At 72.8% G+C, this 230,686-nt stretch carries 189 protein-coding genes and 2 pseudogenes (1 of these 191 running past the window's edge); 95 read left to right on the top strand and 96 right to left on the bottom strand.

What is annotated here, in order from left to right:
• Positions 1 to 1,102 carry the beginning of a catalase/peroxidase HPI gene (katG, locus tag OG245_RS03980; protein ID WP_371622160.1) on the bottom strand. 1,154 nt of this gene lie to the left of the window's left edge, so only the first 1,102 of its 2,256 coding nucleotides appear in the window; its start codon is at positions 1,100 to 1,102; its stop codon lies off the left edge, out of view.
• A gap of 372 nt (positions 1,103 to 1,474) precedes the next feature.
• Here katG and OG245_RS03975 point away from each other — a divergent pair, with 372 nt between their 5' ends.
• Positions 1,475 to 1,885: a Fur family transcriptional regulator gene (locus tag OG245_RS03975; RefSeq protein ID WP_371622159.1), complete on the top strand. Its 411-nt coding sequence runs from the start codon at positions 1,475 to 1,477 to the stop codon at positions 1,883 to 1,885.
• A gap of 13 nt (positions 1,886 to 1,898) precedes the next feature.
• Here OG245_RS03975 and OG245_RS03970 read toward each other — a convergent pair whose 3' ends face one another.
• Positions 1,899 to 3,113 (bottom strand): metallophosphoesterase, encoded by a 1,215-nt coding sequence (locus tag OG245_RS03970; RefSeq protein ID WP_371622158.1) that lies wholly within the window; start codon positions 3,111 to 3,113, stop codon positions 1,899 to 1,901.
• A 530-nt stretch (positions 3,114 to 3,643) separates the two neighbouring features.
• Here OG245_RS03970 and OG245_RS03965 point away from each other — a divergent pair.
• The gene (locus OG245_RS03965; protein WP_371622157.1) at positions 3,644 to 4,477 is read left to right on the top strand and encodes a PIG-L family deacetylase; all 834 of its coding nucleotides are present in this window, start codon (positions 3,644 to 3,646) and stop codon (positions 4,475 to 4,477) included.
• Positions 4,478 to 4,561: 84 nt separating this feature from the next.
• Here OG245_RS03965 and OG245_RS03960 read toward each other — a convergent pair whose 3' ends face one another.
• Together OG245_RS03960 and OG245_RS03955 are read right to left on the bottom strand one after the other, a co-directional pair.
• Positions 4,562 to 5,593: an MBL fold metallo-hydrolase gene (locus OG245_RS03960; RefSeq protein WP_371622156.1), complete on the bottom strand. Its 1,032-nt coding sequence runs from the start codon at positions 5,591 to 5,593 to the stop codon at positions 4,562 to 4,564.
• A gap of 83 nt (positions 5,594 to 5,676) precedes the next feature.
• A complete protein-coding gene (locus tag OG245_RS03955; RefSeq protein ID WP_371622155.1) occupies positions 5,677 to 6,570 on the bottom strand; it encodes a serine hydrolase in 894 nt (297 codons plus the stop codon).
• 39 nt (positions 6,571 to 6,609) lie between these two features.
• Between OG245_RS03955 and OG245_RS03950 the strand changes: the two genes are divergently transcribed.
• The gene (locus OG245_RS03950) at positions 6,610 to 7,602 is read left to right on the top strand and encodes a LysR family transcriptional regulator (RefSeq protein WP_371627802.1); all 993 of its coding nucleotides are present in this window, start codon (positions 6,610 to 6,612) and stop codon (positions 7,600 to 7,602) included.
• A gap of 101 nt (positions 7,603 to 7,703) precedes the next feature.
• Here the strand turns inward: OG245_RS03950 and OG245_RS03945 are convergent, their stop codons facing one another.
• From OG245_RS03945 to OG245_RS03930, 4 genes are all read right to left on the bottom strand, one after another.
• Positions 7,704 to 8,612, bottom strand: a complete 909-nt coding sequence (locus tag OG245_RS03945) for a class I SAM-dependent methyltransferase (protein ID WP_371622154.1) — start codon at positions 8,610 to 8,612, stop codon at positions 7,704 to 7,706.
• A gap of 112 nt (positions 8,613 to 8,724) precedes the next feature.
• Positions 8,725 to 9,813: an NAD(P)-dependent alcohol dehydrogenase gene (locus OG245_RS03940; protein WP_371622153.1), complete on the bottom strand. Its 1,089-nt coding sequence runs from the start codon at positions 9,811 to 9,813 to the stop codon at positions 8,725 to 8,727.
• Complete coding sequence (locus OG245_RS03935; RefSeq protein ID WP_371627801.1) at positions 9,810 to 11,219, bottom strand: aldehyde dehydrogenase family protein; 1,410 nt, start codon at positions 11,217 to 11,219, stop codon at positions 9,810 to 9,812. Before OG245_RS03935 ends, OG245_RS03940 begins: the two co-directional genes overlap by 4 nt.
• Positions 11,220 to 11,227: 8 nt before the next feature.
• The gene (locus OG245_RS03930; protein WP_371622152.1) at positions 11,228 to 11,980 is read right to left on the bottom strand and encodes a (5-formylfuran-3-yl)methyl phosphate synthase; all 753 of its coding nucleotides are present in this window, start codon (positions 11,978 to 11,980) and stop codon (positions 11,228 to 11,230) included.
• Positions 11,981 to 12,289: 309 nt separating this feature from the next.
• Here OG245_RS03930 and OG245_RS03925 point away from each other — a divergent pair, with 309 nt between their 5' ends.
• Positions 12,290 to 14,260, top strand: coding sequence for an acyl-CoA dehydrogenase (locus tag OG245_RS03925; protein ID WP_371622151.1), 1,971 nt, complete (start codon positions 12,290 to 12,292; stop codon positions 14,258 to 14,260).
• Between the two features lie 136 nt (positions 14,261 to 14,396).
• On the opposite strand, the gene OG245_RS03920 is transcribed toward OG245_RS03925, so the two are convergent.
• Together OG245_RS03920 and OG245_RS03915 are read right to left on the bottom strand one after the other, a co-directional pair.
• Positions 14,397 to 15,752 carry an OFA family MFS transporter gene (locus tag OG245_RS03920; protein ID WP_371622150.1) on the bottom strand — a complete coding sequence of 452 codons (1,356 nt, stop codon included), beginning with the start codon at positions 15,750 to 15,752 and terminating at the stop codon, positions 14,397 to 14,399.
• A gap of 113 nt (positions 15,753 to 15,865) precedes the next feature.
• The gene (locus OG245_RS03915; protein WP_371622149.1) at positions 15,866 to 16,465 is read right to left on the bottom strand and encodes a TetR/AcrR family transcriptional regulator; all 600 of its coding nucleotides are present in this window, start codon (positions 16,463 to 16,465) and stop codon (positions 15,866 to 15,868) included.
• A 263-nt stretch (positions 16,466 to 16,728) separates the two neighbouring features.
• Between OG245_RS03915 and OG245_RS03910 the strand changes: the two genes are divergently transcribed.
• Positions 16,729 to 17,718: an oxygenase MpaB family protein gene (locus tag OG245_RS03910; RefSeq protein ID WP_371622148.1), complete on the top strand. Its 990-nt coding sequence runs from the start codon at positions 16,729 to 16,731 to the stop codon at positions 17,716 to 17,718.
• A 53-nt stretch (positions 17,719 to 17,771) separates the two neighbouring features.
• Here OG245_RS03910 and OG245_RS03905 read toward each other — a convergent pair whose 3' ends face one another.
• Entirely contained in the window at positions 17,772 to 19,343 is a 1,572-nt protein-coding gene (locus OG245_RS03905) for an ABC transporter substrate-binding protein (protein ID WP_371627800.1), read from the bottom strand.
• A 581-nt stretch (positions 19,344 to 19,924) separates the two neighbouring features.
• Between OG245_RS03905 and OG245_RS03900 the strand changes: the two genes are divergently transcribed.
• Together OG245_RS03900 and OG245_RS03895 are read left to right on the top strand one after the other, a co-directional pair.
• Positions 19,925 to 20,866 (top strand): adenosine kinase, encoded by a 942-nt coding sequence (locus tag OG245_RS03900; protein ID WP_371627799.1) that lies wholly within the window; start codon positions 19,925 to 19,927, stop codon positions 20,864 to 20,866.
• 160 nt (positions 20,867 to 21,026) lie between these two features.
• Positions 21,027 to 23,297, top strand: a complete 2,271-nt coding sequence (locus OG245_RS03895; protein WP_371622147.1) for a PQQ-binding-like beta-propeller repeat protein — start codon at positions 21,027 to 21,029, stop codon at positions 23,295 to 23,297.
• 43 nt (positions 23,298 to 23,340) lie between these two features.
• Here OG245_RS03895 and OG245_RS03890 read toward each other — a convergent pair whose 3' ends face one another.
• Both OG245_RS03890 and OG245_RS03885 read right to left on the bottom strand, forming a co-directional pair.
• A complete protein-coding gene (locus tag OG245_RS03890; RefSeq protein ID WP_371622146.1) occupies positions 23,341 to 25,110 on the bottom strand; it encodes an SIP domain-containing protein in 1,770 nt (589 codons plus the stop codon).
• Entirely contained in the window at positions 25,110 to 26,096 is a 987-nt protein-coding gene (locus OG245_RS03885) for an ABC transporter substrate-binding protein (RefSeq protein ID WP_371622145.1), read from the bottom strand. The genes OG245_RS03890 and OG245_RS03885 overlap by 1 nt, the downstream gene beginning before the upstream one ends.
• A 137-nt stretch (positions 26,097 to 26,233) precedes the next feature.
• Between OG245_RS03885 and OG245_RS03880 the strand changes: the two genes are divergently transcribed.
• The 3 genes from OG245_RS03880 (at position 26,234) to OG245_RS03870 (ending at position 29,161) form a co-directional block, all read left to right on the top strand.
• Positions 26,234 to 26,980, top strand: coding sequence for a helix-turn-helix domain-containing protein (locus OG245_RS03880; RefSeq protein ID WP_371622144.1), 747 nt, complete (start codon positions 26,234 to 26,236; stop codon positions 26,978 to 26,980).
• A 91-nt stretch (positions 26,981 to 27,071) separates the two neighbouring features.
• Positions 27,072 to 28,130, top strand: coding sequence for an iron chelate uptake ABC transporter family permease subunit (locus OG245_RS03875; protein ID WP_371622143.1), 1,059 nt, complete (start codon positions 27,072 to 27,074; stop codon positions 28,128 to 28,130).
• The gene (locus OG245_RS03870) at positions 28,127 to 29,161 is read left to right on the top strand and encodes a FecCD family ABC transporter permease (RefSeq protein ID WP_371622142.1); all 1,035 of its coding nucleotides are present in this window, start codon (positions 28,127 to 28,129) and stop codon (positions 29,159 to 29,161) included. The genes OG245_RS03875 and OG245_RS03870 overlap by 4 nt, the downstream gene beginning before the upstream one ends.
• 97 nt (positions 29,162 to 29,258) lie before the next feature.
• On the opposite strand, the gene OG245_RS03865 is transcribed toward OG245_RS03870, so the two are convergent.
• Complete coding sequence (locus OG245_RS03865) at positions 29,259 to 29,861, bottom strand: N-acetyltransferase family protein (protein ID WP_371622141.1); 603 nt, start codon at positions 29,859 to 29,861, stop codon at positions 29,259 to 29,261.
• A gap of 144 nt (positions 29,862 to 30,005) precedes the next feature.
• Here OG245_RS03865 and OG245_RS03860 point away from each other — a divergent pair, with 144 nt between their 5' ends.
• Positions 30,006 to 30,374 carry a BlaI/MecI/CopY family transcriptional regulator gene (locus OG245_RS03860; RefSeq protein ID WP_371622140.1) on the top strand — a complete coding sequence of 123 codons (369 nt, stop codon included), beginning with the start codon at positions 30,006 to 30,008 and terminating at the stop codon, positions 30,372 to 30,374.
• Positions 30,371 to 31,270, top strand: a complete 900-nt coding sequence (locus OG245_RS03855) for a M56 family metallopeptidase (RefSeq protein ID WP_371622139.1) — start codon at positions 30,371 to 30,373, stop codon at positions 31,268 to 31,270. Before OG245_RS03860 ends, OG245_RS03855 begins: the two co-directional genes overlap by 4 nt.
• A 33-nt stretch (positions 31,271 to 31,303) precedes the next feature.
• Here the strand turns inward: OG245_RS03855 and OG245_RS03850 are convergent, their stop codons facing one another.
• From OG245_RS03850 to OG245_RS03835, 4 genes are all read right to left on the bottom strand, one after another.
• A complete protein-coding gene (locus OG245_RS03850; protein WP_371622138.1) occupies positions 31,304 to 32,362 on the bottom strand; it encodes an NlpC/P60 family protein in 1,059 nt (352 codons plus the stop codon).
• Between the two features lie 211 nt (positions 32,363 to 32,573).
• On the bottom strand, positions 32,574 to 33,101 hold the full coding sequence (locus OG245_RS03845) for a GNAT family N-acetyltransferase (RefSeq protein ID WP_371622137.1): 528 nt from the start codon (positions 33,099 to 33,101) through the stop codon (positions 32,574 to 32,576).
• Between the two features lie 110 nt (positions 33,102 to 33,211).
• Complete coding sequence (gene glpK, locus OG245_RS03840) at positions 33,212 to 34,729, bottom strand: glycerol kinase GlpK (protein WP_371622136.1); 1,518 nt, start codon at positions 34,727 to 34,729, stop codon at positions 33,212 to 33,214.
• Between the two features lie 27 nt (positions 34,730 to 34,756).
• Positions 34,757 to 35,605 (bottom strand): MIP/aquaporin family protein, encoded by an 849-nt coding sequence (locus tag OG245_RS03835; protein ID WP_371622135.1) that lies wholly within the window; start codon positions 35,603 to 35,605, stop codon positions 34,757 to 34,759.
• A gap of 319 nt (positions 35,606 to 35,924) precedes the next feature.
• On the opposite strand from OG245_RS03835, the gene OG245_RS03830 reads away from it, so the two are divergent.
• The 8 genes from OG245_RS03830 to OG245_RS03795 all read left to right on the top strand — a co-directional run bounded on the left by OG245_RS03830 (position 35,925) and on the right by OG245_RS03795 (position 45,138).
• The gene (locus OG245_RS03830) at positions 35,925 to 36,776 is read left to right on the top strand and encodes a heparin lyase I family protein (protein WP_371622134.1); all 852 of its coding nucleotides are present in this window, start codon (positions 35,925 to 35,927) and stop codon (positions 36,774 to 36,776) included.
• 74 nt (positions 36,777 to 36,850) lie between these two features.
• On the top strand, positions 36,851 to 38,881 hold the full coding sequence (locus OG245_RS03825) for a PQQ-binding-like beta-propeller repeat protein (RefSeq protein WP_371622133.1): 2,031 nt from the start codon (positions 36,851 to 36,853) through the stop codon (positions 38,879 to 38,881).
• Between the two features lie 114 nt (positions 38,882 to 38,995).
• Positions 38,996 to 40,075 (top strand): substrate-binding domain-containing protein, encoded by a 1,080-nt coding sequence (locus OG245_RS03820; protein ID WP_371622132.1) that lies wholly within the window; start codon positions 38,996 to 38,998, stop codon positions 40,073 to 40,075.
• Between the two features lie 121 nt (positions 40,076 to 40,196).
• The gene (locus tag OG245_RS03815) at positions 40,197 to 41,501 is read left to right on the top strand and encodes an ABC transporter substrate-binding protein (protein ID WP_371622131.1); all 1,305 of its coding nucleotides are present in this window, start codon (positions 40,197 to 40,199) and stop codon (positions 41,499 to 41,501) included.
• 105 nt (positions 41,502 to 41,606) lie between these two features.
• Positions 41,607 to 42,503 (top strand): carbohydrate ABC transporter permease, encoded by an 897-nt coding sequence (locus OG245_RS03810; RefSeq protein WP_371622130.1) that lies wholly within the window; start codon positions 41,607 to 41,609, stop codon positions 42,501 to 42,503.
• Positions 42,500 to 43,399 (top strand): carbohydrate ABC transporter permease, encoded by a 900-nt coding sequence (locus OG245_RS03805; protein ID WP_371622129.1) that lies wholly within the window; start codon positions 42,500 to 42,502, stop codon positions 43,397 to 43,399. Before OG245_RS03810 ends, OG245_RS03805 begins: the two co-directional genes overlap by 4 nt.
• 21 nt (positions 43,400 to 43,420) lie before the next feature.
• Positions 43,421 to 44,431, top strand: a complete 1,011-nt coding sequence (locus OG245_RS03800) for a hydroxyacid dehydrogenase (RefSeq protein WP_371622128.1) — start codon at positions 43,421 to 43,423, stop codon at positions 44,429 to 44,431.
• A gap of 26 nt (positions 44,432 to 44,457) precedes the next feature.
• Positions 44,458 to 45,138, top strand: coding sequence for a ThuA domain-containing protein (locus OG245_RS03795; protein ID WP_371622127.1), 681 nt, complete (start codon positions 44,458 to 44,460; stop codon positions 45,136 to 45,138).
• Between the two features lie 40 nt (positions 45,139 to 45,178).
• Here the strand turns inward: OG245_RS03795 and OG245_RS03790 are convergent, their stop codons facing one another.
• The 5 genes from OG245_RS03790 to OG245_RS03770 all read right to left on the bottom strand — a co-directional run bounded on the left by OG245_RS03790 (position 45,179) and on the right by OG245_RS03770 (position 51,752).
• On the bottom strand, positions 45,179 to 46,117 hold the full coding sequence (locus OG245_RS03790; RefSeq protein WP_371622126.1) for a dihydrodipicolinate synthase family protein: 939 nt from the start codon (positions 46,115 to 46,117) through the stop codon (positions 45,179 to 45,181).
• Positions 46,114 to 47,121, bottom strand: a complete 1,008-nt coding sequence (locus tag OG245_RS03785) for an oligopeptide/dipeptide ABC transporter ATP-binding protein (RefSeq protein ID WP_371622125.1) — start codon at positions 47,119 to 47,121, stop codon at positions 46,114 to 46,116. Before OG245_RS03785 ends, OG245_RS03790 begins: the two co-directional genes overlap by 4 nt.
• Positions 47,118 to 49,091, bottom strand: a complete 1,974-nt coding sequence (locus tag OG245_RS03780; protein ID WP_371622124.1) for a dipeptide/oligopeptide/nickel ABC transporter permease/ATP-binding protein — start codon at positions 49,089 to 49,091, stop codon at positions 47,118 to 47,120. Before OG245_RS03780 ends, OG245_RS03785 begins: the two co-directional genes overlap by 4 nt.
• Position 49,092: 1 nt before the next feature.
• The gene (locus tag OG245_RS03775) at positions 49,093 to 50,043 is read right to left on the bottom strand and encodes an ABC transporter permease (RefSeq protein WP_371622123.1); all 951 of its coding nucleotides are present in this window, start codon (positions 50,041 to 50,043) and stop codon (positions 49,093 to 49,095) included.
• Between the two features lie 113 nt (positions 50,044 to 50,156).
• Positions 50,157 to 51,752, bottom strand: coding sequence for an ABC transporter substrate-binding protein (locus OG245_RS03770; RefSeq protein ID WP_371622122.1), 1,596 nt, complete (start codon positions 51,750 to 51,752; stop codon positions 50,157 to 50,159).
• 174 nt (positions 51,753 to 51,926) lie between these two features.
• Between OG245_RS03770 and OG245_RS03765 the strand changes: the two genes are divergently transcribed.
• From OG245_RS03765 to OG245_RS03755, 3 genes are all read left to right on the top strand, one after another.
• Positions 51,927 to 52,658: a FadR/GntR family transcriptional regulator gene (locus OG245_RS03765; RefSeq protein ID WP_371622121.1), complete on the top strand. Its 732-nt coding sequence runs from the start codon at positions 51,927 to 51,929 to the stop codon at positions 52,656 to 52,658.
• A gap of 159 nt (positions 52,659 to 52,817) precedes the next feature.
• Positions 52,818 to 53,816 carry an acetylxylan esterase gene (locus OG245_RS03760; protein WP_371622120.1) on the top strand — a complete coding sequence of 333 codons (999 nt, stop codon included), beginning with the start codon at positions 52,818 to 52,820 and terminating at the stop codon, positions 53,814 to 53,816.
• Between the two features lie 48 nt (positions 53,817 to 53,864).
• The gene (locus OG245_RS03755) at positions 53,865 to 55,304 is read left to right on the top strand and encodes an exo-alpha-sialidase (RefSeq protein WP_371622119.1); all 1,440 of its coding nucleotides are present in this window, start codon (positions 53,865 to 53,867) and stop codon (positions 55,302 to 55,304) included.
• Positions 55,305 to 55,403: 99 nt separating this feature from the next.
• Here OG245_RS03755 and OG245_RS03750 read toward each other — a convergent pair whose 3' ends face one another.
• The 5 genes from OG245_RS03750 to OG245_RS03730 form a co-directional block, all read right to left on the bottom strand.
• On the bottom strand, positions 55,404 to 56,246 hold the full coding sequence (locus OG245_RS03750) for a hypothetical protein (protein WP_371622118.1): 843 nt from the start codon (positions 56,244 to 56,246) through the stop codon (positions 55,404 to 55,406).
• The gene (locus OG245_RS03745; RefSeq protein ID WP_371622117.1) at positions 56,243 to 58,132 is read right to left on the bottom strand and encodes a GMC family oxidoreductase; all 1,890 of its coding nucleotides are present in this window, start codon (positions 58,130 to 58,132) and stop codon (positions 56,243 to 56,245) included. Before OG245_RS03745 ends, OG245_RS03750 begins: the two co-directional genes overlap by 4 nt.
• Complete coding sequence (locus OG245_RS03740) at positions 58,129 to 58,563, bottom strand: hypothetical protein (protein WP_371622116.1); 435 nt, start codon at positions 58,561 to 58,563, stop codon at positions 58,129 to 58,131. Before OG245_RS03740 ends, OG245_RS03745 begins: the two co-directional genes overlap by 4 nt.
• Positions 58,564 to 58,971: 408 nt before the next feature.
• Entirely contained in the window at positions 58,972 to 59,406 is a 435-nt protein-coding gene (locus tag OG245_RS03735; protein WP_371622115.1) for an ATP-binding protein, read from the bottom strand.
• Between the two features lie 79 nt (positions 59,407 to 59,485).
• Positions 59,486 to 59,824: an STAS domain-containing protein gene (locus OG245_RS03730; RefSeq protein ID WP_371622114.1), complete on the bottom strand. Its 339-nt coding sequence runs from the start codon at positions 59,822 to 59,824 to the stop codon at positions 59,486 to 59,488.
• 191 nt (positions 59,825 to 60,015) lie between these two features.
• Here OG245_RS03730 and OG245_RS03725 point away from each other — a divergent pair, with 191 nt between their 5' ends.
• Positions 60,016 to 60,879 (top strand): RNA polymerase sigma factor SigF, encoded by an 864-nt coding sequence (locus OG245_RS03725; RefSeq protein ID WP_371622113.1) that lies wholly within the window; start codon positions 60,016 to 60,018, stop codon positions 60,877 to 60,879.
• A gap of 51 nt (positions 60,880 to 60,930) precedes the next feature.
• Here the strand turns inward: OG245_RS03725 and OG245_RS03720 are convergent, their stop codons facing one another.
• The 6 genes from OG245_RS03720 to OG245_RS03695 all read right to left on the bottom strand — a co-directional run bounded on the left by OG245_RS03720 (position 60,931) and on the right by OG245_RS03695 (position 65,822).
• Positions 60,931 to 61,407: an ATP-binding protein gene (locus OG245_RS03720; RefSeq protein ID WP_371622112.1), complete on the bottom strand. Its 477-nt coding sequence runs from the start codon at positions 61,405 to 61,407 to the stop codon at positions 60,931 to 60,933.
• 141 nt (positions 61,408 to 61,548) lie between these two features.
• Positions 61,549 to 62,925: a PP2C family protein-serine/threonine phosphatase gene (locus OG245_RS03715; protein WP_371622111.1), complete on the bottom strand. Its 1,377-nt coding sequence runs from the start codon at positions 62,923 to 62,925 to the stop codon at positions 61,549 to 61,551.
• Entirely contained in the window at positions 62,922 to 64,160 is a 1,239-nt protein-coding gene (locus OG245_RS03710; RefSeq protein ID WP_371622110.1) for an ATP-binding SpoIIE family protein phosphatase, read from the bottom strand. Before OG245_RS03710 ends, OG245_RS03715 begins: the two co-directional genes overlap by 4 nt.
• Positions 64,148 to 64,561 (bottom strand): anti-sigma regulatory factor, encoded by a 414-nt coding sequence (locus tag OG245_RS03705; protein WP_371622109.1) that lies wholly within the window; start codon positions 64,559 to 64,561, stop codon positions 64,148 to 64,150. The genes OG245_RS03710 and OG245_RS03705 overlap by 13 nt, the downstream gene beginning before the upstream one ends.
• Entirely contained in the window at positions 64,558 to 64,962 is a 405-nt protein-coding gene (locus OG245_RS03700) for an STAS domain-containing protein (RefSeq protein ID WP_371622108.1), read from the bottom strand. Before OG245_RS03700 ends, OG245_RS03705 begins: the two co-directional genes overlap by 4 nt.
• Positions 64,959 to 65,822 (bottom strand): STAS domain-containing protein, encoded by an 864-nt coding sequence (locus OG245_RS03695; protein WP_371627798.1) that lies wholly within the window; start codon positions 65,820 to 65,822, stop codon positions 64,959 to 64,961. The genes OG245_RS03700 and OG245_RS03695 overlap by 4 nt, the downstream gene beginning before the upstream one ends.
• A 371-nt stretch (positions 65,823 to 66,193) precedes the next feature.
• Here OG245_RS03695 and OG245_RS03690 point away from each other — a divergent pair, with 371 nt between their 5' ends.
• From OG245_RS03690 to OG245_RS03650, 9 genes are all read left to right on the top strand, one after another.
• The gene (locus OG245_RS03690; RefSeq protein ID WP_371628101.1) at positions 66,194 to 66,397 is read left to right on the top strand and encodes a hypothetical protein; all 204 of its coding nucleotides are present in this window, start codon (positions 66,194 to 66,196) and stop codon (positions 66,395 to 66,397) included.
• Positions 66,394 to 67,368: an ROK family protein gene (locus tag OG245_RS03685; protein WP_371622107.1), complete on the top strand. Its 975-nt coding sequence runs from the start codon at positions 66,394 to 66,396 to the stop codon at positions 67,366 to 67,368. The genes OG245_RS03690 and OG245_RS03685 overlap by 4 nt, the downstream gene beginning before the upstream one ends.
• Positions 67,365 to 68,078, top strand: coding sequence for an N-acetylmannosamine-6-phosphate 2-epimerase (locus OG245_RS03680; RefSeq protein WP_371622106.1), 714 nt, complete (start codon positions 67,365 to 67,367; stop codon positions 68,076 to 68,078). The genes OG245_RS03685 and OG245_RS03680 overlap by 4 nt, the downstream gene beginning before the upstream one ends.
• A 165-nt stretch (positions 68,079 to 68,243) precedes the next feature.
• Positions 68,244 to 69,170 (top strand): AEC family transporter, encoded by a 927-nt coding sequence (locus OG245_RS03675; RefSeq protein WP_371622105.1) that lies wholly within the window; start codon positions 68,244 to 68,246, stop codon positions 69,168 to 69,170.
• A gap of 76 nt (positions 69,171 to 69,246) precedes the next feature.
• A complete protein-coding gene (locus OG245_RS03670) occupies positions 69,247 to 69,807 on the top strand; it encodes an RNA polymerase sigma factor (RefSeq protein ID WP_371622104.1) in 561 nt (186 codons plus the stop codon).
• Entirely contained in the window at positions 69,804 to 70,607 is an 804-nt protein-coding gene (locus OG245_RS03665) for a zf-HC2 domain-containing protein (RefSeq protein ID WP_371622103.1), read from the top strand. The genes OG245_RS03670 and OG245_RS03665 overlap by 4 nt, the downstream gene beginning before the upstream one ends.
• Positions 70,604 to 71,455 carry an ABC transporter ATP-binding protein gene (locus OG245_RS03660; protein ID WP_371622102.1) on the top strand — a complete coding sequence of 284 codons (852 nt, stop codon included), beginning with the start codon at positions 70,604 to 70,606 and terminating at the stop codon, positions 71,453 to 71,455. The genes OG245_RS03665 and OG245_RS03660 overlap by 4 nt, the downstream gene beginning before the upstream one ends.
• Entirely contained in the window at positions 71,452 to 72,834 is a 1,383-nt protein-coding gene (locus OG245_RS03655) for a hypothetical protein (protein WP_371622101.1), read from the top strand. The genes OG245_RS03660 and OG245_RS03655 overlap by 4 nt, the downstream gene beginning before the upstream one ends.
• Complete coding sequence (locus OG245_RS03650) at positions 72,831 to 73,394, top strand: hypothetical protein (RefSeq protein WP_371622100.1); 564 nt, start codon at positions 72,831 to 72,833, stop codon at positions 73,392 to 73,394. Before OG245_RS03655 ends, OG245_RS03650 begins: the two co-directional genes overlap by 4 nt.
• Positions 73,395 to 73,425: 31 nt before the next feature.
• On the opposite strand, the gene OG245_RS03645 is transcribed toward OG245_RS03650, so the two are convergent.
• The 4 genes from OG245_RS03645 to OG245_RS03630 are packed head-to-tail and all read right to left on the bottom strand — an operon-like array spanning position 73,426 to position 76,765.
• Positions 73,426 to 74,358 carry an ABC transporter substrate-binding protein gene (locus tag OG245_RS03645; RefSeq protein WP_371622099.1) on the bottom strand — a complete coding sequence of 311 codons (933 nt, stop codon included), beginning with the start codon at positions 74,356 to 74,358 and terminating at the stop codon, positions 73,426 to 73,428.
• A gap of 10 nt (positions 74,359 to 74,368) precedes the next feature.
• Complete coding sequence (locus OG245_RS03640; protein ID WP_371622098.1) at positions 74,369 to 75,046, bottom strand: ABC transporter permease; 678 nt, start codon at positions 75,044 to 75,046, stop codon at positions 74,369 to 74,371.
• 4 nt (positions 75,047 to 75,050) lie between these two features.
• Positions 75,051 to 75,701, bottom strand: a complete 651-nt coding sequence (locus OG245_RS03635; protein WP_018957998.1) for an ABC transporter permease — start codon at positions 75,699 to 75,701, stop codon at positions 75,051 to 75,053.
• Positions 75,698 to 76,765 carry an ABC transporter ATP-binding protein gene (locus OG245_RS03630; protein ID WP_371622097.1) on the bottom strand — a complete coding sequence of 356 codons (1,068 nt, stop codon included), beginning with the start codon at positions 76,763 to 76,765 and terminating at the stop codon, positions 75,698 to 75,700. Before OG245_RS03630 ends, OG245_RS03635 begins: the two co-directional genes overlap by 4 nt.
• Before the next feature lie 127 nt (positions 76,766 to 76,892).
• Between OG245_RS03630 and OG245_RS03625 the strand changes: the two genes are divergently transcribed.
• Positions 76,893 to 78,395: an aromatic amino acid ammonia-lyase gene (locus OG245_RS03625; protein WP_371622096.1), complete on the top strand. Its 1,503-nt coding sequence runs from the start codon at positions 76,893 to 76,895 to the stop codon at positions 78,393 to 78,395.
• A gap of 157 nt (positions 78,396 to 78,552) precedes the next feature.
• On the opposite strand, the gene OG245_RS03620 is transcribed toward OG245_RS03625, so the two are convergent.
• Together OG245_RS03620 and OG245_RS03615 are read right to left on the bottom strand one after the other, a co-directional pair.
• Positions 78,553 to 79,656, bottom strand: a complete 1,104-nt coding sequence (locus tag OG245_RS03620; protein WP_371622095.1) for a hypothetical protein — start codon at positions 79,654 to 79,656, stop codon at positions 78,553 to 78,555.
• 105 nt (positions 79,657 to 79,761) lie between these two features.
• Entirely contained in the window at positions 79,762 to 80,343 is a 582-nt protein-coding gene (locus tag OG245_RS03615; RefSeq protein WP_371622094.1) for a TetR/AcrR family transcriptional regulator, read from the bottom strand.
• A gap of 193 nt (positions 80,344 to 80,536) precedes the next feature.
• Between OG245_RS03615 and OG245_RS03610 the strand changes: the two genes are divergently transcribed.
• From OG245_RS03610 to OG245_RS03600, 3 genes are read left to right on the top strand one after another with little or no spacing between them, the layout of a single operon-like run.
• Positions 80,537 to 81,115, top strand: coding sequence for a 2Fe-2S iron-sulfur cluster-binding protein (locus OG245_RS03610; RefSeq protein WP_371622093.1), 579 nt, complete (start codon positions 80,537 to 80,539; stop codon positions 81,113 to 81,115).
• Positions 81,112 to 82,104 carry a xanthine dehydrogenase family protein subunit M gene (locus tag OG245_RS03605; protein ID WP_371622092.1) on the top strand — a complete coding sequence of 331 codons (993 nt, stop codon included), beginning with the start codon at positions 81,112 to 81,114 and terminating at the stop codon, positions 82,102 to 82,104. Before OG245_RS03610 ends, OG245_RS03605 begins: the two co-directional genes overlap by 4 nt.
• Entirely contained in the window at positions 82,101 to 84,260 is a 2,160-nt protein-coding gene (locus OG245_RS03600) for a xanthine dehydrogenase family protein molybdopterin-binding subunit (RefSeq protein ID WP_371622091.1), read from the top strand. The genes OG245_RS03605 and OG245_RS03600 overlap by 4 nt, the downstream gene beginning before the upstream one ends.
• A gap of 60 nt (positions 84,261 to 84,320) precedes the next feature.
• Here the strand turns inward: OG245_RS03600 and OG245_RS03595 are convergent, their stop codons facing one another.
• Entirely contained in the window at positions 84,321 to 85,010 is a 690-nt protein-coding gene (locus OG245_RS03595; RefSeq protein WP_371622090.1) for a TetR/AcrR family transcriptional regulator, read from the bottom strand.
• 153 nt (positions 85,011 to 85,163) lie between these two features.
• Here OG245_RS03595 and OG245_RS03590 point away from each other — a divergent pair, with 153 nt between their 5' ends.
• The 5 genes from OG245_RS03590 to OG245_RS03570 all read left to right on the top strand — a co-directional run bounded on the left by OG245_RS03590 (position 85,164) and on the right by OG245_RS03570 (position 89,135).
• Entirely contained in the window at positions 85,164 to 86,570 is a 1,407-nt protein-coding gene (locus tag OG245_RS03590; protein WP_371622089.1) for an MFS transporter, read from the top strand.
• Positions 86,571 to 86,898: 328 nt separating this feature from the next.
• Entirely contained in the window at positions 86,899 to 87,075 is a 177-nt protein-coding gene (locus OG245_RS03585; RefSeq protein ID WP_371622088.1) for a hypothetical protein, read from the top strand.
• A 41-nt stretch (positions 87,076 to 87,116) separates the two neighbouring features.
• A complete protein-coding gene (locus tag OG245_RS03580; protein WP_371622087.1) occupies positions 87,117 to 87,836 on the top strand; it encodes a HemK2/MTQ2 family protein methyltransferase in 720 nt (239 codons plus the stop codon).
• A 13-nt stretch (positions 87,837 to 87,849) separates the two neighbouring features.
• Positions 87,850 to 88,089 (top strand): CDGSH iron-sulfur domain-containing protein, encoded by a 240-nt coding sequence (locus OG245_RS03575; protein WP_371622086.1) that lies wholly within the window; start codon positions 87,850 to 87,852, stop codon positions 88,087 to 88,089.
• On the top strand, positions 88,086 to 89,135 hold the full coding sequence (locus OG245_RS03570; RefSeq protein WP_371622085.1) for an iron-containing redox enzyme family protein: 1,050 nt from the start codon (positions 88,086 to 88,088) through the stop codon (positions 89,133 to 89,135). The genes OG245_RS03575 and OG245_RS03570 overlap by 4 nt, the downstream gene beginning before the upstream one ends.
• Positions 89,136 to 89,244: 109 nt before the next feature.
• Here OG245_RS03570 and OG245_RS03565 read toward each other — a convergent pair whose 3' ends face one another.
• The 4 genes from OG245_RS03565 to OG245_RS03550 all read right to left on the bottom strand — a co-directional run bounded on the left by OG245_RS03565 (position 89,245) and on the right by OG245_RS03550 (position 92,187).
• Positions 89,245 to 90,039, bottom strand: coding sequence for a SigB/SigF/SigG family RNA polymerase sigma factor (locus OG245_RS03565; RefSeq protein ID WP_371622084.1), 795 nt, complete (start codon positions 90,037 to 90,039; stop codon positions 89,245 to 89,247).
• A 296-nt stretch (positions 90,040 to 90,335) separates the two neighbouring features.
• Positions 90,336 to 90,809, bottom strand: a complete 474-nt coding sequence (locus OG245_RS03560; protein WP_371622083.1) for a DUF5709 domain-containing protein — start codon at positions 90,807 to 90,809, stop codon at positions 90,336 to 90,338.
• Between the two features lie 52 nt (positions 90,810 to 90,861).
• Positions 90,862 to 91,188 (bottom strand): plasmid stabilization protein, encoded by a 327-nt coding sequence (locus OG245_RS03555; RefSeq protein ID WP_371622082.1) that lies wholly within the window; start codon positions 91,186 to 91,188, stop codon positions 90,862 to 90,864.
• A gap of 261 nt (positions 91,189 to 91,449) precedes the next feature.
• The gene (locus tag OG245_RS03550) at positions 91,450 to 92,187 is read right to left on the bottom strand and encodes a GAF and ANTAR domain-containing protein (RefSeq protein WP_371622081.1); all 738 of its coding nucleotides are present in this window, start codon (positions 92,185 to 92,187) and stop codon (positions 91,450 to 91,452) included.
• Between the two features lie 196 nt (positions 92,188 to 92,383).
• Here OG245_RS03550 and OG245_RS03545 point away from each other — a divergent pair, with 196 nt between their 5' ends.
• The 9 genes from OG245_RS03545 to OG245_RS03505 all read left to right on the top strand — a co-directional run bounded on the left by OG245_RS03545 (position 92,384) and on the right by OG245_RS03505 (position 104,218).
• A complete protein-coding gene (locus tag OG245_RS03545) occupies positions 92,384 to 92,860 on the top strand; it encodes an STAS domain-containing protein (RefSeq protein WP_371622080.1) in 477 nt (158 codons plus the stop codon).
• Between the two features lie 556 nt (positions 92,861 to 93,416).
• Positions 93,417 to 94,145 (top strand): GAF and ANTAR domain-containing protein, encoded by a 729-nt coding sequence (locus OG245_RS03540; protein ID WP_371622079.1) that lies wholly within the window; start codon positions 93,417 to 93,419, stop codon positions 94,143 to 94,145.
• Between the two features lie 94 nt (positions 94,146 to 94,239).
• Positions 94,240 to 95,556, top strand: a complete 1,317-nt coding sequence (locus OG245_RS03535) for an acetyl-CoA carboxylase biotin carboxylase subunit family protein (protein ID WP_371622078.1) — start codon at positions 94,240 to 94,242, stop codon at positions 95,554 to 95,556.
• 56 nt (positions 95,557 to 95,612) lie between these two features.
• Positions 95,613 to 97,646, top strand: coding sequence for a CocE/NonD family hydrolase (locus OG245_RS03530; RefSeq protein ID WP_371622077.1), 2,034 nt, complete (start codon positions 95,613 to 95,615; stop codon positions 97,644 to 97,646).
• Between the two features lie 28 nt (positions 97,647 to 97,674).
• A complete protein-coding gene (locus OG245_RS03525) occupies positions 97,675 to 98,970 on the top strand; it encodes a cation:proton antiporter (RefSeq protein ID WP_371622076.1) in 1,296 nt (431 codons plus the stop codon).
• A 62-nt stretch (positions 98,971 to 99,032) separates the two neighbouring features.
• Positions 99,033 to 99,593 (top strand): PadR family transcriptional regulator, encoded by a 561-nt coding sequence (locus OG245_RS03520; protein WP_371622075.1) that lies wholly within the window; start codon positions 99,033 to 99,035, stop codon positions 99,591 to 99,593.
• Between the two features lie 79 nt (positions 99,594 to 99,672).
• Complete coding sequence (locus OG245_RS03515; RefSeq protein WP_371622074.1) at positions 99,673 to 101,412, top strand: acyl-CoA dehydrogenase family protein; 1,740 nt, start codon at positions 99,673 to 99,675, stop codon at positions 101,410 to 101,412.
• A gap of 111 nt (positions 101,413 to 101,523) precedes the next feature.
• Positions 101,524 to 104,052, top strand: a complete 2,529-nt coding sequence (locus tag OG245_RS03510; RefSeq protein ID WP_371622073.1) for an ATP-dependent Clp protease ATP-binding subunit — start codon at positions 101,524 to 101,526, stop codon at positions 104,050 to 104,052.
• Between the two features lie 7 nt (positions 104,053 to 104,059).
• On the top strand, positions 104,060 to 104,218 hold the full coding sequence (locus OG245_RS03505) for a hypothetical protein (protein ID WP_371622072.1): 159 nt from the start codon (positions 104,060 to 104,062) through the stop codon (positions 104,216 to 104,218).
• 143 nt (positions 104,219 to 104,361) lie between these two features.
• Here the strand turns inward: OG245_RS03505 and OG245_RS03500 are convergent.
• Positions 104,362 to 104,841, bottom strand: a pseudogene (locus OG245_RS03500) (formate dehydrogenase); the annotation flags it as partial.
• A gap of 20 nt (positions 104,842 to 104,861) precedes the next feature.
• Between OG245_RS03500 and OG245_RS03495 the strand changes: the two are divergent.
• Positions 104,862 to 106,754 carry a protein kinase gene (locus OG245_RS03495; RefSeq protein WP_371622071.1) on the top strand — a complete coding sequence of 631 codons (1,893 nt, stop codon included), beginning with the start codon at positions 104,862 to 104,864 and terminating at the stop codon, positions 106,752 to 106,754.
• 59 nt (positions 106,755 to 106,813) lie between these two features.
• On the opposite strand, the gene OG245_RS03490 is transcribed toward OG245_RS03495, so the two are convergent.
• The 12 genes from OG245_RS03490 to OG245_RS03435 form a co-directional block, all read right to left on the bottom strand.
• Positions 106,814 to 108,193 carry an amidohydrolase family protein gene (locus OG245_RS03490; protein WP_371622070.1) on the bottom strand — a complete coding sequence of 460 codons (1,380 nt, stop codon included), beginning with the start codon at positions 108,191 to 108,193 and terminating at the stop codon, positions 106,814 to 106,816.
• Positions 108,194 to 108,298: 105 nt separating this feature from the next.
• Positions 108,299 to 109,597, bottom strand: a complete 1,299-nt coding sequence (locus OG245_RS03485; protein ID WP_371622069.1) for an amidohydrolase family protein — start codon at positions 109,595 to 109,597, stop codon at positions 108,299 to 108,301.
• A 195-nt stretch (positions 109,598 to 109,792) separates the two neighbouring features.
• The gene (locus OG245_RS03480; protein WP_371622068.1) at positions 109,793 to 110,524 is read right to left on the bottom strand and encodes a GntR family transcriptional regulator; all 732 of its coding nucleotides are present in this window, start codon (positions 110,522 to 110,524) and stop codon (positions 109,793 to 109,795) included.
• Between the two features lie 49 nt (positions 110,525 to 110,573).
• Positions 110,574 to 111,344 (bottom strand): FkbM family methyltransferase, encoded by a 771-nt coding sequence (locus OG245_RS03475; protein ID WP_371622067.1) that lies wholly within the window; start codon positions 111,342 to 111,344, stop codon positions 110,574 to 110,576.
• Positions 111,341 to 111,559 carry a Trm112 family protein gene (locus OG245_RS03470; RefSeq protein WP_007453982.1) on the bottom strand — a complete coding sequence of 73 codons (219 nt, stop codon included), beginning with the start codon at positions 111,557 to 111,559 and terminating at the stop codon, positions 111,341 to 111,343. Before OG245_RS03470 ends, OG245_RS03475 begins: the two co-directional genes overlap by 4 nt.
• Before the next feature lie 116 nt (positions 111,560 to 111,675).
• Positions 111,676 to 112,569 carry a hypothetical protein gene (locus tag OG245_RS03465; protein ID WP_371622066.1) on the bottom strand — a complete coding sequence of 298 codons (894 nt, stop codon included), beginning with the start codon at positions 112,567 to 112,569 and terminating at the stop codon, positions 111,676 to 111,678.
• Between the two features lie 4 nt (positions 112,570 to 112,573).
• Positions 112,574 to 113,299, bottom strand: a complete 726-nt coding sequence (locus OG245_RS03460; protein ID WP_215110677.1) for a class I SAM-dependent methyltransferase — start codon at positions 113,297 to 113,299, stop codon at positions 112,574 to 112,576.
• Positions 113,296 to 114,624: a condensation protein gene (locus tag OG245_RS03455; RefSeq protein WP_371622065.1), complete on the bottom strand. Its 1,329-nt coding sequence runs from the start codon at positions 114,622 to 114,624 to the stop codon at positions 113,296 to 113,298. The genes OG245_RS03460 and OG245_RS03455 overlap by 4 nt, the downstream gene beginning before the upstream one ends.
• Positions 114,624 to 119,120, bottom strand: coding sequence for an alpha-(1->3)-arabinofuranosyltransferase family protein (locus OG245_RS03450; RefSeq protein WP_371622064.1), 4,497 nt, complete (start codon positions 119,118 to 119,120; stop codon positions 114,624 to 114,626). The genes OG245_RS03455 and OG245_RS03450 overlap by 1 nt, the downstream gene beginning before the upstream one ends.
• Positions 119,117 to 119,836, bottom strand: coding sequence for a class I SAM-dependent methyltransferase (locus OG245_RS03445; RefSeq protein ID WP_030083088.1), 720 nt, complete (start codon positions 119,834 to 119,836; stop codon positions 119,117 to 119,119). Before OG245_RS03445 ends, OG245_RS03450 begins: the two co-directional genes overlap by 4 nt.
• A complete protein-coding gene (locus tag OG245_RS03440) occupies positions 119,833 to 121,020 on the bottom strand; it encodes a glycosyltransferase family 4 protein (protein ID WP_371622063.1) in 1,188 nt (395 codons plus the stop codon). The genes OG245_RS03445 and OG245_RS03440 overlap by 4 nt, the downstream gene beginning before the upstream one ends.
• 308 nt (positions 121,021 to 121,328) lie before the next feature.
• Complete coding sequence (locus tag OG245_RS03435) at positions 121,329 to 122,312, bottom strand: DUF3068 domain-containing protein (protein ID WP_371622062.1); 984 nt, start codon at positions 122,310 to 122,312, stop codon at positions 121,329 to 121,331.
• Positions 122,313 to 122,497: 185 nt separating this feature from the next.
• Here OG245_RS03435 and OG245_RS03430 point away from each other — a divergent pair, with 185 nt between their 5' ends.
• The gene (locus OG245_RS03430; protein ID WP_371622061.1) at positions 122,498 to 122,650 is read left to right on the top strand and encodes a hypothetical protein; all 153 of its coding nucleotides are present in this window, start codon (positions 122,498 to 122,500) and stop codon (positions 122,648 to 122,650) included.
• Positions 122,647 to 123,852 carry a helix-turn-helix domain-containing protein gene (locus OG245_RS03425; RefSeq protein ID WP_371622060.1) on the top strand — a complete coding sequence of 402 codons (1,206 nt, stop codon included), beginning with the start codon at positions 122,647 to 122,649 and terminating at the stop codon, positions 123,850 to 123,852. The genes OG245_RS03430 and OG245_RS03425 overlap by 4 nt, the downstream gene beginning before the upstream one ends.
• 70 nt (positions 123,853 to 123,922) lie before the next feature.
• On the opposite strand, the gene OG245_RS03420 is transcribed toward OG245_RS03425, so the two are convergent.
• The 3 genes from OG245_RS03420 to OG245_RS03410 are packed head-to-tail and all read right to left on the bottom strand — an operon-like array spanning position 123,923 to position 127,512.
• Positions 123,923 to 124,708 (bottom strand): 3-oxoacyl-ACP reductase, encoded by a 786-nt coding sequence (locus OG245_RS03420; protein ID WP_371622059.1) that lies wholly within the window; start codon positions 124,706 to 124,708, stop codon positions 123,923 to 123,925.
• Between the two features lie 5 nt (positions 124,709 to 124,713).
• Entirely contained in the window at positions 124,714 to 126,096 is a 1,383-nt protein-coding gene (locus OG245_RS03415; RefSeq protein WP_371622058.1) for an aldehyde dehydrogenase, read from the bottom strand.
• A gap of 51 nt (positions 126,097 to 126,147) precedes the next feature.
• Positions 126,148 to 127,512 (bottom strand): glutamine synthetase family protein, encoded by a 1,365-nt coding sequence (locus OG245_RS03410; RefSeq protein WP_371622057.1) that lies wholly within the window; start codon positions 127,510 to 127,512, stop codon positions 126,148 to 126,150.
• 187 nt (positions 127,513 to 127,699) lie between these two features.
• Between OG245_RS03410 and OG245_RS03405 the strand changes: the two genes are divergently transcribed.
• The 3 genes from OG245_RS03405 to OG245_RS03395 all read left to right on the top strand — a co-directional run bounded on the left by OG245_RS03405 (position 127,700) and on the right by OG245_RS03395 (position 130,951).
• Positions 127,700 to 128,449, top strand: a complete 750-nt coding sequence (locus OG245_RS03405) for a FadR/GntR family transcriptional regulator (RefSeq protein WP_371627797.1) — start codon at positions 127,700 to 127,702, stop codon at positions 128,447 to 128,449.
• A gap of 176 nt (positions 128,450 to 128,625) precedes the next feature.
• Positions 128,626 to 130,095 carry an ethanolamine permease gene (gene eat / locus OG245_RS03400; protein WP_371622056.1) on the top strand — a complete coding sequence of 490 codons (1,470 nt, stop codon included), beginning with the start codon at positions 128,626 to 128,628 and terminating at the stop codon, positions 130,093 to 130,095.
• A gap of 106 nt (positions 130,096 to 130,201) precedes the next feature.
• On the top strand, positions 130,202 to 130,951 hold the full coding sequence (locus OG245_RS03395) for a gamma-glutamyl-gamma-aminobutyrate hydrolase family protein (protein WP_371622055.1): 750 nt from the start codon (positions 130,202 to 130,204) through the stop codon (positions 130,949 to 130,951).
• On the opposite strand, the gene OG245_RS03390 is transcribed toward OG245_RS03395, so the two are convergent.
• The 3 genes from OG245_RS03390 to OG245_RS03380 all read right to left on the bottom strand — a co-directional run bounded on the left by OG245_RS03390 (position 130,854) and on the right by OG245_RS03380 (position 133,131).
• Positions 130,854 to 131,612, bottom strand: a complete 759-nt coding sequence (locus tag OG245_RS03390) for a hypothetical protein (RefSeq protein ID WP_371622054.1) — start codon at positions 131,610 to 131,612, stop codon at positions 130,854 to 130,856. The genes OG245_RS03395 and OG245_RS03390 overlap by 98 nt on opposite strands.
• Positions 131,613 to 131,902: 290 nt before the next feature.
• Positions 131,903 to 132,484, bottom strand: coding sequence for a TerD family protein (locus tag OG245_RS03385; protein ID WP_007451990.1), 582 nt, complete (start codon positions 132,482 to 132,484; stop codon positions 131,903 to 131,905).
• 71 nt (positions 132,485 to 132,555) lie between these two features.
• Positions 132,556 to 133,131: a TerD family protein gene (locus tag OG245_RS03380; protein ID WP_087767352.1), complete on the bottom strand. Its 576-nt coding sequence runs from the start codon at positions 133,129 to 133,131 to the stop codon at positions 132,556 to 132,558.
• 259 nt (positions 133,132 to 133,390) lie between these two features.
• Between OG245_RS03380 and OG245_RS03375 the strand changes: the two genes are divergently transcribed.
• The 4 genes from OG245_RS03375 to OG245_RS03360 all read left to right on the top strand — a co-directional run bounded on the left by OG245_RS03375 (position 133,391) and on the right by OG245_RS03360 (position 137,474).
• Positions 133,391 to 133,822, top strand: a complete 432-nt coding sequence (locus OG245_RS03375; RefSeq protein WP_371622053.1) for a BlaI/MecI/CopY family transcriptional regulator — start codon at positions 133,391 to 133,393, stop codon at positions 133,820 to 133,822.
• Positions 133,823 to 133,824: 2 nt separating this feature from the next.
• Positions 133,825 to 134,757: a M56 family metallopeptidase gene (locus OG245_RS03370; protein ID WP_371622052.1), complete on the top strand. Its 933-nt coding sequence runs from the start codon at positions 133,825 to 133,827 to the stop codon at positions 134,755 to 134,757.
• Positions 134,758 to 135,084: 327 nt separating this feature from the next.
• Positions 135,085 to 136,443: a hemolysin family protein gene (locus OG245_RS03365; RefSeq protein ID WP_371622051.1), complete on the top strand. Its 1,359-nt coding sequence runs from the start codon at positions 135,085 to 135,087 to the stop codon at positions 136,441 to 136,443.
• Positions 136,440 to 137,474, top strand: coding sequence for a hemolysin family protein (locus OG245_RS03360; RefSeq protein WP_371622050.1), 1,035 nt, complete (start codon positions 136,440 to 136,442; stop codon positions 137,472 to 137,474). Before OG245_RS03365 ends, OG245_RS03360 begins: the two co-directional genes overlap by 4 nt.
• Positions 137,475 to 137,490: 16 nt before the next feature.
• On the opposite strand, the gene OG245_RS03355 is transcribed toward OG245_RS03360, so the two are convergent.
• The 3 genes from OG245_RS03355 to OG245_RS03345 form a co-directional block, all read right to left on the bottom strand.
• On the bottom strand, positions 137,491 to 137,700 hold the full coding sequence (locus OG245_RS03355) for a twin-arginine translocase TatA/TatE family subunit (protein WP_371622049.1): 210 nt from the start codon (positions 137,698 to 137,700) through the stop codon (positions 137,491 to 137,493).
• Between the two features lie 121 nt (positions 137,701 to 137,821).
• Entirely contained in the window at positions 137,822 to 138,964 is a 1,143-nt protein-coding gene (locus OG245_RS03350) for a winged helix DNA-binding domain-containing protein (protein WP_371622048.1), read from the bottom strand.
• A gap of 150 nt (positions 138,965 to 139,114) precedes the next feature.
• Positions 139,115 to 140,551: a geranylgeranyl reductase family protein gene (locus OG245_RS03345; protein WP_371622047.1), complete on the bottom strand. Its 1,437-nt coding sequence runs from the start codon at positions 140,549 to 140,551 to the stop codon at positions 139,115 to 139,117.
• Positions 140,552 to 140,692: 141 nt separating this feature from the next.
• Here OG245_RS03345 and OG245_RS03340 point away from each other — a divergent pair, with 141 nt between their 5' ends.
• Positions 140,693 to 145,597, top strand: coding sequence for a HEAT repeat domain-containing protein (locus tag OG245_RS03340; protein ID WP_371622046.1), 4,905 nt, complete (start codon positions 140,693 to 140,695; stop codon positions 145,595 to 145,597).
• A 34-nt stretch (positions 145,598 to 145,631) separates the two neighbouring features.
• Here OG245_RS03340 and OG245_RS03335 read toward each other — a convergent pair whose 3' ends face one another.
• Entirely contained in the window at positions 145,632 to 146,195 is a 564-nt protein-coding gene (locus OG245_RS03335; protein WP_371622045.1) for a DNA polymerase ligase N-terminal domain-containing protein, read from the bottom strand.
• Positions 146,196 to 146,464: 269 nt separating this feature from the next.
• Here OG245_RS03335 and OG245_RS03330 point away from each other — a divergent pair, with 269 nt between their 5' ends.
• On the top strand, positions 146,465 to 147,373 hold the full coding sequence (locus OG245_RS03330) for a family 16 glycosylhydrolase (protein ID WP_371622044.1): 909 nt from the start codon (positions 146,465 to 146,467) through the stop codon (positions 147,371 to 147,373).
• A 135-nt stretch (positions 147,374 to 147,508) separates the two neighbouring features.
• Here OG245_RS03330 and OG245_RS03325 read toward each other — a convergent pair whose 3' ends face one another.
• The 4 genes from OG245_RS03325 to OG245_RS03310 all read right to left on the bottom strand — a co-directional run bounded on the left by OG245_RS03325 (position 147,509) and on the right by OG245_RS03310 (position 150,641).
• The gene (locus tag OG245_RS03325) at positions 147,509 to 148,720 is read right to left on the bottom strand and encodes a serine/threonine-protein kinase (protein WP_371622043.1); all 1,212 of its coding nucleotides are present in this window, start codon (positions 148,718 to 148,720) and stop codon (positions 147,509 to 147,511) included.
• Positions 148,721 to 148,986: 266 nt separating this feature from the next.
• Entirely contained in the window at positions 148,987 to 149,679 is a 693-nt protein-coding gene (locus OG245_RS03320) for an HAD family hydrolase (RefSeq protein ID WP_371622042.1), read from the bottom strand.
• A gap of 37 nt (positions 149,680 to 149,716) precedes the next feature.
• Positions 149,717 to 150,226: an Lrp/AsnC family transcriptional regulator gene (locus OG245_RS03315; protein ID WP_371622041.1), complete on the bottom strand. Its 510-nt coding sequence runs from the start codon at positions 150,224 to 150,226 to the stop codon at positions 149,717 to 149,719.
• A 91-nt stretch (positions 150,227 to 150,317) separates the two neighbouring features.
• On the bottom strand, positions 150,318 to 150,641 hold the full coding sequence (locus OG245_RS03310) for a hypothetical protein (protein WP_371622040.1): 324 nt from the start codon (positions 150,639 to 150,641) through the stop codon (positions 150,318 to 150,320).
• Positions 150,642 to 150,932: 291 nt separating this feature from the next.
• Between OG245_RS03310 and OG245_RS03305 the strand changes: the two genes are divergently transcribed.
• A complete protein-coding gene (locus OG245_RS03305; RefSeq protein WP_371622039.1) occupies positions 150,933 to 152,438 on the top strand; it encodes an FUSC family protein in 1,506 nt (501 codons plus the stop codon).
• Positions 152,439 to 152,611: 173 nt separating this feature from the next.
• Here the strand turns inward: OG245_RS03305 and OG245_RS03300 are convergent, their stop codons facing one another.
• Positions 152,612 to 153,409: an SDR family NAD(P)-dependent oxidoreductase gene (locus tag OG245_RS03300; protein ID WP_371622038.1), complete on the bottom strand. Its 798-nt coding sequence runs from the start codon at positions 153,407 to 153,409 to the stop codon at positions 152,612 to 152,614.
• A 296-nt stretch (positions 153,410 to 153,705) separates the two neighbouring features.
• Here OG245_RS03300 and OG245_RS03295 point away from each other — a divergent pair, with 296 nt between their 5' ends.
• Positions 153,706 to 154,212, top strand: a complete 507-nt coding sequence (locus OG245_RS03295; RefSeq protein WP_371622037.1) for a MarR family winged helix-turn-helix transcriptional regulator — start codon at positions 153,706 to 153,708, stop codon at positions 154,210 to 154,212.
• Positions 154,213 to 154,354: 142 nt separating this feature from the next.
• Positions 154,355 to 155,410 (top strand): lactonase family protein, encoded by a 1,056-nt coding sequence (locus OG245_RS03290; protein WP_371622036.1) that lies wholly within the window; start codon positions 154,355 to 154,357, stop codon positions 155,408 to 155,410.
• Positions 155,411 to 155,548: 138 nt separating this feature from the next.
• Here OG245_RS03290 and OG245_RS03285 read toward each other — a convergent pair whose 3' ends face one another.
• The 4 genes from OG245_RS03285 to OG245_RS03270 form a co-directional block, all read right to left on the bottom strand.
• Positions 155,549 to 156,472, bottom strand: a complete 924-nt coding sequence (locus OG245_RS03285; protein WP_371622035.1) for a sirohydrochlorin chelatase — start codon at positions 156,470 to 156,472, stop codon at positions 155,549 to 155,551.
• A 165-nt stretch (positions 156,473 to 156,637) separates the two neighbouring features.
• Positions 156,638 to 157,756 (bottom strand): N-acetylglucosamine kinase, encoded by a 1,119-nt coding sequence (locus OG245_RS03280; RefSeq protein WP_371622034.1) that lies wholly within the window; start codon positions 157,754 to 157,756, stop codon positions 156,638 to 156,640.
• Complete coding sequence (locus tag OG245_RS03275; protein ID WP_032792802.1) at positions 157,753 to 158,430, bottom strand: uracil-DNA glycosylase; 678 nt, start codon at positions 158,428 to 158,430, stop codon at positions 157,753 to 157,755. Before OG245_RS03275 ends, OG245_RS03280 begins: the two co-directional genes overlap by 4 nt.
• A gap of 44 nt (positions 158,431 to 158,474) precedes the next feature.
• Positions 158,475 to 159,560: a WD40/YVTN/BNR-like repeat-containing protein gene (locus tag OG245_RS03270; RefSeq protein ID WP_371622033.1), complete on the bottom strand. Its 1,086-nt coding sequence runs from the start codon at positions 159,558 to 159,560 to the stop codon at positions 158,475 to 158,477.
• Positions 159,561 to 159,848: 288 nt separating this feature from the next.
• Between OG245_RS03270 and OG245_RS03265 the strand changes: the two genes are divergently transcribed.
• The 3 genes from OG245_RS03265 to OG245_RS03255 all read left to right on the top strand — a co-directional run bounded on the left by OG245_RS03265 (position 159,849) and on the right by OG245_RS03255 (position 161,971).
• A complete protein-coding gene (locus OG245_RS03265) occupies positions 159,849 to 160,565 on the top strand; it encodes a cupin domain-containing protein (RefSeq protein WP_371622032.1) in 717 nt (238 codons plus the stop codon).
• Between the two features lie 154 nt (positions 160,566 to 160,719).
• Entirely contained in the window at positions 160,720 to 161,148 is a 429-nt protein-coding gene (locus tag OG245_RS03260; RefSeq protein ID WP_371622031.1) for a hypothetical protein, read from the top strand.
• A 91-nt stretch (positions 161,149 to 161,239) separates the two neighbouring features.
• Positions 161,240 to 161,971, top strand: coding sequence for a class I SAM-dependent methyltransferase (locus OG245_RS03255; RefSeq protein ID WP_371622030.1), 732 nt, complete (start codon positions 161,240 to 161,242; stop codon positions 161,969 to 161,971).
• Positions 161,972 to 161,984: 13 nt separating this feature from the next.
• Here the strand turns inward: OG245_RS03255 and OG245_RS03250 are convergent, their stop codons facing one another.
• Positions 161,985 to 163,364 (bottom strand): FAD-dependent oxidoreductase, encoded by a 1,380-nt coding sequence (locus OG245_RS03250; RefSeq protein WP_371622029.1) that lies wholly within the window; start codon positions 163,362 to 163,364, stop codon positions 161,985 to 161,987.
• 88 nt (positions 163,365 to 163,452) lie between these two features.
• The gene (locus OG245_RS03245) at positions 163,453 to 164,139 is read right to left on the bottom strand and encodes a DUF305 domain-containing protein (protein WP_371622028.1); all 687 of its coding nucleotides are present in this window, start codon (positions 164,137 to 164,139) and stop codon (positions 163,453 to 163,455) included.
• A gap of 158 nt (positions 164,140 to 164,297) precedes the next feature.
• Between OG245_RS03245 and OG245_RS03240 the strand changes: the two genes are divergently transcribed.
• Positions 164,298 to 165,791: an LVIVD repeat-containing protein gene (locus OG245_RS03240; protein WP_371622027.1), complete on the top strand. Its 1,494-nt coding sequence runs from the start codon at positions 164,298 to 164,300 to the stop codon at positions 165,789 to 165,791.
• Positions 165,792 to 166,085: 294 nt separating this feature from the next.
• On the opposite strand, the gene OG245_RS03235 is transcribed toward OG245_RS03240, so the two are convergent.
• The 5 genes from OG245_RS03235 to OG245_RS03215 all read right to left on the bottom strand — a co-directional run bounded on the left by OG245_RS03235 (position 166,086) and on the right by OG245_RS03215 (position 169,523).
• Positions 166,086 to 166,262: a hypothetical protein gene (locus OG245_RS03235; protein ID WP_371622026.1), complete on the bottom strand. Its 177-nt coding sequence runs from the start codon at positions 166,260 to 166,262 to the stop codon at positions 166,086 to 166,088.
• A 96-nt stretch (positions 166,263 to 166,358) separates the two neighbouring features.
• Positions 166,359 to 167,054 carry an HAD family hydrolase gene (locus OG245_RS03230; protein WP_371622025.1) on the bottom strand — a complete coding sequence of 232 codons (696 nt, stop codon included), beginning with the start codon at positions 167,052 to 167,054 and terminating at the stop codon, positions 166,359 to 166,361.
• Entirely contained in the window at positions 167,051 to 167,779 is a 729-nt protein-coding gene (locus tag OG245_RS03225) for a phosphatase PAP2 family protein (RefSeq protein WP_371622024.1), read from the bottom strand. The genes OG245_RS03230 and OG245_RS03225 overlap by 4 nt, the downstream gene beginning before the upstream one ends.
• 101 nt (positions 167,780 to 167,880) lie before the next feature.
• Positions 167,881 to 168,816 carry a M56 family metallopeptidase gene (locus tag OG245_RS03220; RefSeq protein ID WP_371622023.1) on the bottom strand — a complete coding sequence of 312 codons (936 nt, stop codon included), beginning with the start codon at positions 168,814 to 168,816 and terminating at the stop codon, positions 167,881 to 167,883.
• 98 nt (positions 168,817 to 168,914) lie between these two features.
• A complete protein-coding gene (locus OG245_RS03215) occupies positions 168,915 to 169,523 on the bottom strand; it encodes a DUF5134 domain-containing protein (protein WP_371622022.1) in 609 nt (202 codons plus the stop codon).
• A gap of 228 nt (positions 169,524 to 169,751) precedes the next feature.
• Between OG245_RS03215 and OG245_RS03210 the strand changes: the two genes are divergently transcribed.
• Positions 169,752 to 170,327 carry a GNAT family N-acetyltransferase gene (locus tag OG245_RS03210; RefSeq protein ID WP_371622021.1) on the top strand — a complete coding sequence of 192 codons (576 nt, stop codon included), beginning with the start codon at positions 169,752 to 169,754 and terminating at the stop codon, positions 170,325 to 170,327.
• Between the two features lie 12 nt (positions 170,328 to 170,339).
• On the opposite strand, the gene OG245_RS03205 is transcribed toward OG245_RS03210, so the two are convergent.
• The gene (locus tag OG245_RS03205) at positions 170,340 to 170,990 is read right to left on the bottom strand and encodes a glycerophosphodiester phosphodiesterase (protein WP_371627796.1); all 651 of its coding nucleotides are present in this window, start codon (positions 170,988 to 170,990) and stop codon (positions 170,340 to 170,342) included.
• Between the two features lie 342 nt (positions 170,991 to 171,332).
• Between OG245_RS03205 and OG245_RS03200 the strand changes: the two genes are divergently transcribed.
• The 4 genes from OG245_RS03200 (at position 171,333) to OG245_RS03185 (ending at position 175,270) form a co-directional block, all read left to right on the top strand.
• On the top strand, positions 171,333 to 172,730 hold the full coding sequence (locus OG245_RS03200) for a DUF6421 family protein (RefSeq protein ID WP_371622020.1): 1,398 nt from the start codon (positions 171,333 to 171,335) through the stop codon (positions 172,728 to 172,730).
• A gap of 26 nt (positions 172,731 to 172,756) precedes the next feature.
• Entirely contained in the window at positions 172,757 to 173,524 is a 768-nt protein-coding gene (locus OG245_RS03195; RefSeq protein WP_371622019.1) for an SDR family NAD(P)-dependent oxidoreductase, read from the top strand.
• Complete coding sequence (locus tag OG245_RS03190) at positions 173,521 to 174,582, top strand: low specificity L-threonine aldolase (RefSeq protein WP_371627795.1); 1,062 nt, start codon at positions 173,521 to 173,523, stop codon at positions 174,580 to 174,582. The genes OG245_RS03195 and OG245_RS03190 overlap by 4 nt, the downstream gene beginning before the upstream one ends.
• 76 nt (positions 174,583 to 174,658) lie before the next feature.
• Positions 174,659 to 175,270, top strand: a complete 612-nt coding sequence (locus OG245_RS03185; protein WP_371622018.1) for a transglutaminase family protein — start codon at positions 174,659 to 174,661, stop codon at positions 175,268 to 175,270.
• Between the two features lie 94 nt (positions 175,271 to 175,364).
• Here OG245_RS03185 and OG245_RS03180 read toward each other — a convergent pair whose 3' ends face one another.
• Positions 175,365 to 176,087, bottom strand: coding sequence for a 1-acyl-sn-glycerol-3-phosphate acyltransferase (locus tag OG245_RS03180; protein WP_003970836.1), 723 nt, complete (start codon positions 176,085 to 176,087; stop codon positions 175,365 to 175,367).
• A 230-nt stretch (positions 176,088 to 176,317) separates the two neighbouring features.
• Here OG245_RS03180 and OG245_RS03175 point away from each other — a divergent pair, with 230 nt between their 5' ends.
• The 5 genes from OG245_RS03175 (at position 176,318) to OG245_RS03155 (ending at position 180,819) form a co-directional block, all read left to right on the top strand.
• Positions 176,318 to 176,644, top strand: a complete 327-nt coding sequence (locus OG245_RS03175; RefSeq protein ID WP_371622017.1) for a TlpA family protein disulfide reductase — start codon at positions 176,318 to 176,320, stop codon at positions 176,642 to 176,644.
• Between the two features lie 196 nt (positions 176,645 to 176,840).
• On the top strand, positions 176,841 to 177,350 hold the full coding sequence (locus OG245_RS03170) for a flavin reductase family protein (protein WP_371622016.1): 510 nt from the start codon (positions 176,841 to 176,843) through the stop codon (positions 177,348 to 177,350).
• A gap of 196 nt (positions 177,351 to 177,546) precedes the next feature.
• Positions 177,547 to 178,332: an electron transfer flavoprotein subunit beta gene (locus OG245_RS03165; RefSeq protein WP_371622015.1), complete on the top strand. Its 786-nt coding sequence runs from the start codon at positions 177,547 to 177,549 to the stop codon at positions 178,330 to 178,332.
• A gap of 62 nt (positions 178,333 to 178,394) precedes the next feature.
• Complete coding sequence (locus OG245_RS03160) at positions 178,395 to 179,357, top strand: electron transfer flavoprotein subunit alpha/FixB family protein (protein WP_371622014.1); 963 nt, start codon at positions 178,395 to 178,397, stop codon at positions 179,355 to 179,357.
• Positions 179,358 to 179,520: 163 nt separating this feature from the next.
• Positions 179,521 to 180,819, top strand: coding sequence for an aldolase/citrate lyase family protein (locus tag OG245_RS03155; protein WP_371622013.1), 1,299 nt, complete (start codon positions 179,521 to 179,523; stop codon positions 180,817 to 180,819).
• Here OG245_RS03155 and OG245_RS03150 read toward each other — a convergent pair.
• Together OG245_RS03150 and OG245_RS03145 are read right to left on the bottom strand one after the other, a co-directional pair.
• Entirely contained in the window at positions 180,806 to 181,681 is an 876-nt protein-coding gene (locus tag OG245_RS03150) for a hypothetical protein (protein WP_371627794.1), read from the bottom strand. The genes OG245_RS03155 and OG245_RS03150 overlap by 14 nt on opposite strands.
• 464 nt (positions 181,682 to 182,145) lie before the next feature.
• Positions 182,146 to 182,694, bottom strand: a complete 549-nt coding sequence (locus tag OG245_RS03145) for a CGNR zinc finger domain-containing protein (RefSeq protein ID WP_371622012.1) — start codon at positions 182,692 to 182,694, stop codon at positions 182,146 to 182,148.
• A gap of 100 nt (positions 182,695 to 182,794) precedes the next feature.
• Here OG245_RS03145 and OG245_RS03140 point away from each other — a divergent pair, with 100 nt between their 5' ends.
• Positions 182,795 to 183,628, top strand: coding sequence for an alpha/beta fold hydrolase (locus OG245_RS03140; RefSeq protein WP_371622011.1), 834 nt, complete (start codon positions 182,795 to 182,797; stop codon positions 183,626 to 183,628).
• A 102-nt stretch (positions 183,629 to 183,730) separates the two neighbouring features.
• Here the strand turns inward: OG245_RS03140 and OG245_RS03135 are convergent, their stop codons facing one another.
• Positions 183,731 to 184,759, bottom strand: a complete 1,029-nt coding sequence (locus OG245_RS03135) for a LacI family DNA-binding transcriptional regulator (protein ID WP_371622010.1) — start codon at positions 184,757 to 184,759, stop codon at positions 183,731 to 183,733.
• Between the two features lie 196 nt (positions 184,760 to 184,955).
• On the opposite strand from OG245_RS03135, the gene OG245_RS03130 reads away from it, so the two are divergent.
• A complete protein-coding gene (locus tag OG245_RS03130; RefSeq protein ID WP_371622009.1) occupies positions 184,956 to 185,885 on the top strand; it encodes an ROK family protein in 930 nt (309 codons plus the stop codon).
• A 383-nt stretch (positions 185,886 to 186,268) separates the two neighbouring features.
• Here the strand turns inward: OG245_RS03130 and OG245_RS03125 are convergent, their stop codons facing one another.
• The gene (locus tag OG245_RS03125) at positions 186,269 to 189,559 is read right to left on the bottom strand and encodes a BTAD domain-containing putative transcriptional regulator (protein WP_371622008.1); all 3,291 of its coding nucleotides are present in this window, start codon (positions 189,557 to 189,559) and stop codon (positions 186,269 to 186,271) included.
• A gap of 516 nt (positions 189,560 to 190,075) precedes the next feature.
• On the opposite strand from OG245_RS03125, the gene OG245_RS03120 reads away from it, so the two are divergent.
• Genes OG245_RS03120 through OG245_RS03100 form a run of 5 tightly spaced genes read left to right on the top strand, consistent with a single transcriptional unit; the run spans position 190,076 to position 214,674 of the window.
• Complete coding sequence (locus OG245_RS03120) at positions 190,076 to 190,951, top strand: ACP S-malonyltransferase (RefSeq protein ID WP_371622007.1); 876 nt, start codon at positions 190,076 to 190,078, stop codon at positions 190,949 to 190,951.
• A gap of 30 nt (positions 190,952 to 190,981) precedes the next feature.
• Positions 190,982 to 191,212: a phosphopantetheine-binding protein gene (locus OG245_RS03115; RefSeq protein WP_371622006.1), complete on the top strand. Its 231-nt coding sequence runs from the start codon at positions 190,982 to 190,984 to the stop codon at positions 191,210 to 191,212.
• Between the two features lie 16 nt (positions 191,213 to 191,228).
• Positions 191,229 to 193,265 (top strand): asparagine synthase (glutamine-hydrolyzing), encoded by a 2,037-nt coding sequence (gene asnB / locus OG245_RS03110; RefSeq protein WP_371622005.1) that lies wholly within the window; start codon positions 191,229 to 191,231, stop codon positions 193,263 to 193,265.
• Positions 193,262 to 213,742, top strand: a complete 20,481-nt coding sequence (locus OG245_RS03105) for an SDR family NAD(P)-dependent oxidoreductase (RefSeq protein WP_371622004.1) — start codon at positions 193,262 to 193,264, stop codon at positions 213,740 to 213,742. Before asnB ends, OG245_RS03105 begins: the two co-directional genes overlap by 4 nt.
• On the top strand, positions 213,739 to 214,674 hold the full coding sequence (locus OG245_RS03100) for a LysR family transcriptional regulator (RefSeq protein ID WP_371622003.1): 936 nt from the start codon (positions 213,739 to 213,741) through the stop codon (positions 214,672 to 214,674). The genes OG245_RS03105 and OG245_RS03100 overlap by 4 nt, the downstream gene beginning before the upstream one ends.
• A 365-nt stretch (positions 214,675 to 215,039) precedes the next feature.
• Here OG245_RS03100 and OG245_RS03095 read toward each other — a convergent pair whose 3' ends face one another.
• Positions 215,040 to 216,134 (bottom strand): NADH:flavin oxidoreductase, encoded by a 1,095-nt coding sequence (locus tag OG245_RS03095; RefSeq protein WP_371622002.1) that lies wholly within the window; start codon positions 216,132 to 216,134, stop codon positions 215,040 to 215,042.
• A 313-nt stretch (positions 216,135 to 216,447) separates the two neighbouring features.
• Between OG245_RS03095 and OG245_RS03090 the strand changes: the two genes are divergently transcribed.
• From OG245_RS03090 to OG245_RS03070, 5 genes are all read left to right on the top strand, one after another.
• Complete coding sequence (locus tag OG245_RS03090; RefSeq protein ID WP_371627793.1) at positions 216,448 to 217,236, top strand: oxidoreductase; 789 nt, start codon at positions 216,448 to 216,450, stop codon at positions 217,234 to 217,236.
• A 94-nt stretch (positions 217,237 to 217,330) separates the two neighbouring features.
• On the top strand, positions 217,331 to 218,524 hold the full coding sequence (locus OG245_RS03085; RefSeq protein WP_371622001.1) for a cytochrome P450: 1,194 nt from the start codon (positions 217,331 to 217,333) through the stop codon (positions 218,522 to 218,524).
• Between the two features lie 285 nt (positions 218,525 to 218,809).
• Positions 218,810 to 222,262 carry a carboxylic acid reductase gene (car, locus tag OG245_RS03080; protein WP_371622000.1) on the top strand — a complete coding sequence of 1,151 codons (3,453 nt, stop codon included), beginning with the start codon at positions 218,810 to 218,812 and terminating at the stop codon, positions 222,260 to 222,262.
• Between the two features lie 59 nt (positions 222,263 to 222,321).
• Positions 222,322 to 222,711, top strand: coding sequence for a nuclear transport factor 2 family protein (locus OG245_RS03075; RefSeq protein WP_371621999.1), 390 nt, complete (start codon positions 222,322 to 222,324; stop codon positions 222,709 to 222,711).
• Positions 222,712 to 223,106: 395 nt separating this feature from the next.
• Entirely contained in the window at positions 223,107 to 224,144 is a 1,038-nt protein-coding gene (locus OG245_RS03070) for an NUDIX domain-containing protein (RefSeq protein WP_371627792.1), read from the top strand.
• A gap of 43 nt (positions 224,145 to 224,187) precedes the next feature.
• Here the strand turns inward: OG245_RS03070 and OG245_RS03065 are convergent, their stop codons facing one another.
• On the bottom strand, positions 224,188 to 224,874 hold the full coding sequence (locus OG245_RS03065) for an MBL fold metallo-hydrolase (protein ID WP_371621998.1): 687 nt from the start codon (positions 224,872 to 224,874) through the stop codon (positions 224,188 to 224,190).
• A 110-nt stretch (positions 224,875 to 224,984) separates the two neighbouring features.
• The gene (locus OG245_RS03060) at positions 224,985 to 226,349 is read right to left on the bottom strand and encodes a dipeptidase (RefSeq protein ID WP_371621997.1); all 1,365 of its coding nucleotides are present in this window, start codon (positions 226,347 to 226,349) and stop codon (positions 224,985 to 224,987) included.
• Between the two features lie 195 nt (positions 226,350 to 226,544).
• Here OG245_RS03060 and OG245_RS03055 point away from each other — a divergent pair, with 195 nt between their 5' ends.
• Positions 226,545 to 227,759, top strand: coding sequence for a geranylgeranyl reductase family protein (locus OG245_RS03055; RefSeq protein WP_371621996.1), 1,215 nt, complete (start codon positions 226,545 to 226,547; stop codon positions 227,757 to 227,759).
• Between the two features lie 129 nt (positions 227,760 to 227,888).
• Here OG245_RS03055 and OG245_RS03050 read toward each other — a convergent pair whose 3' ends face one another.
• Positions 227,889 to 228,344, bottom strand: coding sequence for a nitroreductase/quinone reductase family protein (locus OG245_RS03050; protein ID WP_371621995.1), 456 nt, complete (start codon positions 228,342 to 228,344; stop codon positions 227,889 to 227,891).
• Positions 228,345 to 228,491: 147 nt separating this feature from the next.
• Between OG245_RS03050 and OG245_RS03045 the strand changes: the two genes are divergently transcribed.
• Entirely contained in the window at positions 228,492 to 229,196 is a 705-nt protein-coding gene (locus OG245_RS03045; protein WP_371621994.1) for a TetR/AcrR family transcriptional regulator, read from the top strand.
• Between the two features lie 79 nt (positions 229,197 to 229,275).
• Positions 229,276 to 229,374 (top strand): annotated as a pseudogene (locus OG245_RS03040) (DNA-binding response regulator); the annotation flags it as partial.
• Positions 229,375 to 229,419: 45 nt separating this feature from the next.
• Here OG245_RS03040 and OG245_RS03035 read toward each other — a convergent pair.
• Positions 229,420 to 230,172, bottom strand: a complete 753-nt coding sequence (locus OG245_RS03035) for a maleylpyruvate isomerase family mycothiol-dependent enzyme (RefSeq protein ID WP_371621993.1) — start codon at positions 230,170 to 230,172, stop codon at positions 229,420 to 229,422.
• Between the two features lie 41 nt (positions 230,173 to 230,213).
• Positions 230,214 to 230,579: an SCO4225 family membrane protein gene (locus OG245_RS03030; protein WP_371621992.1), complete on the bottom strand. Its 366-nt coding sequence runs from the start codon at positions 230,577 to 230,579 to the stop codon at positions 230,214 to 230,216.
• Between the last annotated feature and the right edge of the window lie 107 nt (positions 230,580 to 230,686).

Here is a 230,686-nt window from a genome sequence, read left to right as displayed (position 1 = left end):
ACTGGTGCGCACCGGCCGGCGACTTGGTCAGCTCGTACTCGTAGGCGAAGAGGTTGTGGAAGAACTCGTTGCCCCACGTGGTCGGGGTGCTGGTCCAGGTCACCTCCAGACCACTGGTGATGGCGTCCCCGCCCTTGCCCGTCCCGTACGAGCTGCGCCAGCCCAGGCCCTGCTCCTCCATGGAGGCGCCCTCGGGGTCCGCGCCGACGCTCTCGGCCGGGCCCGCGCCGTGCGTCTTGCCGAAGGTGTGGCCACCGGCGATGAGGGCGACGGTCTCCTCGTCGTTCATCGCCATCCGGCGGAAGGTCTCACGGATGTCGCGGGCGGCCGCGACCGGGTCCGGGTTGCCGTTGGGGCCCTCGGGGTTGACGTAGATCAGGCCCATCTGGACCGCGCCGAGCGGGTTCTCCAGCTCGCGGTCGCCGGTGTAGCGCTCGTCGTCGAGCCAGGTGGTCTCCGGGCCCCAGTAGACGTCCTCCTCCGACTCCCAGACGTCCTCGCGGCCGCCGGCGAAGCCGAAGGTCTTCAGGCCCATGGTCTCCAGGGCGACGTTGCCGGTGAGGATCAGCAGGTCCGCCCAGGACAGCGCCTGGCCGTACTTCTTCTTGACCGGCCACAGCAGACGGCGGGCCTTGTCCAGGTTGCCGTTGTCCGGCCAGCTGTTCAGCGGGGCGAAGCGCTGCTGACCGGCGCCCGCGCCACCGCGGCCGTCGCTGATGCGGTACGTGCCCGCGCTGTGCCAGGCCATCCGGATCATCAGCGGCCCGTAGTTGCCGAAGTCGGCCGGCCACCAGTCCTGCGACGTGGTCAGCACCTCGGCGATGTCCCGCTTCACCGTGGGCAGGTCGAGCGCCCGGAAAGCGGCCGCGTAGTCGAAGTCCGTACCGAGCGGGTTCGCCACGGCGGGGTTCTTGGCGAGGATCTTCAGGTTGAGGCGGTCCGGCCACCACTGGCGGTTTCCGCCGCCCTGCGTGGGGTGCGGTGCGCGGCCGTGGGCCACGGGGCAGCCGCCCGCCTGGGCCTCGGGCACCTCGGGGACGGCCGTCTCGGGCGAATCCGGGGTGACGGGATCAAAGACATGCGACTCGTGGTTCTCGGTCATGGCAATCCTTCCGGACCCGGTGGGTCGTGGGGGCGCTGAACGGGGGAGGAGGATTCGGTCCGTGCAGAAGGGGCACGATGGAGGTCAGGTCTCGCCGAGGTCGTCCCACGTCCCACGGGCCACCGGACCGGAGGGTCCCGGGCGGTGCGACGAGGACGGCGCCCGGACGGTGCCGCGCGGTCGACCGACGGTGTCCCACCGCGCTTCTCTGCTGCCGTACCGGAGTCTTCCTGTCTCTTGGATGTCGCCGGGATCGATCCTACGATGGACTTCGTCCAAGTCAAGAAGTGCGCTAAAACGATAATGGCTGGGGCGCGGCGGTGCCGGATCCTTCCGGCTCCGCGTCCCCCGCGAAGCGGAGCAGGTGACGAGATGAGCGACCTCCTTCAACGGCTACGGGGCCGTGGCTGGCGGTTGACCTCGCAGCGGCGTGTCGTCGCGGAGGTCCTCGACGGCGACCACGTGCACCTGACGGCCGACGAGGTGCATCTGCGGGCCGCGGCCCGGCTGCCCGAGATCTCCCGCGCGACCGTCTACAACACGCTGGGGGAGCTCGTCACGCTCGGCGAGGTGCTGGAGGTCTCCACCGTGGGCCGGGCCAAGCGCTACGACCCGAACGCGCGCCGCCCCCACCAGCACCTGGTGTGCTCCGGCTGCGGCACGGTCCGCGACGTCCACCCGGTCGGCGACGCCCTCGGCGACCTGCCCGAGACCGAGCGGTTCGGGTTCGCCGTCGGCTCGGTGGAGATCACCTACCGGGGCCTCTGCCCGGCCTGCGCCTGACCGCCGGCGCGCCTCACCCGGCCGGCGGAGCGGACCGGAGCACGAGCAGCGTGATCTCGCTGGGGGCGAAGACGCGGAAGGGCGGGCCCCAGAAGCCGGTGCCGCGACTGGTGTAGAGGAGGGTCCGAGCGCCGTGGCGGCTGAGGCCCGCGACGGTCGGCTGGTCGAGGCGGACCAGATGGTGGAAGGGCCAGATCTGGCCGCCGTGGGTGTGGCCGGAGAGCTGGAGATCGATGCCGTGGGCTGCCGCGCGGTCGATGAACTTGGGCTGATGGGCGAGGAGCAGGACGGGCAGATCGGGGTCGGCGCCCTGGAGCGCCCCGGCGAGGTGGGCGCGGTGGCCCGCCAGCCCGGAGGACTCGGCGGTGACGTCGTCGACGCCGGCGACCACGAGGGTGTCACCACCGCGTTCGAGCAGGAGGTGGCGGTTGCGCAGCGGCTCCCAGCCCAGCTCGCCCATCAGGTGGACCCAGCCCTGCGCCTCGCTGTAGTACTCGTGGTTGCCGGTGACGTAGACGCGGGCCCGCGTCGCCCGCACGGTGCCCAGCGGAGCGGCCTGGGCGCGACGGCGTTCGGCCGTGCCGTCCGCGATGTCGCCGGTGTGGCAGACCAGGTCCGCCTCCAGGGTGTTCACCGTCTCGCAGACCCGCGCCGACCAGCGGGCCCGGTCGAGCGGACCGTAATGGGTGTCGGTGATCAGGGCGACCCGCGTTCCGTCCAGCCCGGCTCCCAGACGCGGGAGCCGTACGTCGAGTCGGCGCACCCGGGGCACCCGCCGGGCCTCGGCGTACCCCCAGGAGAGCAGTACGGCGGTGACGCCGAGGACGGTCCAGGTGACGATGCGCGCCCGGTCCTGACCGTCGCCGACGCCGGCCACGGACAGGGCGGGCCGCAGCAGGACGCCGAGCAGGACGGACCAGGTGAACAGGACCCAGACGCCGCCCAGCAGCGTGTCACCGACGATCGCGGCCCGGTCCTGCTGGCGTCGGCCGTGGCCGCGCACCATCGCGAGCGGCATCCCGGCCAGGCCGAGGACGAACAGCGCGGTGCCGGCCACGGTGACGGGGAGCGGCCAACGCTGGCCCGTGTGCAGAAGAACCCAGCACGGCACGGCCCACAGCAGGACGGGGGCGATCAGGGGGATGTAGCGCATCAGCCGCTGCAGCAGGCTCCGTGGCGCCTGCCGCGCTTCGCCGTCGGCGGATCGGGTGTCACTTGTCTCGGTCACGCTTCCCCTCCTGGGGTTCCTGTCCGGTGGATCGTGCCGTATCCGGGCCGGGTGGTGGCTACCGCGCACGCAGTCGTCGTACCGGGCGTCTGCCGGCGGCCGCACACGGTCCGCCGGCCGTCCCCCGACTCTCCGACTCTCCCCGACTCCGCTCCGGCCTCACCTGCCGGAGCCTCTTGGTCGGCCCATTGTGCGCCGTCGCGGAAGGGCGCCGCCCTTCAGGGCCCGGCGGGCCGTTGAGGGCGACCCTCGGGCGAGGGCGCGGGCGCGGGCCTCAGGGCGCCCGGGCGGTTTCGGGGCGGCGCCCGCCCCGCTCCGGCACGACGGGCGATCACGAGAATGGCCGGTCCGTTCGGGAACAGCGGGCCCGGTCGGCGCGGTTGCACCGTTCAAGGGACCGGCGCCGTGCGGGCGGGGGGACACGGGGGCCGCAAGGGCGTCCGCCCCGTCGGGATCCGAGCCCTGGGATCGCGGAACGCACATCCGCCGTCGACCCGGACCACAACGTATCTCTGCGGGAGGACCTCCTCATGACCGACCGGCCCTTGACCCTCATGGCCGTGCACGCGCACCCCGACGACGAGGCCACCGGGACCGGAGGAGTCCTGGCGCGGTACGCGGCGGAAGGCATCCGCACGGTTCTCGTGACGTGTACCGACGGCGGATGCGGTGACGGACCGGGGGGCGTCAAACCGGGCGAACCCGGACACGATCCGGCCGTCGTCGCCTCGATGCGTCTCCGGGAGCTGAAGGCGAGCTGTGACGTCCTCGGGGTCAGCGATCTGGAGACGCTGGACTACGCCGACTCCGGAATGATCGGCTGGCCGAGCAACGAGGCCCCCGAATCTTTCTGGCAGACCCCGGTGGAGAAGGGCGCCGTCCGGCTCGCGGAACTCATGCGGCACTACCGCCCCGATGTCGTCGTCACCTACGACGAGAACGGCTTCTACGGCCACCCCGACCACATCCAGGCCCACCGCGTCACCATGGCGGCGCTGGAGATGACCGAGCTGACGCCGAAGGTGTACTGGACGACGATGCCGCACTCGACGATGCAGCGGTTCGGGGAGGCCATGCGCGAGTTCGACGAGGACATGCCGGAGCCGGATCCCGCCGAGGCGGCCGCGATGGCCGAGATCGGCCTCCCCGACGACGAGATCACCACCTGGGTGGACACCACCGCCTTCAGCGGCCAGAAGTTCGACGCCCTGGCCGCGCACGCCAGTCAGGGCGAGAACATCTTCTTCCTCAGGATGGGCAAGGAGAGGTTCGGCGAGCTGATGGGCATGGAGACCTTCCTGCGCGTCCAGGACCCCACCGGCACGGCGGTACCCGAGAAGGACCTCTTCGCGGGGCTCCGCTGATCCGCCCGCCCCTCGCCCCGTGGACGTACCGCGCGCCCGTGCCGTGGCCGTACGGTCGCCCCCGCGCCGAACCCGTACCGGCGCCTACGCGGCGGGCGTACGGGCGCGCAGGTCCGCGCCGTACGTCGTGCGGTAGTCCGGGACGACGATCCGGCTGGTCGGGGACTCCCGGTGGACCTGGGCGACGAACCCGCTCAGGTCCATCACCGGGTCGCGGCGCGGAGGTTCGCTCAGCGGCTCCTCGAAGTTGTCCCAGTGGACGGGCACGACGACGCCCGGCCGGTCCAGGGCGTCCAGCAGCCGGGACGTGTAGCGGAACGTGGCGGCGCTGGACGGCACGGCGACCATCGCGAGGTCGGGGCTCAGCCCCCGTACGGCGTGCTCGGAGAAGTCGCTGGCGCCCATCAGGAACGCCGACGGGCCGCCGCTCCCCACCGTCACCTGGAAGGCCAGGGTGTCGCCCTCCGGCAGATCGGAGATGGTCCTCGGCGCCGCCGCCGGGGGAGCGTTCAGCGTGCCCGGGGCGAAGTACGCGTGCCGCTTGTTGCGGCTGTGCAGGCTCGACACGACCTGGACGGTGATTCCGTCGAAGTCCAGGACCTCGCCGCCCTTCACCACCGAGATCTGGCCGGGGTCGACCCCGAACGCGACCAGAAGATGGAACGTGGTCTCGGTGCCGACGATCCGCGCGCCGGTGGACCTGGCGATGTACGGCACGTCGGCGATGTGATCCCAGTGCGAGTGGCTGACCAGGACGATCTCGGGGCTGCCGATGTGCTCCCGCACCAGACCGTGGTCGGACCTCAACTTCGTGTCCGGCTGGAGCCCTCCGTCGAACAGGCCGGTCGTGAAACGGGTGATGTAGGGGTCGAAGAGCACCGTCCGGCCGCCGACGTCGATCCGCCAGCCGGAGGTGCCCAGCCAGCGGAAGGACGCCGAACCGGCCGCCGGGGCCCCCTGATCCGCGGCGGCGGCGGTGGTGGTGGTGGCGGTCGTGGTGGTCGCGGCGGAGAGCAGAGGGGCCGCCGCGCCGACGGCGGCGCCGCGCAGCACCGCGCGCCGGCCGAACGCCTGGATGCGCCGCTTCGGGCGCTGTACGTCTGTGTCCTCGTTCATGGCGTCAGGAGATCAGGGCACGAACCCTCACGTCCAAGATCAGAATCCGGGTGTACTCATACGCGAACGCATATGCGTACAGGTCAGAAGCCCCTGCCTCGCAAAAAGTCGACGCCGATCCGGGCCGTGGCGCCGATCGCGGCGTCCACCGCCGTACGCGAGGCGGCCAGCTCCCGCGTACGGGCGAAAACGGCGACCGCGTAGTGGCCGCCGTCGGGATAGCGGACGACCCCGGCCTCCATGTGCAGGCCGGGCAGGGTCCCGGTCTTGGCCGCGACCGTCACCTCGTCGGGAAACCCCGAGACCAGCCGGTGCCTGAATGCCTGACGGCTCATCAACTCCCGTACCCCTGAGCAGGCTTCCGGCGGGCCGGCCTCGTCGCGCCAGACGAGACGCAGCAGCCTGGTGACGTCCCGGGGTGTGCTCGCGTTGGTCCGCAGCGGATCCAGCACGCCCAGGCGCCTCTTGCGTTCGTCCGGCAGCGTGGGGTACCGGAGGGCGAACTCCGCCTCGTCGCGCGCGCCTACCTCGGCGAGCATCGACTCCAGCACGTCACGGGGGCCGCCCACGACGCGTGTCCGGTCGAGCCCGAGCTCCTCGGCGAGAAGCCGCACCGTGTCCAGACCGACGCGTGCCAGCAGCACGTCCGCCGCCGAGTTGTCGCTCACCGAGACGGCGAAGAACGCCAGATCGCGCAGCGACAGCTCGACGTCGTCCGCGCAGCCCGCCGTGCCCCAGCCGCCGAGCCGGTCGGCTGCCGTCACCCGCACCCGTTCCCGCGGGTCGAGCTGGCCGGCGGCCACCTGGCGGGCGAACTCCAGGACCAGCAGCACCTTGAAGACCGAGGCGATCACGACGGGCTCGTCGGCGCCGACGTCCACCTCCCCGTCACCCGGTTCCCCCTCGACGGGTATCGCGTGCAACAACCCCTCGGCGCCCGCCCCCGCGAACACCTCGCGGATCCGTTTCTCGACCATCGGTTCGCCCCTCGCATAAGGTCACTGACTGTGGATCTCTTGCGCCACCTCCGTATCTTCGTCGCCGTCGCCGACGAGCTGCACTTCAGCCGGGCCGCCGACCGGCTCGGCATGGCCCAGCCGCCCCTCAGCCAGGCGGTGCGCAGGCTGGAGAAGGACCTCGGAGCCGCACTGTTCGACCGGTCGCACCGTCAGGTCCGGCTCACCGCCGCCGGCATGGTCCTGCTGGACGAGGCCCGGGAACTCCTCTCCCGCGAGGAGCGGTTGCGGACGCTGGCCCGCCGCGCCGGCGACGGCGGCCTGGGCACGCTGCGCGCGGGCGTTCCTCCCGACACCACGGTCTCCACGCTGTCCGCGCTGCTCGCGGCCTGTGCGGGGCACTCCCCGGGCCTGTCCGTCGATCTGCAGGAGATCACCACCGAGGAACAGCTGCGGCTGCTCGCTTCCGGCGGGCTCGACGTCGGCCTCGTCCACCAGCCCGTGGACGCCACCGAGCTGCGCCTCGGGCCGGAGGTGCGCGTGGAGCTCGGTGTCGTACTACCCCGCACGTCACCGCTGGCCCGGATCCCCGAAGTGGCGCTCGCCGAACTGTCCGGCCACGATCTCGTGCTCTTCCCCCGCGCCCAGGCCCCCGGTTGGTACGACCGGATCCTCGACTCCTGTCGTGCCGAGGGTTTCGTGCCCGGCCGGGTCCGGCACGCGTCCAACCCCGAGTTCCTGCTGGCCCTCGTCCACGCGGGCCACGGCGTCGCCTTCGACCAGGGCCCGGTGGCCCGCAAGGAGCCCCGCGTGCTCTGGCGCCCGCTGGCGGGCCGTCCGCTCACCCGGCGGACGACCGGCGCCTGGCCCTCCGGTCGCTCCGCGCACCCGGCCGCACCGCACTTCGCGGAGCTCGCGGCCGACGTGCTGGCACGCGACCGGCCGTCGACGCCGCACCGCGACGCAGGCCCACGCCCGCCGGACGGGCCTCCCCGCCCCTGGTCGGTGGTGTACGACGAGCCGAGCCCCCGCGGCGCCGGCCCGCGGCCCTGACGCGGTGCGACCGGCCGCTCAACCGATGTCCTGTTCGCGTTCACGCGCCGCGGCCCGTCCCGACGCGCGGTAGCGGTCGCGGCCCCGTGCAAGGCCGGTGTCTACCGCCGGGGTCTGTCCGCGAAGACCCACCGGTTGCCGGCCAGCGCGTCGTTCCGCTCGGGCAGCGGGCCGCGTCCGTGCAGGCGGGTGAAGTCGAAGGGGGTGTGGACCGAGGTGGACCAGCCCCTGTCCGTCAGCGCCCCTGCGGAGTCGGGCCGGGGGTTCCTGTCGAACAGGTTCAGCAGGTCGATACCGATCTGCCGCGACGTCGCTGTGTAGAGCGGGCTGTGGCGGTACTCCAGCAGATCCTTGTCGAGCTTGACCTCGAAGGCCAGCGCGCTTCCCTCCGCACTCAGCCGGTCCACCGTGTCGATGAGGTACGTCTCGGCGGCGGGCGGCAGATAGAACAGCAGGCCCTCGACCAGCCAGACGCTCGGCGCGGCGGGGTCGAAGCCGGCGCCGGGCAGGGCGCCGGCCCAGTCGGCGCGCAGATCCATCGGGACCGCTACGCGTGCCGCCTTCGGGGTGGCCGAAAGTCCGTCGAGCACCCGGTGCTTGAACGCCAGGACCTCCGCCCGGTCGATCTCGAAGACCACGCAGCCGGGAGGCCACTCCAGCCGGTACGCACGCGAGTCCAGTCCCGCCCCGAGAAGGACCACCTGGCGGGCGTTCCCCGCGTGCACCGACCGGAGCAGGAAGTCGTCGAGGACCCGCGTCCGCAGTCCGAAGTACCGTGCGAACCGGCCCCACAACGGGTTCTCGTCCCCGTCCGGGACCTCCCGCGGGTGGACCGGCCAGCCCTGGGACACGGGAGCCCCGAGCACGAAGTGCTCCGCGAAGGCGTCCTGCGCCAGGCTGTCGGGGCGATGTGTCTCGATCGCCCGTGCCGCGGCGACCAGGAGAGCCGTCGCACCGATCCCTCCTGCCACGCCCTTCACACCGTCGTTCCGGTGCGCCGTGTCGACCATGTGCACTCCCTTGGTGGTGATGGAGACGTCTGATGGATGGAGACGACTGATGTTCGGGACGGCCGGCAGCGAGCCGTGCGAGGAAGAGCCCGCCGAACAGCGCGGCGCGGCCCTACGGGATGAGGACCGGCTTCACCACGCGGCCCGCGTCGCAGTCGCGCTCCGCCTCGTTGATGTCGGCGAGCGGATACGTACGGATCAGCTGGTCGAAAGGGAACCGCCCGGCCTGCCACAGCCCGGCCAGCCGGGGGATCAGCAGCGCCGGCACCGCGTCCCCCTCGCAGATGTGGGAGATCTTCCGGCCCTGGTCCAGGGCCCCCGGTTCGAGCGGCAGCACGGTGTGCAGCCGTGCCACCAGGCCCAGGTGGCCGGTGGGGCGCAGCGCCCGGAGGGCGTCGTTGATCAACCGGGTGGAACCCGTGGTGTCCAGGGCGTACTGCGCGCCGCCGCCGGTCAGCCGCCGGATGCGGCCGGGAAGGTCGGCCGAGGCGGCGTCCAGCGGGATCGCGTGGAACCGCTCGGCCTGGGCCAGCCGTTCGGGGTGCCTGTCGACCGCCACGGCGAGGGCCCCGGCGGCGCCGGCCGCCATGATCGCGGCCAGGCCCACCGCTCCGGCGCCGAAGACCGCGACGGTGTCGCCGGGGCCGGCGCCGAAGGAGTTGAGGACCGCCCCGGCGCCGGTGAGGAAGCCGCAGCCGAGCGGGCCGAGCAGTTCGAGGGGGAGAGAGGGGTCGACAGGCACGGCGTTGCGGGCCGGGACCATCGCGTACGCGGCGAACGAGGACTGGCCGAACCACCGGGGCGCCAGCGCCTCCCCGGCCGTGTCGGTGAACCGGGCCGCGTTCTCGGCGCGTCCCCCGAAGAGGTTGAGCGCGGCGAACCGGTCGCAGTAGGCGGGGGCCCCGCCCAGGCAACTCCGGCACCGCCCGCAGGAGTCGAAGCTCAGCACGACGTGGTCGCCGGACCGCAGGCCGGTGTCCGGGCCGCCCGTCTCCACCACCACCCCGGCCCCCTCGTGGCCGAGCACCGCCGGCAGCGGTGAGCGGCCCGCCGAGCGCCGGACGGCGAGGTCGGTCCGGCACAGCCCGCAGCCCGCGATCCGCACCAGGACCTCGCCGTCGGCCGGCCCCGCGCCCAGGATCACCTCCTCGACGGCGAACGGGTCCTCGTAACCGCGCAGTACCGCCGCAGCGAACCTCATCGTCGGGCCTCCCGGGGACGGTGGACGACGAACGGCCGCAGATTCCCGTACAGCCCCCACGGACCGCCCGCGACGCCGACGCCGCTCTCCTTGGTACCGGCGAAGGGCTGGGCGAGGGAGAGTTCGGCGTGGTGGTTGATCCACGCCGTCCCGCACTCCAGCCGCCCGGCGACCGCCTCGGCCCGGTCCAGGTCGGTCCCCCACACCGATCCGCCGAGACCGAAGCGGGTGGCGTTGGCCGCCTCGACGGCCTCGTCGACGCTTCCGTACGGCAGCACGGGCAGGACCGGGCCGAACTGCTCCTCCGTCACCACCGGGCTGTCGGGACGGACATCGGTCAGGACGGTCGGGGCGTAGAAGTAGCCCGGCCGGTCCAGGCGGTGGCCACCGGCCACGGCCCGGGCCCCGTCGGCCAGGGCCCCGGCCGTGTACCGCTCCACCCGGGCCAGTTGGGCCGCGTTGTTGAGGGGCCCCAGCTCCGTGGTCCGGTCGAGACCGGCTCCGACGACCACGCTCTTCGCCCGTTCCGCGAGGGCCTCCACCACCCGGGCGTGGAGCCTGGCCGGGGCGTAGACGCGCTTGACCGCCATGCAGACCTGCCCGCAGTTGCGGAACGCCGCCCAGAACAGCCGGTCCGCGATCCGCTCCACGTCCACGTCGTCCAGCAGGACGGCGGCGTCGTTGCCGCCCAGCTCCAGGGTGACCCGGGCGAGGCCGGACGCCGCACCCGCCGCGACGGCCCGCCCGGCGCCGACCGAGCCGGTGAAGGTCACATGGCGGATCCCCGGGTGCGACGTGAGGCAGGCGCCGAGCGGTTCGCGCCCGGTGATGACCGTCAGGACGCCCTCGGGCAGGGCGGCGGACAGCACGGACGCCAGCAGCCGGGTGGCCAGCGGCGTGAAGGGGGAGGGCTTGAGCACCACCGTGTTGCCCGCCGCGAGCGCGGGCGCGAACTTCGCCGAGGCGAGCTGGAGCGGGAAGTTCCACGGGACGACGGCGGCGACGGGCCCGAGCGACCGCCAGCGGACCTCGCTGTGCACCGCCCGGCCGTCGGTGATCGTACGGGGCTCGGGGACGCACTCGGCGAACCAGCGCAGACGGGCCGCCGTGCGGGCGACCTCCGCATACGACTCGGCCAGCGGTTTGCCCTGCTCACGGGTGAGCAGGGGAGCGAGGTCCGCCCCGGCCGCCTCCACGGCGTCGGCCGACGCGAGCAGGGCGGTGGTGCGGGCGGCAGGGTCGGCCCGCCATCCGGGCCAGGCCTCGTGGGCGCGGCCGACCACCGCGTCCAGCTCCCTCGCCTGCTGGTCGGGAACCTCGTCGAAGGGTTCGCCCGTCGCCGGGTCGAGGACGGTGAAACGCTCACCGCGGGGTGCGGGACCGGGGCGGTGCGGCCGCGGCTCCAGGCCGGCGGTCAACTCGCGGCCGGGGTGGCCGCGAACTCCCGGGCGTGCCGGTCCATCTCCGCCCGGAAGGCGGCCACCAGCCGCGGCTGGATCCTCCCGCTGTCGCGGTTCCCGCCCTCGCAGACCGCCCCGCGCACGCCCACGATGTCCGTCCCGATACGGGTCAGCGTGGCGAGGTCCGCCGCCTTGACGCTCCCCGCGAGCGCGGCGAGCAGGCCGGCCTCGTGGGCCAACCGCACGAACTCCCCGCAGGACGCGGGCGGCACATGGTCGAACAGCCGGGTCCCGTCCTTGATCGCGGTGTCGAGCATGGCCGCGTCGGATCCTGAGCGGCGGGCGATGTCGGGCAGCGCCAGCGGGTTGACGCAGCCGATCCGGTGGGCGTCCGCATAGCCCGAGGCGACGACGAACGCGTCGGGCCGGAAGTCCTTCACGGCCCGGACGACCCCCCGCATGACGTCGATGGCCTGGTCGGGCGTCGTGCATCCGTAGAGCCCGACCTTGATGTAGGTGGCTCCGGAGACCGCAGCGCCGAGCGCCGCCTGGGCCACCGTGCCGGGCTTGTACGGTACGTCTCCGACGGTGGCGGACACCGGCTTGTCCGCCGGGACCGCTCCGCGGATCTCTCTGATGACCCATGGGAAGTTCGCGCCGAGCGACCCCTCGTCGGGCTTCTTGACATCGACGATGTCGAGGTGTTCCGCCGCCTTCGCACACGCGAGGGCTTCCTCGACACCGTCCGGGGAGATGAGAAGCAGCAACGTGGATTCCTTCCACCGCGTGTTCTCCCGCCGGACGGCAGGTGCGCGGAGCAGCCGGGATCTGGTGCGGTCGGCTCATCCTCGCGGCGCCGTACGGGCCCCGGCAGGGCGCGAGCGATGGCGTACGGGGCACTGCTGCGGCGGGCTCACGCCCCCTGCGACGCGCCCGTTCGCCCTGTGTTCCCCCTTGACCCCGCTCGGCGGGAGAGCCCCGGAGATCCGTCGCCTCTCCGGAGTCGGGAGGAGTCGGTGTCGAAGAGGAACGCGTCAAGGACTATTGATCGTCCGCGGGCCGGGTAGCGAAGCGGTATGACCACTGACAAAACATCCACCGCTCCGGGCGGATACGTGCGGCCGGAGCTCGACGTCCGGGCGCTGACCGAGGTGCTCGACGGCGAGTACGCGGAGATCCGCGACCTGGTCCGGGCCAACCTGGTGACGCACGCCCCGGTTCTCGACGAGGCCGACGAGCTCGACCTCGACGCCTTCCGCGAGCGGGTGCGCGAACGCGTGATCGAGATGGCGGCCACGGGCCAGACCGGCATGGGTTTCCCCGCGCGGTACGGCGGGGGCGGCGACATCGGGGCCTCGGTCGCCGCGTTCGAGACGCTCGCCTTCGGCGACCTGTCGGTCCTGGTGAAGGTCGGCGTGCAGTTCGGGCTCTTCGGAGGAGCGATCCTGCACCTGGGCACCGAACGACACCACGACGCCTACTTGCCCGACCTGATCACCGGGAAGGTGATGGGCTGCTTCGCCATGACCGAGACCGGGCACGGCTCCAACGTGCAGGCGCTCGCCACCGTCGCGCGGTACGACGCCGACACCCGGGAATTCGTCATCACCACCGAGGGCGAGCAGGCCCGCAAGGACTACATCGGCAACGCCGCCCGCCATGGGGAACTGGCGGTCGTCTTCGCCCAGCTGGAGGTGGGCGGGACCGCCGAGGGCGTGCACGCGTTCGTCGTGCCGATCCGGACCGGCGGCGAGGCGGCGCCCGGAGTCCGGATCGAGGACGACGGCCGCAAGATGGGCCTCAACGGCGTGGACAACGGACGCATCCGGTTCGACGACGTGCGGGTGCCTCGCGAAGCGCTGCTCAACCGCTTCGCCGACGTCACCCCCGAAGGCGTCTACCGGAGCACGATCGACAACCCCGACCGCCGCTTCTTCACCATGCTCGGAACCCTGGTGCAGGGCCGGGTCAGCGTCGGCGGCGCAGGCGTCTCCACCGCCAAGGTCGCCCTCGCGATCGCCACGAAGTACGCCCTGCGGCGCAGGCAGTTTCCGGCGGGCCCCGGCGGGTCCCGGGGCGAGGAGCAACTGCTCCTCGACTACGGACTGCACCAGCGCCGCCTGCTGCCGCTCATCGCGCGCACGTACGCGCTGCACTTCGCGCAGGACGTCGTACGCACGCAGCTGCACGAGGTCTTCTCCGGCGTCGAGGACGACCCGGAGGCACGGCGGCGGCTGGAGGCACGGGCCGCCGGGACCAAGGCGCTCGGCACCTGGCACGCCACGCGGGTGATCCAGGAGTGCCGCGAGGCATGCGGCGGCGCCGGTTATCTCAGCGTCAACCGGTTCGCCGCCCTGAAGAGCGACAGCGACATCTTCACCACCTTCGAGGGCGACAACCACGTCCTGCTGCAACTCGTCGCCAAGGGCCTGCTCACCGACTACGCCGGCGAGTTCGAGGACCTGGACCAGCTCGGCATGGTCCGCTACGTCACCAACCTCGCCGTCGAGACGGTCATCGAGAAGACGTCGGCCCACAAACTGCTGGAGCGGGTCCGCGACCTGCTGCCCGGGGGAGACGAGTGGGACCAGGAGGCCGGACTGCTCGACTCGGAGTACCAGCTCGCCATGGTCCGCTACCGCGAGGAGCACATGCTCGCCGGGGCGGCCCGCAGGCTCAAGCGCGGCATCGACCAGAAGCGCGACCCCGGCGCCGTCTTCTCGCAGGTGCAGGACCACGTCATCGCCGTCGCCCGCGCACACGTGGAGCGGCTGGTGCTGGAGGCGTTCGTCGACAAGGTGCGCGCGCTGCCCGAGAGCGGCAACAAGGTCGCCCTGGGTCTGCTGTGCGACCTGTTCGCCCTCTCGACGATCGAGGCGGACCGGGCGTGGTTCATGGAGCACGGCCGGCTGACCGTCCAGCGGTCCAAGGCGATCACCCGTGAGGTGAACGATCTCTGCCGCAAGGTCCGGCCTCTTGCGGCGGACCTCGTCGACGCCTGGGGCATCCCGGCCGAGATGCTGCGCGCCCCGGACCTGGTGGGGTGACCCGGGGCGCCCCGAGGGCCCTCGTCAGCCGGTGAACAACTGGGTCGCCTTGCGGACCAGTTCGTACAGCCCGTAGGCGAGCGGAGCGCCCACCCAGAGCCAGGTGAGGGCGATCAGCGGCCGCTGGTCCCTCACCTCAGGCGGATTCTGCCCGCTGCTGTCGTGCACGGGGCGCTCCCTTCTCCGCCGGCTCCGCCGGCGCGGCGTCGAGGTGGTGGGACGGGTGCACCGGTCGGACCAGTTCATTGGCCACGAAGCCGACGGCGAGCAGGGCCATCATGATGAGGAGGGACGTCCCGTACAGGTCCGCGCCGTGCTTCCCCGCCTCCTCCTGGCGGTCGGCGATCCAGTTCACGATCAGTGGCCCGAGGACACCGGCGGTGGACCAGGCGGTGAGCAGACGTCCGTGGATGGCGCCGACCTGGTAGGTCCCGAACAGATCCTTGAGGTAGGCGGGAATCGTGGCGAAGCCGCCGCCGTAGAAGGAGAGGATGACCAGCGCGCACAGGACGAACAGGGGCTTGGAGGAGCTTCCGACCAGCGCGATGAGCGCGTACATGAGCGTGCCCGCGCCGAGGTAGACGCGGTAGATGTTCTTGCGCCCGATGAGGTCGGAGGCGGAGGACCAGCCGATGCGGCCGGCCATGTTGGCCGCGGACAGCAGGGCGACGAACCCGGCGGCGGCGGTCACCGACACGGGGGTGGAGGTGTCCGAGAAGAAGTCCGTGATCATCGGCGCGGCCTTCTCCAGGATGCCGATGCCGGCGGTGACGTTCATGCACAGCACGACCCACAGCAGCCAGAACTGCGGGGTGCGCAGAGCCTGACGCGCCGACACCTGCGGTCCGTCCGGCGTCGCGGGCCGACCGCCCGTCCGCTCCTCGACGCGCGGGCGCGGCACCCGGACCAACGCCACGCCGAGCAGCATGAAGACGGCGTAGGCCAGTCCGTGGACGAGGAAGGCGAGCGCGATGCCGGACTTGTCGCCGCCGAAGGACTCCAGCATCTGCGCCGACCAGGGCGAGGCGATCAGCGCGCCGCCGCCGAACCCCATGATGGCGATGCCGGTGGCCATGCCCGGACGGTCGGGGAACCACTTGATGAGCGTCGACACGGGCGAGATGTAGCCGATGCCGAGGCCGATGCCTCCGACGAAGCCGTACCCGAGGACGATCAGCCAGAACTGCCCGGTCGCGGCGCCGAGTGCGGAGAGCAGGAAGCCGGAGGAGAAGCAGACGAGGGCGACGGTCATGGCCCACCGGGGCCCGCGGCGCTCGACGAGCGTGCCGCCGAAGGCGGCGGAGAGCCCGAGCATGACGATGCCGAGCTGGAAGGGCAGTGCGCTCTGCGTGCCGCTCAGGCCGAGCGCGCCCTCCAGCGGAGGCTTGAACACGGACCAGGCGTAGGCCTGGCCGATGGAGAGGTGGATCGAGAGGGCGGCGGGCGGCACCAGCCAGCGACTCCAGCCCACGGGGGCGATGGGGGGACTCATGGGTCCCTCACCGTAGTGAGCGGGAACCTTTTTGAGAAGGTCGTTGACAAATCTTCGCCGTGTGCGGTTCGTGTGCCGGTGGTGCGTGCGCGCCGCCGGCCGTGCGGAGCGGGTTACCGGCGCGACGTCGCCGCGAGCACCAGCTCCACGCAGTGCGACTCCAGTCGCTCGCGCGGCACGTCGAGCGTGCCGTGCAGCCACCCCGCGAAGAGGTTCGCCAGGCCGCCGACCAGGGCGTGCGCGGCCATGCGGCGGTCGATGTCGTCCCCCGTGCCGGAGAGCTGACCGCCGACGAGATCGGTGAACACCGGCATGAGCCGGTGGCTGTGGGCCCCGAGCGCCGGGTCGGCGAAGGGCTCCAGGAGCAGCAGGCGGCCCTTGTGCGGCGCGTCCAGGACCAGGGAGACGAAGGCGGACACGGCGGCCCGGGCCCGGACTTCGAGCTGCGGGGCGCCGAGCGCCACGGCGTCCTCCAGGGCCCTCCTGGCCTCATCGGCGACCCGCTCGAAGGCGGCGAGGAGCAGATCGTCGCGGCTGGTGAAGCTCTCGTAGAAATAGCGGTCCGTCAGACGCGCCTCCCGGCAGACGGACCGGACCGTGACGGCCGCGCACCCTTCCTCGCCGGCCAGGCGCTCGGCGACGTCCAGGAGGGCCTGCCGACGGGCGGCGCGACGATCGGCGAGCTTGGTCCCGCCCCAGTTCCGTTCCGCCAACTCCGGTGCCCTCGTTTCTCGTTGACCGATTGACGACAGGTGTCCGCACATTCTAGCCTGAGGACAGGTGTCCTCAGATTGCCCTCGGGGCAACTGCCGGGACGAACCACGCGGCGCACCGTCACGAACAGCGCCGCACGCGGCGCCCCGAAGAGCGTCACGAAGACCGCCATGGACAGCGCCACCAACAGCGCCACCAACAGCGCCACCAACAGCGCAGCGAACAGCACGGCCCCGCACCGGAATCCCCAGCGGAGGTACACGTGACACCGTCAGTCCACGGACCGGGCCCTGCCGATCCGACCGACCCCACCGGCCCGAGCGGCCCGAGACCTGTAGAGCCCCTCGGCCCCGATTCCCTCACCTGGCGCTGGTTCGGCGACTGGAGAGGTCTCCTCCTGGCCCCCTGGGCCGGGTCGATGCAGAACATGCACCCCGAGCTCGGCGCGGGCGTCGCCGAGCACTCGCGCTTCTTCGAGGAGCGCTGGGAGCGTCTCTTCCGCTCGCTGTACCCGATAGGGGGAGTGGTCTACGACGGCCCGCTCGCCGCCCGGACAGCCCGCGAGGTGCGCGGCTACCACGCCTCCATCAGCGGGGTCGACGAGCACGGCCGCCCGTATCACGCGCTCAACCCGGGCACGTTCTACTGGGCGCACGCGACGTTCTTCATGCTGACCGTGCAGGTGGCCGAGCGTTTCGGCGGCGGCCTCACCGAAGCGCAGCGGCGCACGCTCTTCGACGAGCACGTCCGCTGGTACGCGCTGTACGGCCTCTCCATGAAGCCCGTACCCCGCACCTGGGAGGACTTCCAGCGGTACTGGGACCACATGTGCGCCGACGTCCTTGAGGACAACCGGCCGACCCGGGACGTGCTGAACATGCGCCGCATCGCCAAGCCGCCCCACCTGCGGCTGCTGCCGTCGCCGCTGTGGGCCCTCGCCCGTGTCCCGATCGTCCGGCTGACCCTGTGGATCACGGTCGGCATGTATCCGCAGGCCGTGCGTGAACGCCTCGGACTGCGCTGGACGCCCCACGACGAACGGCTGCTCGGTCTGCTGGGCCGGCTGGTGCACCACGCCTGGCGACGCGTTCCCGAACGTCGCCGCTTCCACCCGCGCGCCCGGGCCGGCTGGGACCGCGAGCGGGGCCGCTCGGTGTCGGGCCCGGTGGAGACACCGCCCCGGAACCTGCCGCCCGAGGAGCGCCGCGGACTTCCCCAGCACTATGCGCCGAACGCCGACCGCCCCGGGTGAGTCGGGGCCGCGCCAAGCGGCATGACCGGCGCCATGCCTCCGGTCCGGCGCCATCAGTAGGCGGTGCTGAGTTCCCAGAACCGGAAGACGGTCGAGGTGTCCAGGCAGTTCTGCAGGCCTCGGACGTTCTCGTGGGCGACCGCGTACTGCTTGCCCTGCCAGAGCGGCAGGATCGGCAGCTGTTGCGCCACGATGTCCTGCAGTTTCATGTACGCCTGCCGAGTCTTCGCGCGGTCCGTCATGGACGAGGTCCGCGGGATGATCCGGTCCACGATCTCCTCGTTGTCGTAGTTGTTCGACAGGACGTTGCCCGTGCCGAAGAACGGCTGGGTGAAGTTGTCCGGATCGGGGTAGTCCGGCACCCAGCCCTTGACGTAGATGCCGTACTTCCCTTCGGCGATGCCCTTCTCGTACTCGCCGAAGGGGACGGACTTCATACGGGCGTCGAAGAGCCCGCTCCGGTTCAGCTGATCGGCGATGGTGTCCAACGCGTCGTCGGTAGCGGGCCCGTACCGGCTCGGGGTGGACCAGAGGGTGAGCCTCACCTTGTCCGCGATACCGGCTTTCCGCAGCTCCGCCTTCGCCTGTTCCGGCTTCGGGCTGTCCCCGTAGGTGTCGAAGAAGGAGGTGCCGTGGCCGGTGATGCCGCCGGGGATGATCGAGTAGAGCGGTGCGGCGGTGGACTGGTAGACCTCGCTGACCAGGGAGTGGCGGTCGACGAGGTAGGCGATGGCCTTCCGGACGGCGAGCTTGCCGATGACCGGGTCGTCGACGTTGAAGACCAGGTGCTGGACTTCGGCGCTGTTGCCCTGGACCACCTCGATGCCGTCCTTCTCCGCGGTGGACGAGGTGTCCAGATCGGCTATCGCCTTGGCGCTGAGGCCGCGGTAGGCGATGTCGACGTCGCCCTTCTCCAGAGCCGACTGGAGGGCCTGCTGGTCGCCTCGGAAGAACTCCAGGCTCACGCCCGAGTTCTTCACCTCGGCGGTGCCCTGATAGCCCGGGTAGACCGAGAAGACCGCCCTCTTCTTGTCGATGGAGTTCAGCTCGTAGGGGCCCGAACCGACCGCTTTGCCCTCCTCCAGCAGGCTGTCCTCGGGGTAGACCTGACGGTCCACTATGGAACCGCCCCCCGAGGCGATCTTGCTGGGGAACGTCGCGTCGGGCACCTTGAGGCGGAAGACGACGGTCCTGTCGTCCGGGGTGCCGATCGACGCGATCGTGGAGAGCAGCGGCGCGGGGCCCGCCGGGTCGTTGATCCGGATCGTCCGGGTGAAGGAGTGCTTGACGTCCGCCGAAGTGAGACTGTTGCCGTTGCTGAACTTCAGCCCGTCCCGCAAGGTGCAGGTGTAGGTCTTGCTGCCGTCGGAGAACCCGCACTTCTCGGCGGCCTCCGGCACGGGAGTGGACGCTCCGGGCGGGAAGCTCAGCAGGGACTGGAAAACGTTGTTGAACAACAGCCAGGACCCCGGGTCGTATCCCGATGCCGGATCAGTGGCGAGGATGTCGTCGGACATCCCGACGGCCATCGTGCTCTCGGAGTCCTGGGCGCCGCACGCCGTCAATAACAGCGCCGCCAGTGCCCCGGCTATCAGGGTGCTCGGCCGCCTCGTACGAACCTTCACAGAACGTTCCTCATGCTCTCGGCCGGCCGTGTGGGGGGTGTCCCCGGACAGCCGGATCAGGTCGGAAACGACAGCGAACACCGCGACCGTCCAGCACGGTCGGCCCGACCGGGCCCGATCGTGGACCGAATACTTACCCGGACCCGGTGTTCGTCGGGAACTCTCCACATGGTGAACGGCCGCCAAATACCAGTCGGTGAACAGCAGTTGGCAGGTCGAAATCAACCTCGCAGTGATGTTGGCAATGTACTTGTCTACCGCGATGCGCGCTGGCGCATCGTGCGAAAAAACATCTTCGTCCTGCATCCCGCCAACCCGCCGGACCCACCCCTGTGACCTGGGATGTCCGGGTGTCTCGGCGATTTACCCCTTCAAGCGGGACGCTTCCTACCTCTTTACAACCTGTCGGGGTATACGAACAGATTGAGGGCCCTCAGGTGAACGCCGGACTATCGGATATCGCAGGAGAGTTGCCCGAAGATTCCGAGTGGGGCTGGAATGTCCTGGTGCCCGCGTTCCTGTTCCTGTTCCTGTTCGCGTTCCCGGTCTCGTCCCCGTTCCCGTTCCCGGAAGGAACTGCCATGAGCAGCGCGTACGACGTCCTCGTCCTGGGCGGCTCGGGTGTCGACACGATCGTGTACGTCCCCGAACTCCCGCTTCCGTACGCCGACAGCTACCTGATCCGCTCCGGCATCGAGGCCCGCGCCGGCCAGACCGGCGACTTCGTCGCCCTCGGTCTCAGCTCCCTGGGGCTGCGCACCCATCACCTCGACATGGTCGGCGACGATCCCTCCGGGGAGCTGGTCCGGGCCTTCCACCGGGACCACGCCATCGACTTCACCGCGGTGCCGCTGCCCGGCGGCACCAAGCGCGCGGTCAACCTCGTCGGCCCGGACGGACGCAGGCTCTCCCTCTACGACGGCAGCCGCTCCCACGCGTCCGACCGGCTTCCCGAGGAGACGGTCCGGACGCTGGCCGCCGTCAGCACGCACGCGCACGTCTCCATCACCCACCCGTGCGCCCACGCCCTTCCCCTGCTCCACGAGGCCGGGGTCACCGTCTCCACCGACCTGCACGACTGGGACGGCGAGAACCCCTATCACGAGGAGTTCGCCTACGGCAGCGACCTCGTCCTCGTCTCCACCGCCGCCCTCGCCGACCACGAGGCCACCATGCGGCGGATCATGGAGCGCGGCCGGGCCGAGGCCGTCGTCGCCACCGCCGGGGCGGAGGGCTCCTACCTGCTCAGCCGCGAGGCCGACGGGCCGGTGCACATCCCGGCCGTCGCCCCGCCCGGCCCGGTCGTCGACTCCAACGGGGCGGGCGACGCCTACGCCTCCGGCTTCCTCTTCGGCCGGCTCACGGGCGAATCCTTCGCACGCTGCGCGCGGTACGGCGCGATCGCCGGGGCCCACGCCTGCACGGTGCCGGCGACCGGCGGCGACCTGATCGGCCGGGCCGCACTGCTGGCCGGGGCAGCCGTCCTGTCCGGTGCGGGAGCCGGTGCGGCAGCCGATGCGTGAGCGCCTGAGCGGACGACGTGCCAGGGGAGTGGTGTGGCCGGACTCTCCCTGTTCGGCACCCGCTTCGCCCCGCCGCACGGCCCTGCGGCTAGTTTGGGTGCAGCACAGGTGAGCGGGCCCGTGGTGGCACGGACGCACGGGGGACGGGAGGTCGGGAAGAGTGTCGCTGCGCGGAGGTGATCCGGTCGAGATCGGCGGTTATCCGCTGGAGGAGCGGCTCGGTTCGGGTGGCATGGGCACGGTCTTCCTGGCCCGTACGAGCTCGGGGCGGCCCGTCGCGATCAAGCTGATCCATCAGCAGTTCGCGGGGGACGACGAGTTCCGCATCCGTTTCCGTCAGGAGGTGGCGGCCGCACGGCGGGTCAGCGGCGCGTTCACCGCCGCCGTGGTCGACGCGGCCCCCGAGGCCGAGCAGCCGTGGATGGCGACGACCTACATCGAGGGGCCCACGCTGACGCAGCGCATCGCCGAGGGCGGCCCGCTGGACGGAGCGGAGCTGAGGCGGCTCGCCATCGGGCTGGCGGAGGCGCTGCGCGACATCCACCGGGTGGGAGTCGTCCACCGCGATCTGAAGCCCTCGAACGTCGTGCTCTCGCCCGAGGGCCCACGCGTCATCGACTTCGGCATCTCGCGCGCGGTGGACCAGCAGACGCTGACGATGACCGGCCGGGTCATCGGTACGCCGCCCTTCATGTCGCCCGAGCAGTTGCAGGCGCCGCGCGGTGTGGGACCGCGGTCCGACGTCTTCTCCCTGGGGACGCTCCTGGTGTACGCGGCGACCGGCCACGGGCCCTTCGACGCGGACAGCCCCTATATGACGGCCTATCAGGTGGTGCACGAGGAACCGTCGTTGGACGCCGTCCCGGAGGCTCTGCGGGCGGTCGTCGAGCCGTGCCTGGACAAGGAGCCCGAGGGGCGCCCCTCGGCGGACGAACTCCTCGTGCTGCTGCGGGACCTGCCCGCCGAACTCGGCGGGGCCAGGACCGGCGTTCCGGGCGCGGGCCGCACCCGCGACATGAACACGCAGGCCCACCTCGCGACGGGGGACACCCCGGCGCGCACCGCCTCGACGGACACCCCGGCGCGCACCGCCCCGACGGACACCGGCACGGGAAGCACCGGCGCACCGGTCGGCGGCCGCCTGCGCCGCCGATGGCGGCCCGTGCTCGCGGCGGCGGTCGCGGTGGCGGCGATCGGCGGCGGAGTCGCCGCGCTGACGACGGGCGGCTCCGACGGGAGCGGTGACGGCAAGCGCCCCGGCGGCGCGGGGCAGAGCACCGCGGTGCCGGCGGGCGTGCTTCCGGCCGGCTTCGAGCCGTGGCGCGGGACGGTGCTGGGCGGTCGCGAGGACATCCCCGACGAACTGCGTTGCGTCGTGCGGGGCGACGCGCTGTTCTGCGGGGGCGGAGGCGTCGTCGCGGCCCGTCTGAGGGCTCACGACGGGTCCCGGGTGTGGACCGCGAAGAGCCCCGGCGTCCCCGCCCAGGGCATGCACCTGGTGGGCGCCACCGACGACACGGTCCTCGGCTACCGCTTCGCCGCCCAGGACGACCCCGAGGGCCCTCGCAGCGAGGTGGTGGCCCTCGACGCCGACAGCGGCCGGGAGCTGTGGTCCGCACCGTCCGGCGCCCAGTCGACGGCCGTCACGGGCCGGACCATGGACGCCGTCGTGGCCGGCTCCGCCGTGGTGACGGTCGACGCCTCCAACTCCCGCTTCGAGGCCCGGGACGCCCACAGCGGTGACGTCCTCTGGACGACACCGTTCCCCGCCGGCACGCAGTGCGCCCCCGTCCCGCTCCGACCGCGGCTCCTCGCGATGTGCGCGACCGACGTGGAGGTGGACGACCTCCAGGTGCGCCGTCCCACCCTGCGGACGCTCGCCCTCCCCTCCGGGGCACTGGGCAGGCCCGTCACGGTCGACGGCCCCGTCGTGCCGATGGGCGGGGACCGCGGCGGGCTCGTCCTCCTCGCGAAGCACTACGAGGGACCGGCGTCGGCCGGGTACGACGGTGTGGCGCGGTTCGACCCGGCCTCGCGCAAGGTCACGTACGCACGGTTCGACAAGGTGTACGCGGGCACGCCCGGCATGGCGGACGGCACCGTCCACGTGAGCGGGCAGGCCGGTCTCGTGACGGCTTTCGACTCCGCGACCGGGCGCAAGAAGTGGTCACGTCAGACGGGCGTGGAGGGCGCGTCGGGCCCCGTGGCGGGAGCCGGGGCGCTGTTCTTCAGCTCGGCCACCGGCCGGGTCGTCGCGCTCTCGCCGAAGGACGGCGAACCGCTGTGGGCGACCGACCCCCGGATCGACGCGCTCACGGGCGAGCAGGACGCCAGCCCCCGTGTGGCCGTCGCGGGGCGCGCGGTGTTCGTGGCCGCGGCCGACAACACCCTCTTCGCCTTCGACGCGCAGAGGCCGCCGAGGTCGGGCTGACCCCGGCGGCCTCACCGCCCGCCCTCCCCGGTGGGGGCGGGCGTCACACCCGGCGCAGGACCGTGGCCTCCGTGCCCCAGCCGAGCGCGATCGTCCGGTCGACGCTCCAGCCCGACCGCTCCGCGAGGGCGGCGATCGCGGCGGAGTCGCGCAGCGTGCTGCCGGTCGCGGTGTACGCGTGCAGCGCCGCCTCGGCCGCGTGCGGGCTCAGGCCGTCGGGGCGGGAGGCCTCGACGAGGACGGCCGTCCCGGTCCATCCGGCCAGCCGCGTGAGCAGTTCGACCCCCTCCTCGTCGGTGCGGTGGCCGAGTGCCTTCGCGGCGACGGCGACATCGGCGGGGCCGGCCGTCCACTCGACGCGGTCCGGCGCCGTGACCTGGCCGCGCAGCACCTCGGCCGGGGCGGCCTCCTCCGCGATCCGCAGCCGGGGCCGCCGCCCGGCGTCGTCGAGAGCGGCGACCACCGAGGCGCTGCCCGGCCCCGTCAGGAGGCAGGTTCCGACGCCCTCCCAGAGGGAGTCGGCCGTCAGGCCGGCCAGCAGGAAGACCAACTGCTCGCACTCCTGAACCAGTTCGCCGTAGCGGTCCGCGTCGCGGGTCACCGTGTCGTGCAGGGTGGCGCCCGAGGCGAGCCGCCAGGGGGACACGCCGTCCCGGAGGGCGGGTGCCAGGTGCGTGAGGGCGAGCAGCAGCTCGGCCTCGTGGCCGGCGTACTCCTCGCGCTCGTGGTCCTCCAGGAGTTCCTCGCCCGCCCGGCCCAGGCGCAGCCCGGCCCCGCCGTCCGCGTCGACGACCACGTCGTACGCGGCGAGCAGCGGAAGCAGTACGCCGATCCCCGGCCCGGACACACCGAGGCGCGTCGCGAGCGCGTCGGCGGAGAGCCCCGGCGTGTCGGCCACCGCGTCGACGAGGCCGAGCTGCAACGCGGCCCGTGCCACCAGCCACGGCAGCGGCGAGGGGATCTCGGCGGGGCCCTGCGCGACGGCGTCCGCCGGGCCCTGTGCCTCCGGGGCGGCGGCCTCCTCGCAGTGCCAGTAACCCGTGACGTTCACGCGGTCCTTGGGGAGCTTCCGCTCCCGCTGGAGATACCGGCGTACCGGAAGCAGCGCCCGGCTCTCCGCGGCCGCCCAGGCGAATCCCTCGCCCGCCGGCGCCGGCAGGGCGCGGACGGCGGCGTCCAGCGCCGCCGGGTCGCCCGGTTCCGCGACCACCCAGGTGATCGTGTCGCCGTCGCGCAGTGCCAGCTCCTGGCGTGCCGCCTCGTCCGGGACGGTGACCAGGACGTGCGCCGGGGCGTCGAGCGGACGCTCGTCGAGGAAGCGGCCGATCGCGGGCAGGGCCGTCTCGTCCCCGACGAGGAGGATCCAGTCCAGCCGTTCCGGCAGCCGGAGCGACGACTTGGGCCCGACGAACCACAACTCGTCGCCCTCCCGGGCCGACGCGGACCAGGTCTCCGCGGGCCCTTCGCCGTGCACCACGAAGTCGAGGTGGAGCTCTCCCGCCCGGTGGTCCACCCGCCGGGGCGTGTAGTCGCGGGTCAGCCGGTGTTCGGCCGGCGTCCACTCGATGCCGTGCGGCAACTGGGCGGGGAGCGCCGCCCGGACGTCCCCGTCCGCGGCCAGGATCAGCTTGATGTGGTCGTCGAACCCGGGTGCGGCGAAGGCCGGGTGGGCGATCCCGTCGCGGGTGAACGCGGCGAGGTCCTCGCCGCCGAGGACCACCCGGCGCATCCTGGGGGTCACCTCGTGGACGCGGCGGACGGTGACCCGGCGCAGGACGAGGGGGTGCGTCGTGTACGCACGCTGGGCGGCCATCAGGAGAACTGCTTCTCGATGAGGTCCAGGAGGGCCATCGACTCGTCGTAGTCGCCGCGCAGCACCCAGTGCGGCAGGTCATAGGCCCGGTTCGCCTTGAAGGCGGGCAGCGCACCGTAGACGGGGTTCTTCTTGAGGGTGGCGACGTCGGTCGTGTCGGCGTTGAAGCCCATCACGAACACGGACGGCTGGGTGATCGTCTGGCCCACCTTCTCGGTCGACAGCTCGAACATGTCACCGCCCTGCCCGTACACCCTGAAACCGCCGTCGGCGAAGAGCGGAGCCGGCTCGATGCCGACCTTCTTCAGCTCCGTGGGCAGGCCCACGCTCTCCACCAGGCCGAAGGCGGTGCCGTCGCCGGTGAAGGTGAGGAAGGACACGGGGCCGGCGGGCGGCTTGATCGCCTTCTTCACCTCGCCGATCCGCCGGTCGTAGGCGGCCAGGTGCTTGTCGTAGACGTCGGACTTGCCGAACACGTCACCCGCGAGGAAGGAGAACTGGCTCCGCCAGTCGCCGAGCTTCTTGCCCACGAGCACGGTGGGAGCGATGTCGGTGAGGTCGTCGTACACCTTCTCCGCCTGGAACAGCGGGAAGCCGATGCCGCCGCCGACGATGAGGTCGGGCTCCAGGGCGAGGATCGCCTCCAGGTCGAAGCCGTCGACGCTCCACGGCAGGAACGTCGTGCCGTCCTCCTTCGCCTCCTTCGCCCAGTTCGGGGAGAACGCGCCCTTGCTCTCGGCGTCCTCGGGGATCGTGGCCCGCACCGGCACGTCGAGGTCGTAGAGGTACCCGGCGAGGGCGTGGTTCAGCACGACCACCTTCTTGGGCTCGGCCGGCACCTTCACCTTGCCGTAGTCGGTCGTGACGGTTCGGGTCTTCGCGGCGGAGGCCTTGTCCCCGTCGCCCGACGGGTCGGCGGCCGAGCAACCGGTGAGGGCCAGCGCGGCGACGACCGCGACGGTGAGAAGGCGGGCAGGAGCAAACATGGGACCTCATGTGGCTGGGTACGCTCGAATGTTCGAGCTGTTGGTAAGGTGAGGCTAACCTCGCTGGTTCCGCCGCGTCGATCCGCGTACGACATCGCCGGTGACGGACACGACGCGTCGCACAACGGGAGGCACGCTTGCCGACGACATCCCTCGGCACCGTGGTCGCCGAGAACGCCATCCGCTTTCTGGGGCACGACACGCATCGGCACGACGCGCCGCACCTCATCTACCTGGTGACCGGCAGCGCCCGCCTGTCCGCCGACGGCGAGGAGTGGCGGCTCGGACGGCACGAGGCCCTCTGGCTCGCTCCACGTGTGCCGCACGCGCTGCGGATCGAGCCGGGCGGCATGGCACTCGGCCCCCTCCTCGACCCCGCTGACCAGCCACGATGCCGGGTTCAGCCGCTCGGGGCGGTGCCCGCGATCGTCGAGGTCATGACCACCGCACTCGGCGCGGCGCCGACCACGCCGGAGCAGGTCGAGCCGTTCCGCCAGGAGTTGGGACGCGTACTGAAGGGCATTTCCCGGCAGTACTTCCCGGTCGTGCTGCCCGTCCATCCCGCGGTGCGCGCCCTGGCCCGCGAGGCCCTGCGCGCACCCTCCACGACTCTGGAAAGGCTCGCCGAGCGGCACCGGATGAGCCCCCGCCAGGTGCAGCGCGTCTTCCTCGACGAGACCGGACTGCCCTTCACACGGTGGCGCAACCGGGCCAGGATGAACGCCGCCGTCGAACACCTCCGCGGCGGGGGCGAGCTGACGGCGGCGGCCAGGGCGGCCGGATACGCGACCCGGGCCGGACTGCTGCGCGCGCTGAGCCGCGAGTCCGGGGTGCCCGTGAGCGCGCTCACCACCGACGCGGTGGGGGCGCTCGGCGGCCGTTGAACCGGGAGCCGGGCCGTTCCAGCAGTTCATGTACGTCGATCACGCACGGCACTTCGGCCTGTCCGGGTGGCGGGTTGCACAGGGAGAACAGATGGCACAGGCGCTCGCGCCGACGACCGCGCCACCACCGGCCACACCGTCGAGGTCGTCGCGTCGCAGGACCCGCCGGCTCCTCGGCCTGGTCGTCGCCGTCGGCACGCTCCTCGTGGCGGTGGTCCTCAGCGTCGCGATCGGCTCGGCACTGCTTCCCCTCGACGTGGTGTGGCAGGCGCTGACCGCTCCGGACGGCTCCGCCTCGCACGCCACGATCAGCGGCGCCCGCGTGGACCGCACGCTTCTCGGCGTCGTCGTCGGCGCGTCCCTGGGCGTGGCGGGGGCGCTCATCCAGGCGCTCACCCGCAATCCGCTCGCCGACCCCGGTGTCCTCGGCGTCAACGCCGGCGCGAGCTTCGCCGTCACCCTGGCCGTGGCCGTCTTCGGCGTCACACGCATCGACCAGTACCTGCCCTTCGCCTTCGGCGGCGCCGTCGTCGGCTCGGCGGTGGTCTACCTCGCCGCGAGCGGCGGCCGGGGCGGGCCCACACCGCTGCGCCTCACCCTCGTCGGGGTCGCCTTCACGGCGGTCCTGCTCGGCATCTCCCAGACCCTCGCCCTGATCGACACGGAGACCTTCGACCGTATGAGGTTCTGGGGAGCGGGCACCATCACCGACCGCCCGACGGGCACCGCCGCCGACGTCGCGCCCTTCGTCCTGGCCGGACTGCTGGCCGCCGCCTTCTGCGCGCGCCCGCTCAACGCGATCGCGCTCGGCGACGACGCGGGGCGGGCCGTCGGGCTGCGGGTCGGCGCGACCCGGTGCGGTGTGGTGGTCGCGGTGGCGCTGCTGTGCGGTTCGGCGACGGCCGCGGCGGGCCCGCTGATGTTCGTCGGCCTCATGGTGCCGCACGCCGTGCGCTGGCTCACCGGACCCGACTGGCGCTGGATCCTCGCCTACTCCGCCGTCCTCGCCCCGGCGATCGTGCTGCTCGCCGACGTCCTGGGCCGGCTGATCGTGATCCCGTCCGAACTTCAGGTCGGCGTCATGATGCCGCTCATCGGCGCGCCCGTACTGATCCTGCTGGTGCGCGGAAGCCGGGTGAGGGAGCTGTGAGCGGGGCGTTCGTCCTCAGGGCGGGGTCCCTGAGCCTGCGGGCGACGCGCCGCGGGGTCCTCGTGTGCGGGCTGTTGTCGGCCGGGCTGCTCGCCCTGGCCCTGTGGGCCTTCACCCTCGGCAGCTACTCCCTGAGCCTCGGCGACCTGGCCTCGGTGATGTCCGGCACCGCGGGGAACAGCGTCCGCACCGTCGTCCTGGAGTGGCGGGCACCGCGCATCGTCGCCGCCGTACTGTTCGGGGCCGCCCTCGCGATGGGCGGCGCGGTCTTCCAGTCCCTGACCCGCAACCCGCTCGGCAGCCCCGACGTCATCGGCTTCACCACCGGCTCCTACACCGGTGTCGTCCTCACGCTGCTCGCGGGCGCGAGCAGCTACTCGGCGCTCGCGGCGGGCGCCCTGGCCGGCGGGCTCGTCACCGCCCTCGGCGTGTATCTGCTGGCGTTCCGGCGGGGTGTGCGGGGCTTCCGGCTCATCATCGTGGGGATCGCGGTCGGCGCGCTGCTGTCCTCGGTCAACACGTGGTTCTCGGTGAAGGCCGACGTGGACACCGCGCTGAGGGCCGCGGTGTGGGGCGCCGGCTCGCTCAGCGCCATCGGCTGGCCCGCCGTGACGATGGCCTCCGTCCTGGTGGCGGTGGTCGCCCTGGCGGCCCCGGTGGCGCAACGCCGGATGCGATGGCTCGAACTGGGCGACGACACGGCGGCGATGCTGGGCGTACGCGTCGAGCGCACGAAGCTCCTGCTGGTCGTCCTCGGCGTGGCCGCGACAGCCGCGGTGACCGCCGCGGCGGGCCCCATCGCCTTCGTGGCCCTGGCGGCCCCGCAGATCGCCCGCCGCCTCACCGGGCGCGGAACCTCCGTCGACCTCGCCGGTTCGGCGCTCGTCGGCGCGCTGTTGCTGCTCGGCGCCGACATCGCGGCACAGCACGCGATCCCGGATGTGGTGCTGCCCACCGGTGCGGTCACCGTGTGCGTCGGCGGGGCGTACCTGCTGGTGCTGCTGGTGCGGGAGTCCCGCCGGGGGTGGTAGCGCGCCGCCCCGGGCGGAGGGGCGGAGGGGCGGAGAAGGGCGGAGGGGCGGAGAAGGGCGGCGGTAGCGGTCCACCGCCCACGGATGCGCGCCGCGTTCACCGCCGCGCCGTCCCGAGTCCCTCCGAATCCCCCGAGGTCCCCGCCCCGATTCCGGTCAGCTCGTACCGGATCTCCACGGCGTCCGGGGCGGAGCCGGAGGGGGCGGCCGTGGGGTCCTGCCGCCAGCCGCCCCTCCGGTAGAAGTCGCGGCCCCGGGTGTTGCGTTCCAGTACCCAGAGATATCCCGCCCGCGTGCCCCGCTCCGCCCAGACGGACAGCGTGGAGCGCATCAGGCTGCGTCCGACCCCGGTGCCCCAGCAGTCGGGTCGGGCGTAGAACGCGTACAGCTCCTCGACGTCGGGCCGTTGCCCGAGGTCCTCGTCGCGGGCCGGACCGAAGGACGAGAAGCCGGCGATCCGCCGGCCGTCGTCGTGCACGAGCACCTGGGCTCCGCCCGCGGTGCCGGCCCCGATCCGGTCGCGCCACAAGCCGGTGAGGGCGGTGGTGTCGAGAGCCTGGAGCTCGGCGGCCGGCAGGATTCCGGCGTATGCCGCGCGCCATGCGGCGACCTGGAGCCCGGCGATCTGCCCGGCGTCGCCCTCGCGCGCGTGCCGGTCACGCCGGGGGACGGCCCGGCCGTGCGCATCCGTGGTCAGCACGGGTACTCCCTGAGGTTCGGGGGCTGCTCGACGCCCGGCGCCGCCTGCCGGCAGTCGCGGTCCGTCGCGGCCGTCGGAGGGCGGCGGGCGTGAACCTACTATGGTTCCCGGGGGCGCGACGGCGCACGGAATTAGGGACGTGGAATGCGACGGCTCGGAGAGCTCGAAGCCGAAATCATGGACTGCCTGTGGAAGTGGGACAGGCCGGCGACGGTCCGTGAGGTCGTCGACGACATCAACCTCCGCCGCCCGGCCGCCTACACGACGGTGATGACCGTGGCCACCATCCTCTACAACAAGGGCTGGCTGACCCGCCGGAAGCAGGGGCAGGCGTGGCTCTACACGCCGGTCCGCAGCCGCGAGGCCTACTCCGCAGCCCTCATGGAGGACGCCCTGGGAGCGAGCGGGGACCGGTCGGCCGCGCTCGTGCACTTCGTGGAGCGGATGACGGAGGAGGAAGTCGCCGCGCTCCGCGACGCGTTGCGCGCGACGGGCCGCGGCGGCGAGCTGTGAACGCCGCACCCTTCTTCCTCGGCTACGCCGCGGCCGTCGGCGTCCTCGCCCCGCGCGTGCTGCTCCGCAGCAGCTGGCCCCAGCGGTCACCGCTGCTGGCGGTCGCCGTGTGGTTCGCGTCGGCGGCCTCCTTCTCCGTCTGCGTCGCCCTGGCGGCCCTGCACCTCACCACCCCGGGCGCACACCTGCACGGCGTCCTCTACTCCTGCCGCTCGGCCCTGGGCCTCGGCCCGTCCGGCGGCGGCCTCCTGCCGGGTTCGGGGCTCGCCGCCGTCGCCGTCCTGGTCTCCGCCCACCTCACCGGCTTCGCCGTGCACGCCGTGCGGGCGTACGCCGCCCGCGCCCGGCACCGCGAGATCCTGGACAAGGTCGGCCGCCGGTCGGCCTGTTCGCGGGCCACGGTGCTGGAACACGCCGAGCCCGCCGCCTACTGCCTGCCCGGCCGCCGTCCGAGGATCGTCCTCAGCAGCGGGGCCGTCGGCCTCCTGACCGGCGGCGAACTCGACGCCGTCGTCGAACACGAGCGGGCCCACATCCGCGGCCGCCACCACCTCGTCCTCGCGGCCGCCCACGGCTTCACCCGGGTCTTCCCCGGTCTGCCGCTCGCCCGCCATCTCCAGGAGCAGATCCCCCTGCTGCTGGAGATGGCCGCCGACGACCGCGCACTGCGCCGCTGCCCGCGCGGCGCGCTCGCCGCCGCCATGTTCACCCTGGCGGCGGGCGAGGCGCCGAACGGAGCCCTGGCGGCGGGCGGCCGGACGGTGCTGGTCCGCCTCCGGCGCGTGCTGGCCCCGGCGCACCGCGCGCATCCGGCCCTGCGCTGCGCGGTCGGCACGGGCGCCCTGATCACGCCCGTGCTCCCCGTACTGCTGACCTGCCACGCCGGACTCGGGTGACGCCCTTCGGCCGCCGCGGACCGGCCGGCGGCCTCAGATCCGTACGCCCCACATGAAGGGCATCCCGCTGCGGGCCATCGACTCGTACCGGACCTGGGCGCCGGGCTTCGGCGCGTGGAGTATCTGGCCGTTCCCGGCGTAGAAGCCCACGTGGCTCAGGTCGGTGCGCATGATGACGAGGTCGCCGGGCTTGAGCGCACCGATCGAGTTGATCCGGGTGCCGGCGTTGGCCTGGGCCTGCGACGTACGGGGCAGCGAGACGTCGGCCTGCTGGAACGCCCAGGAGGTCAGGCCCGAGCAGTCGAAGGACCCGGGACCGGTGGCGCCCCACACGTACGGCATGCCGACCCTGCTCTTCGCCGCGTTGAACGCCGCGGCCGTACGACCGGACGCACTGGCCTCGTTGCCCAGCTCGCCCTGCTCGCTCGCCAGTTGGGTCCGCTCGCTCGCCCGGTTGGCCCGCTCCTCCTCGGCGGCCCGCTCGGCCCGCTCCTCGGCCGTGAGGGTGTTGAGGAGCCGCTGCGCCTGGGCCAGCTTGCCCTGGATCTCCTTCTTCTTGCTCCCCAGCTCCTTGCGCGTCTCCTGGAGGCTGTCGAGCTTCTCCGTGGCCTGAGTACGCTGCTGCTGAAGGGCGCGCTGCTGCGAGAGGAACCGCTGGAGCGTGTCCGACTGCCGTGCGCTGAGGCGGTCGAGGCCCGACGCCTGGTCCAGGTAGGCGTCGGGGTCGGCCGAGAGCAGCAGCTGCACGGAGGGGTCGAGACCACCGGTGCGGTACTGGGCCGTGGCCGCCGAACCGAGCTGCTGCCGCAGCTCGTTGAGCGCCGCCTGCTTCCGGACGACCTCCTCGTGGAGGTTGTCCGCCTCCTTCTGCAGCTTCCCGGCCGATTCCTTCGCCCCGTTGTACTTCTCGGTGGCCTGGGTGGCCTGCTCGTACAGCCGGTCGATCTGCGCCTGGACACCCTTCTTGTTCGGGTCCGGCAGCGGATCGGCCGAGGCCGACTGCGCCGACAGCGCGACCGTCACCGCCGCGGTCGCGGTGAGCACGGAGGTGTATCCGTGACTGGGCTGCTTGGGACGACGGTGGGACGCCACTGAGGCGGGCTCCTTCTTCCTCGGCCGCTGTCCGACGGTCCACGGACCGTCACGTACCGCTGCGGGCAAGCGGCTTCAGCGGCACCTCCACCGGTGACCCGGGCGGGCGACCGGCCGTTCGGAGGCCGAGTCACGCATACTAATCAACTTAGTGGCCCACATCCAAGCGCGGCCGGGGAGCGCCCCTCCATCCGATCACGCCGTGACCTGCTCAGTCGCCGAGGATCCGCTCCCACAGCAGTCCGTCCCGCCAGCTCCCGTCGAGAAGGATCGCCGCGTGCGCCACGCCGTACGGGGTGAACCCGTTGCCGCGCAGCACCCGTTGCGAGGGCAGGTTCTCCAGGTTGGTCGACGCCTCGGCGCGGTGCAGGCCGAGCTCGTCCGTCATCACCCGGAGCACGAGCCCGACGGCTCTTCCCGCGTGCCCCTGGTTCTGGGCGACGGAGGCGATCCAGTAGCCGACGGAGCCGCGCCGCAGATGCGGCTGCGGCAGGATGCCTCCCACGGTGACCTGCCCGATCACCTGGTCGTCGGCGAGCACCACGCCCGGCCAGACCGTGCCGGCCCGGTGTCCGGCCAGCAGGCCCTCGATCCGCTCCGCCTGGCCCTCCGGGGTGAAGTAGTCGGCAGGCTGGGCCGGTTCCCACGGCCGGAACGCTTCGACGTCCCGCACCCGGTGCGCGGCGATCGGGGCGGCGTCGGCGGGCTCTATCAGGCGGATCGTCGTACGGCTGGGCATGGGGCCGGTCCTCGTCGCGGTGCGTCGGATGGGACCGCCAGCCTATGCGAGGGCCCCGGGCCGCCACGCGGCGGCCCGGGGGTCGCCGGGTGGTCGGGGACCGCCCCTGGTCAGGGGACCTTCACCCAGTCGAGGGTGCGCTCCACCGCCCTCTTCCAGCCCGCGTAGCCCTCCGCGCGCTGCTCCTCCGACCACTCGGGCGACCAGCGCTTCGACTCGTGCCACTGGGTGCGCAGCTCGTCGGTGTTCTGCCAGAAGCCGGTGGCGAGCCCCGCCGCGTAGGCGGCGCCGAGCGCGGTCGTCTCGGCCACGACGGGGCGGCTGACCGGGACGCCCAGGACGTCGGACTGGATCTGCATGCAGAGGTCGTTGGCGGTGACCCCGCCGTCGACCTTGAGCACGTCGAGATGGACCCCGGAGTCCTGCTCCATGGCCTCGACCACGTCGCGGCTCTGGTAGCAGATGGCCTCCAGGGTGGCCCGTGCCAGGTGGGCGTTGTCGTTGTACCGGGCCAGGCCGACGATCGCGCCGCGGGCGTCGGACCGCCAGTACGGCGCGAACAGGCCGGAGAACGCGGGCACGAAGTACACGCCGCCGTTGTTTTCGACGCTCCGGGCCAGCTCCTCGCTCTCCGGCGCGGACTTGATGATCTTCATCTGGTCGCGCAGCCACTGCACCGCCGACCCGGTGACGGCGATGGATCCCTCCAGCGCGTAGACCACCGGACTGTCGCCGAACTGGTAGGCCACCGTGGTGAGGAGCCCGTGCTCCGAGCGGACCAGCTCGGTGCCGGTGTTGAGCAACAGGAAGTTGCCGGTCCCGTAGGTGTTCTTGGCCTCGCCGGGGGAGAAGCAGACCTGGCCGACGGTGGCCGCCTGCTGGTCGCCGAGTACGCCCCCGATGGGAATGGCGGCGCTCAGCGGCCGGGAGGTACGGGTGGAGCCGTAGGCCTCCGGGTGCGACGAGGGGTTGATCTTCGGGAGCATCGCCCGGGGAATGTTGAAGAAGCCCAGGAGTTCCTCGTCCCAGTCGAGGGTCTCCAGGTTCATCAGCATGGTGCGGCTGGCGTTGGTCACGTCGGTGGCGTGGATACCGCCGTTCGGGCCGCCGGTCAGGTTCCACAGGACCCAGGCGTCCGTGTTGCCGAAGATCGCGTGACCGGCCTCGGCCGCTTCCCGTACGCCGTCGACGTTCTCCAGGATCCACTGGATCTTGCCGCCGGAGAAGTACGTCGCCGGTGGCAGCCCGGCCTTGCGGCGGATGGTCTCGCCCTGCCCCGAGCGTTCGAGGCCGGCCGCGATGGCGTCCGTACGGGTGTCCTGCCACACGATGGCGTTGTAGTACGGCCGCCCGTTGCGCGGGTCCCAGACCACCGTGGTCTCGCGCTGGTTGGTGATCCCGATGGCCACCAGGTCGGTCGGCGACAGGCCGCCGTGCCGCAGGGCGTTCTGCATCACCGAGTTGGTGCGCTCCCAGATCTCCACGGGGTCGTGCTCCACCCAGCCGGAGCGGGGCAGGATCTGTTCGTGCTCCAGCTGGTGCTTGGCGACCTCGTTGCCGCCGTGATCGAAGATCATGAACCGGGTGCTGGTGGTCCCCTGGTCCACCGCGCCGATGAAGTCCGCCATGATGTGTCGCCTCTCCGGCCGGTGTCGTCAGTCCCTGGAGGATGCCGGGACGCGTCCCGGCGGTTCGGGTTCGGCGGACGGCAGGAAGCGTCCGATGAAGGCCTTGTAGAGGCCCGCGCCGAGCAGGCCGCCGATCAGCGGGCCGATGATGGGCACCCAGAAGTAGAGGTTCCCGTACTGGTCCCGCCAGGCCCCGCCGTAACCGGTGAGGAAGCTGGCCAGCCGGGGCCCGAAGTCACGGGCCGGGTTGATCGCGTATCCCGCGTTGGTGCCCCAGGCCATGCCGATCGCGACCACGACCAGGCCGATGATGAACGGGCCCATGTTCGAGCCGGGCGGGGTGTTGAGCAGGTCGGTGATGGCCATGATCAGGAGCAGCAGGATCGCGGTGCCGATGATCTGGTCGCGGAACGCGCCCCACTCGTGGACCGGCAGCGCCGGGTTGCCGTTGGCCGGCAGGGTGGAGAACACCGACTGCGTCTTGATGGTGTGTCCGGGGTCGGCCTTCGCCAGCGCCTCGCTGTAGTTCCACCGTACGAGGAGCGCGGCCACGAACGCGCCGGCGGTCTGCGCCAGCGCGTACGGAGCCACCTTGCTCCACGGGAACCCCTTGAACGCGGCCAGGGAGAGCGTCACCGCGGGGTTGAGATGAGCCCCGCTCAGCCGGGCCGCCACATAGACGCCGAGCGTGACGCCCAGCCCCCACGCCCAGGCGATGCTGTCGTGGTCCCCGAGCCCGCCGGCCGGATCCGTCAGCGCTCCGCCCGCCGCCACCTGGGCGACGACGCCGCACCCGAAGAGGATGAGGATCATCGTGCCCGCGAACTCGGCGGACAATTCGCCGAGCAATCCGTGCTTCTTACGTGGTTCAGCCATGGAAGCTCGCTCTCCACCGACGGGGCCGGCTGTCGACTATCCGAGCAGTGTCAGCAGGCTAAGGCGATTCACGAGATCGGGCATATCGGGATGTTCGGTGCGTCGAGGTGGGATGACTCTGCATGCTGGAGCGCATCATTCGCAACCGAATCTTTCGAATGATGGCTATAAGTGTCGTCTCTAGTCTTCCGGTTTCGTTCGGAGGCGTGTCAGCATGCAGGCCATCCGACCGCCGCGGGCACCGCATCGAACGATGCCCTAAGGCCGCTTCGACGTGATGTCGCTGCCGGCCGGTGTCCCGCAGACCTGGAGGAGCTCCATGACCAGGCATCACACGGTGCCGAAGGTGTCGATCGCCTTCTGCGCGGGGGCGCTGCTCGTTCCCGTCCTGCTCTCCGATCCGGCGGGAGCCGGGCAGGAGAGGGCCGAGGGCACCGCCCCGCCTCCCGCGCCGTCCGCCGCGGACCGCCTCCGGGTGGACTACGAGAGCGGAACGCTCGACTCCGGAGTGGAGGGCCTGACCACCACGAAGGCGGCCGCGCCGGACGCCTCCGGCGTCGTGCGGCCGGCGCACGAGGGCGCGTACGCGGTCCAGCACAAGGTGACGCTAGGCGATCCGGCCTACGAGTCCAACGGCGCGCCGCGCAGCGAGAGCGCGACGGACCTCCTCCCGTCCGGACGCTTCGTCGTGGGGGACGAGCAGCGCTACGAGTTCAGCGTGCTGCTCAAGGACTGGAAGACCTACACCCCGGGAGCGAGCGAGTCGGGCGACATCGTCTTCCAGGGCAAGTACGCGGGGGACAACGTCCCGGCGTTCTACCTCATGGCGAAGCGCGACGAGATCGCGTTCCGGTCACCGCACCTGAACCGGCAGTCGACGGTCGTGGAGGACCTCGGCCGGCAGGTGAACCGGTGGATGCGGTTCCGGGTGGACGCGCGCTGGACCGCCGACGGGACGGGTTACCTCCGGGTCGCCGTCCGGCTCTCCGGCGAGGACGGCTACCGGCCGGTCGTCGCGTACGAGAACGTGCGCACCTATCAGCCGGAGAATCCGGCCGACCACGGCTACCTCAAGTGGGGTCTCTACCGCCCCTCGCAGTCGATCGGGAACGGTGACGTGCCCACCCGGATCGTCCAGCACGACGACCTCCGCGTCACCGACCTGCCCTGACCCGGTCCGCGACCCGGCCCCCGCGCGCTCGACACATATATCCCCACACCCCGCACCCCCCCCATGGAGTACAGATGACCCACTTCTCTTCCCCGAGCAGGCGCCGCCTGCTCCAGGCCGGTGGCGCGTTCGGGCTGACGACGGCCGCCGGAACGCTCCTCGCCCCCCGGGCCGGCGCCGCCCCAGCCGCGACGGCCACGACGGCCACGACGAAGGTGACCGACCTGGGCCCGGGCCTGGTCCAGTTCTCGCTGATGAGCGGTCTGCTGGTCGGCGACACCGTGTACATCGGGTCGCGCAACATGCGGCCGGCCAGCGTGATCGGGTTCCATCTGCCGAGCCGCGCGGTGGTGTCCCGCACCGTTCTCGACGCGGGGCCCGAGCCGTCCGTCCAGGCGCTCGCGGCCGACCCCACCGGCCGCTATCTCTACATCGGCGTCCTGGTCAAGGCCGACCAGGGCGGGCCGAACCTCTACCGGTGGGACCTGAGGACGCCCGGAACCCCCGCCCTGGCCGTCGGCAGGACCGAGGACCGCGACATCCGGGATCTCGCGGTGGCCCCCGACGGCACCGTCTACGCCGTGGGCGGAGTCCCGGGGAAGGCGCCCTCCCTGTGGGAGTACGACCCGTCCACCGGCACGGTCACCGACCGGGGCGTACCCGACCCCAGGGCGACCCTGGCCCGGGCGGTGGCGGCCTCGGACACCACCGTCTTCTTCGGGGCGGGCAGCGTCCTCGCCGGCGGCGGCGGCGCGAGCAAGGCCTCCCTGTACGCCTTCGACCGCACGACGAACGCCTTCACCCCGATCGTGCCCAAGGAGATGGAGAAGGACCCCAGCCTGCGGGAACTCGCCGTCGTGGACGGTCATCTGGTCGTCGGCACCTCCGGCGGGGTCGACCCCGCGAAGCTCGCCGTGATGGACCTGGACGACCTGTCCTCGTACACCGTCGTGCCCACGGAGGGCACGGTCGTCAAGATGCTCGCCGCCGACGCGGACCGTATCTACTTCGCCTCAGAATCGGGTCTCCACGCCTACGCGAAGGCGGACCGGACGCTTTCCCCCGTGGAGTTCGACGGGCCGGACCTGGGCGAGATCTGGGGCGTGGAGCACGTCGACGGGAAGCTGGTGGTCGTCTCGGCGTACGGATGCGTCGCCGAGATCGACGTGGCGGCACGCACGTCGGTCGTCACCGATCTGCACGGAGCGGGCGCGGAGGCAGGTCCGCAGGCGGGCATGGGGATAGCCGCCGGGCACGGATACGTCTACCTCGGCGGCAACGGCGCCATCTCCCGGCGCGACCTGCGGACCGGCGAGGTCGTCAACCTGCCCGCGCCCGGTGAGGCGAAGGACGCCGAGGTGATCGGCGGCATCCTGTACACCGGCCAGTACAACGCACAGGGCATCTGGCGGTACGACCCCGCCCGGCGACGCGACCCGCAGCAGGCCGCGAGCTTCCCCAGCGAGCAGAACCGTCCGCTGGACACCTCGTGGGACCCGGAGAACAGGCTGCTCCTCGTCGGGGTCCAGTCCGACACCGAGGGCGGAGGCGCCCTGTGGACGTACTGCCCGAGGAAGGGCAGGAAGGCCTCCTACGTCAACCCGATCGACGACGTCCAGCTCGTCCGGGCCGTGGCCAACCGGGACGGCGTCGCCTTCCTGGGCGGTGACAACACCTCCAAGGAGGGCCCGCGCGCCACCGTCGTCGCCCTCGACCCGGTCACGGGCAGGGAGCGGTGGCGCCTGGACACCGAGCAGGCGGCGGGTGTGGCCGCCCTGGCGGTGCAGGGCCGGAACCTCTACGGGCTCACGACGAAGGGCGCCCTGTTCGTCGTCGACGTGCGGACCAGGAAGGTGGTGCACACCGCTGACGTCAGCGCGGTGAGCAAGGGGTTCGCCGCCATGGTCACCCACCGCGGCGCGGTCTACGGCGTCTCGGACACCACGCTCTTCCGCTTCCACCCGAAGACGTTCGCCGTCAGCACGGTCGTCGCCGGGATCAACGGCGCCTGGTACAGCGGCCCGCACGTCAACGTGTACGACGGTCTGCTCTACACGCTCCGCGGGCACCACCTGGTCGCGGTCGACGACAGGCCCTCGCACTGAACCGACCGCCGTTCGGGTGATCCGGCGTTCCCGGCCGATGGTGACCTTTGATTGATATCTTTCGGTTATCGAGTGAAGGGCTGTGACTCACTCGCTACCGAGAGGGGACCGAAGGTGTTGGCTGACGAGCGCCGGGAAGCGATTCTGCGCGCTGTGGAGCGCCAGGGGTCGATCACCGTGAAGGCACTGGCCGAGGAGATGGGCGTTTCCGCCGTCACCCTGCGCCAGGACGTACGGGAGTTGGCGGGCCGAGGGCTGCTGACCCGGGTGCACGGCGGTGCCAGGGCCCTCGCACCGGCGGGCCCCGCCCCGGTCGAGACGCCCGTCGTCGCCCCGCCGTCCGCGACGGAGCGGTACGCCGTCGGGCTGGTGGTGCCCCCGGGCGGCTACTACTACGCGGAGGTCATCCGCGGAGTCCAGGACGCGGCCCGCTCGCTCGGCGTGCGGGTCGTGCTGGCCGTCTCCGGGGAGTCCCTGTCGGAGAACCAGGAACAGGTCCGCCAGCTCGTGGCCGGAGGCATCGACGGCCTGCTGCTGATGCTGCACCCGGGACTGCGTCCGGTGGACGAGGCCGAGCGGTGGCTGAGCGGCCTGGAGGTGCCGGCCGTCCTGGTGGAGCGCAGGGCGGGGATCAAGGCGGGCAGGCTGGAGCAGGTCGCGTCGGACCACGCCTACGGTGCGGCGCTGGCGGTACGCCACCTCGCCGGGCTCGGGCACGACCGGGTGGCCCTGGTCGCCCGGGTCGAGAGCCCGAACACCGCGCACCTCAGCGCTGGTTACGCCGAAGCCGTGGCGTCCGTGGGGCTGCGGCCGGGGCCGGAGTACCGCATCGTCACCGGCGGTGACGCGGCCCCGGCCGACGGGCGGTTCGACGAGGTGATCCGGGCCGTGGAGGCCGGCGAGGTCCGGGCGGCGCTGGTGCACAACGACATCGACGCCATCGCGCTCGTCGGCATCCTGCGCGCGCGGGGGCTGCGGGTGCCGGAGGACCTGGCCCTGGTCACCTACGACGACGAGGTCGCCGAGCTGAGCGAGACACCCCTCACCGCGGTCGCTCCCCCCAAGCAGGCCGTGGGGGCGTGGGCCCTCGACCTGGCGGTGCGCCGGCTGTCCCACCCCGCCACGCCCCAGGCGGAGATCCTGCTCCGCCCCGAACTGCGGGTACGGGCGTCCTGCGGCGCCCGGCGCGGGTGAACGCGTGAGCAAGTGATGCATTCGCTTTCGTTTCCCAAAAAACGAAAGCGAATGCATTGACGCGATGTCGTACGTAACGAATGATTGCTGTGACACCCAAGCAAACGATCGGTGGCACATCATGTTTCGTAGACGGCTGACAGCGCTGGTCTGCTCCGCCGCGGCCCTCGGCCTGCTCGCCACGGGATGTGGCGACTCGGACGGCGGGAAACCCGCGGCGGAGAAGGGCACGGGGAAGGTCACCTTCTGGTCCTTCGTCAAGGGCTCCGACGAGGTGGCGGAGGCCTTCAACCGGTCCCACCCGGACATCGAGGTGACCTTCGAGGCGGTGCCGTCGGGCCAGGAGTACTACTCCAAGCTCACGAACGCCGTGAAGGCCGGGACCGTCCCCGATGTCGCGGTGGCCGAGTTCGCCCAACTGCCCGAATTCGCCACGCAGGGCAAACTGGAAGGCCTCGACGACCGGCTCGGCCCGCTGGTCGAGGACCATTTCCCGCCGGCGACCCGGGAGTTGGTCCAACTGGGCGGCGAGACCTGGGGCGTTCCCCGTGACGCCGCCCCGCTGATGATGTTCTACCGGAACGACTTCTTCACGTCCCACGGCATCGACGTCCCCACCACCTGGGCCGAGTACCGGACCATGACCGGACAGGTGAGGAAGGCGGATCCGAAGGCCCGCGGCGGCGTCCTGTACACCGACAACCCCGGCCTGCTGACCGCCCTCGCCCAGCAGGCCGGATCGCAGTGGTTCGACACGGAGAAGGACGCCTGGAAGGTGTCGCTGACCGACGCGCCCTCCCGGAAGGTCGCCGACTACTGGGGCGACCTCGCGGACCAGGACCTCGTCCACTCCCTCGGCTCGCTCGACCCGTTCTGGACGAGCGTCCAGCAGGACCGGACCGTCGCCTACGTCTGCGCGAGCTGGTGCGCCGGAGCCCAACAGGCCACCGTCGCCGACCAGAAGGGCAAGTGGTCCGTCGCCCCGGTCCCCACCTGGGACGGCAAGCCGGCGTCCGCCATGTACGGCGGCTCCTCCTTCGTCATCCCGAAGGGCGCGAAGAACGCCGCGGCCGCCGCCGAGTTCATCAAGTGGATCACGACCGACCCCGAGGGCATGAAGGCGTGGGTCTCCACCGGCACCAGCAGCATGTTCCCCGCCGACCCCCGTCTCGTGCCGGTCACCAAGTCCGCCTTCCCCACCGACTACTTCGGCGGCCAGGACATCTACGCCGTGGGCAGCGCGTCGTACAGGTCCATCGTGCCGGGCTGGACGTGGGGCCCCGTCATGGGAACCACCAACACCGCCGTCGTCGACCGGCTTCCCAAGGTCGCCGACGGCGGGACGAAGCTCGTCGACGTCCTCGCCGAGGCCCAGCGGGCCACCGTCGAGGACATGGAACGCCGCGGGATGAAGGTCGCCGAGTAGGGGCGTTCCGGACGCCGAACCGCAGAGCCGATGCCCGACCCACCCGACGAGGCCGGCATCGGCCCGCTCCCCGCACCTTCCCGCTCTCCTCGAGAAAGGCCCGGTATGGCAACCCCGTCAGCCCGCGCCCAGCGCCGTACCGCCGCGCTGCTTCTGGCACCGTTCTTCGCTCTCTTCACCGCCGTCACCATCGCCCCGCTGGCCTACGCGGGCTGGATGAGCCTGTTCACCACCCGCACCTCCGGACTCGGCTTCGGCGGCGCGGAAGAGGTCTTCGCCGGAGTGGACAACTACGTCCAGGCGCTGTCCGACCCCGCGTTCCGCAGCGGATTCGTCACGATCGCCGCGTACATCGCCGTCTACATCCCGGTGATGATCGGCGGCGCCCTCGTGCTCGCCCTGCTGCTGGACACGGCACTGGCCAAGGCGCGGGCCTTCTTCCAGCTGGCGCTGTTCCTCCCGCACGCGGTGCCCGGACTCATCGCGGCTCTCATCTGGGTCTACCTGTACACGCCGGGGCTGAGCCCGGTGACCGACTTCCTCGCCTCCGGCGGCCTCGACATCGACTTCCTCTCGGCGGACAACGCGGTGTTCTCCGCGGCGAACATCGCCGTCTGGGAGTGGATCGGCTACAACATGGTCATCTTCTACGCCGCGCTCCAGGCGGTGCCGGGCGAGACTCTCGACGCGGCGAGGATCGACGGCGCGGGCGGCATCCGCACCGCCCTGTCGATCAAGGTGCCGATGATCCGCCCGGCCATCGCGCTGGCCGTGCTGTTCACCGTCATCGGATCGGTCCAGCTCTTCACGGAACCGAAGGTCATCTACAGCGCCTCCAGCGCGATCGGCAGCAGCTGGACGCCCAACATGTTCGTCCAGACCGCAGCCTTCACCCACAACAACTTCGGTCTGGCGGCGGCCGCCTCGCTGCTCATCGCGGTGTTCGCCGCGGTGCTGTCCTTCCTCGTGACCCGTTTCTCGCGCAGCAGGAGCAAGCCGTGACCCAGCCCACGACACGCACCGCCCCGGCCCCGCGCGGCCCCGGCCGGCGTCCCTCGGTCCTGCTGTCCAGGGCCGGCGTGACCGCGATGCTGGGGCTCGCCGCCCTCTACACCCTCCTGCCGATGCTCTGGCTGGTCCTGTCGTCCACCAAGAGCCGCCAGGACCTCTTCGCCACGAACGGCTTCGCACCGGGCGACGACTTCGCGCTCCTCGACAACCTCCAGTACCTGTTCGACGTCGACGACGGCATCTTCCTGCGCTGGCTGCTCAACACGGTCCTGTACGCAGGAGTCGGCGCGCTGCTCGCCACGGTGTTCAGCGTGGCCGCCGGGTACGCGTTCGACAAACTGGACTTCCCCGGCAAGGAGAGGATCTTCTCCCTCGTCCTGCTCGGCGTCATGGTGCCCGGAACCGCGATGGCGATCCCGCTGTACCTGATAGCCGCCGAGGTCGGCCTCGTGAACAGCTTCTGGGGCGTGTTCATCCCCGGCCTCGTGTTCCCGTTCGGGGTCTATCTGGCCCGGGTCTTCAGCGCGTCCTACGTCCCCGGGGAGGTCCTCGAAGCGGCCCGGGTGGACGGGGCCGGCGAGTTCAGGACCTTCTGCCGGATCGCCCTGCCCATGGTCGCGCCCGGCTTCGTGACCATCTTCCTCTTCCAGTTCACCCAGATCTGGAACAGCTTCTTCCTGCCCCTGGTGATGCTGTCCGACGAGGACCTCTTCCCGGTCAACCTCGGCCTGTACGTGTGGTATTCGTCCGCGCTCTCCCAGGGCCACCCGCAGGACTACCTCCTGGCGATCGTCGGATCGCTGGTGTCCGTGGTCCCCCTGGTCGTCCTCTTCCTGATGCTCCAGCGATTCTGGAAGTCCGGCATGACCGCCGGCGCCGTCAAGTAGGCCATCGTCATGAGGATCCCCATGCCATCCACTCCGTCCCGCCCGCGCGCCCTCTTCGCCATGGGCCGCCGGCACCGCGACGCCCTCTTCACCCCGGCCGCGCTCGAACGGCTGACCCGCCAGGTCGACATCGACCCGCACGTCGTCGCCGAGACCTTCGTCGCGGTGCCGGACCCGGCGGCCGTCGAGCTCCTGATCACGTCCTGGGGATGCCCACCGCTCGACGCCGCCGCCCTCGCCCGCATGCCCGCGCTGAAGGCGGTCGTGCACGCGGCGGGCAGCGTCAAACACCATGTGACGGATGCCTGTTGGGACCGCGGTATCCGCGTCTCCACCGCGGCAGCCGCCAACGCCGTACCCGTCGCCGAGTACACGCTCGCCGCCATCCTCTTCGCCAACAAGCGCGTACGGGAGATCGGCGGGCTCTACCGCGAACACCGCGAGGTCCTGGACTGGGCGGCCCACTTCCCGGGCTTCGGCAACTACCGCAGGACGGTCGGCCTGGTGGGCGCGTCCCTGGTGGGCCGCAGGGTGCTGGAGCTGCTCCGCCCCCATGACTTCGACGTCCTGCTGGCCGACCCCCACCTCGACCCCGCCGAGGCCCGGTCGCTCGGCGCCCGGCTCGTCGGACTCGACGAGATGCTCGGCGCCTGCGACGTCGTCTCGCTCCACGCGCCCGCCCTGCCCGAGACCCACCACCTGCTCGACGCCCGGAGACTGTCGCTCCTGCGTGACGGCGCCACCCTCGTCAACACCGGACGCGGCTCGCTCGTCGACACCGAGGCCCTCACCGCCGAGGCCCTGTCGGGACGCGTCCACGCGGTCCTGGACGTCACCGACCCCGAGGTGCTGCCCGCCACGTCGCCCCTGTACTCGCTGCCGAACGTCCTGCTGACCCCGCACATCGCCGGCTCGCTCGGCGGCGAACTCCAGCGCATCACCCGCAGCGCCCTCGACGAGGTCGAACGCTACTGCGCCGGGCAGGAGTTCGCCCACGCGGTGACCCGCGCCGCCCTGACCACCTCGGCCTGATCGCGCGAGAGAACCGGAGCAACCGCATGCCCCTGACCGGCCACCTGTCGGACGTCCTCGTCTACACCCGTACGACGGCCTACCGGCACGCGTCGATCCCCGCCGCGCGCACCGCTCTGCGCGAACTGGGCGAGGAGGAGGGCTTCACGGTGGAGACCTCCGAGGACCCCGCGGTCTTCACCGACGCCTCCCTGGCGGGACGCGGCGCGGTGGTCTTCCTGTCCACGAGCGGCGACGTCCTCACCGAGGAGGGGCGGGCCGCGCTCCAGCGGTGGGTCACGGACGGCGGCGGCTTCCTGGGCGTCCACTCCGCCGCGTGCACCGAGTACGGCTGGCCGTACTACGGCGAACTGCTCGGTGCGCGTTTCGGGGGCCATCCCGCGTTCCAGCCCGGCACCGTGCTGGTGGAGGACCGGAGCCATCCGGCGACGGCCCACCTGCCGGCGCGGTGGGAGTGGAGCGACGAGTGGTACGACTTCCGGGCCAACCCGCGCCGCCCGGGCGTACGGGTCCTCGCCACCGTCGACGAGACCGGCTACGAGGGCGGCGGCATGGGCTCCGACCACCCCCTGGTCTGGTGCGGGGAGGCCGGCGCGGGCCGCTCCTTCTACACGTCGCTGGGCCACGCGGACGAGGCCTACGGCGACCCGGCCTTCCGCCGCCACCTGCTGGGCGGCCTGTGCTGGGCGACGGGCGCGACCGCCTGACGTCCTGCACCGGCCGCCCAGGGGCGTGGGCCGCTGGTACCTACCGGGCCAGGGAGAGCCCCGCCAGCTCCAGGCAGGCCGCGATCGACGCCGTCTCCGCCTCGTCCAGGCGGCGCATCGGCGCGCTCATCACGTTGGTCTCGATGATCCCGCGCAGCATCAGGGCCGTCTTGAACGCCCCCAGCCCCGCGGCCGTCGCCGAAGCCGTGCCGGGGCGCGCCGCGCGGACGATGTCGAACAGGCCGACGAGCCGGTCCTGTTCGGCCCTGGCGGTGGCCCAGTCGCCCTTCACCGCCGCCTCGTGCAGCCGCACATAGCCGTGCGGGTCCACATTGCCCAGGCCGGGCACGGAACCGTGCGCGCCGCTCAGCATCATCGCGTCGACCACCAGCTCGTGGCCCGTGAGCACCGAGAACCCCGGAAGGTCACGGGCCTCGATGACGAGGCGTCGGAACGAGCCGTCGTCCCCGCTGGAGTCCTTCACCCCGGCGAGCACCCCGTCCGCCGCGAGCGGCAGCAGGAGTTCCGGGTCCAGCTTGCTGTGGACGCAGACCGGCACGTCGTACGCCAGCAGCGGCAGGTCCACCGCCGCCGCGAGCTCCCGGAAGTGGCGGTCGATCTCGGTGACATGGGTGCGCGTGTAGAAGGGCGCGGTGGCCACGACCGCGTCCGCGCCCAGGGCCGCCGCCGCGCGGGCCCGCTCGGCGGCCCGGTCGGTGGTGGTCTCGATGGCCCCGACGAGGACCGGGACCTGGCCGGCCGCCGTCGCGGTGATCACCTCGATGACCTCGTCCTGCCGGTTCGGCGTCAGGTAGGCCGTCTCGCCCGAACTGCCCAGGGCGAAGAGGCCGTTGACTCCGCCGTCGAGGAGATGGCCGACGACCCGTTCCAGCGAGGCGCGGTCGAGCTCGCCATCCGCGGTGAGCGGGGTCACGACGGGCGGGATCACTCCGGAGTACACGGAGGAGGGGACGGTCATGCGGTGCTCCTTGCGGGCGGTACGGAGGTCCGTGCCCCCGAGGGGGACACGGAGTTCTGGGGATGGACGCAGTGCCGGCGGTGGTCGGCGGGGCCGAACGTGGCCACCGGGAAGACCTCGGCGCACGCGTCGTCGGCCTTCCAGCAGCGGGTGCGGAACGGGCAGCCGGTCGGCGGGTTGGTGGCGGAGGGCACCGGGCCCGTGAGCACGATGCGTTCCGTCGCCTCCAGCAGGCTGGGTGTGGCGGAGAGCAGCGCCTCGGTGTACGGGTGCCCGGGGGAGCCCGCCACGTCGGCGGCCCGGCCCTCCTCGACGATGCGGCCGAGGTAGAGGACGGCGATGCGGTCGGCGAGGTAGCGGACGGTCTGGATGTCGTGGCTGATGAACACCATGCCCAGGCCGAGGCGTTCGCGCAGGTCGACCAGGAGGTTGAGCACCTGGGCGCGTACGGAGACGTCGAGCGCGGAGGTCGGTTCGTCGGCGACGATCAGCTCCGGTTCGAGGGCCAGGGCGCGGGCGATGGCGACGCGCTGGCGCTGGCCGCCGGAGAGCTGTCCGGGCAGGGCGGCGAGGGTGTGGCCGGGCAGCCCGACCAGGTCGAGCAGCTCCTCCACCCGGGCCTCGCGCGCCTCCCGCGTGCCCCGCCGGTGCACGTCCAGCGGATCGCGGAGGATCTGCCTGACCGTGAGGCGGGGGTTGAGGGCGGTCGCGGGATCCTGGAAGACGACGCCGACGGCCGAACCGAAGTCGTCGCGCCGCTCGGCGCCGGACATCTTCCAGAGGTCGCGCCCGTGGAAGAGGACTTCCCCCTCGGTGGGCTTCTGGAGTCCGGTCAGCACGCGGGCGAGCGTGGACTTGCCGCAGCCGGACTCCCCGACCAGGCCCACGATCTCGCCGCGCTCCACCTTCAGCGTGGCGTCGGTGAGCGCGTGGACGGCATCGCGGGAGAAGATCCCGCCGCTGCGTGCCTTGTGGCGTACGTGGACGCCGTCGAGCCTGATCACAGGGCGCTCCCTTCCAGTTCCTCGGCGGTCGTCCTGGCCGGGTGGTGGCAGGCGAAGCCGTGGTCGTCCGTGGTGCCGCGCGGGGTGAGCGCGGGTGTCGTGGTGCGGCAGAGATCGGTGGCGGCTCCGCAGCGCCCGGCGAAGCGGCACCCCTCGCCGAAGCCCTGGGGCGCGGGGACGACGCCCCGGATCTGGTGGAGCCGGTCCGCGCCGGCCTCCAGGGAGACGACGGAGCCGAGGAGGCCGCGGCTGTAGTGGTGGGCGGGTCCGGTGAGGACGGACCGGGTGTCGCCGACCTCGGCGAGCCGGCCCGCGTACATCACGGCGACCCGGTGGGAGAGGTCGCCGACCAGGGCGAGGTCGTGGGAGACCAGCACCATGGCGAAGCCGAGCTCGTCGCGGAGCCGGATGAGGAGTTCGACGACCTGGGCCTGGACGGTGACGTCGAGGGCGGTGGTCGGCTCGTCCGCGATCAGCAGGCGCGGGCTGCGGGAGAGGGCCATGGCGATGAGGACCCGCTGGCGCTGTCCGCCGGAGAGTTCGTGCGGGTAGCTGCGCAGGGTGCGTTCGGGGGAGAGGCCGACGAGTTCGAGGAGCTCGGCGGGGGTCTTCGTGGAGCCGCGCGAGGTCAGCTGCTTCAGCTGGGTGCCGACGAGCACGGAGGGGTTGAGGGAGGAGAGCGCGTCCTGGTAGACCATCGCGATCTCGGGTCCCATCAGGGCGCGGCGCTCCTTGGGCGGGAGCTTCAGCAGGTCCCGGCCCCGGTAGAGGATCTCGCCGGTGACCTCGGCGTTGCGGGCGAGGAGGCCCATGACGGCGAGGCTGGTGATGGACTTGCCGCAGCCGGACTCGCCGACCAGGCCGAGGGTCTCGCCCTCGTGGACGGTGAAGTTCAGCCGGTCGACGACGGGGATGTCGCCGTAGCGGTCGGGGAAGCGGATCGCCAGGTCGCGGACGACGAGGAGTTCCTCGGCGTCCTCGCGGACCGGGGTGACGGCGGGCCCGGTGGCGTCGATGTGCCGGGCGAGCCTGTCGAGGGCGGCGTCGATGTCGACGGTGGCGGCGGCCTCGACCGGGTCGGGCGCCGTGGTGGCGGTGGGCGCGGGGGAGGTGCGGGCGCTCCTGGGCGCGGCGGAGGCGTCGGTGAGCCCCTCGGAGAGGATGTTGAGCGCGAGGACGGTGATCAGGAGGGCCAGGCCCGGGAAGAAGGTGGCCCACCAGCCGCCGGCCAGGAGGATCTGCCGGCCGTAGGCGAGGACGCTGCCCCAGCTGGGGTCGGGGTCCTGCACGCCGGCCCCGATGAAGGAGAGGCTGGCCTCGAAGATGATCGCCTCGGCGACCATGACGGTGGCGAACACCATGACCGGCGCCATGCAGTTGACGGCGACGTGGCGCAGCACGATGTACCCGCGCCGGGCGCCGATGACCTTCTCGGCCGCGACGTAGTCCTCGCCGTACTGGGCCAGCACGTTGGCGCGGACGACGCGGGCGAGCGAGGGGGTGTAGACGAAGGCGATGGTGAAGATGATCACCGGGACGCTGGTGCCGAAGACGGCGACCAGGACGGCCGCGAGCGCGATCGGCGGGAACGACATCACCACGTCGAGCGTCCGCATGACGGACTCGTCGCCGAGCCTGCGCGAGGTGGCGGCGAGCGAGCCGAGGACGGCCCCGGCGATCAGGGCGACGGCGGTCGCCCCGAGGCCGATGACCAGGGAGTAGCGCGACCCGTGCACCACGCGGGCGAAGACGTCGCGGCCGGCCCGGTCGGTGCCGAACCAGTGGTCGGCGCTCGGGGCCTGGACGGGGGTGCCGGTGGTCAGCGGGTCCTGGGTGAGGAGCGGGGCGAACACGGCGCCGAGGATGACGACGAGCAGGACGCCGAGGGCGACGCGGGAGGTGACCGGCAGGGCGCGGAAGGCGATGCCCGGTCGGGAGAGTTTCTTGGCCAGACGGCTCGTGGCGAACATGTCACACCGTCCTGATGCGCGGATTGACCAGCAGGTAGAGCAGGTCGACGACGACGTTGACCACCAGGAAGGCGATGGCGATGGTCAGCACGGTGCCCTGGACCAGGGCGACGTCGCCGCCGGTGACACCTTCGAGGATGAGTTTGCCCATGCCGGGCAGGTCGAAGATCGCCTCGATGACGACGGCGCCGCTGAGCAGATAGCCGACCTTGACGCCGAGCACGGTGAGCGGGGTGACCAGCGCGTTGCGCAGCACCGAGCGGATCACCAGGAACACCGGCAGGCCGTTGCCCCGGGCGGTGCGTACGTAGTCGCGGTCGAGTTCGGCGACCATCGAGGTGCGGACGAGCCGGGCGAGCGACGCGGCCACCGGCACCGCGAGCGATACGGCGGGCAGGGCCATGGTGGTGAGCCAGCCGCGATACGAGTCGGCGGGGTTGGTGTATCCGCCGGTCGGGAAGATCCGGGTGTTCAGCGCGAACTGCTGGATGAGCAGGACGCCGAGCCAGAAGGAGGGGATCGCGACCCCGGCCATGGACAGCACGCGGAAGAGCTGGTCGGGCCACCGGTCGCGGTACATCGCGCCCAGGACGCCGCCGATGACGGCGAGCGTGACCGCGAGGAACAGCCCGAGGAAGGTCAGTTGGAGGGTGAGCGGGAACGCCGCGGTGATCCGGTCGATCACCGGCTGGCTCGGTGGGACGGTCATCCCGAGGTCGAAGTGGAGCAGTTGGCCGAGGAAGTCGAAGTAGCGGATCGGCAACGGGTCGTTGAGCCCGTTGGCCTCCGCGAAGGCTTCCCTGGCCTCGGGACTGGCGCTCTCCCCGAGCGCGTTGTAGGCCGGGTCGGCCGGCGAGAACTGCAGCACCACGAAGACCAGCAGTGCGATGCCGAGAACCATCACCGGCATCATCGCGACGCGGCGCAGCGCGAGCCGGAGAAAAGCAACCATCGTCGGGTTCCTTGCGATCGGGCGGAGGGCGGGTCCGGGCCGCCCAGGTCCTGTCGTCCAACTGCCGTTGTCCGACGACAGGACCTGAGGTGGCGGCCCGGACCGGGCGGACGTCAGGCGCGGCCGACGCCCACGAAGGACAGGCCCGTGGTGGGCAGCGGCTCGAAGCCGGGCAGGGCCTTCTCGTTCCAGGCCGTGGGCAGCTTGCGGTGCAGGATCGGGTAGAGCGCGGCCTCGTCGGCGACCAGGTCGGTGATCTCGCCCCACAGCCGCTTGCGCGTCGCCTCGTCGGCGGCCTGGGCGGCCTTGTCGAGGAGTTGCTTGACCTTCTTGTACGCGGGGGAGCCGGACCAGCCGTAGCGCTTCTCCGGCCAGAAGCCGTAGTAGAACCAGCGCATCAGCAGGTCGACGTCGTTGCCGAAGACCGAGGGGTCGCCGGGGGCCACCATGACCTCGAACTCCCCGCCGTCGACCTTGGCGTACTGGGCGGCGGACTGGGCGATGTTCAGCGTGGCCTCGATGCCGGCCGCGGCCCAGCTCTCCTTGAGCAGCGGGGCGATGTCCTTGACCCAGCCGGTGTCCGTGGTCAGCACGGTGAACTTCAGCTTGGCCACGCCCGCTTCGGCCAGCAGCTTCTTCGCCTTCGCCACGTCGTGGGTGTAGGCGGTGGCGGCCTGGTGGTAGTCGGGGTGGCTGGTGGGGACGTAGCCGGTGGCGGCCGTCGCGTTGCCGACCATCGCGGTCTTGATGATCTTCTCGGTGTCCAGGGCGTAGTGCAGGGCCTGGCGCACCCGCTTGTCGGCGAAGCGCTTGTCGGCCGTGTTGAACATCAGGAAGAGCAGGCCGAAGGACTGCACGGACTCGGTCCTGGTGGTGGCGGAGAGCCGCTGGACGTCGATGTAGGGGACGTCCTCGATCGCCTGGACGCGGCCGGACTCCATCGCGCTGACGCGGGCCGACTGGTCCGACATCAGGCGCCAGACCATCTTCCGGGCCTTGGCCGGGTGCGGGCCGTTGTACTGCGCGTACTTCTCGAAGACGATCTTGTCCTCGCGGGTCGCCTCGACGAACCGGTACGGCCCCGAGCCGACCGGCTTGGCGTCGAAGCCCTTGACGTCCGCCTCGACGATCTTCTTCGGGACGATCCGGGCCACCGCGATCCTGGAGGGGAAGAGGGCGAAGGCGTAACGGAGCTTGAACTCGACCGTCTTCGCGTCGACCGCCGTGACCGTGTCGATGAACGGCACGAACTGCGCCATCAGCGACGCGTTCTTCTCGTCCAGGATGCGTTCGAAGCTGAAGACGACGTCCTCGGCGGTGACCGGTGAGCCGTCGTGGAAGGTGGCGCCGTCGCGCAGGGTGGCGCGGTAGGTGGTGGCGTTGATCTTCTTCGGCATCTCGGTGGCGAGCGCGGGGCGTGCCACGAGTGTTGCGGGATCGAGATCTACGAGCCCCTCGAATATGTGCATATTGGCGGCGTACGGGGTGGCGCCCGACGTGATCATCGGGTCGAAACCGGTCGAGAGGGGGTACGACAGACCCGCCTCGATGGTGCCGTTGCCATCGCCCTTTCCGGCCGCTCCACCGGCGGTGGAGGAGGGCCCGCCGCACGCCGAAAGGCCTGCCGTGATGGCGGCTGCCGCGCCGAGGGCACTGGTGTAACGCAGGAAGGTGCGGCGCTCGACGCCTGCTGGCCTCAGCTCGGGCACGGGTCCTCCAAAGGACGTTGGTGAGGAATGGGTGGAGAACGGATTTTCGAAGGCTATCGGGGGCTATCGGGACGCCTGTGCGGCGTGAGCATAAGACGTCAGATGTCTGATGCCTTGATAGCGTGGGAACGTAGCTTGACAATCGAGAGGGGTCAAGAGGTGGGGAGTTCACCTATGTCCGGCACGAGACCCGGTCGCACCCTGTTGCGGCAGGAGGTCGTCGAGGGCATCAAGCGGTACATCCTCGACGAACGGCTGCGCCCGGGGGACCCGTTGCCGACGGAACCGGCCCTGTGCGAGGCGCTCGGCGCCAGTCGCTCCAGCGTCCGCGAGGCCGTCAAGATCCTCGCCGCCCTCGACATCGTCGAGGTCCGCCACGGCCACGGGACGTACGTCGGCCGGCTGAGCATGTCGGCGCTGGTGGAGAGCCTCACCTTCCGCGGCCTGCTCTCGCCCGACGACGACTTCCAGGTGATGGCCGACCTCGTCGACGTGCGCGAGCTCTTCGAGCGGGGCATGGCCGACCGGATCATCTCCTCGCTGGACGCCGAGGAGCTGGACCGGCTGGACGGCCTGGTGGCGACCATGCGCGAGACCGGTGTGGGCGAGGGGCACGGCTTCGTCGCGGCGGACCGGGCCTTTCACGCGCTGCTCGTGGCACCGCTCGGCAACGACCTGATCGGTCAGCTCTCGATGGCCTTCTGGGACGTCTACACGATCGTCGCGCCGCATCTGCAGGGGTTCACGCACGCCGACGAGGCGGAGACCGTCGCCGCCCACCAGAGCATCGTGGACGCGGCCCGCGCCGGCGACGTCACCGCGTTCCTGAAGGCCCTCGGTGAGCACTACGCCCCGGTCAGGCGCCGCATCGCCGAAGCCAGGGCGGACAGGGGGAGCGAGGGCTGATCGGGGCCGTCGCGCTCCCGTCCGGTCTCCGGGGCAGGAGCGCGGGGCGGCCCGGCTCTTGACGGGCGGCCCCGCGGCTCCCTACGGTCTGGTGTGCATCAGGACATCTGACGTCTTCTGTCCTGTCGCTTCCCTCGTCCCCTCCAGGAGGGCACCGCCATGCCGTCGGCCGATCTCACGCTCGCGGAATGCCGCGCCTACCGGCCCGAACTGCCGCTTCCCGACGGGTTCGACGCCTTCTGGTCGGGCACCCTGGACGAAGAGGGCCCCGGCGGCGCACCGGACCGGCAGCCCCGTTTCGACGAGGTCGACAGCGGGCTGGTCCAGGTCCGCTGTTACGACGTGAGCGTCCCCGGCCACGACGGCCGTCCCGTACGGGGGTGGCTGCGGATGCCCGCCGGGGCCACCGGGCCGCTCGGCTGCGTCGTGGAGTTCCTCGGCTACGGGCGCGGCCGGGGCCTGGCCCACGAACAGCTGACGTGGGCCTGCGCCGGATACGCGCACCTGGTCATGGACACCCGCGGCCAGGGCTGGTCCTCGGCGACCGGCGACACCCCCGACACCGACCCGGGATCCGCCGGAGCCGTGCCGGGCTTCCTGACCCGGGGCGTCGAGAGCCCCGCGACGCACTACTACCGGCGGGTGTTCACCGACGCGGTCCGCTGCGTGCAGGCGATGCGCGAGCACCCCGGGGTCGACCCCGCCCGCATCGTGGTGACCGGGGTCAGCCAGGGCGGTGGCATCGCGCTGGCCGTGGCCGGGCTCGTGCCGGGGCTCGCCGGAGTGATGCCGGACGTGCCGTTCCTGTGCAACATCCCCCGGGCCGCACGGATCGCCGCGGCACCCCCGTACACCGAGATCGCCGCCTACCTCCGGCTCCACCGCGACCGCGTCGAGCCGGTGTTCCGCACCCTGTCGTACTTCGACGGGGCCCACCACGCCACCCGGGCCACCGCCCCCGCGCTGTTCTCCGTCGCCATGGCGGACGACATCTGTCCGCCCTCCACCTGCTTCACGGCCTACAACCGGTACGCGGGCCCCAAGGAGGTGCGCGTCTACGAGTTCAACGGGCACGAGGGCGGCGCCGAACACCACCGGGCCGAACAACTGGCATGGGTGCGCGCCCTGTTCGCCGTCCACCCGGCCGGACGCTCCTGACCGACCGCTCCGTCCGCACGTCTCCCCTCACGAGAAGAGAGATCGTCCATGCAGCGCAGAGTCACCGTCGCCCTGCTGTCCGCCGCCCTCCTGGTGGGCACCACCGCCGGCACCGCCCACGGCGCACCGGCCGCCGCCCCCGGCGAACTGACCTCCCAGGACATCGCGACCCAGGGCGTCGGATCCCCCCACTACCGCATCCCCGCACTCACCACCTCCGTCAGGGGCACGGTGATCGCCGCCTACGACACCCGCCCCACGGTCGGCGACCTGCCCGGCAACCTGGGCGTCGTCGTACGGCGCAGCACCGACGGCGGCACCACCTGGGGGAGTCAGCAGGTCGTCCGCAAGGAGGCGGCCCCCAAGGGCTTCGGCGACCCCAGCCTCCTCGTCGACCGCACGACCGGCCGGATCTTCGTCTTCTACGCGGGCTCCGTGAACCAGGGCTTCTTCGGCTCGGCCACCGGCAACGACGAGAGCGACCCCGACATCCTCCAGGCCGACTACAGCTACTCGGACGACGACGGCGTCACCTGGACCCACCGCCGCATCACGAAGCAGGTCAAGAACCCCGCCTGGGCCGGTGTGTTCGCGGCCTCCGGCGAAGGCATCCAGGTCCGCAACGGCCCGTACAAGGGCCGGCTGATCCAGCAGTACGCCATCCGGAACAACGGCGCCAACTACGCCGTCAGCGCCTACAGCGACGACCACGGCGCGACCTGGAAGACGGGCAACCCGGTCGGACCGGGCGGCGACGAGAACAAGACCGTCGAGCTCAGCGACGGCCGGATCATGCTCAACAACCGCTCCGCGCCCTACCGGACCGTCGCGTACTCCAGCGACGGCGGCGTCACCTACACACCGTTCACCCAGGACACCAACCTGCGCGACCCGGCGAACAACGGCTCGGTCATCCGGTACGCCCCGGACGTCCCCGCCTCCCACCCCCAGGCGTCCTGGCTGCTGTTCAGCAACACCGACAGCACCGCACGGAAGAACCTGACCGTGAAGATGTCCTGTGACAACGGGAAGACCTGGCCGATCCGGAAGGTCGTCAACCCCGGCAGCGCCGCCTACTCCACGCTGACCCGGCTGCCGGACGGCAGGCTCGGGCTGCTCTACGAGCGCGACGACTACCGGCACATCACCTACGCCTCCTTCGACCTGAAGTGGCTCGGCGGCACCTGCGCGGACCTCACCATCACGCCCCCGGCCACGCTGAAGGCGGGGACGGCCACCGAGGTGACCGTGCGGGTCGTCAACCGGATGGACGTCACCCGCAGCGCGGGCACGCTCGACCTGACCGTGCCCGCCGGCTGGAGCACGAGGCAGGTGGCGTTCCCGGCGCTCCGGCCCGGTGAGGGCGCGAACATCAAGGTCCCGGTCACGGTCCCGGCGGGCGCGTCCGGCACCGCCGAACTGACCGTGACCTACCGGGCCGACGGCAAGCAGGCATCCGGAAGCCGTTCGGTGACCGTGACCCCGTAGCAGCCCCCGGCCGGGCGCCACGCCGGACGGGAGCGGATGCCGTCGAGAGGGGGCGCGCATCGCCGCCGTCGGCGCGCCGACGGCCACGGGACGGGCCCGTCATCCGAGGTAGTAGGGGCGGTTGTGTGCGGCAACGGGGGGTGACTGGAAGGTCCACGCTCCGGCAGCGGGTGTGTCGCGGACGAGACGGAGGAGGTCCCGGCCGACGTCGGCTGCCGGGTCGTGCACCGTGAGCCGGGAGCACGCGGACGCCTGGCCGCTGAGGTCGTACCAGCGATAGGGCTGGTAGACGTTCATCGGGCCGGCGAGTGCGGCGCCCGTGGAGTCGGTGCCGTACCCGGTGATCGGGGTGTTGTTCGCGGGAGAGGACGTGAGCCGGCCCAACTGGGCGCTGAAGGAGAACAGCTCGGTTTCCAGACGGGCGATACCGCCGTCGGCCGTTGCCTCGGCGGCGTGGCAGCGAATGCTCCAGGTGTCGCCCGCCGGGCCGTTGAGCGAGGGCATCTCCGCCTCGAACCAACCGGGATACTTGGGTTCCGCGTACAGGGTGCGTCCGGCGTCGATGGCCAGGGCGTTGTCGCACAGCACGTGGATACGCGCGATGCCGAGCAGCTTGGTCTGGTCCTGACCTTGGGCGTACTGCTGGTAACTCACCTCTGGGATCCGCCGCGCCGCCGCGGTCGGGTAGGCGACGATGTTGACTTCGATCTCCTGGGTGATGCCCCCGCCGGACTGGTACTGCGCGAAATACAGCTGGTAGTTCAGCGAGACCAGGCACTGGCCGTCGAAGTCCGCCGCGGTCAGGGCCGGATGGTGTTGCGCCAGTACCTCGCGCACCGGATCAGGGCCGACGAGGTAGTCCAGGCCGATGTTGTGCAGCGCCCCGTAGTGGAAGGGCAGTTGGTAGGGCGCCGCGACGGGCGGCAGGGGCAGTGGGCTCACGAGGCGGCTCCGGAGGCGCGGTCGGCGGTCACGGTGATGGGCCGGTCGCGTTCGGCCAGGTCGGCTTCGATCCGCTCGGCGCTCCGCAGGGCGAGTGCGGCCATGGTCAGGGTCGGGTTGGAGGTGGCCACCGACGGCATGCTGCCGCAGCCGACCGCGTAGAGGCCGGGGTGGTCCCAGCAGCGCTGCCACTGGTCGACGACCGATGTGGTCGGACCGGCGCCCATGATGTGGGTGCCGGCGGCGTGGCCCGCGCCCCGGTAGCCGTAGGTCCGGCCCCGGTGTTCGAACCGGCCGGGCCAGTCGGCGGCCTCGAAAACGGTGTGGTCCTCGGCGCCCAGCAGCGTGAAGATCTGGTCGGACACCGCCTTGGCCGCCGCGATGCCTTCCTTCACGTGCGGGGACAGGCTGTAGGTCACCACGGGGCGCGGCAGACCGAGCCGGTCGCGGTGGCGGGGGTCGAGAGTCACCCGGTTGGCGGGGTCGGCACTCTGCTCCATCTCGAACTGGAGCGTGAACTGCCGTCCGATGCGATCGGCCACCGCTCGCCTCAGCTCGCGGCCCCGCAGACCGGGCCGGTGAGGTCCCGGGGCACGCATCAGCTCGACGACGTCCGTGTCGACCGAGCCTTTCGCCCACACCCAGCCCCAGTTGCCGATCTCGATGCGGAACGGAGCACGCAGACGGCGGGACGGGCCGGACCGGAACCCTTCGAGGCCGGAGGTGGAACCGGGACCCCGGTAGGGGCCCACCTGCTCCGGGAGGAGTCCCCAGGTCAGCAGGACGGGATGGTCCATCAGGTTCCGCCCCACCTGTCCGCTGCGGTTGCCGAGGCCGGACAGGAGCAGCAGCTTGGCGTTCTCGATGGCGTGTGCTGCCAACACCACCACGTCCGCGTGCACCGTCCGGCGGACGGCCCCGGCCTGCCCCCTCCGCCGGACGCCGCTGGTCCGCGGATAGGTCAGGTACTCGACTCCGGTGGCCCGGCCGGCCGGGTCGACGAGGACCAGGCTGACCACGGCCCGGTCCTGGAGGGTGACCGACGGGGCCCAGCGGGCCTGCGTCTTGAGGGGGGTGTACTTGGCGTGGGAGGGGCAGTGGGGGATGCAGGACGCACTGCCCAGGCAACGGCTGCCCGGTTCGGGACGTCCGTGCGCACCGACGGGCTCGAAGCCGGCGCCGCCCCCGTAGCGAGGATCGGGGACGCCGTTGCGTCCCTGTGGGGTGCCCGCCACCCGCAGCTCCACCAGCTCCTCGCCGCCGGGCTCCCTGACCCGGCGGCCGTCCAGACGTGCGGCCATCACGGTGTCGACGCGGCTGGGAGGCAGACCTCGCATGGGGAAGACATAGCCCTCGGGGAACGGCAGGCCCACTGCGCCGCGCTGCTCGTCGACGTCCGCCGCCACCCCGATCGCGAACTCCGCCGCGCGGTAGTAGGGCTCTAGGTCCGCGTAGGCGAGTGGCCAGCTGCGGCCGTAGCCGAACGCCTCGGTGTCGAAGTCCTCGGGCAGCATACGTGGGGTGAGCCCGGTCCAGATGTTGCCGGTGCCGCCGTTGACCCGCACGTATCCGCTGGCGTACGGGAGTGTGCCGCGCTGGATCAGGTACCCCTCGGAGCGGTATCCACCGTCGTCCGTGCCGGTCAGGTCACCGACCTCGGGCCACGGGATCGCCTCGTGCGGGGAGTAGGGCGATCCGGGCACCTTGGCCGAGGCCGCCAGGAAGCGTCCCCCGGCCTCACGATGGCCCTGCTCCTGGTCGACCGCGCGGGCGCCGGCCTCCAGTACGAGGACACGGCGGCCCCGGTCGCCCAGATGCCGGGCCACGAGCGAGCCCGCGACACCACCGCCGACCACGATCACGTCATACCGGTCCTCTTCCGTCATCGCCGCCGCCCGGCTCCCGCACCGGCGGTCTCTGCCGGCTCCGCCCAGCTTCCGAAACCCGGCGCGGAGGTGCCCGGGGCGTGCCCACCGATGGCCCGCCACACCAGGGCGCCCGCGTAGGCCCGAGGCGACACCAGGAACGGCCCACCGCCCCCGGCCGGTCCCTGCCAACTGCCGGTGTACCACAGGCGGATGAGAGCCTCCGCCACTGCCACGAGCTCCTCGTCGCGCGCGTCGGGCGCCGCGGCCAGCCGCCGGTAGGTCTCGGCGCCGACCTGCTCCAGCACCACCGCCAGGAGTTCCGGCGCCAAGTCGTCCGCGCGCAGTTCCTCGACGCCGAAGCCGGTGAGGCGGCTGGAGAGCCCGAGGAACTCCTCCACCCCGCAGCCCTCGTCCCCGGCGTGCCCGTTCGCGCCCCCGGCTGAACTCACCGCGATCCCTTCGTCGACGCCGTTCCTGCGACGAGGGCCATCGGCCTGTCACGGCGATCAGCCCTGCCCCGGCGAGGAGTCGGCCATGCGCCCCCTCCGCCGTGCGGCCGGAACTCTCCCGCCATTGACCGGAATCACGATTCCACCGGTCATGCCGGGAGGGCTCTCACCGACGGATCCCCGTGGCGTCCCGGGGCGCGATCGACAGCATCACCGACAGCCACGACTGTGGACACACGGATCAGGTCGGCGCGAAGCACGACCACCCGGGCACCGCGAGCCGGGAACAGGACGTCTACAGCAGCGATCAGCGCACCGGTCGGGACAGGGGTGGCCACGTCTCTCCGGGCCCCGACACCTCAGCGGTCCGTAACATCGTGGGTGTCCGCTGGTCGGGGTGGGCGCTGCTCACGTCAGCGGGATGAGGGCGACGACGCTCTTGCCTCCGGGGTGGACGGTGACGGACGTCTCCTTGGCCAGCCTGCAGACGAGAGGCCAGCCGTATCCCCCGATGCGGTCGGCTCCGGAGGCGCCCGCATCGCAGGCGACCGGCAGGTCCGGGCTGGCGTCACTGACTGTCAGAAGGAGCCCCTCGTCGGTGATCTCGGCCGTGAAGGCGGTGAGTCCGCCGCCGTGCCGGAAGGCGTTGGTCACCAGCTCCGAGGTGACCAGCAGGGCGTCGGCCACCACCACGTCGGCTGTCAGGCCGTCGCTGACCGGTCCGCAGAACTGCGACGTCAGGAGGCGCATGACAGCGTCGCGTGCCGCGGCCGCGTTCTCCGGAACACGACCAGTGGCGGGCTCGTCCCGCCCGTCGGCAGGACTCGCACCGAAATCAGCCATCTCTCGTTCTCTCTGCATCGCTTCCATCACGTGCCCGGCCGGGCACGGGGCACACCTGGCCCCGGAGAACGCGTGCCGCTCATTCGGTGATCGCCGCGGCAACGTCGTTCACGAACCGGAAGGCACCGAGCGTCCCGGTGACCTCGAACAGGCGGCGCACCTGCACGCTCAGCGGGCCGGCGACGACCAGCGGCACCCCCGCACTGTCGTGCTTGCGCAGGCCGTGCAGCAGGGCGTGCAGACCGGAGGAGTCGGCGAAGTCCACGCTCGACAGATCCACCACCGTCCGCCGCCCTCTGCGGTCGGCCACGGTTGTCAGCGCTTCGGCCAACTCGGCGGAGCCTGCCCAGCCGTCCAGGTTGCCCCGGACCCTGACCAGCACGACACCGTCGCCGACCGCTTCCAGGAACGAACCCACATCTTCTGACCCTCCAGACGAGGGCTCTCTCATAGTTGCCACGCGGCAATCATCACAGAGACGGCAGACCGCTCCGCGACCCACCGGGGGAAAGAGGTGCGCTTCGGCGAGCGTGGCCGGGATGGGCGGGGGTAGGCGCAGCTGCATGCAGGCGGGTTTCCGCGGCATCCACTGTGATGGGAAATTCCGGCATGACGACATCCACCGAGGCTCCGGCCGCCAGACCCACCAGCGCGGCTCAAGCGGCGGATCTTCCGCAGATCGCTGACCCGCGGAAAGTAGCCCCCAGGGACGCCCGGGCGATGAGCACGATCTTCTTCGACCGGCTGCAGATCCTCGAAGAGGGCACGCACGAGTACCAGTACGCCCGCAACACTCTGATCGAGATGAACCTGTCCCTGGTGCATTTCGCGGCGAAGCGGTTCCGCAACCGTGGCAGCGGTGAGATGGAGGACATCGTCCAGGTCGGTACGATCGGTCTGATCAAGGCGATCGACCGGTTCGAGCTCAGCCGCGAGGTCGAGTTCACCTCCTTCGCGATCCCCTACATCGTCGGCGAGATCAAGCGGTTCTTCCGCGACACCACCTGGGCCGTCCACGTACCCCGCCGACTCCAGGAACTGCGCGTCACCCTCGCCAGGACCAAGGAAGAACTCGTCGGACGGCTCGACCGCAACCCCACCGTCGCCGAACTCGCCCAGTACCTGGACCTCGCCGAGGAAGAGGTCATCGAGGGCCTCATCGCCTCCAACGGGTACACCGCCGGCTCCCTGGACATGCCGATCGGTTCGGAGCAGAGCAGCGCGGACACCGTCACCTACGGGGACGTCACCGGTGGCGACGATCCTGGCATGGAACTGTTCGAGAACCTCCACGCGTTGGCTCCGCTGCTGGAGGGTCTGGCGAGCCGGGACCGGGAGATCGTGGCCATGCGCTTCGGCCAGGAGATGACCCAGTCCCAGATCGGTGTGCAGCTGGGCATCTCCCAGATGCACGTCTCCCGTCTGCTGGCCCGCATACTGATCAAGCTCCGGGAAAGCATGCTCGCCCCGTAGGGGACGGCGGCCTCCGGCGGCCTCCGGGGCAGGCACATCCCCTGCCCCGCGTTACGCCGGAGTCCGGCCGGGGGAGTCGTGGAGCGGGATTTCCACGCGCACCCGCTTACCCACGGGTTCGCGGTGGACCGAGAAGCTCTGGCAGGCCAGGAGAACGATCTCCAGGCCGTGCCGGCCCACGCGGCTGGGGTCGGCCTGTTCGGGTTCGGGGAGCAGGGTGCCCGAGTCCCACACGGAAATCCGCAGCAGGCCGCCGAATACTTCGAGGTCCACCTGGCAGGGGCCGGGAGCGTACTTGGCGACGTTCGTGGCGAGTTCGCTGACGATGAGCTGTGCCGTATCCACGGCCCGCCGGGAAACGTTCATGCCGTGCCGCGACCGCAGTTCGAGGAGGAACTCGCGTACGAAGGCACGGGTGTGGGCGATCTTCCCCGAGCTCATCTCGTAGACGGCACTTCCCAGGATCACGCCGGTGCTGGTGCCCTTTTCCTCCGGGGCCGCCGGGCCGCTCGTCGGCTGCTGCTCCATGGGACATCTCCTGCCGTTCTGCCGCGTCATGCCGTTGCCGAGTGCGTTGCGCCGTCGCCGCAGCCCCGGAGTTCCGGTGGGCGCTGGGTGAGGCGGTGAAGCAAGCGGGGTGGTCGGAAGCCCGACCCCTGGGAGACGGGGCTACCTGGTGGGGCGGGCCGGGGTGGGGTGCAGGCGGGCCGCGAAGACGATGATGTCGTCCTCCGGGTCCTTCCCGAAGGTGTCCACCAAGCTGGTGCACAGCGCTTCCGGGTCCTCCGCCGAGCCGGCGGCGGTGGTTCCCAGGAGATCGAGTCGGTCCTGGATGTCACTGCTGCGTGTTTCGATGAGCCCGTCGGTGATCATGAGGAGTCGGCTCCCCGGGGCGACGCGGTGGCCGACCGCCGGGGGTTGGGGCAGGCCCAGGCCCAGCAGCGTTCCGTGTTCGCTCAGGAAGCGGGGTGCCTCGCCCGGCGAGAGGAGCAGGGGAGGAAGGTGGCCCGCGTTGGCGACCTGGATCCCGGCATTCCCCGGCTCGACGAGCACGATGCAGACGGTCGCGGTCCATCCGGGCTGGTGCAGGCGCAGGAGGCGGTCCAGGTGCTGCAGCAGGATGTGCGGAGGATGGTCCTGCGCGGCGTATGCGCGAAGCGCGTGGCGCAGCTCGCCCATGACGGTGGCCGCCTGCAGTGAGTGGCCGACGACGTCGCCGACAGCCAGGAGCAGGCCATTGGGGGTGGCGAGGGCCTCGTAGAAGTCTCCGCCGATCTCGGTCATGGCGGTTGCCGGCAGGTAGCGGACGGCGAGGTCGGCGCCCTCGACCTCGGGGAGGGTGGCCGGCAGGAAGGTGCGTTGCAGGGTCAGGGCCAGTTCGTGTTCCTGCCCGTAGCGTTCCACGACGTCCTTGTGCTCGACGGTGAGTTCCGCGTAGAGGGCCATCACTCCGGCGTTGGTCTCCGTCAGTTCTTCGTTGAGGCGTTCCAGCTCGTCGCGTTGGGCGTGGGCTTCCTGCAGTGCGGCGATCAGGTCCCGGGTCTGCGCCTGGAGGTCGTCGATCGCGCTCGGGGGGCTGGCCGATTCCAGAAGCGCCAGGACCTGCTCTGCCTTCAGGTTCCGGGCCGCGGCCTCCGGGATCGGGCAGCTGATCTCGATCCGGCCGCCGGGAGAACGGTTCGAACGCCCCGTGTCGCCCGGGGTGGGGGAGGAAGCGTTCTCGAAGCGCGTCTGGGGCAGCAGCCTGGTGACGGCTCCCAGCGAGTCGGGGCTCGGGGTGCGGTCGTCGCGCCACTGCAGGACCGTTTGCAGGGCTGGAGGCTGCTGTTGCAGGGTGAAGGCGGCGGTCATGATGCCGGGGCGCAGGAGGTCGCGGCCCAGTTCGCTCAGCGCGGTGGCGAGCCGCACCTGGTCACGGTTGTCCAGGCCGACCGCCTGGGAGATCGTTTTGGCGTGGCGGCGCAGCGCGAAGACGTCCTGCTCGGTGCCGACCCGGGAGACGAGCAGAGCCGTGTGGTCGCGGGGACGGGGGACGGGAGCTCTCACCGCGGCCTCCTGGCGATCACCGCGCTGGCGTCGTCACGGCGCGTTCCCGCGTGGCGCAGGAGGGCGGTGGCGATCAGGGCGGGCGGGTGGTGCAGGAGACCCGCCAGATCGACCGGCCGCCATCGTTCGCTCAGACCGTCGGAGTGCATGACCAGGATTCCGTGGGAGGGCAAGTGGTGCTCGTAGGTGCGCAACTGGTGCACCTGGTGGCCGACGATCCCGGGATGCGACAGCAGGGTCGAGCGCGTCCCGGTCGTCACCAGGGCGGTGGTGATGTTCCCGACGCCGCAGAACAGCAAGCGCCCGTCCGGTTCGATCCGTGCGACGGCGATCGCGGCACCGCGGGTTCCGCGCAGTGCGCGGTGCATGTGCTCGATGGCCTGCTCGGGGGTGCGGGCTCCCCCCGTGCGGAAGGCGTGGACAGCGGCCTGGGCGGCCACCGAGGCCAGGGGCCCGTGTCCGAGGCCGTCGCACGACATCACCAGGTAGCCCTGGCCGGGGCCCGCGACGGCGGCCCGTACGGGCATGGAGGAGCGGCCTTCGATGCCCGGGCGGGTGGAGGGCCGTTGTCGGGGTGCGGCCTTTCGGCCGAACGGCTGGGTCCCCGTCAGGGCCGACCAGCTCGGCCGCACCGGGCCGTCCGGAGCGGGGGACGCCCCGTTGTCGGCCGGCGGCGCCACGGACGGCACGGTGTCCGTGTTCGTGTCCGTGCGTGCGGCCCAGGCGTCGCCGCAGACCTGCTCGCCGCCGATCGGGCGGGTGATCCCTGCCACCAGTGGCTCCCCGTTCACGGAGGGGGGCAGCGGGCGCGGCCAGAAACGGGCGAGCTGGACGGTGCCGAGCCCCGGCTGCGAGTGGATGTCGAAGGTGTCGGCCAGCCGGCCGACGGCTCCCAGCCCGATACCCAGGGTTCCGGAGGTCGACGAGCCGTCCCGCAGCGCGCGGGGCACATCGGCCATTCCGGGGCCGGAGTCCACCACGATGAGCTCCACCCCGGCGACCGCCTCGTTGCGTACCACGCGCAGCAGGACGGAGCCGTCCACCGCGTACTTGGTGACGTTGGCCGCCAGCTCGGCCACGGCAAGCACCAGTTCGGCGGTGCGCTGTTCACCCAGGCCGATACGCCGGCCCAGAGCGGCAGCGGCCCCGCGGGCCCCGTCCGGCCGGTCACGGAACCAGGCCACGTCCTCGGAGTCCACCAGCGGCAACGCTCCCGCGGCCGTCAACGGACCCACTTGGTGACGGTGACCACGGTGCCCCGGCCCGGCTGGGTATCCAGGACGAAGTCGTCCACCAGACGTCTGGACCCGGACAGCCCCAGACCCATGCCGCCGCCCGACGTCCAACCATCGGTCAGGGCCAGGTCGACGTCGGCGATGCCAGGGCCCTCGTCGGCGAAGACCAGGCGCGTACCACGCCGGCCGCGCTCCTCCACGACGGATGCGGTCATCGTCCCGCCACCGCCGTGCACAAGAGTGTTACGGGCCAGCTCACTCGCAGCGGTGATCAGCTTCGTCTGCTCCACGAGGGAGAACCGGCACTCCTGGGCGAGGGTGCGTACCAGCTGACGGGCCTGCACCACCCCGGCGTTCGCCGTGATCCGAAGAACCTCCGGACCCCGGGGCTCGCCGCTCACTGGCCGGCCGCGGCATCCGGCCTCGCGCCCTCGAAACCGGTCGTGGCACGGGCCTGCTCCAGCACCCGCAGGCCCTTGTCCAAAGTCAGCGCGGTCCTCACTCCGCCCAGGGAGAGGCCGAGCTCGACCAGGGTGATCGCCACCGCCGGGCGCATCCCCACCACGACCGTCTGCGCGTCCAGGAGACGCGAGATCGACGCGATCGTGGCGAGCATCCGGCCGACGAAGGAGTCGACGATCTCCACGGCGGTGATATCGATGACCACGCCGTGCGCGCCCGCGTCGACCACGGCGGCAGCCAGATCGTCCTGCAGCAGCATCACCGCCTGGTCGTCGAGGTCGGTCTGGATCGACACCAGCAGGACCTGTCCGATCCTCAGGACCGGAACCCGTTCGGTCACAGCGCACCGGCCTGCGGGGCCGTCCGCGACAGGGCGACACCCGAGCGGCGCAGCGCGTGCCGCAGCGCGTCGGCCAGTGTGGCCTTGGTGACGATGTCACCGAAGTCGATCCCCAGAGCCACGATCGTCTGCGCGATCTGCGGACGGATGCCGGAGATCGTGCACTCGGCGCCCATCAGTCGCGCGGCCACCACCGTCTTCAGCAGGTGCTGGGCGACCTCCGTGTCCACGGCGGGAACACCGGTGATGTCGATGATCGCCTGCTCGGAACCCGTGTCGATGAGCGCCTGCAGCATCTTCTCCATCACCACCATCGTGCGCGCCGAATCCAGCGTGCCCACCAGCGGTACACCGATCACGCCGTCCCACAGCTTCACGACCGGCGTCGACAGCTCCAGCAACTGCTCGGCCTGCGCGGAGATCAGCTCCTCACGGGCCCGCGTGTAGGTCTCGACCGTGAACAGACCCAGGGTGTCCAGCAGCCTGGAGAACTTCAGGTACGCCTGCAGATCGCCGTCCTCACCGGATATCGCCGGCTCCAGCACCTCTTTCAGGGAGAACACGCTGACCGCGGTCTCGCTGGGGCTGAAACCCTGTTGCGCACGATTGCGCGAAAGCTCGCCGAGCAGCGCCCGCACCTCACCGAACGCCTCGCTGTGTCCGTCGAGGCTTCCGCTGCCGATAGCCGACACCAGAGCGGTGTAGATCTCCTGCAGCTCACGCTGAACCTCCGCCCGGCTGACCCGCCCGCCGAGCGAGCCGGTCACCCTGTCCGCCCACTCGGCGCCGAGGTCCTCGCCCCGGACGGACAACAGAGCGATCAAACGACTTGAAACGTCCTCACCAGGCACGGGGCACATCCTCTTCACACGGAGGCCACGCAGCCTCCCCGGAATCCTATAGGCCAGAGGAGTGATCCAGGTCCGCGCTCTCCGGTGAGTCGCCCCGTCTCTCCACGGTGTGAGCCGGGTCTCGGCACCGCTCGCGCGTGGACCGCCCGGAGCTGGACGAAGAGGCGCACGGCCTCGGTGTCCCGCGCCGCGGTGAGGCCTGCCGCGACCGTCCTCCCGAGGGGGTGCCGGCCGCCGCGGCCTCTTGACCGGCCGCCGGGGCATCGGCTTAAGGTAAGCCGAGACGTAAGACATCTTACGTCTCATGTCCTGGTCCCGTCCTCGCCTTCCGGCAGACAGGCGGAAGACCGGCGTTCCGAGCGAGCTGGAGCTCTTCCATCATGTCCCTGACCGCACCGCTGCGCGGCGTCGTACCGCCGGTCTGCACCCCGCTCGACGACCGGGGCGAGGTCGACACGGCCTCCCTCATGCTCGGCGTCATCGACCGGGGCGCCACCGCCTTCCCGCAGATCCCGCTGTCCGAGGCGTCCGTCGCCTCCGTCGCGGAGCGGCTGCGCGGCGCCGGCCTGCCGCCGGTCCGATGACCGGGCGGACGACGACCGCGCGGGCGACGACCGGGCCGACGACCGGAGCCGTGGTCATCGGCCTCGATCTCGGGGGCACGAAGATCGCGGCGGCCCTCTTCGCCCCCGACGGCGCGGTGCTGGCACGGCACACCCGGGCCACCCCCGCCCGGGAAGGCGCCGCCGCCGTGCTGGACGCGCTCGCCGCGGCGGCGGCCGAGGCCGATCCCGACGGCCTGGCCTCCCTGGTGGGCATCGCCGCCGCCGGGGTCGTCGACCCCCGCAGCGGTATGGTCACCAGCGCCACCGACTCCATCCGGGGCTGGGCCGGCACCGCCCTCGGCGCCGGTCTCGCGGACCGTACGGGCCTGCCGGTGGCCTGCGACAACGACGTGCGCGCCACGGCGGGACCCGAGCTCGCCGCACTGGCCGGCGGCCACGGTTCGCTGCTGTACGCGGCCGTCGGCACCGGGGTGGGCGGCGCGCTCGCCGTCGACGGGCGGATGCTGCACGGCGCCGCCGGAATCGCCGGCCACCTCGGCCATCTGCCCAGCGCCGAGGCGGCCGGACTGCCCTGCACCTGCGGCGCCACCGGACACCTGGAGGTCATCGCCTCCGGTCCGGGCATCGCCGCCCACTACGCACGGCTCACCGGCACCCGGCCGGACCGGCTCGAAACGGTCGCCGCCCGGGCCGCCGGAGGCGAGCAGGCGGCCGTACGGGCCATCACCACCGGGGCGACGGCGGCCGGCCGGGCCCTCGGCGGCCTGGCCAACGCCCTCGGCCCCGACCGGGTCGTCGTCGGCGGCGGGGTCCCCCGGATCGGCGCGCTGTACCGCGACGCGCTCGCCACGGCCTTCGCCGCCGAACTGATGCCGCCCCTGCGGGGACTCCTCCCCGAACCCCCGCTGCACGGCGGGGACGCCGCCGTACGCGGCGCGGCGGCCCTGACCGCCACCCTTCCCCTCCACCGTCCGGGAGCTCACCGATGAACGCACAGGATCTCGCCGCCGCACTCCGGGGCCGGCTGATCGTCTCCTGCCAGGCGCCCCCCGGGGACCCGATGCGGGAGACCGCCACCCTCGTCCGCCTCGCGCTCTCGGCGGCCGCCGGCGGCGGGGCCGCGATCCGCGCCAACGAACCGGAGGTCGTCGCCGCGATCGTGGCGGCGGTCGACCTGCCGGTCATCGGCCTGTGGAAGGACGGCGACACCGGGGTGTACATCACCCCGACCGTCCACCACGCCCTGGCCGTCGCCGCGTCGGGCGCCGCCGTGGTCGCCGCCGACGCCACCGACCGGCCGCGCCCGGACGGCTCCACCTTCGCCGAGCTCGTCGCCGCCGTGCACGGAGCGGGCGCCCTCGTCATGGCCGACGTCGCCACCCTCGCCGAGGGGATCGCCGCCGCCGGACAGGGGGCGGACTTCGTCTCCACCACCCTGTCCGGCTACGTGCCGGGGACCGTGAAGCGGACCGGCCCGGATCTCGACCTCGTCGCCTCCCTGTCGGCCGCGATCTCCGTACCCGTCGTCGCCGAAGGGCGTGTCAACACCCCCGAGGAGGCCGCCGAGGCGCTCGCCCTGGGCGCCCACAGCGTTGTGGTCGGCACCGCCATCACCGCGCCCACCGCCCTGACCGCCCGCTTCGCCGCCGCGCTGGCACACGGACCCGGTGGCGGCGCGGGCGAAGCCGCCCGGGGCTGAGCCGGCAGGCGACGGCTCGCCGGTCGCGCCCCACCCCGCCTCGGGAGCGCGACCACCGGTCTGAGACGCTGTCCGGCACCTGACCAGGGTGTTCCACCCGGCGGGCCCGCCCACCGCACCTGGCCGGGTGTCGCCGGCCGCACCTGATCCACCCGCGAGGAAGACATGCAGGGAGTCCTCACCGGCTTCACGGTGATCGCCACTGTCATCGCCGTCGGGTACGTCATAGGCTGCCGCGGCTATCTGGGACAGGACGGCCGCACCGTGCTGACCCGGCTGGCCTTCAACGTGGCGACCCCGGCCCTGCTCTTCACCATGCTCGCGGGCGCCGACCTGTCCGCCCTCCTGTCGACGCGCCTGCTGGTCACGGCGACGGCCACGGCCGCCGCGGCCGGAGTCTTCGCCGTGGTGGCCGGGCTGTTCCTGCGCTGGGACGCCGGGCGGGTCACCATCGGCGCCCTGTGCTCCAGTTACGTCAACGCCGGGAATCTGGGTATCCCGATCGCCGTCTACGTCCTCGGGGACGCCTCGCTCGTCGCCCCGGTGCTGCTCCTCCAGCAGATCGTGGTGACCCCGCTGGCCCTGACCGTCCTCGACCTCGGCCGCCCCGGGGAGCCGGTGTCGGTGCTCCGGCGGCTGACCACCCCGCTGCGCAACCCGATGGCGATCGGATCGCTGGCCGGCGTCGCCGTGGCCGCGTCCGGCCGGACCCTGCCCGGACCTCTGCTGGAGCCGCTCGTCCTCATCGGCAACATGTCGGTCCCCGCGGTCCTCCTCGCCTTCGGGATATCCCTGTACGGCGGCGAGCGTCCGGGCCGGGGCGAGGACCGGGTCGCGCTGTACCTGTCCGCCCTGCTGAAGACGGTCGCCCAGCCGGTCGTCGCCTGGGCCGTCGGCGCGGGGCCGTTCGGGCTGCGGGGCGAGGCGCTGCTGGCCGTCGTCGTGATCGCGGCTCTCCCGGCCGCCCAGAACCTCTTCACGTACGCCTCGCACTACGGGGTCGCCGAGCGGTTCGCCAGGGAGTCGATCCTGCTGTCCACCGTGCTCTCGGTCCCGGTGCTGATCACCGTCGCCGCGCTGCTCGGGCGGTAGCCCCGTCCCGGCACCGGGTGTGACGCAGGCCACTCCCGGATGAGAACCCGCGGGCCCCGCCCCGCGTCTGGCCGGTGTGAGACTACGAAAGAAGCGGCCCACGGAGCCGGCCGAGGAGCAACTCCTCCGCCTGGTCGCCGACGGAGACCGCGCCGCGTTCGACGAGCTGTACCGGCGCACCTCGCCCTGGCTGGCGGTACGGCTGCGACGCCGGTGCGCCGACGAGCAGATCGTCGCCGAGGTCATGCAGGAGACCTATCTCGCCGTGTGGCGTGCCGCCGGCGCGTTCGTCGGCAGCGCCGTCGGCGGGAGCGCCGCCGGGTGGCTCTGGACCATCGCGGCCCGCCGCCTGGTCGACGCCTTCCGCCGCCGCGCCCACCACGCCGAACCGCCCGTCGCCGCCGCCGGACGCGTCACCGCCCCGGCCGCCGAGGACGAGGTGCTGGCCGCCGCCGTCGGCGGAGAGGTCGGGGACGCCCTGCGGACCCTCGCCCCGGAGCTGCGGCAGGTGCTCCAGGCCCTGGTGCTCGACGGGCTCTCGGTCCGGGAGACCTCGGTCCTGCTCGACCTCCCCGAAGGCACCGTCAAGACCCGGGCCCGCCGGGCCCGTATCGCCATGAGAAGGGCACTGGCATGAGCGTCGAGCACCCGTCGGACCGACTGGTCGACCGCTACGCGCGCGGGGACACCGACCTGCCCGCCGACGAACTGTGGGCCGTGGAGGCCCATATGGAACAGTGCGCCGGCTGCCGCGGCCGGCTGGCCCGCGCCGCGGCCGGTGTACCCGCCGTCACCGCCCTGCTGACCGCCGTCCGCGACGGCCTGGAACCGGCCCTGGACCGATCCACGCCCGCCCCGCGCCGTCGCCGCCGCCCCACGGCCTGGGCCACCCCGGTCATGGGCCCCTGGCTGGCCATGGTCATCGGCGTGAGCGTCGTCGCGGTGCTGCTGGACCGCACAGCGGGCTGGACGCGGGGCGCACCGACCGTCCTGCTGCTGGCGCCGGCCCTGCCGCTCGCCGGGGTCGCCGCGGCCTGGTCGCGCGGGCTCGACCCGGCGTTCGAACTGACCGCCGTCACCCCGCGTGCCGGGCTGTCCCTGCTGCTGCGGCGCACCCTCGCCGTGCTCGCCGTCGTCCTGCCGGTGCACCTGGTCGCCGGACTCCTGACGGGCGTCGCCCTCGCGCAGTGGCTGCTGCCCTCCCTCGCCCTCACCGCGACGGCCCTGGCGCTCGGGAGCGTCATCGGCGTCGGCCGCGCCACCGCCGCCCTCGGCGCGCTGTGGACCGCCGCGGTCCTCGTTCCGGCCGCGGCCGTGGGCCGGATCTTCCTCCTCCGGCCCGAACACCTTCCGCTCTGGGCCCTGACGCTCGCCGCGGCGGCCGGCGTCGTGCTGGCCCGCCGCGGCGCCTACACCACCCCCAAGAGCCCGCGATGACCCCCCGCAAGGAGATCCTGTTGACCGTACCGACCGACCCGACCGTCCCGACCGGCGCGCTCGACACCGCGCCCCGCGTCTACGCCCATGAGATCCGGGCCACCGGCCTCACCGTCAGGGTGGGCCGCGACCGGCTCGCCGTCGACGGGCTCGACCTCGCCCTCGGTACCGGAACCCACGGTCTGCTCGGCCCCAACGGCGCCGGCAAGACCACCCTGATCCGGACGCTCGCCACCGTCCTGCGTCCCACCGGGGGAGACCTCGAACTGTTCGGCCACTCCGTCCGCGACAGCGCCCGCCACCGCGAGCTGCGCCGCCGCATCGGCTATCTGCCGCAGGAGTTCGGCTACTACAAGCGGTTCACCGTAAGGGAGTTCGTCACGTACATGGCCTGGCTGAAGGAGATGCCCGCGCGGGACATCCCCGGCGCCGTGCAGCGCGCGGTGGAACGCGTCGGACTCGCGGACCGGGCCGACAGCCGGATGAAGGCGCTCTCCGGCGGCATGGTGCGCCGCGTCGGCATCGCCCAGGCCATCGTCAACGACCCCTCGGTGCTGCTGCTCGACGAACCGACCGTCGGCCTCGACCCGGCCCAGCGCCTCCAGTTCCGCGCCCTGCTCCAGGAGCTCGGCCGGGAGAGCTGCGTCCTGGTCTCCACCCACCTCGTCGAGGACGTCGCCGCCGCCTGCACCGATGTGGTGCTCTTCGACCGGGGCCGGCTCGTCTTCCAGGGGACCCCTCAGGCGCTGGCCGCCGCCGGAACCGCCGACCGGCCGGGCGACAGCCCCCTGGAACGCGGCTACTCCGCCCTCCTGTCCGGCTCCGACCACGAACGGGGCAGCTGGTGAACCTCCGCGTCCTGCGCACCGAACTCCTTCGCTCCGCCGCCCCCCTGGCCGGCCTCACCGTCCTGGCCGGCGGGTTCGCGTTCCTCTACGGCATCGACGGGAGCTGGTGGGGCACCTCGGTCGACTGGACCGGGCAGTGGACCTCCCTGGCCCTGTGGACCCGGGGGCTGCTCGCCTACCTGTGGCCCCTGGTCGCCGGGATCGGGGCCCTCTACGGGCTGCGGGACCACCGCTCCCGGATGCCGGAACTACTGGCCGCCACCCCCCGGCCCGGATGGCAGCGCGCGGCGACCCCGGCCGCCGCGGTCGCCCTGGCGCTGGTCGCCGGGTTCGGGGCGCTGCTGGTGTGGGGCGGCGTCCAGGTGGCGCTCGGCCCGACCACGTACACCCACCTGGGCTGGCTGCCCATCTCGGCCGTCGCGCTGCTGGCCCTGGTGGCGGCCGCGGTCTTCGGCATGGGCGTGGCACGGGCCCTGCCCTCGCCGCTGACCCCGCCGGCCGTGGCGGTCCTGTTCCTCGCCGCGACCGTGCTCCTCATGCAGCAGACCGACAGCGAACTGCCCACCGTCCGCGTCGGATCCCAGCTGCTCTCGCAGCTGTCCCCGGCGGTCGCCGAGCCGCGCCAGGTGCTGCTGACCCTCACCGGAGCCGTGCACCTGGGCCAGACCCTGTGGCTGCTCGGTCTCCTGGCCACCGGCTTCGCGCTGCTGAGCGCCACCCGTCGGCGGGGCCGCCCGGTCGCCGTGGCGCCCGTGCTCGCCGGAGCCGCCCTGGCGCTGCTGGTGCTGCCCGGCGACGCGCGCGGCGGCTACCGTATCGACCCGGCCGCGGCCGCCCCGGTGTGCGAGGGGCAGGTCTGCGTCACGGAGGCGCACCGCCACCGGCTCGACGCCCTCGCGCCCTCCGCGAACCGGGCCCTGGGCGTCCTGGACACAGCGCTCGGCGACGCGGCCCCCCGGCAGGTGCGGGAGGAGACCGCGCTCCGGGCCGTGGGCGAGGAGCGGCGGCTCGCCCCGGCAGCGGTGCTCGTGAACTTCGAGGACCCGCAGATCGGCACGGCGAAGGGTGATCAGCTGGTGCGCCGCCTCGTCGGCGAGGGTCTCGCGCCGAGTTGCCGGGCCATCACCTCCCGGGAGTTCGGCGGCGACGAGGTGCTGGTCGTGCAGAGCGTGCTGGCGAGCTGGGCGCTCGGTACGTTCCGGCCCATCGAGGCCGATGTGTACGACCGCGAGGCCTACCGGGCCTCGACGGGGAAGGCGTGGAAGCGGTTCACGGCGCTCTCCCCGGACCAGCGGCGGAGCCGGGTCGCCGAGGTGCGCGAGGCCGCCCTCGGCTGCGCGTTCACCTGGGCCGACGAGCTGGCCGGGGGAGCGCGGTGACGAGCGGTCCCCTGTTGTACGCGCGGTCGCGCCGGGCCCCGGCCGCGGCCGGAGCGCTCCTCGCCTCGGCGGCGCTGCTCGGGGCGGCCGCGGCGGCCGACGGCGCCGCCGATCCCCGGCTCGGCGTCCTGGCCGTGGCGGTCGCCGTCGCCGCGGCGGCCCCCGGGCTCGGCGGCCAGGACGCGGCGCTGGACCGGACGGCGGCGATCCGCTGGGCCCCGCTCCGGGCGGCGCACGTCCTGCTGATCGCCGCCGCCGTCGCCCTCGTGCTCCTGGCGGCGCAGGCGGCGGGGCGGGACCCGGTGACGGCGGCCTTCCTGGCCCGCGACGCCGCCGGGCTCACCGGTCTCGCGGCGCTCGGGGCCGTCGTGTTCGGTGCGGAGCACGCCTGGGCGCCGGTCGTCGGCTGGCCGGCCGTCACCTTCTTCGCACCGCCCGACCCGGGCGGGGTCGCCGGCTGGCTGCTGGCCCCGCCCGAAGCCGGGGCCGCCGCCTGGACCGCCGGCGCCCTGCTGGCGGCGGGCACCACCGTCTACGCGGTGGCCGGGCCCCGGAGGTGATGCCCGGCGGGGAGGGGCCCGCCGGGCGCGGCTACTTCGTGATGCCGTGCTCCGCCGCCCAGTCGTTCGCGACGTCCTCGGGGTCCTTCCGGTCCTTGTCCACCAGGCGGTTGAGCTCGGTGAGGTCCTCGGTCGTCAGGACGGCCCCGAGACGGGCGAGCGCCTTGCGGACCGTCGAGTCGGCCTTGCGGTCGGCGATCAGCGGAACGACGTGCTGTCCGGGGATCAGGTTCCGGGGGTCGGTGAGGACGACCCAGCCCTCGGCGGCGATGTCGGTGTCGGTGGTGAAGAGGTTCGCCACGTCCACGTCGCCCTTCTTGAGGGCTCCCTTGACCAACGGGCCCGAGGAGTCGAGGGACTTGAACTCCTTGAACTCCACGCCGTACACGTCCTTGAGGCCCACCGAGCCCACCGTGCGCTTCTTGACCTCGGGGGCCGCGCCGATGACGAGCCTGCCGTTGTGCTTCGCGAGGTCGGCCAGGGACTTCAGGCCGTACTCCTCGGCGGTCTCCTCGGTCACCGCGAACGCGTCCGCGTTCTCCGCCTCGCCGTACGGGAGTATCTGGAGGCCGCGCGGCAGGAGCATCGCGAGGGCGTTCTGCATCGTGCCCTCCTCGGTGGCCGTGGCCCCGGCGTCGAGGTAGTGCAGCAGTGCGCCCTGGTACTCGGGCAGCAGATCGATGTCGCCGCCCTTCAGCGCGGGGATGAGGATCTCGCGGGTGCCCAGGTTGGGGCGGACCTTCGTCTTCACCCCGGACGCTTGGAGCGTCGCGGCGTAGAGGTACCCGAGGACCTGGTTCTCGGTGAAGTTGGCGGTGCCGATGGTCACGCCGCCCTCGCTGGAGCCCCCGCCCCCGCCGCCGGCCCCCTCCCCGTCGAGGGAGGTGATGCCGCTGCTGCACGAGGCGAGCGCGGGGACGGTGGCGGCTGCGAGGAGTCCGCCGAGGAGGTTTCTGCGGTTCATGGGGGGGCTCCTAGGCCTGGGCCCGCGGGGCGGGGCGGTGGCGGAAAAGGACGCGCTGGAGGGCGGAGAGCGCGAGATCGAGGACGACGGCGACGAGCGCCACGAGCACCGCGCCGCCGAGCACCTGCACGAGGTCGCGCTGGGCGAGCCCGTCGAAGACGTACCGGCCGAGCCCGCCGAAGGAGACGTACGCGGCGATGGTCGCCGTCGCGACGACCTGGATGAGCGCGAGCCGGAGCCCGGTCATGATCAGGGGCAGCGCGAGCGGCAGTTCGACCTGGAGGAGGACCTGGTGCCGGCGCATGCCCTGGCCGCGTGCCGCGTCCCGCACCTCGGGGTCGACCGCCGTCATCCCGGCGTAGGTGTTGGTGACGATCGACGGCACCGCGAGCGCGACGAGGGCGATGTAGACCGGCCACATCGACAGGCCGCTGGCGAGGAAGACGAGGACCACGAGCCCGACCGTGGGCAGCGCCCGCCCGAAGCTGGAGAGGTTGATGGCGATGAACGCGCCGCGCCCGGTGTGCCCGATGAGCAGACCGACCGGCAGGGCGATGGCGGCGGCGACGAGGGTGGCGAGCAGCGAGTACTGGAGGTGCTCGGCGAGCCGGTGGCCGATGCCGTCGGAGCCGGTCCACTGCTCGCCGCTGACCAGCCAGGAGCCGAGGCCCGTGAGGAGTTCGTACATGAGGTCAGGCCCCCTGCTTCTGCCGGCGGGTCCACGGCGTCAGGACGTACTGGAGCGTGACGAGCAGGGCGTCCGCGACGAGTGCGAGGAGCAGGGTCAGGACGACGCCGACGATGACGGGGGTGGGGAAGTTGCGCTGGAACCCGTCGGTGAAGAGCTGCCCGAGCCCGCCGTCGCCGATGTACGTGGCCACCGAGACGAGGGAGATCGCCATCACCGTCGCGATCCGTACGCCCGCCATGATCACGGGGAGCGCGAGGGGCAGTTCGACGGTGAGCAGGGTGCGCAGCGGCCGGGAGCCCATCGCCTTCGCGGCTTCCTTCGTCCGGGCGGGGACGGAGTCCAGGCCCTCGACGGTGTTCCGCAGGAGCACGACGAGCGTGTAGATCGTCAGGCCGATGACGGTGGTGGTGCGGGTGAGCCCGCTGACCGGCAGGAGCAGGACGAACACGGCGATGGACGGGATCGTGAACAGGACGTTCGACAGCCCGAGGAGCAGCCCGCGCAGCCTGCGCACCCGGTGGGCCACCACCGCCAGGGGGAGCGAGACGAGCAGACCGAGGAGCACGGCGGTCAGGGCGGCCTGGAGGTGGGAGAGCGTCAGGGCGGTGAGATCGTCGGTGTGGTCGGCTATCCACGACCAGTCGACACTCATGCGGCCACCGTGCTCGCCGCGCTGTGCACCCGGCCCGCGCGGTCGTGGATGTCCTCGCGGGACGTCACACCGGTGAGGACGCCGTCCGCGTCGACCCGGGCGACCAGGCCGCTCGGCGCGGCGATCGACTCGTTGAGCGCGGAGAGGAGCGAGTCGGTGTCCCGCAGGGGCCGGACCGGCATCTCCGCCTCCGTCTCCTGCTCGCGCCAGGCCAGCGGCTTGCGGGCCGCGTCGAGGGCGAGCCGCCAGCGGCCGCCTTCGGGGGCGGGGCCCTGGGCGAGCCCTTCGAGCGTCGTCAGGGACAGCAGCTTCAGGCCGCGCTCCGCGCCGAGGAAGTCCGCGACGAACGCGTCAGCGGGGCGGGCCAGCAGCTCGGCGGGGGAGGCACACTGGACGAGATGGCCTCCGGTACGGAAGACGGCTATCCGGTCCCCGAGCCGTACGGCCTCGTCGATGTCGTGCGTGACGAAGACGATCGTCTTGTTCAACTCTCTCTGAAGTCGCAGCAGTTCGTCCTGGAGCTGGGTGCGCACCACCGGGTCGACGGCACCGAAGGGCTCGTCCATCAGGAGGACCGGAGGATCCGCCGCGAGTGCGCGGGCCACGCCGACGCGCTGCTGCTGGCCGCCGGAGAGCTGGTGCGGGTAGCGCTTCCCCGCGTCGGCGGCGAGGCCGACGGTCTCCAGGAGTTCCGCCGCCCGCGCCCGCGCCTTTCCGCGGCCCCAGCCGAGCAGCAGCGGTACGGTCGCGATGTTGTCCAGGACGGTGCGGTGCGGGAAGAGCCCGGACTGCTGGATGACGTAGCCGATGGAGCGACGCAGCTCGGCGGCGTCCTGCTCCAGGACGTCCCTGCCGCCCACCCTGATCGTCCCGGAGGTCGGCTCGACCATCCGGTTGATCATGCGGAGCGTGGTCGTCTTGCCGCAACCGGAAGATCCGACGAGGACGGTCACGCCCCCTTCCGGCAGGTCGAGCGTGAGGTCGTGCACCGCGATCGTGCCGTTCGGGAAGCGCTTGTGGACCTGGTCGAATTGGATCATGAGGAGTCCCTTGCCCGACTGCATATCGTCATGCAGAGTTCTCGGTGACTGAATAGGTTGTCAATAGGTCGTCGCCGTGCGGGGGTGAATCCCTGGCGGTCAGTGGTCGCAGGACGAGACGGAACGCCCGACAGAGGAGGAATCGCTACTGATGTCGTCCCCTATCCCGGACCGGGCGGCAGGCGGCAACCATGCGGTCGTCGTCCTTGACGGCCGCCGCATGATGGTCGCAGATGTCGTACGCATGGCCGAATCGGTCGCCCGTCCCCTTCCGGCGGCCGACGGCATGAAGCGTGTGGAAGCCTCCTGGAACGCCGCGCGGGAGATCGCTTCGTGGGGCCGCGTCTACGGCCGCTCCACCGGTGTCGGCGCGAACCGGAACGAGACCGTGCCCACGGAGGCGGCCGCCGACCACGGTCTGCGCCTGCTGCGCAGCCACGCCGGGGCGATCGGCGAGGAGCTGCCCGCACGGCAGGTCCGCGCCATGCTCGCCGTCCGCGCCAACCAGCTCCTCGCCGGCGGCGCCGGGCTGCGCCCGACCATCGTCACCGCGCTCTGCGAGGCCCTGGAGACGGGCGCCTACCCGAAGGTCAACGAGTTCGGCTCGGTCGGCACCGGCGACATCGCCGCGCTCGCGCAGATGGGTCTCGCGCTGGCGGGCGAGCATCCCTGGCAGGGCGCCGGGACCGCCCCCGCGCCGCAGTCCCTCGACAACAACGACGCCCTCGCCCTGATCAGCAGCAACGCCCTCACCCTCGGCCAGTCCGCCCTCGCCCTGCACGAGCTGCGCACCCTGATCGCGGCCACGCAGGTGGTGGCGGCCCTGTCGCTGATGGCGATCGACGGCAGCTACGAGGCCTACGCGCTGCCCGTGCACGAGGCACGCCGGCACGCCGGTTCGTACGCGGTCGCGGAGCGGATGAGGCTGCTGCTCGGCGCCCCCGACCGCCCCACGCCACCGCTCGGCCGGATCCAGGATCCGTACGGCTTCCGCTGCGTGCCGCAGATCCACGGGCCCGCGCACGACGCGGCGGACGCGCTCGAAGAGGTCCTCGCGGTCGAGATCAACGCGGCGGCCGAGAACCCGCTGATCTCGGCCGACGATATGGCCGCCTACCACCACGGCGGCTTCTACCTGGCCCAACTCGGCCTCGCCCTGGACCACTTCAGGCTCGCGGTGACCCAGGTGGCCCGCCTGTCCACCTCCCGGCTCTCGACGCTGAACGAACCGGGCTTCACCCGCCTGCGTCCGTTCCTCGCGGACGCCGAGCCGGCCTCCTCGGGCGTGATGATCCTCGAATACGCGGCCGGGGCGGCGCTCGGCGATCTGCGGGCCTTCTCCGCGCCCGCCTCGCTCGGCCACGCGGTGCTCTCGCGGGGGGTCGAGGAGCAGGCGAGCTTCGCTTCGCTGGCGGCCCGGCAGACCCTGCGGGCGTGCCAGGCGTTCCGGCTCGTCGTGGGCTGTGAACTCGTCGCGGCCGTGCGGGCGTTGCGCCAGCGGGAGCTGCGCCTCGACCCGGAGCTGCCGGTCGGCCGCGCCTTCGGGCTCGCGGCCCCGGTGCTCGACGCGGAGCCGGCCGACCGGCCGCTGACGGACGATGTGGACGCGGCGGCCGGGCTGCTCGACCGGTTCGCCGAGCTGGGGGAGGCGTAGGGGCCTGATCCAGACGCAGACCCCCTGGGGCCCGGGTGCTCACCCGAAGGTGAAGACGTAGGCCTGGAGGCCGCTTCGGCGTCGCCCGGGGGCGGGGCCGGCTTGCCCGCGGCCCCGGCGGACCGCCCGGGGCCGCTCTTCCGCCTCCCGTCCCTCCTCAGGAGCGGGTGGCGGTCCCGCAGCCCTCGTCCTCGGCCTCGCGCATGCGTTCCTCCATCGACGTGCTGCGGTCGTACGGGTCGACCACGGCGCCGTCGTCGCCCGCGTCGGCGGCGGTGCGCTCGGAGGGGAACGTGGGGGTCAGATAGCCGGTGTAGGTGTCGCAACCGCCGTTGGTGGTGTCCACCTTGTAGGAGACGAGGGAGAACGTCCCCGGCTCGATCACGATCTTCGCCGGGTCGTCCCAGCTCATCACCACCTCGCGGCGCACGATGGTCCGCGCGACCTCGTCGCCGTCCCTCCCGGCCCGCACCACGGGGTAGACGTAGGTGATGTCGGTGGACACCTCCACCGCGCCGCGCTCGCCCTCCCGGAAGGTGACCCGGCCGCGGGTCTTGACCACGTCCCCGGCCGGCCGCACGTCGGCGGACCGGAAGCGGCTGAACAGCAGGAGCGGGTCGTTCTCGCGGTCGGGTGCGCGGAGCGCCTTCCCGAGGAAGCCCCGTACGTCCGACTGGTGCGGGTTGATCAGCGCGATGGCCCTGTCCGGCCGCTCACCGCGCAGGACGGCGGGGTCCAGGCTGGACGCGGCGAGGAAGTCCCGGGTCTTCGTGAGCGCTTGTGCGACCTGCGCCCTGTCCATCCAGCCGGTCGCCCGTGCGTCGGGCAGATGGATGCCCGCCGTTCCGTCGCTCCATCGCGCGGCCGGTGAGCCCCTGAACGGCTCGTCCGGGGTGGGGGGCCGCTCCGCCGCCTCCTGCGCGGGCGGCCCGGTCGGGCGCTCCGACTCCGCGGCGAGGGGTGTGGCGCTCGTCCCGTCGCCGTCGTCGAACCAGTCGGAGATCCCCCAGGGGCCGACGGCCACGACCACCACGGCGACGGCGGCCACCAGGCCGAGCACGGCCCAGCCCTTGCCCTTGCGCCGCCGGGCCGGGGTGTACGTCCGCCACCCCTCCGGGCGGCCGGGCTCCTCCTGGAGCCGCTGGGCCACCATCCGGGCCCGCGCCGACGGTTCCTCCGGCGCCCCCGCGCCCCCGGCCTCGGCCTCCTTCAGGAAACGCTCCCACTCCTCGTCCGGTATGGACGCCCCGCCCTTGCTCAACGCACCGCTCCCGTCACGCGTGTTGTGCTCGGTCCCTCCCCAGGTCCGAACGTTGTACGGGGCATCATCACACGGCCCTCCGACACCCGGCGGCGAGCGGTCCGGTCACCGGCCGGGCGCCCCGAAGCGCAGTCCGTCCATGACGAGATCCAGGAGCCGGCCGGCCCTCGGCTCCCAGTCCTCGTGCGGATCGATCTGCCAGAGACCGGCGATGGCGAGGAAGAAGTCGTCCGGGGTCACCCCGGGGCGGACGGCGCCGGCGTCCTCGCAGGCGCGGAGCAGGGTTCCGGCCGCCTCCATGACCGGGGCGGGTCCGGGCTTGGCGGGTCCGCCCGGCGCGCTGGTGACCAGCCGGATCGCGTCCGCCAGACCGGCCTTCGTCAGGGCGAAGCGGGCGAGGCGGTCCATCCACTCGCGCAGGGCCCGTTCGGGCGGGAGCGTCGACAGCAACTCGCCCGCCGCATCGGCGACCTGCCGCATCTCGTAGCGGTAGACCTCCAGGACGAGCGCCTCCCGGTGCGGGAAGTTCCGGTAGAACGTGCCCTGCCCGACGCCCGCCTTCCTGGCGATCGCGCTCAGCGGGGCGTCCGCACGCCGTGTCAGCTCGACCATGGCCGCGCGCAGGATGCGCTCGCGGTTGCGCTGCGCGTCGAGACGCAGGGGAGCGTCCTTCCTCGGCTGCGACACGGATCCTCCTCGCGGGTTCGGCCGAAACCCGTCCTTGTTGACCGGACAACTGTCCGGTACGTTTTCTCCCTTGAGCGGACAACAGTCCGGTTAGGGCTACCTTAGCGCCGGTCGCGTTCGCCGTCCGCCGGTTCGACCGGCCGTCCGCCGGTGGCCCGGTTCCGGCTCACCAGAGACCTTGAGAAGGCTGATCATGGCCCCAGCGCCCTCGTCGACGTCCAGTGCGATCACCCTGAACGTCAACGGCGAGAAGCACCACCTGTCCATCGACCACCGCACCACCCTGCTCGACGCCCTGCGCGAGCGCCTCGACCTCACCGGCACCAAGAAGGGCTGCGACCAAGGACAGTGCGGCGCCTGCACCGTCCTGGTCGACCGGCGGCGCGTCGTCTCCTGCCTCAGCCTCGCGGTCGCGGCCGAGGGACGTGAGATCACCACCATCGAGGGTGTGGCCGGAGACGATGGCCTGCACCCCGTCCAGCAGGCCTTCCTCGACCTCGACGGCTATCAGTGCGGCTACTGCACGCCCGGCCAGATCTGCTCGGCCATCGCCGTCATCGAGGAACACGCGGCCGGCCGGCCGAGCGCCGTCACCGACGACCCGGGGCCCGGGGCGGGGCCGCCACCGCTGACGCCCGACGAGATCCGCGAGCGCATGAGCGGCAACCTGTGCCGCTGCGGCGCCTACGTCTCGATCGTCCAGGCCGTCGCCCGCGCCGCCGAGGCGCACGCCGAGGGCCGGACGGCAGCCACGAAGGAGGCCGCCGCGTGAAGGAGTTCGGCTATCGGCGCGCCCACGACGTCACCGACGCGGTCGCCCTCCTCGCCGCCGACCCGCGGGCGCGGTTCCTCGGCGGCGGCACCAACCTCGTCGACCTGATGAAGTCCGGCGTGGAGCGTCCGGACCGCCTCGTCGACATCCGCGAACTCCCCCTGGACCGCGTCGAACCCACGGCGGACGGCGGCCTGCGCATCGGCGCGACCACCACCAACAGCGATCTCGCCGCCCATCCCGAAGTCCGCCGCCGGTACCCGGCGTTGGCCCAGGCCGTGCTGGCCGGAGCCTCCGGACAGCTGCGCAACATGGCCACCGTCGGAGGCAACCTCCTCCAGCGCACCCGCTGCGGCTACTTCACCGACCTCTCCCAGCCCTGCAACAAGCGGGCTCCGGGCAGCGGTTGCCCCGCCGTCGCCGGCGAGCACCACAACCACGCCGTCCTCGGCGCCTCCGGCCACTGCGTGGCCGTCCACCCCTCCGACATGGGCGTGGCGCTGACGGCGTTCGACGCCGTGGTCTCCTACGAGAGCGTCGACGGGCCCGGCGAGACGCCGTTCGCCGACTTCTACCTCCCCGTCGGGGACACCCCGCACCGGGAGACCGCCCTGCCGCCCGGCGCCCTGATCACCCACGTCAGCCTGCCCGCCGCGCCGGTCGCCGCCCACTCGCGCTACCGCAAGGTGCGCGAACGCGCCTCGTACGCCTTCGCCATCGGCTCCGTCGCCGCGGCGCTCGACATCGAGGACGGCCTCGTACGCGAAGCGCGCCTCGCCCTCGGAGCCGTCGCCTCCCGGCCCTGGCGCGCCCGTGCGGCGGAAGCCGTACTGACCGGCGCACCGGCCGACGGCGCGTCCTTCGCCGCCGCGGCGGACGCCGAACTCGCCGCCGCCCGGCCGCTGCCCGACAACGGATACAAGGTGACCCTCATGCGCAACCTCGTGGTCTCCGTACTCACCGGACTCGCCGCAGGGGACGCCCGATGACGGCCGCCACGCCGGGGCCCCGGGCCGTGCGCGGAGCGGTCGGCGTCGCCCACACCCGTGTCGAGGGCCGCGACAAGGTCACCGGCGCGGCCCGCTACGCGGGCGAGATCCCGTATCCGGACCTGGCCCACGGCTGGCTCGTGCTGTCCACCATCACGCGGGGCCGGATCCTTGACGTGGGGAGCGCCCCGGTCCTCGACATGCCGGGCGTGCTCACCGTGCTGCACCACGGCAACGCCGCCCGGCTGAAGACCGACTTCACCGGCCAGTTCGGCACGCCACCGGACCCGACCTGCGCCGTCTTCCAGAACGACAGGGTGCCGTTCGCCGGCTGGCCGGTCGCGCTGGTCGTCGCCGAGACCCCCGAGCAGGCCCGGGAGGCCGCCGAAGCGCTCGTGGTGACCTACGACCGGGAGCCCCACGACACCGCGCTCGTCGCCGACCACCCCGGCGCCCGCCTCGCCGACTCCCAGACGTCCGCCGGGACGGAGAACGTCGACCTGGAGGAGCGGCTGACCGCGTCCGCCTTCGTGGTGGACGGGCGGTACACCACCCCCGAGGGCCAGCACAGCATGATGGAGCCGCACGCGGCGACCGCCCGCTGGGAAGGCGGCCGGCTGGAGGTCGTCGACTCCAACCAGGGCGCCGGCTGGGTGCAGGGCGAGCTGGCCCGGATGTTCTCGCTCGACGCGTCCTCGGTGCGGGTGCGCTCCGAGCACATCGGCGGCGGATTCGGCAGCAAGGGCCTGCGCGCCCACCAGGTGTCCGCGGTGATGGCCGCGACCGCCCTGCGGCGACCGGTGCGCGTCGTGCTGACCCGGCGTCAGACGTTCTCGCTGGCCGGCTGCCGCAGTCCCACCATCCAGCGGGTGAGGCTCGGGGCGGCTCCCGACGGCCGGCTGCTGGCCCTGGAGCACCTCTCGCTGAACCAGACGTCGACGGTGCACGAGTTCGTCGAGGCCGGCGCGGGCGTCGCCCGGGTGCTGTACGGCGCCGAGGCGCACCGCACCGCCAATCACGTCGTACGGCTCGACGTGCCGTCCCCGACCTGGATGCGCGCACCGGGGCAGGCCCCGGGGTCGTTCGCGATCGAGACGGCCCTCGACGAACTCGCGACCCGCGCCGGTGTCGACCCGATCGAACTGCGCCTGCGCAACGAGCCGGAGACCGGTCCCGTATCGGGGCTCCCGTTCAGCAGCCGCAATCTGGCGGCCTGCTTCCGGGAGGGCGCGCGCAGGTTCGGCTGGGCGGACCGTGACCCGCGCCCCGGCACGCGCCGCGAGGGACGCTGGCTGCTGGGCACCGGCACGGCGGCGGCCTCCTACGGTGCCGGCGCCGCCCCGTCCACCGCCCAGGTCACGGCGGAGGAGGACGGTTCCTTCACCGTACGGATCGCCGCGGCCGACATCGGCACCGGAGCCCGCACCGCGCTCACCCTGGTCGCCGCCGACGCGCTGGAGACCGTACCCGCACGCGTCCTGGTGCGCGTCGGCGACAGCGACTTCGGCCCCGCGATGATCGCCGGCGGCTCCATGGGCACCCGCTCCTGGGCCTGGGCGGTCACCGCCGCCGCGGCCGAACTGCGGGAACGGCTCGCGGCGACCGCGGTGATCCCCCCGGAGGGGATCACCGTGCGGTCCGACACCACCGGGGCGATCGGGGACCTCGCGCGGAAGGAACGGCACTCCTACGGGGCCCAGTTCGCCGAGGCCGCCGTCGACACCGCCACCGGCGAGGTCCGGGTGCGCCGCATGCTGGGCATCTTCGCCGCGGGCCGCATCGTCAATCCGCTCACCGCCCGCAACCAGCTCGTCGGCGGGATGACCTGGGGCATCTCCATGGCCCTGCACGAGGAGGCGGTCCGCGACCGGAACAGCGGCGGCCACTACGCCCCCGACCTCGCCGGCTACCACGTGGCCACGCATGCCGACGTCCCGGAGATCGAGGCGGACTGGGTGGAGGACGACGACCCGGACGATCCGGTCGGCATCAAGGGCGTCGGGGAGGTCGGCATCGTGGGCGCGGCGGCGGCCATCGCCAACGCGGTCTGGCACGCCACCGGCGTCCGTCACCGGGATCTGCCGATCCGACCCGGCCGGGTCCTCGCGGCGACGGTGCCGGGCCCCGCCGGGGGAGCGGCGGACCCGGGCGCCTGACCGGAGGCCCGCCCGTCCACCGGGAACCGTGCCCGGAGTCCCACCGGGACCGGAGGGCCGTCATCCGGTCCCGAGTCCCCCGCGGATCTGCTCGACGACGGCGCCGACGAGCAGGTCGAACTGCTCGTCCGCGGTGGGGAGGGGCAGGGCGGCGGCCTCCCGGAGGGTGGGGATGTCGAGGTCGGCGTGGGCGGTGAGCCAGTGGTCGGGGACGAGTGTGTTCCGGTCGTCCCCGGTCCGGCCGACGGGCCCGTCGACCACGAGGGCGAAGGACAGCACGAGCAGGGAGAGCTGGCGGTGCGCCGCGAGCGCCGCCGGGAGGTCCAGGCCGACGTCCCGCAGCAGCCGGAGGAAGCGGTCCAGGTTGAGCAGGCGGTTGGGGTGCACCGAGGCCGGGGCCGTGTCCTCGTCCAGCGAGACCAGCAGGGCGCGGGGCCAGCGGCGATAGAGCGCGCGCAGGGACCGGGCGTAGTCGCCGACGGAGTCCTCCCAGGCCGCGGGGTCGAGCGGCGGCGGGTTCCAGGAGGTCAGCATGAGGTCGACGGCCAGGCTGACGACTTCGCCGCGATCTTCGACGTAGTTGTACAACGCCCTTACGGTCACTTCCAGTTCGGCGGCGAGGGCGCGCATGGTGACGGACGGGAACCCTTGGGAGCCTGCCATCTGAAGAGCCTTGGCGGCGATGATCTCGCGGGTGAGCACGGGGCGGCCCTTGCGCGTGGCGGGTCGGCGGCGAGGCGTGGCAGGCATGGCGACAGCGTACGGTCCCGCTTGAACTTCACGCATGTTGACTTTAACGGCGGGTGCGGCCAGGCTGGCCGGGCACGGGCCGTCCGGGCCCGTCCGCCCGCTCTCGCTGCGCGGGCCTGTGTGCGCCCCCGACGCTCGGAAGCCGGTTTCCGCATGCCTCCTGCTCAGAAGTCCCGCCGCCTTCCGCCGCTGAGCGGGGTCCTGGTGCTCGTGATGGCCTCCACGGGCCTGGTGGTCGTCGACCTGACGATCGTGGCCATCGGGCTCCCGCTGATCAGTGCCGACGTCGCGGACGGAGCCTCGGCCGAGTCGGTCGTGGTGACGTACATGGTCGCCATGGGCGCGCTCACCCAGGTCGTCGGAAGCCTGTCGGACCGGTGGGGCCGGCGGACCCTGTTCCTCGCCGGGATCGCCGTGTTCACCCTGGCCTCCCTGGCCGCGACCGTGGCGCCGGACCTGCTGTGGCTCAACGCCGCCCGGGTGGTCCAGGGGGCGGGAGCCGCCGCGATCATGGTGAACGGCGTTCCGTTGCTCTCCGACCGTTACGCGGGCGGGGAACGCGACCTCGCGATCGGCGCCTGGGGCTCGTTCGCGACGGCGGCGGGCCTGCTCGCACCGACCCTCGGCGGTGTGCTGGCCGAGACCTTCGGCTGGCGGGCGGTCTTCGCGGTCAACCTGCCCCTCGGCGTGGCCGCCTGGGTGCTGGCCCGACGCGTGCTGCCCCGCTCCGCGGGGACTTCGGGGGAGGGGCGGACGGACTGGCTCGGCAGCCTGCTGCTCATGCTCGGCCTCGGCACGGCGACGCTGCTGATGCTCCGCCCCGGCGACGCGGTCTGGTCCGGGCAGGAGACCGCCGTGCTGCTCACCGCCGGCCTGGCGCTGGCCGCCTTCCTGGCCGTACAGCTCCGGGCCCCCGCGCCGACCCTGGAGCTGCGGATGTTCGGCCGGCCCGCGTTCTCCGGCGCGATGCTGGCCGTCCTGCTCTCGCGCGTCCTGACCATCGGCGGCTCGGTCTACCTGGTGCTGTACTTCTCCGACGGCCTCGGTCTGAGCCCGACCGCGGCGGGACTGCTGATGACCCCGATCTTCCTCGCCCAGATCGTCATGGGCATGGTCGGCTCCAAGCTGATCGGCAACCGGGCGCCCGGCCCGGTCATCGCCGTCGGCTACGCGCTCAAGGGCGTCGGCCTCGCCGCTCTGGCGTTGCTGATCACCCCCGGCACCCCGTGGTGGGTGCTGCTGGCGCCGCTGCTCGCCTGGGGAGCGGGCGGCGGGATCGCCGGCGCGCCCGTCATGGCCGTCGCCGTGCGGGTCACGGCCCCCGAACGGGTCGGCATGGTCTCCGGGACCGTCGCCACCCTCGCGTCCCTCGGCGCGGGGGTCGGCACCGCCGCGCTCGGCGCGGTCTTCGCCCGCCACGGCGGCCCCGGCGCCGAGGCCGTCACCGACGGCGCCCGGGTCGTCCTGGGCGCGTCCGCGGCGCTCGCGGCCGTCGCCGTGCTGACCACGCTCACGCTCATCGGACCGCGCCGCGTGCCACGCCCCGACCCCGGCGAGTGAGGGCCGGCGGGCGGTCCGGCCGGGGGCGGGGCGCGCGGGCCTCACGCACCATGGCGTCCAGCGCGCCACGCTCGTACGTCCGCACCTCCGTGCCGGGCCGGAACGAGCGATCCGGCGTACGCACAGCCCGTATCCCGTATCCCGTATCCCGGAGAGACGAGCGGTCCCGCACACGTTTGGCGGGGCCGTTCGGGGTCACTCCCCTACAGCGGCGCGAACCACCGCGAGCGGGACCGCCCCGCGTGAGTGACCCTGGAGTGCGCGCCGAGACCGAGGAGGCACGGACCGTCCGACGAGGGAACGACCGCTGACCGCACAGGGAGACACGATGCGTGACGTACGCAGGATTCTGCGGGCCAAGGTGCTGAAGGCCCGAGGACTGGCCACGGAATCGGACGGCAAGGCGCTCGACGACCAGGACCGCAGGGACGAGGGCCGGCGGCAGCAGGCCGAGGCGCGCCGCCACGAGCAGCGGGACCGGCCCGACGGGCGTCCGGGCCGTTGAGCGGACAAGGGGTCCGGGCACCCGGGGGCGAGGACGGCCCGGTGACGCGGCAGACCCCGTCGGACGCGTCCGGCAGGGCCGCGCGGCCGGGCGCGGAAGCACCCCGGCCGGGCAGGGTGCTGTGTCTTCCCGGCGTCTACCGGCCGCAGACCGACACGCTTCTCCTCGCCCTGGCCATGCGCCATGAGGGGATCGGCCCGGGCACGGATCTGCTGGACCTCTGCACCGGGAGCGGCGCGCTGGCCCTGCACGCCGCCCGGCTCGGCGCCCGCGTCACCGCGGTGGACATCAGCCGCCGGGCCGTGGCCTCAGCACGGCTGAACACCGCGTTCGCCCGGCTGCCCGTCACCGTGCGCAGGGGTGATCTGCTCGGGGCCCTGCCGGGCCGGACGTTCGACGCGGTCGTCAGCAACCCCCCGTACGTTCCCGCTCCCGGCCTGTCGGTGCCGTGGCACGGGGCCGGCCGCTCCTGGGACGCCGGCCCCGAAGGGCGGGTGGTCCTCGACCGGATCTGCGACGACGCCTTCGCCGTGCTGCGCCCCGGCGGTCTGCTCCTGCTGGTCCAGTCGGCACTGAGCCGCCCCGAGGAGACGGTCGGCCGGCTGTCCGCGGCCGGGCTGGACGTCTCCGTGACCGACCGGGTGACGATCCCGTTCGGACCGGTCACCCGCGGCCGGGCCGCCTGGCTGCGGGCCCGGGGCCTGCTGCCCGACCGGCTGGACCGGGAAGAGCTGGTGGTGATCCGTGCCCGGAAGGAATGAGAGGCCGCGACGCGTGGTGCTGAACCGGGAAGGCCCCATCCTGGTGGAAGGGCCGGTCGAGGTCGTGGGCGACGACGGTACGACGGCCCGGTCCGACCGCTTCGTGGTCGCGATCTGCACCTGCCGCCGCAGCCGCGCCCACCCCTGGTGCGACACCAGCCACCGCCGCCGCCGCGACCTGGCCGGGCCCTCCGGGGCGGCCCCGCCCCGCGACCGACGGCCCCAGGACGGCGAGGAGGAGACCCGACCGTGACGACACCGGCCACCGATCCCCGTGGAACCATCTCCCGCGAGAGCCCCGCGGCCCCTCCCGGGCTTCCCCGGGCCCGCGGGCCCCTGAGCGAGAGCGTCCTCGCCGTGCTGACGGGCGCCGGCACCCGCCTGCCCCCGGCCGGCGCGGTCCACGCCTCCGACCCGTACGGGGACGACCTGCACCTGCTCCTGTACGTCCTGTACGAGCTCCACTACCGGGGGTTCGACGGCGTGGACGAGCGCCTGGAGTGGGACCCCGCCCTGCTCGGCGTGCGCGCGGCCGCCGAGGACGTCTTCCTGGATGCCCTGCGCCGTGACAGCGGCCCGGGCGGGAAGGACGTGGCAAAGGCGGTCGACGCGCTCCAGCTGGAACCCGTCGGGGACGACGGCCACAGCGTCAGCCACCACCTCCAGCGGGAGGGGGAGCTGTGGCAACTGCGCGAATACGCGGCCGTGCGCTCCCTCTACCACCTCAAGGAGGCCGATCCGCATCTGTGGGTGGTGCCCAGGCTCCGGGGCCGGGCGAAGGCGGGCATGGTCGCCATCGAGTTCGACGAGTTCGGAGCGGGCCGGGCCGAGAACATCCACGCCCAGCTCTTCGCCGACCTGATGACCGACCTCGGCCTCGACGCCCGCTACGGCCGCTACCTCGACGCCGCGCCCGCGCAGGCCCTGGCCACCGTCAACCTGATGTCCCTGTTCGGGCTCCACCGGCGGCTGCGCGGCGCGCTGGTCGGGCACTTCGCCACCGTGGAGATCACCTCGTCCCCCGGATCGAGGAGGCTGGCCGAGGCACTGCGCCGGGCGGGCGCCGGAACCGCGGCCCAGCGGTTCTACGACGAGCACGTGGAAGCCGACGCGGTCCACGAACAGGTGGTGCGCCACGAGGTGATCGGCGGCCTGCTGGAGGACGAGCCCGCTCTGGCGGCCGACATCGTCCTGGGCATCGAGGCGACCGGCCACCTGGAGGGCCTCCTCGGGGACCACCTGCTGGCCGCGTGGCGCGAGGGGCGCTCCGCCCTGCGCACACCGCTGACGCGGCCCTGAGGAGGGGCGGGACCCAGAGCCGCCGAGGTGCCGACGGCATGATCAGAACCCCTGCTCATCCCCTGATCTGTCCAGGGCTAGCCCTCGGAGCTGTCCGCATCCGAACCCGTCAGGGGGCTCCCTGGAGCACTCCGTCGCGCACCCGCTCGCAGGACTGACTGAGCAGCCGCGACACGTGCATCTGCGAAATGCCCAACTGCTCGGCGATCCGGACCTGGGTCATGTCCTGGAAGTAGCGGAGGTACAGGATGGTCCGCTCCCGCTCGGGAAGCCCCCGCAGCCCCGGCTTGACGGCCTCGCGGTCGACGGCGACGTCCAGCGCCGCGTCGCAGGAGCCCAGCCGGTCGGCCAAGGGCGAGCCGCCCTCGACGCCCGCGGGCTCGGCGTCCAGCGAGATGGCGCTGTAGCTCTCCAGGGCCTCCAGACCCAGCAGCACGTCCTCCTCGCCGAGCCCGGTGGCCGAGGCGAGGTCGGCACAGGTCGGGGCCCCGGCCCCACTCCTCTGCGCCAGCTCGCGCCGGGCCACCCGCACCCGGTTGCGGAGGTCCTGGACGCGGCGCGGGACATGGACGTCCCAGGTGTGGTCACGGAAGTGCCGCTTCAGTTCCCCGGTGACGGTGGGTACGGCATAGGTCTCGAAGGCCTTGCCCCGCTCCGGGTCGTAGCGGTCCACCGCCTTGACGAGCCCCATCGCGGCCACCTGCCGCAGATCGTCCATGGCTTCGCCGCGGTTACGGAAGCGGGTGGCGATCCGGTGGGCCATCGGGAGCCAGGTGCAGATCGTCTCGTCGCGCAGCGCGTCCCGCTCGGGCCCCGGAGGAAGCGCCCGGAGCCGCTGGAACGCCCGGTCGGGCGACCGGGGGCCCGTGGCGTGGTCGGGACCGGGGGCGGCTGCAGCCTGCATGGGTGGTCACTCCTCGTCGACGATGAGGTCGGTCAGCCGCAGGATGATCACCGGGCGGGACGAAGGCGCCGCCCGGAATCCCACGGGCGCGCCTCTTGTCCGAAGCACACAAAACACCCCATACCCGAGGAAATAACCACTAAACTTGGACAGCTGTACAGGGCCGACGAATCGGTCCGCGTGTCAGCCGGAGAGCGACGCCGGTCGGTATCCGTGAGCCGTGGCGTCCACATCGAAGATCGCCGCGCCCGCCGTGCTCACCCGTTCCTCCCGCCGCTCACCCGCTGCCCCCGTCGTCAGGCTTCGCCCCCCTGGATGTCCGCCTCGTCCGTGACATGCACGGCCGCTTCCTCCGCCGAGGCGGCGCCGCCGTCGATGCCCACGTCCTCGGCGTAGACGTCGTTCTCCCGCCCGGTCGCGTCGTCCGCGCCACTGAGCCGGCCTGCCCGGGGCTCGACGGTGGACCCTTCCCGGGGCTCTCCCTCGCCCTCGGCGAGGTCGCCGATGCCGTCGCCGACGGGCTGCTCCACATCGTCGACCTCCTGGGCGAGCCGCTGGTCCAGCGATTCGCCGCGGCGCTCCTCCGCCCCCGTCGTGCCGAACTTGGTCACCCCCAGGGGGCGTTCGGGAGGGCTGTAGCCCTCTTCCATCTGGTCGTCCAGATCCCGTTCGCCGAGCGTGTTCTCCAGGTCGAGCTCATCGTTCGGCGGAATCCGGCCGTCGTCGTCCTGCGGCTGGTACACATCGTCGCCGCGTGCGTCTGCGGGCATGTCCTGCTCCTCCGTCGTACGTGCGGCCGTCCGGCCCGGATGGTGATGGGCGTCAGCGTCCGAGGGCCTTGCGGAGCTCTTCCTTGTTCATGGAGGAACGCCCGTCGATGTTCTTCTTCCTCGCCTCCGCGTACAGCTGGTCCTTCGTGGGACCCTGCGCGCCCTTGTGGGAGCGTTCGCCGCCGCGTTCGTAGGCGGACTTCGCGTCCTGCGTCGACGTCCTGCTCGCCGTCCTCGACTCGCCGGACCGGGCGCGCTGCTTGTTGACGGTCCGGGCCGCGATCTCCTTCGCACGACCCTTCGACGCGCCCTGTTCCTCCTGGCTCTCCTTGATGTGCTCGTACTGCCGCTCACGCTTCTTGCTGGATCCGGCCGGCATGGCGTACTCCTCACTACGTCTCGGGGGACGCCCCACGCGTTACCCGTACGGATCCCACTAAACAGCGCACCCCGGCACCTCGCTCCCGGACGCGTGCAACGGAGTAGCGCCGCTGAACTCGGCGGACGGCGCCGACGGCTGCTTTCCCAACCGGTCGGCGCCTGAGCTCCGCGTACGCCGGATACCTGCTGCTGGAGTACCCCCACTGCAGAGGCCAAACATGCCCCGGCCGACGACCGGCCGTACGTGTCCGTCCTCAGCTCACGGACGGGGGCGCAGACCGGGGCCGCCGGTCGCAGGGGTGCCGGAGACGCTGCCGACCAACTGCGCACAGAGGTCGCGGAGTTTCACATTGCGGTGCTGCGACGCGGTGCGCAGGGTCCTGAGTGCCTCTTCCGGGCCGCAGCGGCGCTGGTTCATGACGATCCCGGCCGCCTGGTCGATCACGGCGCGTGACTGGAGGGCGGCCTCCAGGTCGGCGGTGAAGGTCCGGGTGTCCGAGAGCCGCTGGGCGAGCGCGACAGCCCCCGTCGCCTGGGCGGCGAGGGCGCGCAGCCCGCTCAGATCGGCGTCCGCGAAGCCGTTCTCCTTGGGCGAGTAGAGATTCAGGGCGCCCGCCGTGTGGGAGTGGGCCGCGATCGGCAGGGACAGCGACGACAGGGCCCCGGCGGCGACCGCGAAGGCGGGGTAGCCGTTCCACCGGTCCTCCACCCGCATGTCGCTCACATCGACCTCGTGCCCCTCGCGCAGCGCCTCCAGACAAGGGCCGTCGTCCTGCCCGTACTGGGCCTCGTCCAGCGGTGGGGCGCTGATGCCCGCGCTGGCCACGGTGAGGGGGCGGTTCTCACGCTCCAGAGTCACCCCGCAGCCGTCGGCCGTGGGGGACATGAGCAGGGCGCTCCGGGCCAGCGCCCGGAGGAAGTCGTCCAGCGTGTCCGTCTCCAGCAGGAGGGAGACGAGGTCGGGCGGCCCCGGCGTGAGCCCTCCGTCATCGGTCATGGTCGCTCCCTTCCCGGCCTGAATCCTGGGACCAGCATGGCACTGTACGGGCCCGGCCGCGCCGCTCCCTCCGGGCGCGGACTCCGCCCCGCGTCTGTCGCCGCCCAACAGGTGTCGCGCGTCGCGGAGCGGGCATACGCGGCGTACGCAGGTCAGGAAGTGGCCGCGCACTCAGCCCTGCTTCCCTGGAGTGCCCATGTTCCTGCTCAGCTATCACCTCGACGCCGCGCACCTGGTCGTGGAACTCGGCACCGTGGTCGACCTCGACAACGAGGCGGCGATCGAGCGCGAGATCGTCCGTCTGCTCCCGTGCTGCGGGCCCCGGGCGATCATCGTGGACATCCGCACCCCCCTGCTCACCCCTCGCGCCCTCGGGCTCCTCCTGCGGGTACGGGGCCAGGCCGAGGAGCGCGGCGTCTCGATGGCGGTGGTGGCCGGGTACGAGAAGGCCCGAGAGGTGCTGAGCGCCGCCGGCCTCCACCGCGTCCTGCGGGTCGCCTCCTCCCTCCCGGGCGCGGAGCTGCGCAACCGGGGGTGCCGGCCGGTGCCCGAGGCGTCCCGGAACGGGAAGCCCGGCGACCGGCGGAGCGCGCCGCAGACCGCCGGGGCCTCGCAGCGTCCGCTCGGCCCGTACGCCGACACCTCGCGGCCCCGTTTCCCCGGGGAGGGCTGACGGCCGGAGCCGATGGCCGGAAAGTGACGGAGGGTCGGCTCCGAGGGCGGAACCCCCTGCTGAGGTGCGGTCCCCACGTGCTGCGGCGCTTTCGGGCCCGGTCGGGCCGGCTTCACGACACCGGGCCGACCGCGCCGGACGACAGGGCATAATGGAGCGCTGGAGGTCAGGAAACGGCCCATGAGAATTCTTCCTGCCTCCGTGGAGTCTCCCGTGAACATCTGCCCTCGTGGCCGCGCCGCCCTTACGGCCCCGGTCCTGCCTCCGGCCGCCGGCGCTTCCGGAGCCGCGCACCCGTCCGTACGGGCGCCCCGCAGCCGGCCACCCGCGACGCGATCCCGCCCCGCAGGCGCACCGCCGACAGCCCTTCCCCTTGCGGCCGTTGGCGTGCCCACTCTCCAGCGGCCGTCCCGCAGCGACGCCTGACCTTCTCACCGCCCCACGCCCGGAGCCGGTGCGTAGGTGGCGGCTGCCCCTTCCCGGCGGCCCGGACCGCGCCGCTCAGCTCTGCCCCGCCCCTTTTCCGCGGTGGGTCACCGCCCAGAACGAGATGATCATGACTGACAGGCCCGTGGCCGAGGCGCCGGACACGACCGCGCTGCTCCTGGATACGGCGTCGCTGGACGAGTTCCTGCGCGCCCTCGCCCGCAGCGCCCTCGCCCTGGTGGAGGAGGCCGACGGCTGTGGCATCACGCTGGAGCGGCTCGGGCGTCCCGTCACCGTGTCCAGCGTGGGGGCCAGCGCCACGAAGCTGGACGAGGCCCAGTACGGGCAGGACGACGGCCCCTGCCTCCAGGCGATGCGCACCGGCCGCGAGGTCAGCGTGCCCGACACCCTGCGGGAGAGCCGCTGGGCCGACTACCCCGCCTACGCCGCCGTCTGCGGAGCCCGCTCCTCGCTGTCGTTGCCGATCGCGCCGCACAGCCACACGGCCGGGGCCCTCAACCTGTACGCGCCCGTTCCGCACGCCTTCGACACGGTCGACCTGACGGCGCTGAGGCTGCTCACCGCACAGGCGACCGGGGCGATCGCGCTGGCCCAACGCATAGCGGACACCGAGGAGTTCGCCGCGGACCTGGAGGCCGCCCTGCGCTCACGCACCGTCATCGACCAGGCGATCGGCGTGGTCGTCGGGCAGCAGCGCTGCACCCCGGAGAAGGCGTTCGACGTCCTGCGCACCGCCTCGCAGCACCGCAACATCAAACTGCGCGAACTCTGCGCCGAGTTGATATCCAGCATCACCGGCGAGGCCCCGCCCGAAGGGCGCATCCGGCCCCGGGCCTGACACCCTCGGGCCCCCGGCCCGGGTGACTCCGTTTGAACACCGGCACACGGGTAGACGGCGCAGGTCCCCGCCGGTCGAACGGAAGGAAGAACCCGTGTCCCGGGATCAGCGCAAGAACATCTTCATCATCGGAATGGACGAGGCGAACCTGCGAACGCTGGAGGCCGTTCCGGACGCCCGCCACCACCGCCTCCACCCCCTGCTCAGCGTCAAGGAGCTGCAGGAGGACGAGACCACCGTCGACGAGCTGCTGACCCGCGCCCGCGCCGTCCTCGACGCGCACGAGGGAGGCATCGACGCGATCGTCGGCTACTGGGACTTCCCCGTGAGCACTCTCGTACCCCTGCTGAGCAGGGAGTACGGCACGACGAGCACCAGCCTGGAATCCGTCGTCAAGTGCGAGCACAAGTACTGGAGCCGGCTGGAGCAGCAGAAGGTCACCGACGCGTACCCCCGCTTCGGCCGGGTGGACCTGGACAGCGACGATCCGCGACCGCCGGACGGCGTGAACTTCCCCATGTGGCTCAAGCCCGCCCTGGCCTACTCCTCCGAGCTGGCGTTCGGCGTCTCGGACATGACGGAGTTCCGGTCGGCGGTCACGGAGATACGCGAGGGCATAGCCCGGGTGGGGAAGCCTTTCGAGGCCATACTCGACCTTCTGGAACTCCCGCCGGAAATGGCGGGGGTCGGCGGGCAGGTCTGTCTGGCCGAAGAGGCCATGACGGGTATCCAGGTGGCTGTCGAGGGATACGTCCACCGCGGCGAGGTCACCGTCTACGGCGTGCTCGACTCGATCAACTACCCCGGCTCCTCGTCCTTCCTGCGCCACCAGTATCCGAGCACCCTCCCGGCCCCGGTGATCCAACGGCTGCACGAGGTCAGCGAACGCACCATGCGGCAGATCGGCATGGACGCGGCGACCTTCAGCATCGAGTACTTCTACGACCCGAAGACCGCCGACATCAGCCTGCTGGAGATCAACCCCCGGCACTCCCAGTCGCACGCGGAGATGTTCGACTTCGTCGACGGCGTGCCCAACCACCATCGGATGTTCCGGCTCGCCCTGGGCGGCGACCCGTCCCTGCCGCCCGGCGGCGGCCGCTACAAGGTGGCCGCCAAGTGGTACTACCGCTGGTTCGGCGAGGGCCGGGTCCACCAGGTGCCGACCGCCGAGGACATCGCCGCCATCGAGCGGGAGATCCCGGGCGTCCGGATCGACATGGTCCCCTCCGAGGGGCAGCGGCTCTCCTCGGTCAAGGGCCAGGACAGCTACAGCTACGAACTCGCCCACATCTTCACCGGCGGGGACGACGAGGACGACCTGCGCCGCAAGTTCGACGCCTGCGTCGCCGCCCTCGGCCTGAGCTTCGACGAGACGCGACCGGGCGGGCACGGCCGGAATTCTTCGTGACGCCCCGGGTACCCGCCCCCACCGGACCCGACGTCAGGAAGGACCCTGCCACCCGTATGCGATTCGTCGAGAACCTTCCGTACGAGACGGGGGAAGAGGACCATGTCACCATCACCATGGCGGACGGGGTGCGCCTGTCGGCCAGGATCTGGCGGCCCACCTCCTCCGACGGGGACCCGGTCCCCGCTGTCGTGGAGTGCATCCCCTACCGCAAGAACGACCTCACCTCGACCCGCGACGCCATCCACCATCCGTACATCGCGGGCCACGGCTACGCCTGCGTACGCGTGGACCTGCGAGGGACGGGGGAGTCGGAGGGCGTGCTCCTGGACGAGTACCTGGAGCAGGAGCAGAGCGATGCCGAAGAGGTGCTGGCCTGGGTCGCCGCGCAGCCCTGGTGCGACGGGAGCACCGGCATGATGGGCATCTCCTGGGGCGCCTTCGCCGCGCTCCAGACGGCGGCCCGGCGCCCCGAGAGCCTGAAGGCCATCGTCATCGCCTCGTTCACCGACAACCGGTACGCGGACGACATGCACTACCTCGGCGGCGCCATGCTCTCCGACAACCTCGCCGAGGCCGGGACCATGTTCGCGTACGCCACCTGCCCGCCCGACCCCGCCCTCGTGGGGGAGCGGTGGCGCGACATGTGGCGGGAGCGGCTGGAGGCCGCCCGCCCCTGGGTCCTGGAATGGCTCCGCCACCCGCGCCGCGACGCCTACTGGCAGCACGCCTCCCTCAACGAGGACTATGCGCGGCTGCGCTGCCCCGTCCTCGCCTCCAGCGGCTGGGCGGACGGCTACTCCAACGCCGTCACCCGGCTCCTGGCCAACGTGGACGTCCCCCGCAAGGGACTGATCGGACCCTGGTCCCACACCCTGCCGCACCTCGGCGAGCCCGGTCCGGCCATCGGCTACCTCCAGGAAGTCGTCGCGTGGTGGGACCACTGGCTCAAGGGCGTCGACAACGGGGTGATGGACGGGCCGATGCTCCGGACCTGGATGCAGGACAGCGTCCCGCCTTCCACCTCGTACCAGGAGCGCCCCGGCCGCTGGGTCGCCGAGCCCTCCTGGCCCTCGCCGCGGGTCACGGAAGTGGTGCACCCGCTGCGCGGCTCCGTCATCGTGACGGCGGACGCGGCGGAGGCGGCCCCGCCCGGCCGTGACCGTACGGTCCGGTCGCCGCTCTCCGTCGGCCAGTTCGCCGGCAAGTGGGCCTCGTACAACGCCCCGCCCGACCTGCCCTACGACCAGCGCGAGGAGGACGGCGGCTCCCTGGTCTTCGAGACCGAACCGCTCGCCGAGCGCCTGGAGATCCTCGGCTCGCCCTCCGTCGCCCTGGAGGTCTCCGCCTCCGCCCCGGTCGCCCAGATCACGGCCAGGATCTCCGACGTCGCCCCCGACGGCAGCGCCACCCGGGTGACGTACGGCGTGCTGAACCTGACCCACCGCGAGAGCGACGAGCACCCCGAACCACTGGAGCCCGGCCGGCGCTGCCGGGTCCGCATCCCGCTGAACGGGGTCGCGCAGGCGTTCCCGCCCGGCCACCGCGTCCGGCTCTCCCTCTCGACCTCGTACTGGCCCCTGGTGTGGCCGGCGCCGGAACCCGTCCTGCTCACCGTCCACGAGGACGGCGGTGCGCTGACTCTTCCCGTACGCCCCATCGAGGAGCCCGACGGCATGCCCCAGGCGGACTTCGGGGAGCCGGAAGGCTGCCGGCCGCCCCCCGTCACCCGGCTGACCGAGCCCGAGCAGGCGTGGAACGTCTCCAGGAGCCTGGTGGACTACCACTCGGCCCTCGACATCGTGAAGGACCGGGGCATGCAGCGGTACGAGGAGAACGGCATCGAGGTGGGGCTGCGGGCCTGCGAGAAGTACACGTCCGTGGCCGACGACTTCACCTCCCCGAGCGCCCGGTCCGCGTGGACCATGCGGTTCTCCAGGCCCGGCTGGGACGTCCGGGTCGAGACGAGCACCGTCCTGACGGCGGACGCGGACGCGTTCACCGTCGACGCCACGCTGGACGGTTACGAGGGCGGTCGGCGGGTCTTCTCCCGCACCTGGAACGAGACCGTTCCCCGGGATCTGGCCTGATGACCCGCAGGGGAGGACGAGGCCGGACGTGACGATCACCACCGAGGGCGCGGTGTACGGGTGCCTCGGCATCGGGGCCCTCCTCGCCGCGGTGCTGCCCCGGCTGCTCTCCCGTCTGCCGGTCTCCGTGCCGATCGTCTTCCTGGCCGCCGGAGTGGCCCTCTACCTGACGCCGCTGCCGCTGCCGGAGATCGACCCGGTCGCCGACCGCCTCTGGGTGCACCACCTCAGCGAGCTCTGTGTGATCGTCTCGCTGATGGGAGCGGGGCTGGCCATCAACCGCCCCTTCGGGTGGAGGCCCTGGGCCTCTGCCTGGCGGCTCCTCGGGCTGGCGATGCCCCTGACGATCGGGGCGACGGCGCTGGCCGTGTGGGGACTGCTCGGCTGGCCGGTGTCCGTGGCGCTCCTGGTGGCCGCGGTCCTCGCGCCGACGGACCCCGTGCTCGCCTCCGAGGTGCGCGTGGGGGAGCCGTCCGCCGAGAAGAACGACGAGGACGAGGTCCGCTTCGCGCTGACGAGCGAGGCCGGACTCAATGACGGCCTCGCCTTTCCGTTCGTCCTCGCGGCCATCGCGCTGGCCGCCGCGGGGGAGAGCTGGACCGGGGGCTGGCTGAGGCACTGGGTCTGGAGCGACGTGCTCGTACGGACCTCCGTGGGTGTGGCGGCGGGCCTCGCTATCGGCCTCCTGCTGGGGCGGCTGCTCTTCCGGTCCCGCGCCGGATCGCTGCGGCTCGCCGAACAGGGCGAGGGGTTCGTGGCGCTGGCGGCGACCTTCCTGGCCTACGGCCTCACCGAGGCTCTGCACGGCTACGGCTTCCTCGCGGTCTTCGTCACCGCGTGCACCCTGCGCCGGTCGGAGCACAGCCACGGCTACCACCAGGTGATGCACGCCTTCGTCGAGCAGATCGAACGCCTGCTGATGGCCCTGCTGCTGTTCGGCGTGGGCGCCTATGTGGCCTCGGGCGGACTGGCCGCGCTCACCTGGAGGGGTGCGGCGGTCGGCGTGCTGCTGCACCTCCTCATCCGCCCGGCCGCCGGCCTGCTCGCCCAGCTGCGGGGCCCGGGCCGGCCGAAGGAGCGCGCGGCCGTCGCCTTCTTCGGGATCCGGGGCATCGGCTCGCTCTTCTATCTCGCCTACGCCTTCGGGGAGGGGGACTTCGGCCCGTTGGAGAGGGAGATATGGGCGGTCGTCGTCTTCGCCGTCCTGATCTCCGTGGTGGTCCACGGGGTAGCGGCGGCCCCGGTGACCTCCTACCTCGACCGCCGCTCGGCCGAGTCCTCCCGACGCGATGCCCGCACGGGCCCCGGCCCCGGGAGCGGGTGAGCCGTGTCTCACCGGGGCCCCACGACTTGTCTATGCAACGAGTTGCATACGAGGATCGCGGTATGGCCCTCGACCACGCGATCCTCGTCTCCCTGCTGGAGAAGCCCGGCTCCGGCTATGAGCTGGCGCGGCGGTTCGAGCGGTCCATCGGGTACTTCTGGACCGCCACCCACCAGCAGATCTACCGCGTGCTCGGGCGGATGGTGACCGACGGCCTGCTGCTGGTCCGCGAGGTGCCGCAGCAGAGCCGGCCGGACAAGAAGGAGTACTCGGTCACCGGGCCCGGCCGCGCGGCCCTCGCCGCATGGCTGCACAAGCCGATCGAGCCCGAGAGCCTCCGGCACGACCTCGCCGTGAAGATCCGGGGCGCGGCCTTCGACGACCCGGCCGCCCTGATCCGCGAGGTCGAGCGGCACCACCTAGTCCACCGGGACCGGCTCGCGCACTACCTCGCCGGGGAACTGCGCGACTTCACCGGGCCCGACGCCCCCGCGCCCGCGGACGCGGGCCAGGAGCTCCAGCACGTCGTGCTGCGCGGCGGCATCGCGTACGAGCGCATGACGATCGCCTGGCTCGACGACGTACTCGACACCCTCGACCGGCTCGCGGCTCCGGACGCCTGAACGGCTCCCGCGCCGCCACCTCCGCAACCATCACGACCCTCCCCCCTTCCCGACCCTCACCTTCCCGGAAGGCACCGCCATGGCTGAGTCCGCGTCCTTGCTGTTCAACCCGCGTACCTACGACCCCCAGCACTTCGACCCGGAGACCCGCAGGCTGCTGCGCGCCACCGTCGACTGGTTCGAGGAGCGCGGCAAGCGCCGGCTGATCGAGGACTACCGCTCCCGCGCGTGGCTGGGGGACTTCCTCGCCTTCTCCGCGAAGGAGGGGCTGTTCGCCACCTTCCTCACCCCCGCCTCCGCCGCGGTGGACGGGGCGGAGACGGACCGGCGCTGGGACACCGCCCGGATCGCCGCGCTCAACGAGATCTTCGGGTTCTACGGTCTGGACTACTGGTACGCCTGGCAGGTGACCATTCTCGGTCTCGGCCCGGTCTGGCAGAGCGACAACGCCGCCGCCCGCGACCGGGCGGCCGAACTCCTCTCCCAGGGCGAGGTGTTCGCTTTTGGTCTCTCCGAGAAGACCCACGGCGCCGACATCTACTCCACCGACATGCTGCTGGAGCCGGACAGCACGGTCGACGGCGGCTTCCGGGCCTCCGGCTCCAAGTACTACATCGGCAACGGCAACGCCGCCGGTCTCGTCTCGGTCTTCGGCCGGCGCACGGACGTGGAGGGCCCCGACGGTTACGTCTTCTTCGCCGCCGACAGCCGCCACGAGGCGTACCACCTCGTGAAGAACGTCGTCGACTCCTCCAAGTACGTCAGTGAGTTCCGCCTCGACGGCTACCCCGTGGCCCCCGCCGACATCCTGCACACCGGACGGGCCGCGTTCGACGCCGCGCTCAACACCGTCAACGTCGGCAAGTTCAACCTGTGCACCGCCTCCATCGGCATCTGCGAGCACGCGATGTACGAGGCCGTCACCCACGCGAGCAACCGCATCCTCTACGGCCGCCCCGTCACCGCCTTCCCGCACGTGCGCCGCGAGCTGACCGACGCCTACGTCCGGCTCGTCGGGATGAAGCTGTTCAGCGACCGCGCCGTCGACTACTTCCGCTCCGCCGGGCCCGAGGACCGCCGCTACCTGCTCTTCAACCCGATGACGAAGATGAAGGTGACCACGGAGGGCGAGAAGGTCATCGACCTCATGTGGGACGTCATCGCCGCCAAGGGCTTCGAGAAGGACAACTACTTCGCCCAGGCCGCCGTCGAGATCCGGGGCCTGCCGAAGCTGGAGGGCACGGTCCACGTGAACCTCGCGCTGATCCTCAAGTTCCTGCGCAACCACCTGCTCGCCCCGGTCGACCACCCGGCCGTCCCGACCCGCCTCGACGCCGCCGACGACGCGTTCCTCTTCCGGCAGGGACCGGCGCGCGGCCTCGGATCCGTACGCTTCCACGACTGGCGCCCCGCGTTCGACGCGTACGCCGAGGTGCCGAACGTCGCCCGCTTCCGCGAGCAGGCGGACGCCCTGTGCGCCTTCGTCGGGACGGCCGCCCCCGACGAGGAGCAGAGCCGTGACCTCGACCTCCTCCTCGCCGTCGGCCAGCTCTTCGCGCTCGTCGTCCACGGCCAGCTGATCCTGGAGCAGGCCCGCCTGACCGGCCTGGACGAGGAACTGCTGGACGAACTGTTCGCCGTGCTCGTGCGCGACTTCTCCGCACACGCCGTAGAACTGCACGGCAAGGACTCCGCCACCGAGGACCAGCAGGACTGGGCGCTCGGCGCGGTCCGCCGCCCCGTCGTCGACGCGGCCCGCTCCGAGCGGATCTGGGAGCGCGTCGAGGCGCTGTCGGGCGCGTACGAGATGGCGGAGTAGCCCGCCACCCGGCGGGGGCGGGGCGGGGCGGCGGGCCAGGACCCGTTCCGTTTGCGGGGCGGTGGACATCGCGTTTGAGTGGGAGAGCCCCCCTCGTCCCCTGGAGCTGACATGTCGATGGCGTTCGGTTCACCCCTCGGTCCGTCCGATCCGTTCAGTGACCTGTTGAACCGGTTCTTCGGCATGTCGCCCGCGTCGTCGCCCCCGGCCATGCAGCGCGTCCCGATCGGGCGGCTGCTGACGGAGTCCTCCCACGAACTGCTGGGCCGGGCCACGAGCAAGGCGGCCGAGGACGGAACGGCGGACCTGGACACCGAGCACCTGCTGTGGGCGGCGACGCAGGTCGAGCCCTCGCGCGGGCTGCTCTCCCGGGCCGGGGTCGACCCCGACGACCTCGCGGCACAGCTCGACGCGGTGCTGCCCCGGGAGTCGGTCGAACCGTCCGCCGAGCCAGGTCTCACCCCGGCGGCCAAGCGGACCCTCACCGCCGCCTACGCCCGCTCGCAGGCGGCGGGAGTGTCCTACATCGGCCCCGAGCACATCCTGGGCGCGCTCATCGACGACGCGGACTCCGGGGCCTCCCGCTTCCTGGGCGCGGACGACCTGGACGTGGGGAAGCTGCGCGGCGCCACGGACCGGGCGGCGGGCGGGGACGGGGCCTCCGGCGGGGGGAAGCAGCCCTCGACGACCCTGGACGAGTTCGGCAGGGATCTGACGGAGGAGGCGAAGGCGGGGAAGCTCGACCCCGTCGTCGGGCGGGCCGAGGAGATCGAGCAGACCATCGAGATCCTCTCGCGGCGCTCCAAGAACAACCCCGTCCTCATCGGCGAGCCCGGCGTCGGCAAGACCGCCATCGTGGAGGGCCTCGCCCAGAGCATCGTCGCGGGCGAGGTGCCCGACACGCTGAAGGACAGGCGGGTCGTCTCGCTCGACCTGTCCGGCATGGTCGCCGGCGCCCAGTACCGGGGTCAGTTCGAGGAACGGCTGAAGAAGGTCATCGAGGACGTGCAGAAGGCCGAAGGGGAGATCATCCTCTTCATCGACGAACTCCACACCGTCGTCGGCGCGGGCGCCACGGGCGAGGGCTCGATGGACGCGGGCAACATGCTCAAGCCCGCCCTCGCGCGCGGTGAGCTCCACGTCGTGGGCGCGACCACCATCGACGAGTACCGCAAGCACATCGAGAAGGACGCCGCCCTGGAGCGCCGCTTCCAGCCCGTCCTCATCCCGGAACCGACCGTCGGGGAGACCGTACAGATCCTCGAAGGGCTCCGGGACGCCTACGAGGCCCACCACCAGGTCCGCTTCGCCGACGGCGCCCTCACCGCGGCGGCCGAGCTGTCCGACCGCTACATCAGCGACCGCTTCCTGCCCGACAAGGCCATCGACCTGATGGACCAGGCCGGGGCCCGCGTACGGCTGCGCAGCGCGAACCGCTCCACCGAGGTCGTCAGCCGCGAGGACCGCCTCGCCAAGCTGCGGCGCGAGAAGGACGAGGCCGTCGCCGGCGAGGAGTTCGAGAAGGCCTCCGAACTGAAGCGGCGGATCGCCGAGGTGGAGGGCGAGCTCGCCGGGATCGAGGAGCGCCGCGAGGGCGTCGTCTCGGTCACCGCCTCCGACATCGCCGACATCGTCTCCCGCCGCACCGGCATCCCCGTCTCCCAGCTCACCGCCGGCGAGAAGGAGAAGCTCCTCAAGCTGGAGGAGGAGATGCACGCCAGGATCGTCGGCCAGGACGAGGCGGTCACCGCGGTCTCCGAAGCCGTACGCCGCAACCGCGCGGGCATGGGCGACCCGAACAGGCCCGTCGGCTCGTTCCTCTTCCTCGGGCCCACCGGCGTCGGCAAGACCGAGCTGGCCAAGACACTGGCCGAGCTGCTGTTCGGCGCCGACGACCGCATGGTCCGGTTCGACATGAGCGAGTTCCAGGAGAAGCACACGGTCGCCCGGCTCGTCGGGGCGCCGCCCGGATACGTCGGTTACGACGAGGCCGGCCAGCTGACCGAGAAGGTGCGGCGCAACCCCTACAGCGTGGTGCTGTTCGACGAGGTCGAGAAGGCGCACCCCGACGTCTTCAACACGCTCCTCCAGATCCTCGACGACGGCCGGCTCACGGACGGACAGGGCCGAACGGTCGACTTCCGCCACTGCGTCGTCATCATGACGTCCAACATCGGCGCCCACCGCATCCTCGCCCACCAGGGCGACGCCGCCGAGCTCAAGGACGAGCTGATGGAGGACCTGCGGGGCCGTTTCCTGCCCGAGTTCCTCAACCGCATCGACGACATCATCGTCTTCCACAGCCTCACCGAGGCCGACCTGTCCGAGATCGTCGAGCACCTGCTGGACCGCAGCAAGCACCGGGTCCACGCCCAGGGCATGACCCTGGAGGTCACCGGGGCGGCGAAGAAGCTCCTGGTCGCCCACGGCTACCAGCCGGAGTTCGGCGCCCGACCGCTGCGCCGCACGATCCAGACCGAACTGGACAACCGGGTCGCCTCCCTGCTGCTCGGCGGCGAGGCCGACCCGGGGGACACGATCGTCGCCGATGTGATCGACGACTCCCTGCACTGCACGATCCGCAAGGGCGACGCCGCCGCCGGAACCCCGGCGACCGCCACCCCCGACGGCAAGGAGTGAGTGACTGATGTCCCATCACCACCACAAGTCGAACGAAGAGGTCGAGGGCGACCCCGACACCGGCCACAGCCGCGGAATGCCCCGCCGCCCGGACGAGAAGCGACTCGACGAGCGCCTGGAGGAGGACCGCGAGGAGGCGGATCTCCCCCCGGATAAGGACACGTAGGCACCGGTCCGGGCCGGCATGAGCGACATGAGCGAGCGGGACGCCCCCTCCCGGGGGCGTCCCGCTCGCTCAGCGGTCAGCCGGCGGCCGGGACGATCGTCACCTTGACGTGCTTCATGATCGGCCGGTCGCTCTGGGTGCTGCGCCCGGTGTGGGCTGTCGAGCCCGCGCAGGGTCGTTCCGACGACCTCGAACGCGTCCTTCCAGCTGATCGGGACGTAGTGGTCGGAGGTGGGGTCGTACGCCATCGGCTCGGTCAGCCGGCCCTGGTTCTCCTGGTCGTGGTCGCTCCACCAGGACAGCTCCGCCACCGAGTGCGCGGCGAAGAAGCCGCGGCCCACGCGCTTGCGGGTCATCTCCCAGGTGACGTGCTTGATGCCGTTCTCGCAGATGTCCAGGTGCAGGCCCTTGGTGTCGTCCGGCCACGCGCACCCGGGGCAGTGGACCCGGCGCCGGGGAGCGGCAAGGCCGGTCCGGCGGGAGGCGGGAAGGCGTCGACCTCGACCACGTACCGGCCGTGCGCCGCCGCGGCACACCCTCGACGCGGCACGCCCCGACCCGCCCCCGGCATTCGGTACGCTCTCGTCTGATCTTCGGGGCGTGTGCAGGCTCCGGACTGCCATGACCAGGGGGATGGTTCCATATGAGCAGCGCACCTTCGAACGACCCGTTCCAGCCGCTCAAGGCCGACGACCCGGCTGTCGTGGGGGGCTATCGGCTGGCCGCCGTGCTGGGCGCGGGCGGGATGGGCAAGGTGTACCTCTCGTACACGCCGGGCGGACGTCCCCTCGCGATCAAGGTGATCCGGGCGGAGTTCAGCGAGGATCCGGAGTTCCGGCGGCGTTTCCAGCAGGAGGTGCGGGCCGCGCAGCGGGTGCAGGGCCTGTACACCGCGCCGGTCATCGACTCGGACACCGAGGGGGCGCAGCCATGGCTGGCGACGGCGTACGTGCCGGGTCCCTCGCTCGCGCACGCGGTGGCCCGGCACGGTCAACTGCCGTTGCGGAGCGTGCTGTTGCTGACCGTCGGGGTGGCGGAGGCGCTCGGTGTCATCCATGGCGCCGGCATCGTCCACCGTGACCTGAAGCCCGCGAACGTCCTGCTGGCCGCCGACGGGCCCCGGGTGATCGACTTCGGTATCGCCCGCGCCGCCGACACGACCGCCCTCACCGGCACCGGCGTCAGCGTCGGCACCCCGGCGTTCATGTCGCCGGAACAGGCGGCGGTCGGCACCGTCACCCCGGCCACCGACGTCTTCGCCCTCGGCCAGATCGCCGCCTACGCCGCGATCGGCGCGCCCGCCTTCGGCGACGGCCCCTCGCACGCCGTCCTCTACCGGATCGTCCACGAGGACCCCGACCTCGGCCGGCTGCCCGAAGCGCTGCGCCCCCTGGTCACCCGCTGTCTCAGCCGCGACCCCGCCGACCGCCCCACCCTCACCGACATCATCCGGATGTGCCACGAGATCTCGCCCGAACCACTGCGCCAGGGCGAGGACTGGCTCCCGCGGGCAGTCGCCGGCTCCATCACCGAACGCCACCAACTCCCCGCCCCCGCGCCCACCCCGCCCCCGAAGCCCACCACCGGACCCGCGCCCACGCCGACGCAGTACTCCCCGCAGCCCCCGGCACCGGGCCCCGCCCACCCCTACACCCCGACCGGCTACGCCGTGGCCGCCGCCCCCACGCAGACCGGCCCCGGAGCGCCGGGGGCGCCGGGATTCCCCGGGACGCCGGGAGGCGTGCCGGCCGGTCCCTGGCAGCAGAACACCCACCCCCAGGGCTACGCCACCCCGCCGCCCCACTACCCGTCCGGATTCGCCCAGCCCGGCTACCAGCAGCCCGGGTATCAGCACCCCGGCTCCCCGCCGTCCGGCTGGGGCTCGCCCGGTTTCCAGCCCGCCGGGCCGCGCCCCGGGCGGGCGGGCCTGATCGTCGCCGCCTCGGTGATCGGCGCGCTGGTCGTCCTCGGCGTCATCGGCTCCCTGCTGCCGGACGACCCCGACACCTCCGGCAAGGGCGACCGGGCCTCGTCGTCCTCCAACGGCGCTTCGAGCGGCGGCGGTTCGGGGGACACGGCGGACTCCGGGGACAAGGCCCGGGAGAAGCCCGCCGATCCCGAGCCCGTCACGTACAAGGGCATCGACATGACGGCGAACTACGCCCTGAAGCTCGCCGACCATCCGCCCCGGCCGCAGGAGGACACCGGCAGCGGGGTCAGTTACGGCAAGGGCGACTTCTACTTCTACTGGGACTCCCTCTTCGGCGACGAGCGGGTGGGCAGCGCCAACGGGAAGCTGGTGGTGCTGAAGAACTCGCAGAAGGGTTCGCTGGAGGTCTGCCGGCAGGAGACCCGCTACACCGAGAAGATCGACCTCGAACAGCTCACGTCCGGGTCGCAGATCTGCGTACTCAGCAAGGCCGGACACATCGCTGTCGTGACCTACCGCGGCAAGGCGGGCCCGGACGACCCCAGCCGCTACATCACGCTCGACCTCACGGTCTGGCGCAACGCCGAAGAGGCGCAGCAGAGCTGACGTCACCCGTGCCCGGCCCCACGTCCGTCATCGACGGGCAGCGGGGCCGGCACGGACGGTCAGCGACCGACGAGCTCGCCGTCCCGGGCGACGATCCGTCCGGCGCGCACCACCATCTCGCGCCGCGGAAGGTCGACCACGACCTGCGGGAGGCACTCCCCGCGCACCAGCAGGAAGTCGGCCGGCGAACCGGGCCCCAGGTCCACCTCCGGCAGCCCCAGGAGCCGGGCGCCGCCGTCGGCCCCCGAACGGAACGCCGCCTCCAGCTCCTCGTCGAGGCGGGCGTCCTGCACCTGGGCCAGCAGGTGCGAGCGGTGCAGCATGTCCGCGTTGCCGAACGGACTCCACGAGTCCCGTACGCCGTCCGAGCCCAGGCCCACGGGGACCCCGTGCTCGCGCAGCCGGCCGATCGGCAGCACCAGGTCCGACGAGGGAGCGACGGTCGTCAGGGAGATCCCGGCGTCCGCCAGGTCCGCCGCCAGCCGGTCGAGCTCCCGCTCGGGCAGTCCGGGCACGCAGAAGACATGGCTGACGGTCACCTTGCCCTGCAACGAGAGCGCCCGGGTGCGGTCGATGATCGCGCGCAGCGACTCCAGCCCCGTCGCGGCACGCTCGTGCAGATGGATGTCGACACCCACGGAGTGCCGGTCGGCGATGCCGAAGACGATGTCGAGCTGTTCGTCGAGCGCCTCGTCGAAGCCGATCGGGTCGATGCCGCCGACCCGGTCGATCGCCCCGGTGCGCGCCGCCTCCTCCAGCAACTCCTCGGTGCCCGGCGTACGGATCACCCCGTGCTGGGGAAACGCGACGATCTCCACGTCGAGTGCGTGCCGCAGGGCCCTGCGGGCGGATCCGACGCCCTCGACGCCCACCAGGTCGTAGGCGGGAGCGACGTCGACATGGGCACGCATGGCCCGGGTGCCCCGGGTGACGGCGTGGCCCATCAGGCGCTCCGCACGCTCCTTCAGGGGGGTGCGCAGCGCGTGGTGGAGCTTCACGTCCTCAGCGGTGTACTCCGCGATGGAGCCCGCCGGATTCCGCGTCACCCAGGGCTCGCCCCACGCCGTCTTGTCGGGGTGGATGTGCGCGTCGACCAGGGTCGGCAGCGCGATCCCGCCCTTGCAGTCGACGGCCTCGGCGCCGCGCGGCGCGGGCTCCGCGGAGATGACGCCGTCGACGACGGTGAGGTCGACGGGCGTCGTCGCCCCGTAGGGCCGCACGTTCGTGAACACCGTGGCGCGCGCGTGACCGCCCGTGCGGTGCGGCTGCTCCGTGATCCGGTCGGCGGCGGACGGCGAGGCTCCGCCGGGCCGGGGCGCGGCGGCCTCGGCCCCCGGCGCGTTGAGGGCGGCGGCGGTGCCGGCGAGGGCGGCGGCACCGGCCGGCATGCCGCGCCGGGAGAGACCGGCGGTCGGCGAGGCGGTGGAGTCGGCGTGCATCGGGGCTCCTTCGGAGGAGGGTCGGGGAGAGCGGAGGAGGCGGAGGAAGGGGAGTGGGCGCGGGGGAGTGCGGGCGCCGTCGGACGGCCGAGGGTGCGGGCGCGGTCAGACGGCCGGTACGGGGAACCCTGCCCGCACCACGCGCGCCGGGCGGCTCAGCACGCCGAGGTCGGCCAACGGGTCGCCGTCCACCACCAGGACGTCACCCGCGAAGCCCCGCGCCAGGCGGCCGGCCGTGGAGCCGAATCCGAGGAGCCTCGCGGCACCCGTGGTCGCCGTGCGGATCGCGTCCAGGGCGGAGAGCCCGGCCGCATGCATCAGCTCCACCTCGCGGCCGATCGGGTCGACCGTTCCGCCCGAGGAGTCGGTGCCCGCGGCGAGAGGGACGCCCAGCTCGTGCGCCGCGAGCACCGCCCGCTTCAGCACGGGGAGATAGGTGCGGCCGCGCTCCGCCAGGACCGGGTCCGAGGACTCCGCCAGCCCGGCGATGGCGGTGAGCGTCGGCGTGAAGTACGTTCCCCTGCGGCGCATTTCGCGCAGCGTGCGCTCGCCGACGAACGCCCCGTGCTCCAGGGAGCGGATCCCGGCCTTGACCGCGTCGTGGCAGCCCTTCTCGCTGTAGCTGTGGCAGAGCACCCCTTTTCCGCCGCGCCGCGCCGCCGCCACGATCGTGGACAGCTGCTCGTGGTCGTAGACCTGGACGAGCGGGTCCTGTTCGGGCAGCCCGGCGCGCTCGTTCACCCGGGTCTTGATGGTGTCGGCCCCACGGGCGAGGTTGACCTCGACCACCCGGCGCAGTGCCTCGGTCGAGCGCACCCCGTCGCGCAGCCGTGCGAGCGGCGCGAGGTCCGGGTCGGCGAGGATCGTGTCGCCGAGATCCGGGGTGACGAAGACCCCCGCGGCCCGGAGCCGGGGCGCCCGCTCCGGCGCCTGACGGGCCAACTCCCGTACGGCGACGTCCTGGTAGAAGTTGGTCGAACCGCTGCGCGCGCTGGTCGCGCCCTTGAGGACCGCGTCGCGCGCCTCGGCGGCCGTGTTGAGGTGGATATGGGCGTCCACCAGTCCGGGCAGGATCCACTGCCCGTGGGCCCGCAGCACCGGTACGCCGGAAGGCGTCCGCGTCCCGAGGCGGCCCCGGGGCCCGGCCGCGCGGACGACGCCACCGATGATCACGACCACCGCGTCCTCGGTGACCTCGCCCGTCAGCGGGTCGAGCAGCCTGCCGCCGTCCACGACCAGATCGCCGCCCCGGCCCGACGAACCGCGGGACGCTCCCGAGGCGGCGGACGCCTCGGGAACGGCCCCGGCCAGGACGGCGGAGGTCCCGGCCAGGGCCGCGGCGCCCGCGAGGACACCTCGTCGGGTCAGTCGGCCGGGAGGTGGCGGGGTGTTGTCGACGCACATGGAGAGGCTCCTTCGGCCGCGGCAAGCGGAAGCGAACGTGGGAGCATTTTGTATACCAGGCTGATCGGCGGTCTGGGAAGGAGCGATTCCGCTCCTGCCGTGTGCGGAGAACGTGCAGTTCTGTACCGTGTCACGTGAATGCGGAGGGGGTACGGAGAGGGTTCCCTGCCGGGAGGGGCTTGCTGGTATACAAAGCTAGGCGTCGTCGAACAGGGACCGCAGCGCCACGGCCCGGCTGTCCCGTACGTGCAGCAGGGTGCTCGCCGCCGCGGACTCCTCGTCGCCGGTGGCGATGTACCGGAACATGACCGCGTGCTGGGCCCGCATGTGCTCCGGTTCCTCCCGCATCCCGAACAGCAACTGGAGCTGACCGCTGAGCTGCTCCATGGTGCGGGCCAGCATCGGGTTGCCGCTCAGGGCCACGATGTCCTCGTGGAAGGCGGTATGGGCCGCCACCTCGCGCGCCCCCTCGTCGTCGGACGCCGCCTGCTCCGCCCGGTCGAGGGAGGTCCGCAGCGCGGTGACGCCCGGCGGCTCCGCCGGGGCGGACCGCGCCACCCGCCGGGCCGCGAGCCGGGAGGCCTGGACGGCGAGCGGCTCCCACACCTCGTACAGGTGCTCCACGTCGTCCCGCTCCATCCGCCGCACCCGGACCCCGCTGTGCGGCAGCAGCTCCAGGAGCCCTTCGCCCACCAGGGCGCGGAGCGCCTCGCGGACCGGGACGCGGGACATCCGCAGCTCCTCGGCGACCTCGCGCTCCACGAGGCGGGCGCCCTGCGGGTAGCGGCGGTCGACGATCCGCTCCCGGACCGCGTCGCGTGCGCGGGCGCTGAGCGACGTGCGCTCCGGGGCGCCGGCCCGTTGGCTCCCGGGGCCGTCCGGCCGTGCCCGGTCCCGCCCTGCGCTGCTGCCCGCCACGTACGCCATCCTCCGTTCGGCATGCCCCGTGGCCGAGGATACGCGGGGCCCGCGACCGTCAGGCCGTGCCCGGGGTCCGTCCGTCCGGCAGGAAGAGCACCGAGTTGATGTACCGCTCCCGGTGCGGCACGAAGGCCCGGCGCAGCAGGCCCTGGTGCACCAGGTGCTCCGTCCGGGCCTGGTGGGCCACCAGGTCGAACCCGTCGAGCGCGATCCAGCGCCGGCCCGCCAGGAGCCAGCCCGCGTAGCCCTGGCCGGTCAGCAGGTCGACCGCGGGCGCGATCGGTCCGAGCCGGCTCTCCAGCTCGATGAGCAGCGCCGGGCGGTCCTTGCGCAGCAGCTCCGCCGCACCGAGCAGCGCCGCACGCTCGCCGCCGTCGACGTCCATCTTCACGAAGCCGACCCCGCTCAGCCCGAGACCGTCGACGGTGATCGACGGCACCTCCAGGCTGTGCGCGTGGATGTCGCGGCGGGCCAGCGACGACACGCCCCGGTCGCCCCGGTCGCCCTCCGGGAACCACAGCTGTGCCGTGCCCGTCCGGTCGGTCGCCGCGCCCTGGACCACCCGGGCGTTCGACGGCAGCGTCCGGCGCAGGTGTTCGGCCAGATGCGGCACGGGCTCGATGGTGACCACCTCGGCGCAGCGGGCGGCGAGCCGCCGCGACCAGGGGCCGTACCAGCCCCCGATGTCGACGGCGACGCCGTCCGGCGGGCAGAAGTCGGCGAGCCGCCGGAGCTCGGGCTCGAAGCGCGGGTAGAGGGCGACGGCGGCCGAGCCGACCAGCCCCTCGGGCAGCCGGGACGCCACCGCCGCGGCGAACGTGGTCACGTGGCCGAGGCCTTGAGCCGGGTGAGCAGGCGCTCGTGGTCGTCCGCCCCGACCTTCCGGCCCGATGAGGGCAGCAGCTGCGGGATGCCGTCCACGATCGGGTAACTCAGCCGCAGCCGCGGGTTGTAGAGCGCCTCCTCCTCGGCCAGCAGGGACAGCGGGCCCTTGTCGAGCGGGCAGGCCAGCAGGGCGAGCAGCGGGTCGTCGGGGTTCATCGGGTGGCTCCTCGGTGTCGGAGGTGTCGGAGGTGTCGGAGGTGTCGGACGCGTCCGGGGCGTCCGGGGTGTCGTGGGATGTCGTGTGGTGTCGGATGCGGCGTGCCGTATCCGGGTCAGGACGGTGCGGCGGGCTGCGGATCATGGCGCGGCATGGCCAGCAGGACGGAGAGGGCGAGCGCCGTGCCGCCGACCCGCAGGGTCAGCAGCAGCGGATCGTCGGGAAGCGTCTCGCCGAACGCGAGCGTCCCGAGGACCGCGGTGAACAGGCTGGTCACCGTGGTGCACACCGGCACGATGAGGGAGGCCCGGCAGCGCTGCAACGCCGTCTGCGACATCACCAGACCGGCCCCCGCGGTGAACAGCAGCAGATACGGATACGGGGACGCCAGCAGCGACCACGCGGCCTCGCCCGGATCGGTGCCGGTCAGGCGGCTGGACGTGCCCTTGATGGCCAGCGAGCTGACTCCGTAGAGCAGGCCCACCGCCACCCCGTACCCGATCCCGCTGGTCGGGACCCGGTGCCGTTTGGCCGCCCGGCTCTCGACCCGTACGTACAGCCAGACGCCCGCCCCCAGCGCGGGCACGCAGACCAGGAGCACCACGGCCCACGGCGCCCCGCCGCTCACCACGTCCTCGCCCTCGCGCACCGAGGCCACGACCATCAGCAGGGCGACCAGCACCCCGCCCAGCGCATAGCGTTCGCGGCCCGTCGACTCCTCGCCGAGCACGGCCGACGACAACAGCAGGAGCAGCACCAGACCGGAGACGAAGATGCCCTGCGCCGCCGCGATCGGCAGCGCCCGGTACACGATCAGCTGGGCCCCGAACCCGGCCGCCAGCGCCAGCGCGCCGACGATCCACAGCGGACTGGTCAGCAGTACCCGGATCACCCGCAGCGGCCGGCCGGCGGAGAGCGCGGGCAGCGAGCCGAGAGCCCGCTTCTCCACCACGAACCCCACGCTGTACAGCGCGTTGGCGACCAGCGCCGCGCCGACGCCCCACCACATCGAGCTACCTCCGCCGCGCGTGGGCCAGCAGGATGGAGGCCGCCCCGGGCACCGAGCACGCCGCCCGGTCCAGCAGCCGCAGCGGACGCGGCACCCCGTGGAAGGGGGCGCCCGTGATCCTCACGTCGTCGAAGCCGGACGCCGCCAGGAACGAGCGCAGCGCACGGGCCGTGTAGAGCCGCAGATGCCCGACCACCTCGGAGCCGGGGCGGCCGTGGATGCCGCGCAGACTGACCTCCGAGAACACCGGCTGCACCCCGGCGAGCAGCAGCGCCCGGTTGTACCAGGCCGCCAGGTTCGGGGTGGACAGCATCAGATGGCCGCCGGGCCGCAGGACCCGCCGCAGCTCGTCCAGCGCCTGGTCGGGGTCGACCAGATGCTCCAGGATCTCGCTGAACAGCACCGCGTCCGCGCACCCGTCGGCCAGCGGCAGCCCGCCGTGCTCCAGCTCGCCCCGCACCACGAGCCCCATCCGGGGCCGGGCCCGGCGCAGCGCGTCCTGCGACCAGTCGACGCCGATCAGCCGGTGACCGGCGAGGACCGGGGCCGCCGTGGCCGCCGCCGTGCCGTCGCCGCACCCGATGTCGAGGATCACCTGCCCCGGCGCGCCCAGCGCGTCGGCCAGCAGCCGGGCCTGCCGCAGGGTGCGCCCGTCGCCCGAGGCGACGGGAACGGCCGGGTTCTCGTAGAAGTCCCGCAGCCCGGGCGGGGGAGAGGTGGTGCCGGTCATACGGTCTCCGAGGACGTCGAGGCCAGGTGACGGGTGAACAGCTCGCGCAGGCGTACGCCGTCCTCGTCGCCCAGTAGGGTGCGCGACCAGCGCAGCGCCAGATGCAGCCGGCCGCCCGTGGACGCCGTGGTGAACGTCAGCCCCCGGGGCATCCGGGCGGGCGCGGAGAACCACACGGCCGTCGCCCGGCCCGCCTCCCCGAAGTCCAGCGGATACGGCACCCGGCCGATGTTGCTCAGCAGCGTCGTCGAGGTCCACGGCCCCGCCAGCACCCGCAGCCCCCGGGTGAGGGCGGCGCGGGCGGCCACCGGCAGCAGCGGCGCGGTCAGCAGGGAGGCGGAACGGCCCAACGGGGGCCGGGGGCGCGCCTTGAGCGCCCGGGTCCGCTCCGCGGTCGCCCGGAGCAGGGCCGGGATGTCCGCCCCGGGCGCCAGCTCGGACCCGGCGAAACCGACCTCCACCAGCCGGGTGCCGTTCCCGATCGGCATCTCGGGGCCCCGGGTGCGGTCGTCGACCGGCATGGTGATCCGCAGCGGCCGACGGTCGGCCCCCGGAGCGCCCTGCGTCCGGTTCCACTCGGCCACCGTGAGCGCGGTGGCCACCATCAGCTGGTCGTTCACCGTGTACGGCGCGCCGGACTCCCGCTTCGGGACCGGCAGTTCGACCAGCAGCATCGCGTTGCCCGGTACCGGCGCGGGCCCGGGCGAGCCCGCCGCGATCCGGGCGGGCCGGGCCAGGGGCGCCGCCGGGGACTCCCCGACGAGCGGCTCGGACGCCGGCCGCGCGGGTGCGGGGGCCGCCGGGACGCGGTGCGCGCCGTAGACCTCGGCGGCCGTCGCCGCCAGCCGCATGCAGGCCGGGCCGTCGAGCGCCGTGTGGTGCACGGTGAAGAGCAGCACGCACCCCTCGGTACCCGGCTCCTCGACCACGGCGAGCCGCAGCGGCGGCGAAGCCGTCAGCGGCGGAGCCTCGTCCAGCGACCGCGCCCGGGCCCGGTCGAGGACCCCGGGCGCGGACGCCGGGAAGGAGACCGGATCCGCGTCGGCACTCCCGGTCAGCTCCCACTCGTAGCGCCGGGCGAACGGTGACCGGGGGCGCTCCCGCATCAGGGCCCGAGGGTGCCGGGCCAGCGCCTCGGCGAACGCGGCGCGCAGCCGCGCCTCGTCCACCCGGCCGGGCAGATGGATCTCGATGTGCACGGTGTTCGGCTCGGCGTCCTGCGCACAGTGCCGGGCCACCTCGTCGACCACCGGGAACGGCACCCGGCCCGGGGCCCCGGGCCGGGGCGTACCGCCCCGCGCCCGGGGGTGCTGCGTGGTCGCCATCAGGTGCTCCCTCCGGGACGGGACGGCGGCGGCTGCTGACCGCCGGGCTGCTGCGTCGGGCCGTCACCGCCGTCACCTTCGTCCGAGCCCGAGCCCGAGCCCGAGCCCGAGCCCGAGCCCGAGCCCGAGCCCGAGCCCGAGCCCGAGCCCGAGCCCGAGCCCGAGCCCGAGCCCGAGCCCGAGCCCGAGCCCGAGCCCGAGGCCGACCCGTACCCGATTCCGGGCGCGGGAGGCGGAGTTCCCTGCGGACGCTTCGGGTCGGTGGACACCGTCCGGCCCGCAGTGGCGGTGGCCTGCGCCGGAACCGTGGGCGCCTCGCCGTCCGCGGCGGCCGTGCCCCGGCCCCCGGCGGCCCGCCTGCCGAGCGGCTCGCGCCCGGCCGTGACCAGTGCGGCGAACAGGCCGACCAGAGCGAGGAACTGGGCCGTCGCACCGAACGCGCCCTCGCCCGCCGCCGTGGTCTCCCCGGTGCCCACCGCCGCGACGACACCCGCGGCGGCCATCGCCGCGAACGCGACCGGCGCGAGCAGCCTCGGCCGGAAGTGGGCGAGTACGGCGAGGACCGGCACCGCCAGGGCGAGCGGCCCCGCGATCACCACCCCCACCAGGGTGAGCGCCACGGTGCCCAGGACCAGACCCGGACCCGGCACGACGGGCTGCTCCTCGGCCGCGTACGGCTCGGCTCCCCGCCGGCGCACGAACGCGAGCCCCACGAGCGCCAGGAGCAGGACACCCGCGCCGATCAGACCCACCTGGTAGATCCGGGCCGGCTCGTACTCCAGGGTGACCTTGCCGCCCTCGCCCTCCGGGATCAGCCAGGCCTGCTGCCAGCCGTCGATCCGCAGCGGCGTCAGCTCCTTGCCGTCCAGGGTGGCCTTCCAGCCCGTGTTGTGGTTCTCGTGGATCTGGAGGTAGGAGGCCTCGCCCGCGCCGACGGCGATCGTGCGCCGGTCGCCGTCGCCCCGCTCGACGTCCACCGGCCGCGGCGTGCCCGCCGAGGCCTCGGAGGTCCCGTTGCTCAGCGAGACGTCCGTGATGGCGAGCGGCCCCGCGTCACCCGCCTCGACCGTGGTGGACGAGGCGGCCAGCTCCACCGTGCCGCCCTCGGTGCACGGCGTGACCTCGATGGGGCGGCGCTGCGTCAGGTCCCGCACCAGACCCTCGGCGCGGGTCTCCAGGAACGTACCGCCGACGGACAGGACCGGACCCTTTCCGCAGGCCAGGCTGAACTTCTTGTCCGGCTTCGGCTGCGGCGAGCGGTACTCCTCCAGGGCCGGGATGTAGACCTCGCTCAGCCCCACCGGCAACTGCAACTGGTCGTCGGCGACCGGGTTGTGGACGGTCAGCGGAGCCTGACGCGAGATGGTGATGTCCATCCGGTCGGTCCTGATGGGCGAGAAGCGGGCCATGCCGTTCTCGTCCACGGAGGCCACCGCCGTGCCGTCGGGGGAGCTGATCTGCACCTGCTCGGGGCGGGTGGACAGACCGCCGGCCGCCGCGAAGACGATCTCCCCGACCTCCTTCTTCTCCGGCCAGGACAGACGCAGCGTGGGGCGTTCGCCCGCGATCCACGCCGTGGTCAGATCACCGTCGGTCAGGTTGCGCGCACTGAGGTTGGTGCCCAGCCGTGCGGTGGAGTCGGCGCTCACCTCGATCCTGTCCCGTTCGCCCGTCAGCTCGAACAGCAGCTTGTCCAGCTCCTCGCCGGGCACCGGCACCGCACTCGCGGACACCTGGTACGGGCCCGCCTCCTGGGCGGTGAACTGCCGGTGCAGGCCGACCTCGGCCGCCACCGACGACAGACCGCCCGGGTCGCTGCCCCGCCGCAGCGAGTAGACCGTGGAGTCCGCGCCCTCACGGGGCGCGTCGGAGGGCAGCTCCAGCATCCGGGTCACCTGCACCCCGGGGATCGCGATGTCCGTGAAACCGGCACCGGTGAGCCCGGGACGTCCCTGCTGGGACTCCAGGATCGTCACCTTCAGCCAGGAGGCCTGCCCCGCGGGCGCGGCCACCGTCTGCGCCGATCCGTCCGGCTTCAGCGGGCTGTCCTTGTGGCCCCGCTCGGTCTCGACCCGGACGACGGTCGGTGCGGCCCGCACGTTCGCGCTGGGCAGCGGCGTCACCTGGAGCGAGCCCGGAAGCTCCGTCGGAGTGGTGAAGTCGATCCGCACCCACTCGTCCTCGGGAGAGCCCGGGGACCCCTCCGCCCAGCCGGTGTCCGGGTTGCCGTCGAAGGCGTTGACCGGGTCGTACTGCGGCAGGTGGAACAGCCAGTTGCCCACCGACGAGGCGCTGACCTTCCTGGCGCCGCGCAGCACGGCCGTCGTCTGGTGCTCCGCGCCGGACGACGGCAGGATCTGCCGGGGGCTCCGGTCCGGATCCTGCGCGGCCTCCACCGCGTTGCGCTCGTCGGCGGTGTAGGTGTACGAGGTGTTGGAGTTGACCAGCCCGAACCGGGTGTCGGCACGCCGCAGCCCGTCGCCCGCCGCGTACAGCGACGGCCGTCCCAGACCCGGGTGCGCGTCACCGGCCAGGACGGTCGGCCGGCCGTTCAGCACGCCGCTCGCCGACAGCGGCAGCAGGGACTCGGGCCCGCCGCTCACGACGGCCGTCGAGGCCACCGGGGACGTGGTCGCCCGCCCCGGACGCTCCGTCGCGGCGGGCGGCTCGTAGATCTCCACGGCCCGCTGCCGCGGATAGAGGCCCTCGACCTGCACGGGGGTGTCCGCCGCGATCCGGCCGCCGGTCATCACCGGACCGAAGCCGGTGACGCGCTTGTACCCGGACGCCTCCAGGGTGCGCTTCACCGTGGTCGTGGGGACGTACCCCAACTGGTCGGGATCCAGGTCGTTGCGGACCACCACATGGTGCAGTCCCGCCCGGTTGAGGTACTCGCTCAGTCCCGGGACCTCGCCGCCGGTGGTCAGCGCCTGCTCGACGGCGTCCATCGCCCGCCGGTTGCCCGGCGTGCCGAACGGCACGTAGTCCCGCTGCGCCCAGGGCGAGTTCGCCAGCACGTCGAGCGGCTGGTCGATCGGGGAGCCCCAGGTGTAGATGCCGTGCGCGGTCGCGGGGACCACCAGGGCGCGGTCGTCGGCCGCGTTCTTCTTCAGCCAGCTCGCGGTCGTCTCCCAGTACGTGGGCAGCTGCTGGAACGAACCGGTCTGCAGGATCGAGCCGTTGACGTACGGCCAGGCGAGACCCGGCAGCACGAGCGCCGCGGCGATCACCGGCACGAGCCGGCGGGCGCGCACCGGGTTGCCGCCGCCACGCGCCACCGCGGCGACGGAGGCCACCGCGGTGAGGTGCGCGAGGCCCAGGGCGAGGGCCAGCGCCAGACCCGTCTGGAACTTGTAGATGTTGCGGAACGGCACCAGCCAGCCGTCCAGCCAGTCCTGCACGGTCCCGTGGAACAGCCCGCCCAGCGCACCGCCGTAGCCGGCGAGCGTGATGAGCGCGACGCTCAGCACGGTCAGCACCAGCCAGCGGCGCTCGGGCAGATCACGGCGCGCCAGGCCCGCCAGACCCAGGGCGGCGGCGAGCGACGAGCCCAGGATGGTGACGGTCGCGGTGGCGACGGTCCAGCCGGCGGGCAGCCAGGCCTCGCCGAAGTTCAGATAGCCGACCCAGTTCCCGCCGCCGCGCAGCACCTCGGTCGCCGACATGGTCGTCGTGGTGGTGTACGAGGACTCCACGTACGGCATGAAGTTCTCGCCGAAGGTGCCCAGCAGCAGCAGCGGAACGATCCACCAGGCGGTCGCCAGGACCACGCCCGGGATCCACCAGGCCAGCAGGGCGCGCTTGCGCGGCCCGCCGGGGCGGGACAGCAGATACAGCCCCACCGGCAGCAGCGAGGCCAGCGTGGACGCGGCGTTGACGCCGCCCATCAGCGGGATCAGCAGCGCGGAGCGGGCGGCGGCGATCCTCGGCGCGAGGCGCGGGTCCGTCAGCGGCAGCAGCACCCACGGCAGCAGGGCGCCCGGCAGGGCCGCCGCCGAGGTCGAGCCCACGACGATGGTGTACGTCGGCCACAGCGCGTACGCGACCGCGGCCGGCAGCCGGGTGGCCGGAGAACCCACGGCCAGCCGCTCCGCCAGCCGGAGCGCACCCCAGAAGGCGGTCGCCACGATCAGCGACAGCCACAGCCGCTCCGCGAGCCAGACCGGTACGTGCAGCAGGTCGGCGGCCCCGTAGTACGGCAGCATCGGGATGGCGTAGCCCACGTACTGGTCGGCGATCCCGCCGAACCCGGCCCGGCTGTGCCACAGCTCGCCCAGGTCGCCCAGGAAGCGCCAGGGGTCCACGACGACGCCGAGCTTCGTGTCGAACGTCATCCGGCCGGGCGACACCGCGAGGAACGCCGCGAACACCGCGGCCCAGAAGCCCAGCAGCCACCGCCGCGAACGGGGCGTGGGCGGTCCGTCGGCTGGACCCGAGGGCGCGGGACCCGCGCCCTCGGGTGCCGTGGACCGGGGTGGGTGGACAGCGCTGGTCATGAACACCGCCGGAGGATGAGGAGGAGGTTCCAGGTGGCGAATTCCCGCAGGACGGGGATGCGCGGCACGAGCTGGGGAAGGACGGGCCAGTAGCGTGAGCGGGCTGAGACGACGGCCACGTCGGAGCGGCTCCGGACGTGGCTCAGGGTCTCCCCGACGCCGATCTTGAAGAGGTTCTCGCCGAGCCGGTGTTTGGCCGGGCCGCCGGTGCGCCGCTCGTAGCGGCTCCGGGCGCGTTCGGCGCCGAGGTAGTGCCAGGGCGCCCACTCATGGCCGCCCCACGGGGAGAGCCAGTTGGTGTACGAGACGTAGATGAGGCCGCCGGGGCGGGTCACCCGCGCCATCTCGCTGAGGAAGGTGTGCGGATCGGCGACGTGCTCCAGCACGTTGGAGGAGAAGCAGACGTCGGCCGCGCCGTCGGCGAGCGGCAGCAGATAGCCGTCGGCGACGACGGTGTCCGCGCGCTGCCCGGGGCCGATCTCCGCCGGATCCGGTTCGAAGAGGTAGCTGTGCGCGCCGCGCCGCCGGAACTCGCGGGTGAAGTAGCCGTCGCCGCCGCCGATGTCCACGACGACCTTGTCGCGGAGCGGGCCGTGCCGCTCGACCTGGTCGGCCGCGTCACGGGCCAGCAGGGTGTACGCCGTGGCGGGGTCGCCCTGTTCGCGCAGGAAGGCGCGGAACAGGGCGGCCGACCGCCGGAACGAGGGGTCCTTCACGCGCTCGCGCCGATCACCGGGACGCCCGGGCCGACCACGGCCCCGGCGCCGGCGGTCGCCTCGGCGGCGACCGCGGCGAACCGGCGCACACTGGCGGTCCACCGGTAGTCGGCGGCCCGTTCGCGGGCCGCCTTGCCCATCGCCTCGCGCCGCTCGTCGTCCAGCGCGAGCGCGCACCAGGAGGCGGCGAAGGACGACGCCCCGGGCGCGAGGATCCCGGTCACACCGTCCTCGACGGAGTCGCGCAGCCCCGGCACGTCGAAGCCCAGGGTCGGGGTGGACCTGGCCGCGGCCTCCGTGACCACCAGCCCCCACCCCTCCACGGCCGCCGGGTGCAGCAGCATCCACGCGGCGCAGAGCAGCCGGTGCTTCTCCGCCTCGGTCACATGACCGGCGAACTCCACACCGGGACCGGCGAGCTGTTCCAGCCGGGCCCGCTCGGGGCCGTCGCCGACGATGACGAGCCGCCCGCCGGTGACCGGCCGGACCCGCTCCCAGAGCTGGAGCAGCAGATCGATCCGCTTGTAGTCGACGAGCCGGCCCAGCGCCACGAACAGCGGTGTGCCGGACCGCTCGCCCTGCGGGCTCGGCTCCTGGACCCCGTTGTGCACCACCCGGATCCGCCGGTCGGGCACGCCCAGTTCGCGCAGCGCGCCCGCCGTGGACGGGGACACCGCGATCATCAGGTGGTCGCGGTAGGCGCGGGACAGCGCCCAGTGTTCGAGCTTGCGTCCGGCACGGGCCACCGGCGTCGGGAAGCGCATGTCCCACAGATCGGTGTGCACATGGTTGACCAGGCAGACCGTGGGTCCGCGGTGCCACAGGGGGGCCAGGTACGGCATGCCGTTGCAGACCTCGACGAGCAGGTCGCACGAGCCGACCTGCCGGGCGAACGCGGACCGCGCGCCGACGTAGTGCCCCAGCGCGGAGCCGGCCGAGACGACCCGGTAGGGCCGCCGGGCGGCCGGTCCGCCGCACAGCAGCGTGACGTCGTGGCCCTGCTCGGTGAGCCCCAGGGCGAGCTGGTCGACCAGCAGCTCGGAGCCGCCGGCGGCCGGATTGCCCAGGTCGCGATGGGCGAGGAAGACGATACGTCTCGGGGTCGCGGGGACCGTGGCGGGCGCCGGGCCCTGACCCGGGCGCGCGACGGCGTCAAGCAGTGGGGGAGGGACGTGCTGGGGCATGGGTGCTCCAACTCGGCTCGGGGGACGGGGACTCCGGGGAGCGGCCCTCGGGGCGAGGGCCGCTCGGAGCGGGGACGTACCGGGGGGCCGGGACAGGGGTGCGCCGGGCCGGGAAGCCGGCCGCGGGGCGAGGGATCGGGAAGAGTGATGAGGGAGAACAGGTGATGAGGGTGATGAGGGTGATGACGAAGTGAAGAGGAGAGGGGTGGACGGGGACGAGACCGGGGGGCCGTGCTCTGGTGGGGATAGACAGTTTTCGGCACGGGTACGCGACCGGCTACTCACCGGTGCAACAACTTGCCGGTAACTCAGGTGTGCGGAATCGTCATCATGTGAGTGTTCCGCGCTTCCGGCTCCGTCCGGCGGCCACGGACGAGGAGCACGACGCCCGCCAGCGCGAGCACACCGCCCAGCCCGGCCGCCCCGGCCGGCGCGGTCGTGCCGAGCATCGCCAGCCGGTCGCTGTCCGCCGACGCCAGCTCGACCTGCTTGAGCTGGGTCTCCTCGGTGAACTCCACCCGCTTGCTCTCCAGGAGCACGACGGCGTCCTTCTCGGAGCCCGGGGCGCGCAGTGTCTTCTTCGGGCCGATCGCCGCGTTCATGATGCGGCCGGTGCGCTGGTCCACCACCAGCTCGATGCCGCTGTTGGAATACCACTCCTCGGCCAGCACCTGGGGAATCTTCTTCTTCCCGACGAGCACTCCCGGCACCTGCCGCACCCCGGTCCTCGTGGGCTCGACCTCGCCCTTGAAGAGCAGACCGGAGTAGCCCTGAACCTCCTGCTCACCGGCGTAGGAGAGCCGTACGACCCCGCCGAGCGTGCCGTCCCACCAGCGGTAGGAGCGCTTCTCGACGTCGAAGGGGAACTTGAGATAGGCCTCCCCGTCGAACGTCGGGGACTCCTCGCAGCAGTGGACCGGCTCGTTGGTGACCCGGTCGGTCACCCAGCGCTCCAGCGTCCACTGGAGGGCGTCACGGGGGTCCGAGGCGGGCAGGGTGTCCTGGTGGTCGACCGAGGTGGAGACGTCCCACACGGCGTTGCCGCTCTTCTCGCTGTCGGCCACGTCGCCGCGCACCTGCCGCGTGATCGTGATCGTTCTGCCGTCGACCGTCTCCACCTCGGACGTGTCGAAATAGCTGCCCATTCCGGTGAAGACGGTGGTGGTGTCGATGTCGATGGGGGTGCGCTTGGCGTGCGGCTGGACGTACCAGACGAGCAGCGGCGCGAGGACGAGCAGGAAGACACCTGCCCCCAGCAGGACAAGCGACAGGGGTGAAGCGTTGTGGCGCATCCGGGCACTCCTGGGTCGAAATCTCTTCGCGGAGGTGCACGGGCCCGGGCCGGTCAGCCCTTGATTGGCGTGAACAGTAAGCAAGCCCTTGACGGAATGTCAATGTGCTGTCGACACTGTGTCCCAGCCGGAGGGGCCCGGCTGACGGGGTGGGGATCGCCTCCAGCAAGGAGCTGACCCGAACTATGCGCAGACTCATCGCCGCCGCTGTCACCGTCCTGGTGGCCGCCACGCTCGCCGTTGGCGCGGCGGTCGGTGCCGTGGCACTGCTCGACGCCACTCCCGACCAGCCCAATACGCCCCTGATCAGCTATGACACCGCCCCGGCGGCTCCGTGACCCGCCCGGCCTGGCAGGACGTCCCCCGGTCGAAGCTCGACCGTTTCGAGGCGATCGCCCGGGCCGAGGCGCCTGAGCTCGCTCAGACGATCCTGTACCAGATTCGCCAGGAGTATCCCTATCTGCACCTGGTCGAGGACGAGTCCGGGGAGCCGCTGGCCCTCGTCGGTATCCGCCGCGCCATCGAAGGCTTCGTCCACAACCTCACCGCCGGCGCGCACCCGCGGGTGCCGCCGGAGATGTTCCAGGAGTTCGGGCGCGGCGAGGGGCTGGAGGGCCGCAGCCTCGACGCGCTCCAGGCCATCTATCGCCTCGGGGTCCGGCTCACCTGGCGCAGGCTCGCCGAGATCGGCCAGCAGGCCGACATTCCCGCGCCCGCCATGTACGAGCTGGCCGAATCGGGATTCGAGTATCTGGACGGGCTCGTGGAACAGTCGGTACGGGGCTACGCCGAGGCGGCGGCCCGGCGCGCGAGTGAACGGCTCCGCCTCCAGCGCCAGCTGATCGAGCTCCTCCTGGTGGAACACCGGGGCGATGTGTCCGTGGCCCTGTCCGAGCGGGCCGCCCGCATCGGCTGGGAACTCCCGGAGACGATCGCCGTGGGCGTGCTCATGCGCCCGGCCCGCGAGGCCGTGGCCCCGGCGGTCGGGCAGGGCATCCTGCTGGAGATGGAGAGCGAGCAGCCGCGCATCGTGATCCCCGACCCGGACACGGCGGGCCGCGCGGAGATCCTGCGACGCGCCACGGCCGGCTGGTCCGGGGCGATCGGGCCGGCGGTCCCGCTGGCGGCCGCGGCGACCTCGCTGCGCTGGGCGGAGACCGCGGTCCAGCTGATCAAGAAGGGTCTGCTGCCGCAGGGCGAGGTGCTGTACTGCACCGAGCGGACGGAGGAGCTGCTGCTGCTCCCCGCCCAGGAGCTGATCGACGCGTCCGCCCGCCGCTGCCTCGCCCCGCTGGACGGCCTCGGCCCGACCCAGGCCCGGCGCCTGGCCGAGACGCTGCTCGCCTGGATCGAGACCCCCGGCGGCGCCCCGGAGGTGGCCGCCCGCCTCGGCATCCACCCCCAGACGGCCCGCTACCGGCTGCGGCAGATCCGCGAGCTCTGGGGCGACGCCATCGACGAACCGGACCAGCGCTTCGAGATGCTCCTGGTGCTCCGCGCCCGGCGCCTGCGGGGTGATCCGGCCGCCGCTCCGGGCTGAACCGCGACCGGCGGGCCGGACGTCCGCGAACGTCCGGCCGCCGGGGTCCGGGGCCTCGGGAGTGCCGGGATCAGACCGGGGTGACGTACGCCCCGGCGATCCCGCCGTCGACCAGGAAGTCCGTGGCGTTCACGAACGAGGAGTCGTCGCTCGCGAGGAACGCGACGGCGGCGGCGATCTCCGTCGGCTCGGCGAACCGGCCGACCGGGATGTGCACCAGCCGCCGCGCGGCCCGCTCCGGGTCCTTGGCGAACAGCTCCTGGAGCAACGGGGTGTTGACCGGACCCGGGCACAGGGCGTTGACCCGGATCCCGTCGCGCGCGAACTGCACGCCGAGCTCGCGCGACATCGCCAGGACCCCGCCCTTGGACGCGGTGTACGAGATCTGCGAGGTGGCCGCGCCCATCCGGGCCACGAAGGACGCCGTGTTGATGATGGAGCCCTTGCCCTGCTCGCGCATGTAGGGGATCGCCGCCTTGCAGCAGAGGTACACGGAGGTCAGGTTGACCTCCTGCACCCGCCGCCACGCCTCCAGGCCGGTGTCCAGGATGGAGTCGTCGTCGGGCGGGGAGATGCCCGCGTTGTTGAACGCGATGTCGACCGAGCCGTAGGTGTCGAACGCGGCCTTGAAGAGGGCGTCGACCTGGTCGGCGTCGGTGACGTCGGTACGGACGAAGAGCCCGCCCGTCTCCTCGGCGGCGGCCTTGCCGCTCTCCTCGTCCACATCGGCGCAGACGACGTGCGCGCCCTCGGCGGCCAGCCGCCGGACGGTGGCCAGGCCGATGCCGCTGCCGGCTCCGGTGACGACGGCGGTGCGGCCGACCAGACGGCGGCAGACGGATGAGGTGTCGGTCATGGTGCTCAGGCCTCCGTGCTGATGAAGACGTTCTTGGTCTCGGTGAAGGCGGCCACCGCGTCCGGGCCGAGCTCGCGGCCCAGACCCGACTGCTTGTAACCGCCGAAGGGAGTCGAATAGCGCACGCTGGAGTGCGAGTTGACGGAGAGGTTGCCCGCCCGCAGCCCCTGGCTCACGCGCAGCGCGCGGCCGACGTCCCGGGTCCAGACCGAGCCGGCCAGCCCGTAGTCGGTGGCGTCGGCGAGGCGCAGCGCGTCCTGTTCGTCCTCGAACGGCAGGACCACCGCGACCGGCCCGAAGACCTCCTCCACGGCCACCGGCGCCTCGGGCGAGACCCCGGTGAGGACGGTCGGCGGGTACCAGAACCCGGGGCCGTCGGGGGCCGTACCGAGCAGGGCCCGTACGCCGTCGGCGCCGCTGTCGCCGTCGACGAGCCCCCGCACCCGGTCGAGCTGGAGTGCCGAGATCAGTGGGCCCATCTGCGTCTTCTCGTCGGCCGGGTCGCCCACCACCACGGCGGCGACGGCCGGGGCGAGCAGGTCGAGGAAGCGGTCGTACACGGACCGCTCGACGAGGATCCGGGTGCGGGCGCAGCAGTCCTGACCGGCGTTGTCCAGGAAGGACATCGGTGCGGCCGCCGCGGCGGCCTCCACGTCGGCGTCGGCGAAGACGATGTTGGGGCTCTTGCCGCCCAGCTCCAGGGTGAGCCGCTTCACGCGCTCCGCGCAGCGGGACATGATGTGCTTGCCGGTCCGGGTGGAGCCGGTGAACACGATCTTCGCGACGCCCGGGTGCTCGACCAGGGCGCTCCCGGCCACCGGGCCCTCGCCGGGCAGCACCTGGAACAGTCCCTCGGGAAGACCGGCCTCCAGAGCGAGTTCGGCCAGTCGGAGAGCGGTCAGAGGCGTCGTCTCGGCGGGCTTGAGGAGGACGGCGTTGCCCGCCGCGAGGGCCGGGGCGAGGCCCCAGGCGGCGATCGGCATCGGGAAGTTCCACGGAGCGATGACCCCGACGACGCCCAGCGGCTCCAGGAGCGTGAAGTCGATGCCGCCCGCCACCGGGATCTGCCGGCCCAGCAGCCGTTCGGCCCCGCCCGCGCTGTAGTCGAGGAGATCGCGTACGTTGCCGGCCTCCCACCGGGCGTTGCCGATGGTGTGCCCGGCCTCGCGGACCTCCAGCCGGGCCAGTTCCTCGACGTGTTCGTCGACGACGACGGCGAAGCGGCGCAGCAGCCGCGCCCGGTCGGCGGGCGCGGCGGCCGCCCAGCGGCGCTGGGCCGTGGCGGACAGGGTGACGGCTGCGTCCACATCGGCGGCGGAGGCCGCGGGGACGGTGGCGACGACCTCGGCGGTCGCCGGGTTGAGGACGTCCAGAGTGGGTGGTGACACGTACGGACCCCGATCACGGAAGCTGGTGGTGGTGCGGAGGGTTTCTGGCGGTCAGAGGCGTTCGAAGGAGCGGCGCAGCTCCCAGTCGGTCACCGCGGAGTCGTACGCGGTCAGTTCGACGCGGGCCATGTTCAGGTAGTGGGCGACGACCTCCTCGCCGAACGCCTCCTTGGCGACGGGGCTGGCCTCCCACAGCTCGGCGGCCTCGCGCAGGGTCGTCGGCACCTGGTCGTAGTCCCCGGTGTAGGCGTTGCCCGTACAGGGCTCGGGCAGCTCCAGCCGGTGCTCGACCCCGTACAGTCCGGCGGCGACGAGTCCGGCGACGGCCAGGTGCGGGTTGACGTCGCCGCCCGGCAGCCGGTTCTCGAAGCGCATCGAGCGCCCGTGGCCGACGACCCGCAGGGCGCAGGTGCGGTTGTCGACGCCCCAGGCGACGGCGGTGGGGGCGAAGGAGCCGGGCTGGAAGCGTTTGTAGGAGTTGATGGTGGGCGCGTAGAGGAGGGAGAAGTCCCGCAGGGCGGCGAGCTGGCCGGCCAGGAAGTGCCGCATCAGCTCGGACATGCCGTCCTCGCCCTCGCCCGCCATCATGTTCGCGCCGTCCGCGTCGGTCAGCGAGAGGTGGATGTGACAGGAGTTGCCCTCGCGCTCGTCGTACTTCGCCATGAACGTCAGCGAGACGCCCTCCTGGGCCGCGATCTCCTTGGCGCCCGTCTTGTAGACGGCGTGCTGGTCGCAGGTGGTGAGCGCCTCGTCGTAGCGGAAGACGATCTCGTGCTGGCCGGGATTGCACTCGCCCTTGGCGGACTCGACGGTCAGCCCGGCCTCCTGCATCTCGTTGCGGATCCGGCGCAGCAGCGGCTCGATGCGGCCGGTGCCGAGGATCGAGTAGTCGATGTTGTACTGGTTGGCCGGGGTCAGCCCGCGGTAGTCGCGGTCCCAGGCCTCCTCGTAGCTGTCCCGGAAGACGATGAACTCCAGCTCCGTGCCCACCTGGGCGGTGCAGCCGAGCTCCGCCAGCCGGTCGAGCTGGCGGCGCAGGATCTGACGCGGGGCGGCGACGACCGGACTGCCGTCGTGCCAGGCGAGATCCGCGATCAGCAGCGCGGTCCCCTCGTGCCAGGGGACGGGGCGCAGGGTGGCGGGGTCGGGGACCATGCCGAAGTCACCGTAGCCGTTCTCCCACGAGGACATCGCGTAGCCGTCGACGGTCCGCATCTCGGTGTCCACGGCCAGGAGGTAGTTGCAGCCCTCGGTGCCGTGCTCCAGCACCTCGTCGAGGAAGAACCCGGCCGAGAACCGCTTCCCCTGGAGGCGGCCCTGCATGTCCGGGAAGGCCAGCACCACGGTGTCTATCGACCCGTCCGCGACCCGGGAGCGGAGCTCGTCGACGCCGAGCGGGGGTGTGCGGTCTGCCACGGGATGCCTCCTTGGGTGAACCGAGAGGCTTAAGGTATGGCAGAGGACCATTGCTTGGGAAGGGGATCCGCCCGTGGGTACGAGGAGAAGAGCGGACGACACCCGTCCGGCGGCAGGAGCGGCAGGAGCGGCAGAAGTGGCGGGAGGGGCAGAAGTGGTGCGTACGTCCGTAACCGATGGGGCGGCGGTGGCCGGCGCGACCGTGACCGCGACCGGGGGCGGCGCCGCGACCGACCGGCTGGACTCCGTGCTGCGGCCCGTCCGCGCGGGCAACGGCTTCGAGGAGGCGCTGGAGCAGGTCCTCCAGCTGCTGCGCCTGGGGCTGGTCCCGCCCGGCGAACGGCTGCCCTCCGAACGCGAGTTGTCCCAGCACCTGAGGATCAGCAGGGTGACGCTGCGCGAGGTCCTCAAGGTCCTCCAGGACCAGGGCATGGTCGAGAGCCGCCGGGGCCGCTACGGAGGAACGTTCGTCCTGCCGCGCACCGCCGCCCCCGACGGCAGCGACGAACTGCGCCGCCGCATCGCCGCCGTCGACGTGGAGGACACCCTGCGCTTCCGCGAGGTGCTGGAGGCCGGAGCCGCGGGCCTGTGCGCCGAAGGGCTCACGGCGGACGGCGGGGCCGGGCTGCGGGCCGCGCTCGACGCGACGCAGGGGGCCAGGCTGGAGGACTACCGCCGTCAGGACACCCTGCTCCACCTCACGCTCGCCGAACTCTCCGGCTCCCGCACGCTCGCCGCCCAGTACGCCGCGGTCCGGGCCACCCTCAACGAACTGCTCGACTGCATCCCGCTGCTGGTGCGCAACCTGGAGCACTCCCAGCAGCAGCACGCGGCCGTCGTCGAGGCGGTGCTCGACCGGGACGCGGACGCGGCCCGCGAGATGATGCGCGAGCACTGCGGAGGCACGGCGGCCCTGCTGCGCGGCTTCCTCGCCTGAGCGTGAGGCCCGGACCCGGACCCGGGCCCCGCGGGGTGGGCGGGGCGTCGAATCCGTAACCCCTCTTTAACGCACGCCCCTTGCCATTCGCTCTCCCGTTCCACAAAGGTGTGCCGACGAACCTTTGATCGAAGCAGTGCCGACGATGACGTAGACCCACACATCTGGAGCGCCTCATGGCTCAGGGAACCGAAACACCCGCCGGACCACCCGGTGACGCGAGCCCGGGGGTGTCCGGCACGGACGCGTATCTGCACCGCAGGACCCTGCGCCGGGGCAGCGCCGGCTGGCTCCTGCTGACCGGGCTCGGCGTCGCCTACGTCGTCTCCGGCGACTTCTCCGGCTGGAACATCGGCCTGTCCAAGGGCGGCTTCGGCGGACTCGCCGCGGCCATGGTCCTGATGGGGGTCATGTACGCCTGCCTGGTCTTCGCGTTGGCCGAACTCTCCGCCATCCTGCCCACGGCGGGCGGCGGTTACGGCTTCGCCCGGCGGGCGCTCGGGACCTGGGGCGGCTTCCTCACCGGCACGGCGATCCTCATCGAGTACATCCTCGCGCCCGCCGCGATCGCGCTGTTCATCGGTGACTACGTCGAATCGCTCGGCCTCTTCGGCCTCACCTCGGGCTGGCCCGTCTACCTCGCCTGTTTCGCGATCTTCATCGGCATCCACCTCTGGGGCGTCGGCGAGGCGCTCCGCTTCAGCCTGGTGGTGACCGCCATCGCGGTGGCCGCACTGCTGATCTTCGCCGTCGGCGCGTTCACCGAGTTCGACGCGGGCCGCCTCAACGACATCCCGGCGGACGCCTCCGCCTTCGGCTCCTCCTCCTGGCTGCCCTTCGGCCTCCTCGGGATCTGGGCCGCCTTCCCCTTCGGCATGTGGTTCTTCCTCGGCGTGGAAGGCGTACCGCTCGCCGCGGAGGAGGCCAAGGACCCGGTCCGCTCGATGCCGAAAGCCCTGGCCATCTCGCTCGTCGTACTGGTCTTCCTCGCCGTCATCACCTTCGTCTCCGCCACCGGCGCCCAAGGGGCCAACGCCATCAAGGAGGCCGGGAACCCGCTCGTGGTGGCCCTCCAGGGCACCGGCGAGCCCACCGCGCTGAGCCGCTTCGTCAACTACGCGGGCCTCGCGGGCCTGGTGGCCTCCTTCTTCTCCCTGATCTTCGCCGGATCCCGCCAGCTGTTCGCCCTCTCCCGGGCCGGCTACCTGCCGCGCTTCCTCTCGCTGACCAACCGGCGCAAGTCCCCCTACCCCGGCCTGCTGATCCCCGGAGTCATCGGGTTCGCGCTCGCCGCCTGGAGCGGCAACGGCGGCCGGATGCTCAACGTCGCCGTCTTCGGCGCCACGATCAGCTACGCCCTCATGGCCCTCTCCCACCTGGTGCTGCGCCGCCGCGAACCGGAGCTGCCGCGGCCGTACCGCACCCCCGGCGGCGCGCTCACCTCCTCCGTGGCCTTCGTTCTGGCATGCTCGGCCCTGGTGGCGACCTTCCTGGTGGACCGCGACGCGGCGTTCATCGCGCTCGGCGTGTACGCGGTGGCGCTGGCCTACTTCGCGTTCTACAGCCGTCACCGGCTGGTCGCGGGGGCCCCGGAGGAGGAGTTCGCCGCACTGGCGGCGGCCGAGGCGGAACTCGCCCGCGACTGAGACGGCCGGCCCGGGCGACGGGCTCCCGCCTCTCCGAGGCGTACGGGGCGGGAGCCCGCACCCTGACAGCGACCGCGTGATCACCCGACCCGAAGGAGCCCGTTCCATGTCCCGGCCCGTCATCGGCATCAGCACCTACCAGGACCAGGCCCGCTGGGGCGTGTGGGAGATGCCCGCGGTGCTGCTGCCCGCCGGCTATCCCCGCCTCGTCCGGGCGGCGGGCGGGCTCGCCGTGCTGCTGCCGCCCGACGACGCGCGGGACGCGGCCCGGGACACCGTCGCCGCCCTGGACGGGCTGGTGATCGCCGGGGGAGCGGATGTCGAACCGGCGCGCTACGGGGCGGTCGCCGATCCCCGTACCGGCCCCCCGGCCCGCGAACGCGACGCCTGGGAGCTGGCGTTGATCCGCGCGGCGATCGAAGGGGAGGTGCCGCTGCTCGGCATCTGCCGGGGCATGCAGCTGCTGAACGTCGCCCTCGGCGGCACCCTGCACCAGCACCTGGACGACCACACCGGCGGCACCGGCGTCTTCGGCAGCCACCCGGTGACCCCCGTGCCCGGCACCGCGTACGCGGACGCCGTCCCGGAGACCGCCGTGGTGCCCGCCTACCACCACCAGGCGGTCGACCGGCTCGGCGGCGGCCTGGTCGCCTCCGCCCACGCACCCGACGGGACCGTGGAGGCCCTGGAACTCCCCGGGCACGCGAGCCTGGTGCTCGGCGTCCAGTGGCACCCGGAGATGGGCGAGGACACCCGGGTCATGGCCTTGCTGGTCCGGGCGGCCGGGGTGCGGTCCCGCCGGATCCGTCGAACCCCGGACCGGAGAAGTCGGGCCCCGCGAACGCCGGTGAGCTGAAGCGCGAGCCGTGGCCCTCGCCCGCGTCCGGCGTGGGCGTCGCCGCAGCGGCCAGCTCCTGGAGGAGGAACGGCCTGATCCCCCGGTCGCGCAGCGCCGCGAGCCACACCTCACGGGCGTCCTCGACGGCCGGGAACCGGTCGGGCACGGCCACCGCGCCGTCCGCCGACTGCTTCGCCGCCGTGCGGTAGAGGGCGACGACGCTGACCAGGGCGGTGACCGCCGCGACCACCAGGCTGAACCAGCCGACGCCGACGAGGGTGCCCGCCAGGGCGGGCAGCGCCTCGGCGAGCCGCAGGCCGTAACCCAGCAGCAGGAAGACCGCCGCGGCCACCGCCGCGAGGACGGGCGTCAGCACCCCGAGCACCGCCAGCACCCCGGCCCCCGGCCGCTCCTGATCCCCCGGACCGGACAGCGCCGACACCCCGGGGTCCTGCCGGCCGCCCCGGGCCCGCCGCCGCAGCGCCGCGTACCGCCGGTACTCGGCGTCGGCGGCGGACGTCGTGCGTGCCACGGCCGCCAGGCCCCGGACGCGCAGCCGGCCGCCGGGGACCCTTGAGCGTTCGAGCAGGCGCTGGATCTCCGGAGAGGCGATCACCTCGTCGAGCGCGCGTCCGTAGTCGGATCTGTCCTCGTCCCCGAGCCGGGAAGGTCTGCCCATGCTGTCCCTCGGTCGCCACAGGTGTGCCGACACCTGTGTGGTGGCTGTGGAGTGCTGCCAGGGCGTGTTTCGCCCTAGGGCGTGTTGCGAAAGTCCCGCCTGCTCGGCGACGCCTGGCACTTCCCCAAGCTCTCGGCTTCGCTCGAGCAGGGGAGGCCCCATCCCTCGCCGCGTTGTCGGGATCACCCCGATACATCCAGTATCGGGGCGACCCTCCGCCTTGCGATCGCACGCACCAGACGCCGCCGAGCCCGCCCTCCGGGCGGACGGCGCTACTTTCGAAACACGCCCTAGAGGTGCTGCGCGACCGCGGGCATGAGGTCCTGGAAGGTCCGCCCGTCCGCCGGCGCGCCGATCGCGGTCATCTGCCAGCCCGAGCCGGACCGCTGGACCTTGGCCATGATCTGGGCGGTGTGCCGCCCGCCGCCGGTCAGGGTGTACCGGGCCAGCTCCTGGCCGTTGCTCTCGTCGACCAGACGGCAGAAGGCCGCCTCGACCTCCTCGAAGGTCTGGCCGGTGAACGAGTTCACCGTGAAGACGATCTGGTCCACGTGGACCGGCACGCGCCGCAGGTCGACGACGATGGACTCGTCGTCACCGCCCTGGCCCGCCCCGCCGACCCGGTTGTCCCCGGTGTGCTGGACCGAACCGTCGTCACTGGTCAGGTGCTGGAAGAAGACCACGTCCTGCGGGGCCTGGCCCGCGAAGAGCACCGCCGAGGCGTCCAGATCGATCTCGCGGGCGGTCAGCCGCGCCAGGAATCCCTTGCGGGGGGCGGACTTCCAGCCCAGCCCCATCCGTACGACGCCGAGCTCGCCGCCGCCGGACTTGGTGAGGCTGACCTGCTGGCCCTTGGTGAGGTTGATCGTCATCGTTCCGCCTTCGGTGGCTGGGTGTGCCTGGGGTGACTACCGTAGGGCCTGAGCGCCCGGATCCCGGCGACTCAGAGACTGACGCCGAAGTCGGCGACGATGCCGCTCAGGCCGGACGCGTAACCCTGCCCGACCGCGCGGAACTTCCACTCGGCGCCGTGCCGGTACAGCTCGCCGAAGACCATCGCCGTCTCGGTGGAGGCGTCCTCGCTCAGGTCGTAGCGCGCGATCTCCGCGCCGCCCGCCTGGTTCACCACCCGGATGTACGCGTTGCGCACCTGGCCGAAGCTCTGACCCCGGCTCTCCGCGTCGTGGATCGAGACCGGGAAAACGATCTTCGCGACGGTGGCGGGCACCGAGGCGAGGTCGACCTTGACGATCTCGTCGTCGCCCTCGCCCTCACCGGTGAGGTTGTCGCCGGTGTGCTCGACCGACCCGTCGGGGCTCTTGAGGTTGTTGTAGAAGACGAAGTGCTCGTTGGACAGCACCTTGCCCGCCTCGTCGCAGAGCAGCGCGCTCGCGTCCAGGTCGTAGTCGGCGCCGGTGGTCGTGCGGACGTCCCAGCCGAGACCGACGAGGATCGCGGTCAGCCCCGGGGCCTCCTTGCTCAACGAGACGTTTCCGCCCTTGGCGAGGCTCACGCCCATGATGTTCTCCCTTGTGCGGTGACGGGTGTTCACGTGGTGGCGGGCACGCCACGGGTGGCGGCGCGGCCACGCTGCGACCACAAGGGAAATCTACAGCACTGTAGATTTTGGAGGCCAGGAGGTGTCCGGCCCGCCCCGGCCGGTCGCCGCCGCCTCCACCGGCTGGATACGATTTCCCGACGCCCGGCAGGCGAAGCGCCACGGCCGGGCGGCCGAACGGGAGAGAGCCGGGCGGTCGGACGAGGAGAGGGGTCGGGCCGTGGACGCCGAAGAAGCCGGTGGCGAGCGCGAATCGCCTGCCCGCAGGCGCGGCCAGGGCGAGCTGGAGGCCCAGGTGCTGTCGGTGCTGGGCGGGGCGAGCGAGCCGGTGACCGCCGCCTGGGTGCAGGAACGGCTCGGCGCGGGCCTGTCGTACAGCACGGTCATCACGATCCTGACCCGGCTGCACGCCAAGCAGGCGGTCACGCGCACCGGGCGGGGCCGCCCCGTCCTGTGGGAGCCCGTGGCGAACGAGGCGGGGCTCGCCGCCCTGCGGATGCGCCGGCTCCTCGACAAGCAGAGCGACCGCGACGCGGTGCTCTCCAGCTTCGTCTCCGTCCTCTCCTCGCACGACGAGGACCTGCTGCGGGCCCTGCTCGCCGAGAGCGGTCCCGACGACACGGCAACGCCCTCGGACCGGCCGGAGCGCTGACGATGGGCGTCTTCGTCTACCTGCCCCTCGTGCTGCCCCTGACCGCGTTGCCCATCGCGCGCCTGGCCGAACAGCACCTGCACCCGCGCAGGGCGGCCCGGCTGCTGGCCACCGTCGCCGTGATCCTCGCCTCCTGCAGCCTGGTGTGCCTCGGGCTGCTGGTGGTGGTGGGCACGGCCCAGCTGCCCGGCAACCCGCTGCCCGACGGCTGGTCCGACGCCGAGGTCCGCGAGGCCGTGCCGCACGACGCGTTCGCGGGCAAGGCGTCCATCCTCGCGCTCGTCGTCGTGACGGCCGCCTGCGGATTCACCGTCCACCGCCACTACCGCTTCCGGGCGCGCGCCCACCGGGCGCTCGCGGGCCTGCCGGGCGGCGACGTCGCCGTGCTGCCCGACGACGTCCCGTACGCCTACGCGCTCCCCGGCTCCCCGGGCCGGGTGATGGTCTCCACGGCGCTGCTCGACTGTCTCGAACCGGCCGAGCACCGGGCGCTGTTCGCCCATGAACGCGCCCATCTGGCGGGACGCCACCACCGGCTGCTGCTCGCGACCCGGCTGGCAGGCTGCGTCAACCCGCTGCTGTGGCCGCTGCTCGGGGCCCTGGTCTACAGCACGGAGCGCTGGGCGGACGAGGAGGCGGCCCGGGTCACCGGCGACCGCCGGCTGACCGCACGCGCGGTCGGCAAGGCGGCGCTCGTCTCCCGCCCGGTCCCCGGCGGTACGACCTTCGCCGCCTTCGCCGCGGCGGGCCCGGTGCCGAGACGGGTGGCGGCGCTCCTGGGACCGGTCCCCCCGGACCGGGGCTGGCCCCCCGCCCTCACCCCGGCCGGCGTCGCCGCGCTCGTCGCCGCGGCCGGGACGACCGTCTCCGCCCTGTCCGCGCTGAACGCGGCCGTCGCGCTGTTCCTCGTCCTGGAGGCGGCGACACCGCTGTAGCCCGCGGCCGAGCGCCCCGCGGAAGCCGCGCCCGTCGCCCTTCGGCCTTCGCCCGCTCTCCTTCACTACAGGGTTGTAGAGTTCATCAGCCGCGGAACGCGGGCCCCGTCGACGGCGGTTCTCCACCCGCCCGGCATGCAGAATCATGCCCGGGCGCCCACCTCCCGCCGGAGTGCGTCCCACTCGAACCCATGGCTGGAGAATCCAGCCGGACAGGAGCCACGCGTTGTCCGCCAGTCCGGGCCCCTCAGGGCCCGACCCCCACAGTCACCGACCCGCGGCCCCGGGCAGGGCCGCCCGCCGCCTCCCGTGCCGGGCGGGTGACCGATGACCTCCGCCCTGCTCGGCCTGCTGGCCGTGTTCGTCCTCACCGCCGGGACCGGCTACTTCGTGGCCCAGGAGTTCGCGTACGTCTCCGCCGACCGGCTGACCCTCGGCCGGGAGGCCGCCGCCGGGGACAAGCGGGCCGCGCGCGCCGTGAAGGTGCTGGAGCGGCTCTCCTTCATGCTGTCCGGCGCGCAGCTCGGCATCACCGTCACGGGGCTCGTCGTCGGCTTCCTCGCGGAACCGTCGGTCTCCGCCCTCCTGCGGCCCGCCCTGAGCGGTACGAGCCTCTCCGACGGACTGGTCTCGGGCATCTCCGTGGTGCTGTCGTTCGTGGTGGCGACCGTCATCCAGATGGTTCTCGGCGAACTCGCCCCCAAGAACCTCGCCCTGGCCGTGCCCGAGAGCATGGCCAAGTCCCTCGCCTCCTCCACCCTGATCTACCTGCGGATCGTCGGCCCCGTGGTCCGCGTCTTCGACGGCGTCGCCAACAGGCTGCTGCGCCGCATCGGCATCGAACCGGTCGAGGAGCTCCACCACGGCGCGACCCTGGAGGAGCTGGGCCACCTCGTCGGAGAATCCCGCGAGCAGGGTGAACTCCCGGCCGCCACGGCCGAACTCATGGACCACGCGCTGGAGTTCTCCGAGCGGAACCTGGGCGAGGTGATGGTGCCGCGCGCCGACGTGGCGTTCGTCCGCCGGGACGCCCTCGCCACCGAGGCCGTCGAGCTGATCGCCCGGCACGGGCACTCCAACTACCCGGTGCTCGGGGACCACCCGGACGACCCCGCCGGGGTTTTGGGCGTGCGGGAGCTGATGCGGCTGCCCGCGGCCGATGTCGGGCGCACCACCGTGGGCTCGCTGGCCCGCCGCCCCCTCCTGCTGCCGGAGCTCCTCAGGCTCCCGGCGGCGGTCGCGCAGATGCGGGAGCGCGACGACGAGTTCGCCGTCGTCCTGGACGAGCACGGCGGCCTGGCCGGGATCGTCACGTACGAGGACATCGCCGAGGAACTCGTCGGGGACATCGCCGACGAGTCCGACACGGTCGTCGAACTCGCGGTCGCCGACGGCTCCGGCTGGATCGTGGACGCGGGCCGCCGCCTCGACGAGATCGAGGAGGCCACCGGCGTCGAACTGCCCCAGGAGAGCGACGACTACGACACCCTGGCCGGGCTGATCATCGACCGGCTCGGACGCTTCCCCACCGTGGGCGACCGGCTCGCCGTCGGAGCGGCCCGCATCGAGGTGCGCACCCTCGACCGGCACGTCGCCGAGTACGTCCGCATGGAACCCACCGGACCGACCGAACCCACCGGACCGGCCGGACGTGTCGGACCCACCGGACAGGAGCCGCAGGCATGAGCTTCCCCATGGCGCTCTTCGTGACGGTCCTCCTCCTGATCGGCAGCGGATTCTTCGTCGCCGCCGAATTCGCCCTGGTCGCCTCCAAGCGGCACCGCATGGAACAGGCCGCCGCGCGGGGGCAGCGCGGGGCCAAGGCCGCGCTCGCCGGGATGCGCGAGCTGTCGCTGATGCTCGCGGGAGCCCAGCTCGGCATCACCATCTGCACCCTGGGCCTGGGCTCCGTGTCCAAGCCCGCGATCTCCCACGAGCTGGACCCGCTGCTGGAGCGGCTCGGACTGCCCGCGGCACTCAGCTACGGCGTCGCCTTCGCGCTGGCGATGATCGTCGTGGTCTTCCTGCACATGGTGGTCGGCGAGATGGCCCCGAAGTCCTGGGCCATCGCCCACCCGGAGCGCTCCGCGATGCTGCTGAGCCCGGCCTTCCGCGCCGTGGTGGGCGCCGTACGCCCGCTGATCCGGCTGCTGAACGCCGTCAGCAACTCCCTCGTGCGGCTGTGCCGGGTCACCCCGCGCGACGAACTCACCTCGGTGCACAACCGCGACCAGCTCACCCACCTGATCGAGGAGTCCGAGCGCCTCGGGCTGATCAGCAAGGGCGACTCCGGACTGATGACCCGGTCGCTGACCGAACCGGCGACTCCGGTCTCCGCGCTCCGGATCCCGGTGGAGCGGATCGTGACGGTCCCGGCGGACGCCGGACTCGACCGGATCCTGGCCACCGCCGCCGACGCCGACCGCACCCGCCTGCTGGTGCGGGACGGGGCGGAGGTCCTCGGATCGGTGCACGCCCGGGACGCCCTCGTGGCCCGTGCCGGAGGACGGGACGTCCTCGCCCGTGACCTGGCCCGTCCCGTCCCGGAACTGGCCCCGGACGCCACCGCCGCACACGCGGTGGAGCAGTTGCGCGAGCGGCGGTCCACGATCGCCGTCGTCCGCGACGGGGAGGGCGGGATCACCGGACTGGTCAGCCTGGACGATCTGCTCGCCCGGCTGCTGCACCCGCCGACACCCCCCGAGCGCGTCCTCTAGGGGGCGCCCCGCTCGGTCAGGGGGTGTCCCGCCCGGTCGTCTCCCCGCGGATGACGCGGGGGGACGGCTGGGTCCGGTCGCCGTCCTCGTCCTTGAGCGCCCGCTTCTCGCTCTTGAGGATGCGCGCGGCCTTTCCGGCCGACCGCATGAGATCGGGCAGCCTCTTCACGGCCAGCACCGCCACGATCACCAGGAGGAGGATGGTGAGTTCGCCGATCCCGAACATCGTCGCTGCTTTCTCTGGGGCGGAGCGGACGTGGAGTCAGCCGGATCCCTGACGGGGCGGCAGACGTAATCTACAGGCCTGTAGAGCATACGTTCGCGGAACCGGGGATCGGGCACCCGCCTCAGCCGCCGGGCAGCAGCCGCACGGTGGCGCTCGGGAGACGGCCCCACCAGTGGCCGTAGCGCCGGTACACCTCCGGTTCCCGGTCGGCCAGGAACCCCACCAGCGACCGGGCCTCGACGGCGAGCCCTTCCCAGACCTCCTCGGGCAGCGGATGGAACGCTGTCGCCTCGACACCTCCGGCGACCGGCCGCCACACCCCCGCCACGTATCCGTCGACCAGCAGCGTCGGCAGCACGTCGCCGTTCGCACGGATCACGACCCTGCGGTACGCGGGTGGAAGGACCCGGCCGCGATCCGCGTACGCCAGCAGAACGCTGTCCCACATCGCCATCAGCCGGGGCGGCGCGGGCGTCGTCGCGTCCGGCCGCGGAGCACCCGGCAGGTCGAACAGCTCCTCGCCCTCCGGCCCCTCCAGCCGGTCCAGCCCCCCGGCCGGATCCGCGAGCGCCGCCCGCGCCGCGGTCCGCCGGACCATCGCGAACTGCGCCACGTCCGCGACCGACGCGGGCCCGAATCCCGAGAGATAGCGCACGACGAGCGTCCGCAGCGAAGCGGCCGACGCCTCCGGATCCGTCCGGGGAGGGCCCGTCCGCGGCGCGATGAACGAGGGCCGGTGACCGAACGACCAGGGCGGCGCGGTGGGCGCGTGGAGCAGCGGCGTGTACTGCCGCAGCCCCCACCAGGCGCCCGGACCCGGCGGGGCGCCCAGCCGCTCGCCCAGCCACGCCTCGCACTCGGCGGTGGTCCGGGACCGCTCCGCGAACTCCAGCAGCCGGGGGACGAGCGCGTCGGCGTCCTCGGCGCTCAGCCCGGAGCGGGTGAAGCGGGGACCCAGCCGGGAAGCCCGCACCACCGGATGCATGGCCTCCCGGAAGGCCGGATGGTCCTCGGCGTGCACGGCGTGGAGCGTGAGCCGCATCAGCGTCGCCTTGACGACGGAGTGATCCGAGAACGCGGCGTCCAGCCCGGCCGGATCGAAGTCCGCGAGCCGGTTCCACAGTGCGATGTAGGGCGAGGCCGGCTGCTGGGCCTGGAGCGCCACCACGCGCCGCACCCCCTCGGCGGCATCCAGCGGCTCGCGTCGCAGCAGCAACTGCCGGGCGAGCGTGGAGCGGTTGAGCTCGCGAGCGGTGACGCCCATGCCGTCCTCTTCCCTCGGTTCCCCGGAATCCGGTCCTCGGACCCTACGCCCGACACGACGGCGGGATCCGGGCCGTCCGAGGCGTACCGGGCGGCCACGCCATCGTTGACGGTCTGCGCGGGCAGGCCCGCCCCGACGAACTCGAACCGATCAAGGAGCACGTCGACGGGGCCGCCCGCCGCGTCCCGCGCCCGGACGAAGGGCCGGACGAAGGGACGGGGCCGGAACGAGGCGGAACGCCGTGTTGAGGACGTGGTCGACCACATCGCGCGAGGGCTTGTCCGTCAGGTCGGTGAGCAGCCGGGCCAGAGCGTCGAGGAGGAACGGCGATCCCATGACGTACCGGTTGAGCACCGGCTGGAAGCCCGACCGGCTGAAGATCAGGTCGGCGGCGGTGTTGCCGAGCCGGTAGTAGCGGCCCCAGCGACGGTTCATCTCCACCGGGTAGCCGCGCAGCACCTGTTCGCGGCGGGGCCCCCGGGGGTGGGCCAGGGCGAGGGCCGCGGTCCCGGCGGCGACCTCGCCCGCCTCCATCGCCTGGGCGATGCCCTCGCCGTTCCAGGGGCTGACCATCCCGCCGGAGTCGCCGACCAGCAGCAGCCCGCGCGCGTACAGCGGATGGCGGTTGAAGCCGAGGGGCAGCGCGGCGCTGCGGACCGGGCCCTCCGCGTTCTCCTCGCGCAGCCCCCACTCCTGCGGTGTCCGGGCCAGCCACTGGTCCAGAGTGGCGCGCAGGTCCGCCTTGCCGTGCCGCCGGTGCGGCAGCGCCCCGAGCCCCACGTTGACCCGGCCGTCGCCCATCGGGAAGATCCAGCCGTAGCCGGGCAGATAGGGACCGTCGTCCGGGAAGCGGAGGTCGGCCCACAGCTCCAGGTACTCCTCCCGGGAGCGTTCGGGACTGCGGTAGTAGCGCCGGGCGGCCGTCGCGATCTGCCGCCGGGGGTCGCGCTCCAGACCCAGCGCCAGGGCGAGGCGGGCCGACGCCCCGTCGGCGGCGATGACGACCGGCGCGCGGAAGTCGACCGGCTCCGGGACGTCCGGGGAGTCCGAGGACGCGGCCACCCCCGTGACCCGGCCCGCCCGGTCCGTCAGCGGGCGCTCCGCCTTCCAGCCGCTGTACAGCCGGGCCCCGGCCGCCACCGCGTGCCGGGCCAGGATGTCGTCGAAGTCGTGCCGGCTGCGGGAGAGCCCGAAGTCCGGAAAGCGGCCCAGGGCGGGCCAGCCGATGTGCACCCGGTGCTCCCCGGCCACCCAGCGCATCCCGCGCGACCGCGTCCAGCCCGGCGCGGTGATGTCGACGCCCATCCGGATGAGCTGGTGGACCGCGCGCGGGGTGAGACCGTCGCCGCACACCTTCTCCCGGGGGAAGCGGGCCTTCTCCAGCAGGATCACGTCCACTCCGGCCCGCGCCAGGTGATACGCGGCCGAGGAGCCGGCCGGTCCCGCACCCACCACGACGACCTGGGCGTCCTCTCCCGTTCGGGACACCTCCCGCGCGTCCTCCGTGCCGGGAGCCTCCCGCGGGTCTTGCGCACGGGGGGCCTTCCGCGTGTCCGTCGTCGTCGGGTCCGGTGGCAGTTCCCGCATCACAACCCCTTCGTCCCCACGGCCGTTGCTCCTGCCGGGGCGGTGGCCCAGGGCAACATCATCGATCAGGACGGGCCGGGGCGGTACCAGGCGTCGGAAAACCCCGGGCGACCGAGTGAACCGGCCGTCTACGCTCCGTCGGTGACCACTCCGCCGGACGTAACGATCATCGACGCACTCGACCGCGCCGACACCCCTCTCCTCGCCCGGCGCCTCGACGCCCGCACCTGCCCGCCGGACGTCCTCGGCCGGATGGTCCGGCACCCCGCGCCCCGGATACGGCACCTCGGCCTCGCCCTCCTCGCCGAACGCGCGGACCATCCGGACGCCGGGGGAGAGGAAGAGGGGGAGGCCGGGACCGGGGCCGGGCCGCTCGCCCTGGTGGCCCGCCTGCTGCCCGACGGCCCCGGGACGTCGCCCGAGGAGTCGCTCCAGCTCGCGGGCCTCCACGCCCGGCTCGGGGCGCGGAAGCCGTCGCACCGGCTGCCCGACTGGCGTGCGGCCGCGCTGCCCGCCCGGGTGCGGATCGCCTGGCTGCGGGCGGAGCTCCTCGGCGACCCGACCGTCCTGCGCACGGAACCGGCGGGCGAACTCCTCTACCGGGCCGTACGCGAGAGCGCCGCCGCCGAGGCGCACCGCCCCGACCGGCTCGTGGCCGAACTCGTCGACACCGGCGACCCGGTCCTCGGGACCGAGGCGCTGCGGCTGGCCCGCGACGGGCTGCACGCCGGGCTGCTCGCCCCGTCGTTCGTACGCGGCCGGCTGGTGCGGCTGCTCGATTCGCCCGACCCCGACGTCGTGTCCGACGTCCTGCGCGAACTCGCCGAGCCCTGGGCGGCGGTGACTCCCGTGGACGCGTCACCGCTGACCCGGTGGGCCGTGGCCCGGAACGGCCGGCGCGCCGCCCCCGGCGAGTCGGCGGCGGCGCTCGCGGCGGCCGCTCTCGTCGCCACGGCCCGGCACGGTCACCACGCGGTGCTGTGGAGCACGGCGGAGGATCCGGCCGGGTCCCCGGCCCTGCGCGGGCAGGCCGTGGAACTCCTGGGCGAACGGGCGGAACGCACCGACATCGGCCGCCTGGTGGCCCTGGCCGCCACGGACCCGCTCCTGCTCGCCGGGCCCGTGCTGACCTGTCTGCGCGCCCTGCACCGGCGCGGCCACTTCCCGGCCGCCCCGGACGCCGGCCCGCTGCTCGCCCTGGCCCTGGCCGACCACACACTTCCGGCAGAGGACGTCGCCACGGTCCTCTACACCTGCCGCCGCCCGCTGTTCGACGCCCTCACCGACGCCCCGCCCACCGCCCCGGACTGGCCACGCCGCCTGGAACTGCTCATCGCCCTGGCGCGGCAGGGGGCCGCCGACGTCCCCATCGGCGAGGCCGTCGCCCGGCTCCTCCCGGACGCGCCCTTCCCGCGCCCGTTCCTCGCCGCGATCCGCGTCCTGCGACCGCCCGCCGCGGAGGAAGCGGTGCTGGCCCTGCTTCCCACGGCCCCGTCCGCCGCGCTGGACGCCCTGGAGGCCATCGGCGCGGACCGTACGCGATCGGCGCTGGCCAGGGCGTTCGGCCTCGACGGCCCGGCGGACGGTCCGCCCGGGGACCCGGACTCGCCGCGACGCCTCCCGGTCGCACCCGAACTGCGCCCCGTACGCGACCGGGCGCTGGCACTCCTGTGGCACCTCACCCACGAGCCGGGGCAGCGGCAGGACCTGCTCGCCCGGCTCGACCCCCGGAACCTCCCGCACGCCGTCGAGGCCGACCTCGGAGCCCCCGAGGAACGGGAACTGGCCGTACTGCGCGCCCACGTGGACGTGGACGACCCCGTGGCGGCGTTCTGCCGGATCGCGGCGCACACCGGTACGGGAACCCTGCCCCCGGAGGGCGTCCCGCTGGCCGACCTGCTCCTGCGCATCGTGCGCGACCTCGCCGCGGGCCGGCTCGGGCCGGGAACGGACGCCCCGGGCCCCGGCTCCGTAACCGCGGGACCGGCCCGCCCGGACGGCGAACCGGAGCTGCCGCCCGAGGTGCTGGAGGCGATGCGCGCCCGCGGGAGCCGGTTGTGGAGGCGGCGGCGGATCAGGCCCGTCTGTCTGCTCGGCGCACCGGACGACACCGGGGCGGGCCACGCCTTCCTCACCGCGACGGTGCTCGGCCTGCTGGAGCGGCCCGGGCTCACCGGCGGCGAACGGGCCGTGCTGCTCAAGGCGTTGCTCCAGGTCCCGGCGACCCCGTCCACCCGGGCCCGGGTGCACCGCCTGCTGCGGGACCGCGACCCGCACGTGCGCAAGCACGTCATCGCCCTGCTGGCCCACGACGCCTCGGGCGAGGACGCGCGGGTGCTGTCCGCGACGCTCGTCCCGCTGACCCGCGACCCGAACATCCGGACCGTACGCGCGGCCCTGCTGGCCCTGGGCGCGGCACGGGCCCGCTGGGCGGGCGGGGCGGTCGCCGCCTGCCTCCACCACCCGAACACGAACATCAGGAAGACCGCGGCGGCCACCCTGCTCCACGCGGGCGCGCCGGCCGCCGTCCCGCATCTCCTGCGGGCGCTCGGCCGCGACGACAACCCGGGACTGCGGTCCGCGCTGACACGGGCGCTCCGCGCCGTCGTGGGCGGTGCCTACGCCGCGACCCTCCTCGCCGCCGCCGAGGCGGCTCGCGACGAGCGCACCGGCCGCCTCCTGCTCCGCGCCCTCGACCAGGAGGTGACCGCCCGCGCCGTGCTCGCCCTCGACGTGGGGGGATCGCCGGTCGTCCCCGCCCTGCTGGCGCTCGTCGCCGACGGCGGGGTGCGGCTCGCCGCCGGTTCCGTGGCGGACCTGGCGGAACCGCTGGCCCGGCACGGTGTACCGGCGCGGCCCGCCGCCCCGGGCGGGCCGCCGGAAGGAGCCGACGCCGAGGTGGCGGCCCTGCTGCGATCCGGCTGGGACCCGGCACTCGCCCTGCGCGTCGCCCGGCGTCCCGCACCTCCGGGCCTCGTCGCCGACCACGAACGCCCGGCGGCGCGCGCCCTGTTGGCCCGCTGGCTCGACCTGGCCGGCGGCACCGTCGAGGCCGGGCTCCGCAGCCGCCTCCTGCGGTGTGCGCTACGTCTGTGCCCGGGCCCCTGGTCCGCCGACGAGGTGACGCTGCTGGCCCGGCACACCGCCACGGTGGCCGACGCGTTCGACGCCGCCACGGGCGGGGGAGGGCCGGCCGGGTCTCCCGCCACAACCGTGGAAGCGGCGGCCGGGTGGGCCGGAGAGCTGATCGACGTCCTGCACGCCGTCGCGCCGCACCTGTCCGCCGTCCAGCGTTTCACCGTCGTCGAGGGACTCCGCGCACTGCCGCCCGCCGGCCCGGACCGCCCGCCCCGGCCCGGGACGGCCGCCTCGGCCCTCACGCTGCTCCGACAGCTGGGCGCGGTGCTCGTCCGCGCCGACCTCGACCGGGCCCTGGCCGCGGCCCACCGCGGCGCCGATCCCTGGAGGGCCGCGCCCGCCGTGCTCCGGGAGGCCTTCGGCGTACCGGAGGAGTCGGCGATCGCCGATGAACCGGGCTCCTGGCGAGAGGAGTTGACCGAGGCGGTACGGACGCCCGCAGCGCTGGCGGAGTTCCGGGGACGCGAGGTCGCCGCCGGACCCGGACCCCGGCGTGCCACCGGCACGGACGGCGCCGGGCGTAGCTCCGCCCCGCCGACGTCCCGGGAACTGCTCTCCGCGCTCGTCGACGCGTACCCGGGTGCCGCGCCCGCCGTGCGCGGGCGCCTCGTCGACTGGATGGCCGAGCTCCAGCCGCTCGACGCACCCGAGTGGACCATCGCCGAGACCAGGGCGGCGCGCACGGCCTCCGGCGGCCCGTCGCGCCCGGTGCGGGCGGACGATCTCGACCAGCCCCGGTCGGCCGCCCAGCGCACCCGGCTGCTGGCCATGCTGGACGCGAAGAAGCCGGACCGCCGGGCCGCCGCCGCGCGGGCCCTGCTCGACTGGCCCGAGCCGGAGGTGGCGCGCGCCGTGCTGCGCGCGTATCTGCGCGGCCGGGCCGACGTGCTCCCCGCCACCGCCGCCCTGGATCTCCTCACCCACCCGGAGGGTCCCGCCGACGCCCACGCCGCAGCGGGCGGCACCCGGCACCCCGCCGTCGGGGAACTGACCGCCCGCGGGGTGCTGCCCGAACGGGCGCTGCGCTTTGCGGCCCGGCTGCCCGAGGACGAGCTGCTCCCGCTCGTCCCGCTGATCGTCGGGTGGTGGGAACACGGTTCGCCCGCTGTGCACGAGGCGGCCCGTGCCACGCTGCACGACGTTCCCGCCGATGCCCTCGCCCACCACCTGGCGCCGCGCGTCGAGGCGGGCGACCTCGGGCTGCTCGACCTGCTGACCGGCCTGCGGCTGCTCCGCACCCCCCGGCTGACCAGGGCCGAGCACCGGCTGCGTACCGAAGGCCGCGATGCCCTGGCCGACGCCCTCGTCCTCGTCGACGGCCCGTTGCGCACCCCCGGGTCCGAACACGAGGACGCCGCCGCGCTCGATGCCCTGCGCACCCCGTTCCGGAGCACGACGGCCGCCCCGGCGGACCGTTCGTCGCTGCCGGAACTGCTCGACCTCGCCCGCGCGGGCACGCCCGAGCGGGCCCGCGAGGCTCTCACCCGCCTCGTCGAGGAGCACGCGCCCGAAGCCGGTCGGGACCCGCACGTGCACGCGCTGGTGGAGGAGTTGCTGAGCCACCCGAGCGCAGGAGTACGCCTGCACGCACACCGGACCTCGCGCGCCCTGTTCGACCGGGACACCCATGCCCGGCTCACCACGCTCCTGCTGTCCGATCCGCTGCCGGACGTGGTGCGCATGGCGGCACGGACGCTCGCCCGCGCGGCCTGGGAGCCCGCGCTGCCCGACCTCGTCCGGCTCCTCGACCACGCGAGGCCGGTCGTCCGGAGGACCGCCAGGGACGCGCTCGTCGGCTTCGGCGGCGCGGCGGTCCCGGTCCTGCGCAGGACCGCGGCCCACGCCCGGCCCGACCGGCGGCCGCTCTACGCGGACGTGCTGGCCGAGATCTCCGGAGCGGGGGTCTGACGGGGCGCACGGGCGCCGGTTCGGCGGCGCGCGGTCAGCCCCCGGGCCCCCGGGCCGCCGCGGCGGCGACCTGGTGCAGTGTCCGCCCCGTACGGGCGGACCGGGCGTGGTACGGGTCGGGCGAACCGGGCCTGCCGCGCACGGCGAGGCGGTCGTTCGCCTTGATCAGCAGCCACGCCTCGTGGCCGCCGCCGTCCGGCTCGTCGCCCTTCTGGATGCGGGTCAGCGCGAACTCGCCGTGCAGCTTCGACCCGTACAGCCAGAACGTCGCGTGGCCGAGCGCCAGGGACTCGGAGAAGGGGACGGAGTCGCCCTGTCCGTCGTGCCCGAGCGGCCGGTAGGTGCCCTGGTCCCAGACGATGACCGTGCCGCTGCCGGACTCGCCCTGCGGGATCACCCCTTCGAACTCGCGGTACTCCAGGGCGTGATCCTCCGTGGGCACGGCGAGCCGGCGGTCGCTGGGGTTCTCCGAGGGCCCGCGCGGGACCGCCCAGGACTTGAGTACGCCGTCGACCTCCAGCCGGAAGTCGAAGTGCAGGCGCCGCGCGTCATGGATCTGCACGACGAAGCGGGGCCGCGGTGTGCCGTCGTTCTCCACGTCGTGCTCCCTTCAGGCCCTGGTTCGTCCCGCCGGTCCATATGTCCACTCTGCGGCTGCCCGGGACGAACCGCACGATGAGACGGCTGCCTTCAGACGCATATGCCTCCGGGGCATGCCGTTCCCCCTCCGGTCCGGACCAGGTTATTGACGGCTCCTGCGGCACTCCCTTAAATCAAGTATTGAAATATGCGCCCGAGGTGATCGCCCCAACCGTTCACCTCTCGGCGTCGACCTGTCATGCACATGCCCCCACGCGAAGTGATGTGATGACCGTGCACCCCACACACTCCACGGCGCGCAGCGTCTCCCGGCGCCGCCGCGTCGCTCTCGGCACGGCGGCGCTGCTCTGCTGTTCCGCCGTCCTGGCCGCACTTCCCGGCGGCGCGTCCGCCGCACCCGCCGCCGGGTCCCCGGCCCCCGGGCCCGGGGCGCAGGCCGTCGTCTTCGAGGACCAGTTCGACGGACCGGCCGGCGCCGCCGTGGACGGCGGCAAGTGGCGGACCGAGACCGGCGACAACGTCAACAACCACGAGCGGCAGTACTACACCCCGGGCAACGACAACGCCGCGCTCGACGGCCGGGGCAACCTCGTGATCACCGCCCGGAAGGAGAACCCGGGCAACTACCCGTGCTGGTACGGGGCGTGCGAGTACACCTCGTCCCGGCTCAACACCTCCGGGAGGTTCGCCGCCGCCTACGGCCAGGTCGAGGCCCGGATCAAGATCCCGCGCGGCCAGGGCATCTGGCCCGCGTTCTGGATGCTGGGCGACGACTTCGGCGACGTCGGCTGGCCGAACAGCGGCGAGATCGACGTGATGGAGAACGTCGGCTTCGAACCCGGCACCGTCCACGGCACCCTGCACGGCCCGGGATACTCCGGCTCCGGTGGCATCGGAGCCGCGTACACGCTGCCGAACGGGCAGGCGTTCGCCGACGACTTCCACACCTTCGCCATCGACTGGGCGCCCGACTCCATCACCTGGTCCGTCGACGGCCAGGTCTTCCAGCGGCGCACCCCGGCCGACCTGGGCGGCCATCAGTGGGTGTTCAACAAGCCGTTCTTCCTCATCCTGAACCTCGCGGTCGGCGGCTACTGGCCCGGCGACCCCGACGGCAGCACACAGTTCCCGCAGCAGATGGTCATCGACCACGTCCGTGTGACGACCGGCGACTGATCGCCGGCCCCCCGGGGCGGCCCCGAAACGTGGACGGCGGCAGAGGTGCTCCTGCCGCCGTCCACCCCCGACCCGTCCGCGCGGTGAGCGTCGAGACCGGTGCGGGACCGTACGACCGGTCGATCCGCGCGGGAGTCAGTCGTCCTGCTCGTCGTCCTCGCCCTGCGAGCCGCCGTCCCGCTGGCCTGGTCGGCTTTGCTGGTCCTGCTGGCCTTGTTGGTCCTGCTGCTGCCCGCCACCGTCGCCCACGTCCTGCGAGGGACCCGAGGAGGGACTCTGATCCGGCGTACCGGCGGAGCTGGAGTCCGGGGAGAACAGGATCATTCCGAGATACACGGCGGCCAGGAACGTCGCCGTGCCCGCGATGGCGCTGGCCACCCTCGGCCGCCGCCGTATCGCCTCACGGGTACTGCGGCGACGGGCCGGAGCCGACCGGGTCGGCGCCTGCCGTCTTCGCCCCGTGGGCCCCGGGAGCCGGTACGTCGTCGGGCCGGCCGGCGCCGGCGGCGCGGCGGGGGAGGACGTCGGGGCCATGGGCGCCGACGCCCGGTGGGACGTGGGCGTCTGCAGGGGGAGCGGCTCCGGCCGGCCGCGCCAGGCGTCGGTGCGGAACCAGTCGGAGACCTGCTGCGCGGTGGGCCGTTCCTCCGGCTGCTTGGCCAGCAGCCCGAGGAGATACGAGTCGAAGGCGGCGGAGATCTCCACGCCGCGCTGCCGCAGCGGGACCGGCGGGGTGTCGACGTGCTGGTACAGCGTCGCGGTCGCCGTGTCGGAGCGGAACGGGGGCTGCCCGAGCAGCAGTTGATAGATGACGCAGCCCAGGGAGTACATGTCGGACGCGGAGTCGGCGGTACGCCCCAGGGCCCGCTCGGGGGCCAGGTAGAGGCTCGTGCCGACGATGTGACCGGCCGTCGTCAGCGCGGTCGAGGGGTCGTCGACGAACTGGGCGATCCCGAAGTCGCCGATCTTCACCGAACCGTCCGCGTCCAGCATCAGGTTGCCCGGCTTGATGTCGCGGTGGACGATGCCCTGGCGGTGCGCGGCGGCCAGCCCGGCGGCCGCCTGGCCCGCGATCAGGGCGACCTGTTCGGGATGGACCCGCTCCTGGGCGGCGAGCAGGTCTCCGAGGCTCTGCCCCTCGACCAGCTCCATCACCAGGAAGAACCGGTCCTCCCAGGCCCCGAAGTCGAACACGGCCACCAGGTGCGGGTGGCTCAACCGGGCGGCGGTCTGCGCCTCCAGCCGGAAGCGGGCGGTCGACGAGGCGTCCGCCTGGTCCCCCAGCAGCAGCTTCACGGCCACGGCGCGTCCCAGCACCTCGTCCGTGGCACGCCACACCTCGCCCATGCCGCCACGACCGATGGGGGATACCAATCGGTACCGACCAGCTACCAGCACCTGTACACCTATCTCGAATTGTGGGCCCGCTCCGGCTGCCGGGCCCCGTGGTTCCCGGTCTCCGGTGCAGTCCTGGGCGGAGCGGCGAATGACATGATCAGGATATCGGTCCGGCGGAGCCCCGATGCCCCGACGGTCCATTCGCCGGGCTCTGCTGACGGCCCGGTACACATCCTCGCCCGCCCCGGCGCCGGGAGCGCCCGCCGGACCCCGGGTCAGCCGAGCAGCCGACGGTACGCGGCATCGGCCGTGAACGCGGACTGCCCACCCCTGAACAGCAGTTCGGCGGTTCCGAACGCCGGGTCGGACGCCGTCTCCGGCACATAGGGGACGGCGAGGCACCGCATGCCCGCCGCGTGCGCGGCCGCCGCTCCGGGAGGGGCGTCCTCCAGCACGACGCAGTCCGCCGGCTCCGCCCCCATCCGCCGGGCCGTCTCCAGGAACACGTCGGGCTCCGGCTTGCCGTGCGCGACCTCCTCGGCGGAGACGTACAGCGGGATGCAGGCGTCGAGCCCGGTCACCGCGAGCACCGCCCCGATCGCGGCCCGGGACGAACCGGAGGCCACCGCCATCGGCACCCCGGCCGCGTGCAGGCGCTCCACGAGGACCCGCATCTGCGGGAAGACCTCCGTCGACGCCCCGGCGAGCTCCAGATACAGGGCGTTCTTCCCGGCGAGCAACTCCTCGACCGGGGCGTCGATCCCGTACTCCGCGCGCAGGACGGTCAGCGTCTCCCGGGTGCCGATGCCGATGAACCGGGTGTGGGCCTCCCAGTCGAAGTCCCGCACCCCGTACCGGGCGAGCAGCCGGCGCCCCGCCTCGTAGTAGTTCGGCTCGCTGTCCACCAGCGTCCCGTCGAGATCGAAGATCACGTGGGGGCCGGGCGCGGTCACGGGGCGGGACGTCATGGCCCCAGCATGCCGCAGCCCGCGGCAGCGGGCCCGGTCACCCCTGACCGGGCGCGGGACCCGGCCGGTCCCGGTCGCCCGCCGCGCGCCCCACGGATTCCACCAGCGGCAGCATGCGGTGTGCCACCCGCTCGCGGAGCGCCACGTCGGTCCGGGTCCTGACGACCCCCGGGAGCTGGATCAGCCGTTGGATCACGTCCTCCAGGTGCCCGGCGTCCCGGGCGACGACGCGGGTCAGCAGATCGCCCCCGCCCGTCGTGGAGAACGCCTCGATGATCTCGGGGACGGCCGCCAGGGCGTCGCCCACCTCGACCAGATGCCCCTGTGTGACCTCCAGGTGGACGAAGGCGAGCACGGGATGGCCGAGCGCGGCGGGGGAGAGGGTCGGCCCGGTACCGGTGATCACCCCGTCCCGCTCCAGCCGGTCGAGCCGGGCCTGCAACGTGCCGCGGGCCACCCCGAGGATGCGCGCGTACTCCCGGGCGCTGGTGCGCGGCTGCTCGATCAGCAGGCGCAGGATCCGGGTGTCGAGAGCGTCCACCGCCATGGTCCGCAGGTCTCCTTCCGAGCCGTCCGGTGCGGCCCCGACTCTACCCAGGCCGCGAGGGAGTGCGCCGCCGGGGCGGTGGGGCGGGACGTCAGCCGTAGGAGGACAGCAGCCAGGTCATCAGCGCGGCTGTCAGGACGGACTGGGCCACGGCGGCGCCCCGGTAGCGCCCCCGGCACAGGGCCAGTCCCGCGGCCGCCGGCACGCCGCAGCTCGCCATCAGCTCCATCGCCGGAACGGTCGCTTCCACCCCGTTGTGCGCGTCGGCCCAGCCGCCGATGCCGACCGCGAGCCAGGCGTAGCCGCCGGCGAGCGCGTCGAGCGGCAGCAGGGCCAGGAACACCAGGAGGTTCGCTCCGCCGCTCCGCGGCTCGCGCCCTTCCCGGATCCCGTCCGCGCGCGTGTCCCTGTCCATGTCGGCATCGTGCGCCGCCGACGCGTACTCACATCCCTCCCGCCCCTCGAACCGGAGCCCGGCCGTCCGGTGTGTGCGTCCGCCGTTCGTGCGAGGGTGCTCGCCATGGTGGTCCGTTGGCACGTTGATGGCCGAACGTTCGCACGATCTACTGGGCCGTTGGTACATGGTTCTCCTCCCGGTTTGATCCAAGGGCCCGATAGATGCTGCAATGGATCCATCGATGGCGCTGCGGACTTCCGCGGCGCCTTTTTCATGCGAGTTCTGCGGAGACGCGGAAGGGGCGGAAGTGTGCTGAAGAGGGTGTTCGTGGCGCCGGACCCGGGGCGGGTGCGGCTGCGCTTCGCCGGCCGTGGCGTTCTCGGCATCAGCCTGGCGGTCGCGCTGTGCGGCTTCGCCGGGCACTCGCTGGTGGCGGCCATCACGGGCGGCCTCGCGGCGCTGCTCGCCCTGTTCACCGTGACCGACCCGACGGTCCGGGGCCAGGCGGTCACCACGGCCCTGCTCCCGGCCGTCGGACTGCCGGTCCTCGCCCTGGCCGCCGCGCTGCACGACCAGCCGGTCGCCCGCGACCTGAGCTTCCTCGCCGTGATGGGGGCGGGCGTGTACGCCCGGCGCTGGGGGCCGCGCGGGCACGCGCTGGGCGTCTTCGCGTTCATGATGTTCTTCGCCGCCCAGTTCCTGCACACCGTGCCCGGCCAACTGCCCGAGCTGTACGCCGCGGTGCTGCTGTCCCTGGGCGCCTCGTCCACCGTGCGCTTCGGCCTGTGGTGCTACGAGCGGCGGCTGCCCGTCGCGGCCGCGCCCGCTCCCCCGCAGGGCCCGGGACCGCTGCGCATCACCACCCGGCAGGCCGTCCAGGCCACCCTGGGCGGAGCCTTCGCGCTCGGGCTGGGGCAGGTCCTGTCCGACCAGCGGTGGTACTGGGCCGTGGGCGCCACCTGGTGGGTCTTCGTGAACACCACCTCGCGCGGCGAGACGCTCGTACGGGGATTCCGGCGGGTCCTGGGCACCGTGATCGGCATCGTCGCTGGCTTCGCCGTGGCCCTCCCGCTCGACGGCGCGGGAGCCCCGACCGCCGCCGTCGTCGCGGTCAGCGTCTTCGGCATCTTCTACACGGCGGCGGTCTCGTACAGCTGGATGATGTTCTTCGTGACGGTGATGGCCGGCATGCTCTACGGCGTGCTGGGCGTCCTGGACGCCGCCCTGCTCTGGCTGCGCGTCGCGGAGACCGCCGTCGGCTCGCTCGGCGCGGTGCTCGCCGTGCTGCTGGTCCTCCCCGTCACCACCCACGCCATCACCGACGCGTGGATCCAGAAGGCCCTGCGGTGCGTCCACGCCTGCACGGCCGAGGCGGCCGACCGGCTCGCCGGCTCGACGCTCGCCGACCCAGGCCCCCGCGTCGCCGAACTGGAGGTGCTGCTCGGCCGGGTCCGGCTCTCCCTCGCGCCGCTGGTGCACCCCTTGAACCCGTTGCCGGCCCGCAAGGCGCGCGCCCGCCAGGTGATCGCGCTGCTGGACGACTGCGTGACCGAGGTCCGGGGCCTGGCCTCGATCGCCGCCGACCCGGACGCCTCGCACGACGCACGGCTGTCCGCCGCGTGCTCCCGTGTCGAGGCGGCGGTGGAGATCCTCACCGCGCCCCGTCCCGGCGCGGTCCCCACCGTGCCCGTCCGCGTGCGTCACTCCACCGCGACCGAACCCGCTCTGGCCCACCTCCACGACCTGGAACGTGCCCTCGCCCAGCTCGTGAGCCCGCTGAGCCACGCTCCCTACGCGGCGTCGACACGCGCCTGAAGGGCGGAGCCGGGGGCGAGGAACGGCCGGAGCGCCCGCCCCGCGCTGGGCGGGTGACAGCGGCGGGCCCTCGGGGCGTTCCGGGTGAACCGCGCCTTCGCCCGGGACGCGCCCGCTGCCGGCCGGGCGGGCTTCCGTGCGTGGCCCGCCGCGCGCGAGCCGCGCGGCGGGGATCAGTCCGGGAGCTGGGCCCGCCGTCCGGGAGCGGCGGAGGACTGCATGGTCATCCCGCCGTCGACGACCAGGAGCTGGCCGGTGAGGTAGCGGGACTCGTCGGAGGCGAGGAAGACCATGGTGTGGCCGATGTCCTCGGGTGAGCCGAGGTAGGGCAGGGCGTTGCCCTCGATGAGGCTCTCGATGACGCTGTGCGGCAGGTTGTTCTCCAGCGCGGGAGTCATGACGGCGCCGGGCGCGATGGCGTTGCAGCGCACGTTCTGGGGCCCGTACTGGACGGCGATGGACTTGGTGATGCTGACGACGGCTGCCTTGACGGCCCCGTAGGAGGTCTGCAGGACGTCACCCACCAGTGCGGCGACCGAGGCGGTGTTGATCACCGATCCGCCGCCCGCGCGGATCATGTGCGGGAGCGCGTGCCGGGTGCCGAGGAGCGTGCTGGTCACATTGCGGGAGACCGCCCGGTCGAACTCGTCCATGCTCATGCGCAGCACGTCCAGGTCGGTGCGCGGGTCGGTGCCGCCGACGTGGTTGCAGAGCACGTTCAGGGAGCCGAACTCGGCGACGGTGGCGGCGATCATGTCGGCGATCGAGCCCTCGTCGGTGACATCCACCGTCACGGGGAGAGCCCGGCCGCCGGCCTTCTCGACGAGCGCGGCGGTTTCCGCGGCGGCCTCGGTGCTGAAGTCCGCGACGACGACTCGCGCGCCTTCCCGGCTCATGAGCTGTGCGGCGGCCCGGCCGATGCCGCTGCCGCCACCGGTGATGACGGCGACCTTGTCCTTCAGGCGTTCCATGGGGCTGTCTCCTTCGAATCGGCGCACGACGGGTCGGCCGGCTGCGGCCCGCGGTCGAGGCCGGGACACCGTTCTGTACGTCGGCGGCCCGGGATCGGGGGGTGAGGGGAGCCGGGCCGACACCCGTGACGGGCGCGGGCATCGCCGCGACCCGGGTCGGGCCGCGCTCGGCAAAGAATCCTCTGTTGTGCATGTTACATACATATGAAACGGTCGCAAAGGCGGCGGGCGAAGATCCGGGGCCGGGTGTCACGGGGATACTGGTGCGTCGAACCAGTGGAAGGGACGCGCCACGTATGACACCGCCGAGCGGGCAGGACTCCCGCCTCAATGACCTCGAACGAGAGCTGACCCTGCTCTCGAGGCACTTCATCGCCTCGCGCGGCCCCCGCATCGGTCAGAGCCTCGACCGTTCGGCCTATGTGCTCCTCACTCGTATGGAGGCGGGCGAGCCCCTGACGCTGAAGGAGTTGGCGCACACCTTCCAGGCGGACGTGTCCACCATTCACCGGCAGGTGAGCAGCATGCTGCGGCACGGTCTCGTCGAGCGGCTCGCTGCCCCCACGCGGTCGGGCGCCCGCACCTTCCGTCCCACCCCGCTGGGCCGGGAACGGCTGGAGGCAGACCGGGCCATCAGCCGGGCCGGGGCCGCGCGGCTGATCGAGGCGGCCGGCTGGAGCGACGCGCGCACCCAGCAGTTCCTCACGCTGATGACCGAGTTCAATCACGGCATCGAGCGGCTCGAAGAACTCTCCCGGGACCCTTCCGCCCGGCCCGCGGGCGAGCCGCCCGCCGCGAAGTAGGCGGAGTGCGCCCTCTCCGGGCTGCTCTCCGGACCGGGGAGGGGGGGCTCTGGGACTGTTCGGGGCATTGGTCTGGACCGCGGCGGGCTGCCTGCTACCGTCGGCCGTGAAGATCGCGGCGACGGTGAAGAGGGGTAGCGCGATGATCGGCAACAGCGCCGGGCGGGCATTCATAGGGTCGTTCACCTCGGCGGGCGGGCGCGGCATCACCGCCGCCGCCGTGGACCGGGACACCGGTGCGCTGACGGTGCTGGGGTCCACGGACGCCGTGCCCGACCCCTCGTTCCTCGCCGTCGGCCCGGGAGGCACGGCCCTGTACGCGGTCGGCGAGAGCGCCCCGGGCGTCGCCGCCGCCTTCACCGTCGACGGTGACGTACCGGCTCTCCTGGGGGCTGTCCGCGCCGTCGACGGCGATGCGCCCACCCATCTCGCGCTCGCCGCGAACCACCTGGTCACGGCCAACTACACCTCCGGCAGCGTCACCGCCCTGCCGGTCCTCGCCGACGGGTCCCTCGGGGCGGCGGCCTCGGTGCTCCGGCACGAGGGCAGCGGCCCGGACGCGGAGCGCCAGGAGGCCCCGCACGCCCACCAGGTGCTCGCCGACCCCTCCGGGAACTGGGTGGTGGGCGTGGACCTCGGCACCGACTCGGTACACGTCTGCGCCCTGGACCCCGCCACCGGCGCCCTGCGCCCGCACGGCGAGACGGCCCTGCGCCCCGGCACCGGCCCGCGCCACCTGGCCTTCCACCCCTCGGGCTCGCTCGCCTACGTCCTGGGCGAGCTGGAACCGACCCTCACCGTCTGCCGCTGGGACGCGGCGGCCGGCCGCCTCGACGTACTCGGCGAGACGCCGGTGCTGCCCGAGCACGAGACCGCCGACGACACGGCGCGCACCTACCCGTCCGAGGTGGTCGTCGCGCACGACGGGCGCTTCCTGTGGACGGCCAACCGGGGCCACGACAGCATCTCCGTGCTCACCCTCGACGAGAGCGGCGAGAAGGCGGCCCTGGTGGCCACCGTCGGCTGCGGCGGACACTGGCCGCGCGACCTCACCCTCGACCCGAGCGGCCAATGGCTGTACGCGGCCAACGAGCGCTCCGGGAACGTCAGCTGGTTCGCCGTGGACGCCGAGACGGGCGTCCCGCGGCACGCCGGCTCCGTCGAGGTTCCCGCGGCCTCCTGCGTCGTCCTCGTCTGACAGCGGCCACCCCGGGGCACTGCGCCTGGCGGTCGCCGCCCGGACAGCGCGGCGGGCCCGGACCGGAGATGTCCTCCGGTCCGGGCCCGCCGCGCTGTCCGGCTTCCCGAGCCGCCGCCCCGCGGCGACGGCGTCCGGTCAGTGAGCCTGAGCCCGCTGCGGTGTCGCCGGCGTGATGCCCAGCGTCGTCGCGTAGAGGGAGAGCACGAGCTTGCCGATCGCCGGGTAGGCGCCCAGCGGCTCGGCCGTCGCGCAGCCCGCCTCCTTCGCGGCGGCGTCCAGCAGGCCGGGGTCGACCTCCGGGCCCACCAGGTACGGCGCCAGCGCCAGCTGTGCGGAGCCGGAGCTCTGGAGCTGCTCCGCGACCGAGGCGACCGAGCCGTCCACGTCCAGTGCGGCGGCCATCACCGGCACGGCGAGCCGGGCGGCCAGCAGCATGCCGGTGATCCCGGCGGCCCGTACGGCCTCCTCGCCGCCCACGGTGACCAGCACGATGCCGTCGGCGGCCGTGGCCACGGTGAACAGCCTGGCGCGGTCGGCGCGCGCCAGCCCGGCCTCCGACAGCCGTACGTGCAGGGCCTCGGCGAGCAGCGGGTGCGGGCCGAGCACGTCGGTCAGCTCGGCCTGCGTACCGCTGTCCATCACGGCCTGCCGTATCCGCCGGATCAGCGCGCTGTCGGGACCCGCGAGCAGCGGGACCACGACGGCGGGCGGACCCGCGGGCTCGGCGACCTCACGGCCGACGGCGACGGCCTGCTCGAAGCGCGCGATGCGCTCGGCGGCGGAGTGGGCGAGAACGGTGGAAAGGGTCGGGTACTCGGCATCGTCGCCGTCGAGGTAGCCGATCCGGGCGTTCAGGCCGGGCAGCTCGGAACGGGCGATGCTGATCACCTCTTCGGCCAGGCTGCGCGTGGCCGAAGAGGGGGTACCGGGAACGGCGAGAACGAGCGCGGCAGCGCCCTCGGGTGCGACCACGGGCTCCGGGCGGCGGTGCCGTCCGGACTGGCGAGGTCGCGGCATTCGTACAGGCAGGCCGGAAGCGGGCCCAGTGGGGGTGCTCATGGCGCCGCATGCTACTGGTTTTGCCTGCCCCTCTGTTCGGGGAGGGTCCGGTCGAGCGTTAACTATCCGCTTATGTCCGATGAGTGATGTACCGGCGGAGTGTCCCCGTCTGTCAGGTCGCCTTTCCGTCGCTCCCCGTCCGCCCGCCTCCACCTCCGCCGGCCGTCACCCCGTCCGGGGGGTCTCGCGCGCCGCCGTTCCATCGGGCTGCCCGCCGCCGTGCTCCTGAGGCACGAACAGCATCGTCGGGTGCAGGGGCAGGCGAAGGTCCCCGGCCGCCATGGCACGCGCGATCCGGAGTGCGCCGGTCAGCGGATCGCCCGCCGCCGAGGTCACCCGGGCCCCGGGCAGCCACCGTGACAGCTCCTCGCGCAGGGGCGCGACCAGCGGCTCGCCCATCTTGAACAGGCCACCCGTCAGAGCCACTTCGCCGCCCTCGCCGTCCTCCGCGTCCGTCCCGGCGGACGTCGGGCACACGGCGGCCGCCGCCTCGGCGATATGAGCGGCGGCCTGCCGCAGAATGCCGGCGGCCACCGGGTCCGCTCCGGCGCACGCCGCCACCTCCGGGGCGAACGAGGCCAGCACGGCCGGCCGGTCGGAGCGCGGGTAGAGCAGTCCGGGCAGCGCCTCGGCCGGTCCGAACACGGCCCGCAGCCGGCCCAGCAGAGCGGGGGAGCCGCCCTGCCGCCCGTCATGGGCCCGCATCGCCGCGTCCAGCCCGGCACGGCCGATCCACGCGCCGCCGCCGCTGTCACCCAGAAGATGACCCCACCCGTCGGCCCTGTGCCACTCCAACAGGTCCGTACCGAGGGCGATCATGCCCGTGCCGCCCGCGACGACCGCCCCCGGACGCTGTCCCACCGCGCCCGCGTAGGCCGTCACCGCGTCGGCGGCCAGCGCCAGCCGGCGCACCCCGAGCGCGTCCGCGAGTGCGCCGGGCAGCTCCGAACGCAACCGGTCGCCCAGCGTGGCCATGCCGGCGGCCCCGATCGCCAAGGCCGCGACCTCACGCGACGGGGCGTCATCGGGCCGGCCGTCACCGGTCGTGGTGGCGGACGCCCGGTCCAGCAACTCCCGCGCGGCGGGCAGCAGCATCTCCAGCAGATGCCCGGCGTCGATGCCGCCGGGCCCCGTCCGCACCGGCTCCGCGCAGAGGGTCGTCGCCAGGGGGCCGGGCAGCTCCACCCGGCCCAGCGCCACCCGCAGGCCCGAGCCCCCGGAGTCCACCCCGAGGACGTACGCGCCGGGTCCGGCCGCGCCGGGCGCCGCCGGGGGACGGGTCACGGAAGCCGCCAGTCCACGGGCTGCGCCCCCTGGCGCTCCAGCAGTTCGTTGACGCGGCTGAACGGCCGCGAGCCGAAGAAGCCCCGGTCGGCGGACATGGGGGAGGGGTGCGATGACTCGATCGCGGGGAAGTCGCCCAACTGCGGGCGCAGATTACGGGCATCGCGCCCCCACAGCACCGACACCAGCGGCGTGCCCCGGGCGACCAGCGCCTTGATGGCCTGCTCGGTCACCTCTTCCCAGCCCTTGCCCCGGTGGGCGGCGGGCCGCCGCGGCGCGGTGGTCAGCGCCCTGTTGAGCAGCAGCACCCCCTGCCGCGTCCAGGGCGTGAGATCGCCGTTGGACGGCCTGGGCAGCCCCAGGTCCGCGTGCAGTTCCCGGAAGATGTTCTCCAGACTGCCCGGCAGCGGCCGGACGTCGGGCGCCACCGCGAAGCTCAGCCCGATCGCGTGCCCCGGGGTGGGATACGGATCCTGGCCGACGACCAGCACTCTCACCTCCTCGAACGGCTGTTGGAACGCCCGCAGTACATGTGCCCCCGAGGGCAGGTACGTGCGTCCCGCGGCGATCTCCGCGCGGAGGAAGTCGCCCATAGCGGCGACGCGTTCGGCGACGGGTTCGAGGGCGTCGGCCCACCCCGGCTCGATGATCTCTTTCAACGGTCGTGCTGCCACGGCCCGCACTCTACTGCTGATACGACCACTCCGATCAACTGCCGTCAGTCGAGCGCCACCGCCCGCACGCACAGGACGTCCGGCAGATGCGACGCGAGCTGCCGCCAGCTGTCCCCGTCGTCCGCGCTGGCGTACAACTCGCCGTTGCGGTTGCCGAAGTAGACACCGGCGGGATCCGCGTCGTCGGTGCACAGCGCGTCCCGCAGCACCGTGCCGTAGTGCGCCCCGTCCGGCAGGCCCTCGGTGAGCGGCTCCCAGGTGCGTCCCGCGTCGGTCGTGCGGAACACCCGGCAGCGGTGCTCCGCCGGGACCCGGTCGGCGTCGGCGTTGATCGGGAAGACGTAGGCCGTGTCACCGCGGTGCGGGTGCGCGACGGCGGCGAACCCGAAGTCGGAGGGCAGGCCCGCGCCGATGTCGCTCCAGTGGTCGCCGGAGTCGTCGCTGCGGAACACGCCCCAGTGGTTCTGCAGATAGAGGCGGTCCGGGTCGGCCGCGTCCCGGGTGACCTTGTGGACGCACTGGCCGAACTCCGGGTCCGGATCCGGGAGGAAGACCGCGGAGACGCCCTTGTTCGACGGAGTCCAGCTCGCGCCGCCGTCCTTGGTCCGGAACACTCCGGCCGTCGACACGGCGACGGTCACGGCCCGGGCGTCCCGGGGGTCGGTCAGGACGGTGTGCAGCCCCTCGCCGCCGCCGCCCGGCTCCCACCGCGAGCGGGTCGGGTGCTCCCAGAGCGGACGGACCAGCTCGAACGACTCGCCCCGGTCCTCGGAACGGAAGAGCGCGGCCGGCTCCGTGCCCGCGTAGACCACGTCCGGCGCCTCCGGCCCCGCGGGATGCAGCTGCCAGACGCGCTCCAGCGACGCTCCGGTGGACTTGGGGAACTTCACCGCGGGCTGTCGCGGCTCGGTCCAGGTCTCGCCCAGGTCGTCGGAGTGGAAGACGGAGGGGCCCCAGTGCGCGCTGTCCCCGCCGACCAGGATTCTCGGAGTGTCCCCCCGGGTGTCCACGGCGACCGAGTAGATCGCCTGCGCGTTGAAGTGCGGGCCCGTGATCGCCCAGGTCCCGCCGTGCCTGCGGCCGATGAAGAGACCCTTGCGGGTGCCTGCGGTGAGCAATACGTCGGTCATGGTCCTGGACCTCCCGAAACGCCGTTGTGTCGGAACAGTGCCAGTCTGCACCCGGCCACTGACAGCGGCCCGCGCACGGGCCCGCCGCCCCGGCCGCGTCGGAGTGGCCCCACTCGGGAGGCCCTCCGGGAAGCCGTTCAGGAGGCCGTCCGACGGATGCCGTGCCCTTGACCGGCGTCCGGTGGCGGACCTAGCGTTCAGCTGCCGTGGAAAGCGCTTGCACGGAGACCGGTGCGACACGCCCCCGAGCGGTCGTGCGGCCCGTGCCGCCGAGACCCAGGAGCCCCCGTGGTGACCTTCGAAGGACTGCCCGGCGCCGTCGCCGTCTCGCACCTGAGCGTCTACGACTGGCCCGCCGCCGACGGGCTGCGCGGGGGCACCCCGCATCTGCACCTGACCTGCTCGGAGGGGTACGTCGTGGTCGGCGGCAGCGGTTCTGTGCAGACCCTCACGGCCGCCGGATTCCAGGAGACCCCGCTGACGCCCGGAGCGCTCGTGTGGTTCACGCCGGGCGCCGTGCACCGCCTGGTCAACGACGACGGGCTGCGCGTCATCGTGCTCATGCAGAACAGCGGGCTGCCCGAGGCGGGCGACGCCGTGCTCACGCTGCCGCCCCGCTGTCTCGCGGACCCGGAGGTCTACCGCGCGGCGGCGACGCTGCCCGTGGACGCCGCGGAGGCCGTGCGGGAGCGGGCCGCACGGGCCCGGCGCGACCTCGCCGTGGAGGGGTTCCTGGTCCTGCGCGAGGCCGTGGAGGCCGGCGACCCGGAGCCGCTGGCAGCGTTCCACCGCGCCGCCGCCGCGCTCGTCCGTCCCCGGACGCCCGAGTGGCGCAGCCGCTGGAAGAAGGGGGCGGCCACGGCCGCCGCCGCCACCGCCGGGCAGCTCGACGCGCTGGACCGGGGCGAGTCGGACCACCTCGCCGACGCCCGCGTCCACGCCGAAGTGCCCGCCGAGCACGGCGGATTCGGCATGTGCGGCCGCCTGGACGTCTACCGGACCTGAGCCCGCTCCACCGGTGTCCCCGGTCGGCACGCACCGGGCCCCGCCCCGCTCGCACGCTCGGCCGCCGGGTGCTGACATGCTGACCCGGTCCGGACGACGGCCCGGACGGCGGCGCCCGGACACGGCCGGGCGCAGGGACACCGAGGAGACGACGATGAACAGCGGGATCACGGACGCCGACGGCCGTCCGGTGCCGGTCACGGTCACCGTGGGCGAGCCCGCGCCGAGCACGGTCGCCGCGGGCGAGCCGGGCCCCCGCGTCTCGATCCGGCTCTCGCCCCCGGCCGGCGAGCTCGTCTGGTCCTGCACCCCCGGCGCGGCCCGCGAGCTGGCCGCCGTACTCCTCCGGACGGCCGTGGAGGCCGAGAACGCGCCGGGGGAGCGTCCCGTCACGGTCGCGGCGGGCGAACTGCGCCGGGGCGACGTGCGCGACGGCGACCGGTCCATGACCGTGGAGAGCGCCCGGACCGACGGCTCCGCGGTCCACGTCACCTGGAAGTCCGGGGCCGGCCGCAGCTGGACCCAGGCATACGCCGCCGATACCGCCATCACCCTCAAGCGGCGACTTTCCGGCGGGCGTTGACGCTCCCGTCCCCGCCCTGTCCCGCCGGGTCCCTCGCACCGCCTCCCCGACCGGCCGCAGCGGGTGCGCGGCGTCGGTAGGGTGGCGCGTGATGTTCACCAAACAGGGCCCCACCGTGCGCGAACTGGCCGTTCAGGCGCTCTCCTCGACCGAGCGCGGATACGATCTCCTCGCCCCGAAGTTCGACGAGACGCCCTACCGCACCCCGGACCGCGTGCTCGACGCCGTCACCCGGGCGGTGCGCGAGCTCGGACCCTTCGACACCGGAATCGACGTCTGCTGCGGCACCGGCGCGGGGGTCGGCGTGCTCCGGCAGCTGTGCCGGGAGCGTGCGGTCGGCGTCGACTTCAGCGCGGGCATGCTCGCCGAGGCCCGTGCCGCCTTCCCGCCCGGGAGCGAGAAGCCGGCGGTGCACTGGGTACGGGCCGACGCCCGCTCCCTGCCCTTCGCGCCCGCCTTCGATCTCGCCCTGAGCTTCGGCGCGTTCGGCCACTTCCTGCCCGCCGAACGCTTCGGCCTCTTCGCCGAGGTGTACGGATCGCTGCGGCCGGGCGGGCAGTTCGTCTTCCCGATCGGCGCACCGCCCCCGGTGGGATCGCGCGCCTACTGGTCGCTGTTCGGCTTCGACGCGGCGATGCGGGTCCGCAACGCCCTGTGGCGCCCGCGGTTCGTCATGTACTACCGCACGTTCCGGCTCGGCGACGTGCTGGAGGACCTGACGCAGGCCGGATTCGTCGTGCGGCTGCTGCCGCTGACCGACCTCGGCGCGCGCCCCGACGGCAGCCCGCGCGCCCGGCTGGTGGTGGCGACCCGGGAGGGATGACGCGGCCGGCTGTTCACCGGTCCCTGTCGCGGGCCGCCGCCAGCAACCCGGGCCAGTCGGGAATCTTCACCGGGCCGCGCCCCAGCGAACGGCCCAGCTCCGCCTCCGCGCGCTCGATCGACAGCCAGCCGGACCACTCCACCGGCCGCAGTCCCCACTCCCGCAGCACGGCCAGCGGATCGTCCGCCGCCCGGCGGCGCCTCAGCACGGCGGCGTCCTCCAGGAGGGAGGCCACCGTCTCCTTGGCGCAGGAGCGGTTCGAACCGATCACCCCGGTCGGCCCCCGCTTGATCCACCCCGCCACGTACTCGCCCGGTGCCGGCGCCCCGTCCCGCAGCACCCGGCCCGCCGTGTGCGGCACCGTGCCGCGCACCGGGTCGAAGGGCAGCCCCGGCAGCTCCACCCCGCGGTAGCCGACCGCCCGCAGGACCAGCTGCGCCTCGACGTCCTCGTACGCGCCGGTGTCCCGGACCCCGCCCCCGCTGTCCGGAGCCGTCCGCGCGAACCGCACCCCGGCGACCCGCCCGTCGCGCTCCAGCAGTTCCACCGGCCGCAGGAAGAACCGCAGCCGGATACGGCGCCCGGCATCGGCCGCCGCCGGCTCCCCGGCCGCCGACCAGCCGCGCAGGACCTCCAGGTTCCGCCGCACCACGGCGGGCAGCGACAGCGCTCCGGGCAGGCCGTCCGGAGCGGCGTACGCCGGGTCGAGCGCGAGCTCCGCCGGGTCGACGACGACCCGTGCCCCGGGCAGCGCCCCCAGCTCCCGCAGCTCCTTGGTGGTGAACCGGGCCTGGGAGGGGCCCCGGCGGCCCACGATGTGCACATCGCGCACCCGGCTCTCCTCCAGCGCGCTCAGCGCCGCACGGGGCACGTCGGTGGCCCGCAGCTCGTCGGCGCCGCGCGCCAGGATCCGGGCCACGTCGACCGCGACGTTGCCCACGCCGATCACGACGGCCGAGCGGGCGTCCAGGACGAACGGGTCGGCGCCGACGTCCGGATGGGCGCTGTACCAGGAGACGAAGCGGGTGGCGGAGTAGCTGCCCGGCAGACTCTCGCCCGGCACCGCGAGCGCGCGGTCGGCCGACGCCCCCACGCAGTAGACGACCGCGTGGTACAGCTCCGCGAGCCGGGCGGGGGAGACTCCTTCCGCCCCGCCGACGCCGACGTTGCCCACGAAGGTGACCCGGTCGTCCTCCAGCACCGCCCGCAGACTGTTCTGCAGCGACTTGATCTTCTCGTGGTCGGGGGCCACCCCGTAGCGCACGAGCCCGTACGGGGTGGGCAGCCGGTCCAGGACGTGCACGCGCACGTCGGGCACGAGCGACTGCCGGAGCAGGGCCTGAGCGGTGTAGACCCCGCTGGGACCGGAACCGACGACGGCGACGGAGAGCACGGCGCACCTCTTCCCGGAGGTTCCCTCCAGGATGGCACCGCCGGGCCGATCCGGACCGCCGTGCGCACGGGGCGATCGGCCGAGTGGCTCAGTCCATCAGCCCCCGCATCCGGTTGATCTCCACGGTCTGCTGGGCGACCACGTCGCTCGCCATCTCCTCGACGATGACGTCGTTCCCCTCGGTGAGCGCCTCCGTGGCCATGGTGATGGCCCCCTGGTGGTGGGTGATCATCAGCTCCAGGAAGAGCTTGTCGAAGGCCTTGCCCTCGGCGGCGCGCAACTTCTCGATCTGGGCGTCGGTCGCCATGCCGGGCATCGTGGTGTGGTCGTGGTGCTCCTTGCGCCGGTCGCCGCCGTTCCTTTCCAGCCATCCCTTCATCGCGCCGATCTCCGGCTTCTGGCCTGCCGATATGCGATCCGCGAGCCGTTCGACGGTGTCGGCGGACGTCCGTCCCGGGACGAGTCCGGTCATCACGAGGGCCTGTCCGTGATGTTCGATCATCATCCGCGCGTACCGGAAGTCGGCGGAGTTGGCGGTGTCCTGACCGGCCTCCTCGACGGCCTCCTCGGCGGAGAGCGTCCGGGCGGGCTCGCCCGGTCTGCCGGGCGCGACCACGCCCGGGCCCGAGTCCTTCGCCCTGTCCGACGTTCCGTCACCGCTGCCCGCGTCACAGGCTCCCAGGGCGAGCACGGCGGCAACCGCCGCCGCCGCGAAAGCGGTTGAGCGCGGAGCTGTGGACCGGCGATGGATCAACACGGTGACCTCCTGTGCCACATGGTTTGTTGCAGACCGTCCTAACACGCTTCCACAGGACGATGATCAAAAACTTTCATTACGTCTGTGTTGCCATCTGTTGATGTGTACATGGGAGGGACGATACTGCCGAGGGTTCATGAACCGTTCGACCCCGAACGGAGACAAGGGAGGACGCAGTGACCTCGTTGCACACCACCCGCGTGCGGCGCAGACGTCTGAGCGCGGTGGCAGCCGCGGCCGGACTCCTCGCCACGCTGCTGACGGCCACCACAGCGGCCGCGACCCCCGACCCGGGCGACGCCCCGGCAGACCGCGGTTCCGTCACCAGGAGCGAGCAGGCCGAGGCCAGGGCCGCGATAGCCGGTGGTGACATCCCCGGCGTGGACGAGATCGTCCACAGCTCCAACATCAAGCACCTGACGAACGTGCCGAAGAGCGCCCTCAAGGGCACCAACACGGACCTCGCGTTCCAGGGGAAGTACGCGTTCGTGGGCAACTACGACGGCTTCGTCATCTACGACATCAGCAAGCCGAAGAAGCCCAGGACGGTCGCGCAGGTCCTCTGCCCCGGTTCGCAGAACGACATCTCGGTCTCCGGGAACCTGCTGTTCCTGTCGACGGACTCCTCGCGCAGCGACGACTCCTGCTCCAGCACCTCCCAGCCCGCCACGGAGAAGTCCTCCTGGGAGGGCATGAAGATCTTCGACATCAGCGACAAGCGGCAGCCGAAGTACATCGCCGCCGTGGAGACCGCCTGCGGTTCCCACACGCACACGCTGGTGCCGGACGGCAAGAAGAACGTGTACGTGTACGTCTCCTCGTACTCGCCCAACGAGACGTTCCCGGACTGCAAGCCGCCGCACGACGGGATCTCCGTCATCAAGGTGCCGGTCAAGGCTCCCCAGAAGGCCCGGATCGTCAACTTCCCGGTGCTCTTCCCGGACGGCGGCAACCCCGGGGCGCCGGAGAACCCCGGTGTCTCCAAGACGACCGGCTGCCACGACATCACGGTGCTGCCGTCCAAGGACCTCGCCGCCGGCGCCTGCATGGGTGACGGTCTGCTGTTCTCCATCGAGGACCCGGAGCACCCGAGGATCATCGACCGTGTCCAGGACAACGTGAACTTCGCGTTCTGGCACTCGGCGACCTTCAACCAGGGTACGAACAAGGTCGTCTTCACCGACGAACTCGGCGGCGGCGGCGCGGCCACCTGCAACGCGGAGATCGGGCCCGAGCGGGGCGCCAACGGCATCTACGACATCGTCGGCAAGGGCGACCAGCGCAAGCTGGTCTTCCGCAGCTACTTCAAGATCGACCGGCACCAGGCCGACGCCGAGGTCTGCGTCGCCCACAACGGCTCGATCATCCCGGTGAAGGGCCGTGACCTGATGGTCCAGGCCTGGTACCAGGGCGGCATCTCCGTCTGGGACTTCACCGACTCGTCCAGGCCCGAGGAGATCGCCTTCTTCGAGCGCGGCCCGGTCACGCTCGACCGGGTCACCACGGCCGGCTCCTGGTCGGCGTACTACTACAACGGCCACATCTACTCCAGCGACATCGCCAAGGGCTTCGATGTGCTGAAGCTGAAGGACCGGCGCACCGACCCGGCCGAGCGGGTCGAGCTGGACGAGCTCAACACGCAGACGCAGCCGGACTACTTCGACCGCTGATCCGTCAGAGTCCCGCAGTCCCCGTGCTCCTGCACCCGGGGCCGGTGTTCCCGGGCGGACGTCCGCCCGGGAACACCGGCCCCGCCGCGTGTGCCGCCGGAAATTCATTGACCGATGAGCCGGGTGGGGACATGCTGGATCCCTGCGACGGCGGACTCCGCAACTCCGGTCCCCGGCGCGGTCCGCGGCCATGTCCCACGAGACACGTCGCGGGTGCGCCCGGATCCGGCGACGCGGGGGATCGCCGGATCGGGCGCGATCTCCGTACGGGCTCCCGGCGCCGGGAGACGGCGGTCAGGCGGCGGTGCGGACGCTTCCGCCGGTGGCGGCGGCCCACTCCACCAGCAGCCGCTGGTAATCCGCCTCGTCCTGCGGCGTCAGGCAACCGCCCGAACGCCGCCACAGGTCGCGGATCTCCGCGTTGACCTCGGCTGCGGAACGAGCGGATACGGACGACGACATCGGGGACATGCCCACCAGGCTACGGCCACGAACGCCTGCCCCTACCCCTTTCGCGGCGGGATATGCCTCACACCCCGGTCCGGTCCTCGCGGTTCGCCGCGGGCCTCATTCCGGCACGAGACCCAGCGAACGCAGGCCGTCGGGCCGAGCCGCGACCGGCAGGTGGTCCACGAACCGGACCTCGCAGCCGAGGGCGGCCGCGCCACCGTCCGCGACCCGGTCGTCACCGACCATGACCACCTCCGACGGGTCCCGGCCGATCAGCGAGCAGGCGATGCGGAACAGCCCCGCGTCGGGCTTCTGGAGCCCGTGCTCGAAGGACAGGACATAGGCGTCGACCAGGGCGTCGAGCCCGTGCGCGCGGAAGACCGGACGCAGGTCCCACCCGATGTTGCTGACCACGCACACGGCGACACCCGCCCTCCGTAGCCCCGCCAGCACCTCGGCGCTGTCCGGATAGGGCCGCCAGGCCTCCGGCCGCATATGGCGGTCGTACAGCGCGTCGTACAGCCCCGGCTCGGGAAGGGCGACGCCCCGGGACAGACCCGTGTACGCCTCGCGGTGCAGGGCGGCGCTCAGGTCCCGGCGGGACATCGCCCCGGCCAGCCGGTCGGGGACCCGGACCGGGGGCGGCCCGCCCGGCAGTGCCCCGGCCTCCGTGAGCCCGCTCACGTACCGCTCGAAATCCTCCGGGGTGACGTCGACGCCCTCCTCACGCAGCACGGCGGCGAGCCAGTCCCGGACCGGCTCGATACGGAACAGGGTTCCGGAGAAGTCGAACAGCACGCCTGTGACCGTCATGGGCGCGATCCTTCCCGGCCCGCCCCCGTGTCGGCAAGGGCGCCCTCCCGGACCGGCGCGTACCGGGCGTACGCCGCGGCGCTCAACGCCACCACGGCCACCCCCAGCAGCGCACCCCCCATCACATCGGTCAGCCAGTGCACCCCCAGGTACACCCGGGTCGCCGCCACCCCGATCGCCGAGACCACCGCCACGGCCAGCGCCGCGCCCCGGGCACCGGGGCCCGCGCCGTACAGCCGCAGCAGCCAGACGAACAGGCCGCAGGTCACGACGGCCGTCATGGCGTGCCCGGAGGGAAAGGCCGCGTAATGGGCCGAGTCCACCGGATCGGGCCACTGCGGGCGCTCCCGGCCCACCGCCGCCTTCAGTCCCTGCTGGAGCAGGGTGGAGATCAGGCTCGTCGCGGCCACCCAGAGGGCGAGCGGGCGCGCGCCCCGCCACCACAGGACGACCACCGTCACCGCGATCAGGGCCCGCATGGTCCAGGGATCCCACACCCAGTCCGTCAGCACCCGGCTCACCTGGACCAGACCGGGATCGGCCACCGCGTGCCGGTGCAGGGCGTCGGCGACCGCCCGGTCCAGGGACATCAGCGGCGACCAGCGCGCCGCCACCAGCACGAGCAGTACGAGAGCGGCCGCGCCGACGACGGCTGCGGTCCACACGGCGGGCGCGGTGCGGGGCGAGGGATCCGGCGAGCGGAAGCGGCGGAGGGGGGAGGACATGGGGTGATCCTCGCGGAGGACACCGCCCGAAGGCCAACCCGGGGTGCGGGCGAGGGCGTGCGGGGCGTCACGGCCCCGGTTCCCGGTCCGGACGGAAGGCCCTAACCCAGCGCGCGGAGTCCGGGGACGAAGGCCACGAACACCGGGACGACCGGGACCAGCGCGGCGGCGGCCGTCAACCGGAGCCTGCGGCCCGCCGTCAGCCGTTCGACCGGGGCCAGCAACCGGTTGACCCGCAGGGGCACTTGGGCCTGCGGGGTGGGGCAGGGGCCGAACACCCCGCGGTCCTCGTTGAGTCCGACCAGGGCGAGCGCGGTCGTCAGCCGGCCGAAGCGGCGCGACGCCACGTCGTCCGCGGCCAGTTCGACCAGCCGGTGCATCTCGTCGCGGAACGCGGCGAACACCGGGATCTGCGGGAAGCCGATCGCCAGCGCGGACGAGCAGTGCAGCAGCCAGTCGTGCCGGGCCGCGGCGTGCCCCTGCTCATGGGCGAGCACCGCATCGAGCTGACGGCCCTTCAGCCGGCCCAGCGCGGCGGTGGTGATGACGAGCTGCGGAGCCGTGCCGGGCAGCCACCAGGCGTCGGGGCGTTCGCCCTCCAGCACCACGAGACGGTCGGCGCCCGGCTCCTCGCCCGGCAGCAGCGGGGAACGCACCAGCAGTTCCGCCCGGCGCTGCTTGCGGCGACGCCGCGCCCGCCGGATCTCCCTCAGGAGCATCGCCCCGGTCCACAGGCCGCCCATCGCCAGCAGCACCGCGATGACCGCCGACCACGGCCCGTACGCCGCCAGGGCGTACGCCTCGACGACGGCGTGCGGGGCGGGGGCGAAGACGTGGCCGCGCACCGCCTGCCAGGCGGCGGCCGCGCTCAGCGTCATGGACAGGGCGAACGACAGGAGGACCCCGGCCACCACGCACTGCCAGACCCACAGGGCCACGACCGGCTCCCGCTCCGGCCACCGGGCGCGCGCCATCACGCGGGGGGTCACCAGGGCGGTCAGTGCACCGAGCAGCAGCAGCGCGAGGGAGACCAGCATGGCCTCAGCTTATGAGGGGCGGGTCGGCCGGGGGTACGGCCGTGACCGGCAAGTGACGTAGACCACGGTTTGCCGGGGGTTCTGTCCCACTTCCTGTCTCACAGAGTGAGCAGCATGGCGAACATGCCGATGCCCATCGTCAGCCTGCAGGCCGACATGAGCTGGGGCCGGCCGTCCGTGCCGCCTCCGGATCCGCCCGGTCCCCGGGCGGATTGGCCCGTGCCGCCGGCCGGGGCCACGGCGGTCCCGGGCAGCAGTCGGCCGGCCGAGCCCAGCACGTAGAACGCGTAGTAGACGAGCAGCGCCCCGGTCAGCAGGGGTATGCCTCCCGCGCCCGCGGCGGCCCCGTGCCCGGCATGCCCGCCCCCGCCGCTCCCGGTGACCGCGGGGGCCATCGCCACGGCCATGTAGACCATGGCCAGCGAGCCGACGAGATGGTGCAGATGGTGGCCGCCGCCCAGGGCGGGCCGCAGCGCGCGCAGCGCGGCCGCGCCGAACAGCGCCGCGTACACCGCCCAGGCCCAGTCCGGGAGCGACAGCGCCGCCGCCGGGACGGCCATCGCCGCCATGCCGAAACCCATGACCGCCTCCGAGCGCGCGGTGCGGCGCTCCTGCCGCGTCCCCGCACGGGCGCGCGACAGGCAGGATGCGCCGCTCACCGCGCACAACGCCATCAGCAGCCAGCCTGCCAGGGCCCCTCCGTGCACGGCGCGCCTCCCCCGGGTCGGACGTACGGCACTGCCGCGGGTCGTCCCATCGATGCCCGGGCGGTCGCCGCCGAATCCGGCGCACGGGGGTGTGAAGGAGGTGCGCCGGGGCTCGCCGGGGGCGCTCCGCGTCGCGCTACTCTCGACCGCACGTGCGGAGGCGAAGACCGCGACCGCGCGTACGGCAGGCAGGTCCTGCGTACGGCAGCAGAGAACGGAGCACCCACCATGGACACCGCCACGCCTCCCGACGCGGCCCGGCTGATCTTCCGCGACGCGACCGAGGACGACGTACCGGCGCTGGTGGCCCTCGTCGAGTCCGCCTACCGGGGCGACTCCAGCCGCACCGGCTGGACCACCGAGGCCGACATCCTCCAGGGGCAGCGGACCGACGAGCAGGGTGTGCGCGAGGTCCTCGACGCTCCGGCCGGCCGGCTTCTCGCGGTCGAGCGCGGCGGCGCGCTCGTCGCCTGCTGCCAGCTCGAACACCGGGGCGACGCGGCCTACTTCGGCATGTTCGCGGTGCGGCCGGGACTTCAGGGCGGCGGACTCGGCAAGCTGATCATCGCCGAGGCGGAGCGCACCGTCAGGGAGAGCTGGGGCGTCGGGGAGATGCACATGACGGTGATCTCGGTGCGCGAGGACCTGATCGCCTGGTACGAGCGCCGGGGTTACCGCCGTACGGGAGTGCTCACCCCGTTCCCGTACGGTGACGAGCGCTTCGGGATCCCGCAGTGCGACGACCTGGCCTTCGAGCTGCTCGTCAAGAACCTTGAGGTGGGCGACGCGGGGGAAGGCGCCTGAGGGCGCCCGTCCTCAGGCGGTGAAGCGGCCGGCGCGGCGGATCTCCGGGAAGTCGGTCGTCGCGCCGTCCAGGCCCAGCGCCCGCGCGAGCCGCAGATGGTCCTGGGTGTTCACCACCCAGCCGATCACCTTCACGCCCTCGGAGTGCGCCTGCTCCACGACCTCCAGGGTGAGGCGGCGGATGTTCAGCGCGAGTGTCGCCGCGCCCGCCGCCTTCGCCCGGTCCACCACGTCCGCGCCCCAGCGGCTGGCGATCAGGACCGTGCGTACGCCCGGCACCAGCCGCGCGATCTCGGTGACGGCCTCGTCGTGGAAGGAGGACACCTCCACCCGGCCGGCGAGATCGCGCTCCCGGATCACGTCCGCCAGCGCGCGGGCCGCCGCCACGTCCTTGATCTCCGCCTGGAGCGGGGAGGAGACGGCCTCCAGCACCTCCTCGAAGACGGGGATCCGTTCGCCCTGACCGGCGTCGAGCTCGCGCAGCTCCGCCAGGGTCCTGGCCGCGATCGGTCCGGTCCCGTCCGTGGTGCGGTCCACGTCCACGTCGTGCATCACGACGAGCGCGCCGTCCTTGCTGAGATGGAGATCCAGCTCAATGGCGTCCATCCCGGACTCCTCGGCGCGGACGAAGGAGCGCAGGGTGTTCTCGGGCTCGACGCCCATCACTCCGCGATGACCCAGGGTGAGAAAAGACAAGGCGACCTCGTTTCCGTCGGCGGCGGTCCGTCGACTGCTCCTGCCCGCGCGGAGGTGCGGCAAGCGGAGGTACGGCGATGCGGCACTGGGGAGGGTAGCGGCCGGGGACCGCGATGTCCCCCGTCGTGCGGGCCCGGTCGCCCGTGCCCGGGAGGAGCTGATGGAACTGTGCGCCTACCCGAGATGCGACAGGAAAAACAGCGGTGACCATGGGGGGTACGCAGGATAATTTCCAGGGCTCCACTTGTCGGGAGCAACCTCGCACGGCTACGGTGAATCCACGCGAGGTTCTCCCGTGGAGGAAGTGTTATGACGGAAATTCTTGTGCACGACGCCACCGACGGCGCGATAGCTACGGCCCAGCGGGTGGTCGAGCACCCGGCCTGGCCCGTGCTCAAGGATGCCGTCGAGGAGATCCGCCCCTGGCAGTCCAAGGACGGGTCCATCGACTTCGAGGCCGAGGGCGCCCCGTCCCCGGCCGTCGTCGAGCGGGTCCTCGACCGGGTGACCGGAGCGGTCGAGGAGCTCTCCCCGCTCCTCCCGCACGACGCCGCCTACCACCGTGCGCTCGTCACCGACCTGCGCCGCTGGGCCGCCGACGGTTTCCGCGTCCCCGACTTCCTGGACTCGCTGCTGGCCTTCCAGCCCGCGAAGAACCGGGCCGACGGCCTCCAGCACCTCGTCGTCTTCGCGATGTACACGCAGAACGGCAACCCCGACCGCAACCTCGAAGCGGTCGTGCTGAGGATGGTCTGGCCCGAGTGGCTCGCCGACCTGGAGGCGAACCGCTACGACAACCCGCTCTTCTGCGGCATCACCTTCGAGGACTTCACCGCCGGGTACGACACCCACTCCGCGGTGCTCTTCCCGGAGACCATCGCCGTGCGCGAGGCCCCCGAGCGCTTCAGCTGGGGCGGCATCTTCTGCGACCGCGAGGCCGCCCGCTTCCGCCGCGTCACCGAGGCCTCCGTCGACCTGCTCGGCCTGGAGCTGCCCGACGACATCCGGGAGATGATCGGCGACCAGAAGCGCTGCGAGCAGGCGTTCGTCCTGTGGGACATGGTCCACGACCGCACCCACAGCCACGGTGACCTGCCGTTCGACCCGTTCATGATCAAGCAGCGCCAGCCCTTCTGGATGTACGGCCTGGAGGAGCTGCGCTGCGACCTCACCGCCTTCAAAGAGGCCGTGAAACTGGAGTCCGAGGGCAACGCCCACGGCCGTGACGTGCAGTACGCGGTGCTCTTCGACCGGATGTTCCGCTTCCCGGTCTCCGGCGAGCGCGTCCGCAACTACGACGGCCTCGGCGGCCAGCTGCTCTTCGCGTACCTGCACCAGCACGACGTCGTCCGCTGGACCGACAACACCCTGAAGATCGACTGGGACCGTGCCCCGGAGGTCACCAACCAGCTCTGCGGCGAGATCGAGCAGCTCTACCGCGACGGCATCGACCGCCCCAAGCTGGTCCACTGGTTCGCCGCGTACGACCTGGTGTCCAGCTACCTCGCCCCGCACCCGGGATCCCGCTGGGCCAAGGGTCCCGACGCCCTGGACCTCACACTTCCTCCTCGCAAGCTCGTCGACGACGTGCTTCCGGACGAGTTTCCCCTGAGCATGTTCTATGAGGCGCTCGCCAAGAAGCTGAAGCACGTGATTGCCTCTGCCAAGGGAATCACCGCGGCGAACGACGAGCGGGCAGCCGCGTGAACCATTCTCCCGAGGAGGCGGTGGCCATGAACGCGAACGGCACGGGCGAGGGGACCGGTGTGCTCGAAGGCGCGGTGATCGCGGTCGCCGGAGCGGCGGGCCCCGCCGGCCGGGCGACGCTGCTGCGGCTCGCCGAGGCGGGCGCGACGGTCGTCGGGTGCGACGCCCACCCGGAACGGCTCGCCGAGGCGGTGGACGCCGCGCGGTACGCCCACGGCGGCGCGACCGTCACCGGCGAGACCATCGATCTGCTCGACCTCGACGCCACCCGTGACTGGGCCAAGCGCACCGAGGCGGAGTTCGGCCGCATCGACGGCCTGGTCCACCTCGTCGGCGGCTGGCGCGGCAGCCCGTCGTTCCAGGAGACCGTGCTCTCCGACTGGGACGCCCTGGAGAAGCTGCTCGTCCGCACCGTCCAGTCGACCTCGCTGGCCTTCCAGGAGGCCCTCGAACGCAGCGACCGGGGCCGCTACCTCCTGATCAGCGCCGCGGGTGCCAGCAAGCCCACCGCGGGCAACGCCGCCTACTCCTCCGCCAAGGCCGCCGCCGAGGCGTGGACCCTCGCGCTCGGCGACGCCTTCCGCAAGGCGGGGGGCGAGGACGGACCCGCGGCGGCTGCTGCGATCCTGGTGGTCAAGGCACTGGTGAACGACGCCATGCGCGCCGAGCGCCCGAATGCGAAGTTCGCGGGCTTCACCGACGTCACCGAGCTGGCCGAGGCCATCGCCGGCGTGTGGGACAAGCCCGCCCCCGAAGTGAACGGAAAGCGCCTGTGGCTGACCCCGCAAACGTGAGGACCGACGCGCGACGTCACCACGACCCGCAGGTACGCGGCTTCGCCAGTGACAACTACGCGGGCGCGCACCCGGAGGTCCTCGCGGCCATCGCCCTCGCCAACGGCGGCCACCAGGTCGCCTACGGCGAGGACGAGTACACCGGTCACCTCCAGCGCGTCATGCACAGCCACTTCGGCCCCACCGCCGAGGCCTTCCCGGTCTTCAACGGCACGGGCGCCAACGTGGTCGCCCTCCAGGCGCTCACCGACCGCTGGGGCGCCGTCATCTGCGCCGAGTCCGCGCACATCAACGTGGACGAGGGCGGCGCGCCCGAGCGGATGGGCGGGCTGAAGCTCCTCACCGTGCCCACGCCGGACGGCAAGCTCACCCCGGAGCTCATCGACCGGCAGGCGTACGGCTGGGACGACGAGCACCGGGCCATGCCGCAGGTCGTCTCGATCACCCAGAACACCGAGCTGGGCACGGTCTACACCCCCGACGAGATCCGCGCCATCTGCGACCACGCCCACGAGCGCGGCATGAAGGTGCACCTCGACGGGGCCCGGATAGCCAACGCCGCCGCCTCGCTGGACGTGCCGATGCGGACGTTCACCAACACGGTCGGCGTCGATGTGCTGTCCTTCGGCGGCACGAAGAACGGCGCGCTCTTCGGCGAGGCCGTCGTCGTGCTGAACCCGGACGCGGTCCGGGCCATGAAGCACCTGCGCAAGCTCTCCATGCAGCTCGCCTCCAAGATGCGCTTCGTCTCCGTCCAGCTGGAGGCGCTGCTCGCCCGCGACCTGTGGCTGCGCAACGCCCGGCACGCCAACGCCATGGCCCAGCGGCTCGCCGAGGGCGTCCGGGCCGTCGACGGGGTGGAGATCCTCTACCCGGTCCAGGCCAACGCCGTGTTCGCCCGGCTGCCGCACGCGGTCAGCGAGCGGCTCCAGGAGCGCTTCCGCTTCTACTTCTGGGACGAGGCGGCCGGGGACGTCCGCTGGATGTGCGCGTTCGACACCGGCGAGGACGACGTCGACGCCTTCCTCCAGGCGCTCAAGGAAGAGATGGCGCGATAGCGCACATCGTGCATGACTATGCGGCCGACTGGAAAGTGATGGACTTTCGGTCGGCCGCTTCGTACGCTCCTGGTTCATGGAGCTGACACAGCAGTCCCCGGACATCGGCGCGTATCTGGCCGCCGACGAGGTCATCGACCATGAGCATCCTCGGGTCAGGGAGGCGGCGAACCGCCTCGCGCCCGACGCCGACGGTGCATACACATACGCTCGGGCCGCTTTCGAGTTCGTCCGCGACACCATTCCGCACTCCGCCGACTCGGGGGATCCGCGCGTCACCTGGCGCGCCTCCGACGTGCTCGCCACCCGTACCGGCATCTGCTACGCCAAGTCGATCGCGCTCACCGCGCTGCTGCGGGCCGGCGGCATCCCGGCCGGCCTCTGCTACCAACGCCTGGTCGGCGCGGACGGTGTGACCCCGGTGATCCACGGCCTGGTCGCGCTGAAGCTCCCCGGAGCCGGAGCCGGAGCCTGGGGCTTGGCGCGGGTGGATCCGCGGGGCAACAAGCCGGGAGTCGACGCGCAGTTCTCGCTGGAGGGGGAGCGGCTGGCCTGGGTGGCGCGCGAGGAGTTCGACGAAGTCGACTATCCCGTTGTCCATGCCGCACCGCCCGAGGCGATCCTCCACGCGCTGAAGAGCGCCCGGGACCGCTCGGAGCTGCTGCGGAACCTCCCCGCGGCTCTCTGAACGCGGCCCCGGGCAACGCCCTCTTCCCGCTCGGAGGGCCTCGCACCCATGGCGGACGGCGGGCCCGGCGCCGCGGGCGTCGTGGAGCGGCCCGTCAGCCGAGCTCGCGCACCTCGGCGGGCGTCGGGGCCGTACCGCCGAGATGGGCCGGCACCCACCAGGTGTCGCTCGCGTCCTTCGGGCGCACCGGGTAAGCCCGCTGCGCCGCCTCCAGCAGCTCCTGGACCCGCTCCCGCAGCCGCCGGGTGATGGCGCCGGCGTACTGGTCGGAAGGCGCCTCCATGGGCTCGCCGACGCGGATGGTGATCGGGATGTGGCTGCGCTGGAAGTTGCGCGGCCGCCCCTTCGTCCAGATCCGCTGCGTGCCCCAGAGCGCCATCGGGATCAGCGGGACCCCGGCCTCCTGGGCGAGGCGCGCGGCACCCGACTTGAAGCTCTTCAGGGTGAAGGACTGCGAGATGGTGGCCTCGGGGAAGACCCCGACGATCTCACCGGAACGCAGCGACCGAAGCGCGTGGGCATACGCGTCCTCGCCCTGGTCGCGGTCGACCGGGATGTGCTTCATCCCCCGCATCAGCGGACCGGAGATCTTGTGCCGGAAGACCGATTCCTTAGCCATGAACCGCACCAGCCGCTTCTGCGGCAGGGCGCCCAGCCCGGTGAAGATGAAGTCGAGATAGCTGATGTGGTTGCTGACCAGCACCGCACCACCGGTCTTCGGGATGTGCTCCGAACCCTGAGTGTCGATCTTCAGGTCGAGCGCCTTGAACAGAGTGCGAGCGGCGCCGATGACCGGTCGATAGACGAGTTCTGCCATCTGGAGAAGACCCTTCTTCAGCGCCTGGGGAGGGTTCTCCCGGCGGAAGTTACGCAGCCGTAGGTTTTCGGCATTGTGGCGATGGTGCCCCATGCGGGAGCCCCTGGCCAGTCCCGGCGGACGCGGGGCGCGAGATTCTCGTCACGTGCGTCCGCCCCGGGAGCTGCGGGAATGTCCGCGCGGCGGCCGGTGCTGACCACTTACGAAGAGCTCTGATCAGGAGGCACCAGGTGGATGGCCGGACACACGGACAGCGACTCGACGCGGCCCAACTCGGCGCGGAACTCGGTAAACGCGCGACGCTCGTCCAGTTCTCCAGCGCCTTCTGCCAACCGTGCCGGGCGACCCGACGCACCCTCGGCGATGTCGCCGGGATGGTCGACGGGGTCGCCCACATCGAGATCGACGCCGAGGCCCACCTCGCGCTGGTGCGGCGGCTGGACATCACGAAGACGCCGACCGTCCTGGTGCTGGACGCCAAGGGCGAGGTGGTCCGCCGGGCATCCGGCCAGCCCCGCACCGCCGACGTCGTCGCGGCGCTGGGGCACGCCATATGACGGACCGTGACGCATCTCCCACATCCCGGAACGCCCTTGACTGCGCCCACTCGCCATCGTCAGTCTGACGCTATGCCGCCAGAACTCCTTCTTTACGGCCGGGTCCATGTGGACCTCGCACGCCACGCGAGTGCGCGCTGTCCGGGTGTCTGAGCACCCACGGACCCGTACGCCACTTCCGCAGAAGGACACGTCCATGACGGCAACGCCCGACCTCGCCCCTGCCCAGACGGCCGCCACGCCCGAACTCTTCCGCTCCGTCTTCCGCCGCCACGCCGCGGGTGTGGCCGTGATCACCGCCGCGGGGGAGTACCCGGTCGGCTTCACCGCCACCTCGCTGACCTCCGTCGCCGCCGAACCCCCGCTGATCTCCTTCGGCGTCGGTACGTCCTCCTCCAGCTGGCCCGTGCTGTCCGAGGCCGCGTACGTCGGCGTCCACATACTCGGTGAGCACCAGCGGGACCTGGCCGCGACCTTCGCCCGCAGCGGAGCCGACCGCTTCGGCCCGTCGACCGAGTGGAGCAGCGGCCCCGAGGGGGTTCCGCTGCTCGCCGGCGTGTCCGCCTGGCTCGTCTGCCGTGTCGTGACCCGGGTCCCGGCCGGGGACCACCGCATCGTCATCGCCGAGGCCGTGGCGGGCTCGCCCTCCGGAGTTGGTCGCCCGCTGGTCTATCACCAGGGACGGTTCACGTCTCTGCGAGACTGAGGGCGCGCACGCACAGGCCCGCCGCGTTGGCAAGGTCACAGTGCGCAGCGCTTGCCCAGGGGTAACAGACTGGGTGTACTGGCGAGTAATATCGGGCTCGGAGCCTCGGTCGTCCTGACCGGATCCGGCCCGGGAAGGCGCCTATGCTGCGTGCAACAAGGCAGCCCGGAAATGACGATGCAGTAGGAGAGCCGGCGTGAGCTTGAGGATCGTTGTCTGTGTGAAGTACGTGCCCGACGCGACCGGTGACCGGCGTTTCGCCGATGACCTGACGCTGGACCGTGAGGATGTCGACGGTCTGTTGTCGGAGCTGGACGAGTACGCGGTCGAGCAGGCGTTGCAGATCGCCGACGGGGCGGACGATGCGGAGATCACCGTGGTGACGGTGGGTCCGGAGGATGCCAAGGACGCGTTGCGCAAGGCGTTGTCGATGGGTGCGGACAGGGCGGTTCACGTCGAGGACGACGATCTGCACGGCAGTGATGTGATGGGGACGTCGCTGGTGCTGGCGAAGGCTGTGGAGAAGACGGGTTACGACCTGGTGATCTGCGGGATGGCGTCGACGGACGGGGTCATGGGTGTGCTGCCGGCGCTCCTGGCGGAGCGGCTGGGGGTGCCGCAGGTGACGCTGTTGTCGGAGGTCGCGGTGGCGGGTGGTGTGGTGACGGGCCGGCGTGACGGTGACACCGCGTCCGAGCAGGTCGAGGCGTCGCTCCCGGCGGTGGTGTCGGTGACCGACCAGTCGGGTGAGGCTCGTTACCCGTCGTTCAAGGGGATCATGGCGGCGAAGAAGAAGCCGGTGGAGTCGCTGGACCTGGACGATCTGGGGCTGGACGCGGACGAGGTGGGTCTGGCGGGTGCGTGGACGGCGGTCGATTCGGCGACGGAGCGTCCGGCGCGGACGGCGGGCACGATCGTGAAGGACGAGGGTGAGGGCGGCAGGCAGCTCGCCGAGTTCCTCGTGGGCCAGAAGTTCATCTAGCCCCCTTCCCGTCTTCCCCTCCCCTCCTCTTCCTTCCTTCTCTCTTCCTGGAGTGCGTTGTCATGGCTGAAGTTCTTGTTCTGGTCGATCACGTGGACGGTGCGGTCCGCAAGCCCACGCTGGAGCTGCTGACGCTGGCGCGCCGGATCGGTGACCCGGTCGCGGTGGCGCTGGGTGCGGGTGCGGGGGCGACGGCCGGGGTGCTGGGTGAGCACGGTGCGGTGCGGGTGCTGACCGCGGATGCGCCGGAGTTCGCGGAGTATCTGGTGGTGCCGAAGGTGGACGCGCTGCAGGCGGCGTTCGAGGCGGTGTCGCCGGTGGCGGTGCTGGTGGTGTCGTCCGCGGAGGGCAAGGAGGTCGCCGCGCGTCTCGCTCTGCGGGTCGGTTCCGGTGTCATCACCGACGCCACGGACGTGGAGGCCGGTGAGCAGGGTCCGGTCGCGACGCAGGCCGCGTTCGCCGCTTCGTACACGACGAGGTCCCGGGTCTCCCGGGGTGTTCCGGTGATCACGGTGAAGCCGAACTCCGCCCCGGTCGAGCCGGCGGCCGCCGCGGGTGCGGTCGAGGGCCTGTCGGTGTCGTTCGGTGCGGCGGCGACGGGTACGAAGGTCACCTCGCGTACGCCGCGCGAGTCGACGGGGCGTCCGGAGCTGACCGAGGCCGCGATCGTCGTCTCCGGTGGCCGCGGGGTCAACGGTGCGGAGAACTTCCCTCTCATCGAGGCGCTCGCGGACAGTCTGGGTGCGGCGGTGGGCGCGTCGCGTGCCGCGGTCGACGCGGGCTGGTATCCGCACACCTCCCAGGTCGGACAGACCGGCAAGTCCGTCTCGCCGCAGCTGTACATCGCGTCCGGTATCTCCGGCGCGATCCAGCACCGGGCGGGGATGCAGACCTCGAAGACGATCGTCGCGATCAACAAGGACGCCGAGGCCCCGATCTTCGAACTCGTCGACTACGGCGTCGTCGGCGACCTCTTCGCCGTCGTGCCCCAGCTCACCGAAGAGATCAACACCCGCAAGGGCTGACCCCTCCCGCGAACACCACACCCCGGGCCGCACGGTGCACACCACCGCGCGGCCCGAGGCCGTTCCGGGCGACCATTGACGCAGGTCGAGCGGCCTTATAACTTCACTATACGGATTGTTGATTCCGGGAAGCGGAAACAGCGAGAGCGTGGAGGGTATGGTCATGGGTCAGCAGGAGAAGGTGGCAACGAGCCTCGCCGGTGCGGTCAGCGAGGAGATCAGTGCCTCCCTCACGGCGGTCGACGCGGAACTCGCCCGTCGCTACCCAGGCGATCCCGGCACCCGCCAGCCCGTGCACACCGTCTACGTGCCCGGCGACGTCTTCGAGCCCGGCACTCTGCGCTCCTGGGGCGACCAGGCGCTGGCCGCCCTCGACGAGCACGCCCCGGACGCCGCGTCGTTCGCCGCCGTCCTCGGCATCCCCGAGGAGCTGGCGGGGCCGGTCCACGACCGCGTACGCGCCAAGCTGGAGCGCGAGCCCGTCGAGGATCTGCGCATCGACTTCGAGGACGGCTACGGCCCCCGCCCGGACGCCGAGGAGGACGAGGCCGCCGCCCGCGCCGCCCGGCTGGTCGCGGAGGCGTACGCGAACGGCACCGCGGCCCCGTACATGGGCATCCGGATGAAGTGCATGGAGGCCGGCGTCCGTGACCGGGGCATCCGCACCACGGACGTCTTCCTCAGCGGGCTGATGGCGGCCGGCGGTCTGCCCGAAGGGCTCGTGCTGACCCTCCCGAAGGTCACGTACCCCGAGCAGGTCACCGCCTTCGTCCAGCTCCTCGAAGCCTTCGAGAAGGCGCACGGCCTCGACGCCGGACGCATCGGCTTCGAGATCCAGATCGAGACCAGCCAGTCGATCCTCGCCGCCGACGGGACCGCCGCCGTCGCCCGCATGATCGACGCCGCGCGCGGCCGGGCGACCGGACTGCACTACGGGACCTTCGACTACAGCGCCTGCGTCGGCGTCAGCGCCGCCTACCAGGCCAGCGACCACCCGGCCGCCGACCACGCCAAGGCCGTCATGCAGGTCGCCGCCGCGGGCACCGGCGTGCGCGTCTCCGACGGATCGACCAACGTCCTGCCCGTGGGTCCGGCCGACCGGGTCCACGAGGCCTGGCGGCTTCACTACGGCCTCACCCGCCGGGCTCTCGCCCGTGCGTACTACCAGGGCTGGGACATGCACCCCGCCCACCTGCCGACGCGCTACGCGGCCGTCTACGCCTTCTACCGGGAGGGCCTGGAGCAGGCGGCCGCCCGGCTCGCCGCCTATGTGGCCAAGGCGGGCGGTGACGTCATGGACGAGCCCGCCACCGCCAAGGCCCTCAGCGGCTACCTGCTGCGCGGCATCGACTGCGGCGCGCTGGACACCGCCGAAGTGGCGGGGCTGACCGGCCTGGCCCGCGCGGACCTGGAGGCCTTCGCCTCGCCGCGCCGGGGAGACCTGACGGTCACCGCTCCGTAGGGCGGCCTCCGTACGCGTCGCGCCCCGGCGGAACGGCCACTCCCGCCGGGGTGCGCAGGCCGGCGACGGGCAGCGTGCGCCCGCCGCCGCGCACCGGCAGCATCACCACGCGGTCGTTGTTGAAGTCCGCGATGTACAGCGCGCCCCCCGGGTCGAAGGCCAGGCCGTACGGGGAGTTGAGCCCGGTCGCCGGAACGGTCCGCTGCGGCCCGCCGTCCGCCGACAGCTCGACCACCCGGTCGTTGCCGCTGTCGGAGACGAAGAGGTTTCCCCGCCGGTCGAAGGCGAGTCCGGTCGGCTGGGAGAGCCCGGTGGTGGGCACGGTCGTCTGCGGGCCGCCGTCGGCGGGGACCCGCACCACGCGGTCGTTGACGAAGTCCGCCACGAAGAGGTTCCCCGCGCCGTCCAGGGCCAACCCGCTGGGGTGGAGCAGCCCGTCGGTGGGAACGGCGACCTGGCCGCTGCCGTCGGCGGGCACCATCACCACCCGGTCGTTGAAGCTGTCGGCGATGTAGAGGTCGCCGTTCGCCTTCAAGGCCAGCCCGATGGGACGGGAGAGGCCGGTGGTGTCCACCGTGACCTGCGGACCTCCGTCCCCCGGCACCCGTACGACCCGGTTGTTGCCCGTGTCGGCGATGTAGAGGTCCCCCGAGGCGTCGAGCGCCATTCCGGTCGGGCGGGTCAGACCGCTCGCCGCGACCGTGACCGGGTTGCCTCCGCCGGGTGGCAGGCGCAGCACGGTGTTGTCGGCGTAGTCGGAGATGTACAGGGGTGCGGCTCCGTGTGCCGGAGGGCGCCCGTCCACCGTCCCCGGGGCGGCGGAGGCGGAGGGGGCCGCGCACAGCAGCAGTGCCGCCGCCACCGCCGCGGGTCGCCAACGCGGGTGTCCGCGCACCTGCTTCGGGGCGTCGGCCCCCGGATCGCCGGAGTGTCCGGGCGCGGGTGGGGCTGTCGGGGAAGGGCTCATGTGTACGCACCTGTTCTGGACGCCCTGCCCGTAGCCGTACCGGACGGGGAGGGAGGGGTGGGGCGCTGATTCCCCGTCGTCCGCGCCGCGCTCTGCCGGGGCGGGCGGGGCGCGGACGACGGGAAGCCGCGAGGGTGACGGCCCGACACCCCGGCCCGCCGCAGGGCCTGCTGGAGCGTGCCGTACGGGCCGGGGCGTCAGCGGCCGACGTTAGGAACCGCCCCCGCCGATCCGGCGGCACCACGCCCCGGCGGGCCGGGCGGCCACCCCAACGGCCCCGGGCCGTGGCCCGGGGCCGTACCGGCGGACGGGTATCCGCGCGGGGCGTGCTCCTGGGGCAGCCGGGCGCCGTCCGGTCCTCAGGCGTCCCGGTGTGCGGCCGCCCCGCCACGGGCGCGGTAGGCGCGCATCTTGTGCCGTGCGCCGCACACGTCCATGTCGCACCAGAGGCCGTTCGACGACGGCGCCCGGTCGTAGAAGACCCAGCGGCACTCCGGGGCCGCGCAAGCCTTGAGCCGGGTGGCGTGACGCCCGGTCAGGCCGTGTGCCAGGAGCGCTTCGAGCACCGGGCGCACCACCTCCGCCACCACCCCGCCGGAGGCCGGCCGCAGGGTGAGTGTGCCGTCGGGGCGCACGGCCGGAGCGCCCGCGACCGAGGCGATGAGCCGGTTCAGGGCGTCGACCGCCTCCGGCGAGGTCCGCTCGACCAGATAGGCCCGCACGGTCTCCCGCGCCTCGGCGAGCGAGTCCAGCTCCCCGGGAGAGGCCGGCGCCGGGAAGCCACGCGCGCCGAGCCATCGCGCCGCCGTCTCCGGGCGGGCGAAGCCGTCCTCGTCGTGGAGGTGGGCGGCCGTGTTGCAGAAGTCCTCGACCGGTTCGAGCTCCGCGGGCGCAGGTTTCCGTCGCATGATCACCACTTTATCAAAGTTACCGGCAATCAGTGCATGCTGGTAACGTCGATGGTCCGGCGGGTTCCGCCCCGCCCCACCGCGCATCAGGAGGCACACCATGAACGGGAAGCTGACCAGGACGTTCGAGACTCCGGACGGGGCGGTGCGCTGGGACGTGATCGGGGAGGGGGAGCCGGTGGTCCTGCTGCACGGCACCCCGTTCTCCTCGCTCATCTGGCGCGACATCGCCCCGGCGCTCGCGCGCGATCACCGTGTCTACCTCTGGGACCTGCTCGGGTTCGGGCAGTCGGAGCAGCGCGACGGGCAGGACGTCGGCCCGGCGGCGCAGGCGAAGGTGTTCGGCCGGCTCCTGGAGCACTGGGGGCTGGAACGCCCGCGCGTGATCGCCCACGACATCGGCGGGGCCGTGGCCCTGCGGGCGTTGCTCCTGGACGGTGCGCGGTACGCGGACCTCACCCTGGTGGACGCGGTGGCCTGCGGGGAGTGGGGCACCGGGCTCTTCCGGCTCCTCAGGGAGAACGCGCACCTCTTCGAGCAACTCCCCGGCTACGCCCACGAGGCGCTGGTGGAGAGCCATCTGCGCCGGGCGACGCACACCGGCTACCGGGAGGACGTCCTGTCCGCCCATGTCGATCCGTGGCGCGGCGAGGGCGGCCGGGCCGCGTACTACCGCCAGTGCCGGCAGGCCGAACAGTCCGCGACCGACGATTTCCAGCATCTGCTGGGGGACGTTCCGGTGCCGACCCGGATCATCTGGGGGCGCGAGGACCGGTTCCTGCCGCCGCCCTTCGCCGAGCGGTTGCACGCGCTGATCCCGCACTCCGAGCTGCACTGGATCGAGGGCGCGGGCCACACGGTGCAGGAGGACGCCCCGGCGCAACTGCTGGCCCTGCTGACCCGGGACTTCCGGCCGGCCGGCGCCGGGGCCTGACCGCGCCCGCCGGGGCCCCCGAGGGGCGCGGTCCCGGCGGCACGGTCATCGGGCCCAGCTGCCGCGGCGTCACGCCGTGGTGCTGGCCGCGTCCGACAGGCCTCAGGCGGGGGGCAGTTCGCCCGAGCCGCGAGGGATCAGCGTGGTCGGCAGCTCCACCCGTGCCGTGGCGTGGTCCGCCCCGTCGAGGCGGCGGAAGAGGTGCTCGGCGGCGGTCCGGCCGACCGCCGCCGCGTCCTGCGAGATCACGGTGATGCCGAGCAGGTCGGCCAGCTCGATGTCGTCGAACCCGACCAGTGCCACCGGCCGCTCCCGCTCCGCGATCACCCGGACCGCCGTCACCGTCACCCGGTTGTTGCCCGCGAACAGGGCGGTGACCGGCTCGGGGCCCGAGAGCATCTCCTCGGCGGCGGCCCGCACCCGCTCCGGCTCGGTGGAGCCGAGCGAGACCCAGCCGTCCTCGACGGTGATGCCCGCGTCCCGCATGGCGGTGTGATAGCCGCGCAGCCGCTCGGTGGCCGTGTGGATACGCGGCTGGTCGCCGATGAAGCCGATTCTGCGGTGGCCGTGCGCGATGAGGTGCGCCACGCCCTCCCTGGCCCCGCCGAAGCTGTCGGAGAGCACCATGTCGACGTCCACGTGGCCCGCCGGGCGGTCCACGAAGACCGTGGCGATGCCCGCCTTGATCTCCGGCTCCAGATAGCGGTGGTCGTCGCCCGCCGGGATCACGATCAGGCCGTCGACCCGGCGGGCGCACAGGGCCAGCACCAACTCCTGTTCCCGCTCCGGGTCCTCGGCGCTGGAACCGTTGATCAGCAGCGCCCCGTGCGCGCGGGCGACCTCCTCCACCGCGCGGCTCAGCGGACCGTAGAACGGGTCCGCCAGATCCTCCAGGACCAGTCCGATGGATGCCGTACGGCCCTTGCGCAGCACGCGGGCGCTGTCGTTGCGGCGGAAGCCGAGCGCGTCGATCGCCTCCTGCACGCGGCGCTCGGTGTCGGGCGTGACGCCGGGCTCGCTGTTCACCACCCGGGACACCGTCTTCAGGCCGACTCCGGCGCGGGCCGCCACGTCCTTCATGGTCGGCCGGTTGCCGTAGCGGGTCTCGGAATGACGGGCGGTCCGGTCCACGTGCGCTGTCCTGTCGTCGGATTACGGGCGGGGCTGCGGTGCTCCGGTCGGCGCCGGGCGGGCGCCGTGGGGGTGATCGGAGGCTGTGGCGTCGAGCATAGGCCCTGGACAACGTTGTCAACAGAATGGAGACTGTGCAGACTGTGGACGGAACCCGCAGGTCCCGTCCCTTCACCGATCCGGAGAGCCCACACCGATGCATACCGACCTCGTCGCCGCGCTCGACATCGGCGGCACCAAGATCGCCGGAGCGCTGGTGGGCGGCGACGGAACCCTGTCCGTACGGGCGCAGCGGCCGACGCCCGCCCGCGAGGGCGCCGAGGCGGTCATGGGCGCCGTGGACGAGGTGCTGGGCGAGCTGATGGCCTCGCCGTTGTGGGGACGCGCCGGTTCCGTGGGCATCGGCAGCGCCGGTCCGGTGGACGCCGCCGCGGGCACGGTCAGCCCGGTCAACGTCCCCGGCTGGCGCGACTTCCCGCTGGTGGAGCGGGTGCACAAGACGGCGGGCGGACTGTCGGTCGCGCTGGTCGGCGACGGGGTCGCGATGACGGCCGCGGAGCACTGGCTCGGCGCCGCCCGGGGCTACGACAACGCGCTGTGCCTCGTCGTGTCGACGGGCGTCGGCGGCGGCCTCGTCCTCGGCGGCACCCCGCGTCCCGGCCCCTCGGGCAACGCCGGTCACATCGGCCACATCAGCGTCGACCTGGACGGCGACCCGTGCCCCTGCGGTGCGCGCGGCTGCGTCGAGGGCATCGCCAGCGGCCCCAACATCGCCCGCCGCGCGCTGGAGAACGGCTGGCGGCCCGGCCCGGACGGCGACGCGACGGCCGCCGCGGTGGCCGTCGCCGCCCGCGCCGGAGACCCGGTCGCCATCGCCTCCTACGAGCGGGCCGCCCAGGCGCTGGCGGCCGGCATCGCCGCCACCGCCACCCTGGCGGACCTCGACATCGCGGTGGTCGGCGGGGGAGTGGCCGGGGCCGGCGACGTGCTCTTCGTGCCGCTGCGCCGCAGCCTGCGCGACTACGCCACGCTCTCCTACCTCCGGCGGCTGACCGTGGCGCCCGCGGTGATGGGCGCCGACGCGGGTCTGGTCGGGGCCGCGGCGGCGGCCATCGCGCTGCGCTAAGGGCTGTCCCGTCATCCCTGGTGGATCAGCGTGCGGCGTCGGATGCGGTGCATCGCCAGGCGGAGGGGCGTCCGCATACGGGATGTATGGGGACGTCCCGACAACGCGGCGAGGTGCCGTAGCCGTCGTCGCGCGCCCGCCAGGGATTGCGGGACAGTCCTCAGTGCCTCTGCCGCCAACGGCTCCCAGGGAGCGCCCGGTTCGTCAGGCCGGGCGCCCCCTGGGCCACGCTTCGCGGGCCGCGCGGCATCCGGTCAACGCCGTCGCCGCCGCGGGGCTTCGCGCCGCAACGACGAGCGGCTCACCGTGCTGGTGCGTGGGTCGCGCATCGTCCGAGGCCGGACGCGGCTCGAACCTGGTGGGCGTTTCCGGGACGCAGCACATCAGCCGGCGATCGGGTGATCCGAAGGGAACACCCTGTCGGCCACGCCCGAGGCTTTCCGTGTCTCCTTGCCCAGAAGCTCGTCGAGCAGGAGCGTCGCGGGGAGCGCGGAGTTGAGGTACACGTACTCGCGGTGGTGCTCGACGACCGCGAGCAGGGTGTGCAGCGTGTCCGCCGCCCCCTCCCGTTGCCCGGCGTGGTGCTGAGCCTGGGCCAGCAGGCCCAGGTGGAGGGGGAGGTGGATTCTCGTCCGGGACAGCCGCATCTCCGTCAGAGCGTTCACCATCTTCGGGATGCCCTCCTGCTGTCCGGAGTGCGTGAGGGCCCAGCCCAGCGGGACATGCAGCATCGCCGCCCAGGGGGAGAGTCCGTGCTTGACGGAGAGTCGCACGCCCTCCGTCCCGAAGCCCCTGGCCGAGTCCGGATCGTCCTCCCACGCGGCCACCATCGCGTTGACGTAGAGGGCGTGGGCCCGGTCCCAGGGCTTGTCACCCCACTGCGTCAGCCTCAGGAGGCGCCGGCACTGCTCGGCGGCGGCCGAGCGCTGGCCCATGAGCCAGCGGGCGAAGACGTCGTGGGTGCGGAAGTAGACGCGCGGATCGGACCGGTACATTCCGTCCGGTGCCCGGCCCTCGCGCGCCAGCCGTTCGGAGAGCTCCACACCGTCCTCGAACGACCGGAGCGCGTCGGGCAGCCGGTTGCGGATGAACAGCGCCATCCCCTCGCCGTACACCGCGCCCAGCCGGGCCGCGGGATCGCCGGTGCGTGCGGCGATGGCCTTCAAGCGGGCGGTCAGGTGTCCCGACTCGTCGTAGCGCCCGCGGACGAGGAGCGACGCGTTCAGCATCGACAGGACCTCCGGGTCGTCGGACCTGTGCGGGGGCGTGCCCGGGGCGTGCCCCCGGAGGATCTCCGTCTCGGCCTCGGTGTCGCCGAACCCGCGTACATGGCCCAGCAGATGGGCCAGCTCCCAGTGGAGCCGGGGCGCGAGGCCGCGGGCGTCCGATCCGTCGGGCAGGGAGCCGGTGAGGGAGACGGCGCGGCGCAGCCACATCAGCCGGTCGTCGGAGGCCAGTCGCGCGCCCGCGTTCTCGGCGGCGACCAGGAACCAGGGCAGCGCCCGCTCCCCGGGCATGGCGCCCTTGGCGTGCCAGGCGTGGTGGGCGATGAGGTCGCTCCGCTCCGGGGGGATCTCCTCGGCGAAGCGCGGGGACAGGGCGTGCGCGTACGCGGCGTGCAGCCGCCGGCTCTCCTCACCGGTGAGCTCGCCCACGAGCACCTCCCGGGCGCGCGGCGGGGTGAGCCGGAGCCGGCCGGCGGGTCGGGGACCGTGGAGGAGCAGTCCGTGCCGGACCGCCGACTCCACGATCGCCAGGGTGTCGGCACCGCCCGCGGCGCGGCACAGGGAATCCAGCTCGATCTCCGGTGCGGCGATGGCACACAGCCGCAGAACGCGGAGGACCGGTCCCGGCAGTTCGGCGAACTCCTGGCGCAGGACCTTGCGCGCGCACGGGACGACAAGGCCGATCAACTCGTCGGCGGCGCCGGGGTCCTGGAGGTCGCCGGCCTCACGGAGGAGGGAGAGCATCTGGAGCACGAAGGAGGGGCTGCCCACGGACTGCCTGTGGAGGGCTTCCACGATGCGCCGGTCGACGCCCGGCCCGGAGTGCGCCTCGGCCAGGGCGGTGACATCGGGGAGCGTCAGGGCCCCGAGCCGCAGGACCTGCGTGTTGGGGCCCCTGAGTATCCCGGTCATCGTCGTGTACCGGGAGCTGTCGGGCCAGGCCTCCAGGTCCCAGCCGGTCAGCACGATGCCGAGAGGATGCCCCTGGCGTCGGTTGGTCAGCAGACGGAGCACGTCCAGCGACGCGGCGTCCGCACGGTGCACGTCCTCCAAAAGCAGCACCAGAGGTCGCTGCGCCGCCATGGCGAGCAGGATCTCGCAGAGCGCGTCGTGGGTCCGGAAGGGGTTCTGCGGGTCGCCCGGCCCGGTGCCGGCGTCCGGGCCCGGACGCCACCCGGGCAGCAGCGGTGCCAGCAGCGCGCCGAACGGCGCGGCGGCGGTCCGGAAGGCCTCGGCCCGTGCCGCCGAGAGCCGGCGCAGTACCTGGGTCCACAGCCAGTAGGGCGGAACACCCTCGCCGGAGAAGCTACTGCTCTGGATCGTTTCGATGTTCTCGTCGAGTGCTCGAAGCCGTTGGACCAGTTCCATCACGAGATGGGTTTTCCCGAGTCCGGAGAAACCGAGAACGCACGTGAGATGTCCGCGACCGACCGCCGTTCCGGCCATGGCGGTGACCAGAAGATTCAACTCCCGTTCACGGCCTATTAATTGAGGCGAAATAGTAGGTTCATTCGGCGAGGGTAAGGGGGCGGCGGAGCGGTCGGGCGCCCTGTGGTTCCGGCTTTCCGGCACCTCCTCGGCGCACACGGCCGGTTCGGCCGGGGGGCAGGGCGCGGCGAGGCCCTCCGTGGTGCTGGACATCGTTGTCCGGATCTGTCGCGGAGAGGCGGCTCCTCCGGCGCGGACGGGGCCGCCCGGCACGCCGGGCACCCACTGATTGCCCAGTTCCTGCCGGAGGAGCGCGGTGTGGAGCCGCTGGAGATCGGCGCTCGTGTCCACCCCGTACTCCTCGACCAGATAGCTTCGCGTGCACGCGTACATCTTCAGCGCCTCGGCCTGCCGGCCCGACCGGAACAGCGCGGTCATCAGGTGGCCCACCATGCGTTCCCTGGCCGGGTGCTGACGGACCTCGCGTTCCAGTTCGGCGACCACCTCGGCGGTCCGCCCTAGGAGGAGCCCGGCCTCCGCGGAGGATTCGAGGGCGGTGAGCCGCATCTGTTCGAGACGGGTGCTCTCGTCGGCGAGCGACGGATGGGTGAGGAACTCCGCGTACGGTGAGCCGTGCCACAGCGTGAGTGCCCGGGTGAGGTGTTCCCGGGCCGCCAGCGGGTTCCGGCCCGCGAGGAGCCGGCGGCCGGTGGAGAAGAGCTGCTCGAAGCGGTACGCGTCCACCTGGTCCGACGCGAGCTGGAGAACGTATCCCGGGGCCTGGTGGCGCAGGATCGCGGACCTGCCGGGGCCGGCCGCGGGGGCCAGGGCCCTGCGCAGGTGGGAGATGTGGCTCTGCAGGGTGGCGACAGCCTGCTGGGGGCGGGCGTCCCGCCACAGCTCCTCGATGAGCACCGTGGTGGGGACGACGCGGCCCAGCCTGATGAGGAGGAGGGCCAGAAGCGCTCGGCGGCGTGGTGGTCCGAGGGGGACGTCGCGGCACTGGTACCGGGCCGACATGGGCCCCAGCACCTGAAGTGCGGGCCCGGAAAGGACGGGCGGCGATGAGGGCGGTGATGCCCCTTCGGCCTGATGCACGGACATATTCTCCTGCCCCATTCGTTCTCACACTTGAGACTTCATCGGTGAATACACCTTAGAACAGCAGTCTCATCCGCGGGGATTTTCCCGGTGGCCATGGGCCCTGGGCGCTATAGAGCGCTGCTCGCACGGATGTCAACGGCGCAGAGTCGCCGCGTGAGGCGAAACCGGCCATGCCCACGGTGAATTCCCTATAGATACGCGGAGGGTCCCAGGCGTCCGGATCCCCCGGTACGGACCTTTCCCCGCGCCCTTCGGGGAACCGCCGGCCCCGGCTACCGGCAAGCGAACGGCAGGGATTCGGACAAGGCCCCGCGCCGGGGTGTCAGTGAACCGGCCAGCGCCCAGCAAGGGTCGTGGGCCAACATGATCGAAACCGGCATTTTCGAGTGGCCCGAGCCAACCGCTCGGCGCGGATCCAGGAGGCGTCACACGGTGTTCGCGATTCTCTTTCCTGGTCAGGGCTCACAGTTCCGGGGCATGGGCGCAGATGTTTTCGGCCACTACCCGGGCATTACGCGATTCGCCTGCGATCTCCTCGGATACGACCTCCCCGCACGCTGCCGCGACAACCAGGACGACGTGCTCGCCCGTACGGAGTGCACACAGCCGGCCCTCTTCACCGTCAACGCGCTGCACACCTTCGAGCGGGAACGCCGGGAGGGTCGTCCCGCCGACTGCTACCTCGGGCACAGCCTGGGGGAGTACAACGCGCTCCTCGCCGCCGGGGTCTTCGACTTCGAGACCGGCCTCCGGATCGTGACGAAGCGCGGGGAGCTGATGGCCGCGGCTTCGGGCGGAGGCATGACCGCGGTCATGAACACCCCGGTCGAGCGCCTCCTGGAGGCACTGGGCGCCGATGGTGTCGAGGGGGTGGACGTGGCGGCGCACAACACCGACACACAGGTCGTGATCGCCGGCGCCGACGGTGCTCTCCGGGCCGCCCACGCCTCCCTGCGGGCACGGAGCATCCGCTTCGCCCCGTTGCGTGTCGGCGCCGCCTTCCACTCGCGCGCCATGGAATCCGCGCGCACCGCGTTCGAGGCATTTCTCCGCGGATTCACCTTCGCGGACCCCTCGGTCACCGTGCTATCCAACGTGAGTGCGCTCCCCTACGAGGGGAGCATGATTCCGGAGATGCTGGGCCGGCAGATCGTCGAACCCGTTCGATGGGCCGAAAGCGTCCGCTATCTACTCGATCGTGACGCCGCCCTGGAGTGCGAGGAAATAGGCGGAACGTCGCTGCTCCGCATGGTGAAAAGCATCGCCAAATCCAGTCCTCGGGGAATTCTGACGAAGAGCGGGGTATGAGACATGGAGCGAACCCAGCACCTACGGAACATGATCGAGGAACAGTTTCTCGTTGAATTCGATGACGAACTGACCGACCGGAGTGATCTCTTCAAGGCCGGGGTGATCGATTCCTTCGGATATGTCCAGCTCCTCGGCTCGATCGAGGAGGAATTCTCGATCCAGCTGAAGGACGAGGACTTCCTCAAGAACATTCTCACCTCGCTGGAATCCATCGACGCCTTCGTGGCGAAGAAGATCGCCGAGCGCGGCGACCGCTGAAGCAAGGAGACCCCGCATGTGCGGAATCGCAGGCTTCGTCTCGCCCTCGCTCGACGCCGGGGCCACGCCCGAGGTGATGGCCTCGATGCTGTCGCTCATCCGCCACCGCGGTCCGGACGAGGCGGGCTACTACGTGGACGACGACGTGGCGATGGGCACGGTCAGACTGTCGGTCATCGACCTCTCCACGGGCGCCCAGCCCATGGCAGACCCGTCGGAACGCTACTGGATCTGCTTCAACGGCGAGTTGTACAACCACATCGAACTGCGGCAGGAGTTGCGAGGGCTCGGCCGGAGGTTCCGCACTCGCTCGGACACGGAAGTGGTCCTCCAGGCGTGGGCCCAATGGGGTGCCGGCTGTCTGCCCCGTTTCAACGGCGCGTTCGCGTTCGCCATCCGGGACGCGGTCTCCGGAGACCTCTTCCTGGCCCGGGACAGGTACGGCAAGCGCCCACTCTTCTACAGCGACCGGGGGAGCGGCACCGGTCGGGGCGAGGATTTCCTCTTCGCCTCGGAGATGAAGGCGTTCCAGGCATTCCCGGGATTCCGCTTCGAACTGGACCCGGGTGAACTCGCGTCCGCGTTCGCGGTGTGGACCCCGTTGCCCGACCGGACCCCCTTCCGGCACATTCGCCAACTGCCCATGGGGAGCTGTATGACCGTGCGCGGTGGACGCACGGATCTGACGACGTACGCGGAACTCGAAATAGACGTCGAGCCGTTCACCGGTTCCGCACGGGAAGCGGTCGCATTGGTCCGCGACACCCTCCGCGAAAGCGTCGGGCTGCGGCTGCGGAGCGACGTCGAGGTCGGCGTCTACCTGAGCGGCGGACTCGACTCGTCCATCGTCACCGCCCTGGCGGCCGAACTCTCCTCGCACGAGGTCCGCACCTTCTCGGTGGAGTTCGACGAGGCGGCCTTCGACGAGTCGGGCAGTCAGCACGTCGTCGCCTCGCACCTCGGGACGCTTCACTCGTCCATCGCCGTGCGCGGCGCCGACATCGCCGCGAACTTCCCGTCCGCCGTGTACCACGCCGAAGTCCCGGCGTTCCGGACCGCGTTCGTGCCCATGTACCTGCTCTCCCGCCATGTGCGCGACGCAGGCATCAAGGTGATCCTCAGCGGCGAGGGCGCCGACGAGGCGTTCCTCGGCTACTCGCTCTTCCGTGAGACCCTGCTGCGCGCCGCGTGGCACGACCTCTCCGACGACGAACGCACGGCCCGGATCGGTGGCCTCCACCCCGAGCTGAGCCACTTCGGCCCCGCGAACCGGGCGCGGCTGAAAGGCCTGTTCGAGCAATTCGCCGTCGAACGGCTCCCCGGTCTCTTCTCGCACGAACTCCGCTACCAGAACGGCCGTTTCGCCGCACGGCTGCTGAAGGAACGGGGCGATCCGTTCGCGGACCTCGTGGCCCTGACGGCGTCGACGCCCGGATACGCAGCACTGAGTCCCGTGCAGAAGGCCCAGTGGCTCGAGTTCAAGACCCTGCTGCCCGGTTACCTCCTCTCCACCCAGGGGGAGCGCATGAGCCTCGCGCACGGCATCGAGAACCGCTGCCCCTTCCTCGATCCCGCGGTGGTCCGCGCGGCGGCCTCGGTCAATCTGCGGTTCGACGACGGTTCCGAGGAGAAGGTCCTCCTCAAGGAGGCTTTCCGGGGTGAGCTGCCGGAATCGAGCCTCGCCCGGCGCAAGCAGCCGTACCGGGCCCCCGGCGCGGCCGTCTTCAAGGAGCAGCGGCCCGACTACATGGAGCTGCTGCTCTCGGACGCGGAGCTGGAGAAGATCGACGGCATCGACCCCGTGTTCGCGAGGAAGCTCGTGGCGAAGATCATGGCCACACCCAGCGAGGGGATCAGCACGAAGGAGGACCAGGCCTTCGTCTACCTGCTGTCCACCGCCGTCCTCCACCAGCAGTTCGTGGGCGGCCGGGACTGGGGGAAGGACGGCCACCTGGAAGCGGAGCTGAAGGTGGGCACGATCGTCGATCGCCGCGGCTCCCGGGGGCCGCGGCCCGCCGGGCACGCCCTCCCGGGTGCGGGAGGCCTCCGATGAGCACGGTCGTACCCGCGTCCGCGGCGGACGATGTGGCGATCATCGGAATCGCCCTGCGCTTCCCCGGCGCCGAGACGCTGGAGGAGCTGGCCGGACACCTCTTGGCCGGCCGGTCGCTCATCTCGGAGGTGCCGCCCGAACGCTGGTCCAAGGAGCGGTATTTCGGAGATCCCCGGCGCGGGGCGCAGAAGACCAACAGCGTCTGGGGAGGCTTCGTCGAGCACGCGGACCGCTTCGACGCCGACTTCTTCGCCATCTCGCCGCGCGAGGCGGAGAGCATGGACCCGCAGCAGAGGATGGCGCTCGAACTCGCCTGGCGGGCCGTGGAGAACGCGGGATACGCGGCGGGCGATCTGGCCGGCACGGCGACAGGCGTCTTCATGGGTGTCTGCCACGCGGACTACGCGGAGATGATGGAACGCGAAGGGGTGCGGACGGACGCCTACTTCCCCACCGGTACCGCCTACTCGATCATCGCGAACCGGATCTCGTACCAGCTCGACCTCCAGGGTCCGAGCATCACCAACGACACCGCGTGTTCGAGTTCGCTGGTAGCGGTGTACGAAGCGGTGCGCGCGCTGGGCCACGGCGAGTGCGGCCTCGCCCTCGCCGGCGGGGTCAACCTGATCTGGTCGCCGAAGCACTTCGTCGCCTTCAGCCAGGCGAGCATGCTGTCGCGGACCGGCCGTGCGAGCGCCTTCGACCAGGGCGCCGACGGCTACGTACGGGGCGAGGGCGGTGCGGTGCTCCTGCTGAAACCCCTCGCACAGGCCGTCGCGGACGGTGATCTTGTCCACGCGGTCATCAAGGGGGTCGCCACGAACCACGGCGGCCGGACCAACTCCCTGACCGTCACCAGCCCGACCGCGCAGGCGAACCTGATCGAAGGGCTCTACACCCGCGCCGGAATCCGCCCGGAGACCGTCAGCTACATCGAGGCGCACGGTCCGGGGACGCCCGTCGGCGACCCGATCGAGGTCATGGCCCTCAAGACCGCCTTCCGGAACCTGCACGCGGCGCAGGGCACCGTCGCCCGGTCGGCGAGCTGCGGGATCGGGTCGGTCAAGACCAACATCGGACATCTGGAAGGGGCCGCCGGGGTCGCCGGGATCGCCAAGGTGATCGCCTCCATGGCACACCGGGCGCTGCCCGCCACCGTCAACTTCCGCAAGCAGAACCGGCTCATCAGCTTCGACGACAGTCCGTTCCACGTCGTCCGGGAGACCCGGCCCTGGGAGGCGCCGCCCGGGCAGGACGGCGCTGTCCCGCCACGCCGGGCCGGAGTGAGCTCCTTCGGGTTCGGCGGTACGAACGCGCACGTCGTGCTGGAGGAGTACCTCGCCGACCGGACGCGCCGGACGGAGCCGCCGGGTCCGCATCTCGTGCCCCTCTCCGCGAGGACACCGGAACGGCTGCGTGTCGTCGCGCGCACCCTGCTCTCCCATCTGCGGGAGCAGCCCGCTCAGGCGCTCGCGGACATCGCGCACACGCTCCGGATCGGCCGCGACCCGATGCGGGCGCGGGTCGCGTTCATCGTCGCGGACCGTGCCGAACTCGCCCTCCTGCTGGCAGGGTTCGCGGATGGTGAGCGGGCCGAGGGTGAGGTGCACCTGGGCGCGACGGTGCGTGCCGACGCCGACGCCGCCGGGCCGAGGGCGACCGCGACGCTCTGGGCGGGCGGCGGGACGGTGGACTGGGCGGAGCGGCTCGGGGAGACGCACACGGCACATGCGCGCCGTGTGCGTCTCCCCGGGTATCCGTTCGCCCGCGAGCGCCACTGGTTCAGGGTTCCGCCGAAGGACGACGACGCGGGGAGAGCGACGGCGGACGGGACGCCCGCGGAGACCGCGCGTACGCAGACGCCCTCGGGGCGGGCCGAGACGGTGCGAAGGGAGCCGGCGCGCACGGGGGAGCAGCGGACGCGGACGGCGGCGCTGTCCCGTTCCGCGGTGCCGCACCCCCTCCTCCACGCCGCCGTCCCCGGGTCCGGAGGGCAGCGCTTCACCTCGACCTTCACCGGGGAGGAGCCGTTCCTCGCCGCGCACCTGGTGCGCGGCACGCCCGTGCTGCCGGCGGCGGCCCAGGTGGAGATGGTCCGTGCGGCGGTGGCCCGCGCGGCGGGCGGGGACGCCGGGGCGCCGCCGGCCGTCCGGCTCCGCGCGATGGGGTGGTCGCGCCCGCTGGTCGTGCGGGACGGGCCGGCCGAGGTCCGGGTGGGGCTCACCCCGAGGGACGGCGGCGCGATCGGCTTCGAGCTCTCCACCGGAACGGCCCCCGGCACCGTGCACAGTTCGGGGCTGGCCGAGACCGTCACGGCCCAGGAGCCGGTCCGGCTCGACCTCGCCGCGCTGCTGGCCGCGTGCCCCCGCGAGCGCGGGCACGCGGAGGTGTACGCGGAGTTCCGCGACCGGGGGCTCGACTACGGGCCGGCCATGCGCGGGCTGAGGGAACTGCGGCTGGGGGAGCGGGAGCTGGTCGCGCGGATCGTCGATCCCGACGCGGGCGGGTCCGGGGACACCGGATGCGTCCTGCCGCCGAGCGTGCTGGACGCGGCCTTCCAGGCCTCCGTCGTCCTCCTGGCGGACACCTCGCCGTCGACGGGCGGCGGCCGGTCCGTCCCGGTGCTGCCCTTCGCGTTCGAGGAACTCACCGTCCACGGCCCCTGCGCGCCCGAGACCTGGGCATGGGTGCGACGGTGCGAGGGCCGCGGCGCGCTCGACATGTTCGACATCGACCTCTGTGACGGGAAGGGCACCATGAGCGTCAGTCTGCGCGGACTGGTCCAGCGGACGGAACCGGCCGGGGCGGCCCGCGGAACCGGCCCGGGGGCGGGCGGGAACACCGTGACCGCCGCCGTGTCCTGGGTGCCGGCCCCCCTCACCGCGACCGGGGACGGGACCGGGCCCGCCCCCGTCGTACGCGGGTATCTCGGCGGACGTGCCGCCGGGCACACCGCCGCCGCGGCGCAACTCACCGGATTCACCGTCGCAGGGCTTCCCGACGTCGAACCGGGCCGGGTCGCCGACGGCGTCGGGGCCGCGCTGGACCTGGTCTTTCGGGACGTCACCGATGTCGTGCGGTCGAAGCCCGGAGGGCCGCGGCGGTTCGTCGTACTCGTGGACGACCGGCTGCCCCGGCACTACCACGCGCCCCTCACGGGCCTGTTCCGGACCGTCGTCCTGGAGAACCCCCGGGTCTCGGGCCGGGTCGTGCGCGTCGCGGACCTCGACGCCGCGCCGCCGGAGCGGATCGCCGAGATCCTGCGGGCGGAGGCGCTGGACCGGTCGGCCGACTGCGACATCCGCCATGGGGCGGACGGCACACGCCATGCGTCACGGCCCGGGGAACTGCGCCTGGGCGACGGGCCGGAGGTCCCGCCGCTGAAGGAGGGCGGGGTCTACTGGATCACGGGCGGGCTCGGCGGGCTCGGACGGCACGTCGCCCGCTACTTCGGCCGGCACGCCGGGGTCACCGTCGTCCTGAGCGGCCGGTCCGAGCCCGGAGCCGGGAGCGGGGCGGCCCTGCGGGAGCTGCGGGACGCGGGGGTCGACGCCCACCACGTCCCCGTCGACGTGAGCTCGGGCGCCGACGTGGACCGGGCGGTCCGCGCCATCACCGAGGCCCACGGGACCATCGACGGCATCGTGCACGCGGCGGGCGTCCTCCGCGACGCGTACGTCTTCACCAAGGACGCCTCCGACCTGCGCACGGTGCTGGCACCCAAGATCGACGGGGTCCTCCACCTCGACGCCGCGTCGCGCGGCCTCACGCTCGACTTCTTCGTCGCCTTCTCCTCGGTGGCGGGAGTGTTCGGCAGCGCGGGCCAGTCGGACTACGCGGCGGCCAACGCCTTCCTGGACGCCTTCGCCCACCACCGCCAGGCGCTCGTCGACATCGGCGAGCGGACCGGCAGGACCCGCGCGGTGAGCTGGCCGCTGTGGGACGACGGCGGGATGTCCGTGGACGCGGTGACCCTGAGGACGATGCGTCGGGACCGGGGCTGGGAAGCCCTCCCCACCGAGGACGGACTGAGGCTCCTGGGCCGCGTCCTGGGCGACGCGCCCCCGCACGTCGTGGTGGCGCACGGGGCCGCCGCGACGCTCACGGCGGCCCCGACGCCCCCGGAAGCACCGCCCACCGGCACCCCCTCCGCTCCCGCGGGCACGGCCTCCACCGTCACCGACGAAGAACTGACGGAACGTGCGACGGCGCTGCTGCGCCGGGTCGTGGGCGAGGCGCTCCACCGTGATCCCGGGACGCTGGAGGAGACGGTCGACCTCATCGAGTACGGCATCGACTCGCTCGCCATCCTCGACACCACCGCGGCGCTCGAAGAACTCTTCGGCCCGCTGCCCAAGACCATCTTCTTCGAGTACACCGACATCGCGGGCGTCGCCGGGTACTTCGTCGCCGAGCACGCCGGTGCGCTGCGGACCGTCTTCGACGCCGAAGCCCCGCACCGTACGGATGGCGAACAAGCGGGCGACACCACGGACCCGGCCGACACCACGGCCCCGATCGGCAGCACGGACACGGACACGGCCACAGACACGGCCACGGACACGGCCACAGACCCTCCCGGCCTTCCGGCCGCGGCAGCGGAGGCGGAGGCGGCCCCCGAGTCCGTCCCGGGACGCCGGGAGGCCCCGGACGGGCGCGACGACTACCACGACATCGCGATCATCGGCGTCTCCGGCAACTACCCCGGCGCCGAAACCCTGGACGAACTCTGGTCGGTGCTCGCAGAGGGCCGCCACGAGTTCCGCGAGGTGCCGCGCGAACGCTGGGACCACGACGCGATCTACAGCCGCGACCGCAGTGTCCTCGGCAAGAGCTCCATCCGCACCGGAACGTTCCTCCAGGACATCGACACGTTCGACCCCCGCTACTTCCGCATCTCCAAGCGCGAGGCCGAGAACATGTCGCCCGAGGTCCGGTTGTTCCTGCGGGCGGGGGTCGAGGCGCTGGAGGACGCGGGCTACTCGCGCGAGACGCTACGCCGGAAGTACGACGGGGACGTCGGTGTGCTGGCCGGTTCCATGAGCAACCACTACGGCCTCTACGGCTTCGAGAACGGCCTCACCCGGGGGTCCGCGGCGAGCGGCAGCTACACGGGGACGCTCCCCAACATGCTGTCGTACTTCTACGGATTCACCGGGCCCTCGCTCTTCGTGGACACCATGTGCTCGGGATCCTCCACCTGCGTCCACCAGGCCGTGCAGATGCTCCGGGCGCGTGAGTGCTCCATGGCGGTCGCGGGCGGGGTGAACCTGCTCCTGCACCCGTACAACCTCATCAGCTCGTCGCAGGAGCACTTCACGACGGCGAACTCGGACGTGATCCGGAGCTTCGGTCTCGGGGCGGACGGGACGATCCTCGGGGAGGGCGTCGGCGCCCTGGTCCTCAAGCCGCTCGTCGAGGCCGAGCGCGACGGCGACCACGTGTACGCCGTCATCAAGGGAACCGCCCTCGCCAACGCCGGCGTGCGCAACGGGTTCACCGTCCCCAGTCCCCGGATGCAGGCGCGCGCGATCGAGAAGGCGATCGACGACGCGGGGGTCGACCCGCGGACCATCAGCTACGTGGAGGCGCACGGATCAGGGACGTCCCTCGGCGACCCGATCGAGGTCAAGGCGCTGACCACGGCCTACCAGAAGTACACCCCGGAGACCGGGTTCTGCGCGATCGGCTCGGTGAAGTCCAACATGGGCCACCTGCTGCACGCCGCCGGAATGATCGGCCTCGCCAAGGTCATCCTCCAGTTCCAGCGGGGACAACTGGTCCCCTCGCTGCACAGCTCGGTGACCAACCCGGACATCGACTTCTCCCGCACCCCCTTCCGGGTGCAGCAGGAAGTCGCCGCCTGGAAGCCACCGGTGACCACCGTCGACGGGCGCGAGGTCACCCATCCGCGCCGCGCCGGGATCACCTCGATCGGCGCGGGCGGGATGAACTCCCACATGATCCTGGAGGAGTACCCGCGGCAGGACGGCGGCGCACCCGGTGGCCCGCCCGGTGGGCGCGAGGAACTCCTCGTCTTCTCCGCGATGAACGAATCCGCGCTGTCGGCGTACCTCACCCGGTTCCGCGCCTTCCTCGCCGGGGCGGCGGCGCCGGACCTCGCGTCGGTCGCCCACACCCTCCGTGTGGGCAAGAACGAACTCCCCTGCCGGTGGGCGTTCCTCGCGCGGACCCCGGACGAGGCGCTGGCCGCCGTCGACCGCCGACTGGCGGGTGACCGGGACCTCGCCGCCGCGCTCGCCGGCGGCGGCGCCCGTGCCGCGGACCTGCGCGACCTCGCGACCACCTGGGTGGACGGGAAGAGCGTCGACTGGGAGAGGGCCGACGCACAGGACGCGCCCAGGCCCCGCCGCGTCTCCCTCCCCGCCTACCCCTTCGAGCGCGTGCGGTGCTGGGTCGCCCGGGAGGACGGCGCGCCGTCCGTGACCGCGCCGCTCGCCCTGCGCGAGAAGCTGCACCCGTTCCTCGGCAGGAACGCGTCGGACGTCACCGGGCTGCGGTACGTCCTCGACGTGCACCTGGACGATCTCCTGGACTACGGCCGCACCCTGGGCGAGCGGCCGGACAGGACACGCGGCATCGTCCCCACCTTCGCCATCGACCTGGCGATCGCGGCCGCGAAGGTCTCAAGCTTCTCCGACGGGTCGGTCGTGCGCGGGCTTCGTCTCCTCGGTCCGGTCGACTGGCCCGCCGCGGCGCGCCTGGTGACGGTCCTGGACACCTCCGGGGGGAGGACGGCGGCGGGAGCCGTGCACACGGAGGACGCGTCGGGGCGACGTACCGCTGTGGCCGCGTTCGACCTGCGGGCGGACGAGGGCACCGGGACGCGGCCGTCCGGACACCCCCACGCCGAACGGTTCGTCGGCCTGCTCCCCGGGGCGCTGGCACCGGACCTGGCCGAAGCGCTCTCCCCGGCCGCCTTCCTCGCGGAACTGGCCGGGGGCGGAGTCGGGTACGGCCCCGAACTCGCCGGTGTCGAGGGGGTGTTCCGACTGCGGGACGGACGCCTCGCGCTGCGGCTCGGCGCGCCCGAGCTCCAGCGCGACCATGTGAAGCCCCACGTCTCGCTCGCTCCGCAGGTGCTCTCCGCCGTGGCGCAGGGCCTGCAGTTCGAGGCGAAGCGCACCGGCGACCCCCGGTGGGCGCGGAGCGCACCGCACCGGATCGACGAGATCCGGCTCTTCGCGGACGGGCCGGCCGGCCGGGTCCCCGTGGCGTACGCGGTCTTCGACGTGACCGCGCAGGGAGAGGGGATCGGGGGCTCGGTCGGCTTGCTGGACCGGAACGGCGACGTGGTCGGCGTACTCGCCGGCCTGTGGTGCGGCGACGACGAAGGACCGAGGGAGGATCCGGCGGTGAACGCACGGACAGCGGGCGCGACCGGATCGGGCGCCGGTCGCCGGAGCGCAGGAGAGCTCGACGGGACACCTCGGGAGTCCGTGGAGGCCGGGGGACTCCTGGCCTTCGCGGTCGACGAACTGCGCGGCCTGGCGTCCGGCATCCTCAAGTTCGACCTCGACGAACTCGACGCCCGCACCGGCTTCGACGCCTTCGGCTTCGACTCGATCTCGCTCATCGCCCTGGCGCAGCAGGCGGGCGAGCGGCTCGGCATCGAGCTGACCCCCGCGGTCTTCTTCGACCGCAACACCTTCGCGTCGCTGGGGGAACACCTCGTCGCCGAACACCCCGCCGCCCTGCGCACGGCGTACGAGCGGTCCACCGGGACCCCGGACCGCACCCGGACCCCTGCCCGGACCTCCGAGGCCCCGCCGCGGCCCACCCCGGACGCCGGGCACCGGACCGCCCGGGAGAAGGCCGAGGTCCCCGACGCCGCGCCGCGACCCGCCGCCCCGCGCCCGGCGGTCGCGAACGCCGCCTTTCCGATCGCCGTCATCGGAGCCGCGGGCAGCTTTCCCGGCGCCCCCGACCTGGACGCGTACTGGGCGAACCTGGCCGCCGGCACCGACCACGTGAGGGCCTTCCCCGTCGACCGGTACGACACCCGGTACGCGCGCATCGTGGAGGCTTCCGACTTCCCGCGCCACGCGGGCGTCCTCGACGGGGTGGACGCCTTCGACGCCGCCTTCTTCCGGATCCTGCCGCGCGAGGCCGAACTGATGGACCCGCAGCACCGGCTGGCGCTGCAGACCGTCTGGAACGCGGTGGAGAACAGCGGGTACGCGCCCGCGGGCCTGCCGGAGAGCACCGGGCTGTTCTTCGGCGTCTCGGGCACCGACTACGCGACGCTGCTCGCCGCCCACGGCACCCCGCCGGACGCCTTCACCTCCACGGGCAACGCCCACTCCATGCTCGCCAACCGCATCTCCTACGTCCTCGACATCCACGGCCCGAGCGAGCCCGTCGACACGGCCTGCTCCAGCTCGCTCGTCGCCGTCCACCGGGCCGTCGAAGCGCTCCGGTCCGGGGCGTGCGACGCCGCGATAGCGGGCGGGGTGAACCTCCTCCTCAGCGTCGACACGTTCGTCAGCGCCGCACAGGCGGGCATGCTGAGCCCGGACGGACGGTGCAAGACCTTCGCGAGCGACGCGAACGGCTACGTACGGGGCGAGGGCGTCGGCGCGGTCGTGCTGAAGCCGCTCGCCGCAGCCGAGCGCGACGGGGACGCGATCCTCGCCGTCGTCGTGGGGAGCGCCGAGAACCACGGCGGGCGGGCGAACTCCCTCACCGCGCCGAACGGGACCGCACAGGCGGACCTCGTGGTGCGGGCGATGGACGGCATCGACCCCCGCACCATCGGCTATCTGGAGGCCCACGGCACCGGCACGGCCCTGGGCGACCCCGTCGAGGTGCAGGCGCTCCGGAACGCCTACCGGCGGCTGGGGAGCGACGGCGGAGGAACCTGCGCACTCGGCTCGGTGAAGGCCAACATCGGGCACCTGGAAGCCGCCGCCGGCATCGCGGGCCTGCTCAAGACGGTCCTCGCGATGGAGCACGGCACCCTGCCGCCCTCCCGGAACTGCGACGAGATCAACCCGTACATACAGCTCGACGGCAGCCCGTTCCGCATCATCCGCACGAGCGAGCCCTGGGAGCGGGCGCGTGACCGGCACGGTGCGCCCGTCCCCCGGCGGGCCGGGGTCAGCAGCTTCGGCTTCGGCGGCGCGAACTGCCACATCGTGCTGGAGGAGTACCCGGGCAAGGACCAGGAGGCGGCCTCGGCACGGGATCTGGACGCCCCCGAGGGCCGCAGGGTCGCCGTGCCCCTCTCGGCGCGCACGGAGCGGGAACTGCGCGAGCGGGCGCGGGATCTGCTCGCGCACCTGGAGGACGCCCGGCACACCGATTCACTCCGTTCGATCGCGTGGACGCTCCAGACGGGACGGGAGCCGATGGCCGAACGCGTCGGCTGGGCCGTCTCCTCCCGCGGCGAACTCGTCTCCCGGCTCCGTGCGTTCATCAGTGACCGTGAGGACGGACCGGATCCGGCCCCCGGCCAGGACCCGGACGGCCTCACCGAGCTGATCGCCCGCTGGCGCGGCGGGGGCGAGGCCGAGTGGCGGCGGCTGTACGGGCCCGACGGCGCCGGTGCCGGAACGCCGAGGCGTGCGCACCTCCCGGCCTATCCGTTCGCACGCGACCGGTACTGGATTCCCCGCGGCGCGGAGCCGGACGCCTCCGCCCAGGCACCCGTCCCCGGCCGGGAACTTCCCTCCGTCCCCGCGCCCGCCGCCCGGGAACCCGTCCCCGCGCCCGCCTCCGGGACGACACTGCTGGTGCCCCGGTGGACGCCGAGGCCCGCCACCGGGGTCGCGGGCCCTGCCGCCGGCTCCCCGTACCGGCATCACGCGGTCATCCTGTGCGGAACACCCGCATCCCTGAAGGACGGAGTCGAGCGACTGCTGCCAGGGGTGCGCTGCCACGCCGTCACCACGGCCGGGCAACGCCCGGAGACCCGCTTCACCGACCTGTCACGGCAGGTCTTCGAGCTCGCCCGGACGCTCGCGGCGGAGGCGCACGACGGAACCACCCTGGTGCAGGTGGTGACATCGGCCACCGAGGACGAGGAGACCGGTCCGGCACTCTCCGCGCTCCTGCGCACGACGGCACTGGAGAACCCGCGCGTCACCGGACAGGTCCTCGTCCTCGACGGGGCGAGCGACCGCGACCGGATCGCGGGCGCGGTCCTGGAGAACGCACAGCACGCCGACGACCCACTCGTCCTCCACCGGGACACGGGACGCCACGTCCGGACCTGGTCACCCCGCACGGCCGCCGGCACGGGCACGCCGTGGCGTTCAGGAGGCACCTACCTGATCACCGGCGGCGCCGGCGGCATCGGGGCCGTCGTCGCCCGCCGGATCGCACGCGACACCGAACGCCCGGGGCTCGTCCTCGTCGGCCGGTCCGCACCGGGTCCGCGCACGGACCGGCTCCTCGCCGAACTGCGGGACGCGGGAGCGGACGCCCGCTACGCCGTCGCGGACGTCTCCCGCTGGGAGGAGGTGCGCCATCTCGTCGCGGAGGTGCGCGAGCGGAGCGGCGCCATCCACGGAGTCATCCACGCCGCAGGCGTGATCCACGACGCGTACGTCAAGGACAAGACCCCGGAGGAATGGGAGGCGGTCCTGGCCCCGAAGGTCGACGGCGCGGTCCACCTGGACCGGGCCACGGCGGACCTGCCGCTCGAATCCTTCGTCCTCTTCTCGTCCGGCGCGGCCGTCACGGGCAACCCCGGCCAGTCCGACTACGCCACGGCCAACGCCCACCTCGGCACGTTCGCCACCCGCCGCAACGTGCGCGTCGCGGCGGGCGGACGCTCGGGCCGCACGGTCTCGATCGCGTGGCCGCTCTGGAAGGACGGCGGGATGACGGTCGACGACGCGACCCGCGCGTACCTTCGGCGTCATCGCGGCCTCGTCCCCATGGAGTCGGACGCCGGGCTCGACGCCCTCCTGAACTCCTGGCGCCTCGGCGAGGCCGGCGAGGACCAGATCTGGGTGCACCACGGCGAGCGGGGGGAGACCGCGCACGGACCGACGACCGCGCCCGCACCGGTTTCCGTACCCGCCCCGGTCTCCGCGTCCGGGGCGGCCGAGGCGCCGGCGTCCGCACCGGAGACCGCCGGCGGTGCGGCCCCGGACCGGGAGACGCTCCGGTCGGTCCTCGGGCTCTTCGCCCGGGTCACGAAGCTGCCCCCGCACGCCATCGACCCCGACCGGCCGCTCGACGACCTGGCCCTCGACTCGGTCATGGTCATCCAGCTCAACAAGGAACTGCACACCGCGTTCGGGGAGACCTCGACGACGCTCTTCTACGAGGCCCCCACCCTGCGCGCCGTCGCCGAGCACCTCACGGACCCGCGGACCCGGGCCGGCCAGGAGACCTCCGCGGCTTCCGGGGCCACCGAGGCTTCCGGGGCCGCCGAGGCTCCTCGGGCCGCGGCCGACCCGTCCGGCGTGCCCGCCCAGGACGACGCCATCGCGATCATCGGGATGAGCGGACGCTATCCGGGCGCGCGGAACACCGACGAGTTCTGGCGGAACCTCACGGCCGGACGCGACCGCATCACCGAGATCCCCCGGGACCGGTGGCCGCTGGAGGGCTTCTACGAGCCGGACCGCGCCACCGCCGTCGCCAACGGACTCAGCTACAGCAAGTGGGGCGGATTCCTGGAGGACTTCGACGCGTTCGACCCGCACTTCTTCCGGATCGCGCCGCGCGACGCGTACGCCATGGACCCGCAGGAGCGCCTGTTCCTCCAGGCATCCTGGGAAGTGATCGAGGACGCGGGCTACACCCGCGAGGAACTGGCCCGCCGCCATCAGCGGCGCGTCGGCGTCTTCGCCGGCGTGACCAAGTCCGGCCACGCACGGCACGGCGAGGCCGAGTTGCCGTCCGGCGAGCGGATCGCACCCGCGCTCTCCTTCGCCTCGCTCAGCGCCCGCACCTCCTACGTCCTGGACCTCCAGGGCCCCAGCCTGACGATCGACACGATGTGCTCGTCCTCGCTGACGGCGATCCACGAAGCCTGCGAGCACCTGCGCCAGGGCTCCTGCGAGCTCGCCGTCGCCGGTGGCGTGAACCTGTATCTGCACCCGTCCGACTACGTCGAACTCTGCCGCTCCGGCATGCTGTCCGCGCAGTCGCGGCTACGGAGCTTCGGGAGCGGCGCCGATGGGTTCGTCCCCGGTGAGGGTGTCGGCGCGGTGCTGCTGAAACCGCTGGCGCGCGCTCTCGCGGACGGGGACCGGGTCCTCGCCGTGGTCCGGGGGACGAGCATCAACCACGGTGGCCGGTCGAGCGGCTACACCGTACCCAGCCCGGCCGCCCAGGCGGAGCTGATCGGTGACGCGCTGGCCCGGGCCGGGATCTCGGCGCGCGACGTCGGCTACGTCGAGGCGCACGGCACCGGCACGGAACTGGGCGACCCGATCGAGGTGAAGGGGCTCTCGCTCGCCTTCGAGAAGTTCACCGGGGACCGGCAGTTCTGTGCGATCGGCTCCGTGAAGTCGGTGATCGGGCACCTGGAGGCCGCCGCGGGCATCGCCGGTGTCACCAAGGCCGTCCTCCAGCTCCGGCACCGCACACTCGTCCCGAGCCTGCACGCCGAGGAACCGAACCCCGGCATCAGGTTCGAGGAGACGCCGTTCCGCCTCCAGCGGGCCTCCGCGCCCTGGGAGTCCGGAGGACCGCGCATCACGGCGGTCTCGTCCTTCGGGGCCGGCGGCTCGAACGCGCACGTGATCATCGAGGAGTACGTGGCGGACGCCGCCCCCGCCGAGCGCGCCGCCGACGACGGCGAGCAGCTCGTCGTCCTGTCGGCACGGACCCCGGAGCAGCTGCGGCACTCCGCGGCGCGCCTGGTGGCGTTCCTCGAACAGGAGGAGGCGCACGGTCGGACGGTCCGCCTGGCGGACCTCGCGTTCACCCTGCGGTCCGGTCGCGAGGCGATGACGGAGCGCCTGGCGGTGACGGTGCTCTCGCTGCCCGAACTCCGGCGGGTGCTGGGCGCGTTCGCGGAGACCGGCGACGGGACGGCGGTGCCGGGACTGCACCGGGGCAGCGCCGGGCAGGACCGGGGCGCCGCCGCCGCGATCTGGGCCGACGACGGTCTCCGGGAGCTCGTGGCCGAACGGTGGGGCCGCGAGGGCAAGCAGGACAAGCTGGCCGCCCTCTGGGCCGACGGGGTGGACCTGGACTGGCGGGCACTCCCCGGGGCGGTGCCCCCGCCCCGCCGGATCGCCCTGCCGACGTACCCGTTCGCGAGGGACCGGTTCTGGATCGGGGACCTGGAGCCGGCCGGGCACACGATCGACACCGGCGTCCGTACGGGTGCCTCCACCGGCGCACCGGCCGGTGCTCCCGCAGCCACGCCGCGCACCGCGCCCGGGACGTCCTCCCAGGAACCGGCCGGTACCGCACCCGGCGCAGGGATCGCGCGGCTGGTGCGCGCGAAGATCGCGGACGTCCTGGTCATGCCGCCGGACGAGATCGAGGGCGGGCTCGCGTTCGCCGACTACGGCCTCGACTCCATCCTCGCCGTCCGTCTCGTCCATGTGCTCAACGAGGAGCTGGGAACCGACCTCGCGACCGATGTCGTCTTCGACCACAGCTCCGCCGACCGCCTCGCCGCGCATCTGCTCGCGGAGTTCGGGCCCCTGCCGGCCCGCACCTCCGTCCCCACGGCCCCCGGGACCCCGGCCCCCGTCCCGGCCCCGACGCACAGCGGCGTCACCGCCGCCCGCCCGGCGACCACCGGTGGCTCCGTTCCCGTCGGGCCGTCGGCCGGATCCGAACCGATCGCCGTGATCGGGATGAGCGGGCGGTTCGCCGGTTCCGACACCCTCGACGAGCTGTGGACCCATCTGGCGAACGGCGACGACCTCATCACCGAAGCGACCCGCTGGGACCTCCCGGCCACCGGGCCCGACGGATCGGCACGCTGCACACAGGGGGGATTCCTCGACGGCATCGATCGGTTCGACCCGCTCTTCTTCGGCATCTCGGGCGTCGAGGCCGCCGTCATGGACCCCCAGCAGCGACTGCTTCTGGAGGAGGCGTGGAAGGCCCTGGAGGACGCGGGCCACGCCGGACGGCAGCTGAGCGGGTCCCGCTGCGGTGTGTACGTGGGCTGCTGGAACGGCGATTACCACGAGCTGGTCGGGGAGAACGGTCCGGCCCAGGCCTTCTGGGGGAACATGGCGTCCCTGATCCCGGCCCGCGCCTCCTACGTCCTCGACCTGAAGGGCCCCGCGCTCGCGGTGGACACGGCGTGCTCCAGCTCGCTGATCGCGATCGACCTGGCCTGCCGGGGGCTCCGGTCGGGCGAGACGGACATGGCGCTGGCGGGCGGCGTCTTCGTCCAGACGACTCCCCGCCTCTACGAGCTGGCCGGGCGGGCGGGGATGCTCTCGCCGACGGGCCGCTGCCACACCTTCGACCACCGCGCGGACGGCTTCGTCCCCGGAGAGGGCGTCGGCGTCCTCGTGCTCAAGCGGTTGGACGACGCGATCGCCGACGGGGACCACATCCACGGCGTCATCCGCGCCACCGGCAGCAACCACGACGGTGCGACCAACGGCATCACCGCGCCCAGCTCCGTGTCGCAGGAGGCCCTCCTCCGTGACGTCCACGCGTCCGGCGGCATCGACGCCGGGGCCATCCAACTCCTGGAGGCGCACGGAACCGGCACTCCGCTCGGCGACCCCATCGAGTTCTCGGCGCTCAGCCGGGTGTTCCGGGCCGGCACGGAGAGGACCGGCTTCTGCGCGCTGGGCTCCGTCAAGTCGAACCTCGGGCACACCCAGTTCGCCGCGGGCGTCGCGGGCGTCTTCAAGATCCTCCTCGCGATGAGGCACCGGCAGATCCCGGCTTCGCTGCACTTCGAGAAACCGGGCGGCGCCATCGATCTCGACACCAGCCCGTTCTACCTGAGCACGCACGCCCACCCGTGGGAGCCTCCGTCCGACGGCGGGCCACGCAGGGGAGCCGTCAGCTCCTTCGGCGCGAGCGGCACCAACGCCCACCTCGTCATCGAGGAGGCGCCGGACATCGCGCGGGCCGGCGCCCCGACCTCCGGGCTCCCGCGCCTGGTCGTCCTCTCCGCGCACTCGCGCGAGCAACTGGCCCAGCAGGTGGCCCGGTTGGCCGAGCGCGTCCGTCACGAGCACGCCCCGGACCTCGGGGACCTGGCGTACACGCTCGCGGTCGGAAGGGACCGGTTCCCTCACCGGTTCGCCTGTGTGGCGGAGGACCGCGCCGAGCTGCTGCGGATCCTCGACGAAGGGCTCGACGGAACGGAGGCGTTCACCGGCGGGCCGGCGCCCGAGGGCAGGGGCCGACCGGACGCGGACACGAGCCGGGGCGAAGCCTGCCTGGAACGCTGCACGCGGTTCACCGCCACCGGAACGGACGCGGCGAAGTACGGTGCGGAAGGCGGGGGCGTCCGGGCGGGCGCCGACGCCCGCCGCGGTGACGCCGAGAACCGCCCCGCGGACGTCGGGACCCACCGCGCGGACGTCGAGACCCACCGCGCGGACCTCACCGTCCTCGCCGGGTGCTTCGCCCGGGGCGACGCACTCGACTTTGGTGCGATCTTCCCGGCCGGAGCCCATCGGCGGGTCCCCCTGCCCACCTATCCGTTCGCCCGGGAGAGCCACTGGGCCGGCCCGCCGCCCGCCGCACCACGGCCCGTCCCCGCCACCTCGGGGGAACGCCCGGGGGCCGGCCACCCGCTGATCCACCGGACGTCGGAGGTACCGGACTCTCCCGGTGCGCTGCGCGCCTCCGCGGTGTTCACGGACGCCGAACCCGTCCTGCGCGACCACACGGTGCGCGGACAGCACGTTCTGCCCGGCGTCGTCCACCTCGAACTGGCGCGGGAGACCGCCGTCCGGCTCTGGGGCGCGGACGCGACGGCCCCCCTGCTGATGCGCGACATCACCTGGGTACGGCCGGCCACCGTCGAAGGCGGAGTGCCCCTGGGCGTCGACGTCCTGGTGAAGCCCGGCGAGGACGACGGGCTCGCCTTCGAGATCACCGCGCGGGCGGACGGCGGCGCCGACCCCACCGTCCTCTCCACCGGGCGCGTGTTCCGCACCGGCACGACCCGTCCCGACCGCGTCGACCTCACCTCGCTCCGCGCGGCCCGCACGACGCCCGTGTCCGCCGAAGGCGTCCGCGAGGCGCTCGCGGCGATGGGCATCGTCCACGGGCCGTCCCTCCGCGCCATCCGTGCGGCGTACGTCGACACCGGCACCCGGACCGTCCTCGCCGAACTGGAACTCCCGGCCGGTGCGGGCCCCGCCGACGGCGGGGCCGTTCTTCCCCCGGCGCTGCTGGACTCCGCCATCCAGGCATCCATCGCGCTGCACCTCACCGACGGACCCGCCGACCTGGAGACCGCGGTGCCGTTCGCGCTCGACCGGTTCGAACTCCTCGCCCCGTGCCCGTCCTCGGCGTGGGCCGTCGTCCGCGTCGCCGACGGGGCCGGGCCCGCGACCGCGCTGAGCCGGCTGGACGTGGACATCACCGACCTCCACGGCCGGGTCTGCGTACGGATGACCGGCTACACCGCGCGCCGCCCCAAGGAGCCGGTCCCCTCCCTGTTCGCACCCGTCTGGGAACCCGTGGCCGCGTACACCGCCGGCGAACACGCCCCGGACCCCGCGGAGCACGTCCTCGTGGTGGGAGGCACGGCCGAGCAGCGGGCCGCACTCGTCGGCCGGCACCCGGGCGCCACCCCGTGGGACCTCGCGCCCGGAGCGTCGACCGACGAGATCGCCGACCGGCTCCGGGCCACGGCTCCGGTCGGCCACCTCGTCTGGATCGCGCCCGGTCCCGGGCCGGACGACGGTCAGGCCCTCCTGCCGACCGACACCGCCGGCTTCACCAGGGCCCAGGAGGAGGGTGTCGTCGCGGCCTTCCGTACGGCCAAGGCCCTCGTCGCCACCGGACACGACGCGCGCCCGCTCCGCATCACGCTGGTCACACGACGGGCCCTCACCACGTACGACGACGAGCCGACCGCACCCGCCCACGCCGGGCTGCACGGCTTCTTCGGGTCGCTCGCCCAGGAGTACGCGAACTGGTCCGTCCGCCGGGCCGACCTCGACACCGCCGGGCTGCCCGACGACCTCCTGACACTCCCCGGCCGTAGCGGCGACGACCCCTTGGCGCATCGCGCCGGCCAGTGGCTGGCGCGCCGCTGGGCGCCGAACGAGCCCGGCGACCCCCAGCACGCCCCGTACCGGCAGGGCGGCGTCTACGTCGTGATCGGCGGCGCCGGCGGACTCGGCGTCCAGTGGACCCGGCATGTCGTACGCCACCACGACGCCCACGTGATCTGGATCGGCCGACGACCGAAGGACGCGTCGATCGACGCACGGCTGGCCGAGGCCGGCGGCCGGGTGAGCTACCTGTCCGCCGACGCCGCCGACCCCGCGTCCCTGCGCCTCGCCCACAAGGAGGTCAAGCGCCGCCACCCGCGCATCCACGGCGTCGTCCAGGCGGCGCTCGACCTGCGGGACCGGAGCCTGGCGCGGATGGACGAGGCGACCCTGCGGGCGAGCCTCGCCGCGAAGGTCGACGTCGGGGTGGCCATGGCCGAGGTCTTCGCGGACGAGGCACTGGACTTCGCCCTGTTCTTCTCGTCCGTCCAGTCCTTCACGACGGCAGCGGGCCAGAGCAACTACGCGGCGGGCTGCACCTTCGGCGACGCCTACGCCCACTTCCTCGACCGGCACTGGCCGTGCCCGGTCAAGGTGATGAACTGGGGGTGGTGGGGGAGCGTCGGCAGTGCCTCGACCGAGCGGCACAAGGAGCACATGGCGCGCTGGGGCCTCCTCTCGATCGAGGCCCCGGAGGCGATGGACGCGCTCGACACGCTGCTCGGCGGCCCCCAGCGCCAGTTGAGCTTCATCAAGGTGAGGGACCTCGACGCCATCGAGGCGCTGGACCCGACGACGCGGATCACCGTTCACCCCAGGGCACGGACCCGCGTCGCGCCCGCACGCGTCGCGTCGGCCGCGGCCCCGCCCGCCGAGTGGGAGGCGATCCGCGCGATCGCCGCGTGGCGCTCGGACGAGCGCGATCCGCTCCTGGCGAGGATGGTCCGCGGCCACCTGCAAGCGCTCGGCGGGCTGCGCGACCCCGGCACTCCCACGTCCCCCGGCGACATCGACCGGCTTCGCCGGCGCGCCGGGATCCTGGACAGGTACGCGACCTGGCTCGACCACGCGCTCCGCATCGTGCCGGACACGGCCCCGTCGCTGGACGCCCTCGTACGCGAGTGGGACGAGTGCCGCGCCCGCTGGTCCACCGACCCCGACAAGGCGGCCGAACTCGCCCTGCTCGACGCCACGCTCCGGGCCCTGCCCGGCATCCTCACCGGTGTGACCAGGCCGACCGACGTCCTGTTCCCGCGCGGCTCCGTCGAACTCGTCGAAGGCACCTACCGCGACAACCGGGTCGCCGACCTGTACAACCGCGCCATGGCCGACGCCGCGGTCTCGGTCGTCGCGGAACGGCTGCGCCTGGACCCTTCGACGCGGCTCCGCATCCTGGAGATCGGCGCCGGCACGGGCGGAACCAGCGTCGGCATGTTCGCCGCGCTGCGCCCCTTCCAGGAACACATCGAGACCTACACGTACACCGATCTGTCGAAGGCGTTCCTGAACCACGCCCGTACCGCGTACGGACCCGACGTGCCGTACCTCTCCTACGCCCGCTTCGACGCGGAACAGCCGCTGGCCGGGCAGCGGGGAGTGGAGAGCGGGAGCTACGACCTGGTCGTCGCCGCCAACGTGCTGCACGCGACGCGCGACACCCGGAACACGATCCGCAACGCGAAGGCGGCCCTGCGCGACGGAGGGTGGCTCCTGCTCAACGAACTGGCGGACTTCGACGTCTCCAGCCACCTCACGTTCGGCCTGCTGGAGGGCTGGTGGCTCTTCGAGGACGACGCGCTGCGCGTACCGGGCTCGCCGGCGCTGTCGCCCGACAACTGGCGGAAGGTGCTGGAGAGCGAAGGGTTCGCGGCGGTGGTCCCCGTGCTGCCGGAAGCGCGGGAGCTCGGGCAGCAGATCATCGCCGCCGAGAGCGACGGGCTCGCCCGGCAGTCGGTGGCCCGGCGGACCGGCCGCGGGCCCGCGGACCGGAAGCCCGGACGCGGGCAACCGGCGGGCCGCCGGGAAGCGACGCCCCCGGCAGCGGAGGACTCCCCGTCCCCGCCCGCCGCGGTCGCCGTCCCGCGGCCGCCTGCCCCCGCCTTCGTCCAGGTCCCCGCGCAACCCCTGGACGCCGGGGGAGCGGTCGCCCCGTCCGTCGCCGGACCGGGGAACAGGGCCGAGGCCCTGGCCGGTTACCTCCGTGACCGGGCAGCGGAGACCCTCGGCGTCCCCGCGGACCGGATCGCCCTCTCCACGCCGCTCAGCGACTACGGCATGGACTCCATCCTCGTGCTCCAGTTGACCAACGCCCTGCGGGAGGACCTCGGCGAGGTCTCGTCCACGCTGCTCTTCGACGCCGAGTCCGTCGAGGAGCTCGCCGATCACTTCGTCACGAGCGGCGGCCCGCACGTGGACGCCCTCGTGGCGCGCCTGAACCCGGTCGCTGGGGGCCGCCCCGACCCCGGGCCGGCGCCGCGGCCCGCGGCGGACGCCCCCCGTACCGTCGCCGCCCTGTTCCGTACGGTGCTGGAGACCGGCACCCCGCAGCAGGCCGGTGACCTGCTCTCGATGGCAGCCCGGCTCCGGCCGGTGTTCGCGGCCGGAGCGGGCGACGAGCCGGAGTTGCTGAGGCTGTCGGACGGACGGCGGGAGCCCGACCTGGTCTGCCTGCCGTCGCTGATCGCCCCCACCGGGGCCCACCAGTACGTGAACTTCGCCGGCGCGCTCCGGGGCCGCCGCCAGGTCTGGGCGGCCTCCCTGCCCGGCTACCGTCCCGGGGAGCCGCTGCCCGTGGACCTGGAGGCGGCGGCGGAGCGGCTTGCCGCCACCCTGCTCCGACGGTTCGGGCGCGGTGGGTTCGCGCTCGCGGGCTACTCCTCCGGCGGCTGGCTGGCCCACGACGTGGTGCGCCGGCTGGAGGCGGCCGGCGCACCACCCGCCGGGCTGGTGCTGCTCGACACCCCGCGGACGACCGGGGCGGCGATGGTCCGGGGCATGGCCGTGATCACGCGGCGGCTGCTCGAACGGTTCCCGCGCCTGCCCCTCGACGACGAACAGGTGACGGCGATGGCCTGGTACGGGGGGCTGCTCGACGGCTGGCGCCCGCTGCCGGTGACCACCCCGACCCTGGTGGCGGGCGCCGCGCAGGAAGGGCCCCTGCTGGAACTGCTCGGCGAGGACGCGCGGTCCGGCTGGCCACTGGAGCACCGGCGGACCGATCTGACGGGGGACCACTTCTCCCTGCTGGAGGAGCACGCCGGGGCGACCGCGCTCACGGTCGACCGATGGCTGGACACCCTGCGGGACCGGGCCGGAGGCGCGCGATGAGCGACGGCCTGGGCTTCAGCCTCGCGCAACTGCGGTACTTCGTCGTCTCCGCCGAAGTGGGCAACATATCGGAGGCGGCGGAGCAGTTGTGCGCCTCGCAGTCGACGGTCTCCTCGGCCGTGATGAGGCTGGAACGCCAACTCGGTGTACAGCTCCTCCTGCGGCATCACGCCCGGGGGGTCTCCCTCACCCCGAGCGGCCGACACCTGCTGCGGGAGGCCCGGGACCTGCTGGGGCGGGCCAGGAATCTCAAGGAGCGGGGCGACGCCCTGGCGGGGGACGCCGCCGGCGGGCTCGATGTCGGGTTCCTCTCGTCGCTCGCTCCGTTCCTGCTGCCCGCCGTCCACCGGCTCACCCGGCAGCGTTACCCGGACATCCGGTTGACCGTCCAGGAGGAGCCGGCCGACCGGCTCGCGGCTCTCCTGCGGGAAGGGCACTGCGAACTGGCGGTCACCTACGACTTCCTGGCCGGGGACGCCCGGTTCCACGCCCTGGCCGAGCTGCCCGTTCACGCCGTGGTGGCCGACGGCGACCCCCTGGCCAGGAGCGGACCGGTGGAGCTGGCCGAACTGGCCACCCGCCCACTGGTCACCCCGAACGCGCCCGACGTCGTCCGCCACGCCGAGAAGCTGTTCGCCAACGCCGGCGTTCCCCTGCCGCGTGTGATCGGGGCGGCGAGCGTGGAGACGACGCGGGGCCTCGTGGCGGCCGGATCCGGATTCGCCCTGATGTACCAGCGCACCGAGGTGACGACGACTCTCGACGGCGGGACGGTCCGCACGGTCGAGATCGCCGGAGACCTGCCTCCCGCCTCCCTCGGCGTGGCCATGATGCACGGTCTGACGATGAGTGGCCGCGGCATGGCCTTCCTGGACGTGCTCGGCTCGACCCTGCCGGCGGCCCGGAGCGGAACCCGGCCGGGCGGTCCGTAGACCGATAGGCGAAGGGCACACTTCCCGGCCGTCACCGGCATCCTCATCCAGGAAACCCTGTAAATCCGGAAACCCCGGGAAACCCCGGAAACTCGGAGAACCCAGGAAACCCGGGCCGATCGGAATACCTGGGGTTTCGGCCGTTCTCGCGTGCGACGCGCATTTCTGCGATCAGCCCGCCGCGCCGGGCGCGGCGGATATCCCGGATGCGGTCATCGGGAATGTGCCCCGGGGAAATGACGGGCACGGACGGGTAGGGGCACGGATACCGCTCCCTCCCTCCCCCTTCTTCCGCTGAGCCCGGAGCCCGGAGCCCGGGTCCCGGTGGCGCGGTTCTCCACCGGGACCCTCGGCGCCACCGCCCCTCAGGCCAGGGTCCGCAGGACGGACGGGTCGTAGGGGACGGCCCGGTCCAGCTCACCCCGGAGAGCCAGCGCCGCCCAGTCCGGGTTGGCCAGCAACGACCGGCCCACGGCGACCAGGTCGAACTCGTCGCGCTCCAGGCGGGCCACCAGCTCGTCGATGCCCGTCACGCCGGACGGTCCCGTGAAGCCCTGGGCGAAGTCGCCCTCGCCGTACTGCTGGTCCATCCCGACCGAACCGACCGCCACGGTGGGCCTGCCGGTGAGCCTGCGTATCCAGCCGGCCAGGTTGAGCGTGCTGTCGCTGTCCTCGAACTCCGGCAGCCAGTAGCGCCGGGTCGAGGCGTGGAACACGTCGACCCCGGCCGTGGCCAGGGGCTCCAGCAGCAGGCGCAGCTCGTCCGGGCTCGACGCGGTGCGGGCCCCGTACTCGCCGAGCTTCCACTGGGAGAAGCGGAAGAAGACGGGGAACCGGGGGCCGACGGCCGCGCGGACCGCCCGCACGACCTCGGCGCCGAATCGGGCCCGGGATGCCGGGTCGCCGCCGTAGCGGTCGGTGCGCCGGTTGGTCCCGGTCCACAGGAAGTCATCGATCAGATAGCCGTGCGCGCCGTGCAGTTCGACCCCGTCGAACCCCAGCCGCGCGGCGTGCGCGGCGGCCGCCGCGAACGCCTCCACCGCGGCGTCGATGTCCTTCCGCGCCATGGCCCGTCCCGCCGGGGCGCCGTCCAGCCCGATCCCGGACGGGCCCTCGGCGGGCGGATCGGTAGCGGTGCGCGCCGCCCCCGTGTGCCACAGCTGCGGAATGATCCGGCCGCCCTCCTCGTGGACCCGGCGCACCACGTGGGCCCAGCCGGCTAAGGCCTGCTCGCCGTGGAAATCGGGCACGCCGTCGTACGCGGGGGCGGCGGGATGGCCGATGTAGGTGCCCTCGGTGATGATCAGCCCGACGCGGTGGGCCGCCCGCCGCGCGTAGTACTCCGCCACGTCCGGACCGGGCACGCCGCCGGGAGACGCCGTTCTCGTCATCGGGGCCATCACGATCCGGTTGGGAAGCGTGAGCCCGCCCACGGTGAACGGTTCGTCCAGACTGGCCATGATGTCCTCCCGAGCCGCGGGAGCCGTCGGAACGGGCTTCCCGCACGTTTGCTGGTCACCTATTCGATGGGGAATTCTTGGGCGACGCGGGGAATGCCCGCTCGTCCGACGATTGTGCACGAACATCGGCGTCGTTGACCACAGTGCCGCTGAATCGCGGAAAGCGATCCATTGCATTGACACAATGAATTTGACCGCGCCGGTCGGAGCATGGATATTTGGGCCAGCGGAACAGCGTCACCGTGGCAGCGAATCGCAATACCCGGTCCCTTTCGGTCGTATGACGGCACGTAACGGAAAGTGGTGGAGCCCCATGGCGGCGGAGAGCGGCAGCACCTCCACATCGTCCGGTGAGCTGGCGGGCCGACGGGCGGTCGTCACCGGCGGCAGCCGCGGGATCGGCGCCGCCATCGCGCGCAACCTGCTTGACGCCGGCGCGACCGTCGTCACATCGGCCCGCGGCAAGACCCCGCACACACCGCCCGGCGCCGCGTTCGTCACGGCCGACCTCAGCACCCCCGACGGCGTACGGGACTTCGCCGACACCGCGCTGGAACTGCTGGGCGGCGTGGACATCGTCGTCAACAACGCCGGCGGCTGCCGCTCGTTCCAGAGCGTGCTGGAGCTGGAGAACGACTGGCAGTACACGATGGACATCAACTTCCTCGCCGCCGTCCGGCTCAACGCGGCCCTCGTGCCCGCGATGCGCGCGAGCGGCGGCGCCATCGTCCACGTGTCGTCGATCGCGACCGTCGCGGCCTACCCGAACCTCCTGCACTACGCCGCCGCCAAGTCCGCGCTGGAGACGTACAGCAAGGGCCTCTCCGCCGAGCTGGCGCCCGACGGCATCCGGGTCCTCTCCGTCTGCCTGGGCAACGTCGAGACACCGGCGTCGGAGACCGCCCGCACCCGGATCGTCGAACTGAACGGCGGAGACCTCGACGACCTCACCGGACAATGGGCCGCCGAGATCCCGCTCGGACGGCTCGGCGAGCCCCAGGACATCGCCGACGCCGTGAGCTTCCTGGTCTCTCCCCGCGCGTCCTGGATCACCGGGAGCAACGTCGTCATCGACGGCGGGAAGACCGCGAGCCTGTGCTGAGCCCCGGCACCGGCGCGCGAAGCCCCCGGCACCTGACGGCACCCCACCGAACACCCGCGGCCGAACGCTCGGCAGCCCGGAAAGGACGGACAAGATGACCGCCGCAGGACACGAGATACGGGCCTACCCGTTCGGTCCGGTGGACCGGCTCGACCTGGACCCCACGCTGGTCGAGGTCTGCGGCGAACACCCCGTTCTCCGGGTGCGCCTGCCCTTCGGGGGCGACGGCTGGCTCGTCACCCGGTACGCCGACGTCAGGACGGTCCTCTCGGATCCCCGCTTCAGCCGCGCCGCCGCCGCGGGCGACCATGTGCCCCGCACCGTGGCCGTCGCCCCGCCGTCGACCTCCATCATGGGCATGGACCCGCCGGACCACAGCCGGCTGCGCCGCCGGGTGATGCGGGCGTTCACCGTACGCAGCATCGACGCGCTCCGCCCGCGCATCGAGGAGATCGTGAACGGTCTGGTCGACACCATGACGGAACGGGGCACCCCCACCGACCTGGCGGCGGTCCTCACGTGGCCGCTGCCGATCACGGTGATCTGCGAGCTGCTCGGCGTGCCGTCCGCCGACCAGGACCGGTTCACCGAGTGGGTGGACGGCCTGCTGATCCTGGACGACCCCGAGCGGTCCGCACACTCCCGCGGACTGCTCGGGGACTACCTCGCGGAGCTGATCGGCCGGCGCCGCGCCGAGCCCACCGACGACCTCCTGGGCGAGCTGGCCGCCGACAGCGGGAAGGATCCGCTCAGCGAGGAGGAGCTGGTCAGCCTGGGAATCAGCCTGCTCTCCGCCGGCCAGGAGGCCACCGCCAACCAGATCGGCAACTTCGTCTACACCTTGCTGACCCGGCCCGCCCTCTGGCGACAACTCGTCGCCGATCCCTCGCTCATCCCTCTAGCGGTCGAGGAACTCTCCCGGTTCATCCCGATCAGCGCCACCGCCGGCTTCACCCGCGTCGCCACCGAGGACCTCGAACTGGGCGGGCAGCTCATCCGTGCGGGGGACGCGGTGGTGGCCGAACTCGGGATGGCCAACCGCGACCCCGAGGTGTTCGACCGCCCCGAGGAGATCGACTTCCACCGCGAGCAGATCCCGCACGTCACCTTCGGGTACGGCATCCACCACTGCCTCGGCGCGCAACTGGCCAGGGTCGAACTGCGCGTCGTCCTCGAAACCCTCGTCACCCGCCTGCCCGGTCTGCGCCTCGCCGTCCCAGCGGACCGGCTCGCGTGGCGGACCGAACGCCTCATCCGAGGCGTGGCCGCGCTGCCGGTCCGCTGGTGACGTCCGCGGCCCCCCAGGCCCTGTCGTCGAACTGCCGCCTGCCCCGCGGCGCCGTGCACGCGCTCCCGCCGCACCGGGCACAGGCCCGAGTACGTCCCCCGTACGAGGACCCGCACCCGGCACACCGAGCACGCACCTGACCCCGCAGGGCCGCCCTCCGGGCGACGACGGCAGTTCGACGACAGGACCTAAGGGCTGTCCCGCAATTCCCGGCGGCCGCGCACGAGAACCGCCCCGCTCACCCCGCACCGCCCCCACCACGGAACCGCCACCGGAGGATCCACCATGGCCGAACCGCTGGACGCCACCACCGCCCCGGCGCACGATCCGGGCCAGGGGCTGGCCGAGGCCCTGGCCTCCGTCGAACCCGGCCGGGCGCTCGCCGAGGTGATGGCGTCCGTCCTGGAGAGCCACGGGGACCGGCCGGCCCTCGGCGAACGCGCCCGGGACCCGGAGACCGGGTGCCTCCTCCCGCGGTTCGACACCATCAGCTACCGCGAACTGTGGTCCCGCGTCCGGGCGCTCGCCGCCCGGTGGCACCACGACCCGGAGTACCCCGTGGGCCCCGGCGACCGGATCTGCACGCTCGGCTTCACCAGCACCGACTACGCCACACTCGACCTGGCCTGCATCCACGTGGGGGCCGTGCCCGTGCCCCTGCAGTCCAACGCCCCGCTCTCGCAACTGGCGCCGATCGTCGAGGAGTCCGCGCCGACGCTGCTGGCCGCGAGCGTCGACCGGCTGGACACCGCCGTCGACGTGGTCATCGCGTCGAGCACGATCCGCCGCCTCGTCGTCTTCGACCACCGCCCGGGGACCGCGGGCCCGCGCGAGGCACTGGCCCTGGCCCGAAAGCGCCTGGCCGGGGCCGGGAGCCCGGCCGCCGTGGACACCCTGTCCGAGCTGATCGACCGGGGCCGTGACCTGCCGCCCCCGCCCCTGTACACCGCGGCCCCGGGGGAGGACCCGCTCTCCCTGCTGATCTACACCTCCGGCAGCACCGGCGCGCCCAAGGGCGCCATGTACACCCAGAGCCTCCTGGGCACCGCGTGGTACGGCTTCAGCTACGGGGCGGCCGACACCCCCGCGATCAGCGTCCTCTACCTGCCGCAGAGCCATCTCGCGGGCCGCTACGCGGTGATGGGCTCGCTCGTGAAGGGGGGCACCGGCTACTTCACGGCCGCAGGCGACCTGTCCACCCTGTTCGAGGACATCGCCCTGGTCCGCCCCACGGAGCTGACCATGGTCCCGCGCCTGTGCGACATGCTCCACCAGCACTACCGCGGCGAGCTGGACCGCCGGGCCGACGAGCCGGGCGACATCGGGGCCGCCGTCAGGAAGGAGCTGCGGGAGCAGTTCCTGGGCGGGCGGGTCGCCAAGGCCTTCGTCGGCACCGCCCCGCTCTCCGCCGAGCTCGCGGCGTTCGTCGAGTCCGTCCTCGGCTTCCACCTCTACACCGGCTACGGCTCCACCGAGGCGGGCGGCGTGCTGCTGGACTCGGTGGTCCAGCGCCCTCCGATCACCGACTACAAGCTGGTGGACGTCCCCGAACTGGGCTACTACGCCACCGATCTGCCGTATCCGCGCGGCGAACTGCTCCTGAAGTCGCACACGCTCATCCCCGGCTACTACCGGCGCCCCGACCTCACCGCCACGATCTTCGACGCCGACGGCTACTACCGCACCGGTGACGTCTTCGCCGAGACCGGGCCCGATCGGCTGGTCTACGTCGACCGTACGAAGGACACCCTGAAGCTGTCCCAGGGCGAGTTCGTGGCCGTGTCCCGCCTGGAGACCGTTCTCCTCGGCAGCCCCCTCGTCCAGCACCTCTACCTGTACGGCAACAGCGAGCGCGCCTACCTGCTCGCGGTGGTGGTGCCCACCCCGGCCGCGCTGGCCGGATGCGGCGGGGACACCGGAGCGCTCGGGCCGCTGCTCATGGATTCCCTCCGGAGCGTTGCCAGGAGGGCCGGGCTCAACTCGTACGAGATCCCTCGCGGCATCCTCGTCGAGACCGAGCCCTTCAGCCCCGAGAACGGCCTCTTCACCGAGAGCCACAAACTGCTTCGCCCTCGCCTCAAGGAGCGCTACGGGCCCGCTCTGGAGCAGTTGTACGACCAACTCGCCGACGGACAGGACCGCCGGCTGCGCGAACTGCGGCGCACCGGGGCGGACGGGCCGGTGGAGGAGACGGTCACCCGGGCCGCCCAAGCACTGCTGGGAAGCCCGAGCGCCGATCTCCGTCCCGGCGCGCACTTCACCGACCTGGGCGGGGACTCCCTCTCCGCCCTGTCGTTCTCCGAACTGATGAAGGAGGTCTTCCAGGTCGACGTCCCGGTCGGCGTGATCATCAGCCCGGCCAACGACCTGGCGGAGGTGGCGCGGTACATCGGGGCGGCCCGCCGGCCGGCCGGGACCCCGCGTCCCACGTTCGCCTCCGTGCACGGCGCGCACCGCACCGAAGTCCGCGCCGCGGACCTCACCCTGGAGAAGTTCCTCGACGCGCGCACGCTCGCCGCCGCTCCGCCGCGGCCCCGCCCCGACGACGACGTACGGACGGTCCTGCTGACCGGGGCCACCGGCTACCTCGGCCGGTTCCTCTGCCTGGAGTGGCTGGAGCGGCTGGCGCCCTCGGGCGGACGGCTGGTCTGCCTCGTCCGCGGCAGCGACGCGACCGCCGCGGCGAGGCGGCTGGACCAGGCGTTCGACAGCGGCGACGCGGCCCTGCTCCGGCGCTACCGAAAGGCGGCCGGGAAGACCCTGGAGGTGCTCGCGGGGGACATCGGCGAACCGCGGCTGGGCCTGGCGGAGGACACCTGGCGGGAACTGGCCCACACCGTGGACCTGATCGTCCACCCGGCCGCGCTGGTCAACCACCTGCTGCCGTACGGCGAACTGTTCGGCCCCAACGTCGTCGGCACCGCCGAAGTGATCCGGCTGGCGCTCACCACGCGACTGAAGCCCGTCAACCACGTCTCGACCGTCGCCGTCTGCCACGGAACCCCCGCCGAGACCGCCGACGAGAACGCCGACATCCGAGCCACCAGTCCGGTACGGACCATCGGCCAGGGGTACGCCGACGGGTACGCGACCAGCAAATGGGCCGGTGAGGTCCTGCTCCGGGAGGCGCACGAGCGCTTCGGCGTGCCGGTCGCCGTCTTCCGGTCCGACATGGTCCTGGCGCACAGCGCGTACTCCGGGCAGCTCAACGTGCCCGACGTCCTCACCCGCCTGCTGCTCAGCCTGGTCGCCACCGGCATCGCGCCCGGCTCGTTCTACCGGGCGGGTGCCCGTGCGCACTACGACGGACTGCCGGTCGACTTCACGGCGGAGGCCATCGTCGCGCTGGGCGCGCCGATCACCGAGGGCCACAGGACCTTCAACGTCCTCAACCCGCACGACGACGGCGTTTCCCTGGACACCTTCGTCGACTGGCTCATCGAGGCCGGCCACCCGATCCGGCGGATCGACGACCACGGTGCCTGGATCACCCGCTTCACCGCGGCGCTCCGCGCCCTGCCCGAGAACCACCGGAGGCACTCGCTGCTCCCGCTGCTCGGCGCCTACGCGGAACCCGGGGAAGGCGCCCCGGGGTCACTGCTCCCCGCCGGGCGCTTCCACGCCGCCGTCCGGGAGGCGAGGGTCGGCCCCGAGCAGGACATTCCCCGGGTGTCGCCGGACCTCATCCGCAAGTACGTCACCGACCTTCGCGCACTCGGCCTCCTCTCCAGCCCCTGACCGGGTCCCCACCGGATGCCGGCAACGTCGTACGTCACCAGATCAGGAAGGAAACCGCCATGGCACACGACATCGACGACCGGGTGAATCTGTTTCTGCGGAGTCTGGAGGCGTTCGACTTCACCGCCGCCCGGGCGATGTGCACGGAGGCCGCCACGGTGCGGCAGAACGACGGCCAGGGCGAACAGCCGATCGAGGAGAGCCTGGACCGGCTGAGGTCCTTCGCCGCGGACGTCCGCTCGCTGAACTATGACGTGATCCGGCGGTTCCGCAATCCCGACGAGGTGCTCCAGCAGCACGTGCTCCGCCTGGCCGGCGACGACGGGTCCCGCAGCGATGTCCACGCCGTGGTCTACTTCCGGTTCCAGGGCGGTCTCATCGACCGGATCGAGGAGTACGTCTACCCCGAACCCGTCCTGACGGCGCCGCGGACACGGGACGCGGCGTAGGCGTCCAGCGGACGGGCCGGAGCGACGGCCCCTTCCGGACCAGGCCCGTGTACTCCCGCGGTCTTCGGCCGCACGGGCCGTGATCGGCTTTCGATACGGTCCGGTCGAAGCACCGCCGCACCGGCCGCGAGACCGGCGAGGTCACCGTCGCCACCGTCCATGCGGTCACCCGTCGGCAGGGACCGCCCGGTGGGGAGGGCCGGCGGGGAGGGCAGGTACAGCGAGGCGACGATCGCGATGGAAGAGCGGATCGTTGGGTATCTCCAGGGAGTCTGGGAGAAGGCGGTGGTGGGAGCCGGGCTGTGGACACCCGCACTTCCGCCACCTCTCCCGGACGGACCGGCGAAACCCGTTCCGCCGCTGGCCGGCGGCCTTCCCATCCTGGAGTACTAGTGATTGTCGTCTGGATCAACGGTGCGTTCAGTGCGGGCAAGACCAGCGCCGCGGGCGAACTGATCGATCTGATCCCGAACAGCACGCTGTACGACCCGGAGGTCACCGGCGCGGGGCTGCGCGGTCTGCTGCCGCAGAAAAGGCTCGCCGAGGTCACCGACTTCCAGGACCTGCCGATCTGGCGGCGGCTCGTGGTGGACACGGCGGCGGCGCTGCTCACCGAGGTGCCAGGGGTGCTGGTGGTGCCGATGACCCTGCTGCGGCAGGAGTACCGCGACGAGATCTTCGGAGGGCTCGCCTCCCGGCGCATCTCCGTCCGACATGTGGCGCTCTCACCTGAGGAAACGATCCTGCGCAGCCGGATCGCGGCCCGCGAGGAGTTTCCCGGCGACGAGGAGCAGTGCGAGCGGGTGCGCCGCTGGGCGTACGAGCACATCGGACCGTACCGCGACGCCCTCGACTGGATCACCCAGGACGCCCATCTCGTCGACAACAGCGCCCTCACACCCCGGGAGACCGCCGAGCGGATCGCGGACGCCGTGCGCACCGGGAACGCCGCGACGTGTCCGATCGTCCAGAGCCCGGAGCCGACCGCCGAGACGGTGGCCGCCGGGGTGCTGCTCTTCGACGAGCAGGACCGGGTGCTGCTCGTCGACCCCACGTACAAGCCGGGGTGGGAGTTCCCCGGCGGCGTGGTGGAGGCGGGCGAGGCTCCCGCGCAGGCCGGGATCCGTGAGGTCGCCGAGGAGATAGGTCTCCACCTCGACCGGGTCCCCACCCTGCTGCTCGTCGACTGGGAGTCGCCCGCCCCGCCCGGCTACGGCGGGCTGCGCTTCCTCTTCGACGGCGGCCTGTTGCGGTCCGAGGACGCCGGGCGGCTGCTCCTGCCCGGATCCGAGCTGCGCGGCTGGCGCTTCGTCACCGAGGAGGAGGCCGCCGGAATGCTGCCGCCCACCCGGTACGAGCGGCTGCGCTGGGCCCTGCGGGCGCGCGAGCGGTCGACGGTGCTCAACCTGGAGGCAGGGGTGCCGGTGGGCTGAGCGGGGTGCCGGGCTTCACGGCGGACCTCCGCGCGGGCGGAGCTCACGCGCCGTTCGCCGCCGCCTCCATCGACGAGGCCGCGTTCTCGGTGAGCGGGTCGCCATGACCGACGCAGACGGTACGCGGCGCGAGCGCGGCCAGTCGCCGGAACGTGGCCGCCGCCCCGGCGCGGTCCACGTTGAAGACGCCGAGCATCACCCGCTCCACGGAGGCGACGGCGTCCCCGGTGAACAGCACGCCGTGGAGCGGCAGATGGAGGGCGATGGAGCCCGCGGTGTGACCGGGGGCGTGGACCACCCGCGCGCCGCCGCCGAACGGCAGCACCTCACCGCCGGTCACCTCGCGGTCGACCCGGGTGGGCGGGGCGTCGGGGCAGGTCAGCCCGTGCTCCCACAGCGGCAGTTCCCAGTCCAGCAGGTCCGGCTCCGGTACGGGGCGCTCGCCCCGTACCACCGGGGCGTCCAGCGCGTGGGCGATGATCTCGGCGCCGTGCCGGTCGGCCAGCTCCTGCGCGGCCCCGTAGTGGTCGCGGTGGCCGTGGGTGATGACGATGCGCCGGATCCCGGCCGGGTCGAGGCCGAGCGTGCGGACGGCGTCCTCGATCGCGGCCGCCGCATCGACGTCACCCGCGTCGATCAGGGTCAGCTCCGCCCCGTCGCGCCAAAGATAGGCCTGGCCGATCCGGAAGCGGAACATGTGCAGCTGGGGAGTCACTTCGACGAGATCCATGCGGCGAACGTACGCAGGGGCGGACGCCCGCCGCACGGACCTACGCTCCGGGCGACTTCGCCGAGGGCGTAGCGGTGATCCGGGCCGCCCCGTGGGGCGGCCCCCGGAGGTCAGACCTTCTTCGACTCCGCGTAGTTCCGCAGGAACAGCGCCTCGGCGACCGACATCCGCTCCAGCTCCTCGGGCGACACGCTCTCGTTCACCGCGTGGATCTGAGCCTCGGGCTCACTCAGCCCGATCAGCAGGATCTCCGCCTCCGGGTAGAGGCCCGCGAGGGTGTTGCACAGCGGGATGGAGCCGCCCATCCCGGACGACTGCATCTCCTGGCCCGGGTAGGCGTCCCGCATCGCGTCCGCCATCGCCGTGTACGCCGGGCTGGTCATGTCCGCGCGGAACGGCTGGCCCTGGCCCACCTGTTCCACCCGCACCCGCGCACCCCAGGGGGCGCGGGACTCCAGGTGGGCGGTGAGCAGCTTCGTCGCCTCGGCGGCGTCCTGGCCCGGCGGCACCCGCAGGCTGACCTGCGCCCGCGCGCTCGCCTGCACGGACGGCGTCGCGCCGACGACCGGCGGGCAGTCGATGCCGATGACGGTGACGGCGGGACGGGCCCAGATCCGGTCCGCGACCGTGCCCGAGCCGATCAGCTCCACCCCGTCCAGCACCTTGGCGTCCTGGCGGAACTCCGCCTCCGGGTACTGGAGTCCGTCCCAGTCGGCGTCGCCCGTCAGACCGTCGACCGTGGTCGTCCCGTCCTCGGCCCGCAGCGAGGCCAGCAGCTGGATCATCGCGGCCAGCGCGTCCGGGGCCGCGCCGCCGAACTGACCCGAGTGCAGGTTCCCTTCGAGGGTGTCCAGCCGCACCCGGAGCATCGTCATCCCGCGCAGCGTCGCCGTGACCGTCGGCAGCCCGACCCGGAAGTTCCCGGTGTCGCCGATGACGATCGTGTCCGCCGCCAGCAGCTCCGGGTGCGCCTCCGCGTACCGCTCCAGACCGCCGGTGCCCTGCTCCTCGGAGCCCTCGGCGATCACCTTCACCGAGACCGGGACGCCGCCGTTCGCCTTGAGGGCGCGCAGCGCGAGCAGGTGCATGATGAACCCGCCCTTGCAGTCGGCCGCGCCCCGGCCGAACCAGCGGCCGTCGCGCTCGGTCAGCTCGAAGGGCGGGGAGAGCCACGCCGACTCGTCCAGCGGCGGCTGCACGTCGTAGTGCGCGTAGAGCAGCACGGTCGGTGCCCCGGCCGGACCGGGCAGGAACCCGTAGACGGACTGCGTGCCGTCGGGGGTGTCCAGCAGGGCGACGTCCGTGAACTCCTCGGCGCGCAGCGCGTCGGCGACCCAGTTCGCCGCGCCCTCGCACTCGCTCCTCGGGAACACCGCCGGGTCCGCCACCGACTGGAACGCCACCAGCTCGGCCAGCTCCTCCCGGGCGCGGGGCATCAGCGAGGCGACGGTCTCGGGAATCGGACGGGCGGTCATGGGCACGCTCCTCGTGGGTGCGACGTTATGGGTAGGGCGCGGTGTGTACGCGACCGTGCGCGACGCCGTCCGTGCGGCGACGCATGTACGACGAAATCATGGCCGATCCTCCCACAGGAGGGCTTGGCCGGAACGCGCCGTAGGATGCCGTGAGCAGCTTGGGGCCACTGGTCGGATCAGGAGCAGAAGCACATCGTGAGCAGCGAGAACGCAGACGCCGGACGTGAGCCGGAAGAGTCGTCCGTGTGGGACGTCGTCGTGGTCGGCGCCGGACCGGCCGGCGCATCGGCGGCGTACGCGGCAGCCGTGGCGGGCCGAAGAGTCCTGCTGCTGGAGAAGGCGGAACTGCCGCGGTACAAGACCTGCGGCGGGGGAATCATCGGGTTCTCCCGGGACTCCCTGCCGCCGGGGTTCGAACTGCCCCTGAAGGACCGCATCCACGCGGTCACCTTCTCGCTCAACGGCAGGCTGTCGCGCACCCGCCGCTCCCGGCGCATGCTCTTCGGGCTCATCAACCGCCCGGAGTTCGACGCCGGTCTGGTCGAGGAGGCGCAGAAGGCCGGGGCCGAACTGCGCACCGGGGCATCGGTGGTGCGGGTCGAGCAGCACGGTCCGGCCGTGCCCGACCGGCGGACGGTCGCGGTGGTGCTGGCCGGTGGCGAGACCGTGCTCGCGCGGGCCGTCGTCGGCGCTGACGGCAGCGCGGGCCGGATAGGGGCCCATGTCGGGGTGAAGCTGGATCAGGTCGATCTCGGCCTGGAGGCGGAGATCCCGGTCCCGGCCACCGTCGCGGAGGACTGGGCGGGCCGGGTGCTCATCGACTGGGGCCCGATGCCGGGCAGTTACGGCTGGGTGTTCCCCAAGGGCGACACCCTCACCGTGGGCGTCATCTCGGCGCGCGGCGACGGCGCGGGCACCAAGCGGTATCTGGAGGACTTCATCGCCCGCCTCGGCCTCGCCGGATTCGAGCCGGCCGTCTCCTCGGGCCACCTCACCCGCTGCCGCAGCGACGACTCGCCGCTCTCCCGCGGCCGGGTCGTGGTCTGCGGGGACGCGGCCGGACTGCTGGAGCCGTGGACCCGTGAGGGCATCTCCTTCGCGCTGCGCTCGGGCCGGCTCGCGGGGGAGTGGGCGGTCAGGATCGCCGAGTCGCACGACGCGGTGGACGCGCGCCGTCAGGCCCTCAACTACGCCTTCGCCATCAAGGCCGGTCTCGGCGTCGAGATGGGCGTCGGCCGTCGCATGCTCAAGCTGTTCGAGCGCCGCCCGGGGTTGCTGCACGCGGTGCTGACCGGCTTCCGCCCGGCGTGGAAGGCGTTCGCCGGGATCACCCGGGGGACGACGTCGCTGGCCGAGCTGGTCCGTACGCACCCGATGGCGCAGCGGGCGCTGTCCGCGATGGACCGCTAGGTCCTGTCGTCGAACTGCCGTCGTCGCCCGAAGGGCGGCCCTGCGGGGTCAGGCGGCAGTTCGACGACACGGCCTGGCACCCCGCCCGTCGTGACCGCGCCCCGTCGCCCGTACGGCCACGGGGCGCGGTCACGCCTCGACCGTGATCCGGAAGACCGGGTGGTCCGGGCAGGCCGCCAGCAGTTCGGCGTCCGTGGACTTCGCGGTGATCCCCTGGAAGTACTGGTCGACCTGCCAGCCCCACCGCTCCAGATAGGCCCGGATGATCCGGGCCTTCTGCGCGTCGTCGGCGATCTCCACGGCGGTGAAGCCGCTCACCTCGCGTCCCAGGCGCAGCTCTCCGCCGCCCGCGACGCGCATGTTGCGCACCCACTGCGAGTGCCCCCGGGCCGAGACGATGTACCGCTCGCCCTCGAAGGCGTGGGCGTTGACCGGGATGCGCTGCATCTGACCGCTCCTGCGTCCCCGCACCGACAGTTCGGCGGAGCCCATCAGACTGATGCCGCGCCGGGCCAGCCATCCGACGATCCGGTTGAGGCGGTGGGCGGAGGCGTTCGCCCGGAGGTAGTAGGGCTGCTGCGACATGGGTGACTCCCGCGCTATTGGGAGAGCGGTGCTCTCGCTTGAGATCAGTGTGCACGGGGCGCTGCCTCAAAGCAAGAGCACTGCTCTCGTCATTGGTAACCGCTCTCGTTTCTGGTCGGTGCTCCTTGCGCGTGGCAGACTGATCGCATGAGCACCATCCGAGGGGCCAGGGAACGCGCCCGCATCGAAGTGACGGCGGCGATCAAGGACGAGGCCAGGAAGCAGCTGGCGGAGGAGGGCGCGGCGAAGCTCTCGCTGCGGGCCGTGTCCCGGGAGCTGGGCATGGTCTCCTCCGCGCTCTACCGCTACTTCCCCAGCCGCGACGACCTCCTCACCGCCCTCATCGTCGACGCGTTCGACGCGATCGGCGAGGTCGCGGAGCGCGCGGCGGCGGGGGAGCGGGCCGGGGCCGTCCCGCCCGCCGAACGCTGGGTCGCGGTGGCCTGTGCCGTACGGGAGTGGGCGCTCGCCCATCCCCATGAGTACGCCCTGATCTACGGTTCGCCCGTCCCCGGCTACATCGCCCCGATGGACACGGTGGGGCCCGCGTCCCGAGTGGGCCTGGTCTTCATCGACATCGTCCGGGCCGCGTCCCGGACCGAGGACCTCGCCCTGCCGTCCCTCGCCCCGGAGCTGCGTTCCGACGCGGAGCGGATGGCCGCCGAGTTCGCCCCGGACGTGCCTCCGGCCGCCGTGGCGGCCCTGGTCGCCGCCTGGGCCCAGCTGTTCGGCCTGATCTCCTTCGAGCTGTTCGGTCAGTTCAACCGGGTCGTCGAGGCGCGCGAGCCGCTCTTCCGGCAGGCCGCCGGCGAACTCGCGCGCTCGGTGGGCCTGCGCGCGGTCGAGCCGTAGGGCCGCCCTTCCCCCGGCGGCGTACTCCCCACGGAGCAGGGATGATCACCACGTACGGCGGACGCCCCCGCACCCGTCCGCCCCGGCCCACGTCGGCCGCGCGAAGGTCGGACTCGGAGCCCGCGACCGGGCCCAACTGGTCGTCCTCGCCTACGCATCGGGGCTGGTGCGCCCCGGCTCGGCTGAGCGCGGTGCACGCGGCCGCGCGGCCCGGCGGCGCTCATCAGGTGACCGCGGAGTTGTCCGTCCAGATCCGGGCCACCGAGCGATCGCCGCGCAGGGTGACGGCGGTGAGCGGCAGTCGGTTCCAGAGGGTGAGGTAGAGGCCCTCGGCCGTCCCGCTCAGCTCGCAGTCGACGTCGTCGCCCGGATCGGCCCCGGCCTCCGACCGCACGGTCCGAGGCGGATCCTGGGAGATCCGCACCGTCCAGGTCGTATCCGTGTCCGTGTCCCGCATCCGCAGCGTCCGGGGCTTCTTCGAGCGCACCTTGCTCCTGGGCAGGGCGTGGAAACCGGTGAGGAGCTCGTCGATGCCGTCGACCGCCCGGTCCGCCGACACCGGGGTCAGCGGTCCGCCGAGCGCCGATTCCGCGTCCACGCGGTGCACGGTCGTCTCGTGGAGCTGGCGGCGGGACCAGAACGCCAGGGGCGAAGGGGCCGGCATGAAGGTCCAGCAGTCCAGGCCGGCGGGGGCCTTCTCCAGGGTCCTGACCAGATGGCCGTGCCCCTCGCGGAACCAGTCCAGGAGTTCGGCGCCGTCCAGGGCGGGTTCGGTGCCGGCCGGCTGGTAGGTGGTGTGGCCCTCGGCGACGAGCGCCGCCGCCCAGCGGTGCACCATGCCGGTGTGCCGCAGCAGATGGCGTATCTGCCAGCCTGGGCATGTGGGGACCGAAGCCCCCGTTCCGGCCCGCTCGGCGGCCGCCGCGAGCAGCCGCCCCTCCTCGGACAACGACGCGATGTACTCGGCGATCTGCATGACGGCGATTGTGCCGGCGGCCCGCGGGGAAATCCCCCGGTTCAGACGCCCTGCGGGTGCGCGGATCCGGCCGATCCGGCCCGGCGCACCAGGCGGACGAACCAGCCCAGGGCCAGGGACTGGACGAGCACCGAGACCACCAGGCCGAGCACCAGGAACCACGCGGGCCCGCCCGCCCCGACGCCCGCCAGGGAGCCGCCGAGGAGGAACAGGAAGACGGTCGGGGCCGCGAGGAGGAACAGCCAGACGCCGGAGAACGAGGCGTCCTCGTGGGCGACGAACAGGGTGTCCACGGCGACGAACAGCGTCGCCGCGAGCACCAGCCCGAGGTAGATCAGGGAAGCGGTGTTGCGGAAGGTCAGCCGGACCAGGGTGTTCAGGTGCGGGTGGCCGGTCAGGCGCTTCATGGTGTGCTCCCTGCTGCTCGCTCTGCCTCGTGCTCGGTCGAGGCTTCCATCGTGCGCCGGGGGAGCGGGTCCTGCCTGAGTACGGCTACTCAATCGACCAGGTGTGC

This window comes from Streptomyces sp. NBC_01116, assembly GCF_041435495.1.
Lineage (GTDB): Bacteria > Actinomycetota > Actinomycetes > Streptomycetales > Streptomycetaceae > Streptomyces.
Note: the sequence above shows the minus strand (reverse complement) of the source record. Positions and strands in the feature narration are given on the sequence as shown.

What these genes read in the sequence shown, in the direction of transcription:
- OG245_RS03140 (WP_371622011.1), top strand. Translation starts at nt 182,795, where the DNA reads ATGAACGGGAAGCTGACCAGGACGTTCGAGACTCCGGACGGGGCGGTG.
- OG245_RS03755 (WP_371622119.1), top strand. Translation starts at nt 53,865, where the DNA reads ATGCAGCGCAGAGTCACCGTCGCCCTGCTGTCCGCCGCCCTCCTGGTG.
- OG245_RS03380 (WP_087767352.1), bottom strand. Translation starts at nt 133,131, where the DNA reads ATGGGCGTGAGCCTCGCCAAGGGCGGAAACGTCTCGTTGAGCAAGGAG.
- OG245_RS03345 (WP_371622047.1), bottom strand. Translation starts at nt 140,551, where the DNA reads ATGCGGGAACTGCCACCGGACCCGACGACGACGGACACGCGGAAGGCC.
- OG245_RS03510 (WP_371622073.1), top strand. Translation starts at nt 101,524, where the DNA reads ATGTCGATGGCGTTCGGTTCACCCCTCGGTCCGTCCGATCCGTTCAGT.
- OG245_RS03955 (WP_371622155.1), bottom strand. Translation starts at nt 6,570, where the DNA reads ATGGTCGAGAAACGGATCCGCGAGGTGTTCGCGGGGGCGGGCGCCGAG.
- OG245_RS03355 (WP_371622049.1), bottom strand. Translation starts at nt 137,700, where the DNA reads ATGTTCGGGATCGGCGAACTCACCATCCTCCTCCTGGTGATCGTGGCG.
- OG245_RS03630 (WP_371622097.1), bottom strand. Translation starts at nt 76,765, where the DNA reads ATGCAGTCGGGCAAGGGACTCCTCATGATCCAATTCGACCAGGTCCAC.
- OG245_RS03160 (WP_371622014.1), top strand. Translation starts at nt 178,395, where the DNA reads ATGGCTGAAGTTCTTGTTCTGGTCGATCACGTGGACGGTGCGGTCCGC.
- OG245_RS03685 (WP_371622107.1), top strand. Translation starts at nt 66,394, where the DNA reads ATGACCGGGCGGACGACGACCGCGCGGGCGACGACCGGGCCGACGACC.
- OG245_RS03360 (WP_371622050.1), top strand. Translation starts at nt 136,440, where the DNA reads ATGAGCTTCCCCATGGCGCTCTTCGTGACGGTCCTCCTCCTGATCGGC.
- OG245_RS03890 (WP_371622146.1), bottom strand. Translation starts at nt 25,110, where the DNA reads ATGGCCGCCCAGCGTGCGTACACGACGCACCCCCTCGTCCTGCGCCGG.
- OG245_RS03940 (WP_371622153.1), bottom strand. Translation starts at nt 9,813, where the DNA reads ATGAGGTTCGCTGCGGCGGTACTGCGCGGTTACGAGGACCCGTTCGCC.
- OG245_RS03795 (WP_371622127.1), top strand. Translation starts at nt 44,458, where the DNA reads ATGCCCCTGACCGGCCACCTGTCGGACGTCCTCGTCTACACCCGTACG.
- OG245_RS03095 (WP_371622002.1), bottom strand. Translation starts at nt 216,134, where the DNA reads ATGGCCAGTCTGGACGAACCGTTCACCGTGGGCGGGCTCACGCTTCCC.
- OG245_RS03315 (WP_371622041.1), bottom strand. Translation starts at nt 150,226, where the DNA reads ATGGCGGTGGACGCTCTCGACACCCGGATCCTGCGCCTGCTGATCGAG.
- OG245_RS03185 (WP_371622018.1), top strand. Translation starts at nt 174,659, where the DNA reads ATGGAGCTGACACAGCAGTCCCCGGACATCGGCGCGTATCTGGCCGCC.
- OG245_RS03625 (WP_371622096.1), top strand. Translation starts at nt 76,893, where the DNA reads ATGTCGTCCCCTATCCCGGACCGGGCGGCAGGCGGCAACCATGCGGTC.
- OG245_RS03435 (WP_371622062.1), bottom strand. Translation starts at nt 122,312, where the DNA reads ATGCGCCACAACGCTTCACCCCTGTCGCTTGTCCTGCTGGGGGCAGGT.
- OG245_RS03100 (WP_371622003.1), top strand. Translation starts at nt 213,739, where the DNA reads ATGAGCGACGGCCTGGGCTTCAGCCTCGCGCAACTGCGGTACTTCGTC.
- OG245_RS03145 (WP_371622012.1), bottom strand. Translation starts at nt 182,694, where the DNA reads ATGCGACGGAAACCTGCGCCCGCGGAGCTCGAACCGGTCGAGGACTTC.
- OG245_RS03975 (WP_371622159.1), top strand. Translation starts at nt 1,475, where the DNA reads ATGAGCGACCTCCTTCAACGGCTACGGGGCCGTGGCTGGCGGTTGACC.
- OG245_RS03210 (WP_371622021.1), top strand. Translation starts at nt 169,752, where the DNA reads ATGGACACCGCCACGCCTCCCGACGCGGCCCGGCTGATCTTCCGCGAC.
- OG245_RS03310 (WP_371622040.1), bottom strand. Translation starts at nt 150,641, where the DNA reads ATGGACAGGGACACGCGCGCGGACGGGATCCGGGAAGGGCGCGAGCCG.
- OG245_RS03205 (WP_371627796.1), bottom strand. Translation starts at nt 170,990, where the DNA reads ATGGGCGTCGAGCCCGAGAACACCCTGCGCTCCTTCGTCCGCGCCGAG.
- OG245_RS03220 (WP_371622023.1), bottom strand. Translation starts at nt 168,816, where the DNA reads ATGCTGGTCTCCCTCGCGCTGCTGCTGCTCGGTGCACTGACCGCCCTG.
- OG245_RS03735 (WP_371622115.1), bottom strand. Translation starts at nt 59,406, where the DNA reads ATGGCTGATTTCGGTGCGAGTCCTGCCGACGGGCGGGACGAGCCCGCC.
- OG245_RS03105 (WP_371622004.1), top strand. Translation starts at nt 193,262, where the DNA reads ATGAGCACGGTCGTACCCGCGTCCGCGGCGGACGATGTGGCGATCATC.
- OG245_RS03565 (WP_371622084.1), bottom strand. Translation starts at nt 90,039, where the DNA reads ATGCAGGCTGCAGCCGCCCCCGGTCCCGACCACGCCACGGGCCCCCGG.
- OG245_RS03945 (WP_371622154.1), bottom strand. Translation starts at nt 8,612, where the DNA reads ATGGTCGACACGGCGCACCGGAACGACGGTGTGAAGGGCGTGGCAGGA.
- OG245_RS03515 (WP_371622074.1), top strand. Translation starts at nt 99,673, where the DNA reads ATGGCTGAGTCCGCGTCCTTGCTGTTCAACCCGCGTACCTACGACCCC.
- OG245_RS03675 (WP_371622105.1), top strand. Translation starts at nt 68,244, where the DNA reads ATGCAGGGAGTCCTCACCGGCTTCACGGTGATCGCCACTGTCATCGCC.
- OG245_RS03330 (WP_371622044.1), top strand. Translation starts at nt 146,465, where the DNA reads ATGACCGTGCACCCCACACACTCCACGGCGCGCAGCGTCTCCCGGCGC.
- OG245_RS03350 (WP_371622048.1), bottom strand. Translation starts at nt 138,964, where the DNA reads ATGGGCGTCACCGCTCGCGAGCTCAACCGCTCCACGCTCGCCCGGCAG.
- OG245_RS03925 (WP_371622151.1), top strand. Translation starts at nt 12,290, where the DNA reads ATGACCACTGACAAAACATCCACCGCTCCGGGCGGATACGTGCGGCCG.
- OG245_RS03875 (WP_371622143.1), top strand. Translation starts at nt 27,072, where the DNA reads ATGGCACAGGCGCTCGCGCCGACGACCGCGCCACCACCGGCCACACCG.
- OG245_RS03255 (WP_371622030.1), top strand. Translation starts at nt 161,240, where the DNA reads ATGTTCACCAAACAGGGCCCCACCGTGCGCGAACTGGCCGTTCAGGCG.
- OG245_RS03235 (WP_371622026.1), bottom strand. Translation starts at nt 166,262, where the DNA reads ATGTCCCCGATGTCGTCGTCCGTATCCGCTCGTTCCGCAGCCGAGGTC.
- glpK (WP_371622136.1), bottom strand. Translation starts at nt 34,729, where the DNA reads ATGGCGGACTTCATCGGCGCGGTGGACCAGGGGACCACCAGCACCCGG.
- OG245_RS03465 (WP_371622066.1), bottom strand. Translation starts at nt 112,569, where the DNA reads ATGTGGTGGGGCGTCGGCGCGGCGCTGGTCGCCAACGCGCTGTACAGC.
- OG245_RS03260 (WP_371622031.1), top strand. Translation starts at nt 160,720, where the DNA reads ATGAACAGCGGGATCACGGACGCCGACGGCCGTCCGGTGCCGGTCACG.
- OG245_RS03230 (WP_371622025.1), bottom strand. Translation starts at nt 167,054, where the DNA reads ATGACGGTCACAGGCGTGCTGTTCGACTTCTCCGGAACCCTGTTCCGT.
- OG245_RS03690 (WP_371628101.1), top strand. Translation starts at nt 66,194, where the DNA reads ATGTCCCTGACCGCACCGCTGCGCGGCGTCGTACCGCCGGTCTGCACC.
- OG245_RS03520 (WP_371622075.1), top strand. Translation starts at nt 99,033, where the DNA reads ATGGCCCTCGACCACGCGATCCTCGTCTCCCTGCTGGAGAAGCCCGGC.
- OG245_RS03765 (WP_371622121.1), top strand. Translation starts at nt 51,927, where the DNA reads ATGTCCGGCACGAGACCCGGTCGCACCCTGTTGCGGCAGGAGGTCGTC.
- OG245_RS03470 (WP_007453982.1), bottom strand. Translation starts at nt 111,559, where the DNA reads ATGAACCCCGACGACCCGCTGCTCGCCCTGCTGGCCTGCCCGCTCGAC.
- OG245_RS03075 (WP_371621999.1), top strand. Translation starts at nt 222,322, where the DNA reads ATGGCACACGACATCGACGACCGGGTGAATCTGTTTCTGCGGAGTCTG.
- OG245_RS03195 (WP_371622019.1), top strand. Translation starts at nt 172,757, where the DNA reads ATGAACGCGAACGGCACGGGCGAGGGGACCGGTGTGCTCGAAGGCGCG.
- OG245_RS03420 (WP_371622059.1), bottom strand. Translation starts at nt 124,708, where the DNA reads ATGACCGACACCTCATCCGTCTGCCGCCGTCTGGTCGGCCGCACCGCC.
- OG245_RS03490 (WP_371622070.1), bottom strand. Translation starts at nt 108,193, where the DNA reads ATGCACGCCGACTCCACCGCCTCGCCGACCGCCGGTCTCTCCCGGCGC.
- OG245_RS03900 (WP_371627799.1), top strand. Translation starts at nt 19,925, where the DNA reads ATGAGCAGCGCGTACGACGTCCTCGTCCTGGGCGGCTCGGGTGTCGAC.
- OG245_RS03455 (WP_371622065.1), bottom strand. Translation starts at nt 114,624, where the DNA reads ATGGCGACCACGCAGCACCCCCGGGCGCGGGGCGGTACGCCCCGGCCC.
- OG245_RS03550 (WP_371622081.1), bottom strand. Translation starts at nt 92,187, where the DNA reads ATGACCGATGACGGAGGGCTCACGCCGGGGCCGCCCGACCTCGTCTCC.
- asnB (WP_371622005.1), top strand. Translation starts at nt 191,229, where the DNA reads ATGTGCGGAATCGCAGGCTTCGTCTCGCCCTCGCTCGACGCCGGGGCC.
- OG245_RS03585 (WP_371622088.1), top strand. Translation starts at nt 86,899, where the DNA reads ATGCGTGACGTACGCAGGATTCTGCGGGCCAAGGTGCTGAAGGCCCGA.
- OG245_RS03170 (WP_371622016.1), top strand. Translation starts at nt 176,841, where the DNA reads ATGACGGCAACGCCCGACCTCGCCCCTGCCCAGACGGCCGCCACGCCC.
- OG245_RS03060 (WP_371621997.1), bottom strand. Translation starts at nt 226,349, where the DNA reads ATGACCGCCCGTCCGATTCCCGAGACCGTCGCCTCGCTGATGCCCCGC.
- OG245_RS03545 (WP_371622080.1), top strand. Translation starts at nt 92,384, where the DNA reads ATGTTCCTGCTCAGCTATCACCTCGACGCCGCGCACCTGGTCGTGGAA.
- OG245_RS03810 (WP_371622130.1), top strand. Translation starts at nt 41,607, where the DNA reads ATGGCAACCCCGTCAGCCCGCGCCCAGCGCCGTACCGCCGCGCTGCTT.
- OG245_RS03960 (WP_371622156.1), bottom strand. Translation starts at nt 5,593, where the DNA reads ATGAACGAGGACACAGACGTACAGCGCCCGAAGCGGCGCATCCAGGCG.
- OG245_RS03460 (WP_215110677.1), bottom strand. Translation starts at nt 113,299, where the DNA reads ATGACCGGCACCACCTCTCCCCCGCCCGGGCTGCGGGACTTCTACGAG.
- OG245_RS03270 (WP_371622033.1), bottom strand. Translation starts at nt 159,560, where the DNA reads ATGACCGACGTATTGCTCACCGCAGGCACCCGCAAGGGTCTCTTCATC.
- OG245_RS03775 (WP_371622123.1), bottom strand. Translation starts at nt 50,043, where the DNA reads ATGGTTGCTTTTCTCCGGCTCGCGCTGCGCCGCGTCGCGATGATGCCG.
- OG245_RS03600 (WP_371622091.1), top strand. Translation starts at nt 82,101, where the DNA reads ATGACGGCCGCCACGCCGGGGCCCCGGGCCGTGCGCGGAGCGGTCGGC.
- OG245_RS03130 (WP_371622009.1), top strand. Translation starts at nt 184,956, where the DNA reads ATGCATACCGACCTCGTCGCCGCGCTCGACATCGGCGGCACCAAGATC.
- OG245_RS03495 (WP_371622071.1), top strand. Translation starts at nt 104,862, where the DNA reads ATGAGCAGCGCACCTTCGAACGACCCGTTCCAGCCGCTCAAGGCCGAC.
- OG245_RS03610 (WP_371622093.1), top strand. Translation starts at nt 80,537, where the DNA reads ATGGCCCCAGCGCCCTCGTCGACGTCCAGTGCGATCACCCTGAACGTC.
- OG245_RS03845 (WP_371622137.1), bottom strand. Translation starts at nt 33,101, where the DNA reads ATGCCCAGCCGTACGACGATCCGCCTGATAGAGCCCGCCGACGCCGCC.
- OG245_RS03885 (WP_371622145.1), bottom strand. Translation starts at nt 26,096, where the DNA reads ATGTTTGCTCCTGCCCGCCTTCTCACCGTCGCGGTCGTCGCCGCGCTG.
- OG245_RS03660 (WP_371622102.1), top strand. Translation starts at nt 70,604, where the DNA reads ATGACCCCCCGCAAGGAGATCCTGTTGACCGTACCGACCGACCCGACC.
- OG245_RS03720 (WP_371622112.1), bottom strand. Translation starts at nt 61,407, where the DNA reads ATGGAGCAGCAGCCGACGAGCGGCCCGGCGGCCCCGGAGGAAAAGGGC.
- OG245_RS03180 (WP_003970836.1), bottom strand. Translation starts at nt 176,087, where the DNA reads ATGGCAGAACTCGTCTATCGACCGGTCATCGGCGCCGCTCGCACTCTG.
- OG245_RS03595 (WP_371622090.1), bottom strand. Translation starts at nt 85,010, where the DNA reads ATGCCTGCCACGCCTCGCCGCCGACCCGCCACGCGCAAGGGCCGCCCC.
- OG245_RS03320 (WP_371622042.1), bottom strand. Translation starts at nt 149,679, where the DNA reads ATGACGTCCCGCCCCGTGACCGCGCCCGGCCCCCACGTGATCTTCGAT.
- OG245_RS03290 (WP_371622036.1), top strand. Translation starts at nt 154,355, where the DNA reads ATGATCGGCAACAGCGCCGGGCGGGCATTCATAGGGTCGTTCACCTCG.
- OG245_RS03125 (WP_371622008.1), bottom strand. Translation starts at nt 189,559, where the DNA reads ATGTCGGCCCGGTACCAGTGCCGCGACGTCCCCCTCGGACCACCACGC.
- OG245_RS03725 (WP_371622113.1), top strand. Translation starts at nt 60,016, where the DNA reads ATGACGACATCCACCGAGGCTCCGGCCGCCAGACCCACCAGCGCGGCT.
- OG245_RS03540 (WP_371622079.1), top strand. Translation starts at nt 93,417, where the DNA reads ATGACTGACAGGCCCGTGGCCGAGGCGCCGGACACGACCGCGCTGCTC.
- OG245_RS03780 (WP_371622124.1), bottom strand. Translation starts at nt 49,091, where the DNA reads ATGTTCGCCACGAGCCGTCTGGCCAAGAAACTCTCCCGACCGGGCATC.
- OG245_RS03640 (WP_371622098.1), bottom strand. Translation starts at nt 75,046, where the DNA reads ATGTACGAACTCCTCACGGGCCTCGGCTCCTGGCTGGTCAGCGGCGAG.
- eat (WP_371622056.1), top strand. Translation starts at nt 128,626, where the DNA reads ATGGCTCAGGGAACCGAAACACCCGCCGGACCACCCGGTGACGCGAGC.
- OG245_RS03325 (WP_371622043.1), bottom strand. Translation starts at nt 148,720, where the DNA reads ATGGGCGAGGTGTGGCGTGCCACGGACGAGGTGCTGGGACGCGCCGTG.
- car (WP_371622000.1), top strand. Translation starts at nt 218,810, where the DNA reads ATGGCCGAACCGCTGGACGCCACCACCGCCCCGGCGCACGATCCGGGC.
- OG245_RS03050 (WP_371621995.1), bottom strand. Translation starts at nt 228,344, where the DNA reads ATGTCGCAGCAGCCCTACTACCTCCGGGCGAACGCCTCCGCCCACCGC.
- OG245_RS03480 (WP_371622068.1), bottom strand. Translation starts at nt 110,524, where the DNA reads ATGGCGTACGTGGCGGGCAGCAGCGCAGGGCGGGACCGGGCACGGCCG.
- OG245_RS03695 (WP_371627798.1), bottom strand. Translation starts at nt 65,822, where the DNA reads ATGTGCCCCGTGCCTGGTGAGGACGTTTCAAGTCGTTTGATCGCTCTG.
- OG245_RS03440 (WP_371622063.1), bottom strand. Translation starts at nt 121,020, where the DNA reads ATGCCCCAGCACGTCCCTCCCCCACTGCTTGACGCCGTCGCGCGCCCG.
- OG245_RS03365 (WP_371622051.1), top strand. Translation starts at nt 135,085, where the DNA reads ATGACCTCCGCCCTGCTCGGCCTGCTGGCCGTGTTCGTCCTCACCGCC.
- OG245_RS03645 (WP_371622099.1), bottom strand. Translation starts at nt 74,358, where the DNA reads ATGAACCGCAGAAACCTCCTCGGCGGACTCCTCGCAGCCGCCACCGTC.
- OG245_RS03800 (WP_371622128.1), top strand. Translation starts at nt 43,421, where the DNA reads ATGCCATCCACTCCGTCCCGCCCGCGCGCCCTCTTCGCCATGGGCCGC.
- OG245_RS03825 (WP_371622133.1), top strand. Translation starts at nt 36,851, where the DNA reads ATGACCCACTTCTCTTCCCCGAGCAGGCGCCGCCTGCTCCAGGCCGGT.
- OG245_RS03555 (WP_371622082.1), bottom strand. Translation starts at nt 91,188, where the DNA reads ATGCCGGCCGGATCCAGCAAGAAGCGTGAGCGGCAGTACGAGCACATC.
- OG245_RS03085 (WP_371622001.1), top strand. Translation starts at nt 217,331, where the DNA reads ATGACCGCCGCAGGACACGAGATACGGGCCTACCCGTTCGGTCCGGTG.
- OG245_RS03225 (WP_371622024.1), bottom strand. Translation starts at nt 167,779, where the DNA reads ATGTCCTCCCCCCTCCGCCGCTTCCGCTCGCCGGATCCCTCGCCCCGC.
- OG245_RS03090 (WP_371627793.1), top strand. Translation starts at nt 216,448, where the DNA reads ATGGCGGCGGAGAGCGGCAGCACCTCCACATCGTCCGGTGAGCTGGCG.
- OG245_RS03370 (WP_371622052.1), top strand. Translation starts at nt 133,825, where the DNA reads ATGGGCGTCTTCGTCTACCTGCCCCTCGTGCTGCCCCTGACCGCGTTG.
- OG245_RS03115 (WP_371622006.1), top strand. Translation starts at nt 190,982, where the DNA reads ATGATCGAGGAACAGTTTCTCGTTGAATTCGATGACGAACTGACCGAC.
- OG245_RS03530 (WP_371622077.1), top strand. Translation starts at nt 95,613, where the DNA reads ATGCGATTCGTCGAGAACCTTCCGTACGAGACGGGGGAAGAGGACCAT.
- OG245_RS03830 (WP_371622134.1), top strand. Translation starts at nt 35,925, where the DNA reads ATGACCAGGCATCACACGGTGCCGAAGGTGTCGATCGCCTTCTGCGCG.
- OG245_RS03385 (WP_007451990.1), bottom strand. Translation starts at nt 132,484, where the DNA reads ATGACGATCAACCTCACCAAGGGCCAGCAGGTCAGCCTCACCAAGTCC.
- OG245_RS03745 (WP_371622117.1), bottom strand. Translation starts at nt 58,132, where the DNA reads ATGACGGAAGAGGACCGGTATGACGTGATCGTGGTCGGCGGTGGTGTC.
- OG245_RS03065 (WP_371621998.1), bottom strand. Translation starts at nt 224,874, where the DNA reads ATGGATCTCGTCGAAGTGACTCCCCAGCTGCACATGTTCCGCTTCCGG.
- OG245_RS03485 (WP_371622069.1), bottom strand. Translation starts at nt 109,597, where the DNA reads ATGTGCGTCGACAACACCCCGCCACCTCCCGGCCGACTGACCCGACGA.
- OG245_RS03295 (WP_371622037.1), top strand. Translation starts at nt 153,706, where the DNA reads ATGACACCGCCGAGCGGGCAGGACTCCCGCCTCAATGACCTCGAACGA.
- OG245_RS03590 (WP_371622089.1), top strand. Translation starts at nt 85,164, where the DNA reads ATGCCTCCTGCTCAGAAGTCCCGCCGCCTTCCGCCGCTGAGCGGGGTC.
- OG245_RS03285 (WP_371622035.1), bottom strand. Translation starts at nt 156,472, where the DNA reads ATGAGCACCCCCACTGGGCCCGCTTCCGGCCTGCCTGTACGAATGCCG.
- OG245_RS03035 (WP_371621993.1), bottom strand. Translation starts at nt 230,172, where the DNA reads ATGCAGATCGCCGAGTACATCGCGTCGTTGTCCGAGGAGGGGCGGCTG.
- OG245_RS03965 (WP_371622157.1), top strand. Translation starts at nt 3,644, where the DNA reads ATGACCGACCGGCCCTTGACCCTCATGGCCGTGCACGCGCACCCCGAC.
- OG245_RS03300 (WP_371622038.1), bottom strand. Translation starts at nt 153,409, where the DNA reads ATGGAACGCCTGAAGGACAAGGTCGCCGTCATCACCGGTGGCGGCAGC.
- OG245_RS03790 (WP_371622126.1), bottom strand. Translation starts at nt 46,117, where the DNA reads ATGACCGTCCCCTCCTCCGTGTACTCCGGAGTGATCCCGCCCGTCGTG.
- OG245_RS03665 (WP_371622103.1), top strand. Translation starts at nt 69,804, where the DNA reads ATGAGCGTCGAGCACCCGTCGGACCGACTGGTCGACCGCTACGCGCGC.
- OG245_RS03920 (WP_371622150.1), bottom strand. Translation starts at nt 15,752, where the DNA reads ATGAGTCCCCCCATCGCCCCCGTGGGCTGGAGTCGCTGGCTGGTGCCG.
- OG245_RS03505 (WP_371622072.1), top strand. Translation starts at nt 104,060, where the DNA reads ATGTCCCATCACCACCACAAGTCGAACGAAGAGGTCGAGGGCGACCCC.
- OG245_RS03030 (WP_371621992.1), bottom strand. Translation starts at nt 230,579, where the DNA reads ATGAAGCGCCTGACCGGCCACCCGCACCTGAACACCCTGGTCCGGCTG.
- OG245_RS03450 (WP_371622064.1), bottom strand. Translation starts at nt 119,120, where the DNA reads ATGACCAGCGCTGTCCACCCACCCCGGTCCACGGCACCCGAGGGCGCG.
- OG245_RS03680 (WP_371622106.1), top strand. Translation starts at nt 67,365, where the DNA reads ATGAACGCACAGGATCTCGCCGCCGCACTCCGGGGCCGGCTGATCGTC.
- OG245_RS03200 (WP_371622020.1), top strand. Translation starts at nt 171,333, where the DNA reads ATGACGGAAATTCTTGTGCACGACGCCACCGACGGCGCGATAGCTACG.
- OG245_RS03835 (WP_371622135.1), bottom strand. Translation starts at nt 35,605, where the DNA reads ATGGCTGAACCACGTAAGAAGCACGGATTGCTCGGCGAATTGTCCGCC.
- OG245_RS03390 (WP_371622054.1), bottom strand. Translation starts at nt 131,612, where the DNA reads ATGGGCAGACCTTCCCGGCTCGGGGACGAGGACAGATCCGACTACGGA.
- OG245_RS03635 (WP_018957998.1), bottom strand. Translation starts at nt 75,701, where the DNA reads ATGAGTGTCGACTGGTCGTGGATAGCCGACCACACCGACGATCTCACC.
- OG245_RS03860 (WP_371622140.1), top strand. Translation starts at nt 30,006, where the DNA reads ATGCGACGGCTCGGAGAGCTCGAAGCCGAAATCATGGACTGCCTGTGG.
- OG245_RS03815 (WP_371622131.1), top strand. Translation starts at nt 40,197, where the DNA reads ATGTTTCGTAGACGGCTGACAGCGCTGGTCTGCTCCGCCGCGGCCCTC.
- OG245_RS03045 (WP_371621994.1), top strand. Translation starts at nt 228,492, where the DNA reads ATGAGCACCATCCGAGGGGCCAGGGAACGCGCCCGCATCGAAGTGACG.
- OG245_RS03760 (WP_371622120.1), top strand. Translation starts at nt 52,818, where the DNA reads ATGCCGTCGGCCGATCTCACGCTCGCGGAATGCCGCGCCTACCGGCCC.
- OG245_RS03155 (WP_371622013.1), top strand. Translation starts at nt 179,521, where the DNA reads ATGGGTCAGCAGGAGAAGGTGGCAACGAGCCTCGCCGGTGCGGTCAGC.
- OG245_RS03560 (WP_371622083.1), bottom strand. Translation starts at nt 90,809, where the DNA reads ATGCCCGCAGACGCACGCGGCGACGATGTGTACCAGCCGCAGGACGAC.
- OG245_RS03395 (WP_371622055.1), top strand. Translation starts at nt 130,202, where the DNA reads ATGTCCCGGCCCGTCATCGGCATCAGCACCTACCAGGACCAGGCCCGC.
- OG245_RS03430 (WP_371622061.1), top strand. Translation starts at nt 122,498, where the DNA reads ATGCGCAGACTCATCGCCGCCGCTGTCACCGTCCTGGTGGCCGCCACG.